The sequence below is a fragment of the Vibrio sp. YT-15 genome (genome assembly GCF_033337445.1).
Lineage (GTDB): Bacteria > Pseudomonadota > Gammaproteobacteria > Enterobacterales > Vibrionaceae > Vibrio > Vibrio alginolyticus.
Genome location: NZ_JAWOQR010000002.1, coordinates 459,682 through 637,343 on the forward strand (window position 1 = coordinate 459,682; position 177,662 = coordinate 637,343).

At 43.4% G+C, this 177,662-nt stretch carries 157 protein-coding genes and 2 pseudogenes (1 of these 159 running past the window's edge); 97 read left to right on the forward strand and 62 right to left on the reverse strand.

Annotated elements, in window-relative coordinates; all coding sequences use genetic code 11:
• The 13 genes from R7D93_RS06225 to R7D93_RS06285 form a co-directional block, all read left to right on the forward strand.
• Window positions 1–401, forward strand: the 3' portion of a protein-coding gene (locus tag R7D93_RS06225; protein ID WP_005389306.1) for a pyridoxamine 5'-phosphate oxidase family protein. 208 nt of this gene lie to the left of the window's left edge; only the last 401 of its 609 coding nucleotides appear in the window; its start codon lies beyond the left edge, outside the window; the stop codon is at window positions 399–401.
• A 141-nt stretch (window positions 402–542) separates the two neighbouring features.
• Complete coding sequence (locus R7D93_RS06230) at window positions 543–956, forward strand: RDD family protein (protein ID WP_225496935.1); 414 nt, start codon at window positions 543–545, stop codon at window positions 954–956.
• 131 nt (window positions 957–1,087) lie between these two features.
• Window positions 1,088–1,651, forward strand: coding sequence for a sugar O-acetyltransferase (locus R7D93_RS06235; RefSeq protein ID WP_053306980.1), 564 nt, complete (start codon window positions 1,088–1,090; stop codon window positions 1,649–1,651).
• Window positions 1,652–1,904: 253 nt separating this feature from the next.
• Window positions 1,905–2,450 (forward strand): GNAT family N-acetyltransferase, encoded by a 546-nt coding sequence (locus R7D93_RS06240; RefSeq protein WP_213868224.1) that lies wholly within the window; start codon window positions 1,905–1,907, stop codon window positions 2,448–2,450.
• 142 nt (window positions 2,451–2,592) lie between these two features.
• Window positions 2,593–3,207, forward strand: a complete 615-nt coding sequence (locus R7D93_RS06245) for an alanine--tRNA ligase-related protein (protein WP_213868225.1) — start codon at window positions 2,593–2,595, stop codon at window positions 3,205–3,207.
• 155 nt (window positions 3,208–3,362) lie between these two features.
• The gene (locus tag R7D93_RS06250; RefSeq protein WP_005377083.1) at window positions 3,363–3,650 is read left to right on the forward strand and encodes a putative quinol monooxygenase; all 288 of its coding nucleotides are present in this window, start codon (window positions 3,363–3,365) and stop codon (window positions 3,648–3,650) included.
• Between the two features lie 142 nt (window positions 3,651–3,792).
• The gene (locus R7D93_RS06255) at window positions 3,793–4,089 is read left to right on the forward strand and encodes an antibiotic biosynthesis monooxygenase family protein (protein WP_033907479.1); all 297 of its coding nucleotides are present in this window, start codon (window positions 3,793–3,795) and stop codon (window positions 4,087–4,089) included.
• Between the two features lie 81 nt (window positions 4,090–4,170).
• The gene (locus tag R7D93_RS06260) at window positions 4,171–4,776 is read left to right on the forward strand and encodes a hypothetical protein (protein WP_054728580.1); all 606 of its coding nucleotides are present in this window, start codon (window positions 4,171–4,173) and stop codon (window positions 4,774–4,776) included.
• 97 nt (window positions 4,777–4,873) lie between these two features.
• Window positions 4,874–5,227 (forward strand): DUF1428 domain-containing protein, encoded by a 354-nt coding sequence (locus R7D93_RS06265; protein ID WP_213868226.1) that lies wholly within the window; start codon window positions 4,874–4,876, stop codon window positions 5,225–5,227.
• A 129-nt stretch (window positions 5,228–5,356) separates the two neighbouring features.
• A complete protein-coding gene (locus R7D93_RS06270) occupies window positions 5,357–5,983 on the forward strand; it encodes a LysE family translocator (protein ID WP_213868227.1) in 627 nt (208 codons plus the stop codon).
• A gap of 327 nt (window positions 5,984–6,310) precedes the next feature.
• The gene (locus tag R7D93_RS06275) at window positions 6,311–6,937 is read left to right on the forward strand and encodes a LysE family translocator (protein ID WP_033907480.1); all 627 of its coding nucleotides are present in this window, start codon (window positions 6,311–6,313) and stop codon (window positions 6,935–6,937) included.
• 169 nt (window positions 6,938–7,106) lie between these two features.
• Window positions 7,107–7,571, forward strand: coding sequence for a DUF2846 domain-containing protein (locus R7D93_RS06280; protein ID WP_005377099.1), 465 nt, complete (start codon window positions 7,107–7,109; stop codon window positions 7,569–7,571).
• Window positions 7,572–7,907: 336 nt separating this feature from the next.
• The gene (locus tag R7D93_RS06285; RefSeq protein WP_225496938.1) at window positions 7,908–9,566 is read left to right on the forward strand and encodes an autotransporter assembly complex protein TamA; all 1,659 of its coding nucleotides are present in this window, start codon (window positions 7,908–7,910) and stop codon (window positions 9,564–9,566) included.
• 58 nt (window positions 9,567–9,624) lie between these two features.
• Here the strand turns inward: R7D93_RS06285 and R7D93_RS06290 are convergent, their stop codons facing one another.
• The 6 genes from R7D93_RS06290 to R7D93_RS06315 all read right to left on the reverse strand — a co-directional run bounded on the left by R7D93_RS06290 (window position 9,625) and on the right by R7D93_RS06315 (window position 17,840).
• Window positions 9,625–11,076, reverse strand: coding sequence for a phospholipase D family protein (locus tag R7D93_RS06290; protein ID WP_225496940.1), 1,452 nt, complete (start codon window positions 11,074–11,076; stop codon window positions 9,625–9,627).
• A gap of 101 nt (window positions 11,077–11,177) precedes the next feature.
• Entirely contained in the window at window positions 11,178–13,217 is a 2,040-nt protein-coding gene (locus R7D93_RS06295; protein WP_213896112.1) for a carboxylesterase family protein, read from the reverse strand.
• Window positions 13,218–13,426: 209 nt separating this feature from the next.
• The gene (locus tag R7D93_RS06300) at window positions 13,427–15,082 is read right to left on the reverse strand and encodes a hypothetical protein (protein ID WP_213896113.1); all 1,656 of its coding nucleotides are present in this window, start codon (window positions 15,080–15,082) and stop codon (window positions 13,427–13,429) included.
• 302 nt (window positions 15,083–15,384) lie between these two features.
• Window positions 15,385–16,740, reverse strand: a complete 1,356-nt coding sequence (locus tag R7D93_RS06305; RefSeq protein ID WP_054579570.1) for an FUSC family protein — start codon at window positions 16,738–16,740, stop codon at window positions 15,385–15,387.
• Window positions 16,741–16,753: 13 nt separating this feature from the next.
• The gene (locus R7D93_RS06310) at window positions 16,754–17,617 is read right to left on the reverse strand and encodes an HlyD family secretion protein (protein WP_005377105.1); all 864 of its coding nucleotides are present in this window, start codon (window positions 17,615–17,617) and stop codon (window positions 16,754–16,756) included.
• Between the two features lie 10 nt (window positions 17,618–17,627).
• Window positions 17,628–17,840: a DUF1656 domain-containing protein gene (locus tag R7D93_RS06315; RefSeq protein ID WP_005377106.1), complete on the reverse strand. Its 213-nt coding sequence runs from the start codon at window positions 17,838–17,840 to the stop codon at window positions 17,628–17,630.
• A gap of 426 nt (window positions 17,841–18,266) precedes the next feature.
• Between R7D93_RS06315 and aspT the strand changes: the two genes are divergently transcribed.
• From aspT to R7D93_RS06345, 6 genes are all read left to right on the forward strand, one after another.
• Entirely contained in the window at window positions 18,267–19,982 is a 1,716-nt protein-coding gene (gene aspT, locus R7D93_RS06320; protein WP_042523827.1) for an aspartate-alanine antiporter, read from the forward strand.
• A gap of 95 nt (window positions 19,983–20,077) precedes the next feature.
• Window positions 20,078–21,673: a bifunctional aspartate transaminase/aspartate 4-decarboxylase gene (locus R7D93_RS06325; RefSeq protein ID WP_213896115.1), complete on the forward strand. Its 1,596-nt coding sequence runs from the start codon at window positions 20,078–20,080 to the stop codon at window positions 21,671–21,673.
• Window positions 21,674–21,798: 125 nt separating this feature from the next.
• Entirely contained in the window at window positions 21,799–22,656 is an 858-nt protein-coding gene (gene pdxY / locus R7D93_RS06330; RefSeq protein WP_033906186.1) for a pyridoxal kinase PdxY, read from the forward strand.
• A 210-nt stretch (window positions 22,657–22,866) separates the two neighbouring features.
• Window positions 22,867–24,036, forward strand: a complete 1,170-nt coding sequence (locus R7D93_RS06335; protein WP_115386040.1) for a patatin-like phospholipase family protein — start codon at window positions 22,867–22,869, stop codon at window positions 24,034–24,036.
• 17 nt (window positions 24,037–24,053) lie between these two features.
• Window positions 24,054–24,482 carry a hypothetical protein gene (locus R7D93_RS06340; protein ID WP_047102715.1) on the forward strand — a complete coding sequence of 143 codons (429 nt, stop codon included), beginning with the start codon at window positions 24,054–24,056 and terminating at the stop codon, window positions 24,480–24,482.
• A gap of 142 nt (window positions 24,483–24,624) precedes the next feature.
• The gene (locus tag R7D93_RS06345; protein ID WP_017821360.1) at window positions 24,625–25,533 is read left to right on the forward strand and encodes a LysR family transcriptional regulator; all 909 of its coding nucleotides are present in this window, start codon (window positions 24,625–24,627) and stop codon (window positions 25,531–25,533) included.
• A 286-nt stretch (window positions 25,534–25,819) separates the two neighbouring features.
• On the opposite strand, the gene R7D93_RS06350 is transcribed toward R7D93_RS06345, so the two are convergent.
• The 5 genes from R7D93_RS06350 to R7D93_RS06370 form a co-directional block, all read right to left on the reverse strand.
• Window positions 25,820–26,971, reverse strand: coding sequence for an ABC transporter permease (locus tag R7D93_RS06350; RefSeq protein WP_047009844.1), 1,152 nt, complete (start codon window positions 26,969–26,971; stop codon window positions 25,820–25,822).
• Window positions 26,968–28,134, reverse strand: coding sequence for an ABC transporter permease (locus R7D93_RS06355; RefSeq protein WP_047009843.1), 1,167 nt, complete (start codon window positions 28,132–28,134; stop codon window positions 26,968–26,970). The genes R7D93_RS06350 and R7D93_RS06355 overlap by 4 nt, the downstream gene beginning before the upstream one ends.
• A 22-nt stretch (window positions 28,135–28,156) precedes the next feature.
• On the reverse strand, window positions 28,157–29,137 hold the full coding sequence (locus tag R7D93_RS06360; protein WP_047009842.1) for an HlyD family secretion protein: 981 nt from the start codon (window positions 29,135–29,137) through the stop codon (window positions 28,157–28,159).
• 3 nt (window positions 29,138–29,140) lie between these two features.
• Complete coding sequence (locus R7D93_RS06365; RefSeq protein ID WP_158156550.1) at window positions 29,141–30,556, reverse strand: TolC family protein; 1,416 nt, start codon at window positions 30,554–30,556, stop codon at window positions 29,141–29,143.
• Window positions 30,557–30,686: 130 nt separating this feature from the next.
• On the reverse strand, window positions 30,687–30,914 hold the full coding sequence (locus tag R7D93_RS06370; RefSeq protein ID WP_005377125.1) for a hypothetical protein: 228 nt from the start codon (window positions 30,912–30,914) through the stop codon (window positions 30,687–30,689).
• A gap of 476 nt (window positions 30,915–31,390) precedes the next feature.
• Here R7D93_RS06370 and R7D93_RS06375 point away from each other — a divergent pair, with 476 nt between their 5' ends.
• Together R7D93_RS06375 and R7D93_RS06380 are read left to right on the forward strand one after the other, a co-directional pair.
• Window positions 31,391–33,010: a sensor histidine kinase gene (locus R7D93_RS06375; protein ID WP_053306993.1), complete on the forward strand. Its 1,620-nt coding sequence runs from the start codon at window positions 31,391–31,393 to the stop codon at window positions 33,008–33,010.
• Window positions 33,007–33,693 carry a response regulator gene (locus R7D93_RS06380; RefSeq protein WP_138939089.1) on the forward strand — a complete coding sequence of 229 codons (687 nt, stop codon included), beginning with the start codon at window positions 33,007–33,009 and terminating at the stop codon, window positions 33,691–33,693. The genes R7D93_RS06375 and R7D93_RS06380 overlap by 4 nt, the downstream gene beginning before the upstream one ends.
• 91 nt (window positions 33,694–33,784) lie before the next feature.
• On the opposite strand, the gene R7D93_RS06385 is transcribed toward R7D93_RS06380, so the two are convergent.
• On the reverse strand, window positions 33,785–35,920 hold the full coding sequence (locus R7D93_RS06385; RefSeq protein ID WP_213877639.1) for a TonB-dependent siderophore receptor: 2,136 nt from the start codon (window positions 35,918–35,920) through the stop codon (window positions 33,785–33,787).
• Window positions 35,921–36,019: 99 nt separating this feature from the next.
• Window positions 36,020–36,985 (reverse strand): helix-turn-helix domain-containing protein, encoded by a 966-nt coding sequence (locus R7D93_RS06390; protein ID WP_213877641.1) that lies wholly within the window; start codon window positions 36,983–36,985, stop codon window positions 36,020–36,022.
• Between the two features lie 537 nt (window positions 36,986–37,522).
• On the opposite strand from R7D93_RS06390, the gene zwf reads away from it, so the two are divergent.
• The 4 genes from zwf (at window position 37,523) to R7D93_RS06410 (ending at window position 41,971) form a co-directional block, all read left to right on the forward strand.
• Window positions 37,523–39,025 (forward strand): glucose-6-phosphate dehydrogenase, encoded by a 1,503-nt coding sequence (gene zwf, locus R7D93_RS06395; RefSeq protein WP_017634563.1) that lies wholly within the window; start codon window positions 37,523–37,525, stop codon window positions 39,023–39,025.
• Window positions 39,022–39,738 (forward strand): 6-phosphogluconolactonase, encoded by a 717-nt coding sequence (gene pgl, locus R7D93_RS06400; protein ID WP_017634562.1) that lies wholly within the window; start codon window positions 39,022–39,024, stop codon window positions 39,736–39,738. The genes zwf and pgl overlap by 4 nt, the downstream gene beginning before the upstream one ends.
• A 38-nt stretch (window positions 39,739–39,776) precedes the next feature.
• Window positions 39,777–41,225, forward strand: a complete 1,449-nt coding sequence (gnd, locus tag R7D93_RS06405) for a decarboxylating NADP(+)-dependent phosphogluconate dehydrogenase (protein WP_005377160.1) — start codon at window positions 39,777–39,779, stop codon at window positions 41,223–41,225.
• A gap of 218 nt (window positions 41,226–41,443) precedes the next feature.
• Entirely contained in the window at window positions 41,444–41,971 is a 528-nt protein-coding gene (locus tag R7D93_RS06410; RefSeq protein ID WP_158156546.1) for a hypothetical protein, read from the forward strand.
• 10 nt (window positions 41,972–41,981) lie between these two features.
• Here the strand turns inward: R7D93_RS06410 and R7D93_RS06415 are convergent, their stop codons facing one another.
• On the reverse strand, window positions 41,982–42,185 hold the full coding sequence (locus R7D93_RS06415; protein WP_005377162.1) for a hypothetical protein: 204 nt from the start codon (window positions 42,183–42,185) through the stop codon (window positions 41,982–41,984).
• 578 nt (window positions 42,186–42,763) lie between these two features.
• On the opposite strand from R7D93_RS06415, the gene R7D93_RS06420 reads away from it, so the two are divergent.
• On the forward strand, window positions 42,764–42,901 hold the full coding sequence (locus tag R7D93_RS06420; protein WP_005377165.1) for a hypothetical protein: 138 nt from the start codon (window positions 42,764–42,766) through the stop codon (window positions 42,899–42,901).
• A 61-nt stretch (window positions 42,902–42,962) separates the two neighbouring features.
• Here R7D93_RS06420 and R7D93_RS06425 read toward each other — a convergent pair whose 3' ends face one another.
• Window positions 42,963–44,729 (reverse strand): sigma-54-dependent Fis family transcriptional regulator, encoded by a 1,767-nt coding sequence (locus R7D93_RS06425; protein WP_225496942.1) that lies wholly within the window; start codon window positions 44,727–44,729, stop codon window positions 42,963–42,965.
• Window positions 44,730–44,968: 239 nt separating this feature from the next.
• Here R7D93_RS06425 and R7D93_RS06430 point away from each other — a divergent pair, with 239 nt between their 5' ends.
• Window positions 44,969–46,489, forward strand: coding sequence for an aldehyde dehydrogenase family protein (locus R7D93_RS06430; protein WP_005377169.1), 1,521 nt, complete (start codon window positions 44,969–44,971; stop codon window positions 46,487–46,489).
• Window positions 46,490–46,615: 126 nt separating this feature from the next.
• Here the strand turns inward: R7D93_RS06430 and exsE2 are convergent, their stop codons facing one another.
• Both exsE2 and exsC read right to left on the reverse strand, forming a co-directional pair.
• Window positions 46,616–46,921, reverse strand: a complete 306-nt coding sequence (gene exsE2 / locus R7D93_RS06435) for a T3SS regulon translocated regulator ExsE2 (protein WP_005377171.1) — start codon at window positions 46,919–46,921, stop codon at window positions 46,616–46,618.
• Between the two features lie 8 nt (window positions 46,922–46,929).
• The gene (exsC, locus tag R7D93_RS06440) at window positions 46,930–47,376 is read right to left on the reverse strand and encodes a type III secretion system regulatory chaperone ExsC (RefSeq protein WP_005377174.1); all 447 of its coding nucleotides are present in this window, start codon (window positions 47,374–47,376) and stop codon (window positions 46,930–46,932) included.
• Between the two features lie 386 nt (window positions 47,377–47,762).
• Between exsC and R7D93_RS06445 the strand changes: the two genes are divergently transcribed.
• The 20 genes from R7D93_RS06445 to R7D93_RS06540 all read left to right on the forward strand — a co-directional run bounded on the left by R7D93_RS06445 (window position 47,763) and on the right by R7D93_RS06540 (window position 63,868).
• The gene (locus tag R7D93_RS06445; RefSeq protein ID WP_054579559.1) at window positions 47,763–48,176 is read left to right on the forward strand and encodes a YscW family type III secretion system pilotin; all 414 of its coding nucleotides are present in this window, start codon (window positions 47,763–47,765) and stop codon (window positions 48,174–48,176) included.
• Window positions 48,177–48,785: 609 nt separating this feature from the next.
• On the forward strand, window positions 48,786–49,646 hold the full coding sequence (locus R7D93_RS06450) for a helix-turn-helix transcriptional regulator (RefSeq protein WP_225496944.1): 861 nt from the start codon (window positions 48,786–48,788) through the stop codon (window positions 49,644–49,646).
• Window positions 49,647–49,794: 148 nt separating this feature from the next.
• A complete protein-coding gene (locus tag R7D93_RS06455) occupies window positions 49,795–50,775 on the forward strand; it encodes a T3SS regulon anti-activator ExsD domain-containing protein (protein ID WP_025768113.1) in 981 nt (326 codons plus the stop codon).
• A 12-nt stretch (window positions 50,776–50,787) separates the two neighbouring features.
• A complete protein-coding gene (locus tag R7D93_RS06460) occupies window positions 50,788–51,216 on the forward strand; it encodes a YscB family type III secretion system chaperone (protein WP_017821346.1) in 429 nt (142 codons plus the stop codon).
• Entirely contained in the window at window positions 51,213–53,087 is a 1,875-nt protein-coding gene (gene sctC, locus R7D93_RS06465; RefSeq protein WP_263856399.1) for a type III secretion system outer membrane ring subunit SctC, read from the forward strand. The genes R7D93_RS06460 and sctC overlap by 4 nt, the downstream gene beginning before the upstream one ends.
• Before the next feature lie 5 nt (window positions 53,088–53,092).
• Complete coding sequence (gene sctD, locus R7D93_RS06470; RefSeq protein ID WP_132937104.1) at window positions 53,093–54,394, forward strand: type III secretion system inner membrane ring subunit SctD; 1,302 nt, start codon at window positions 53,093–53,095, stop codon at window positions 54,392–54,394.
• Window positions 54,381–54,584 carry an EscE/YscE/SsaE family type III secretion system needle protein co-chaperone gene (locus tag R7D93_RS06475; RefSeq protein ID WP_005377198.1) on the forward strand — a complete coding sequence of 68 codons (204 nt, stop codon included), beginning with the start codon at window positions 54,381–54,383 and terminating at the stop codon, window positions 54,582–54,584. Before sctD ends, R7D93_RS06475 begins: the two co-directional genes overlap by 14 nt.
• Window positions 54,585–54,602: 18 nt before the next feature.
• Window positions 54,603–54,851 carry a type III secretion system needle filament subunit SctF gene (gene sctF, locus R7D93_RS06480; RefSeq protein ID WP_005377199.1) on the forward strand — a complete coding sequence of 83 codons (249 nt, stop codon included), beginning with the start codon at window positions 54,603–54,605 and terminating at the stop codon, window positions 54,849–54,851.
• A 3-nt stretch (window positions 54,852–54,854) separates the two neighbouring features.
• A complete protein-coding gene (locus tag R7D93_RS06485) occupies window positions 54,855–55,214 on the forward strand; it encodes a YscG family type III secretion system chaperone (protein WP_005377200.1) in 360 nt (119 codons plus the stop codon).
• Complete coding sequence (locus R7D93_RS06490; protein WP_017821342.1) at window positions 55,211–55,846, forward strand: YopR family T3SS polymerization control protein; 636 nt, start codon at window positions 55,211–55,213, stop codon at window positions 55,844–55,846. Before R7D93_RS06485 ends, R7D93_RS06490 begins: the two co-directional genes overlap by 4 nt.
• A gap of 8 nt (window positions 55,847–55,854) precedes the next feature.
• Window positions 55,855–56,199 (forward strand): type III secretion system inner rod subunit SctI, encoded by a 345-nt coding sequence (gene sctI / locus R7D93_RS06495; RefSeq protein WP_005387149.1) that lies wholly within the window; start codon window positions 55,855–55,857, stop codon window positions 56,197–56,199.
• A complete protein-coding gene (sctJ, locus tag R7D93_RS06500; protein WP_086012989.1) occupies window positions 56,199–56,945 on the forward strand; it encodes a type III secretion system inner membrane ring lipoprotein SctJ in 747 nt (248 codons plus the stop codon). The genes sctI and sctJ overlap by 1 nt, the downstream gene beginning before the upstream one ends.
• Window positions 56,938–57,603: a SctK family type III secretion system sorting platform protein VscK gene (gene vscK, locus R7D93_RS06505; RefSeq protein WP_206958215.1), complete on the forward strand. Its 666-nt coding sequence runs from the start codon at window positions 56,938–56,940 to the stop codon at window positions 57,601–57,603. Before sctJ ends, vscK begins: the two co-directional genes overlap by 8 nt.
• A complete protein-coding gene (locus R7D93_RS06510) occupies window positions 57,582–58,220 on the forward strand; it encodes an HrpE/YscL family type III secretion apparatus protein (RefSeq protein WP_005387146.1) in 639 nt (212 codons plus the stop codon). The genes vscK and R7D93_RS06510 overlap by 22 nt, the downstream gene beginning before the upstream one ends.
• A 182-nt stretch (window positions 58,221–58,402) precedes the next feature.
• A complete protein-coding gene (locus tag R7D93_RS06515; RefSeq protein WP_186584995.1) occupies window positions 58,403–58,834 on the forward strand; it encodes a type III secretion system chaperone in 432 nt (143 codons plus the stop codon).
• A gap of 3 nt (window positions 58,835–58,837) precedes the next feature.
• Entirely contained in the window at window positions 58,838–60,001 is a 1,164-nt protein-coding gene (locus tag R7D93_RS06520; RefSeq protein WP_225496946.1) for a VopS family T3SS effector adenosine monophosphate-protein transferase, read from the forward strand.
• Between the two features lie 255 nt (window positions 60,002–60,256).
• Window positions 60,257–60,703, forward strand: a complete 447-nt coding sequence (locus tag R7D93_RS06525; protein WP_053304389.1) for a type III secretion system chaperone — start codon at window positions 60,257–60,259, stop codon at window positions 60,701–60,703.
• A gap of 10 nt (window positions 60,704–60,713) precedes the next feature.
• Window positions 60,714–61,691 carry a type III secretion system effector VopR gene (gene vopR / locus R7D93_RS06530; RefSeq protein WP_005387142.1) on the forward strand — a complete coding sequence of 326 codons (978 nt, stop codon included), beginning with the start codon at window positions 60,714–60,716 and terminating at the stop codon, window positions 61,689–61,691.
• 230 nt (window positions 61,692–61,921) lie between these two features.
• The gene (locus tag R7D93_RS06535) at window positions 61,922–62,380 is read left to right on the forward strand and encodes a CesT family type III secretion system chaperone (RefSeq protein ID WP_225496948.1); all 459 of its coding nucleotides are present in this window, start codon (window positions 61,922–61,924) and stop codon (window positions 62,378–62,380) included.
• A gap of 9 nt (window positions 62,381–62,389) precedes the next feature.
• The gene (locus tag R7D93_RS06540; RefSeq protein ID WP_158173932.1) at window positions 62,390–63,868 is read left to right on the forward strand and encodes a CesT family type III secretion system chaperone; all 1,479 of its coding nucleotides are present in this window, start codon (window positions 62,390–62,392) and stop codon (window positions 63,866–63,868) included.
• Window positions 63,869–63,957: 89 nt separating this feature from the next.
• Here the strand turns inward: R7D93_RS06540 and R7D93_RS06545 are convergent.
• The 10 genes and pseudogenes from R7D93_RS06545 to vscN all read right to left on the reverse strand — a co-directional run bounded on the left by R7D93_RS06545 (window position 63,958) and on the right by vscN (window position 72,519).
• Window positions 63,958–64,859, reverse strand: a pseudogene (locus tag R7D93_RS06545) (DMT family transporter).
• A 106-nt stretch (window positions 64,860–64,965) separates the two neighbouring features.
• Window positions 64,966–65,676, reverse strand: a complete 711-nt coding sequence (locus R7D93_RS06550) for a helix-turn-helix domain-containing protein (RefSeq protein WP_213871878.1) — start codon at window positions 65,674–65,676, stop codon at window positions 64,966–64,968.
• Window positions 65,677–65,778: 102 nt separating this feature from the next.
• Window positions 65,779–66,828 carry a SctU family type III secretion system export apparatus subunit VscU gene (vscU, locus tag R7D93_RS06555; protein ID WP_225496950.1) on the reverse strand — a complete coding sequence of 350 codons (1,050 nt, stop codon included), beginning with the start codon at window positions 66,826–66,828 and terminating at the stop codon, window positions 65,779–65,781.
• Between the two features lie 15 nt (window positions 66,829–66,843).
• A complete protein-coding gene (gene sctT, locus R7D93_RS06560; RefSeq protein ID WP_137282056.1) occupies window positions 66,844–67,629 on the reverse strand; it encodes a type III secretion system export apparatus subunit SctT in 786 nt (261 codons plus the stop codon).
• A complete protein-coding gene (gene vscS, locus R7D93_RS06565) occupies window positions 67,626–67,892 on the reverse strand; it encodes a SctS family type III secretion system export apparatus subunit VscS (protein ID WP_005377227.1) in 267 nt (88 codons plus the stop codon). Before vscS ends, sctT begins: the two co-directional genes overlap by 4 nt.
• Window positions 67,893–67,905: 13 nt before the next feature.
• Window positions 67,906–68,556, reverse strand: coding sequence for a SctR family type III secretion system export apparatus subunit VscR (gene vscR, locus R7D93_RS06570; protein WP_005377232.1), 651 nt, complete (start codon window positions 68,554–68,556; stop codon window positions 67,906–67,908).
• Window positions 68,553–69,521, reverse strand: coding sequence for a SctQ family type III secretion system cytoplasmic ring protein VscQ (gene vscQ, locus R7D93_RS06575; RefSeq protein WP_213898670.1), 969 nt, complete (start codon window positions 69,519–69,521; stop codon window positions 68,553–68,555). Before vscQ ends, vscR begins: the two co-directional genes overlap by 4 nt.
• On the reverse strand, window positions 69,518–70,729 hold the full coding sequence (locus R7D93_RS06580; protein ID WP_225496952.1) for a type III secretion system needle length determinant: 1,212 nt from the start codon (window positions 70,727–70,729) through the stop codon (window positions 69,518–69,520). Before R7D93_RS06580 ends, vscQ begins: the two co-directional genes overlap by 4 nt.
• 9 nt (window positions 70,730–70,738) lie before the next feature.
• Window positions 70,739–71,200 (reverse strand): type III secretion protein, encoded by a 462-nt coding sequence (locus R7D93_RS06585; RefSeq protein ID WP_005377236.1) that lies wholly within the window; start codon window positions 71,198–71,200, stop codon window positions 70,739–70,741.
• Window positions 71,197–72,519 carry a SctN family type III secretion system ATPase VscN gene (gene vscN / locus R7D93_RS06590; protein WP_137282053.1) on the reverse strand — a complete coding sequence of 441 codons (1,323 nt, stop codon included), beginning with the start codon at window positions 72,517–72,519 and terminating at the stop codon, window positions 71,197–71,199. The genes R7D93_RS06585 and vscN overlap by 4 nt, the downstream gene beginning before the upstream one ends.
• 186 nt (window positions 72,520–72,705) lie before the next feature.
• On the opposite strand from vscN, the gene sctW reads away from it, so the two are divergent.
• The 13 genes from sctW (at window position 72,706) to R7D93_RS06655 (ending at window position 83,545) form a co-directional block, all read left to right on the forward strand.
• Complete coding sequence (sctW, locus tag R7D93_RS06595) at window positions 72,706–73,599, forward strand: type III secretion system gatekeeper subunit SctW (RefSeq protein ID WP_225496954.1); 894 nt, start codon at window positions 72,706–72,708, stop codon at window positions 73,597–73,599.
• Complete coding sequence (locus R7D93_RS06600) at window positions 73,580–73,864, forward strand: TyeA family type III secretion system gatekeeper subunit (protein WP_005377239.1); 285 nt, start codon at window positions 73,580–73,582, stop codon at window positions 73,862–73,864. The genes sctW and R7D93_RS06600 overlap by 20 nt, the downstream gene beginning before the upstream one ends.
• Complete coding sequence (gene sycN, locus R7D93_RS06605) at window positions 73,851–74,225, forward strand: type III secretion chaperone SycN (RefSeq protein WP_137282051.1); 375 nt, start codon at window positions 73,851–73,853, stop codon at window positions 74,223–74,225. The genes R7D93_RS06600 and sycN overlap by 14 nt, the downstream gene beginning before the upstream one ends.
• Complete coding sequence (gene vscX / locus R7D93_RS06610; protein ID WP_005377246.1) at window positions 74,222–74,599, forward strand: type III secretion system protein VscX; 378 nt, start codon at window positions 74,222–74,224, stop codon at window positions 74,597–74,599. The genes sycN and vscX overlap by 4 nt, the downstream gene beginning before the upstream one ends.
• Before the next feature lie 5 nt (window positions 74,600–74,604).
• A complete protein-coding gene (gene vscY, locus R7D93_RS06615) occupies window positions 74,605–74,946 on the forward strand; it encodes a type III secretion system chaperone VscY (protein ID WP_005377248.1) in 342 nt (113 codons plus the stop codon).
• Entirely contained in the window at window positions 74,930–77,056 is a 2,127-nt protein-coding gene (vcrD, locus tag R7D93_RS06620) for a SctV family type III secretion system export apparatus subunit VcrD (RefSeq protein ID WP_086013006.1), read from the forward strand. The genes vscY and vcrD overlap by 17 nt, the downstream gene beginning before the upstream one ends.
• Window positions 77,056–77,469: an LcrR family type III secretion system chaperone gene (locus R7D93_RS06625; protein ID WP_053304394.1), complete on the forward strand. Its 414-nt coding sequence runs from the start codon at window positions 77,056–77,058 to the stop codon at window positions 77,467–77,469. The genes vcrD and R7D93_RS06625 overlap by 1 nt, the downstream gene beginning before the upstream one ends.
• A 60-nt stretch (window positions 77,470–77,529) precedes the next feature.
• Window positions 77,530–77,814, forward strand: a complete 285-nt coding sequence (locus tag R7D93_RS06630; protein WP_005395092.1) for an LcrG family type III secretion system chaperone — start codon at window positions 77,530–77,532, stop codon at window positions 77,812–77,814.
• Between the two features lie 10 nt (window positions 77,815–77,824).
• On the forward strand, window positions 77,825–79,648 hold the full coding sequence (locus R7D93_RS06635; RefSeq protein ID WP_282572859.1) for a virulence-associated V antigen: 1,824 nt from the start codon (window positions 77,825–77,827) through the stop codon (window positions 79,646–79,648).
• Window positions 79,649–79,660: 12 nt separating this feature from the next.
• Window positions 79,661–80,146, forward strand: a complete 486-nt coding sequence (vcrH, locus tag R7D93_RS06640; protein WP_005377258.1) for a SycD/LcrH family type III secretion system chaperone VcrH — start codon at window positions 79,661–79,663, stop codon at window positions 80,144–80,146.
• Window positions 80,147–80,153: 7 nt separating this feature from the next.
• Window positions 80,154–81,353 carry a type III secretion system translocon subunit VopB gene (gene vopB, locus R7D93_RS06645; RefSeq protein WP_225496956.1) on the forward strand — a complete coding sequence of 400 codons (1,200 nt, stop codon included), beginning with the start codon at window positions 80,154–80,156 and terminating at the stop codon, window positions 81,351–81,353.
• A 10-nt stretch (window positions 81,354–81,363) separates the two neighbouring features.
• Entirely contained in the window at window positions 81,364–82,368 is a 1,005-nt protein-coding gene (gene vopD, locus R7D93_RS06650; RefSeq protein WP_213868252.1) for a type III secretion system translocon subunit SctB, read from the forward strand.
• Between the two features lie 205 nt (window positions 82,369–82,573).
• The gene (locus R7D93_RS06655) at window positions 82,574–83,545 is read left to right on the forward strand and encodes a TAXI family TRAP transporter solute-binding subunit (RefSeq protein ID WP_005388171.1); all 972 of its coding nucleotides are present in this window, start codon (window positions 82,574–82,576) and stop codon (window positions 83,543–83,545) included.
• Between the two features lie 293 nt (window positions 83,546–83,838).
• On the opposite strand, the gene R7D93_RS06660 is transcribed toward R7D93_RS06655, so the two are convergent.
• Window positions 83,839–84,609: a sulfite exporter TauE/SafE family protein gene (locus tag R7D93_RS06660; RefSeq protein WP_213868253.1), complete on the reverse strand. Its 771-nt coding sequence runs from the start codon at window positions 84,607–84,609 to the stop codon at window positions 83,839–83,841.
• Between the two features lie 81 nt (window positions 84,610–84,690).
• Window positions 84,691–85,206, reverse strand: a complete 516-nt coding sequence (locus R7D93_RS06665; RefSeq protein WP_054728525.1) for an adenylate kinase — start codon at window positions 85,204–85,206, stop codon at window positions 84,691–84,693.
• A gap of 564 nt (window positions 85,207–85,770) precedes the next feature.
• Here R7D93_RS06665 and R7D93_RS06670 point away from each other — a divergent pair.
• From R7D93_RS06670 to R7D93_RS06705, 8 genes are all read left to right on the forward strand, one after another.
• Window positions 85,771–86,880, forward strand: coding sequence for an SIR2 family protein (locus tag R7D93_RS06670; RefSeq protein ID WP_053307031.1), 1,110 nt, complete (start codon window positions 85,771–85,773; stop codon window positions 86,878–86,880).
• 8 nt (window positions 86,881–86,888) lie between these two features.
• Window positions 86,889–88,766 (forward strand): ATP-binding protein, encoded by a 1,878-nt coding sequence (locus R7D93_RS06675; protein ID WP_213869193.1) that lies wholly within the window; start codon window positions 86,889–86,891, stop codon window positions 88,764–88,766.
• Window positions 88,767–89,031: 265 nt separating this feature from the next.
• Entirely contained in the window at window positions 89,032–89,943 is a 912-nt protein-coding gene (locus R7D93_RS06680) for an alpha/beta hydrolase (RefSeq protein ID WP_053307030.1), read from the forward strand.
• A gap of 565 nt (window positions 89,944–90,508) precedes the next feature.
• Window positions 90,509–91,603, forward strand: a complete 1,095-nt coding sequence (locus R7D93_RS06685) for a CBASS cGAMP-activated phospholipase (protein WP_053307029.1) — start codon at window positions 90,509–90,511, stop codon at window positions 91,601–91,603.
• Window positions 91,600–92,925 carry a CBASS cGAMP synthase gene (locus R7D93_RS06690; RefSeq protein ID WP_053307028.1) on the forward strand — a complete coding sequence of 442 codons (1,326 nt, stop codon included), beginning with the start codon at window positions 91,600–91,602 and terminating at the stop codon, window positions 92,923–92,925. The genes R7D93_RS06685 and R7D93_RS06690 overlap by 4 nt, the downstream gene beginning before the upstream one ends.
• 5 nt (window positions 92,926–92,930) lie before the next feature.
• On the forward strand, window positions 92,931–94,709 hold the full coding sequence (locus R7D93_RS06695) for a ThiF family adenylyltransferase (RefSeq protein ID WP_053307027.1): 1,779 nt from the start codon (window positions 92,931–92,933) through the stop codon (window positions 94,707–94,709).
• Complete coding sequence (locus R7D93_RS06700) at window positions 94,699–95,166, forward strand: Mov34/MPN/PAD-1 family protein (protein WP_053307026.1); 468 nt, start codon at window positions 94,699–94,701, stop codon at window positions 95,164–95,166. The genes R7D93_RS06695 and R7D93_RS06700 overlap by 11 nt, the downstream gene beginning before the upstream one ends.
• Before the next feature lie 305 nt (window positions 95,167–95,471).
• The gene (locus tag R7D93_RS06705; protein ID WP_153904563.1) at window positions 95,472–95,648 is read left to right on the forward strand and encodes a hypothetical protein; all 177 of its coding nucleotides are present in this window, start codon (window positions 95,472–95,474) and stop codon (window positions 95,646–95,648) included.
• Between the two features lie 62 nt (window positions 95,649–95,710).
• Here R7D93_RS06705 and R7D93_RS06710 read toward each other — a convergent pair whose 3' ends face one another.
• The 3 genes from R7D93_RS06710 to R7D93_RS06720 form a co-directional block, all read right to left on the reverse strand.
• Window positions 95,711–95,956: a DUF1040 family protein gene (locus R7D93_RS06710; RefSeq protein WP_053307025.1), complete on the reverse strand. Its 246-nt coding sequence runs from the start codon at window positions 95,954–95,956 to the stop codon at window positions 95,711–95,713.
• Between the two features lie 865 nt (window positions 95,957–96,821).
• Window positions 96,822–100,109 carry a P-loop NTPase fold protein gene (locus R7D93_RS06715; protein WP_171346346.1) on the reverse strand — a complete coding sequence of 1,096 codons (3,288 nt, stop codon included), beginning with the start codon at window positions 100,107–100,109 and terminating at the stop codon, window positions 96,822–96,824.
• A 412-nt stretch (window positions 100,110–100,521) separates the two neighbouring features.
• Window positions 100,522–100,815: a hypothetical protein gene (locus R7D93_RS06720; protein WP_054574412.1), complete on the reverse strand. Its 294-nt coding sequence runs from the start codon at window positions 100,813–100,815 to the stop codon at window positions 100,522–100,524.
• Window positions 100,816–101,632: 817 nt separating this feature from the next.
• On the opposite strand from R7D93_RS06720, the gene R7D93_RS06725 reads away from it, so the two are divergent.
• The 3 genes and pseudogenes from R7D93_RS06725 (at window position 101,633) to R7D93_RS06735 (ending at window position 107,901) form a co-directional block, all read left to right on the forward strand.
• The gene (locus R7D93_RS06725) at window positions 101,633–104,947 is read left to right on the forward strand and encodes a VPA1262 family protein (protein WP_213869194.1); all 3,315 of its coding nucleotides are present in this window, start codon (window positions 101,633–101,635) and stop codon (window positions 104,945–104,947) included.
• A gap of 469 nt (window positions 104,948–105,416) precedes the next feature.
• A pseudogene (locus R7D93_RS06730) lies at window positions 105,417–106,059 on the forward strand (IS4 family transposase); the annotation flags it as partial.
• 498 nt (window positions 106,060–106,557) lie between these two features.
• Window positions 106,558–107,901 (forward strand): sigma-54 interaction domain-containing protein, encoded by a 1,344-nt coding sequence (locus R7D93_RS06735; protein ID WP_054868429.1) that lies wholly within the window; start codon window positions 106,558–106,560, stop codon window positions 107,899–107,901.
• Between the two features lie 259 nt (window positions 107,902–108,160).
• Here R7D93_RS06735 and R7D93_RS06740 read toward each other — a convergent pair whose 3' ends face one another.
• The gene (locus R7D93_RS06740) at window positions 108,161–108,919 is read right to left on the reverse strand and encodes an EAL domain-containing protein (protein WP_225496979.1); all 759 of its coding nucleotides are present in this window, start codon (window positions 108,917–108,919) and stop codon (window positions 108,161–108,163) included.
• Between the two features lie 825 nt (window positions 108,920–109,744).
• Here R7D93_RS06740 and R7D93_RS06745 point away from each other — a divergent pair.
• Genes R7D93_RS06745 through R7D93_RS06755 form a run of 3 tightly spaced genes read left to right on the forward strand, consistent with a single transcriptional unit; the run spans window position 109,745 to window position 113,626 of the window.
• Window positions 109,745–111,430 carry a CHASE domain-containing protein gene (locus R7D93_RS06745; protein ID WP_225496960.1) on the forward strand — a complete coding sequence of 562 codons (1,686 nt, stop codon included), beginning with the start codon at window positions 109,745–109,747 and terminating at the stop codon, window positions 111,428–111,430.
• Window positions 111,427–111,855, forward strand: coding sequence for a response regulator (locus R7D93_RS06750; protein WP_025590354.1), 429 nt, complete (start codon window positions 111,427–111,429; stop codon window positions 111,853–111,855). The genes R7D93_RS06745 and R7D93_RS06750 overlap by 4 nt, the downstream gene beginning before the upstream one ends.
• A gap of 16 nt (window positions 111,856–111,871) precedes the next feature.
• A complete protein-coding gene (locus R7D93_RS06755; RefSeq protein ID WP_222712537.1) occupies window positions 111,872–113,626 on the forward strand; it encodes a GGDEF domain-containing response regulator in 1,755 nt (584 codons plus the stop codon).
• Between the two features lie 176 nt (window positions 113,627–113,802).
• Here R7D93_RS06755 and R7D93_RS06760 read toward each other — a convergent pair whose 3' ends face one another.
• From R7D93_RS06760 to R7D93_RS06790, 7 genes are all read right to left on the reverse strand, one after another.
• Entirely contained in the window at window positions 113,803–114,252 is a 450-nt protein-coding gene (locus R7D93_RS06760; protein WP_053307023.1) for a VPA1267 family protein, read from the reverse strand.
• Window positions 114,252–114,929 (reverse strand): gamma-mobile-trio protein GmtX, encoded by a 678-nt coding sequence (gene gmtX / locus R7D93_RS06765; RefSeq protein ID WP_053307022.1) that lies wholly within the window; start codon window positions 114,927–114,929, stop codon window positions 114,252–114,254. Before gmtX ends, R7D93_RS06760 begins: the two co-directional genes overlap by 1 nt.
• Entirely contained in the window at window positions 114,929–117,568 is a 2,640-nt protein-coding gene (locus R7D93_RS06770) for an integrase family protein (RefSeq protein WP_222712536.1), read from the reverse strand. Before R7D93_RS06770 ends, gmtX begins: the two co-directional genes overlap by 1 nt.
• Window positions 117,568–119,025 carry a gamma-mobile-trio recombinase GmtY gene (gmtY, locus tag R7D93_RS06775; protein WP_053307020.1) on the reverse strand — a complete coding sequence of 486 codons (1,458 nt, stop codon included), beginning with the start codon at window positions 119,023–119,025 and terminating at the stop codon, window positions 117,568–117,570. Before gmtY ends, R7D93_RS06770 begins: the two co-directional genes overlap by 1 nt.
• A gap of 352 nt (window positions 119,026–119,377) precedes the next feature.
• Window positions 119,378–120,904 carry a tripartite tricarboxylate transporter permease gene (locus R7D93_RS06780; protein ID WP_005388177.1) on the reverse strand — a complete coding sequence of 509 codons (1,527 nt, stop codon included), beginning with the start codon at window positions 120,902–120,904 and terminating at the stop codon, window positions 119,378–119,380.
• A 19-nt stretch (window positions 120,905–120,923) separates the two neighbouring features.
• Window positions 120,924–121,418 (reverse strand): tripartite tricarboxylate transporter TctB family protein, encoded by a 495-nt coding sequence (locus R7D93_RS06785; protein WP_005388179.1) that lies wholly within the window; start codon window positions 121,416–121,418, stop codon window positions 120,924–120,926.
• A gap of 238 nt (window positions 121,419–121,656) precedes the next feature.
• Window positions 121,657–122,628, reverse strand: coding sequence for a tripartite tricarboxylate transporter substrate binding protein (locus R7D93_RS06790; protein ID WP_005388181.1), 972 nt, complete (start codon window positions 122,626–122,628; stop codon window positions 121,657–121,659).
• Between the two features lie 266 nt (window positions 122,629–122,894).
• On the opposite strand from R7D93_RS06790, the gene R7D93_RS06795 reads away from it, so the two are divergent.
• The 10 genes from R7D93_RS06795 (at window position 122,895) to R7D93_RS06840 (ending at window position 136,387) form a co-directional block, all read left to right on the forward strand.
• A complete protein-coding gene (locus R7D93_RS06795) occupies window positions 122,895–123,293 on the forward strand; it encodes a GFA family protein (protein WP_017821694.1) in 399 nt (132 codons plus the stop codon).
• A 264-nt stretch (window positions 123,294–123,557) separates the two neighbouring features.
• Window positions 123,558–124,271, forward strand: a complete 714-nt coding sequence (locus R7D93_RS06800; RefSeq protein WP_005377279.1) for a GntR family transcriptional regulator — start codon at window positions 123,558–123,560, stop codon at window positions 124,269–124,271.
• Between the two features lie 12 nt (window positions 124,272–124,283).
• Complete coding sequence (gene prpB, locus R7D93_RS06805; RefSeq protein WP_005388185.1) at window positions 124,284–125,180, forward strand: methylisocitrate lyase; 897 nt, start codon at window positions 124,284–124,286, stop codon at window positions 125,178–125,180.
• 132 nt (window positions 125,181–125,312) lie between these two features.
• A complete protein-coding gene (gene prpC, locus R7D93_RS06810) occupies window positions 125,313–126,455 on the forward strand; it encodes a 2-methylcitrate synthase (protein ID WP_033906152.1) in 1,143 nt (380 codons plus the stop codon).
• A gap of 156 nt (window positions 126,456–126,611) precedes the next feature.
• On the forward strand, window positions 126,612–129,203 hold the full coding sequence (acnD, locus tag R7D93_RS06815; protein WP_213868254.1) for a Fe/S-dependent 2-methylisocitrate dehydratase AcnD: 2,592 nt from the start codon (window positions 126,612–126,614) through the stop codon (window positions 129,201–129,203).
• Between the two features lie 9 nt (window positions 129,204–129,212).
• Window positions 129,213–130,409 carry a 2-methylaconitate cis-trans isomerase PrpF gene (gene prpF, locus R7D93_RS06820; RefSeq protein ID WP_005377286.1) on the forward strand — a complete coding sequence of 399 codons (1,197 nt, stop codon included), beginning with the start codon at window positions 129,213–129,215 and terminating at the stop codon, window positions 130,407–130,409.
• Window positions 130,410–130,486: 77 nt separating this feature from the next.
• Window positions 130,487–132,364 carry a propionyl-CoA synthetase gene (locus tag R7D93_RS06825; RefSeq protein WP_171053505.1) on the forward strand — a complete coding sequence of 626 codons (1,878 nt, stop codon included), beginning with the start codon at window positions 130,487–130,489 and terminating at the stop codon, window positions 132,362–132,364.
• A gap of 189 nt (window positions 132,365–132,553) precedes the next feature.
• Window positions 132,554–133,033, forward strand: a complete 480-nt coding sequence (locus R7D93_RS06830) for a GNAT family N-acetyltransferase (protein WP_005377290.1) — start codon at window positions 132,554–132,556, stop codon at window positions 133,031–133,033.
• A gap of 191 nt (window positions 133,034–133,224) precedes the next feature.
• Window positions 133,225–134,556, forward strand: a complete 1,332-nt coding sequence (locus tag R7D93_RS06835; RefSeq protein WP_182039218.1) for a trypsin-like serine protease — start codon at window positions 133,225–133,227, stop codon at window positions 134,554–134,556.
• A gap of 385 nt (window positions 134,557–134,941) precedes the next feature.
• Window positions 134,942–136,387, forward strand: a complete 1,446-nt coding sequence (locus tag R7D93_RS06840) for a bifunctional NUDIX hydrolase/phosphatase PAP2 family protein (RefSeq protein WP_225496962.1) — start codon at window positions 134,942–134,944, stop codon at window positions 136,385–136,387.
• A 160-nt stretch (window positions 136,388–136,547) separates the two neighbouring features.
• On the opposite strand, the gene R7D93_RS06845 is transcribed toward R7D93_RS06840, so the two are convergent.
• Complete coding sequence (locus tag R7D93_RS06845; RefSeq protein WP_017821691.1) at window positions 136,548–137,357, reverse strand: Cof-type HAD-IIB family hydrolase; 810 nt, start codon at window positions 137,355–137,357, stop codon at window positions 136,548–136,550.
• Between the two features lie 216 nt (window positions 137,358–137,573).
• Between R7D93_RS06845 and queE the strand changes: the two genes are divergently transcribed.
• Entirely contained in the window at window positions 137,574–138,224 is a 651-nt protein-coding gene (gene queE / locus R7D93_RS06850; protein ID WP_053350378.1) for a 7-carboxy-7-deazaguanine synthase QueE, read from the forward strand.
• Window positions 138,225–138,534: 310 nt separating this feature from the next.
• On the opposite strand, the gene queC is transcribed toward queE, so the two are convergent.
• The 3 genes from queC to eamB all read right to left on the reverse strand — a co-directional run bounded on the left by queC (window position 138,535) and on the right by eamB (window position 140,493).
• Window positions 138,535–139,191 (reverse strand): 7-cyano-7-deazaguanine synthase QueC, encoded by a 657-nt coding sequence (queC, locus tag R7D93_RS06855; RefSeq protein WP_005377298.1) that lies wholly within the window; start codon window positions 139,189–139,191, stop codon window positions 138,535–138,537.
• A gap of 67 nt (window positions 139,192–139,258) precedes the next feature.
• The gene (locus R7D93_RS06860) at window positions 139,259–139,600 is read right to left on the reverse strand and encodes a helix-turn-helix domain-containing protein (protein WP_005377299.1); all 342 of its coding nucleotides are present in this window, start codon (window positions 139,598–139,600) and stop codon (window positions 139,259–139,261) included.
• Between the two features lie 308 nt (window positions 139,601–139,908).
• Window positions 139,909–140,493 (reverse strand): cysteine/O-acetylserine transporter, encoded by a 585-nt coding sequence (eamB, locus tag R7D93_RS06865; protein WP_225496964.1) that lies wholly within the window; start codon window positions 140,491–140,493, stop codon window positions 139,909–139,911.
• Window positions 140,494–140,605: 112 nt separating this feature from the next.
• On the opposite strand from eamB, the gene R7D93_RS06870 reads away from it, so the two are divergent.
• On the forward strand, window positions 140,606–141,496 hold the full coding sequence (locus R7D93_RS06870) for a LysR family transcriptional regulator (RefSeq protein WP_225496966.1): 891 nt from the start codon (window positions 140,606–140,608) through the stop codon (window positions 141,494–141,496).
• Between the two features lie 1,241 nt (window positions 141,497–142,737).
• Here R7D93_RS06870 and R7D93_RS06875 read toward each other — a convergent pair.
• From R7D93_RS06875 to R7D93_RS06885, 3 genes are all read right to left on the reverse strand, one after another.
• A complete protein-coding gene (locus R7D93_RS06875; RefSeq protein ID WP_033906145.1) occupies window positions 142,738–143,667 on the reverse strand; it encodes a LysR family transcriptional regulator in 930 nt (309 codons plus the stop codon).
• Between the two features lie 145 nt (window positions 143,668–143,812).
• The gene (locus tag R7D93_RS06880) at window positions 143,813–146,953 is read right to left on the reverse strand and encodes an efflux RND transporter permease subunit (protein WP_005377311.1); all 3,141 of its coding nucleotides are present in this window, start codon (window positions 146,951–146,953) and stop codon (window positions 143,813–143,815) included.
• A gap of 12 nt (window positions 146,954–146,965) precedes the next feature.
• The gene (locus R7D93_RS06885) at window positions 146,966–148,135 is read right to left on the reverse strand and encodes an efflux RND transporter periplasmic adaptor subunit (RefSeq protein WP_225496968.1); all 1,170 of its coding nucleotides are present in this window, start codon (window positions 148,133–148,135) and stop codon (window positions 146,966–146,968) included.
• Window positions 148,136–148,513: 378 nt separating this feature from the next.
• Here R7D93_RS06885 and R7D93_RS06890 point away from each other — a divergent pair, with 378 nt between their 5' ends.
• Window positions 148,514–149,437: a LysR family transcriptional regulator gene (locus R7D93_RS06890; RefSeq protein ID WP_005377321.1), complete on the forward strand. Its 924-nt coding sequence runs from the start codon at window positions 148,514–148,516 to the stop codon at window positions 149,435–149,437.
• 140 nt (window positions 149,438–149,577) lie between these two features.
• Complete coding sequence (locus R7D93_RS06895; protein WP_033906143.1) at window positions 149,578–150,552, forward strand: porin; 975 nt, start codon at window positions 149,578–149,580, stop codon at window positions 150,550–150,552.
• A gap of 609 nt (window positions 150,553–151,161) precedes the next feature.
• Here the strand turns inward: R7D93_RS06895 and R7D93_RS06900 are convergent.
• Complete coding sequence (locus tag R7D93_RS06900) at window positions 151,162–151,506, reverse strand: DUF3316 domain-containing protein (protein ID WP_005377323.1); 345 nt, start codon at window positions 151,504–151,506, stop codon at window positions 151,162–151,164.
• Between the two features lie 461 nt (window positions 151,507–151,967).
• On the opposite strand from R7D93_RS06900, the gene R7D93_RS06905 reads away from it, so the two are divergent.
• The 4 genes from R7D93_RS06905 to R7D93_RS06920 all read left to right on the forward strand — a co-directional run bounded on the left by R7D93_RS06905 (window position 151,968) and on the right by R7D93_RS06920 (window position 155,767).
• Entirely contained in the window at window positions 151,968–152,756 is a 789-nt protein-coding gene (locus tag R7D93_RS06905) for a transporter substrate-binding domain-containing protein (RefSeq protein ID WP_005377324.1), read from the forward strand.
• Between the two features lie 135 nt (window positions 152,757–152,891).
• A complete protein-coding gene (locus R7D93_RS06910; protein WP_005377325.1) occupies window positions 152,892–153,839 on the forward strand; it encodes an amino acid ABC transporter permease in 948 nt (315 codons plus the stop codon).
• 14 nt (window positions 153,840–153,853) lie between these two features.
• Window positions 153,854–154,588 carry an amino acid ABC transporter ATP-binding protein gene (locus R7D93_RS06915; RefSeq protein ID WP_005377326.1) on the forward strand — a complete coding sequence of 245 codons (735 nt, stop codon included), beginning with the start codon at window positions 153,854–153,856 and terminating at the stop codon, window positions 154,586–154,588.
• 276 nt (window positions 154,589–154,864) lie between these two features.
• Complete coding sequence (locus R7D93_RS06920; RefSeq protein ID WP_225496970.1) at window positions 154,865–155,767, forward strand: homocysteine S-methyltransferase family protein; 903 nt, start codon at window positions 154,865–154,867, stop codon at window positions 155,765–155,767.
• Between the two features lie 147 nt (window positions 155,768–155,914).
• Here the strand turns inward: R7D93_RS06920 and R7D93_RS06925 are convergent, their stop codons facing one another.
• Window positions 155,915–156,907, reverse strand: coding sequence for a zinc-binding dehydrogenase (locus R7D93_RS06925; protein ID WP_005377328.1), 993 nt, complete (start codon window positions 156,905–156,907; stop codon window positions 155,915–155,917).
• A 346-nt stretch (window positions 156,908–157,253) separates the two neighbouring features.
• Here R7D93_RS06925 and R7D93_RS06930 point away from each other — a divergent pair, with 346 nt between their 5' ends.
• Window positions 157,254–158,327, forward strand: coding sequence for a permease (locus R7D93_RS06930; RefSeq protein ID WP_263856403.1), 1,074 nt, complete (start codon window positions 157,254–157,256; stop codon window positions 158,325–158,327).
• Between the two features lie 98 nt (window positions 158,328–158,425).
• Here R7D93_RS06930 and R7D93_RS06935 read toward each other — a convergent pair whose 3' ends face one another.
• Together R7D93_RS06935 and R7D93_RS06940 are read right to left on the reverse strand one after the other, a co-directional pair.
• On the reverse strand, window positions 158,426–159,187 hold the full coding sequence (locus tag R7D93_RS06935) for a transporter substrate-binding domain-containing protein (protein ID WP_154204552.1): 762 nt from the start codon (window positions 159,185–159,187) through the stop codon (window positions 158,426–158,428).
• 120 nt (window positions 159,188–159,307) lie between these two features.
• Window positions 159,308–159,826 (reverse strand): cysteine hydrolase family protein, encoded by a 519-nt coding sequence (locus R7D93_RS06940; protein ID WP_054579520.1) that lies wholly within the window; start codon window positions 159,824–159,826, stop codon window positions 159,308–159,310.
• Between the two features lie 114 nt (window positions 159,827–159,940).
• Between R7D93_RS06940 and R7D93_RS06945 the strand changes: the two genes are divergently transcribed.
• Window positions 159,941–160,852, forward strand: coding sequence for a GlxA family transcriptional regulator (locus R7D93_RS06945; protein ID WP_154204553.1), 912 nt, complete (start codon window positions 159,941–159,943; stop codon window positions 160,850–160,852).
• A gap of 204 nt (window positions 160,853–161,056) precedes the next feature.
• Here R7D93_RS06945 and R7D93_RS06950 read toward each other — a convergent pair whose 3' ends face one another.
• The 3 genes from R7D93_RS06950 to R7D93_RS06960 form a co-directional block, all read right to left on the reverse strand.
• The gene (locus tag R7D93_RS06950) at window positions 161,057–162,106 is read right to left on the reverse strand and encodes an alcohol dehydrogenase family protein (protein ID WP_213886855.1); all 1,050 of its coding nucleotides are present in this window, start codon (window positions 162,104–162,106) and stop codon (window positions 161,057–161,059) included.
• Window positions 162,103–162,624: a TetR/AcrR family transcriptional regulator gene (locus R7D93_RS06955; RefSeq protein ID WP_154205194.1), complete on the reverse strand. Its 522-nt coding sequence runs from the start codon at window positions 162,622–162,624 to the stop codon at window positions 162,103–162,105. The genes R7D93_RS06950 and R7D93_RS06955 overlap by 4 nt, the downstream gene beginning before the upstream one ends.
• A 143-nt stretch (window positions 162,625–162,767) precedes the next feature.
• The gene (locus R7D93_RS06960; protein ID WP_225496971.1) at window positions 162,768–163,949 is read right to left on the reverse strand and encodes an MFS transporter; all 1,182 of its coding nucleotides are present in this window, start codon (window positions 163,947–163,949) and stop codon (window positions 162,768–162,770) included.
• A gap of 159 nt (window positions 163,950–164,108) precedes the next feature.
• On the opposite strand from R7D93_RS06960, the gene R7D93_RS06965 reads away from it, so the two are divergent.
• A complete protein-coding gene (locus R7D93_RS06965; protein WP_225496973.1) occupies window positions 164,109–164,993 on the forward strand; it encodes a LysR family transcriptional regulator in 885 nt (294 codons plus the stop codon).
• Window positions 164,994–165,110: 117 nt separating this feature from the next.
• On the opposite strand, the gene R7D93_RS06970 is transcribed toward R7D93_RS06965, so the two are convergent.
• Together R7D93_RS06970 and R7D93_RS06975 are read right to left on the reverse strand one after the other, a co-directional pair.
• Window positions 165,111–166,016, reverse strand: coding sequence for a TIGR03571 family LLM class oxidoreductase (locus R7D93_RS06970; protein ID WP_154204555.1), 906 nt, complete (start codon window positions 166,014–166,016; stop codon window positions 165,111–165,113).
• Window positions 166,017–166,148: 132 nt separating this feature from the next.
• On the reverse strand, window positions 166,149–167,054 hold the full coding sequence (locus R7D93_RS06975) for a LysR family transcriptional regulator (protein WP_005377343.1): 906 nt from the start codon (window positions 167,052–167,054) through the stop codon (window positions 166,149–166,151).
• Between the two features lie 112 nt (window positions 167,055–167,166).
• On the opposite strand from R7D93_RS06975, the gene dkgB reads away from it, so the two are divergent.
• A complete protein-coding gene (gene dkgB / locus R7D93_RS06980) occupies window positions 167,167–167,967 on the forward strand; it encodes a 2,5-didehydrogluconate reductase DkgB (protein ID WP_154204556.1) in 801 nt (266 codons plus the stop codon).
• Window positions 167,968–168,164: 197 nt separating this feature from the next.
• On the opposite strand, the gene R7D93_RS06985 is transcribed toward dkgB, so the two are convergent.
• From R7D93_RS06985 to R7D93_RS07010, 6 genes are all read right to left on the reverse strand, one after another.
• The gene (locus R7D93_RS06985) at window positions 168,165–168,857 is read right to left on the reverse strand and encodes an SDR family oxidoreductase (protein WP_154204557.1); all 693 of its coding nucleotides are present in this window, start codon (window positions 168,855–168,857) and stop codon (window positions 168,165–168,167) included.
• A 106-nt stretch (window positions 168,858–168,963) separates the two neighbouring features.
• Window positions 168,964–169,662 carry an IclR family transcriptional regulator gene (locus tag R7D93_RS06990; protein ID WP_154204558.1) on the reverse strand — a complete coding sequence of 233 codons (699 nt, stop codon included), beginning with the start codon at window positions 169,660–169,662 and terminating at the stop codon, window positions 168,964–168,966.
• An 87-nt stretch (window positions 169,663–169,749) separates the two neighbouring features.
• Window positions 169,750–171,720, reverse strand: coding sequence for a diguanylate cyclase domain-containing protein (locus tag R7D93_RS06995; protein WP_154204559.1), 1,971 nt, complete (start codon window positions 171,718–171,720; stop codon window positions 169,750–169,752).
• 187 nt (window positions 171,721–171,907) lie between these two features.
• Window positions 171,908–172,261 (reverse strand): DUF2750 domain-containing protein, encoded by a 354-nt coding sequence (locus R7D93_RS07000; RefSeq protein ID WP_115386006.1) that lies wholly within the window; start codon window positions 172,259–172,261, stop codon window positions 171,908–171,910.
• A 175-nt stretch (window positions 172,262–172,436) separates the two neighbouring features.
• Window positions 172,437–173,051 carry an OmpA family protein gene (locus R7D93_RS07005; RefSeq protein ID WP_005377354.1) on the reverse strand — a complete coding sequence of 205 codons (615 nt, stop codon included), beginning with the start codon at window positions 173,049–173,051 and terminating at the stop codon, window positions 172,437–172,439.
• Window positions 173,052–173,053: 2 nt separating this feature from the next.
• Window positions 173,054–174,364 carry a TolC family outer membrane protein gene (locus tag R7D93_RS07010; protein WP_017635971.1) on the reverse strand — a complete coding sequence of 437 codons (1,311 nt, stop codon included), beginning with the start codon at window positions 174,362–174,364 and terminating at the stop codon, window positions 173,054–173,056.
• A 400-nt stretch (window positions 174,365–174,764) separates the two neighbouring features.
• Here R7D93_RS07010 and R7D93_RS07015 point away from each other — a divergent pair.
• Window positions 174,765–177,662: tandem-95 repeat protein (locus tag R7D93_RS07015; protein WP_318129480.1), on the forward strand; the 2,898-nt coding region annotated here is incomplete at its 3' end.

Sequence of the window (177,662 nt, forward strand, 5' to 3'; positions counted from 1 at the left end):
ATGAATCAACATTGCTGCTCCCTGATAGCTCGGGGAACAATCGTATCGATAGTCTAAAAAATATCATTAGTAACCCCAAGGTAGGGTTGTTATTGATGGTAAATGGTATTGATGAAGTGCTCCGTATTAAAGGAATCGCAAGTATTCACACCGACGCCAACTTGATATCTGCTTGCCCCGATGGAAGTAAAGATCCTAAGGTTGTTATCAAAATAGTCATAGAGAGTATGTACTTTCATTGTGCGAAAGCGGTGATGAGAGGGAAACTTTGGTCTGATGACTATAAAGTAAATCGCTCAATTCTCCCTTCATTAGCTCAAATCTTTAAAGATCAACAAAAGTTAGAAAGTAAAGCGCTTAATCAAGAAGAGATGTTGAAATATTACCAATCTAGCCTTTAGAACGAGCGTGGTAATATATTGAAAAGATAGAAAAATCAGGTTCGACCGTGCTCTGCGGAAGTATGGATTAGGTTTAGTGGGGATGTTACTGTCTCAATAGCGTTAGTTCACAAATAAATAATTGTTAGTCCAAATTTTAAAATGAAAAATGCAGGAAAATTTACTCTAGAAAATTACGTTTTGGCTAGTCCGGGAGTTAGGTGTGTTGGACAACTGATTGATCTTTTTGTCAGTTTTAGCATTTTTACTCTCGTTTTATGGGGCGGCTTAGAAATCGGTATTGAAAAAGAGCTTGTGCGCGCTACAGCAGTAACTGCGACTGTATCGTATTACCTTTTTTCTGATTGTTTACCAAATGGTCAAAGTGTGGGTAAAAAACTTTTGGGCATTGCAGTTATAAGTGCAAGAACGGGTAAAAAGTGCAATATTTTTCAGTCGCTCTTTCGAAATGTTATTACTCCATTCTTCGGTTTTATTGACTCAATTTTCATTCTTGGTAAAAAGAGGCAACGTCTCGGTGATAAGTTAGTGAGAACGGTGGTGGTAGTGCACTAAATTGATAGCGCTGAGGACTAGGGTTCAAGTCGGGCTTTGTTTTCGTGGTGGAACAGCCTCGCTTAGGAGGTAGCGTTACTCACATACTTAATGTAGCGTTGTAAGAAAATTGGTATTGGAGTCCAAGTTTTATGTCAGAAAAAGAGAAAATGTTAGCAGGTGAGCTTTATGACCCAAGTGATGAAGAGTTATTAAAGTTAAGGTTGAGCGCTAGGTTACTAACTGAAAAATTGAATGCTACCTCTGTTGAGCATAAACAAAAGCGAGTTGAAATAACTAAGCACTTGTTCGGCACAACAGGTGACGATATTCATGTTGAATCTTCTTTCAATTGCGACTACGGATCCAACATTCACGTTGGAGATAATTTCTACGCTAATTTTGGTTGTGTGATTTTGGATGTTGCGGAAGTTAAGTTTGGTGATAACTGTTTACTTGGGCCTCAAGTTGGAATTTATACTGCGACTCATCCCTTAGATCCTATCGAGAGGAACAGTGGTTTAGAGCTAGCAAAGCCCATAAACATTGGTGACAATTGTTGGATAGGTGGCCATGCCGTAATCAACCCTGGCGTAACACTTGGGAACAACGTGGTGGTAGCCTCTGGCGCAGTCGTTACAAAGAGTTTTGGAGACAATGTCGTTGTTGGTGGCAACCCAGCCAGAGTACTGAAGGAAATCGTCACTAAGCGATAATAAAGTATATGGACTATTTTGAGCCTGAGTTTAGGACTTATGATCAACTCACCCCAAGCTTTGATGCGTTCAGCGGTTACTTGTTGACGCACTTGAATGTCTAAAATTTGCTTCAATATAGAGTCGTTACACGTGGCGCTTTTACCGTGCGTTGAGCTTGTTTAAAAGTCTCATACGAAATCATTTGTATTACGTGTCTCATACTTTTATTGGATTTTCGTCACCAATAACAAACCAAAAGGCTGACTCCTAAATGTTAGTAACAAAGATTGAAACGGAACGATTAATTCTAAGAGAGCTAGTTGAAGATGATGCAAGCGAATTGTTTGACATCTTCTCAGACCATGAGGTCATGAAATATTGGAACACTGGCCCTTGGGTTTCAATTGAAGAAGCGCGGACATTTATAGCCAAGAGTACACAGGCCATGAATAGCAATACAGAAGTGACACTAGGCATCTTCCTAAAGAGCAATGGCCAACTTCTGGGTAAGATAATGCTGTTTAATCACGTGAAAGAGTCTAGGCGCGCAGAAATTGGCTTTGGCGTGAGTCGTCATTTCTGGGGTAAAGGCATGGTATTAGAGGCGGGAACTGCATTAATCGAACACGCATTCAAAACACTGAATCTACGTCGAATCGAGGCTGAGATAGATCCAGACAATACTTCTTCAGGTAAAGTCTTGGAACGGTTAGGTTTTATAAAGGAAGGTTTCCTAAGGCAGCGTTGGGAAGTGAATGGAGTAGTCTCAGATTCCGCAATTTACGGGTTGTTAGCTAAACCCCTAGACAGCGTTTAGTATCCGGCCTTAAACGCATCTAATAGGTCTAGCCCGCTCGTGCTCTATACACAGCCTTACATTTGACGGTGAGGTTTCTTGAATTGACTTGGTGGTCACTGAATGTACTATCAAAGATAGGACTTACTGCAAGGATAGCAGCATGAGCGAGAAATTATTTTGGGTTAATCCCTACCAAACAGAACTTAACTCAAGAGTGAGCAATGTAGACGGAAATAAGGTTGAATTGGACCAGACTATCTTCTTTGCAGAGTCTGGAGGCCAAGAGAGTGATAAAGGAACGATTAATGGTATTCCGGTTTTGATTGCTCAAAAGTTAGGTGTTCGACTTATTTACACATTGGAATCCTCTCCAAATTTTACTCTTGGTGACATTGTAACTACGAATATTGATTGGAAGCGTAGATACGCCTTAATGAAGCTACACTTTGCGGCTGAAGTGGTGCTCGAGATGTTTTATCAGCGTCGGGAAGGCATTGTTAAGATAGGCGCGCATATTTCTGAAAATAAGAGTCGCATAGATTTCGAGTGGTCTGAAAGTATTGGCCCGCTATTGAAAGAAATTGAAACTGATGTGCAAGATTTGATTAACTCTGATTCAGTTATTATTAGTGACTTTTCCGATCAAGAGAGTGAAAGAAGGTATTGGAGAGTGGATGGGTTTGCGCAAGTGCCTTGCGGTGGCACTCACTTAAAGCGCACATCAGAAGTCGGCCAAATTCAATTAAAACGCAAGAACATCGGTAAAGGCAAATAAAGGGTAGAGATAACCTTATGCTCGTAGGTCGATAGGGCATTAGAAATAGATTCCTAACACGTGGCATTTTAATTCATGGTGAGATTCACATTTGCGATATGATGGTTGAGATTGAGGGCGTGTTGGCTACTTCTTAACAGGGGCGAGAGGATGATATGTCGAAAGTAACATTGAAAGGCTTTATTTTAGTTCCGGAAAAGGATCTAGAATTAGTAAAACATGCGTTAATAACTCACAAAAGGCTTACGTTAGAAGAGCCGGGCTGCCTTACTTTTCTTGTGACTCAAAGCTCGACTAATCCGTTTCGTTTTGATGTCTATGAAGAGTTCGTCGACAAAGCCTCTTTTAAACAACATCAGGAAAGAGTTCAAGCCTCACATTGGGGAAAAGTAACAGCCAATGTTAAACGGCAATACGAAATCTTTGAATGTGTGCATGACTAATCGAATCGGAGTGATTTAGAGCGTTTACACTTTGCTTTTCAGGTTGCTCTACCTCTACTATGTTGCTTTATTCATCTATTAACCTAGCTTAGTGTTCCTGATACTTTGCCGTATTAAATCTAGAAATTTTAATGGAAGTGTTATGTTTAGAGTTGTGTATGAATGGCGTGTGCCAAGTGAAAAAATGGATGAGTTTCAAAATATATGGCGTTCGACGACAGATTCAATTCATCAGTCAGTAGAAGGGGCGCTTGGTAGTTTTATGCTTCGTTCTTACGATGTACCGGAAAAGGTTTTAACTATTGCCAAGTGGCGAACACGTGAAGACTGGGAGCGGTTTTGGGGAACTAGTAACCCAGAAAAAATGAAGAAGATGAGTGAAATTGCAGAGCGTATTTCAGTTGAACCATTCGATGAAATTGAAGATAGAACTAAGTAGGGCAATAGAAACGTTAAAGTGATGCCTAATGAACAGTTTGGCGGACAATATGAAAGACAACCTTAACCAAGGAATAGGGTTATGCAGATTTTAATCGTTGGAGGTAGTAAGGGTCTAGGAAGGTTCTTGGCTACGAACTTACAGGGTACAGAAATTTATGCGATTTCTAGATCAAAGCTAGTTGAGGAGGGAGTCGCTTCTGTTTGTATTGACGTTGATCCCGGTAAAAAGCCAGATTATACGTGCTTCAAAGGTGTAGAGTTTGACATCATCGTTTATTTGGCGTCGATGTGGGGAGAGTCTTCAGAATTGACAACAAACGAACTGATTGAGTTTATGAATGTTGGTCCGATTGGGTATCTTAATTTAGTCAATGAGCTTAACGCTTTAGGTTCACTTAACGATAAATGCAATATTGTATCTATTGGCTCTACAGCAGAGCTTTCAGAAAGTAGTGAATACCCTGCATTCGCCCTCAGTAAAAGATTACTCAAAGATATTTCTAGTCAGCTGCAAAACGTTTATCGTGATTACCGCTTTACTCACTTTACAATAGGTGGGATCGGGCATGCTGAAGAGGAACGTATTGAGTATTCGAGTGTTTTGGAGATTATAAATATGCTAACCAAGCTTGATCCAAACACATACCTTTCAAATATGCATATAAAGTCCAAGCTAGGAATGTAGCTCTCAAGCTGTATTACGTACCTGCTTCTATGGTTTGGCATCATGTGCATTCTTTTTATTGAGCTATGGTTATAACTCCAATGAAAGGAGTTTACTTATGTCATACATTGATGGGTTTGTCGCTGCAGTGCCGACAGCGAATAAAGAAAAGTATATCGCACACGCAAAAATAGCAGCAGAAATGTTCAGGGAGTTTGGGGCCTTAAAGGTTGTTGAGACGTGGGGGAGTGAAGTACCAGATGGTGAGATCACATCATTTCCCATGGCAGTTAACGCTGAAAGAAACGAAACCGTTGTGTTTTCGTGGGTAGTCTGGCCTTCAAAAGAAGTTCGAGACTCAGGGTGGCTGCGGATCATGGGTGATCCTCGAATGAGTCCAGACAATAACCCAATGCCCTTTGATGGAAAGCGTCTCATTTATGGCGGATTTGATGTTATTTTGGAGCAGTAAAATACCAAATAATCTCAACTCGATTCGTGACACTTGGTGTTTTAATCAGTATTACGCTTCTGATGTACGTTCAATAGAGTATTCCGCGATAAGTGTTGATAAAACTCCATTTGGAGGCTTAGAGTAAAAATGGAAGAGATAAATTATTCACTGATTGTCGTATCAGCTATCGCTGCCATCGCTAGCCCCGGACCTGCAACTCTTGCGATAGCAGGCACGTCAATGAACCACGGTCGACGCTTTGGAGGGTATTTGGCTGCAGGTGTTTTAACGGGGTCTTTATTTTGGTCAACCTCAGCCGCTTTTGGTCTCGCAACCATACTCTATAGCAATGTTTGGCTTTTTGAAATTCTTAGATATTGTGGGGCATTTTATCTTTTATATTTGGCTTTAAAGTCCGTACATTCTGCCTGCAACATCAAGCAGCTAAAGTTACCCAAAACATACGTAACGACAGAGAAGGGTAACTACTTAACCGGAGTGTTAATTCACTTAACTAACCCAAAGGCTATTCTGTTTTTTGGTGCGCTTTATTCGATAGGGGTTCCTCCTACGGCCAGTCCGTTGGAATTGTTGTCGGTCATTTTTGTTGTAGGGCTGGTTAGTGCTTTGGTTTTCTTTGGCTATGCTTTTCTTTTCGCGTATAAAAAGGTCAGGCAAACCTATCTCAGATCCAAAGCAGTTTTTGAAGGCGTGTTCGCGTTATTTTTTGGTGTGGCAAGTATTAAGTTGCTGCTTAGTGAGGCAGGAAAATGAAGCAAAAAAGGCTTGAAGAAATAAGAATAGATAATCTATCTGATTTGACGGTCTATTAAGTATACTAAGTAGCCGATTTGTTAACTTCCATAAGAGCTGCTGGCTAGAAAAAGCTTACAACCAAACGATGCTAAATATTATCATTCAAAGGGCTAACAAAGGCCCATAATTTAATTCGTATCACTGTTCATGATTGTGCTCTTCGCGCAGTGCTGTAGTATTAGTAACGTGTTGTTAATACTAAATATAACCAATTGAAACCTGGACGTTGCATTACTTGTAGTTCGATGAAATGTTATCCCGCAAGACGTTAATTTGGAGAAAAGAATGGATTCAAACTCACTATTATTATTTGTTGTCGCTTGTCTCGCTATCAACATGATTCCTGGACCTGATGTAATTTATATTGTTTCCAATACAATGAAAGGTAAATTATCTGCTGGGCTGAAAGCGGCTCTGGGGCTTGGTATTGGTTACTTTTTTCATACACTAGCGGCATGTTTAGGTTTGTCAGCAATAATTCTGAGTTCATCTTTGGCTTTTAGCGTTGTTAAATGGTTAGGGGCCGCTTACCTAGTTTATTTAGGTGTTCAGTCATTACTGTCTATGTGGCGTGGAGAAAGTAAAATCGTTGAAAACAAAAATGTTGATAATAATAAAAATGTGTTTGTTCAGGGGGTTATCGTCAGCGTCTTGAATCCAAAAGTAGCGCTATTCTTTCTCTCGTTTCTGCCTCAATTTATTGATACGTCTGCAAGCTCAACATCAATGCAATTATTAGTACTTGGCTTGCTGTTCAGCGTACTTGCGACGACATGTAACGTTTTGTACGCATCTGTGGGTAATTGGGTATTTAGTCGTCCACACTCTCAGCGTTATTCAAGAACTCTTGAAGGTGTTTCAGGTATTCTACTTATCAGTCTAGCGAGTAAAGTGGCATTTAGTGATCGTTAGATACAGGGCATTTTATTCTCGTGATTATTATATGGCTAATGTTTGCTCAATCTATACGTTAAATGAGTGCTATTGCATAGGTTGAATCACAAATTTCAAAAATACCAATAAGTGAACGTATTTATTTATAGTATGGTTGGCGCGATTTTATCGTAGCTAGGTTAATAACATGAAAAATAAAGTAATTCTGTGTTCCGCATTCCTTTTGGGTTTGTCAGGTTGTGCTTCTGTTCCTACTGTTGATTCGACAGTATCAAATCAAATGAAATCATTTGAAGCACCTCAAAAGGGGAACGCAGGGATTTACATTTACCGAGAAGATGCTTTTGTCGGAGCAGCGCTTAAAAAGTATGTTTACGTCGATGGGGAATGTATTGGTGAAACCGCTCCTGGTGTATTCTTCTACCATGAGGTCGAAGGCAATAAAGAACATCAAGTAAGTACAGAGTCTGAGTTTTCTGAAAATCACTTAACTATCTTAACGGAAGAGGGCCGTAATTATTTCGTTAATCAATACATTAAAATGGGTGTATTTGTTGGTGGTGCGGGCGTAGAACTCGTGGACGAAAGCAAAGGTAAAGCCGAAGTACTAAAAGTCGACATGGCAGAAAAAGGAAACTGTTCTTCGATCTAGTTTTACAAACAGACCGCTTTTTAGATTAAAAAACACATTATCAATGTAACCCAACGCTTGATGAGATCCATTCAGCGTTGGGTTTTGTATTTTTGGCAAACAGTATACCTATTTCAGACCGCATGATTTGCCACCTCCTAGCTTGAGCCCACTTATTGTTCAAAGAATCTACTTGTGAAACGTGAATTTTCGAGAGGATTTCGTAGGGAGCAATCCTACAAACGCGATTAACAGATATGCCATTCCATCATTAACCTTGTCGAGTGTATTGCTAAACTAGGTAGCGGTGTGTCTCCTCTCATTAAACAAATAATAGGTATATCAGTTTTAGCTTCTATGCCTTTACATCATGCACTCGGAGCGCAATTTAAAATCAAAGGGCTAACACCAATATTAGAGAAAAATCTTGAAAGTCACCTTACACCACTAACGAAACTCTCTGTTTCAAACATTACCTCAAATCGACTAACGCAGATGGTTAATAATGCGTTAAACCCTTATGGCTACTATCATTCCGAGCTCAATGTTCAGAGATCAGAGAACGATCTCATCACGCTTGAGGTTGACGCTGGGGAGGTGATGTTGGTCAAAAAATCTAATATTGCTGTGTCGGGAGAGGCCAGTAATGATCAGGATTTCATCGAACTAATTAATCAAGCTCAACTTAAACAAGGGCAGCCGTTGCTTCATTCTGAGTACGATACGCTAAAGCGAAACTTGATTTCATTGGCTCAGCAAAAAGGTTACTTGGATGGACGTTTTATCGAATCGTCTTTGGAAGTCATTCCAAGTGTGAATCAAGCCCATGTGAATCTGCATTTCTCTAGTGGTTCTCGTTACCAATTTGGAGAGCTGTCTGTCCTTACGTCGGGTATCGAAACGGCACGAATAGAAGCGATGAGAACATTTGAAAGGGGCGACGATTTTGACACTTTGAAATTGAGTCAATATCAGGCCGACCTCTCCAATACTGATTGGTTTCGCAGTGTGATTGTGAAAGCGGATTTCGAGGAGACATCCGATGGCTATAAGGTGCCGATAGAAGTGCTCGCAGAGCCGAATTCACGCAATATTGTGCAAGTCGGTGGAGGATATTCGACAGACTTGGGATTACGCGCTTCGCTGAACTGGACCAAGCCTTGGTATAACGCACGTGGACACAGTTTTGAGGCACAAGCGTACGCTTCCAAACCGGAACAATCGCTATTACTAGGTTATAAAATTCCCACCCAAAATGTTCTAACGGATTACTACGGGATTCAGTTTGAATCTAAGCATGTCGACTATCGAGACACATCGAGTTTTTCTAATGATTTATCGTTTGAAAAACACTGGCAGTTAGACAGTGATTGGCAAAGCACCATGCACGTTCGTTATTTGCAAGAAAGTTATCAACAAGCGTCGGAGAATAACGAATCACAGTTGTTATTACCGGGGGTGACATTTTCACTGCTTGATCGCAAGAACGATCAATTAGAAGTAAAGCACCGTCACGTTTACTCATTGGAATATTCGGATCCCAATTTTTTCTCCGATTCTCGTTTGCTGCGTATTGAGGGCAATAGTGTTCTGTCTTGGGACATTAGTGAAAAACACAAGTTTCACTTTCGTTCTAATGTTGGCATTAATGTCGCTGACACTTTGAGCGATATTCCATCATCATTACGTTTCTTTGCGGGAGGTGATGGCAATCTTCGGGGTTATGGTTATGAATCCATCTCTCCGAGAGACGAAAATGGCGATTTAACCGGTGCTCGTTACATGTTTACTGCTGGGTTGGAATATCAATATCAGGTCTACCGCCAACTGTGGCTTGGGGCATTTTATGATGTTGGTGATGCCTTCAACGATAGGGTGGATTGGAAAAGCGGTACAGGGTTGAGTTTGATATGGAATTCAAAATACGCGCCCGTCAAAGTGGACTTTGCTTATGGTTTAGATGCTCCTCAAGGAGACCAATTCCGCGTTCACTTTTCGCTAGGCACGCAGTTTTAGCGGGCATTAAAAAGGCTCTCATCCTTGCAGATAGAGAGCCTTTTTAAGCCTTGATTGTTTAGAGTTCGAACTCACCATTCAGTTTCTTGAATATCCAGTTAGGTGCCTTATGCCATCCACCATAGTTTGGATTCTTAGTATGGATCTCATTCATTGATTGCCACTGAGTTTGGCCTTGTCCATCTCGAGATACTCGCCAAAACAGTTCATCTTGTTGTCGAGTTAAGTAGTGCATGACATGTTCTGCAAAGGCTTCGCTTTGGACCAACACACCAAATTCCACATTGAGGAAATCCGATCTTGGGTCGAAGTTTGATGAGCCGATATAAGTCAGCCGATCATCGAGTATCACCGTCTTGTTGTGATAATAAGTATCCGCGTGGAAGTAATGGTCGTCATTTTTCGCTTGGTTTTTGTACTCAAGTATATAAACGCCCTTATCCAACAGGGTTTGGCGGTGCTTCTCGTAATAAGCCGGAATAAAGCCAGAATCATTAGATGCAGACGAGTTCGTCATTAACGTGATGTCCGCTTTTTGCTCCATCAAGGTATCAATAAAGGCAAATTCACCATCATTTGGTACCACGTAAGGCGTTGATATCACGGCTTTAGACGCAGTGGCTATTTGTTGCCAAACTTGGTGTTCTGCACGTTTTCTAAAGTAGGGTTTGTTGTTTTCTAACTTGTTTAATGAGTCGAAAACGGGGGTGACTTGCGCAGTGATGAAGTCGGGACTGGTCAGGTGTTTAACCTGTTTTTCAACTTCCGCCAGAATGATGCTTTTGTCTTTCTCACCTTTATTAAGCGCTTTAGTAAACGCGGAATAGTTTGGGGTAACGTTAACGATGTTTTCTATTGGGGTAACATGCTCGCTGTCCCAAAGCTGTTGGTAGTTCTGGTCGAACGCTCGAATAATGCTGCCTTTGAACAAGACGTCCATATCAAAGAAGTTGGCTTTACGGCTGTAACCAAAATAGTCGTCGCCAATGTTACGTCCACCTAGAATCATCCATTGATGGTCGACGTTGAAGTACTTCTCGTGTAGACGATTGTCCAAACGTTGTTGATGAGTAGAGAAGTTGACGGCGCGACCAATCCAACCTGACTTACGTGAATCAAACGGATTGAATAAACGGATTTGAATGTTGTCGTGAGCGCTGAGATCAGCAAGCCATTTCTCGTTAAAAACCAATAGATCATCGAGAGTGAGTCGAATTTGCACGCCTCGATCTGCTGCTTGCTTGAGTTCATTGAGTAGCATCAAACCAAGCGTGTCACTCTCCCAAGAAAAGTAAGTCATATCGATGCTTTTCTGAGCGTTTCTAACCAGTTCTACGCGACGAGCAAAGGCTTCTGGAGCGGTAGGAATTAAGTAAACTTCGGCTTGATGTTGAGTAGTTTGCCAATTGGCTTCAAAATCCGGTTCAACTTGAGGGTAGGGTTGGGCACAGCCAACCAACAGCGCGCCGAAGATAAAGATTAGCAGAGCACGAAGGGCGTTAGGAAACATGAGTAAACCTTCCCAATTATGTTCAAGGAATAAGGATGAAAAAAGCCAGCGAACTGGCTTTTAGGTATTCGGTAACGAGTTTTTAGTGACTGAAGATGACGTTACATGTGGCTAAGAATCAGCCCGAGTTCCTCGAGACCGTTGAGGCGACCTTGGCGCAGTTTTGGATCGATGCCTGAGTGATGAGCATTGTCCCAGTCTTGCGTGGATTGAATGCCGCCATCGTTATCGATCAGCAATACTCGGTCAGTCGCACTGCTGTATTGGAAGTCCTCAAATAAACGTTCGCTAAACCACATACGAGAGAGTTCGTTCATCATTGCTTTGTCTTTGCTACCTGGACGAACACTTGAACCATCGAGTTTTAATGCTTTATTAAACACAAATGGTAATTCCGATGCATTGCAAGCGCCCACAATACAACTGATGCTTTTGAGTAAATCGCCAACGTCGAGATCGCCATTTTCACCTTTGGTGTTGTAAGTCCATACGTTGAATCCAGGTTTGTAGTCAAAGTAGTAGAAGCTTGGCGTTGCTCCTGTTGCTTCTTCAGTTGAAACTTTATGACGGTTTGGACCCGTGAAGAGCAAATCATGCAACGTGGTTTTGAATTGCTGCATGTTTTTGGCCGCGCCATTCAGTTCGCTTTCATGGTTAGGGAAGAAGTCAGCCAGAGCAAGTAACTCCGTGGTTGAATCGGAGTTCCCCAAACCGAAGAACAACTTAGTCATCGCCTCATAAGCGGTGCTAGGCAGCAGTTCCAATAAGTCAGAAAGATCGAGTTCAATTGAAGCTGAATCGCTGAGTAATGAACGATATTCGGTGCGTAAACGGTTTAAGTTCGTTTCCGATTCTAGCCACTCAACCATGTATTCGACGATTAAGGTTTCGTCACCACTTTCAATGATTTCTGGTGCTTCTTGGCTCAAGATTTCAATGATAGTTGGGATCAAAAATGTCAGGCTCGGCAGCATGCCCAGAGTATTGATTTCTGCGCTGTTAGAGCCAATTACCGTTGGTACGATCCATTCACTCTCAATGGCTTGCTCAGTAAAGTGATAGCCTGGTACTTCTTTCACTAGAAACGCTGGTGGGCGATGCTCGATGTAAGGCGCAAATGGCATCAATGTAGCTAATGGGCTGTTGTCGCGTGTTGGGCTTATAACCGGAATATTCACGGCGGTCAGTACCCAGTTCTTAAGACGTTGAATAGGATCAAGCATCTCGCTTTGTACCTTCATGATCTCTTCAAGTGGTAGTAACGCAAGATCTTCAACGCTTTGCTCTGGTCTTTGGCTCTTGGCAACATCGTAACTTTTATATTCAAAGCCGTAAGGGTTGCTTTGCATGATGGCACGTTGAAAGTGCTCACCTGCGATTGCAGCATCGCCTTTTGATTGCTGTAAAATTCCCACCGACATGGCACCCGCACCTTGACCCATGAGTGTCACGTTTTGCGGATTGCCGCCGAATGCCTCTATGTTTTGTTGAACCCATTCAAGCGCGTGTTTTTGATCGCCTAGACCAAAGTTACCGCCTTCAGGGTTGTCCAAACCATCGATCCAAACACTGCCTAGCAAGCCCAAACGATAGTTAAAAGTAACTGCAATAAACGGGTTACCATCGGCAGCACCTTGTGCAACCACCATATCACCATGAATCAGCGGTTCTGAGCCCGCGCCGTATTCAAAGTCTCCACCGTGAATAAAGACATAAACTGGCAAATCTGCGTACGCTTCTGTCCCGGCAGGTCGCCAAATGTTTAGGTTCAAACAATTTTCTGATTGCGTTTGTGTCGTGGTTTTTAATTGCGGACACGCATCACCGAACTGAGTCGCATCAATATCGCCTTCAAGTGGGACCGCAATGCTGTGCTGAAAGCGGTCTGCTTGCGCAAACTGGATACCTTTGAACGCCTCTACCGCTGCCAGTTTTTCATCCGCATCAAGAGGCGTGATGACAAGGGACTCTTTGGTCGCTTGAATGGTCGCATCACCAATTTCCAAAGCGATTTGCTCTGGCGGTAACGGTTGTAGTGGCTTCGGGCCGTTAGGAACGCTAGGTTTACCAGAGTCATCACTGCAAGCTGCTAAGGCAAGAGTGATGGTAATGGCTAAAGTTGAGCGATTGAGTAAAGTCATTGTTATGTCCAAAAGTCATTTGGTGCGTACACCGAAAATGTTAAACGGCATCTAACAAGCGACGTCCTGACGCTTTGGCATTAATCCGTGAATGGTTGGATGGCTTGTTGAATTGATGGCTCAAATGGTAGGACATCGGCGACAGTTTCAGTAATCGCCTTTGTAGGATGCAGTCCTACCATCGTCTAGGGGCGGGCTCTTTATGAGAGCTAGAAACGGTAACCAAGATTTAAGGTTACTGACTCTCGAGTTTCCCCTTTGTTATAGAGAAAGGTCAGGTTGTAGTTTTTGCCGATTTGCTTATTGAAACCAGTCAAAAACGCCCATTGATTAAGATCTACACCAATGTCGTAATCGAATTCGATATCACCACTTTTTACATGCCCGTCCATTCGAGCGTCCAGTCCTTGATATTCTGCTCCGACAAAGAACTGCGTGCGATAATCGACAAGTTGATAACCCAACATCGGCTGTACAGTAACAATACCATCGCCCCAATCATCTAAGCCCTTTAAGCGAGTTTGCGAATAGGTACCAGTGACAGAAGCAAAGAATTCTTTATAGCCAACCGAAAGGGTTGTACCTATACCACGAAGGTCATATTCCAAATGCAGCGGCACGTCTAGGCGTCCGCGACTACAAAGTGCAGATAAACCATCGCAAAACTTATCACCTAATCCTGGCAGTTTATCGTTCAGCTTATCTTTTATGTACTGGCCACCTTCACCCGTGTAGGCGGCATCAACATTGGCATCGACATTAACTTTTCCGATGTAACCAAATACATTCCAAAATGGCAGGATGTTTACATCGCCACGAAGCGTCATGCTCTCAGCACTCACGATGCCGACACTGTCTTCTGGATCAAACAATTCATTAAGGCCGATGCCTTCAATCGTGAAATCATTAAATGGAATATTCATATCTTGATTTCGATACGCTAGCGATACACCAAACGGCAGAGGCAAATCGATACCTTGACGACGAATCATATCACCCATTAAAGGAAAAACGCGGTCTAGCTTAACACTGGCTTCTTGCATGCGTGGATCAGAGACCTCATTCAAGCGTTTTTCGTCTAGTACTTGCACGCCAAGCTTATCTTCATAAATCGCTACCGGTTTTACGCTGCTCATCATTTCGAGGGGTTTATTTTTCTTTGAACCAACTATCTTGGTGTTTTTACTGGCAATCGCAATTTTGCCTGATGTTAACTTCTGGAAGAGGATCTCTTGATCGTAAGAATCCACTTGGTAGTTGTGATGTGTGAACGGTTTATCGTTGGTAATGACCATACGTTTCGGTTCACCATTAACCAACTCAATATCAACGCTTAAAAAGCGAAAGTAGGCGATATCTTGAGGAAGACCGTATTTTGAGTAATTAAAACTGATGATCACATTACCATTCTGATCCTCTTTGGCTCTTACTGATGACGGATCAAAACTCTCCGCGTAGTTTCGAAGGCGGTATTCTGTTCGTGTGAAAGCTTCGATCTCATCAAGTACTTTTTCATTTTCATCGAGTTGTTCAGGGTTGTACTTGATACGCAGATCAATGTTGCCTTTGTTATCGGTGTTCTTGACCAAGTAGACGGACGAATCGCGAACGCTATCACCGATTTTAACACTTCGGTGGGCATGCTCGACCAAATGCTCGCCTTGAACTAGAGAGCTGATGGCCAGTTTTGGTAAATCATGACTGATACCGTATTTGTCGAACAGTGCTCGGCCTTGCTCGATTACTTCGTTGTAGGTCGTCGTCTCTTCAGCGGCGAAGCCAAAAGTGGGGGTAGTAAGCATTAGTGCGCTCGCGAGCACAGTAAGAGAAGACGTCTTGCCGGCGCGTAATTCAAAAAAACTCATGACAGTTTCCACTCTGAATAGTCTCAAACCTTCGAGACTCAGACAGTTAATGTGTCACTGAACTTCTTGTTCAGTTAAATAGATGTGTTTGCTGTGATTGACGTTGTGAATGCAGAGTTTTCGATTGCATTTCGTGAATCAATGAGAGGATTTTATGAGGTGAAGAGAAATACCGTTAATCGCTTTTGATGGATACTATCCTCGCTTTATGGGTTACGGAGGAATAATGGCTAGCTCACAAACAAACAGCCCCGCAGAGCAGAATCAATGCAGGGCTTTAGTTTCAAGAACGGAGGTGACGCTTAGACCGTAACGCGAACACGAAACAGATCAGTAAACAACTTGGCAATCATCAAAATAATCATAATGTTTACCAGCATCAGCAAGGGCGTTTCAATTCGATACGCTGGGGTTAAATTGAGCGCTCCTGATGTCAAGACAACCAATAAGTTAATACCTAGAATTCTGTGTACCATCAGCTTTGGTGTGGAAAATACCTTCCAAATCACGATGATGTTGATGAAGTAGAATAGCCCAAGCTGCCAAAGCTCGGTCATCATTGGCATTAGGAAAATGTATTGCAATAGAATCACCGTGCCAGTGCCTATCACACCAAAAAATGCATCTTTAATAATGCTTGGTGGCATAGTAGGAACGATTGAAGAGAACACGCCTGCTAGCATCGGAAAAATGAAACCTCCGGGCACAGGAAGATAAATCCAGATCAACAGCGACGTCACGAACATGGAGACACCTTGCAGTACCTTTCTGCCGTCTTCATTCAAATGCTGGATGAAGGTCCGATGCTCGTGATGCCAAACCGTGTTTTTCTCTCTTTGCATAACATAAGCAACGTGACCAATGAGCGACGTACTTGGATTTTTAATATCAAAGCTTTGAAGTTGCTGCGTTAGCGTTGGCCAATCGATCTCACGACTTTGCGATTTATCTGCTTGTTCTAGCAATCGGTCTTGGATTTGTGCCATCTCATTTAAACGCGCACGCCATAGCTGACGATGTTCTTTCAAGTGGTAGCTGCCAGTAAGTGGTAAGCCGACCAGTTGGAATAACTTTTCTATGTTGGCGGTGTTGGTCTCAAGAGCTTCAATATCTATATCATTGGGCGATTTCATAGCGTTAAGCATCGCCTCTCTGCTGGCCTCAAAACGTTGAATGAAGTTTTGTTCTGTACTGACTGGCCAGACTAATCGGTACACAACAGAAAACGTGATCACACCAAGAATAGTCTCTTGCATGCGAAGAACAGCGAAGTGGAACGTTGCTTGACTATCAAATCCTCCCATACATGCGATGATGGAGCACACAGCAAAACCGATAGAGAACACATAACCATACTTTTCGTCGCTCGACATAAAAATGCACGCACCTAAAAACAAGGTGAAGAAGGTGAGAAACAAAAAGCGATCTTGAGAAAACGTCGTGATGAGGAAAAAGGCATAACCGATGCCAAGGAGGGTTCCTAATAAGCGATTATGACCTTTGTTTATCGAGTGAGCGAAGCTTTCATTTAATGCCATTACCGCGACTGCGATCGCTGCCCAATACGGTTTCTCCCATTGAAACCATAAGGCAAGGCAGATCGCGATAACGATAGACAGTGCAGCTTTGATTGCTTCTTTGGTTGAGGCATTAAACATACATTCCACCGCATTATTGTTTGATGATTTTGATAGAGGCCGTCATACCAACACGTAGTTGAAAATCTTTCGGTAAGTGATCTAATTTAACTTTAATTGGAATGCGTTGAGCTAAGCGTATCCACTGAAAGTTAGGGTTCACATTGGGCAAAAGATCGTTACCAGTACTACCATCTTGTTTCGCAATGCCGTAGCCAATGCTTTTGATTTTTCCTTCCAACACAGCTTCATTGTGCATCATTAAGGTCACGTAGGCTTTATCTTGTGGATCAACGCCAACTAAATCCGTTTCTTTGAAATATCCTTCGATCCAAAAGCTGTCTTCATCAATCAAAGCCACGACTGGGGAGTTAGCGACGACTTGAGAGCCGACGCGTAAGTTCAAATTAGTTATATAACCATTCGTTGGCGCATAAACTTTTGTGTAATCAAGGTTTAGCTTGGCTTCTTCAACATTGGCTTTCGCGAGTTCTACGTTGGCAACGGCTGTCTCCACTGCATTGTCTAGGTTATTCAATGTCAGTACAGGTACGGCGCCAGGTGTGCGCTTTTCTAACTTAAGTGCTCGCTGCTCTTCATTTTTGGCCTTTGCTAGTAATGCAATGGCTTGCTTTTGAGCTGCTAGCGCTTTGTGGTACGCCGCTTTATAGATGCTTGGGTCAATCTCAAACAGCAAATCGCCTTGTTTCACTTGCGAATTGTCTTCAACGTAGACTTGGATGATTTGTCCTGTTACGCGGGGGGTTATAGAAACGATGTGCGCGCTAACTTGGCCATCTCTAGTCCAAGGGTTGTCAGAGTATGATTGGTAGTAGCTGAAAATCACGGTGCCAGCGGAACACAGTAGTAGCAGTGTGATGAGATAACGTTTTATCACGGAATTTGCCTCAAAATATCGTAATGAATCGACCAATAACGCCAGTAAAAATCACAATTAGGCTTAGCTCTGCGAGTGCAGGAAATGCAACGTATTTGTGGAGTCCCAGTTTTGTAGCAACGGTTCCGACCAAAATGGTGAGCATGTAAGCCAATGCAATAACCAGCAACAAGGGTGGGAAGTAAACTTCGCCCCACACAAGTTCATGTGGCATTGAGTTCATGGTGTTTTTCTCTATTAACTTGATGAATGGAAAGATAAGGCAAATGATGGCATCCGTGATAATCGCTTTTGGAGGATCTAATCCATCAAACGAAAGGTGTTATGCGCTATATAGAGGGAATGATGCAACCAAACCGCTTTTTGAAGCGCGAAAACAAAAATAAAATTATTTTGCGATTTATCTGGTGTTCATTGCAGAACGCTAAGTTATTAAATTTTCGACAATTATTGATCGATTTTTGCTTTTGAATATGCGAAGTGATGGTTTCATCCTTCAAATGGGATTACGAGTTGTGAGGTTTTGTTCCTAATATTCGCTTCGAAGCAAACGAGATGCTTTTTAAATTAAATAATCCAACAAATATGAGTGACAGATTATTCGTTAGATTATTTGAGTTTTATATTTATTAGTAAGAGTAAAATTGTCATGGAAATTATTTCTAATCTTTTTGACATGGCACCATTTGTTGCTCTCTTTATTACGCTCTCTCTCGGTTATATGGTTGGTAAAATTACCATTGGTCGATTTGTTCTTGGCGGTGTTGCCGGAACATTATTAATGGGTGTAATTATTGGGCAATTTGGTGTTCATATTGATCCCGGCGTAAAAAGCATTTTCTTTGCGCTCTTTATTTACGCAGTAGGGTATCAAGGTGGTGCGCAGTTCTTCAAAGCATTGAACTTTAGAACCATCAACATTCTACTTTCTGCTGTAGTGATGACGGTGTCTGGCCTGCTTTGTGTACTAGCAGCAGCTTGGATGTTTGATCTAGACAGAGGTACGGCAGCAGGCCTTGCAGCTGGTGGTTTGACTCAATCGGCAATCATCGGTACAGCGGGTGATGCGATCGCACGTCTTGGTGGTGTGACAGAAGAAGCGAAGCACCTAATGCAGACCAACGTCGCAGTAGGCTACGCAGTTACGTACATCTTTGGTTCGCTTGGTCCAATTCTGATGGTGACATGGGTATTCCCAACACTGATGAAGTGGGATATCCGAGCAGAAGCGATTGCGCTAGAAGAGAAAAATTCAAATGGTAAGCGTGATTTAGCGCCGGGTGAGTTCAACGCTGTCACAGCGCTGGTTACACGAGCATTTAAAGTGAGCAAAGATGGTGGGCTAGCAGGCAAAACCTTAGCCCAGTTAAACCAACACGCTCTGGCTGCTTGTATTGAATTGATTCAACGCGATGGCAAAGTGCTAGACGTGGACAAATTCACAGCACTGAAAGAAGGGGATGTCATTGTTGTAACAGGTCGCCGTAATGCAGTACATCAGCTGCAAGATGGTTTGGCTGACAACGAGATTGCACTTCCAGAAGGCTATGAAGTTATTGAAGAAAACCGTCAACTGATCGCAGACAACCGCAAACTGATTGGTAAGTCGCTGCAAGAGATTAAAGAGGCTTCGAACCAAGGCTCTATGCGCGGTATTTATGTGACAGACTATATTCGTGAAGGCAACTCAATTGAAATGACGCCGGATCTTGTGGTGAAGAAAAATGACGTCATCCAGCTTACAGGTACCGCAAAAGACATCAATCGCGTTGAGAAAAACATTGGTCAGCGAATGGGCTCAGCAAACGTGACTGACTTAGTCGTGCTTGGTATGGGCATGGTGGTGGGTCTATTAATTGGTCTAATCAGTTTTAAGATTGCTGGTATTCCCGTCACTATCGGTTCTGGTGCAGGTTGTTTGATCTCAGGTTTGATTGTGGGTTGGTTGCGTAGCCGCAATCCGCATGTTGCTCAGTTTCCTGTGGGGGCCGCGAACTTTATTCGAGATTTCGGTTTGGCAGCATTTGTGGGCATTGTTGGCCTTGAGGCTGGGCCTCAAGCGGTCGACACCATCAAAGAACACGGTATGTCTCTGTTGTTCCTTGGCATGGGTGTAACGATTATCCCTCAGATTATTTCGTTCTTCTTCTCATATTTTGTATTGAAGATTAAGAATCCAGTTGAAGCACTTGGCTGTGTGACAGGTGGACGAAGTGCGAACCCAGCATTTGCGGCTTTAATGGAAAAAACAGGTAATGCAACACCAGTATTCTCATTCACCGTGACTTATGCAGTCGCCAATGTACTGCTTACCCTATGGGGTCCAATTATTGTCGGCATTATTACTTTAAACGCAGGCATGTAATTTAAATAAATTCGAACACTCTTATCGCCTAATTAAATAGGCGGTAGGGGAAGTATTATCCAAATTTTACTAAATAATAAATTCAGGTAAATATTATGACTACGCAAAATACAACAATTGATTTTTCAAAATTTGCAGATTTAAGCCCATTTGAATTAAAAGATAAACTTATTGAAGTGGCACAAACTGTTCCTGACCGCGCTTTATTAGATGCAGGTCGTGGTAATCCTAATTTTCTTGCGACACTACCGCGTAAAGCGTTCATTCGTTTGGGTGAGTTCGCAATATTGGAAGCCGAGCGCACTTATTCATACCTAGATGGTGGTTTCGGTGGCATTCCAGATGGTGTGGGCATTGTTGAACGCTTTGACACGTTTGCAAGCGACAATAAGAAAGACCAAGGTGTGCAGTTCTTAGAAAAGTCGCTGAGCTACGCAAAAGACCGTTTGGGTCTAGAGAAGCAAGCTTTCTTGAATGAACTGGTTAATGCATACCTTGCATGTAACTACCCAGTGCCACCACGTATGTTGACGAACATCGAAACCGTTGTGAAGCAGTACATCGCAGAAGAGATGTACGGCCCGATGCCAATGACAACAGACTTCGATCTGTTTGCAACTGAAGGCGGTACAGCGTCTATGACGTACACCTTCCAAACTATGTTCAACAACGGTCTATTAAAGAAAGGTGACAAGGTTGCGCTAATCACTCCAATCTTTACGCCGTACCTAGAGATCCCAGAGCTTAGTGAATACGAACTGGAAATCGTTGAGCTACGTCTGGATGAGACAACATGGCAACTGCCGATGGCTGAAATCGAAAAGCTTGCAGATACAGACATCAAACTGCTTTGTGTCGTGAACCCAGCAAACCCGGCGTCTGTGAAGTTCTCGGATGAAACTCTGGATAACCTATCAAACTTCGTGAACAACGAACGTAGCGACCTATTCATTGTGACTGACGATGTATACGGCACATTTGCGGACGATTTTGTCTCACTGTTTGCAAAACTGCCATACAACACGCTTTGTGTGTATTCGTTCTCTAAGTACTTCGGTGCAACAGGCTGGCGTTTAGGCTCGATTGCGATTCAACACAACAACGTGTTTGACGATGCAATGCGTAGCCTTCCTGAAGTGCGTCAACTTGAGTTGGACGATCGTTACAAAACGCTGACTCCGGAACCTCGTGAGATCAAGTTTATTGACCGTATCGTTGCCGACAGCCGCAGCGTAGCGCTTAACCACACAGCCGGTTTGTCTCTTCCTCAACAAGTTCAAATGGCGTTGTTCTCATTGAATTGTCTGATGGACTCAGAACAAAACTACAAAGAAGCATGTAAACGCATCATCCGCGAGCGTTACAAAACTCTGTACAAAAACATGGGTGTTGAAATTGAAGAAAACAAAGATCGTGTGGACTACTACACACTGCTTGAGCTCGACACTTTGGGCGGCAAATTGTACGGACCAGCCTTCGTTGAATGGTTCAAAGCGAGCGAGAAGGGCAAAGACTTCCTGTTCCGTCTTGCACATGAAACCGGCGTTATCCTACTTCCAGGCCAAGGCTTCGATGTAGTACACGCATCAGTTCGAGTTTCGTTAGCAAACCTTACTCATCACGAATACGAGCTTATCGGTCGTGCAACGCGCAAAGTGTTGGATGAGTACTTCGCTGAGTTCCAAGGCTAATGAATCCAACCTGATTAAGAATAAGCCTCGGCGTTGTCGAGGCTATTCCGACCAAATAAGCACAGTGCGCGATATTGTGTTTATTTAGTCGCCAAGCTAACAAACTTCTCAATTAAGAGTGACTTATGAAAAGCATTATTTCTATTCAATCTCATGTGGTTTATGGCCACGCAGGAAACAGTTCTGCCGTCTTCCCGATGCAGAGAATGGGCCTCGAAGTCTGGCCAATTCACACGGTTCAGTTTTCAAATCACACTCAGTACCAGCAAGGTTGGACTGGACAGAAGTTTGGGGCAGATGAAATTCATTCTCTAATGAGAGGCTTAGATAACATTGAGAAGTTAGGCGAATGTGGCGCGATACTGTCCGGTTATCAAGGCAGCGCAGAGCAATGTCGAGCGGTGGCCGAAGCGGTAAGTTTAGTCAAATCGCGTAACCATAGTGCACTGTATGTGTGTGACCCAGTTATGGGTGATCCAGACAAAGGTTGCATTGTGGCAGACGGTGTCAAAGAAGCGATAAGCCATAGCTTGTTGCCCATCGCTGATGTGATTGTTCCTAACCAGTTTGAACTGAGCGAGTTAACAGGTGTGAAAATTAACTCTCTTTATGATGCGGTCACTGCATGTAAAAAAGCCTTAGAGTTAGGACCGAAAATGGTATTGGTGAAACACCTGCATGCACTAACAGATGACGCCTTCAGTATGATTTTAGCGACGCCGAAAGCAAGCTATTTGGCCCAACGACCTAGTGTTGAATTTGCTATGCAGCCAGTCGGAGTCGGTGATTTAATTTCTGCGATTTTTACCTCTTGTTTGGTGAAGAAGATGTCTCCTGTCGCAGCCTTTCGTCATACACATAACGCCGTTTACGGTGTATTGGAGATCACAAAAGGCTATGGCACATGGGAGCTACAGACGATCAATGCCCAATACGAATTTGTCGAACCGACGCATGAGTTCAACGTCGTGAAAATTGCTTAGCGCAGTACCTAATTAACGGAGAAGCGTAAAGTTAGCATATAGAAACTTGGCATAATTGCTTTGATGGATAGCATCCTACAATCGCGATTATGGGGTTTAGCCGTGCCTAGCTATAGTAACTCCACACAACGAAACGGACTTCATTTTGACCCAATTAACTTCAAACTGAGTCTCTGGTCATACGCCAGAGAACATTAAATGAGACTGATTATGAATCGTTTAATTTCCTCTGGTGTGACGGTTGCACTTTCGCTGCTGATAGTAGCTTGTAGTTCACCTCATACGCTGGATGTTCGTGTTTCTCAAAGCAACTATAAAGATGTCGAGATCGCGAGTTCGACACCAAATGAGCCACTTCGAATGTGGGCCAATGAAGCGCCGGATTTTCTCTACTCAGCGCACAATCAAACCACACCGATCAAAGTAGAGGGTGAACAGCTCAATATTTTGGCCTTATCGGGTGGTGGCGTAAACGGCGCATACGGGGCCGGCGTTTTGATGGGGCTACAGGAAAAGGGGGAGCTAAAAGATTATGCCATCATTACTGGAGTCAGTGCTGGTGCCCTAATCGCTCCTTTTGTTTTCATTGGCGGTGATGCGATGCCAAAGATGAAAGAAGTCATGCTCAACATCAATGATAAGAATATTTTGGGTAAGAAGAACTTCTTAAATACCCTGTTTAAGGACGCGTTTACCGATGGTGAGAACCTCTATGATTTCATCGCAGACGCTTACCCTGAGCCCATGATTGAGGCGATGGCGCAGCAACACCGCAATGGTAAACGCCTCTTTATTGGCAGTACCCATTTTGATTCAGGCGAACTGGTGGTTTGGAATATTGGTGCGATTGCGAACAGTGATTTAACGGACAAATCTGAACTGATTTACAAGGTGCTTGCTGCGAGCGCATCGATCCCTGGTGTTTTCCCTCCACAATTTATCGATGTTGAACATGATGGAGAAACACTTGAGGAGTTACACGTAGATGGCGGTCTCGCAGCGCAGGTGTTCTTTAATCCGTCTAACTTCAACTATCAACAAATCTCAGATGCTTTGGGGTTAGAAAAAGCGCCTCAGCTGGATGTGATTCGCAATGGTGCGTTAAAAGCGCCGTATCGTCCACTAAAAGACAAAGGTTTGGACTTGGTATCGAAAAGTGTCTCAAGCCTTACGCTAGCGCAAACTCGTGGTGATCTCTATCGAATGAAATACATCAGTGAAATCAACGATATCGAGATGCAGTTTACCTACATTGATCAAGATTTCAGATACGCCAAAGTAACGAAAGATATGTTCGATCACCGCTACTTGCTGACGATTTACGAATATGGATTCAAAAAAGCCACCCAAGGGCAACTTTGGGTAACTGAACTCCCTTAATACAGGAAAACGATACAATGAAAAAAGCCGTTCTTACACTCATGATGCTTACCGCTTCCGCGACTGCATTCGCCCAAAGTGGTGCCCATCTTGACCAGCAAAAAGTGGATAGTGATATGCAGCAACTGTCTGCAATCAAAGAAGAAGGTGCAGCCTTTATTATGATTGACGAGAACTCGAGTTACGTGGCGGTCGAGTTCGTGGGAAAGTGGGAAGAGATCAACAACTATGTGTCACACAAAGAAGCGAAACAACGTAAATTGGAAAAAGTGAACAAGCAGTTCGTGTACTCTCAGGTCGGTGAAACGTTGGAGTCACTTGAGCAAAAAGTCGTTGACCACATTTACGCTGATCAACCTAAATATTTCAGTGTCGATGTCTACCGCGATTACCATGGTGACTCAGGAGAATTCAACTATTTAGCTCGTGTCGTTGAGTACAACTAAGTTAGAGAAAACCTACTGAAGCTAGTAGGTTTTTTTGTGTCGTCGAGAAGGAATTCAAACGCAGATTGTTTCCGTTACCAAGTAGCAATTCTACGATCTTGTGGTAATTTAATTAGATAACTCTAAAAAGTAAGCACAACCTATGAATTTTAGTTTTGAACAACTTCTCGCGTTCGTAACCGTTTATGAACAGCTTTCGTTTAGTAAGGCGGCGGTCAAACTCAATAAGCACCGAACCACAATAGGGCAGGTGATTACCAATCTTGAAGACCAACTGGCGGTCAACCTGTTTGAGCGAGTGGGGCGCTCGGTAGAACCGACAGAAGATGGTCATCTTCTTTACCACTATGCTAAGCAAACCATCGAACAAGCACGTACTTTCGATAAAGTCGCATTAAGTCTAGCTTACGGTGGGTTAGAGAATGTTAGTATCGCCTATTCAAGCGCTATACCACACCGTTTTCTTGTATTGCTTCGTATTCAATTAGCAGCAGATTTTCCGATGATGCGAGTTAACTTTCTTGTTCGTAATCGCAACGAAATTAAAGAGGGTTTACAGAATGGTGAGTATCAATTCGGTATTGTCAATGTACATGATAGTCGAGCAATACATAGTTTGGATGCGACGTTTTTAGGTCATTTTGAATTTGTTCCTTTCGTCCAGAAAGGTGGTGAACTCGCTTCTGTGGCACCAGATCGAGTATTGACAGCCTTGAGGAATAGTAAACAATTTGTACTGCGGTCTCTTATTGAAGAGGGAATGGGCGAAAAAGTCATCGTAAGTTCGAACCATGAAGAGGTCGACCAATTGGCCCTTGTAGTGAAAATGGTTGAAGCAGGTTTAGGATGGGCGATTCTCCCCAGAACGTTTGCCCATTCGGAGTTTTCTAATAATCATATAGAGCCAGTGGAAGCTTCTGAATTATTGGAAGGTTTTAAGTTTGGTTTTGGCCTATGGTGCCAACCCTCTAAGCAAGTCGGTGATGTAAAAAATTCAATCATGAAGGTCGTTACAGAATACCGAGAGAAAATAATCCGCGATATGACTTAGCGGCGACATGTATCTTGCTCATCCCTATCAACAACAAGACTCAATGTGAGTCTTGTTTTTTTGTGTCTGAAAAACGTTATCTTTCTAGCGAAGACTAATGTCTATTGGAAGGATATGACCCTCTATATGAGAGTATGGAATCCATACTTTTTGGCTTAATCTAATCTCGCTCAATGGGTAAGCCCAGAGCAAAAAGTGTTTTTACCATATGTCCGCTGCAAGGACGCAGATTTTCAGCCGGGTTTAGTTACCCGGCTTTTTTTATAGTAATAGAAAATGTCAGCTGTCACCCCAAGCTCTCTGTTACAACTGGCTTGTTACTTCGCTTAGCAATCCAGTACGCAACGCTACCCCAAAGCACGGTGAGTGCCCAAAGCGCCGTCCAATGTGGAGCGACTTGTTGCCAGGTTGCCCCCATTTGGTTTAGCGCTAAGAAAGCTTTTATCGCCCAAGTGCTTGGGCTTAAATCAGCAATCCATAATAAGGGAGTAGGTATGGCTTCAATCGGCCAAATAAAACCAGCCAAGAAAATGAGCGGCATAGAGCTCACTAGGACGACTAAGGTGACAAGTTCACGCCGAGGTAATAAGTAACCTAGCCAGAAGCCTAGTCCGCAACAACCTAAAAAGAACGGTAACAACATAGCCAGCAATTCGCCCGCGTTGGCGATATGGTTTACGTTTAAGCGTTCGAAGCTAAAACCAAAATAATAGGCGCCGAGTAAATAATAAATTGCCACAAATACTAACGTTCTCACAAGCAGCAGCGATCCCGTTGATACTTGTGACCAATAGCCACGACCATGACGCTGTGTTCCCGTTTGCAATCCAACCGCCATGATCAACGTTTGTTGTAAAATCAGAACAAATACTGCCGGCACTACGTATTCGATGTAACCCATGGTTGGGTTGAACGTCGGTTTCATATTAAGCTTAATAGCAGAGTAATTATGGCTAGCCATACTCATGGGCACACCATCTATCACCATTTTACTGACTTTCACTTGGGCCCCTAATGTGCCTCCCGCTTGGGCCAATCCTTCTACCACGGTTCCGTACACGAGAAAATACGAGGCGTCCGCAGCGTAGGCTAGAGTCGGGCTTTTACCTAGCATTAGGTCTTTGTAAAAGTGTTCCGGTATGACTAAAAAACCGGTGATCTCTCGTTGTAAAAATGCTTGCTTTGCATCGGCAATCGTATGAAGTCGAGTGACTACGTTGACTTGTGGGGTGGCATCAACCATACGTTCCAGCTTTAAACTCGTCTGACTACCATCTAGATTAACAATCGCGATTGGTTGTTCACGAGGCGTTTGTTGTGCATAAGGCAAAGGGTATAAAAACGAGTAAAATACGACACCACCAAACACGGTCAACGTAACGACTGGATTGGTTAGAACGGCCTTAAGTTCCGCTTTAATCAGTTGCCACAATGTCATACCGCCTCCTTCGCTTGGCGTGTTGATGAAGCTGTTCGATGTTTACCCATCAAGGCTGCGGTAATGAGCAGGGGCACAACGTAACCAATCATAGGCCATAGCGAGCTTAAAGATTGTGCGGCCGATGCTCCATAGCTTGCTTGACTCACTTGTACTTCAATGTAATGGGTAATCGGCAATAATGAACGCCATGCATAAGCGAGCGTGTTCATGTCAGAAACTGGGAATGTAATTCCCATGAACGCGAAGCTTGGAGCCGTAAATGCGCCAGCAAAACTCATCGCACGTGCAGGATCCATCGACAAGAAGAAGAACAACGCTCCCATAATGATACAGGCGATAACCGTCGCCAATTGTGCTAATAGCATAACCACAAAACTGCCTTCCATTGGCCAATCAAGCACGGAATAAAACCAGTACAAGAACAACGCACCTTGCGCCATAAAGACCGGAATGTACTGACTTAATAGGGTAGTGAGCCTGGCGTATGGCTTTTCGCCCAAAAATGCAAAGCTATTCTTTCCACCATAAATGCGAAAGTGCGCGGCAAGAATCAAAATAGTGCTTACTACAATACATATTTGCCAAATGGCTGGCACGATAGCCGTTACCAAAAATTGTGCGTAGTTATTGTTACGGTTAAATAATGCGGTTATTTGTGTCGACACGGGTACAGCCTGTCCAGCCGCTGCTAACGTTGTGGTGTTACCCTTAGCCAAGTTGCCCATTACTTCAACCTGAGCGTCGAAATAGCCTTGTGCTTGCGCAATGGCAGAGTTGATCAGTTTCGCTACCAAAATGTACTGACTGTTGTAAAAGACAGAAAGTTGAGGTTGGCGGTGCTGGAGAATATCTTGGTCGAACTTAGATGGGATGACCGCGTAAGCGTAGATATCGCCTTCAATCATCGCATTTTTTGCTTCGCTTGCACTGGCGTAATGATAGTTAACAGCCAGACTCGACGACGCATCCAAAGATTGAATGAGCTTTCGAGAAAGTTGGGAATGTTGTAGATCAACCACACCGATTGGCAGATCCCGGGCAATGCCCGCAGAGAACACTCCCCAAATCATCATCGCGAGCAAAATCGGTATCCAAGTAAGGCACGAAAGCAACCACTTGTCTCGTCGTAAGATATGCCGCTGTGAAATCTTAATCGTCATAGCATTAACCTAGTGGTTGTGATTAAAGTTCAACGACAACACTCATTCCCATACGCAGTTCAGGTTCGGGTTGAGCTGGACGAGCTTCTACTTCAAAGGTACGAAGATCAAAACCTTGAGAAGCATCGGTTGCTCTCCACGTTGCAAAGTCACCCATAACGGCAACATGCGTTACTTTGAACTCAACATTTTTCTTTAAGGCAGGCAAATAGGCATCAAAGGTTGCTCCTTTTTTAAAGTGTTGAAGGTAATCTTCACGCACATTAAGTGTCGCCCAGGCATCTTCTGTATCTATCACGGTAACAACCGGGAAGCCCTGAGGTGCTAATTCACCACTTTGAAGTAGAACTTGAGAGACTTCGCCGTCAAACCAGCTGTAGATCTGAGTATCTTTCGCATACGCTTCTACTTCGGCTACGGCACCTGATGCCATGCGCGCTTTTTCCGCCGCAGCCACTTTGGTTTCACTTCTAGCGCCTTCTTTTGCCATTTCATACATTTGAAACGCAGCACTTTCTGTGTATTTCGCTGCTTGCCATTGAGTTAAAGCTTCATCGCGTTTTTGTTCTGCAACCACGCCATCGTTATAAAGGTTATTCACACGATTGTAGGTTTTTTCCATTAAATTCGCAGCGGCTTTGGCTTTCATCCACTGATCTTTTGCTGCTTGGATTTGTTGCTCACGTGCGCCTTTCTCAGCTTCTTGAGCTAAGGCGTCCGCCGCTTTTTCACCTGCTTTTGCTTGTTCTAACTTCGCTTCAATTTCAGGACTATGAAGGGTAAAAATAAGCTGACCTTTCTCTACATCGTCGCCTTTACGTACCATGACCTCATCAATACGCCCTGGAACTTTTGAGGAAATGCTGTATTGCTGGGCTTCAATTAATCCCTGTAAGCGGATCGGTTCCGGTTGATAGGCTTGGTAAAATTGATACCCAACCCAAGAGGCAACACCCAAAGCACAAAGTGAGAGTAAAACGGGTTTTAGTGATTTAGCTGCCATGATTTATTTCACCTCTTTGGATGTTGAAGCAGGGATATAAGCGGTATTTTGATATTGTTCGAAGCTGTTCATTTCACTGCTCAATGCGAGTAGCTTGGTTAAAGATATTAAATAGCGGAAACGCGCCGCTGAACGCTGTGTTTCTATACTCGCGACATAAAGTTGTGCATCCACAACATCCAGAGAAGACGACAGACCCTGAGTAAATGCTTTTTCACGCAAGCGCAGATTTTCGTTAGCGAGTTCAATGCTAGATGCGAGCCCTTGTACTTCATCAATGGCTTGCTGAGCCTCCAAGTATGTCTTTTGGACTAACAGCGATAAGTCTTGTTTGGCTTGGGACTTTAATGAGTCGACCTGCGAGACGACGCTTTGAGCGGCTTTGACTTTTTCGCTTCGCCCTGATGATTCAATCAGTGGAATGCTGACACCAACACCAACTAACCAGTCAGGCTTCATTTGGCTTGCGAGAGAATCGTCTTCATACAAGCTGTAGTCGCCGTAAAGATAAACTTCAGGGTAGTATTTCCCTTTTTCTGCTTTGATTAAGCTAGAGGCTTGTTTGTGTTTAGCGCTCAGAAGTTCTAACCCCGGATAGGTAAGCAACGTTTGATCGATAAAAGCAGTAAGAGGGGGAAGACTGTCGTTGATAAACAAAGATTCAGCGGGCTCTACGGCATCATCTTGTGCGAGTAATTTACCTAATGCAGCCTGAGCGATACTCAAATCGCTGGCTGCTTTACGTGTTTCTACAGATGCTTTATCTAAAGAAGCCTCGGCTTGCAGGCGCTCAACGTGCGCGATTTGTCCTTGCTCTTCAAGCTTAATGGCAAAATCTCGATGCTTTTTTAGCCCAGCTTCAACTGCTTGCCGCGTTGCGAGTACTTCCTTTGCCAGTACGACAGAAAAGTAGTACTTCGATAAATCTTCAAAACGCGCTTGTTGTTCCATTAAAAGCTGACTTTTCGCCTCATCCGTTTTGCCTTCTGCTGCTGATTGAGCCGCAGAAATTCGACCACCAGTAAAAATTGGCCAAATGGCACGAATAGACGAAGAGAAAATATCGCGCTCGGTTATGGTCGAAGTGGTATTAGCTAAGGCACCAAAAATAGGCTGAAAAGCAGGAGGTACGTTAATGTGTGCTCCTGTGCTGTCTAGGATCTGTTTTCCCGAAAGCGTGATATCGGTATCTAAACGCGTGTAATTCGCGCCAATAGTAACCTGAGGTAAGTTGAGATTGCTGGTGGCACTCTCTTGGTATTGGTAGTTCTCGACGTTTGAGCGTTGAGCTTTAAGAGAATAGTTGTTTTCTAGCAATAGCTGCCATGCGGTATCAAAAGTGATCGGTGCCGCATGACAGGCAAGGGAAATCGAGCTGCTAAGTAAGCCCAGTATCCAAAACTTTCCTGTTTTTTTCATAATGGCTGCTTTGTCGTAGAGTATTAGCTCTAATATAAAGGATTCGTAACTGAGTGTTAAGTAGGAGGGAAAATTGGGCAGTAGTATGCGCCCAGTTATATTTGTGCTGGGCGCGGGAGATGTTACAAATTTATTTCGTATATGGACAGTGAAACTCCGCTCTCCACTCGAGCTGACGAGAACCTCGCATCGTATTCAATAGATCTTTTCCACTCATTTGAGGGAACGATAACAGGACTTTTAGATCAGAAGTACCGCCTCCGTTTTTTTCATAAGCCCTGACGTGTGTAAATGTTGAATACATATTCTCTGACAGCATCGCCTTATTCAGGCATATTCCAAAGGTATCGCGTTCCATGTTTGGTGTTCCTTCTAACTATAAATGCACCTCTGTTTATAGTTTTCCAGTTTTCAGATGGTGTCTAAGTGTTTGTCATATAGTCAGTATTTGTGTTTTGTTTTATTTGTGTCCAAATCACTGACATCAATGTTGAGCTTTTAATAGACTTCCAGCTTCACTGCTTTCAAACCAAAACTCTCATTGGTTTCGTTGATTAAAAATTATACGTTGTAAAGTCTAAAAACGCCTCAAAAACCGCTAAAATCGGTGTGATCGCGATCATGATTTTAAGGGCAATTTATGTATGGAATTGAGTATCAGAGAGGAATGCTAAATTTGGTGAATGGTTGTAATTTTATGTTTCAGCTCGTCGATTAATTAACCGTAAACTCTGCGGTTTGTTTGCCTTCCTCACAGATTTATCACCGCGACAACGTCATGCTGTTAACTGAGTGTTAACGTTACGCTCAAGAGTGAATCACAAGGATGTATCAATGAGTTGGAAAACCATCAGCTTTCGTAAGCGGATGCTCATTATCATGACGCTATCGGGGTTGATAGAGCTGTTATTGCTTGTCGCCGCGGGGTTCACTTATCTCAAAATCAATCAAGAGCAAGAAATGGGAGAAAAAGCACTGGGTGTTGCCCGTTTTTTAGCGGACTCAGCGGTTGTTCGTGAAATGATCGAAACCCAAAACCCCCAGCCATACCAACTTCGCTTTAGAGAATTAACCGAAGCCATAGGTGCTGCATTCATCGTTATTGGCGACCATAAGGGAGTACGCTTAATCCACCCTGTTGATGAGCGGTTGGGCAAGCCAATGAGAGGTGGCGACAATCGTCGAGCGCTAGAACAGGGGTTGTCTTATGTTTCGACGGCACAGGGCTCGTTAGGTTATTCAGTTCGTGGTAAAGCTGCGATTTTTGACGAGCAAGGGAACATCATTGGTGTGGTTTCGGTTGGCTATTTGCTCGACCGACTGCAAGACCGCATCGAACCATTTTTGGCCTTTTTGATTTTAATGGTCATCGTAGTTGTCGTCGCTAACGCCATTGTATCCAATTATGCGTCGAGAAAGTTTCAGCGCGCCATTTTAGGCTTTGAGCCTGAAGAGATAGGGCGGTTGTACGGCGAATTAGAAGTGACGATGAGCACCATCAAAGAGGGCGTGTTAAGCATTGATGCCCAAGGGATACTTCGCTCGATAAATCGTAGTGCCTGCCAGATTCTCGGTATTGATAGAGAATCAGCGCTTAATAAACCTTTGACTGATACGCTGCGTGATAGCGATCTATATACAGTGTTAGAAAGCGGGCAGGAAGATCATGATATTGAGATATTCCTTAATCATAAGCGCCTGATTGCAAATCGCTCTCCAATTTATGTTGATGGAAAAATCGTGGGGGCGGTATCGAGTTTCCGTTTAAGGGATGAAATTAATGATCTAACCGAGCAGCTATCACAAACCAAGGAATATGCAGATTTGTTACGTTCGCAAACCCATGAGCATCGCAATAAGCTAAACACTATCAGCGGGCTAGTACAAATGGGTGAGCTTGATGCGGTGCAAAAGTTAATTGGACAAGAAACCGCACACTATCAAGCAATGATTGAGTTTTTAAGAGATACCGTTAAGGACCCGCTAATTGCAGGTATGTTGCTTGGAAAAACTGAACGTGCTCGCGAGTTAGGCTTACAACTGGTGGTTGAGGAAGGCAGTCGTCTGGAGCCCCTGCCTGAGTGGCTAAATTCGGAAGATCTTGTCACAATTTTGGGTAATTTGATTGATAACGCTTTCGATGCCACGTTAACTTCAATTCGCGATGAATCAAATGTTGCGTCAGAACGCAGAAACATTGATGTGTCCGTTAGCGATTACGGAAATGAAGTGATACTTGAGGTGATAGATCATGGCTGTGGCCTCCCAAAAACAATGGATCCACAAACATTATTTACAAAAGGCGTTTCAACGAAATCTCGTCAAAATCGAGGTGTTGGGTTGCACCTTGTCAATCAGCTTGCTACTCGATATCACGGCCATGTTGAGATGATACCCAATACAAATTATGGGACAAGAATAACGGTGTACTTACCCAAGGAAGAACAATTATGAGTATGGCGACTCGCGTAATGATCATTGAAGATGATCTGGCTATTGCTGAGCTGCACCACAAATACTTAAGCCAACTGACAGGTTTGGAAGTGGTTGGAATTGCGACCACGAGAATGGAAGCGGAAATGCAACTCGACATTCTTAAGCCAGATTTACTATTGATGGATGTCTATCTTCCCGATGGCACAGGGCTTGAGATACTAAATACACTGCGTGCAAGTAACCAAACGTGTGATGTCATTTTGATTACAGCCGCAAGGGATGTCGATACGTTACAACAGGCAATGAGAGGTGGCGTTGTCGATTACCTGCTAAAACCAGTGATGTTTCCACGTTTAGATGCCGCACTGAAAAAGTATGTGTCCCAACGCCAACAACTAGACATCGTAGAGAGTTTGGATCAGAACCTCGTTGATAAAATGCTGCAGTCTCACGCCAATCAAGACAACTTGCCGAACCGATTACCGAAAGGGATTGATGGTGTAACGCTAGACAAGATCAGGGAGTTGTTTCCAAATGGCAGTGCGCTAACCGCTGATGAGGCAGGTGAAAAAATCGGAGTGAGCCGAACAACGGCAAGGCGTTATTTGGAGTATCTTATCACTACTGGTGAACTAGAGGCTGATTTAAACTATGGCTCTGTTGGTAGGCCAGAAAGGTGCTATAAAAAAGTGACACGGTAGCATTTATATTGATGCTCTATGCAAAATAAAAAGCGATGGCTTGTTTTAGAAACCATCGCTTTACAAATTACTGCTGTTCCGCTCTAAGAGGTTAGAAGTTGTATTCTAACTTCGCTTCGATAGAGCGCTCAGCGCCAAACCAACAGTTATTTTTGTCGTAACAAGAATAGTATTCTTTATCGAATAGATTGCTTGCAGAAAGCGTGACGCTAGCCCCTTTCATTGATTCAGATACCGTTGAGAAATCGTAACTTGCTGCTAAATCAAACAAGGTGTAGTCCGGTACTTTTTGACTATTCTGTGCATCAATTTGTGCTTCTCCGACATAGCGAACGCCAGCACTGGTACGAAGGCCTGAAAGATTTCCTTCAAAGAAGTAATTTGCCCATAGAGAGGCCGTTTGCTCAGGTACCCAAACCGGCGTTTTACCTTCTTGGTTGTAATAACTGTCCTCGGTAATCTCCATATCGGTATATGTATAGCCTAGAGTGAAATCAGCTTGTGCTGTGGCTTGCCATTTTGCCTCAAGTTCAATACCTTGTGATACCACTTCGCCCGCTTGATAGTTCGGTGCATATGGATTATTCGGATCGGTCAAGATCGCGTTTTTCTTCGTAATATGGAAGAGTGCTAAGTTACCTGAGATATCACCAGATAATGGTGCGTATTTAAAGCCTAACTCCCATTGATGACCGGTTGATGGCTCAAATGCTTTACCAGAAGAGTCGGCACCCGCAATTGGCTCAAAACTTTCCGAGTAAGTAAGGTATGGCGAGAGGCCAAAGTCTAGCTCATACAAACCACCGACTCGGAAAGATACGTTGGTATCGTCTAACTCTTCCTTGCTGTTGGATACTGCTCCTAGATAATCGCTAACGGCGTCTGTATTTGAATCGTATTTATCCCAACGAAGACCTGCAATCATTACAAGTTGGTCGTAACGAACTTGATCTTGGAAATAAACGCCAATCTGCTTCGTTTTGATATCTAAGTTTTGTTTGTATTGGAAATTCAGTGCATTACGATCAATGCTGTTGTGGTCAGGATTAAAAATGTCCTGAGTTAGCGAATACCCAAGCGTGTCTTTGTATTTTACATCTGAGTCTAGATACTGATAATCAAGCCCGAACAATAAGTTATGTTCAAAATGTCCTGTTTTAACGTAGCCAGATAGTTGGTTGTCAATCACAAAGGATTTGGACTTTTCATCGGTTAAATAGGCATTTCGACCAACGGTACGGTTATCCGCTTCAAGTGCACCGTTATATGTGTTTTCCTGATAGGCATCGGCGGTCATGTAGCGGGCATTCTGTAGAAATTGCCAATTGTTGTTAAAGTCGTGTTGGACTTTGTAACCCATCATCAGAACTTCGCGTTCGTAAGTGTTCCAGTCCTCATCCCCCAAATAAGTGCTTGGTGACATCGAGCCAAGTGGGTTTTTAATCACTGAGCCAGACGCAGGCACAGTCGTGTAGATACCTGCTGATGGATCATTTTGATAGTAAACATTCACGTTCACTAATGTGCTTTCTGTCGCTTGCCAATTGAAAGATGGGGCGAGTACATAACGTTCGTCTTCAGACGTATCGGCTTGACCATCTCGCTGTTTTGCCAGGCCGACGATACGGTAATCCACATTAGAATCACCAATTTGTCCTGTGGTGTCGAACGTCAGTTCTTTTAGGCTGTTAGTCCCAGTACTAATCGAGACAGAGTGTGAGGGTGTTGACTGAGGCGCCTTGGCGATAATATTGACCATACCTCCTGGTGGAATATTGCCGTAAAGAACAGACGTTGGCCCTTTAAAAACCTCGATTTGCTCAAGAGCAACGGAATCTACCTGAGGTTGAAGGTTCCAACCGTTGTACAGCAAAGGAAGACCATCATAAAAGTTGGTGTAGTTAATAAAGCCACGAATATTGAATAGGTCGAGTCGGGAAACGGCACCGCCACGCAATTCTGTATTTACGCCAGGCGCGTAACGCAATGCTTCGCTCACCGAGTTTACGCCGCGCAGGTCCATGTCATCTTTAGTGATTACCGTGATCGCTTGCGGTGTTTCCTCCGGTTCTAAAACGGTTTTAGTTGCGGTGTTTCGGTATGTTTCTCCTAGCACCGTAATCGTTTCGTGTTGGGATACGCTCTCAGTCGCATTGGCGTGGCCAGCGAGCAATGCGGATACGACGATAGCAACCGCTGAACGATGAAATCGAATCGGACTTTCCATATTTATAAATTCCACTACTTTTTCTATTTATTGATAATGATTGTTATTTGTATTCTATATTCAAAGAAATAGGAAAAGTTAACAATTTGGTGCAAAACACTAATCTTTGGAACGTATTCTTCTGTTCTTAGGTTTTAAAGATAGCGAGTCGTTTGGCTCGACAGGAATCCAATACTGCATTTGTGCTTGTTCGCTATCAACATCATAACCTTCTGGATAAAGCTCTAACTCATAACCATCGATAGCATGATAATTAGAGTAGGGTAGCCAATGTAAAATAAACCATTCCAGCGTTGAGGCGAGCTCTGATGCTTTGCCTATGTGTGTAATGACGGCGTAGGTTTGCTCAGGAACAGCTAAGAGGTCTAACCCCGAGTTGGAAGAGTTCGTTGATCTTGATGCGTTTGCTGTTGGACTGCACTCATAACCTGCCCAATACTCAAGTTGTTGGTTGTTTGAATACGCTTGAGTCACATCAATCACGCCAAAGTAACTACTTTCCGAATTGTTAAGGTTTTCAGATGAATAAAGACGTGACCAAAGTGACGGTACTTTGGATTGGAAATCGGGCGCAGCGGAAAACAATCCGTGAATAGGTTCATGATAACCAGCAAGTTCAAAAGCCGGTTTTGTTTCTATTCGAACTTCAATAAAGCGCTGATGTTTTTTCTCTTCTTTTGGTGTCTTACGCAGCGTCAAAGGTTGTCTCAACCCGGAGAGTTGTTGCGTTTTTCGATATTCACGGGGGCTTTTTGAAAACATATTCCTGAACGCTCGGCTAAATGCGTGTTCAGATGTAAATCCCATTTCTATCGCTATATCTAACGAGCGGTCAGAAGTATGGATTAAGCGCTCAGCCGCAAGGCTAAGTTTAAGCTCTCTGATGTAGTGAGCGACGGATACGCCAGTGTGTTGTTGAAATACGCGTTGCAGTTGCCAGCGCGACCAACAACTTGCTTTCGATATTTCATCTACGCTCAGAGTGCTGTCTAAGTTGGTGTGAATGTAGTCAAGCACCGATTGTATTCGGTTTATGGGGTGTGGGTTAATGGCGCTTGATTTCATGGCGTTCTACTTTCACATTAATAGTGATTTCATTATCTTTAATTGAGTATCATTATCAATAGGATGATGAAATAAAAAGTAAGTAACACAGATCACGATAAAACTGTAATGGATTGCAAGTATGAGTAATTATTGCCCATATTAGAGTTTTTGCTTAAATTCTGGAGCGTTCAGATGAAACTTTTTTTATCAATAAAATACAATCGCTTATGACGTTTTGTGCAACTTATTTAAACGTTTGCACTGGCAAGTGTTGATGTAAATCAAATAGTCGTAGACAATATTGCCCCGTGTCGGACTCTCCTCCAGCGAGTACAGTGTGTACTTTTGAGACATAAGTGACTTAAATGACCTCAATACGTCGTGTTTCCAAGAATCGGAAATGCAACTTCTTGAGGTTCTTTGGGCCCATAGACTTTACCTATCAACGTAATAGGTAAGACCAATTTTCTATTTTGAGGTGCCATTGATAGGGTTGGCTCATTCTCTAGCCGTATCCGGGCACACAATAAGTACCTCGTTTTTAAGGGAAAGATGATGGTAATACCAGAAAACAGCAGCATCGTTATTTTTGGTGCTTCAGGTGACCTTACGTACCGTAAGCTCATTCCTGCTTTATACCACCTCTACGCGAACAAGCAGCTTCCAGAGAATTTTGCCATTCTGGGTGTAAGTCGCACTGAATACAGTGATGAGTCTTACCGCGCGAAGCTGAAAAAATCGCTTCAGGAAATGGAAAAGACTGAGCCAGAAACGCTTGATGCATTTATTAACCATCTGCACTACCAAGCAATTAATACTTCTGACACACAAGATTACGGTAAGCTATCTTCTCGCTTAGACCAACTTGCGGACGAATATCAATTCGAGCAACGCAATACGCTTTTTTACTTAGCAACCCCACCAAGTTTATACAGTGTGATCCCTGCAAGTCTTGCAGCACATGGTCTTAACAGTGAAGAGGATGGCTGGAAACGCCTGATCATTGAGAAACCATTCGGCTATGATCTTGAATCGGCGCGTATTCTGGACAAAGAAATTCACGAGCACTTCCAAGAGCATCAAATCTACCGAATTGACCATTACTTAGGTAAAGAAACGGTACAAAACCTGCTTGTGCTTCGTTTCTCTAATGCGATGTTTGAGCCGCTTTGGAACCGTAACTTCATTGATTACGTTGAAATCACAGGCGCAGAATTCCTTGGCGTAGAGGAGCGTGGTGGTTACTACGACAACTCTGGCGCTGTGCGCGACATGTTCCAAAACCACTTGCTACAAGTATTAGCAATGGTAGGTATGGAACCACCAGCGCAAATCAATGCAGACTCGATGCGCGATGAAGTGGTAAAAGTGCTTCAATGCTTAAAGCCATTAGACGAAAACGCTCTGCGCAATGACCTAGTATTAGGCCAATACACGGCGTCTGAAGTTCGTGGGCAAAGCCTACGCGGCTACCGTGAAGAGCCGGGAGTTGCAGACGATTCTCGTACAGAGACTTACATCGGTTTGAAAGCGTACATCAACAACTGGCGTTGGAATGGCGTGCCATTTTACGTGCGTACTGGTAAGCGTCTTCCAACACGCGTTACTGAGGTGGTTATCCACTTTAAACAAACACCGCATCCTGTGTTTGGTCAAAACGCACCAGAAAACAAGCTGATCATTCGTATTCAACCAGACGAAGGCATTCAAATGAGCTTTGGCTTGAAAGAGCCAGGCGCAGGCTTTGAAGCGAAGGAAGTGAAAATGAACTTCCATTACGCTGACTTGCAAGAAACGCAAATGCTAACGGCATACGAGCGCCTTCTACTTGATGCTTTGAATGGTGATGCTACGCTATTTGCACGTAGTGATGCGGTGGAAGCGTGCTGGCAATACGTACAGCCAATCTTAGATTTTAAGCAAGATCCACAATCCCTCTTCGGGTACGCATGCGGCACTTGGGGACCTAAAGAGTCAGATGACTTGTTACAGCGTGATGGCCGCGCTTGGCGTTTCCCATGTAAAAACTTAACAGATACGGATTACTGTGAACTATGATCAACCATAAGATCTACCAAACAGCAGAACAGGTAGTTGAAAGCCTAGCTAACGATATGAAAGCGTTTAGCGAAATGGGCAGACCTGTTCACATCTCTCTTTCTGGCGGCAGCACTCCTAAAATGCTGTTTAAACTACTGGCTTCAGAGGCTTACGCAACCTCCATTCAATGGGAAAACCTCCACTTTTGGTGGGGTGACGAACGTTGTGTTGCCCCTGACGATGCAGAAAGCAACTACGGTGAAGCGAACACGTTGTTGTTTAGCCAAGTAAATATTCCTGCAGAAAACATTCACCGCATCCGTGGCGAAGATGAGCCTAAAGCAGAAGCAGAGCGCTTTGCAAAAGAGATGGCAGAGGTGATCCCGAGTGAAAACGGCACACCTGTGTTTGACTGGATCTTATTAGGCGTTGGTGCAGATGGTCATACAGCTTCTCTGTTCCCTGGCCAAACGAATTATGATGATGCGAACCTATCTCTTGTGGCGTCGCATCCTGAATCGGGCCAACTTCGTGTGTCGAAAACCGCACGCGTATTAGAAGCAGCGAAACGCATTAGTTACTTAGTGCTTGGTGCAGGAAAAGCGGACATTGTTGAAGAAATTAACAGTTCACCAGCACACGCACTGCCATACCCAGCGGCTAAGATTCAAGCGAAATCGGGCCTAACGGAATGGTATTTAGATTTAGACGCGGCAGCAAAAATTGCTTAAGACGCTGCTCGTCGATGAAATAAAATTGGAGAGAAACAATGAAAGGTGATATCGGTGTAATTGGCCTAGCAGTAATGGGTCAAAACCTTATCCTAAACATGAACGATCACGGCTTTAAAGTGGTTGCTCACAACCGTACTGCTGCTAAAGTAGACGAGTTCCTGGAAGGTCCAGCAAAAGGCACGAACATCATCGGTGCATACTCTCTAGAAGAACTAGTAGAGAAGCTAGAAACGCCGCGTAAAGTAATGTTGATGGTTCGCGCTGGTGACGTTGTAGACAAGTTCATCGAAGCGCTAGTACCTCTGCTAGACAAAGGCGACATCATTATTGACGGTGGTAACACTAACTACCCAGATACAAACCGTCGTGTTGCTGCACTACGTGAAAAAGGTATCCACTTCATCGGTACTGGTGTATCTGGTGGTGAAGAAGGTGCGCGCTTCGGTCCATCTATCATGCCTGGCGGTGCTGCTGAAGCATGGGAAGCGGTTAAGCCTATCTTCCAAGGTATCGCTGCGAAAACTGACGCTGGTGAGCCATGTTGTGACTGGGTTGGTAACGACGGTGCTGGTCACTTCGTTAAGATGGTACACAACGGTATCGAATACGGTGACATGCAGCTTATCACAGAAGCTTACCAGTTCATGAAAGACGGTCTTGGTATGTCTGCAGACGAGATGCAAGCAGTATTCGCTGATTGGAACAAGACTGAGCTAGACAGCTACCTTGTTGAAATCACGGCTGACATTCTTGGCTACAAAGATGAAGACGGTGAGCCTCTCGTTGAAAAGATCCTAGACACAGCAGGCCAAAAAGGTACTGGTAAATGGACTGGTATCAACGCACTAGACCTAGGTATTCCACTAACACTTATCTCTGAGTCTGTATTCTCTCGTTGTCTATCTGCACTGAAAGACCAACGTGTTGAAGCTGAATCTCTATTCGGTAAGACAATCACTCCAGTTGAAGGCGACAAGCAAGAGTGGGTTGATGCACTACGTCAAGCGCTACTAGCTTCTAAGATCATCTCTTACGCTCAAGGCTTCATGCTAATGCGCGAAGCGTCTAACGAGAACGGTTGGGACTTAAACTACGGTAACGTAGCTCTAATGTGGCGTGGCGGTTGTATCATCCGTTCTGCGTTCCTAGGCAACATCCGTGATGCGTACGAAGCGAACCCAGACATCGCATTCCTAGGTTCTGATGAGTACTTCAAAAACATCCTACAAGGCAGCCTAGCAGCATGGCGTAAAGTAGCAGCGAAATCTCTAGAATCTGGTATCCCAATGCCATGTACGATTTCTGCGCTATCTTTCCTAGACGGTTACACAACAGCTCGTCTACCAGCGAACCTGCTTCAAGCTCAACGTGACTACTTCGGTGCTCACACTTATGAGCGTATTGACCGTCCACGTGGTGAATTCTTCCACACTAACTGGACTGGTACAGGCGGCGACACAGCGTCTACAACTTACGACGTTTAATCCGCGGTCAGTAAGCTGATCAAAGCAAAAGGGTGCCCAAGTGGCATCCTTTTTTGTGTCTGTAAGATATTGGTAGATTTAAAAGTTACATTAAACGTTGATTCGTCACGCACTTCTCAGAAATGGGAGAGCATGCATTTGCTAGCAGTTTAATATTTCTCTTCGAAGAGTGAAGCTAAGCCGCTCTCTGCCGTCTCCTCAACTATAAGGTAATAGAAATGACACAACAGAAGCATCCATTTCACACAGCTTTCGTGTTGCTTATGTTCATATTACTGATTACTTACTCCATCTATCGCCTTTATCATCATTTCGTTTTCGAATCTCTACCGCTTCAGCTCAGTAGTGGTTTTCAAGTGGTCTACATTGATGCGTCATATGTTTTAAGTATCGCAAGCTTACTCTTGTGCCCTACATTATTGGTCTATATTTTATTTGATCGAATGACTCAGTTAGTCAAAGTGCCGATTAAAGTGATAACTATAACAGTTGTCTTGTCCCTTATCGTTGCTATTCCAGGTCAAATTTTTGAATTTGGGCGATTGAAATATATTGCAGAAAATAATGGTTACTCAGCGTGTCCACCTTTCACAATTGCATCAAGCGGAATGTTTGTAGAAGCTATGGTAAAAGAAGAAAAATACTGTATAGAACCAGAAATTAATCGTATTGGTATGTATGGTTATTTTCACGAACTCGAACGGATTGATAACTATATCAAGTCACACGGAAATGACATCCAATAGAAAAGAGCGCCTAGGCGCTCTTTTCAGTGGTCGTTTTCTTGTTTTGATAAAACCTGTCCTTTAGGTAGAGAATTGCACTGACCACAAGAGCCACTAAAGAAACAGTAAATAGGGCGTACATGCTGAGAATCCATGCGAATGTGGCCGTCAAGAATGCAATGAAGGAAAACATCCTGCTGAAAGACATCACATGGCCAAGTTTGTTACTTTTCATAAACGCCTCCCGAAGCTAAGTGGGGATAGACAATTGTGATCATATGCCACACTTTTAATTGTCTGCTCTTTTGGGGCGTTTCACACAAAAAAGTGGCTAAAGATTTCTCAAAAAAGGTGAAATATTGAACCGGTAGACAAATCGTTAAACTGAGTTGCACAGATATGACTTCGGTTGTCTATCACTTCAAAGTTTTTAACTACGCAGATTAAGGGCATGTAGCGTTATTATTATCGTATTCGAACTCTACGATACACAATTGCAAGTGAACCTACACTCGTAAGCTCATCCCTGTCGTCAGTTACAGTAAAAGCTTTTTTCTCTTTTTAACAATACCTTAGTAATTACGGGCAACTAAATCCGTTTTTCGATCGAAACTCAGATTGCACAAAAGGTGAAAAAGAGTGCTAGGTAAGCCTTTAAACTACGCCTATAATTATCGCCCACATGGAGGATGTTTATTATATGAACATCCTTTATTTTTTGAAACTAGCAACAAGGATCCAGTAAAACATGTTTTTCTGGTTTTGTTTACGTCGACCAAGAAGGTAATTAACACAGCAAATTGAGGTTCTAAGATGACTCTTAACAAGTACTTTGTTTTCATTCCAGCAGAATTGGAACAGGAAATGCACAAGGACAATCAAGTGATCTCTGAGAAGGAAACTCAACGTCAGGCATTAGTAAAACAGGCGCAACAACAAGGCGGCCTGTAAGCTAGGTTTCAAAGAGAAAGAGCACCGCAACGGTGCTCTTTTTGTATCTGAGGTCGTAGAATTAACTTAATATGCCAAGGCTTTTCAACTTTCTGTAAATGGTATTTCGGCTCACACCAAGCATACGAGACGTTTTGCTAATGTTCCCCTGATTGGCTTGATATGTTTTGAGCAACTTATCTTCGACGGTTGCACGCAGTTCTGAAGTTGGTTCAGCGGATGCTGCCCCTTCTTGAGCTTGGCTGAGTTTCTTACTTAGGTGGGCTGGGACGTGTGTGAGTTCCAATATTTCTTCACCTTGCGCCATTAAGGCGGATACTTTGATTAAACTATCGAGTTCACGCAAATTTCCTGGCCATGAGTAAGACAGCATCAGAGAAAGTAGGTGAGGGCAAAGCTGTTGTTCAGATTCGGCGTGACGCCGATGAATGTTCTCAATCAGTTGTCGTTTATCTTCACGCTCCTCAAAGCGAGGTAGCTCAATGATCAAGCCATTAAGGCGATAATACAAATCTTGGCGGAACAATCCTTCGCTGACCAAATGTTCCAGATCTTTATGCGTGGCTGCAATGATTTGCGTATCGACTTGAATGCTTTGGTTGGAACCCACGGGAAGCACGGTTTTATCTTGCAATACATGGAGCAATCGGCTTTGAGCTTCCAAGGGTAAATCTGCGATTTCATCTAGAAACAAAATCCCTTTGTGTGCTTGGCGAATTTTTCCCTGATAGCCTTTGCTGTTTGCGCCAGTAAAGGCACCGGCTACGTAGCCAAATAATTCAGATTCAACCAGATCTTTTGGTAGCGCTCCGCAGTTGACGGAAACTAACGGTCCCGTTTTTCTCTGGCTGTTTTTATGGAGTGCTTTTACAAACTCGTTTTTGCCAACACCAGTCTCTCCGAGAATCAACAAACTGATGTCTTTATCGATGACGCGATTAGCTTGCTGCCAACAGTGCTCAACAGCGGAGTCGCCATAATGAAGATCATTGGACGCCGCTACAGCACGAGACTTGACCTTGCTATCTTTATCGGTAAGCGGTTTTGTTTTGAAAACGAAAGGGTGCTCATTTCCCCGAGTGGATAGAATGTCGTCTAAGGATTGCCCAATGATATTTTTTTGCGCAAAAAGTTGAGAGGCTACTTGATTGTGAGCCAAAACTTGTCCGTCTTCATTTGCAATGATAATTCCTTGCCAACCACTATTCAGTAAACCTTTTTCGCACGCTAAATCCACACGAATATGCCCTTGTGGAATCAAGTTAAGTAGTTGATTCTCCACTTGCTGGACCATGTTTTGTACTAGTACTTGCGTTGAGAAGTCATGTCTCTTTTGCTCGCTTGTAATATCTAATACGCCAATGAGGTTACCAAGATGATCGAAAATAGGATTAGCCGAACAGCTAATAAAACGATGGTGTTGGATAAAGTGCTGATCACCAATAACAGAAACGGGCTTTGCTTCAACCAAAGCTGTACCAATCGCGTTGGTGCCTTTGACCTTTTCTTGCCAGCATGCTCCAGAGCTTAGCGAGATTTCCGTTAACTTTTCAAGAAATCTAGGCTGTCCCCAACTGCCGATGATGACACCATCTGAATCCGTCAAAATTAAGCGACTGTCGCTATGAGCAAATAGCTGATTAAACAAAGGGAGCGCAAATTGAGTGACTGCCTCTAGCAAAAAATTGAGTTGGTGACGCCTATCTTGGAGCGTCGCTGGCGTTACTCGAATATCTTCAGGGCGTCGACGCTGTTTTAAACCCGCTTGTTCACTTCTGACCCATGAAGTTGAAAGCCAATTGTTATCGCTAATATGTTGAAGTTCCATGACTGTACCATTTTGTCACAGTGAGGGTGTGCCATTTTGGAACACTTGAACATTGGTGTTCACACCATACATCCGCTCAAACATCGCTCACTTGGTTTGTTATCGCTTGGTAATCATAGTTTTACATTTAATTAACAACAAGTGTGGCGTAGTTGGCGTGTGACTTGCGTAATGCTCTTTGTGAACAGTGCGATACGACACTGCAATAACACATTGAACGAGAAACAAAAGGAAGAGTTATGATCTATGCACAGCCAGGTAGTGAAAATGCCATTGTTAACTTTAAATCGCATTACGATAACTTTATCGGTGGGGAATGGGTAAAACCAACGGGTGGTGAGTACTTTGACAATATCTCACCAATCAACGGACAAGCGTATTGTAAAGTTGCTCGCTCTGGCGAGGAAGATATTAATTTAGCACTGGATGCCGCGCACAACATCAGAGCAAAATGGGCCAAAACCAGCGTGACAGAACGTTCGAACATCTTGCTGAAAATTGCTGACCGTATTGAGCAGCATCTAGAAGAGCTTGCAGTTGCAGAAACTTGGGAAAACGGCAAACCAGTTCGCGAAACCTTGGCGGCAGATTTACCTTTAGTAGTGGATCACTTCCGTTACTTCGCTGGCTGTATTCGCGCACAAGAAGGCAGTGCGGCAGAACTGGATGAGCACACCGCAAGCTACCACTTCCCAGAACCGATTGGTGTGGTTGGTCAAATTATTCCGTGGAACTTCCCAATGTTGATGGCGGCTTGGAAACTAGCACCGGCACTAGCGGCGGGTTGCTGTGTGGTATTGAAGCCAGCAGAGCAAACCCCAACATCCATTCTGGTTCTGATGGAAAAAATCGGTGACCTTCTTCCTCCTGGTGTCATCAACGTTGTAAACGGATATGGTTCTGAAGCGGGTCAAGCATTAGCAACCAGCAACCGCATTGCGAAACTCGCTTTTACCGGGTCTACGCAAGTTGGCAACCACATTCTGAAATGTGCAGCAGACAACTTGATCCCATCGACAGTTGAGTTAGGTGGTAAATCTCCAAACATCTACTTCTCAGATATCTTCGATTACGAAGATGAGTATCTTGATAAGTGTATCGAAGGTACGTTACTTGGTTTCTTCAACCAAGGTGAAGTTTGTACTTGTCCATCTCGCGTACTGGTTCATGAAGCGATTTATGACAAGTTTGTAGAGAAACTGACGGAACGTGCACAGCTGATTAAACAAGGTAATCCGCTTGATACCGATACTCAAGTCGGTGCTCAGGCTTCTCAAGAACAGTTTGATAAGATTTTAAGTTACCTGGAAATCGGCCGTGAAGAAGGCGCAAAAGTGGTCTTTGGTGGTGGAGTGTCAGAACAGCCAGAGTCTATCAACCAGGGGTACTACATTCAGCCAACCATGTTGGAAGGCCACAACAAGATGCGAATCTTCCAAGAAGAAATCTTTGGCCCAGTGATTGCTATCACCAAATTCAAAGATGAGGCTGAAGCGTTGGAAATCGCAAACGACACCGAATATGGCTTAGGTGCAGGTGTTTGGACACGTGATGCGAACGTCGCATATCGTATGGGCCGTAATATTGAAGCTGGTCGAATCTGGATTAACTGTTACCACGCTTACCCTGCACACGCAGCGTTCGGTGGTTACAAAAAATCGGGTATCGGGCGCGAAACGCACAAGATGATGCTGGATCACTACCAGAACACGAAGAACTTGCTGATTAGCTACAGCATCGACCCGTTAGGCTTCTTCTAGTGAAACTAAGTAATTAATAAAGAAAAAGCAGTATGAATCAAAACCCCGAATCTTCGGGGTTTTTTATTAGCGTGAGCTTGTCGGCTGAAGGGTAACTTAGGTGTTTAACCTGCTTATATTGTGATATCAGGAACGTTGAATTATCGCCACTTTTCGTTCCATAAGCTTTTCTACGGCGGCGTTTTGCTTGTCAATATTGAGTTGCGGATCAAAGTCCAAAACGCGATTGCAAGATTCGAGACTGGCAAATTGATTTAAACATTCACCAAGCTCTCTTTTAGAGCTTGTTCGCGTCATGCTGCTTTCTGATGAGGAGAGTAGGGTGACTTTACGGCCATGAAACGTTCCTTGCGGCACTGCATCACTTTGCTGCGCTTGTTGAACGTCATGAACCGATGAATTGGTGTATGTGGATTGGATGTCATTGGACATAAAGACACCTAAACTCTCAAGTCTAAAGTTTGTGGCATCGGTGGTGCCTCATCAATGGTTACATGCGAAGACAATAACGCTTCCCACGACTCGCTGTGCGTCAGCAATTCTGCTAAAGCTGTTTCAAAATATTCGTAATCCAGTCGCCTAATGTTAATGAGTCGGTTTAAACATAGGACATGTCGGTGGTTATCTAAACTAAAAAATAACTGGTGCTCAGGCCAGTGATAATTAAAGGCCAAGAAAGAACGATAAAGATCGGAATTTACAATTTGAAGGCCAACAATCTCAGCTTCGAGCTGCAGAGTTGTCGATTCAGGATGAAAGATGATATGCACCCTTAGATTATCATCAAAGGCTAAGCTTACTTCATTTTCCGTTAGATGCAGTGCAGGCAAGCCTATTTGATGAGCAAACTTTAGCAAAATCTCATCGATAGTTTGGCGTGCTGACATAGGAATAGTCCCTTTTGAAATTTTATCAAGGAAAATATTAGATGTATCTCTTCATGTTTATCAATATTAGTCGGTTGTTATTATATTTTGGCTTTTAAATGTGTTGAGAGAAATAGAACGGAAAAATTAAATGTGTTCAGATGCATATCTTAATGGCAATGATATATATATATCACTTTTCTCTAATGAACTTCAATTAAGGAAGGAATGAAAGAGAACAGAAACTGCTTTTGAAATTACAGTCCATGTTAACTACGTGTTGTTGAAAAATGCGATTTATTGTCCGCTTGTAGTATAAATATAAGTTGATCTTTTATATTTTTACATAAAGAATTGTGTGAATTTCAAATGAGCTAGATTATATAAAATACGTTTATGGGGTCATAATGAACAATTCTATATGGGCTGGTTTTATTGGGTTATTCATACTGAGTGGGTGCAGTCAGACTGTGTCCGTCAATGGGGTGGATGGCTTTGATACACAGAGTCAGGCATCAGTCTATGGTTGGGTTTCTGTCGACGGCTACTTTCCACCTTCGATTACTTCTCTTGAGGTGGAAATATGTAAAGTTATTGATAATCAATGTCTTAAGTCGGCATCTCAGAGCTACCAAGGCGTTCAGTTGCCTGTGCAGTATTCGTTTTTAATTGCACCAATTCAAGCTGGTGAAGGAAAAATGAAGATTATTGGAAAGCTTTATTCAAACGGTGAGCTCGTTGCGGAAAAAGAAAAGAACTATTTATTTTTAGAGGGAAATAAACAAGAAAACTTGATTCTTGTTCCAAAAATAAACAGATAAAATTTTAAGTACTACATTTTTATTAGAATTTTCTAATTTATAAAAATAAAGACCATATCTTTCCTGTTGTGAAAGATTTGTTGTCTTTTATAAACATTAATTACATGGCTTTGAAGTCATCGGGTCAGTTGTTTTTTAGACTCATACTTGTTGCAAAAACAGTATTTTTTATGATTATATCTCGCTCCTTGAACACGTTGGCTTGGCGTTTTAGGCTATAAAACATACATTTTTATGATTTTGGAAATTTAATTTTGTTCTCGAAACGATGCCGAAATCTATTTAATTGTATTCTAATGTATAACAAAACAACCAAACTTAAATAACGAAATGATATTTAAGTTTTGGCTAATGATAAACGCTATCTGATAAAAATAATAAAGACGGACAGCAGAAATTTACTAAGTCAAACCATTACCTTTAGGTAAAGGTAATGCTTGGGTTATTTGCTAATTATTCGGGGGGTATGGTAAGTGATAGAACTTCTATGCTCTTTTCTTTGCTTCTTTAATTCATACAGCAGTACTTAGAAATAACAACAATCAAAGTAGTGCTTTGAAAGTTTCTCAACATTTGCACTGAGAAACTCAAAATAATGAAGGGTAGAAAATGGATGTGTCAGGCCAACTAAACTCAGAAAGGGTCGACTCGAGTTCACGAAAAATTCGTAGTTTTTCCTGCTATGAAAAATCTGACGAAGTATTTCACTCAGACCAGTCTCACATTGTTGTCGTTCACAATGGTCAGCTTCGAGTTCAAACAGGTGATTGCACAATCGATGTTGCTGCAGAAAATGGGGTATTTCTATCCCAAGGGAATTACTTGTTAGAGTACTCTCCGCTAGATGGGGCATACAAAGCGTCGATTATTGCCTACGACAATGAACTCGTTAGTCAGTTGCTGCAAAAACACAGTGATCTCTTGATGATGCTGCCTAAGGTAGACAAAGTTTGTTCTGGTTTGTTTACTTTTGGTTTGAACATACTCGTTGAACAAGTGCTTTCTAGCATGCAGACGCTTGAGCAACAAGCGTACCCTGATGCCATTATGTGCCTAAAATACGAAGAACTACTCATTCTCTTGCTACACAGCAAAGGAGGAGAATCACTGTATGCGTTGCTGTCACAACAAACAAACCGTACTTCGGAACGGTTACGTCGATTTATGGAACAGCATTACTTAAAAGAATGGAAGTTGACAGACTACGCGCAGGAGTTTGGTGCCAGCTTAACCACTTTTAAAGAGCTTTTTAATGAGCACTATGGCATTTCTCCAAGAGCTTGGATCAGTGAGCGTCGACTACTGCATGCTCATAAACTGCTGTTGACGAGCAAGATGAGCATCGTAGATGTGGCGATGGAGGCAGGGTTTTCCAGCCAGTCTTACTTTACGCAGAGTTACCGTCGTCGTTTTGGAACGACCCCAAGCCGCGTACGTTCGGGAGACGATCAAGTGGCTATCGCGAAATGAAATGACTTGGGACTAAAATTTTCTGACTAATTTTGAAAGTCACTCACCAGTGTAAATTCTATTATGTATCGTGTAACAACGAACGATTAAAAATTATTACATCTCTTTCTTTCTGGATTGTTCGAAAGGGGTGCGGAGACGAACATAAATGAAAAAGCAGCATTGGCGACGCCGTTCGCTTTTTCCAGACAGCATAGTGACACAGCGGAAAGTGACTGTTTTACAAAGAGGAGCTCGTTATGAAAGCGCCTCGAAACCTACGCAGGATCTCAATGTTGTGCACGTCAATCACCGACAATTGTTGAGTGAAGGCGTCATAAATTATGAGCAGTTATCTTTACTTCAACGCTTGTTGGATAGAAATGTCGTCGATAGCCTATGCGCTAGCCAGTTAGTTAAAACGTATCAAAAACTTGGTGCTTCGATAGACCGGTTTGCCATGCGTTTATTTTTGGAAATTGGATCGCAGCTCAGTGATAGCAGCACAATCACAACGTTCGAACAAAGGCTGGACTACATCAACTCTCGTCTGGGCTTTCGCTTTAATTTGGCTGTCCCAAAAACGTTGATGCTTTGTTTCCATTTATCACTCAACGAGTGGATTAACCGACAAGTCGATCAAAGTGCTCTTCATGCTTCGATTAAAGTTGAACAACTTATCAATCAACTCGATATTCAGAAGGAATATTGGTCGAAGCTATCAGGGGAAGACACCAGTGCCGTCTTTGTTCAACAGCAACTCGATCTTATTAAGAGCCAGCAGCATCAACTTAAAAAGCAACTTGGGACGTTAAGCGAACAACAGTTGCAAGTGATTGAATGTCATCGTTCGTTAATTGAGAAGTGGCAACCGTCTTTAGACGAGCTGAAAGGGTTCGCGGAGTACACCTCTACAACCGAACAATTTATTTCTGAGTGGAAAAATTGGTGTTCGGAAGTGCGACTTGAAGCCCCTGAGCTGAACGAAGTTTGGGATGCATGCGATGTGGTTTACAACGACCAAAATGCGGTTGCGAAAGTATGGCAATGGTTCAAGAATATGCAAACTGTTGGTGATATCGATCACTACTATTTTGATACTCAAAGTGGTCAGTGCGGCCAGGCTTGCAATCACCTCAGCCAGATCTAAATAGGGCGTTAAATGTTAGATAAGATGATGAAATCTTTAGCGGAAGCGCTAAAGGTAGGGGATTTTATTGCCTCAGAAAATGGTTCTTACAACATCGAGGTTGACCAGTTATCACTGACCATCAAGCAACATGCGTCATGGATTTTATGGGAAGCGACGTTACCCTTCCAGTTTAAAGAGCATCTAGATTATCAACAAGAACAAGCGTTACAACGTTGCATGCAGCTCTCATTAAAAACCATTCGTGAGGATGGCGGCGTACTGACAACCAATGATGATCAGCAATTGATTTTGCAAAGTAAAGTAAGGGTTGAGGACTGTTCGGTGGAACGGTTCTCTGCTTTGCTTTCTAAGCACGTCAATCTATGCGAACGTTACATTGCATTATTGGAACAAGCACGCGTGAACCACACAATCAACCATACAGTGTGGTTACCATGATGCTAAAAATCTTTCCCAACATTAGGCGTGCTGCAACAAAGGCATTGTTATGCGCAGTGAGTGTTGTTCCTTTGGGATACGCGCAAGCAACAGACTTACACTGGCCCGAACAACCGTTCCGCTACTATGCAGATAACGACTCATTAAAAGAGTTGTTGAATAACTTCGGTGCAAATTATCGTGTCTCTGTTTCTGTTAGTGACAAAGTCAACGATCGAGTGAATGGGCGTTTTACCCCTGAAGATCCGGCGGAATTCCTCGATTACTTATCGCAAGTGTACAACTTGATGTGGTATTTCGATGGTGCCGTCTTACATGTCTATAAGGCGACAGAAACTCGCTCACGTTTACTTCAATTGGAATTACTTACGGCTAGAGAGCTACGCAGTACGTTAATTTCCACCGGCGTTTGGGATTCTCGTTATGGTTGGAGAGCGGCTGAGAGCAAAGGGTTAGTCTATCTTGCGGGTCCTCCACGTTATGTCGACTTAGTGGTACAAACGGCGGAGGCATTGGAAACGCGCTTGCTGCAGAAATCAAATTCAACCGACGAATTATTCGTTGAGATAATTCCTTTGAAGTACGCTTCTGCAACGGATAGAGAAATTGCATATCGAGATCAGACAATTACGGTCCCGGGCATCGCATCGGTGTTAAAACGGGTCGTGTCTGGTGTTCAAACGCAAGTGGCGAGTGCGTCTAGCAAAGAAGTTACCAGTCCAGATAAGCCTGTAAAAAGTAATAAAACCGCCTCAGTTCATGGTGGCGCAACAGTTGAAGCAGAGCCGGGTCTTAATGCGATTATCGTTCGTGATACTCAAGCACGATTACCGCTCTATCGTAAACTGGTCGCGCAATTAGACCAGCCGCAATCAAGAATTGAAGTCGCGCTATCGATTGTCGATATCAGTGCCAACGATTTAAGTCAGTTAGGCGTGGATTGGCGAGCGGGAGTGTCTGTCGGAAACAACCGCATTGTCGATATCAAAACAACAGGTGATGTGAATTCGGGGGATGTGACGCTCGGCAGTGGACAGAACTTTAAGTCCTTGCTTGATTCAACCAACCTAAATTACTTGCTGGCTCAAATTCGTTTATTGGAATCCAAAGGCAGTGCTCAAGTGGTTTCAAGACCAACATTGTTAACTCAGGAAAATGTCGAAGCGGTACTGAACAACAGCAGCACGTTTTACGTCAAGCTGGTTGGTAAAGAAACCGCAGCGCTGGAAGAGGTCACGTATGGCACGTTACTGAGAATTGTCCCACGTATCGTTGGTGATAGATTTGCTGCACGACCTGAAATTAACCTGAGCCTTCATCTCGAAGACGGTGCAAAGATCGCTGATGGTGGTGTCGATGATCTTCCTTCCGTTCGTAAAACTGAAATCAGCACCTTAGCGACGGTTAAACAAGGGCAAAGCTTACTTATCGGTGGTGTGTACCGAGATGAAGTGAGCCATCAGTTACGTAAAGTGCCATTGCTAGGAGACATCCCATATTTAGGCGCGCTGTTTAGAAGTAATACCAATACTAAGCGCCGCACAGTACGAATGTTTATTTTAGAACCTCGAATTGTTGTGGATGGTATTGGCGATAGTGTGTTGATTGGCAACGAATATGACTTGCGACCAAGTATAGGCAGGCTTAACAACATCTCCAACAATAGCGCTGAATTTAAATCGGTAGTGGAAGTATATAGCTGCACATCGAGGGTTCAGGCCGAGCGCTATCAACAAGACTTATTGTCACAGAAAAAGTCGTCTCAATTAACGCAGTGCCAATTACCAACAGGGCAAAAGGGTTGGCGGGTGAAAGTATTGGAATGTGATGACTCACAAAGTGAGTGTGCGCGCCCTTCAGAGGAGTCTTAACCGCGATGCAGCAATGGAAAATTCGTATTTTATCAGGCGTGCATACCGGAGTAGAAGTCACCTTACCTGAAGGTGTTCTCGTGCTTGGCAGTGACGACTTTATTGCTGATCTTGTACTGTCTGATGCTGGGGTCGAAGCGAACCATTTCACCCTCGTTTGCCATCAAGACTCGGTCATTTTACGAGGCTGCGAAGAGGCAAATATTAACAGTGAAGACATCGCTGTTGCAGGTGATGGTATCGAGTTGTCACGCCATGCTGTTGTCTCGGTCGGCGTTGTGAAGTTCGCTCTGGGATACGCGGAAGATGCGTTAATTGTGAGTAACGTCAGCGACGAATCTAGCCAACAGAATACACCTGTGGTTGCTGTGCAACGCTCTAGCTGGAAAAAAACAACGCTCATCGCTTTGCTCTGTAGTTTTGTCCCGAGTGTCATTTTTGCCGGTATGTGGTACAGCCAAGCTAACGGAAACAACAATGAAATTGTTACAGAAGCAGAACCCATTGTTTTGGTACGTAACATCTTAGGCGAGCTCAAACTTAGCGACGTTCGTGTGGAATGGAATGCCGCCGCACGCCAAGCAGTCTTAGAGGGCTATGTTGAAGACCGAACACAGAAACTCGATCTGCTTGGTCGAATTGATGTATTGGGCATCAATTACAAAAGTGACTTAAGAACGATGGAAGAAATCCGTCGCGGGGTTCGATTTATTTTGCGCAACCTCGGCTATCACCAAGTGAAAGTCGAAAATGGCGATGAGACCGGAACACTGCTGCTGACGGGCTATATCGATGATGCAAGCCGCTGGAACCAAGTTGAACAAATCTTGGAGCGAGACGTGCCGGGTCTTATTGCGTGGAAGGTTGAACTGCAGCGAGCGGGTGCCTACATGGATACGCTAAAAGCGTTATTGACGGATGCGGAGTTACTGAAAAAAGTCCAGTTGGTCACCAGCGGTGATCGCATCGAAGTTCGTGGTGAGCTTGATGATATCGAAACGACTCGATTTTACGGTGTGACCCGAGACTTCCGGGAACAATATGGTGAGAAACCGTACTTAGTTTTGAAATCCATACCTAAGGTGAGTAAAGGCACCAATATCGATTTCCCGTTTCGTAGCGTTAACTTTGGCCAGGTTCCATATGTGATTCTGACCGATAACGTTCGCTATATGGTCGGTGCAAGAACGCCTCAGGGCTACCGAATATCCAGTGTTACACCTGCTGGTATTGAGTTGGTTAAAGGCGGGCGGGTGATAACAATAGAACTCGGATATGAAGGCGAGACGAACAATGACAAATCTTGAACAAATTTTAAATAACGACACAAACGGTGCGGAAGTGCACAAGATTAAGAGCAAGCTCTTAGAAGCACAAGCGGTGGTGAAACGTCAGTTGGATTTAGGGTGCTCACCACAGCAGTACCAATTGCTACTCAAACAGTATGAAGCTTACACAGCCGCCCATGCGGTCGTTGAATCATACGAAGCTAACTAAAAAATACGAGGAAGTCTTATGTCATTTTACGATGCTAGTAACAGTGTAAACCTTGATGATGTTAAAGCTAAGTTAGAACAACAAGCGAAAGATGCCAACACAGAAGTGACGGCAGCCATCAAGAACCTAGAAACCAATGCCGATGATCCATCAAAGCTTGCCGAGCTTCAGCACGCGATCAACAAATGGTCTGTTGTTTACAATATCAATGCGACCACCACTCGTGCGATTAAAGATGTGATGCAGTCGATTCTCCAGAAGGTGTAAAGCATGGAACGAGAAACGCGCCAACTGCTGGCTGAAATCGCGCTGATGGCAACAGGTATGCATCGTCATCAAGAAGCCAACACGATTGCAGATGGCCTTGAAGCAAGCTCAGGTTCTGAAGAGACCGTTGCGATGATTCGTGCAATGAGCCTCATGAATAAAGGCTTGTATGAAGAGGCTCATCAATTACTCGAACCACTTTGTAATGCCTATCCAGATCTGATCAGCTTAGCGGCTCTTGCTTCTGCCAAAGCCGGTTTACTGAGCAAAGCGGAAAGCTGGGTAGAACTTGCGTCACAAGGAAGCGAAGAAAGCCAAGCATTTGCTGCGAGCTTTTCTCAGGACATTAGGAATCTTGGATGATCATTGATTCAAGCAACCTAAGTCTTCAACACCAATCTTTGCGTCAGTCGGAGTCGCGCCATTATGAGCGGAGCGATGAAGACAAGATGAAAGCACTCATGGAGCGAAGTGACAAGCAAGAGCAAGTTTCACATGTTTCTCCAAAAGAGACGCTAGAGAAAACAGAAGCGAAACTGGCGGAGATTAAAGCGTGGTACGAATCATTAAAAGACGCAGAGGTTGTCAGTAAACAAAGTGTCTTATCATCGTTAAATGAAGCGTTTTCCGACCCTCAAGTTAAACGAGAGGCAATGTGGTACGCCTTTCATGAGGCGAAGAGTGCAAAAGGCAACGAGCAGCCACAATCTGATTTGTTAAAGGTGTTGAAGCAGGAGTTACTAGGGAGTTTTTCGGGACAGCTTATTGCCGAACCACCTGCTGATAAAACAGCACTAAAAGCAATGCTAGCGCAGCATTTTCCACTGGGTGCCCAGAAAGAACAAGCCTTATGGCATTGCTGGGCAGAGTTGAAGTCGTTACCTGATATGGCATCAACATTGGACATGGTTCGTGATGAACTTAGCTTCATGATCCAAAAAAATGCGATGGTGAAAAACATCATGACTCACAGTCACAAGTTAGATTTATCTTAGGAGTACATATGATAAATACGCAGTACACCGAGGTGATGCAAACCAACATTGATAAGTTACAGGATGCGCAAGTCGAAGACGGTTTAAGCGAACGTTTTGAGCAAGCCATGTCGGTTCCCGAGGCAAGTAATGGCCTGGAGGGCGGTTTGCTAGAAAACATCAGCGAGTTGAAAAACACTATCGATAACGCGAAAAGTAACCTGCAAGACAACATGAAGATGGTGGGTGATGATCCGGCGCAATTACTGCAAATGCAGTGGGCGCTGACACGCATTACTTTTCAAGAAGAGCTGATCGCGAAAACCGTGGGTAAAACCACACAAAACGTAGAAACCTTATTGAAGGCACAATAGTGATGATGAATAAAATGAGAGCAGTTTTCATCATGCTCACGTTGTTTCTGGTAGGTTGTCAGACCGAGTTATACACCAACGTTACTCAGAAAGAGGGTAATGAGATGTTGTCGATCTTACTATCCGAAGGTGTCGTTGCAACAAAAGAACCTGACAAAGACAACACCGTCAAGTTAATGGTAGACAGTTCTCAAATCGCCTTTGCGGTAGATGCGCTAAAGCGAAAAGGTTATCCAAGAGAGCAGTTTTCTACACTGAAAGAGGTGTTTCCTAAAGACGATTTGATCTCGTCACCATTAGCAGAACGAGCACGTTTGGTGTACGCGAAATCTCAAGAGCTCTCGTCAACCTTATCTCAGATTGATGGCGTGCTGGTGGCACGTGTTCATGTTGTTTTGGAAGATCAAGATCTGCGTCCAGGAGAGCGCCCAACTCCAGCTTCTGCCTCCGTATTTATTAAACACGCGGCAGATATTGCGCTTGATTCATATGTCCCGCAGATCAAATTATTAGTGAACAACAGTATTGAGGGGTTGAACTACGATCGAATCAGCGTAGTGATGGTACCCTCATCAGAGGTTCGAGTTGCTACTCAAAACAATCAATTTAAAAGTATTTTGTCGGTTCAGGTCACCAAAGAGACGGCGAATAATCTTATCGCCATTTTGGTGTTCTTGGTAGCGGCACTCATCGGCTCGAATATCGCTACTTTTACATGGTGTCGTAGGAACACGAAGCGTGGTTAAACCAGAAACACCACTCGCGCAGGTACAACACCAGTTTAACTATGCGCCTTGCCAGTACATCCATAGAAGTTGGATAGAGCAAAAGCAGCCTTGGTTACTAAATATCGAAGGCTGGAGAGATAACCCCATGTTCAACCAATGGTGTATCAATGAGTGGACGTTATCTCCCGTTCCTGAGACGGCTTTTAACAGACCTTGTCATAGTTTGGCATTGCTCCCGACAGACGCGTTGAATCAACTCGTATTGATGGTGGGTGGAGCTTTGCATTGCGTTGCGATGCGAAGCGTTGTTTTAAAACATCCGAAACAGGTTTTGAACAACGTTTTTGGTTTGGAAGGCGCTCGGTTCTTAATTCAAAACGGGCCGATGCTGTTATCCAGTTGGCCGCAAGGCTGGCAGCGTGCGTTACCAGAACTACTGGATGAAAGGTCTGTTGAAGCAAGCATGAGGGCGCTAGGATATTTTTGGATGAGGTTTATTTTGATTAACTCACCAGAAGATGTTGTTCTTCGTTGGCAATTCAAATTAGAAAAGCAACTTAGCGAAAACGCGGAAACAGCTAACTGGTTGGAAGCGGATCAACGAGATCTGGCGTATCGACTCACAAAAAAAATCGCAAAACAGGTTATTCCTCAATGGTTTCATTTGTTGAAATAAAAACAGACAATTTGCAGCTGGCACCTGGCTTAAAGGTGCTGAAAGCGAAAGATTATGCCAGTTATCTGGATTCGCAACACTTAGTTGAAGCCGCGAACTCCAAAGCTGAAAGCATCATTGCTAATGCCCAACAAGCCTACGAAACCGAAAAACAACGTGGTTATCAAGATGGCCTTGCACAAGCCAAGATTGAAAATGCGCAAACGATGGTTGAAACCTTAGCACGTTGTAATGACTACTATCAGCAAGTCGAAGAAAAAATGACAGGTGTGGTGTTAGAAGCAGTACGTAAGATCATCGATACCTTCGATGATGTCGATACCACGGTGAGTGTAGTTCGAGAAGCGTTGCAACTGGTGAGTAACCAAAAGCAGGTCATTTTACATGTCCACCCAGAGCAGGTTGTTGAGGTGAGAGAAAAGGTGGCTGGTGTATTAAGTGATTTCCCTGAAGTCGGTTATGTTGACGTGGTAGCAGATGCGCGCTTGAAAAATGGAGGCTGCATTTTGGAAACAGAAGTTGGGATCATCGACGCCAGTATTGATGGACAGCTGCATGCATTAAAGCAAGCCATGGTGAAGCAGCTCAGCGAGCGTAAAATTACGATTCATGAATAAACCTCAAAAACTCAGCACTTGCTGAGTTTTTTCATTTTAATGCCTTTAAACAAAAAAAATCCGACCATTTCTAAAATATTCACTGCCATAAATCCTTAAGAATACACCTAAGAAAGCTGCTTAGTTGATAAGTGTTGCAACCAAGCAGCGCCTCTAAAACAAAAATAGGATTATTTAGTCGAATGGCTAATGGATTTATAACTTCTTTACTGACAGATTTTGCCAGCCGCTGCCAATTGGAGCCGTTGGTTTTTGATGAAGATGATTGTTGCCATCTACTCGTTGAGCAAAACACAGCAATCACAATTCGTGCACAAGAAGATCGTGTGACGCTTATCGGGCTGATTTCAGGTAATAAACCGAGTGCTGATATTTTGCATCAACATATGAAAGATGCCTTAACGCAAGGCTCTCCAGCGGTATGCTGGGAGGAAGAGACCGGATATATCGGTTTCATACACCTGCCTCAGCCACTGCTAACTGCATCTTTTTTCGATGAGTCATTTGCGAATTTCATCGAGTGGTTAAAAAGTGCGAATACACAAGAAGTAACCAATAAAACAATCGAAGTACCGGAAACGAATACCACTCATTTTTCCACATTAAGGGTTTAAAACATGATCAGTTTTGGAAGTGTTAGCGCGTTGCAGGCCGCCATGCCGCAAGCTCGTAACGAGATACTTAACGAAGGTAAGCTGAGTATTGGTGGCAAAGAATACCAAATCAACGCAGCGACCCAAGAATTTACTCGCGCCAATCCTACGAATGGTGCAGTAGCGCGATTTTTTGAAGCGACAGGAAAACTGTTTCGCGAAGGTAGCCCACAATCGGTAGCGAAAGCCCTTACAAAAGCCGTATTTGATAATGAGCAAGGACAAGCTCAGCGTTTACAAGCTGCTTCTTCTGTTGAGCATGGACAAATGTTCTTCAAAGATGGAAGCATAAAAACCGCATCAGATGTCTTAAATGCCTTTGCGAAGTTAGACAGTAAATCAGTTCAGTCGAACTCTGCTGAGCTAAACCAGTTAGCTGAGCGAGCGATGACAGAGGCAATGTTAGAAACCGATTCTGGTAAAAACCTCAGATCACTGATTGGCGAAAGTGCAGCGAAGTTGCTTGCTGGACGTGTAGTAAAAGACTACGGAGGTGGTGTATCTGCAGCGCAGAAAAACCCGGCAGCTAGCATTAATCAAATGCAAGCGGTGTTTGATATGGAGGTGATGCATCTTAAATCGGCACAACGTCATATCGAAGGTCTAGCAAGCACCGATCTAAGCCAAGGTGTATACGCTGAAGGACTGGCGGAGGATGCGTTTAACAAAAGTGGCGTAACCAATAATGTTGAAAGAGCTGCGGCGTGGATCATTAATGCTTCTAACTCTAAAGGAAACGATGCCGAAAATATTACGTCTTTACTGAAAGAATACGCGTCTAATGGTAAAGATTTATTGAATATGGAAAACCTAAAAGAGCTACACGCTCGATTGGTGCCTAATGTTGAGCGTGATTACCGAGGGCCAAATATTTCGGGTGGTACTTTGCCTTCAAGTATTGGCGGTGAGGGCATGTTAAAGCAGCACATTGAAGGCTTTTTGAAAGAGAACCCTGTAGAAGATAAAGACTTAGGTAAACATTTGTTCGCCGGAGTTATCGGGTACCATGGCTTTACCGATGGAAATGGTCGCATGGGGCGCATGCTATACGCGATAGCAGAACTTCGTAACGACTCGTTCAATCCTTTAGCTATGGATGCAGAAAATAGCCTTCACGGTATTAAGTGATTTTTTACTTCTATTTAATTTTTGGAGCGGCGATTGCCGCTCTTTTATTTTCCAGCTTAACCTTAATTTTTCTTCTCAATAAAACGGCTAATAGCAATAAAAATGAGACGTTGAAATAAAGTGTCGGTTTCTATCTCACCATAAAATCTCTTTTATCCTTATTCGCTTATTTAAATGAGCCGTTATACCCAAGTGGCTTCGCTGAAACAAATATATCGATGTCACTTAGTTATAATAAATTAGACAGGACACAACATGAATACAGGAAAGATTAATATGCTTCTCTCTGAGCTGGGAGAAGTGCTGAACCTTGAGCGCGTGACAGCGTATGACGATCAAATGTGGTCACTGCATTTTGCTGAAAACAACAGTGTCGATGTTCTGCTCGTAGAGGAAAAAGGCGAGTTATTGATTTCCAAAAACCTGCTTATAGAACAAGATGATATTACGCTAGATAAACTTCAAGTTTTACTTGAATACAACTTTTTGTATCGAGAAACAGGTGGTGTGCAGTTTTGTGTGAATCCAACACGCAAAGACGTTGTTCTTCAAGTTGCTATCGCGACTGGAAGTGAACTCACCAACATTGCTAACTTAATCATTCAGTTGAACGAATTAGTTGATACTTGGGGACAGTTATTTCAAAACAACACGGTTGTAGATTTTAGCCAAACAGACGTACACGCATTTATTCAAGTTTAAGGCATCACACATGGTCAATATTAATACATCGCAAATGCACTCGTTGAGTCAGTTAACGTCACATTTGGCGACACAAAATCAAGCTGACGACAAAGAGGTTCGAGCACACAACGGTAAAGATATTTTTGTTAAAGAGGGCGCACCAAAAAATAAAAGTATCAGCGCGCGTATTAGCCACCAGAATAAAGCGAAAGATATTGTAGTGAACCTGCTTACTAAGCAGGGTATTCCTAAAGATGTTGCGAAGCTGATGCTGAAAAATGTGTTGAACGGTGAAAATAAGTTAACGCTTGGGAGCCTGAAAAATCTTGAGAGATTGTCGTCTGGCCCAAGCTCAAATTGGCCCACTGCACAAACGGCAGCCTTTTCTTCCAAAACCAATAAAGCCTCATCGAGTGTCGCGCTTATCAACGAACATAAAGCCAACCTTCAAAAGCTTGGTGATTTTGCCTGTACGGACTTAAATACGTTCGGTGTTAAGGGGTCACAGTTTTATGAAACAAAAGGAAAGCCACGACTAAAAGAGCTTCACGCGGATCAAGCGAGAATCATGCAAGATCACCGAGCGACGATGTCCGCAAACGGAGTTCAAGCTGCAGCACAAAGAGGAACCGCACCGCAATTAAGCACTCTACAGAACATTGCTAAGGCAGTACAAACCGCGAAAGCCGGCTGCTGTACTACATTTGCTTTTGCTGCCGCCGCTGAGATGATTCAAGGCATGTCAGGAACACCTGAAAGTGAACCCAAAGTAGAAGTGGTTGCGTTTAAAAAGGGTCATTCAGGTACACACCTTTATGTACTGGTTGGTCGACAAGAGGGGAGCGACATAAAAGATCCATCAACGTGGAGTAAGGATGTGAAAATTGTTGACCCGTGGGCGACATCTGCATTCGGTGCACCAATGTTTGGAGATGCACAACGACCACCTGTTTCGAATATGTTCCCGCCAACAGAAGTCATTTTTGATAGCCATAAACTGGGTTAGTCACTCTGCAAAAGAAGTGAGCAAATACACCATGCTAAGCATCTAACCTTTATTGAAAGAGCAGCTCTGAGCTGCTCTTTTTTATTACTCTGGCAACTCGATTTTAGAGCGAGATTTCTGCGGAAAACCTCACAATGAAGGCGAAAAAGTGACAAAAATAAAGCCATTACCGACATCGTTCAATCTGCAATCGTTGTTCAATAGAGTTATTGAAACAAAAGGAAAAAGTTATGAACACGATTCAACAACTGCTCTTGGAGTTTTGCCAACTCAATGAGTTGCCCGAACTGAATTTTGAAGAAAATGAACGTTGTCAGCTACTGGTCGATGATCGCTACATGTTGTATTTCATTGCGACAGATACGGATGATTTGATGTTGTCTGTAACGTTCGGAGGGTTAGAAAAATCCGGTGAACAACGACTAAAAGGTTTAGAGCTTCTTGCTCATGCTAACTATCAAGGAATTGGTAGTGGCAACCTCGCACTTGCTTTAGCTCCAAATGGTCGACAGCTTGTCTTAGCAGGACGTAAACCCGTTGAGCATCTAAATACGACGAACCTTACCGCTTGGTTTCACGAAGTTATTGAACAGGCCGAGCTGTGGCAAGCGCGTTTCGCAATGTTGGATCAAGCGATTCCAACCACCTTTAATCATGAACAAGCTCATGTTCAATCACTTCGTGTGTAGGAGAGAAAAATGGTTAATACAACACAAAAAATCAGTCAAAGCCCAGTACCTGATCTAGAACAGTTTCGTGCAGTTGCTGCGCAAAAAGATGACCGAGTGATCAGTAAAAGAGGTGAAGTAAAAGAACCTTCCACATTCCACAAAGGTCATAAGTTTGCTTCTATTCACGAAGGCGTATTGAGAAGCAAATACACTAAGTTTTTCCAAGAAAACATCAAAACTCACCTTGATTTAAAGCAGGCGCTACTTAAGCAAGAAAAACCTGAGGTTGCGCTGTTGGCTTACTCCCTAGTGAGTCCTTCAGGCTATCGCGGTGAGCCACTTACTGAGCGTAAAATCTTAGAAGTTGTCAGCCTATTGGATGAAATAAAAGTGAGCAGCGATGCGTACCAGCAGCTTAAAAATACGTTTGATGCGATCAGCAAAGATCCGCGTATGCAGGTGAGTTTAGAAGCCCAGTATCCAGGAAAAATGGATGGCTTCGCTGCTGAACTGTTACAGATGGGCAAAGAAAAGCTAAAAGGTTCTGGTGTGAACGCCGTTATTAACTTGGCATTACCTGGTGTTGGCTTATTGATTTCTACAGGTCGAGAGCTGCACAAAGCGGCCGTAAATGGTGATGCTGAGGCTTACCATCATCAGTTAGAACAAATTTCACAGCTGCCAGGGCGAGATCAACGTCTTTCTATGCCGATGCAGCAAACCTTGGCTCAAGGTCATGCGATACTGTCGGCTGAAGGTGGCATTGGAGCTACGTTAGGTATGGCGACGGGGAGCCTGGGCACGTTCGGTGTTAGCTCTGTAGCAACGGTGGGCGTCACACCGATAGCAAAAGAGGCAATCGGTTCTGCGGCAACGACTGCTATCATGAGCGGCGGTGGCTTTGTGGCGAACCAAGCTGGGGCATACGGGTTAAATACGGAAGTAAAAGAGCAACTTATGCAAGGCGAAATGTCTGGTGTTTTACCTAGACTTGAAGTTTCCAATGCAAAAGGAGACTTTACCTTCAGTATGCAAGATCCGGCTTCTGTCCGCGCATTAATGGCGTACCTTGGCCCTAAGGAGAATACTGCAATGACTTCTCCTCAAGCGCCTAAAGAGGCACAAGAGATGGAAGCCGCTCGATTAACACTGAAAAAGATGTTGGGTTCAGAGCCAAGTGAGCACTTGGTTCCTGACGTAGACTCTATCTTGAAGCTAAGCCCAGAGGATGCACCAAGTAAAACCGAGTCTATTGCTAACGGGGCGTTTAAAAAACTGTTAGGAGAAGATTGGGATTGGCTCATGCCAGCTGTTCGAGCGATTGATAAAGGGGAAGCAAGTAAAATCAACGAAAAGCTCACCTACAAGCTCCCCCTAGATGCAGCAAACGGACGGGTTTATCTTGATAAATGCCCAAACCTGAGTGACGTCCAATTAGATGCGCTAGAAAAACTAGGCTCACCAAGTCAATTGCGATTGATGTACTTGGCAGAAGGCTGGGTGTAATTTCAAATGGTAAAGTAGGGAGTAGGTGCTGCTCCTTACTTTATCTACCGTCAGCGTTACTTTTTGGGGCTGGCTCATCTCCATTGAATTTAACTTTTCGACTGAAGAAACAAACACACAAGTGTCAACGTTATACCAACCCAACCAATGAAAGAAATTTCTTCCCCAACAATCGCAACTGCTAGTGCGGCTGCGATAACAGGTTCAAATAGCGTGAGTATGCTAGCTCCACTGGCTGTAACAAACCGTAGCCCAAACCCAAAGCGACGTAACCTAACCCCATTGGAATCAAGGCCATGTAGAGCATGACCGTCGTATTAGTTGATGATGCAAATAGATTATCGCCCGTGATGAAAAGTGTTGGTAGAAGCAAAACTCCACCAATACCAAAAACACTTCCCATGGCCGTTTGCGATTCAATGCCGTGGTCAATCATAGCCTTTACTCCCCATGAGTAAATGGCGTACGTCAGACCTGCCAATAGGCCAAGTAATACACCCCAATGCTTCATATCCTGATCAAATAAGCTATTTGCGGATGACTCAGAAGCCAGCAACAAGGTAATGCCAATGACCCCGATTGCGAAACTCATCATCCAGCGCTTGGTTATGGTCTGATTTCGGCTAAAGAGACACTCTAACAAAGCAGAAAAGAAAGGTGCAGTGGAGATAGAAACAACCGTACCAATAGCCACACCGGCGAATCGCATTGATGAATAAAAAGCCAGTGGGTAGGTGGCTAAGGCGATAATACTAACCAGTAACGTTTTCTTCTTATGTACGACTTTTCGAAAATCTCTCTTCAGTGACTTCGCAGACAGACATGCTTGCATAAATCCACCAATACCCATAGAAAATGCGCCAATGGCGAGAGCACTGACATCCGGTGCCAAGCTGGCAGCGGTGCCCGTCGTTCCCCACAGGGTTGAAGCAAAAAGTATGGATAAAGTTCCTAATTGATAGTCGGTGAAATGTTTTTTTAACACTGTAATTTCTACCTAGTGAATGGCTGTTTTAGGGTAGAAAGAATAAAAGAAAGCGATAGAGATTTTTGTGCTGAAAAGACGGAATACTTGTTCCAGAAGACTATTCTAGTGACTATCGGGAAAACTCTCTAGGAGACATACCAAAATGCATTGAAAACCGTCGACTAAACGCGGAAAGGTCACTATAGCCAACTCGTTCAGCTATCAACTGAACTGGAAGGTCTGTATGAGTCAGTAGTGCTTTGGCTTTTTCCATACGTTGTAGTGTAATGTACTTATGGACGCTCACTTTTAGCTGCTCTTTAAAAAGCTTTTTAAACTGCGTCGGACTCAAGCAAGCGGCATTCGCTAATGAGGCAATGGTGAGTGGCTGATCAAGCTGCTCGGCGATCACAACCTGTACATCTCGAATACGCGAATCTACGGAGCGAGACCGCTTTTGCTGCTCTAGCAACAGATAGAAGGTTGCAACCATTGAGTTTTCAATTTCATCATTAACCTGATACTCAAGTTGCTTTTCGACAAACTGGATAAAGCTCAGTAGAGGCGGGCTAATCGAAAACACAGCCACACTATTATCCATCAAATGAGTGGGCAAAGTGGTCATATCCGCAACAATAAAGCGTGATGACTCTTCGGCATTAAAACCGTGGGCACAACTTTTGGGGATGACTATGCAGTCGCCAACCGCCACCTTTCCGACATAACTATCCATATCAATATGTATGTTGCCCTGGAGAGGAAGCACCAGTTGATGATAATCACTATGAGTATGTCGGCTCATACGTTTCGTGTAGGAGCGAATGCTTAAGTTAGATTTCATAAAAACAACATACAGTTAAAGAATACCGCATTATAGCGTTGAAAGTATCGAGGTTGAAAGCTGGGCAGTTGTAAGCCCCGATCTTGAATGGGATGTGGTTTGTTAGTCCGCCTCGGACTCTAACGAGGCCAACCAACGAAGCACTTCCGCAGTTGCTTCAATAAGATCGCTTGGGATGTACTGGTCGACGTTGCCGTCGGCGTATAGTGCACGAGCAAGAGGGACTTTTTGCATCACAGGCACGCCTTCCTCTTTAGCGATTGCGACCATACGTTTGGCTACCGCATCGGTTTCCATCAAAGTGATGACGGGCAGGGGCGTTTCGCCTTTCTTGTAATAAAGGCCAACCGCGATATGTGTTGGGTTTGTAACTAATACATTAGAACGTTTAACGTTTTCGCGTTGATTGGAGGCTTGTAGCTCTTGGTGCAACTGACGACGTTTGCTTTTTATTTCTGGACTGCCTTCCATCTCTTTGTATTCGCGCTTCACTTCGTCCTTGCTCATTTTGAGCTTTTTCGTGTGATCAAATTTCTGGTACGCAAAATCTGCGGCAGCGATGACGATGAAGCCTACCGAAGAGATAATCATTAATTGTTTAATCATGACGCCAGTAATGGTCGGGACACATTCTAGCCCACAAGTTGGAATTTGCATTAAAGCGTTGATGTTACCGCGTAATGTCACCCAGATAATGCAGGAAAGAAGAGAGACTTTAAGGATCGACTTGATAAACTCAATCACACTCTTGAGGGAAAAAATGCGTTTGGCCCCTTCGACGGGATTGATCTTTTTGATGTCGGGTTTAACGGATTCACCACTAAATAGGAATCCGAACTGCCCCATATTGGAAAAGACGGCGACGAGTGCAGCAACCAGAATAATCGGAGCGAGTAGATAGGCAATTTCTTTTGCGATGGCGATAGCGACATCGACTAGCGCATCTTGGAAACCCTGATAAGCAAGCTTACTTGGTAGGAGAATAAGCGCTGAGATGTGCGACATGTAATAATCGGCGAACGCAAACAGTACAATTATGAGCGCCAAAATTAATGCAGACGATACGATTTCTTGGCTTTTGGCAACCTGACCTTTCTGCCGAGCATCGCGTAACTTTTTTGCGGTGGGTTGCTCTGTTTTTTCTGCACTCATAAAGAATCCTAAGCGTTATTGCCAAATGGTATTGAGTTGTTCTGCGAATCGGGTAATGCCGTAAAACTGTACTTCAAAGTGATCCATCATTATTCCGAGATACACGATCAGTAAAACACTCGCGATGGCACTTTTTATTGGCATGGCAAGGAAAAAAACATTCAATTGCGGTGCAAAACGACTGATAAGCGCCAGACCAAACTCAGCAAGAAACATTGCCAACACTAGTGGAGCGGACATCAACACACCAAGCCACATAAGCTGTTCAAATTGCGCGTAGAAGAAGCTCACCCATGCGTCGCTAACGGTTGGGAAAAAGTCCACAATCGGCCAAGATGTATAGCTTTTGAATAACGCATAGATAAAAGTGACAAAGCCCCCGCCAGAGAAGAACAGGGTAATCAACGTTTGGGTCAGCAACACGGCTGTTGGTGTGGATTGTGAGCCTAGCGTTGGGTTAAACATACTTGCCATGGCAGCCCCACGTTGGTTGTCGACCAGAAAACCGGCCGCTTCTATCGCCCAAAAGGGGATAGCAGCAACAAACCCTATCAACAGCCCAATTAATACCTCCTTACCCAAAATCACTATCAGCCAAATGCCGTCGGTTTCTGCGGGCAAGCTTTGCTGATTAATCATCGGAAATATAAACAGCGCGAGTGAGCAAAGCACACCATTTCTCACCATGGTGCCGCCTAGCATTTGCTTGCTCAAAATAGGCAAAAAGATGAAGCACGCCATTAACCGAGGTAACGTCAGGCTGTACAAAAATAAAGCCTGGTGTAAGTCGTGATAACTCATCGTATTTGAGGAATTTTATCCATAGCAAGCGAGGCGAAGGCGTGGAGCTCTGCCCCTAGCCATTGCGTTGTGACGAACAGCGTAATAATGACCGCGATAAGCTTGACCACAAAGCCTAACGTTTGTTCTTGGACCTGAGTTAACGCCTGAATAAGCGACACCAATGTACCAACCAATGCTGCGACTAAAATCGGCGGTAATGACAAGTACAACACTAGGGTTAATGCTTGAGTCGTGAAATGAATGATTTCAGCAGAATGCATACTTTCTCCGTGATTAACCGTAACTCAACACTAAGCCGTGGGTGAGCTTTGTCCAGCCGTCAAGCAAGACAAAAAGCAACAATTTGAAGGGGAGGGAAATCGTCATTGGCGATACCATCATCATCCCCATCGCGAGTAGGATATTCGACACAATTAGGTCAATAGCGATGAACGGTAAGTACAACAGAAAGCCAATTTCAAAAGCGCGAGTAAGCTCGCTGACGGTAAATGCGGGCAGTAAGAGCAATAAACTGTCCGACTCTAAACGGTCTACGTACTTCTGTGGCCACAATGTGCGTGCAGCATCAGTGAAGAATATGGCTTCGGTTTCCCGAATATGCTTTTTCAAAAATTCTCGATAAGGCTGTAAACCGCTTTCAATGAGGCCTTCTACACTTGCAGAATCTTCAAGGGAGATATCATGCTGCTTTACGTAGTCGTAGGTTTCAAACCCGACGGGAGCCATGATGAAAATTGACAGAATGATGGCCAATCCGTAAAGCGCCATATTCGGCGGAATTTGCTGTACACCGAGAGCGTTACGCAGCAGTGAGAATACAACGGCGAGTTTCACAAACGACGTCGCCATCATGGCGATAAATGGGATCAGTGCCAGCAGTGCTAAGCTGACAATGAGATTGAGCTCGTCGGGTAACTGGATCATGCTGGCTCCTGCGTGCCACCGAACAGCTCCAGTACGCGCACACCTAAATGTTCGTTAACATTAACCAGTTCACACTCACCAATGATTTTGCCGTTGGCACGCAATGTTACCGGCTTAGATACAGGCTGGTTTAGCTCGAATACGTACCCTGGTTGAAGCTGGTTAAGCTGTTCTAGCGTGATGGTTTGATGGCCGATATCAAACGTGAGTTCCACAGGCAGTTGCTGGTGGTCGGTTAACATTTCTGAAGCGTTTACGTCATTCATATTGGTTTCTTTTTCAATAATGTGAAGAGTTTGGTCATCTAGCTGGCAGCGCCAGAGATTCTGGTTAGATACTTGAAAAATGGCTTGTTGCTTGGCGATGTAACCATCGTCAAAAAAGATGACATCTCCCAGCTCGAGCGAATTAAATTCGCTTAACGTCAAATGGGTCCTTCCAAGACTTAACCACACAGGTAAAGCGAGGTGTCGAGCTTGTAGAGCAGCGCTGTTTGGTAGCGCATCCAACAACACGTCTGATCCTTCGCTAACCCACAAACAAAGAGAGCCGTTAGGCTTATTGAGGGTTAACATTAAAGCATGCTCTTGGGCCTGGCTCGCCTCTAACGGCTGTAGTTGACTAAGAATGGGTAACTGACCAAATAGCGCTTTGATTGCCTCACTATGCGGTTCTATCTGTGAGCTCAAAAGTGCTAACTGGAGGGAGTTAGGCAGGGACTCAAACGCAGTAGCATTTAAGGTCGATTTCAGCCAATGTTGGAGCTGCGCACGAGAAAAGTCTACTTGTAGGGTTTGCCCTCCAATCAACGTGGTTAAACGGAACCCTTCAAATGAAGGGATTTGAGCAACAGTAATCGATACGCTCTGACCATCAGTCCCTTGGAAGTGGCACTGTTTTGCACAAAGTTGATTGCTGAGCGCGATACTTTCTGCATCCACTTTGGGGATTATTAACGGCGTCATAGGTCATTCTCCGCTTGCCATTCTTCATACACGCTGCGTTGTTGGCGTGAGTGTTGTTGTTCATGTTGTTGTTGATCGAGCTGTTGAGTTTGTTCGCTGATCGCTAAGCGAAGTGGCTGCTCACCACCGAATCGGTTTAGCCGTTCAGCAAGATCTTGTCTAGCTTGCTGGCTAATAATGGAAAGGGCATGCTCTTGTCGAATCGTCACGCTATACCCTTGAGCGTCCAACTTGATGTGGATCTCACCACCTTTTAATTGTCCTTCACTTAGAAACAGCCGAACCTCTTTGTTGTCCGATACGGTTGGCAGAGCAACATAGATTTTGTCCACCAATTGCTGGAGTAATTGGTTTACGTCTCGCGTTGGGCTTGGTTGAGCCTGCGAAGCAACACTTTTTAGGATGACATCGCCTTGTGTTACCGCACTTGCAAAGGGTTGAGAAGGCACTTTTTCTTCATCCGTTTTAACGGTGACTAGTGCGCTTTTCGTCACGATTTTTTCAAGAGGCTTGGTTTCAGGCAGGCCACCAGTTTGGTCTGGTCGTTTGCCTGTATTCTGTAGCGGCGGAGTCGCACGCTTATTGTGCGTTTTTTCAGTTTGCTTTTTCGTTAAGCCAACAATGTTAATCCCATATAGAGCGAGCTCTGTCTCTGTCGAACTTTGGGGAAGCAAGCCAGATTCAAACGTAGAGAGACAATCCGGCGAGGTATGTTTATCCATCGGCGTCGGTTTATCATCTTTCAAATGAGCTTGAGCTTGAAAGTGAGGATCAACACGCTCAGTAGAAGGGGAGCTTAGAACTGTGTCGCCATCGTTTTTTCCATCATTTTTAAGCAATTTATTGTTTTCGCTAATTATTTCTTCGCTATTTGCTGCGTCGTCTTGCGGTTTCTCTATATCTCTCTTAGTGACGACGTCACTTTTACCTTTTAAAGTGGAGGTGTTTTTGTCAGCGTTGGCTTCTTGGTTCGATGAGTTAGGTTTCTTATCTAGACCTTGAGATGTCTTATGCCTTAGCGGTATGTCTTCTTCGCCAGTATGATTTTTTTGGGGATTCCCAACGATAGACTCCTTTCCCTTGCTAGGCTTCTTCGTCATTGCATGCTCGAATTGTGATTGAAGCTCGGCCTCCTTCTCGAGAGGCACTTGTTCCGGCGTTGATTTGTGCAGCGTATTCGATGTTTCAGTTGTTGGGGTAATGCGCATAGTGAACCTTTAGATAATGTCGACAGTGCGAAACTCTTCCTGTTCGAGTTCTTCTTGGTATTGCCTTTCTCGCGATTTTTCCGCGACTTCTTGTTGCTGCAACTGAACGAATTTTTCTTTGGTTTTATGGGCTTGTCGCGCCTCTTTTTGCTTTTCTTTAAGTGCCGAGCGTTCGATTTCAAGCGCTTTTTTTGACTCGGCCACACGTTGTTTAAGTTCGGCTTCTCTCTCTCTTAACAACGCGATTTCTTGTCTTAATGTTTCTAGCTCTTTGAGAACGAGCGTTTGTTGTTTTGCTTTAGCAAAACGTCGCTCTTCTTCTTCCTGGCGCCAAACGTGATAGTCCGCGACAGAACGTTCGGCCTTTTGAACCTGTGCTGCGGCGTTTGACACTCGGTATTCTTGACGCTTGACGGCTTTATCCGCACGGTCAGCGCGAATTTTTTTGATTTCTAATAAACGTTCTATCATTGTTTCGCCATCCCTTTAAGTTGAGCGATAGCGCCATCAAGATCGCTTGGTTCATGAGTGCCTTGGCGTAAAAAGGCGCGTATATCATCACTTTGTGCAATGGCCATATCTGCTAGGCTATCTGCGCCATGTTGGTATTCGCCAATTTTGATTAGCAGCTCAACTTCTTCATACTTAGCTAACATTTCGCGAATATGAGCAGCAGACGCCTGATGATCGGGTTCAACGATTTGATTCATCACTCGGCTTGCTGACCGAAGTACATCAATGGCGGGGTAATGGTTCATTGCCGCAAGTTTGCGCGAGAGAATGATGTGCCCATCTAAAATGGAGCGAGTTTCATCCGCGACAGGCTCTGTCATGTCGTCACCTTCCACCAACACGGTGTACAGTGATGTAATTGATCCTTTGTCTGATTGTCCAGCTCGTTCCATCAGCTTTGGCAAAGCGGCAAAAACGGAAGGCGGATAGCCACGTCGTGTTGGTGGCTCGCCTGCGGCTAGTCCAATCTCCCTCTGTGCGCGGGCGAAACGCGTTACAGAATCCATCAGCAGTAGCACGCGTTTACCTTGGTCACGAAAATATTCTGCGATAGAAGTGGCAACAAAAGCGGCTTTGGCGCGCTCCATTGCTGGGCGATCAGAGGTAGCGACCACTAAAACCGATTTGGCCATTCCTTCTTCGCCTAGGTCATGCTCAATAAACTCGCGCACTTCGCGTCCGCGTTCACCAATTAAGGCGAGAACGGTCACGTCAACTTCTGCGGAGCGAATCAGTTTTGCCAGTAGGGTACTTTTACCCCCGCCAGCCGCTGCAAAAATACCCATGCGCTGACCTTCACCACAGGTCAGTAGCCCATCAATGGATCGAACGCCAAGAGAGATTGGCTTTTCAATTAGTTTACGTTGCATTGGTGGTGGCGCATCGCGATAAACAGGATACCAAGCACTTGGTTCCTGACTTTGCGTGCCATCGAAAGGACGCCCAAGCCCGTCAAGCGTTGTACCTAACAGGTGGTCGCCAACACCCACTTCGTGCATTTTACCCATTGGGCTTACTTCTGTATTTGAGGAAATCCCAAACATATTTCCTAACGGGGTGAGCAAAGCGTGATGCTGCTGGAAGCCAACCACTTCCGCTAACAAAGACAGAGTTTGATCGGGATTACGCAACTCACACAGTTCACCTACACGAACGCCAGGGACGACAGCTTTGATAATGGTGCCGGTGACTTGTGTAACGCGCCCGCGAATTTGGATCAAACGCGTGTGTTTAATCGCAGATTGTTGGATATCAGTGATGTATGAGAAATCGTTCAAGGTAAAAAATATGCGCAATGATTGATGCTGAGAGGATAGAAAGTATAAGAATCAATTTATAGTGAATATCAGTCGGGAGTTTTTAGAAAACTGAAAGTGCACTAAAAAAACACGTCTGATTTTGACAGCTTCAACAAAGCGCACTTCCTATAATTCGCCTGTATTGTGCGGAAGGAGTGCAAGTGAATGAGTATTATCAACAATCATATCGCAACAAATCCAAAGTTTGATGCGTCTATCCAAAACGGGTTGGAATCGTCTCTCCCCGACGTTTCACAAAAAGGCAATTATCGCGGTGAAACCGTCCGTGTTCACAATGCCACACAATCACTTTTTGATGCGATGGAAGAACTCACTTCACTCGGTTCCGAAAAAGCAGAGAAAGATCTGACCAAGCGCAAAGTGAAAGACAGTGGTGTTCGAGTTAATGAAGCACATGAACTCGTTTCGGACTATTTAAGAAAAGTCCCTGATCTTGAAAAGAATCAAAAGATCAAAGATTTGGCTACAAAAATGGCGGGAGGAAATATCTCGACCATCGCGCAATTACAAGCCTACTTGAATGGGTTTTCCGAGGAGAAAAGCCATCAATACCTCGCGCTAAAAGCCGTTAAAAAGTTTTTGAGTGCGAGTCCAGAAAGTAAACACCTACTAGCGCTGATTGACCAAGCACTTCTAAGAATCGAGCAAAACCCAGATACATGGTCTCAAATTGATACGGAAATCCGTGTCTCAAATTTTGCTGATGAATACAGCCAAGAGCAAGAGTTTAGCTCTTTGCATCAGCTGCGCGGCTTCTACCGCGATACCGTTCATAGTTATCAAGGGCTCGGCGCGGCTTATCAAGATGTTGTGGCGCGCTTTGGTGAGCAGGAGGTATCGACCGCTGTTGACTTTATGCTGCAAGGCATGAGTGCAGATCTTAGTGTTCAAGGTAGCAGTATCGATTCGGTTAAGTTGCAGTGGTTGATGTCCGATATGCAAAAACTCAAAACTCTAAATACGTTGCAAGATCGTGTGAGTCAGCTGTTCCAAATGTTTAAACCGGAAAAGACGAATTATGGCTTATCAAGTTTCTAATTTGATGGCTGATGTGATTGCGTTGGTAGAGCAGCGATGGGTAAGCAGTGATGAGATATGGAAAGTCGCCAACGCAATGGAATTGACGGCGGTAGAACAAAAAATCGATTTTTTTCGAGAGTTCCATAAGTTAGTTCGCGCAATCCCAATTGACGTATTCGCCGATGAAGAACAACGACAGAATTTAATCCAAGCGGTACAAAAGGCGCTAGACGAAGCCATTGATATAGAAGAAGAGGAAGCGTGGGAAGATGAGTTGGATTGATGCATCCGTCGATGAATTTTGCCGAGGAATGGGGCTCGATGCCGTCGATTTCTCATCAGCTGGACGGGTGCAGCTGGATTTTGAGCAAAGTGGTACGCTGCATATTGAGCGACAGGGTGAGCAGTTATTCTTGATGTTGTCCCGAGCGTTATCTTGGCATCAAACCAGTGACATGATTCAAAGTGCACTGTGTTTGTGTCATGCCGATCAAGGCTGGCCTTTCGAAATTAAAACCGGCTTGTTAGATGAACAAACTCTGGTTTTTTCAGCAAGGCTAAATGGAGAAGAAGTAACACTTCCGACCTTAGAGCAAGCGTTTACGCTTTTGGCTCGTCTACATAACGATGTGGCAGGCTCATGACTCGAGTCAGCACTTTAAACGTAGGCATCGAAGCCTTTACGCATGTTACTCATAGTGAAGTTAAGGCCGATTTCCCAGAGCGATTTCAATTGCTTCCTGATGGTCAGGCGGTCGCTACACATTTAGAGAAGCTCTATGACCTCCGGCCTTCAGACCAATATCTCATCGCGTTAACTAAGCCCAAGCTGCTGCACTCAGAGTTGTTGCGTCCAGAAAAATACCGTCAACAATTTGATGAAACGTTAGCTCAGCTGCAAGTTCTTGCACAGGATTCAGGCTCCGCTTCTTTTATCAAAGCATCTGAAACGCTACAAAGTACACAACTTGATCAGCGTTACCTCACTATGGCGCTCAATCTCCTTATCCAGGTCTAACCAACATGTTGAGATCCAAAGACATTGAACTCTTACTTGTTCACGCTGCGCTACAAGTTCAATACCAAAAGCCAGAGCATGCCATTTCTATTCTCGATGCGGTTCTAGAAATAGAACCGCAGCACAAAGAGGCGATGCAAACACTTGCTGTGGCGTGTTTACAAAGTGGTCGATATACCCGGGCGATTGAGGTGTGTGAGCACTTATTAAAATCCGACCTTCATCCTGACTCGGCAGGACTCTGGTTTTGTTTAAGCCAAGCGCGTTGGAAACAAAATGACGTCGATGGCGCCCGTCAAGCGCACCGACGCTATCTGCAATCTTTAAATAGTGAATCACATGAATAAGTTGATCGATATTCTAAACAAAGTAGGGCAACGCAAAGACATCATGCTTGCGGTGATGTTACTCGCGATCGTCTTTATGATGATATTGCCACTTCCTACCGCACTGGTGGATGTGCTGATTGGCACCAACATGAGCATTGCGGTGGTGCTGCTTATGTTAGCGATTTACATCACCACGCCACTTGAGTTCTCTGCGTTTCCTGCGGTGCTATTGATCACGACATTGTTTCGTCTGTCTTTATCTATCACGACAACCCGTTTGATCTTGCTACAAGGCGATGCTGGTCAAATCGTTTATACATTCGGTAACTTCGTTGTGGGCGGTAACTTAGTGGTCGGTATTGTTGTGTTCCTGATCATTACCATTGTTCAGTTTATGGTGATCACCAAAGGCTCAGAAAGGGTAGCAGAAGTTAGTGCGCGCTTCTCACTCGATGCGATGCCTGGTAAGCAGATGAGTATTGACGGTGACATGCGTGCCGGAGTAATTGACGTACACGAAGCTAGGCACCGACGATCACTGATTGAAAAAGAAAGCCAAATGTATGGCTCGATGGATGGCGCGATGAAGTTCGTTAAAGGCGACTCCATTGCGGGTCTGGTCATCATTGTGGTCAACATCTTAGGTGGCGTCACGATCGGGGTAACGCAAAAAGGCATGAGTGCTTCTGAAGCACTTGAGTTATTTGCGATTTTGACCGTTGGCGATGGTTTGGTATCGCAGATCCCGGCACTCTTTATCGCGATTACCGCCGGTATTATCGTGACGCGTGTTTCCCATGAAGACTCTTCTGATCTTGGATCGGATATTGGTGGGCAGGTGATTGCTCAGCCACGAGCGCTTCTTATTGGTGGTGTGCTTTTGGTGCTGTTCGCACTCATCCCTGGGTTTCCAAAAATCACTTTTCTGGTCTTGGCCGCCGTGGTTGGTGGTGGTGGTTTCTTCCTTTTCTATCAACAGAAAAAACAAGCTGAATCAGATAGCACCGACTTATCAAGCTTTGTTTCGCAAGGGGCCGGTTCGCCAGCAGCGAAGCCAAGCAAACCTACGCCTTCTAGAAACAGTAAAGGTAAGTTAGGTGAGCAAGAAGAGTTCGCCATGACGGTCCCGCTGTTGATTGATCTTGACGCGAGCCTTCAGGAAAGCTTGGAAGCGGTCGCATTAAATGAAGAGCTAGCAAGGGTGAGGCGCGCACTATATCTCGACCTCGGCGTGCCTTTCCCGGGTATCCACCTGCGTTTTAACGAGGGGATGCAAAATGGCGAGTATTTAATTCAGTTACAAGAAGTTCCGGTTGCACGAGGACGAATTGTAAAAGACCAACTCTTGGTGACAGAAGGGAATGAGCAGATCGACTTATTAGGCGTGCCTTATGAGCAAGATGAAGATTTTCTACCCGGTATTTCTAGCATTTGGGTGGCACAGAGTTATGAGCAAAAACTCGTAGCCAGTCATGTCGGTTTTCTCACACCCGACAGGATTTTAACGTACCACTTGTCTCATGTTCTCAAGGAGTACGCACAAGACTTTATTGGTATTCAGGAGACGCGTTATCTGTTGGAGCAGATGGAAGGCAGTTATTCGGAGCTAGTCAAAGAGGCCCAGCGTATTGTTCCGTTGCAAAAAATGACGGAAATCTTGCAACGCTTGGTTTCTGAAGACATTTCTATCCGAAACCTTCGCGTGATCTTGGAAGCGATGGTTGAGTGGGGCCAAAAAGAGAAAGATGTTGTACAGCTGACGGAGTACATTCGTTCCAGCTTAAAACGTTACATTTGCTACAAATACGCAAGCGGACAAAACATGTTGCCCGCTTACTTATTGGATCAAAATCTCGAAGACACAATACGCAGCGGTATTCGTCAAACCTCAGCAGGGAGTTACTTGGCGTTAGATCCGTCAGTAACGCAACAATTTGTCAGTGATGTGAAACAGACCATTGGTGACTTAAGCCGCATGCCGAATAAACCTGTGCTAGTTGTGTCTATGGATGTACGCCGATATGTGCGAAAGCTTATTGAATCGGAATACTACGATCTGCCCGTTTTGTCATTTCAAGAACTAACCCAGCAAATCAATATTCAGCCACTGGGAAGGGTGGGGATGTAATGAAAACAAAACTAATACTCTCGCTGGCGCAAGCGGGGATCGAAGTGACGCCATACTTTTGGCAACAAAGTGAAATTCAACTTGGTTATCGAATTGAAGTTGAGGGCTTAGAGCTCGTTTTTCGGGTGGAGGACGGTGAAATCATCATCGTTCTTCTGAAACGCGTTCGTCCAAAATTGGGGTTGAGTAACCCCTTTGCCGGCTTATTTCTCTTGGCTGAACATGCCATTCAACTTTATCCCTCCGATTGGGTCATTCGCGGCAACGTCGATGTGTTACGTGGTAGCAACATGAGCAGCCAGCGATTGGCACAGTTCTATCTAAAAGCATGCGGTGCAAGCCATGATGAGCTAGACGACTGGTACTGTTTACGCCTAGCAGATTATAGACCTTTGAAAAAGTTGAAAAAGTAAAAACTCACGACTGTTACTGACAGCACCGATGAGATGACCCGCTTTAAGATAGGAATCAAGATGAAGCAACCGTTTACCGATGCGATTGAGAACGCTGAGCTTGCCATTAGAAAAGCTGAAGACAGAACCGATATTTTTAACGAGCTATTGGAAGGCTTAGGTGTTGGTCCTGTTGCGGGGGATGTTTTACTTGGCGGCATAAAAGCGCCAGTAGATACCATGAAACGTGCAGAGCAAGAGCTAATAGACGAAGTCCAGCGCCGCCGGCAACAACAAAATCAGCTACAAGGTACGTCAGGTAAACGCAGAAAGCGTCCCACAGTGATGCGCGGCATGATGATTTAGAGGTTTGGAAATGACGAATATGAAAACGACTGGCTCTACGACAGGAGCAACAGACACAGCTGCGAGTAGTGCACCATTACCCACTTTCCAACAAAACTTGATAGAGGCATTTACCCCTGTACTGGGTGAAGCAGAGACTCAGCAACTTGCCTCGATAATCTCTTCATTGCCAACTATCTCGGGACAAACGGAATCACAAAGCATCGCGCTTTATGTTGATACGCTTGAAAACCTAAAAGCGAAAAATAACGCGTTTGCTGGTATATCATTGACCGACACCGCATCTGTTTGGCTAAAGTCGCTACAAAGTGCTAACTCAGATGGTGAATTAACCGCAGCCGAGTTTAATGCTCAAACAAACCAAACGCTATCAAATCAGTTTCAGTCTTGGTTTAGTAAGTTACTGACGGAAAACGTAGATAGCTCGTTATCTACTGAGTTTGTTAGTCAATTTAATCTGGGCACTCAGAGTAACCAAGCGGAGCAGATCGCCAACCTCTCCGAGACAGGTCTGGCTAATGCCACCAAAGAAATTTCTCTTTTTGTTGCAGAGCTTGCTAATCAAATGGGCTCCCGTGAAGTGAGAGATGCTTCTATTTCTTTTCTTCGCAATGCCTTTAGTAGCTTAGGTACCGTTAATCTCGCGCAACTGAAGAGCTCGGATTTTCTGTTGACTAAAGAGAGTTTCGCTCTTCAAGTCTCAGCTCAATTAAAAAGTAGTTTTCAAGGCATCGGTATTACTTTAAGCACCGATGACGCAAGTGCGCTAGCTAGCAGAATTACCTGGACTCCTGGTATTTCTAAACAGCAGCTTAAAGAAGCGTTAGATGAAATGGCCGCTCAAGTGAAAGGCCAATATAGCGCAGCTTATGGTGAGGCGAGTGGAACGAACAATCTAAAAGCAGCACTTAACACTGTTATTGGTGGAACTGAGCCTTTGACCCTTTCTAGCTTGTTCGCCAACTTCGCGGTGAGTTTAACAAATATAGAAATCGACGACTTTTACCAGGACAGAGCGATAGCCGATGTCCAAAAGACACAAATAACGGCAGCTCAAGTTAATTTGATCAAAGAAAACACCGAACGAGATATCCGATTACAGTTTGAAAAAATAGTAAAAGGTGAATCTACCGGGGCTTCATTTACTGAGCGATACGAGGCATTGCGCAAGAACTTAGGGGCATTGAAAGAGCGTCTACTCAATATCACCGATAAAGAGAAAGCGGATCGCGAGGTGAGAGCAGAGCACTCTCTAACGGCTCGTGATTTGTTGGCCGTTGTTGAGTCCAGCATTGGAGACCGTTTTGATGAGCAAGTGCTGCTTGCGCTAAATGAGCGTCGTGTTAACCGTTTAGAGAAACGTAATGATCAGAAAGAGGCATTAGAGGATCTCACAATACAGCTTAAAGTTTTTGGTGTTGTGCAATCAAAAATTCACTCTACGCAAAGTGTTGATGGGGTTTATAAACCGGGATATCCAGAAAGTAACTTCAAAGCGAGTGACTTTAACTACAGCAATCAAACGGATTTTGAAGCTTCACCTGAGTACAAGTATTTGACGGATAATAAAATAACAAACCATCGAGACTTCCTTCAAACACAAGGTATTACTATCGGTGATGGTGCGTCGTACCAAGACGAAGAGAAGTCGAAAAAACTGTCTAATTTTTCTAGTTCTGTCAGTGCTAAATCCAAGTTGCTTAACGATGAAGTGCAAATCAAAACCACTGAGCTGAACGACACCAGTTCTCAATACAACTCGACCGTTGAAGCGATGAACAAGTTTGTTCAGAAGTACCACAGTATTTTACAAGAAATCCTACGAGCCATTTAAGGATAACCAACCATGACTAAAACAAACGCGACCGATCCATCTCAAATGCAAGCAGAAGAACTGCTGTCTTTTTTGGAAGAGGGAGGCACGTTAAAAATGTTGCACGATGTGTCTCAGGACACCATCGAACATATTTATGCCGTAGGTTACAACTTTTTCCAATCGGGAAAGATTGAGCAAGCAGCGAAAGTATTTCAATTACTCAGCATGCTTGATCATTATCAGGCGCGATTTTTCATTGGCCTTGGCGCGGCTCGTCAGGAGTTGGGTGAGTATCTGCAGGCAATAGACGCCTACAGCTACGCAGCGCTAGTGGACGTAAATGATCCACGCCCACCTTTTCACTCTGCTGAATGTCACCTTAAACTGGAACAACTGACAGAAGCAGAGAGTGGGTTTTACAGCGCGAAGGAGATGTCTGCCGGAAAATCACAATATGCAGATTTGCATGAGCGTGCAGGCATCATGTTAGAAGCGGTGAGAAATAAAAAGGAGTAATTAGACTATGAGTTCTATTGCACTTGACCGCATCCAGACACAGGTTTATAGCCCTGAATCTGGCCAAGTCACGTTAGATAACGTGCAGAAAACGGCGTCTACAGCGACGCCTTCTGTGACGGTAGAAAACGTGAAGAGTAAAGATGCAGATGTACTGAACACCGGAAAAGTAAAAGTTCAGTTAGATGCACCTAACGCAGCTGTTAGTGACAAAGTGAATGATTTGACGCTAAAAGCCATGGCACAGCTGCAAAAGATCGTCGATACCATTGCAAAATCTCTCCATGCAGTTGCAGACCAAACAGGTTCGATTGCCGTCAAAATCATCGCAGGATCTGCTGATGATTTTGAAGTAGAGCTTGCTGCTATCACGGATAAACTGAAAAGTGCTCAAAACGAGCTGAAAATTCAGGAAGTGAAGGTCGCAAAAGCTAAGCACGAAAAAGAGATGGTGGAAAACCAAGACAAAATCAAAGAATCGGAAGCCGCTGCAAAAGAAGCCCAAAAATCAGGCTTAGCAGCGAAGATCTTTGGTTGGATCAGTGCGGTGGTTTCTATTGTTGTTGGTGCCGTAATGGTGGCAACGGGTGTTGGTGCAGCAGCCGGTGCACTTATGATCGCTGGTGGCGTTATGGGAGCAGTGAGCATGGCGCTGCAAGAGCCAGCCGTTCAAGATGCGCTAAAAGAAGCGGGCATAAATGTCGATGTGCTAAACAAAGTCGTAATGGCATTAGAAATCGCCGTCGCGGTTATTGGAGCTGTTGTAACGTTTGGTGGTGCAGCAGCTGGCGGTATCGCGAAACTTGCAGCAAAAGGTGCTGGTAAGGTAGCTCAAAAGGTCACGGAAATCGCTACGAAAGCCGCTGCAAACATGGCGAAAGTGGCGGATATGGGCACAAAAGCTGCGACAACAACAGCGAAAGCGATTCGTTATGGCGCAGAAACCGTCGATCTTGCCGTCAATGTGGGTAAAGGCGCAACGGACAGTGTCCATGCTGCTAACAATGCTCACGTGACAGAGATTCAGGCTGATATCACAGACCTTCGAGCCAAAATGACGTTAAGCCAGGCTGTCATTGATAAGCTCAAAGAAGAGATTGGTAAGTTGATGGAAGACTTCCAAGAGTTGATGAGCCTCATCATGCAAATGATTCAAGCGAAAAGTGAAACTATGCAAACGGTGTTAAGCCGTCCTGCAACGGTATAAGGAGTTTATTATGCTAGATAAAGTAGGCGGAACGGGTCGTGGTGAACTATACGGTTTAGGCGATACCATTAAAACCAACAAAGCAGAAAAAGCGCCGGAAACAAAGCTTGAAGCGGGCGCCGTTAAAAGCCAAAGTGAGTCAGATGTTTCTGGTGCAGCACGCTACCAGTTAGAGACACCTAAAGCTCCTACAGTGAGTAACCAAGCTCAAGTTGTTGCAAACCTAATGAGCGCTCTTGCACCGACGGTGAACTCATTAATGAGCACAACGATGAAAGCGCTTAACGGTGAGGAGGTGATCAAGTCACCATCAGATGCGGTATCACAATCTTTGACGCTATTAACATTGTTGTATCAAGTATCAAAGCTGAGCCGTGAGCAGCAAGTGCTACAACGTGAAATTGCTGTTGAAGCAAACGTCGCGAGTTTAGAAAGCCAAGCGGCAGAACTAAACAACTCGGCAAGCGCGATGATCGCGATGGCAGTCGTTTCGGGTGTACTAGCGGGTGCTACCGCAATTATTGGTGCCCTTGGTTCTTTCAAAGCAGGGAAAGAAATCAAGAATGAAATGGCGAGCAATAATGTACTTAAAACGCAAAAAGCTGGCTTCGATCAAGCAGAAGAGTTATTAAATAACAATAGCTTGTCTAAAACGCAGCAAGATCAGGTTAAGCGTGCGCACTCACTAGCGAAAGACAATATCGCAGACACGACAGCGCAGCTGACAAGTGGTGGCCGTAAGTTCGATAAGTTGATGAGCTCAAACCAAGCGAAGAACGCGATTCTTCAAGCTTTGGGCCAGATGGCAAACTCAGCATCGAATGTAGAGCAAACCAAAGCGCAAGCGCGCAGCAAAGATGATGAAGTACAAGCGACTCGCGCACAAGCAGCCAAACAGAAAGCCGATGAAAACATTGGTTTCCAAGAAGGCTTATTGAAAGAACTACGTGACTTGTTCCGATCTATCTCAGATAGCCAGAACCAAGCGTGGCGAGCATCAGTCCCAACGGTGTAACCATCCGTTTCACTAACTACAAAGCGTTGTTTATACAACGCTTTTTTTATGGGATTCAAGTCTAAATGCTATTTATCAGTAGGTTAAGTTGATAAAAAAGTATATATCTATAAATCAACCACCAAGGATGAGAACTCAAACGTTATCAAATTGTTAACGATTGCTATACTTAAACGGTCATCAACACAAGTAAAAGGGATGTTCAATGTTTAAGTTTAAGCAAATCGCACTTGCTGCTTCTTTAGCGGCACTCACAACAGGCTTTTCTGCGTCTGCGGAGGAAACGTTTGTCACGATTGGTACCGGTGGCGTAACAGGGGTTTATTATCCGACTGGTGGCGCTATTTGTCGCTTGGTTAACAAATCGCGAGAAGATCACGGTATCCGTTGTTCGGTAGAAAGTACTGGGGGGTCGATTTATAACATCAACACTATTCGTGCTGGTGAATTGGACCTCGGTATCGCGCAATCAGACTGGCAGTATCATGCTTACAAAGGAACCAGTAAGTTTGAAGAAAGCGGGCCTTTTAAAGAGCTGCGTGCCGTATTCTCCGTTCATCCAGAACCGTTTACTGTCGTTGCACGTAAAGACGCGAACATCAAAACTTTTGATGACTTGAAAGGTAAGCGCGTCAACATTGGTAATCCTGGTTCTGGTCAGCGAGGTACTATGGAAGTGCTAATGAACCAGTATGGTTGGAGTAACGACGACTTTAAGCTTGTCTCTGAGTTAAAAGCAGCAGAGCAATCAAAAGCACTTTGTGATAACAAAATTGATGCGATGATTTATACCGTTGGTCACCCAAGTGGAGCGATTAAAGAAGCCACTACGTCGTGTGATAGTAATATCGTAACGGTAGCTGGACCTAATGTAGAAAAACTGGTTGCAGACAACAGCTTCTATCGTGTCGCAAATGTCCCAGGTGGTATGTATCGTGGCACAGATAGTGATGTTCAAACCTTTGGTGTGGGCGCGACGTTTGTTTCCTCTACTGCTGTACCAGAAGATGTGGTTTATAACGTGGTTAAAGCGGTATTTGAAAACTTCGATGATTTCCGCCGTCTCCACCCAGCGTTTGCAAACTTGAAGAAAGAGGAAATGGTAAAAGACGGTTTATCTGCGCCTCTTCACCCAGGTGCGCTCAAATACTACAAAGAAGTAGGGCTGATTAAGTAAGCGTTACTTTCTCTTATTATTGATGTAAAACGCCATCTTTCTCGAACAATGCCACTCGTTTAACTGCGAGTGGCATATTTCTATTTCTCGTCATCCTGTACAGCGACGAAGGAGCGTGATACAGGATCTTCCATCCGAGCACTTTGTGATCAAAATGGTTTCATTAGCCGCTCAGTGTAGTGCTATTAGATTCCTAACCTCGCTGGAGTGACACAAAAAATCGTTAAGCCATCTGCATTAATCTTTCGCGCTGGCGTTTTTGTAGGAGTGTTATCCACTTGTACAAGTTTTGCTTAAACATAAACATCAATGAAAAAGTAGATAGTGATGAGAATAGAAGAAAGAGCAACAAACCCTTTAACATGATTGGGATTCAGTTGACGAGATACACGAGCTGCAAGATACCCACCTACCAACGTACCGACCAAAACAACACTACCTGTGCGCCAGTCAATGGAGCCATTGGCAACAAAAATCACGATAGCAATGAGTGAAACACACGTAGATACGAGCAATTTCAAACCGTTCATTAAATTAATGTCTTGGTGGCCAGCTACTACCAGATAGCTCAGAACAATAACCCCTAAACCTGCGTTGAAAAAACCACCGTAAGCAGAGACACTAACAAGTAGTAAACCCAACGCGATTGCTCCGAGTATGCCAGCATGTTTGTGCTCTTTCGCGACAGTTTTGATTAGCATTGTTAAACGAGAACCGGTGAGAAAAAGCACGGTGGCAAATAAGAGTAACCAAGGGATGGCTTCCATAAATAGCGATTCTGGCGTGTTGAGCAACAGATATGCTCCGACAGCGCCGCCGACTAAACTGAATGAGACTGTGAACAGCAGTTCATGCTTGTTCTTCATGATCTCTTCTCTGAACCCGACGGCTCCACTAATGTAACCCGCACATGAAGCATATGTGTTTGTTGCGTTAGCCATAATAGGAGGAACACCAACTGCCAATAGAGCCGGAAAAGTAATAAAGCTTCCGCCTCCCGCTATGGAGTTAATGATCCCACCAATTACGCCAGCAATGAATAAAAGTGAGAGTTCTAAAAGCATAAACAATCCTTGTTATGTTCTTTTTCATTGTTAGAGCTTCAGATGATCTAACCTACATGCTCTAATGTTCTGATATGAGGTTTACTTTACCCGCTCTAAAACAAAATTGTTCAGTTCTGTAACGTTTTTGATGACATGAACGGCTTTACTTTGAGAGTACCCTTCGAGGCGATACATAAAGTCATCATTCCAGAATGCGGGGCATTGCTGAAGAACTTTGTAGCTTTGTAACGTTCCTTTCAGTACCGAACTACCATCAGGCCAACCTTCAGGTTTTATGAATAGTCCTTTAAGGAGACGTTTCGTCACAAACCAATAGCTTACGGAGTATGGTAGATCAATATAAATGAGAGTATCGGCTGCATCTAAACGAGCGTTGAAAGAGCTGATCGGTCCAAGGCCATCTATAATCCAACGATCTGAGCTTAGTATATTGCTATGGGCTTCATCAAAAACGTTACGCTCGACGGGATCACCGTTTGGTTTATAGACTATTGAATCTAATTGATGAAGAGGAAGACCGGTAGCAGACGCGATTGCTTTACTTACCGTCGATTTTCCACTGCCGGGTTTACCAAAAACTGCTATTTTTTGCATTGTGACCGCCTCCAAGAGAGCTTTTCCCATACGGTAGAGACAGAAAACCCACCCATAGCGGAGTATATAGTAAAAAGAATGTCTATTCGTGAGTGAGTGAGTGACAACCCTTTAATAGCAATGCTTCTTATGGGACTTATAAGCGTACATACTATGTATAATAGTGTGTACGCTTTTTTGTCCCTGAAGGCTTAGCAAGGAGATGGCCTCACTGCGTGAAACCATCACTCTGCCAAAAGGGTACTTAAGGGACATGATGGTAAAGTAAAATAATCAAGCCACTCCTGACGCTCGCGCAGCTCACTACTCGCTAGGTATTTATGATTTTTCTTGACCATCCGCTGAAACACGTTTCTGGACATTTCCGAGTTACGACGCTCAGGACATTCTGGTTTTTCGGATAACTTCTAAAACCGAAAAGTATACCAACTATCTACATACCGCAGACCAAATTCGCGCACCCAGTACAGTAACAACATAAAGATCAGAACCGTGAACTTACAAATAGTTTAATCTGATTTGTTCAACAAAGACCATGTGATATTGTGTTTTGGGATTATGCGCATGTTTGCATCTACTCCCGTGGTGAAATTTCAATTTCAAGTGAAGGGTTTTATGGCGAAAACAATTAGATTTGCACCTAAAGATGATAACTTCAAAGATTACTTCACTAGAATCTTTCAGTCATCAAATGTCAATTTCATACTAGGGGCTGGTGCTTCTAATCCAGCCATAATCGTTGCGGGTAATATAGAAGATCAAATTCAAAACTTGTACAACGAAGGTAAGATAGAGGAAGCGAAACGCAAAGAATATGATTTTATACTTCAAGTGCAGACACCAACAAATTCACTGATTTATACTGGAGACATACCTCGCCCTCCACCGATCTCTAGTGTGCTCACCCACTATAAGAAGTTCTTTGAAAACATAGGGAAAATGCTAGATCGAAGAAGAAATAACCTTCTACCTAAGAAAGTGAACATCTTCACTACCAATTATGATCTGTTCATAGAGAAAGCAGCCCTAAGCTACAAGAACATTATTTTAAATGATGGCTTTAAAGTTAAGTCAACTCTTTCTGAGTATGAATATGACACACGTAGTTTCAGTCGCGTCAGTTATGAAACAAGCTCCCTATACGACTACAAGGTAGAGATACCTTCAATCAATTTGATTAAGATGCATGGCTCCATGTCATGGAAGATCTCAAATCCTAAGTCATCAAATGAAAAGCTTGTTTACGAGGTCGAACAAAAAAATCTTCCACAAGAAAAAGACTTATCTATAGCCGAGATTGAAAAGGAACTCGAAAAGTACCACCTTATCTTCCCTAAAAAAGAAAAGTTCAAAACAGTTCTACTTAACCACACATACTATGACTTGATGCGCATATACTCTAATGAGTTAGATAAAGAACAAACAACACTTATTGCATTCGGTTTTTCATTCCTTGATGAACATATTCAAGAGCTCACGAAGCGTGCATTAAGAAACTCTACTCTAAAGCTTGTTATCTTTGCATATAGTAATGAGGGTAAAATATCTCTAGAAAAGATATTTGATCGACACAATAACGTAGATATCGTCTATGGCTTGGGTGATGAAAGACTTGACTTCGCAAGGTTCAATGAGGCACTTGGGTGTTGCCTACCTCTAGAGGTTGCTCAATGACAATAAAAATGGAATTAGTACTAAAAGTTGGTGAGGTCTGCGAAGTTATTGGAAAGACCATTACAATTCGCGTGTATAAGAACAAGAACCTTTCCGATCTATTTTACAATGGAACCATAATTAGAAATGTCTCTGTTGGTAGCTTCATTGAGATTAAGAAAGGTTTCACCAGTTTAATTGGCAAAATTGAAGGTGAAAAACTCATTGAAGACAGGAATACAACTTTGACCTCAAACGAATCTACATCTCCTAAGTATCAAAGATTCCTTACTATTTCACTATCTGGGTACATCAATAGAAATAACAAATTTGTCGGTGGCACGGCTGAATTGCCATTGATTGGTAACGAAGCATATATTCTAACTGATGATAAAATCTCTACTGTTCATAACGTTGGCACTGCTACCAAAGAGCAATCAATTGAGGTAGCCGAAACACATATTGACAAGATGCCAATATCATTACCAATTGATGGCTTGTTAAACACACATATGGCAATTTTTGGAAATACTGGTAGTGGTAAATCTAACACATTGACTGCAATTTATAAATCTGCCTACCAACGACTAGAAAACACTCTAGGAATCGAAAAGTTTAATCAGCGATGTAAGTTCATTCTTTTTGACTTCAATGGTGAATACATAGCGGAAAACTGCATCACCAATAAGAAGAAAGTTTATGACTTAACAACAAGAACGGGTGATGGCCCAAAGCTACCTTTACCAGGAGATGGCATCTTAGATATTGAAGTGATATCTATAATATGTGAAGCAACTGATAAGACTCAAAAGCCTCTACTTGAACGTGCATTGCGGATGTATAAATCAGCTAAAGATGCCTATAATCCAGATCAATATGTTAAAGGGATCTTGCAGAGTCAAGTCAAAAAGACATTATTACTAGCTGATAAGCCCAAAATTACAACCGTTATCGGCTACTTCCGTTCGATCTTCAATAATGCCGATGATCTTGAAAGTGACATCACCATTTATAACAATGATGGTAAAGTACAATTACTGTCTCCAAAACCGTTAGTCAATAGTGGGTTCATTGGCAATGAAGAGAGTCCCAATATTACCAACACAAATCTCTACTCAAAGACAAACACATTTCAATTAGAAGCCAATGAATTCAATAACTTCATTAATTTTGTTTATATACAACTAATTGAAGACTTATTATATGACAGAGTAACTAATGAACATGTAAAGCCAGTCCTTGGGAAGCTAAAACAAAAGAAGAAACACATCGAAAAAGTGCTCAATTTCAATGGTGGTAATATTTGGGATGGCAAGAATTTTGTTGTGATTTCGCTTGATAAAGTAAACATAGACATCAAAAAATTACTCCCACTCCTTGTTGCTAAGACCGTTTACGATGAAAAGAAAAAGTCTCGTGGTAATGAGTCGTTGAATATTATTATTGATGAGGCGCATAACATACTTTCTAATGAATCATTCAGGGAAACTGAAGCATGGAAAGACCACAGACTTGAAACATTCGAAGAGATAATTAAAGAAGGACGAAAGTTTGGTACGTTCTTAACGATATCGAGCCAAAGGCCAAATGATATCTCTCACACAATAACGTCTCAAGCACACAATTACTTCATACATCGGTTAGTTAATGAAAGAGATCTACATTCTATTTCTAGAGCAGTTTCATACATTGACAGTATCACAGAAGAATCAATTCCAACGCTTCCTACAGGGGTATGTATTTTTAGTGGGGTATCTACACAAATCCCACTAAAACTGAGGATTAATGAATTATCAAAAGATGAACAACCTCACAGTAGTACGTTCGAGTTTTTCAAAGAGCCACAAAATGAAGCTACAGCCCTTAAGCTTGAATCTGCTCAAAATACACTCGATATACCATTTTAGGTGTTGGCAATGAAATACTAGACTTCAGATAACATGTGGTATTGCAAAACCACTTGAATAAATTATGAAATAGTTTTTCTGCTAACGCAGAAAGGTGCAGAGTCGTGTTTGCCGAGATTGGCTTCAGAACGTCCTTGGACAACAACGCTGGTTAAGCTTTAGGTCACCACTCCTTTCAGAATCTTAAAGGCAAAATGAACTTTACCGATTCGCGGTGCTCAAAAGGTGAAAATTTTAACTTTTATATTAATTTTAAGGGATTGAAATGGGCCTGATTCGGATAATTCTAGTAATACCGCTACTTATTGTTGGCGTCGCCAAAGCGTCTTCTACTATCCATAGTATCGAGCGGCAAGATGGCTCATCGTTAATTTATTACCTCACCAAAACGGCGGAAAATCCGAGTAATGCCTTGTTGGTTATCATGCAAGGCTCTGATTGCAATAGCGTCTCCCACAGCACGACGATTAATGACCTATTTTCGCAAACGGCGCCAGAGGCTGATTTACTCACGGTAGAGAAATACGGGCTAAACCAAGCGATCAGGTGGAATCCCGATGGCGATAGCCCTGATTGCCCGACAGCGTACATTCAAAAGGATTCACCGACACAGCGCACGGCAGACTACCGACAAGTGATCGAAAGACTCGAGAGTAATTATGAGCACATTATTGTACTTGGCGGGAGTGAAGGGGCCGTAGTTGCCGCCATGGTCGCGTCACAAGTTCCATCGGTTGATAGCTTAGTGTCTTTGAACGCTGGTGGGCGCTTCTTCGTTGATGATGTTCTCTATAATATGGAGCAAACTATGCCATCGGAAGCCTTGATAGAAGCAAAAAATGGTTTCTTGGGTTTTCAGCAAGCCGTGGTAAGCGCTGAAACAATGGACATCAATATGAGCTCCCATGGTTTTGCTTGGTGGAAAGAGATGCTGACGTTAGACCAAAGGACGATACTTGAACGGGTCAGTGCCGACATTCTCATTTTGCAGTCGGAGCGAGACATTAACGTTTCACCTGATCAGGCGAAACGACAAGCAGAGCAACTGATGCAGTCGCGTTCGAACGTGTCGTTTGTGTTACTCGCTGGTTTAGATCACGCTTTTCAAAACCAGCGAGGAGAAAGTGAGATACCAGCCGTTATCAAACAGATTCGAGCATGGTTAGAACGAACTTAGTTAGTACAGGAAGAAAAAGAAATGGGGTAAGGTCTTGCGTTTTGCCACACATTACTTTTGCATATCAAAACTAGCTGACTATCGGAAACGTAACCGAAGTGCAACAAGCTTTGGTGCGAGTTGAACTAGCCAGAGGTAGCTAGCTCGAAGCTGGACATTTTTGTGTTAGGGAATTTGCTAAATTAGAGCAGTGTGGATAACTTTTGGTATCGAAAAGCACACAATCGTGTCTATACAATTCTAACCAAGCCTGATGATCCATGAGGCCCGTCTGCGCCGATATAAATTCAATACAAAATTATTCTCAGATAATTAATGCACAAATATGCTCACTGTATATATCAACAAAAGGCATTTCCTACGGCCAAGGGTTAGCGGATGCTAACAAGAAAGCTCCCTCTTTGGAATTATCGTTCATTTTGTCCTTTTCAAGCTATTGAAAAATACCTTTTATGCCCATATCTTGTGTTTACTCACTATTTAGGTGTCAATATATGGAGTTAATACTATAAATGCAGATGGCATTTATCAAGCGCTCCAGTAACATCAAATTTAAGGAAAAAAAATGAGCGACAACCTCCTTCCCTCAAATGCAGTCCGAGTCTTAAGCCTCAATGGCGGGGGCGTCCGAGGCCTGTTTACTATTAGCGTGTTAGCTGAATTAGAGCGGATCCTTGAAGAGTCTTCAAACGAGAAGACGATTAAGATTGGTGACTACTTTGATCTGATCACAGGTACATCCATTGGAGGACTTCTCGCTTTAGGATTAGCCGAGGGAAAATCTGCACGAGAGCTAAAGGATGTTTTTTATAGCAAGGGCGATAAGATATTCCCTCGGTATAAATGGTTCAATAATTCACTGAAAACAATCAAGAAAGCATTTGGTGCCACTTATAAAACGGAACCATTGAAAGAAGCCATTATTGAAATGATTGGTGAAAACACAACATTTAACGATCTTAATAGGCGAGTGATGATACCTACCGTCAACTTATCAACGGGTCGTCCTCAGTTTTTTAAGACGCCCCATAGCCCAAACTTCACTCGTGATGGGCCTTTGAAGTTAGTGGATGCTGCTCTAGCCACATCTGCTGCACCTACTTATTTCGAACCATATTTTTGCGATGACCTTAAAGCATACTTTGCTGATGGAGGATTAATAGCGAACAATCCTAGCTTTGTAGGTTTGCATGAGATTTTTGGTGATATGAAAACTGATTTTCCAGATGCTTCATACTCAGATATTCATGTTCTGAATGTTGGGACTATGGGGGAAGAGTATGCACTTAGTCCGAAGATATTGAGTGCTAAAAAGGGCTACGTAGGAATGTGGGGATTAGGAGAGCGATTAGTTCTCACCACTATGACTGCTAATCAAATTTTACATCAGTTTATGCTAGAAAGAGAGTTGAGTGTACATGGTGCCGTCGGCAACTATATTAACTTAGATAGTAGGGTCCCAAATGAAGCTGCAGGAGATATTACACTTGATAACTCTAGTATTGAAGCACTAGACAACCTAGCTTCTAGAGGCAAGCAGTTGGCAAATGAAGAGTTTGCAAAAGATAAGCGACTGAAGCTGATCTTTTCTAGACCGGCAGAGCCATTTAAATCTAAAGTGACATCTGATACCTCAAATGAAAAGGGATCTTTAGCATGAATTGGAATCTACACCACTACTACACTAATCGAAAAGATGGCTTAATGGGTAAACTTCTTCTCAGTAAAGAAGAAGATGAAAAGCTCTTGTATCTTCGTAATACTATCCGGAAGCGTATTACAAATGTCTTTGAGGAGATTGGGGCTGTCGCCAAAGATCAGGCAGCATTTAGCCAAAAAAGTGAATATCTGTACTCACGTCTACAAAACACAAAGCTTCGGTATCTTACTAATCAACAAATCACTGAAGCAAGTAGTTTGTTGAGTCAAATGGACAAAGATACTTTAAAGGAACTTTCCGCCTTGAAGCCTAGATTTTGGACTCAGGGTAGCTTCAAATACAGAACTTTAAACCGCCCTTTTCACCCAGGCCAAGAAATGGATATTGATGATGGGACCTACCTTCCAATGACTTTCTTTGAGTCAGAGCCAAAGATTGGTCACCAACTTTTAACTCTGCTAGTTGACGCGTCCCTTATGTCATTAGTTGAAGAAAATGTTGGCTGGGAGTTCGATAGCAAACGAACTTGTGCCCGTATAAAAATCCCTCAAGAACGTACACACATTGATGTTCCAATGTATGCTATCCCAAAAGAACAGTTCTTGGAAAAAGAAGCCGCTGTACTTAAGGCTTTTAATCGTCGCGGAATGTATGAGTCAGTAGGGACGGAAGCATATGGCTTTATACAAGATTCGGCAGATGATCTCGAGTATGAAAAGTTAGACTCTGAAAATGTAAACCTTGCTCTTAGAGATGGAGAACCTGGTAGCGCTAAGTGGATGAATAGCGACCCAAAGATTGTTGAAGATTGGTTTGAAGGCGAGTGTCGCCGTATAGGTAAACATTTGCGAAAAGTATGTAGGTATATGAAAGCTTGGCGTGATGCACAGTGGCAAGTAGGTGGTCCATCATCCATCAGTTTGATGGCTGCAACGGTTGAAGTCTTGCAGCAACACTTTGTTGACGCTCAAGATATGGGAGAGACAATGAAGGTTGTTGCTGACAACTTATACCAAGAGTTTCTTAAAGGGGTTGAAAGTCCAGATAGCACTGATGAAAGACCATTGTTTCCGCCAGAAAGTCAGCATACTAATAGAGAACGGGACATTGTTGGCAAGTTGAGGTTATTACCCGAACAACTACGAGAAGCAGAAAGAGCTGAATCAAAAAGTGATGCTCTATCTAAGTTGTCTTTAGTTTTCGGAGAGCGAGTTTTTGACCCAGAACTTATTAAGCATAAGGCTGCCGCTCCTGCATTTAGTCAGGAACCAACCAAAGCAAACTCTTCTACACAAATCAGTTCTTCAATGGTGAGTGGATAAGCATAGTGAATATTACTCATCAGGCTCTACTTAAGCTTGGTTATAGTTACAGACCTATAAACCGTTTAAAAAAAGAGTCCTTTTTACAGAGATACTTCATTTTAGGTGGGGTTTATATAAAAAGACACGATACAAAGTATGGTGCGTTTGAAGTTGCAATGATACAAGCGAGTGACCCGCATATTGAGCTTCCAACTGTCTTTGTAATTGATATGCCGCTAGCTCTCCAAGGGCGGCTAATCCCTCATATATCTCATGAAGGCTACCTGTGTTACGTCGAACAAATGGAAGCTGACTGGAATCCGAATAACTTAGTTGAACTATACAAAACTGTAGATCTTCAGATAAAGACAACATTGGATATTGCAGTAAATGCTATGGACAATGAAGTCAAAGGAGACGAGGAGCTTGATAATGAATTTGTATCTTACTGGTCTTCCACTGCCGAATTATATTCACTCAGCGAACTTCGAAGACACTCCACTTACACATCCGTTTTAGCAAGAGCGACAGGTAAAGAAAAGCTACGGTCAAGCGAGTATATTACCGTAGAGGTTGACAAAAAAGAGCATGACTTACGGACCAATCAGTACTTACAAAGCTGGCTAAATCAAAGGGACTTAGAGTTGGTTCGTCCTGAGAGCCCCGCGATAAAAACTCATTATGTCTGGGTTCGTCCAAGTCGGTTATCCGGTGTAGAGTGGCCGCCTCAAGATCTTAAAGAGGTGCTATCTTGGCTTGAGCTAGTTGATTTCAGCGCAAGAGATCATCTTGTTCGATGCCTATCTAACTCAAAAGCAAAAAGAAATATTGTTGTGCTTGATATTGAGAAGCAAGATCCGGTTTCCCTTTATCTAGAGATAGATGTAAATAGTATTGAGTGCCAGTTTAGTTCGCGGAAAACCCGAAGAAAGAGGAAGCAAACGTCTTTCAAAAATCTGATCGGAATTTTGTCTAGAAAAGGTTTTTGCTCCAAGTTCGCTCGGTTATCAATTACTAGAGCGGATAAATCCGCCTTATTAAGCCGTAATCAACAGAGGGAGTTTGAATTAAGCTCAAAAAGCATTGCTCTAATTGGGTGCGGTACAATAGGGGGATATTTAGCAGAGTTGCTCGTTCGAAACGGAGCTGGCTTAGGTGCGAAATGCTTACATCTCTACGATAGAGATACTCTAAAGCCTCATAACTTTTCTCGGCATACACTTTCTGTATCAGACTTTGGGAGCAATAAAGCCTCAGCTTTAGCTAAAAAGCTTAATAATTCAACACACTTAGCTAAAAGTATTTCTGGATTTGATAGTAATTTTCCTATCAATGAAGGAACGCTTAGTAAGTACGATATTGTTATTGATGCAACTGGTCGCCCCCCTGTATCAAAGAGGCTAGCATTTGTTGTTCGTCAGATGTCCGTCAAACGGCCTACTATCGTTCATGTGTTCAATGATGGTAATGGTAGAGCAGCTAAGGTTTTAGTTGATGACAATCTGAGTTGCTATGGGTGTATGACGGTTGATAAGAGTATCCATCAAGACCATATCGACATGCGCTTTAAAGACCTAGATCTGTCTAAAGAAAAAAAAGTCAGCTGTGGAAATACTTATACAGTTTATGACGCTGGAGTAAGCCAGATTTCTGCTGCTATGGCGTTGGAGGCTGTATTAAATACGCTTAATGTAAGCACGCCTTGGACTTACAGTGAGTTTATCTTAGACCCTCGCCATCGCACCGGAAAGAGAAAGGTACTGCTACCTCAAAAGCAATGCGTGGTATGCAATGAAGTTTGACAGAGAGCTTACGTATCAAGATAGCAATGGACACCTCGTCGTAATTACTGAACATGTTTTAGCCGTTCTAGAAAAATATAAACAAACTGAAATGCAGGATAATGAAGCAGCAGGTGTGCTACTTGGCGAAGAAAGAGGCCAGCATATAGTTATTACTGATCTGTCTGAGCCCGGATTTGGTGATCTTAGACAGAGAAACCTAGTGGATAGGCGAGGCAAACACCATCAACAGAAAGTAGATGATTGTTTCCAATTGTCTGGAGGAACGGTTAATTATGTCGGAGAGTGGCATACTCATCCCGAGGACTTCCCTCAACCATCGCAACAAGATAGGTCATCATGGTCAACACACCTCAAAGGGGGAACACCTAAGATAGTTATCATTGTCGGGATAAAAGATTTTTGGATCGGAAAGATGAAAGGGGCTAGTTTATCAAAACTCTCCTCTCGCAGGTAATTGAATAAGTTCTTAGAAGGCACTGAAGCTTGGATTGGAGCAAAGAAGATTTACGAAAGACGATGCATGTACTACTGCATCAATAACTTTCACGCTGAATTAACAAAAAATCCAATTGTCGAACCTAAACTTAAGTGATGTAGATGAGCTTTGACAAAAAATGGTATATCACGGACTTTAAACTAATGGAGACGCTTCCTATTGAACCTGTTTAGATGAGTGTAGACACGTAACAATGTCAAAGCTATATTTACTTATCATCGTCATCGGATGAAATCCGCGGCTCGCCATCTAAGATATACGACATGAAACAAGAAACTAAAAAAATTCACCTTTCCGACCAACAGCGTCGTGAAGCAGTTACTCGCTTGATGAGTCGAGTTATTGTCAGTGAGCATCGTGCCCCCAAGATCAAGAAAGTCCGCCGTAATGTTATACAACAGATGTGCGTTGCATTTACTAAGGCAGTTCACGCTGAATAGCAATCACTAGTAATTCTTTCACAGCCTTCAAAGGTGTTTTGTTATCTAGCCAAAAACTAGCGCTATTGTTGCGTTAGCTTCCTCTCTAGAAATTGAATGAAAAAGTCATCTTCTATGTAAAACAGATCATAGCCAACATGCTGAATACCCTCTTGCGAGATTTCCGTGATTTGCCCTTTACCATCGTTCTCGAGTGAAAACTCTCGTTGAAGGTTATATATCAACTGATTGAACCGAAGGTCAGTATTGTTGCTCCAAAATTCCTTCAAAAGTGAAAGCGTAGTTTCTATTCTTTTAGGGTCGCGCATTGATGTGCTCCTTGTGGTCTAACGTCAAAATACATATTTGAATTAATTTTTATGATGTTAATTATCAGCGCCAAGGGGCAACACGTCTAGCGGATATACATCTTAATTGAGGTGTTCCCCAAAGTATTACTGTTTAAAACCAATACCAAAATTTAACTCTAGTTTTGGTATTTCACACTTTTCTGGTCGTGTATTTGAGCTCAAATACCAAAAGTAACGTTGAATTTAGTATATATACCAAAAATATGCATAAATTTTGGTATTGCATGTAGAAAATGCAGGATGCAATCTCCCTTCAACCAATTTGTATCAATTTTGTTTGTGCAGGAACCTGTTAGCACCTAAAGCGTTGGAGGCGCTTTAGTCTAGAGGACGTGCCCCATAGATAAAAAGACAATATAAACCTGATTGATTGGAACGATATCTTTACTTAGTTATTACTTGGTCTTTTCCACAAATAAAAGCAAACGTATCACGCAAGTTGCGTCACGCAACCTGCGTGATGAGCTTTTTAGCTCGGAGAAGGAATCAAGAAAGGTTTGCCATTAATGCACAGCACACTCTTGGGCATTTCGTGTTAAGGCTTTTGCTCTAACTTCTCTCCTACCTATGAGTAGAAGTATCTTGAAACATGGCAACCCATTTTCGATTAGACGAGTGATAGGGAAAACTGGGAACTGTTGTACTATAGGCCCAATATTCTCGCTAGCTGTGACCAACGGCTGAAAATGAACATTGTTATGGTGTTTGGTCTCTTCATGTAACAGCATATCTGTTTAGACGACAGCAATATCTTCCGCATGGAAAAGGATGTGGCGCAGGCGGCCACATCAGTGTTTACCAGAAAAGAGGCATTGCTACTTTACTAAGTGACATCTTCAGTGCTGCTCTCCTTATCAAAGAGAGTATCGATTGCTTGGGTGAGTGGATATTCTTTCAATCCTGACAAGCAATCTTTCAGCCTACGTAAATTAAGTTCGGACCATGCATTCAGACACCAACCGCAGTTAGCCGAAGGTTGATTAACAAGCCAGTCAATCGCATATTGCTTGTTATTAGCGATAGCATCTTCTAGGAAGGCTAGCGCTTCTTCAACCGTATCCCCGTCGCTGAGATTTGGCATGGAAAAGCTGTCGCCGTAGTACTGGATGCTCCGGTATTTGATATCGTTAGAGGTAGTGGTTTTAAAAAACTGTACACGGATTATTGATGACAACTGACTCTGTCTCTCTTTACCGAGCAGCTTAAACAGAGTACGCAGCCATTCAGAATTGAATACGCGTTGGTCACTGAGGGCCTTAACTAGGGCACTCGATAAGGCTGAAGAGTGTCTGAGTGTATTTTCATTGGCTGCAAAATGCTCGGCAATCTTCCTATCCACCAAATGCATTTCACTCAGCCTTAACATCCAATCGTTATCAGTCAAGTCAGGGTTGTCGAAGTAATCGGTAAGAATATTTAGTAACTTCCTTAGTTCGCCTTCATCATTGCTGAGAATGTCATCGACCGCCTCATCTTGCCATTGTGCTGGAGAGGAATTATCTAATGGCCAATCAGAAAGCCATGACAGAAGTTCGTAAGAGTTGAGTTCAGGTAGTTTGTTTTTAAGTACTGAGTAGTATGATTTCAACAAAATTTCTGGTGACATACGATATATCCGCCCATCACGTATAAGCTTGGCCATAGATTCAAACAGGGCTTCAGAAACTGCGCCAGTTTGGCTCCACTTGAGAAGGCGATCGAATTGAACAAAGCTAAGGTAATTGGGTAAATATTTAGAGGCATCAGGATGCTGTGAGATATACGGTGCGACCCAACTTGCAATGTTCTGGTTTTGGAGTTGGCCGTTTGAATTGGGAAGCGAAGTATTCGTCTGTGACGGTTCGAATTGATTGAAAAGTGTAGCAGCGGTTAAGGCGACCAGTCTAGCGATAGTCGTTTTGTCCTCTGGGCTTTGTTGGCTGGTATTATGCAGCATCTGAGTTAGTTGCTGTGTTAAGCCAATATTGTTTTGTTGGTGCCAACCCACACTAAACGGTAGCTGGGTCAAAACGTCCTCTATCTCACTGTTAGCAACTGGTATATCGTTGAGTAAATCCATTGACTCAAAGCTACCCAAATCGCCACAACGCATTCCCCCGTGCAGTAACGGCAACAGGGTATCTTTTTCGTTCAGTACGTTTTGACGTTTGCAGGCTGCGGTGACGACCTTGCCTATAGGCAATGACAGGACAAGACTGTCTATCTTCCAGTTGGGGATTGTATTTCGCATTGGATAGAGTACATTAACCACCATTGGGGCGGAGGGCTTTTCGATGAAAGAGGGACGCTTGCCAGTGACTGTAAAATAGCTATAGGTATTACGGACAGCTTGCATTAACTCTTCCCACTTTTCGTTGCTTGGGGAAAGGTCTTTGGGATCGTTTGAGCTCTGTAATGTTCGTGCTAGACGCAAAACCATCGCTGCTGTTTTTCGCTGCTCCTTCTCAGGGATAGACAGATCAATACATATGCCATGATCAAGTATCGTCCGAAATCCAATGATTAAATCCTTGTCAAACTCATCCGGTATAACGGGATTGTCTAAGAGTTCATGGTTGAAATCGGCCAAATAATGTTCCAACAGCTTTTTGCCATCGGATAGTTCGACCAACTCGGCCATGAGCTTCACTAAATCTGGGGCATCGGTGACGGCCATCTGCTTTTTGAAAAAGACATCGAAACCGTGTAGAGCCGAGAGCGTTACGATTTGCTCTGCATCCATCCCCGTAAATGCTGCACGCAAAGGTTCGACAATAAGTTCACTTTGGGCGATCGTAAACGAAGTCTGGTAGTGGAGCGCCGCGATGTGCTTTGGCCACTCTTCCGTCGTACCTGCATACTTGCGCAGCACTTTTTGTGTGGCTTTAATTCTCCTTGATTGCTCTACTTCAAGGTTTGCTGGCTCACCGACCAATTGCCGGAGATGGATATCGTTGTCATGAACCGCCATCAGGTAAGCAGCACAAGATGCACCATTAAGGGTATTGTTATCTTCGGGGCAGCTGTCAATACGCGTGCCGATTCGGTTGACCAAATTCTTCAGATACCGGGGAGTGATATTGCGTTGCCAGATATCAATCAGCTCGTAGACTCCTTCCTTGCCGTCGATATCAGAGAGAGTTTCATCCCAATAATGGTTGAAACGCTCGCGCCAACCAGTCGAAGCAATAGGCGGAGCAGTAAAGGGAATAGGGATACGCTTGGAGATAAACTCCTTACCAGACCGATTGGCTTCGATGGCACTTTGCTCCAACGCTTTGGCCAAATGCTTCTCGGAATAAGGCAGCAAAATACGGAAACGCTTACTGCCGAGCGAGATCAGGGTATCGATATCGCTCCATAGTTCACGGGCAATGTCCGGCGAAACGCGATCGATATTGTCAATCACCAGTATGATGGTTTTGCCCTTGGGAATGAGATGCGCGAACACTTTGAAAGCTTGGCGCAACTCTATGGCGCCGACCTCGCGGTTAACATCGAGGGTTTCATTGATGGTATCACGACTGTTGCGTTTGAGTAGATCTCCTAGCTGAAGATTACTACCGCAAGCTTTGATCAGGCCATAACCGACAAACGGTAGGGCAAGCAGTCCACCGGATAAGATGCCCTCGATCATCGGTATGGTTGGTGTGTCTTTGAATCTGTCATACAGGAAAGCAAGGAAAGGGCGGAGCTGCAATGCTGAGACCCCGAGCAGGAACATAAAGCTGATAGCCGAGAGTGGAATATGGCTGTTTGTCACTTTGGTATAAGTGAGTCGTTTGCCTAGCGCGGTTTCTACAGCAGCGGCCAGCTTCGCCAGTTTGTAGCGGTCACCTTTGAGCATCGGTATCAACTCCCGCTCGATGGTCTGGATAAGTGCGGGCTTGAGGGCGGTGTGGTACTGGTCGGCATCGAAGGTGACTAGGTGGAAACCCTTGTCCTCCAGCTGACTGGCAAGAATATTGATTACGGTGCTCTTGCCCGCTCCGAGAGATCCTTCGATCCCTATAATGTGCTGTGAGGCATCACTGATCAGGACATTTGCGATAGCATTGGCGACTTGCTGGTGCCCCTTGCCAGAAAACATGTCATTGTCAGCAGGTGCTTCGCTTTGGTATTTACGTAACAAACTGGAATCCCTCATAAAAAGCGTAACCCTACTACTTTAGCATCAAGCCCGTTATGAGAAAATAACGATACCAAGAACTCATCCTTAACATCACATTTTCATGCAACAGAAAACAGGATTATCCGTACTTAGCCTGCACGCTGGAAAACCGTCCAGTCTGCTTTGCTTTGGGCTGTTCGTTGTCGCCCCGAGCCACTAAGATGCCACTCCCTTGAAAAGGCAGCCCCTAAAGAAGGTATGACCTAGACTCTTCATTCCAGATTAGTCAAATTATGGGAAATCGACTTTAACAGGCCATGGATGAAGCTATTGCACCAACACGAAATGGGGCATTTTTGATTTTGACTGATTTGTGCAACAGGCTGTTGCACAATTAGGAAACGGCTTGTTTCACTAACAAGCGAGTCTGATTTTAGCCAACAGGTTGTTGACCAAATTTTTCATCTGGAAGGTCTTGCTCATCATCGAACATTACAATGCTTCGGCGATGCTCCTTTAGAGCAGATAATGCAACTTGAAAACAACTTTCACACATATCAAGGTGGTGATTAATACCGTCCATTTTTGACCCAAATCCCCAGTTAGCAGTCAGTTCACCAACTTCTTGTAACTGAACACCATTTGAATCGACCATCACGCTAGCACCACAGATATCACAATAGCGATCGACAACGACCTCTATCGTTTTTTGCCCATAAACTTTCATTGTGAACTCCTGTCGCTGATAAGATTATTCATTACTTGAATGTTAGCCAGTACCAAATAACAACTAAGTAGTAGCTGAAAATTATAGCTGCCCTATAGGCAACTGAGCAATTAACAAGGTCACTGAATTTTTATTGTTACTCAGCGAAGTATCCTTCTTATGTAGACATGTTAAACGTATTAGCAAAACTCAGTCATGAGGCAGAGCAACAGGGAACAGACTCAATTGACGCTGGCACATAATGGGGCATAAGTGTGCCAGCAGTGATAGTTCTGGCACATCTCTGGACAATAACGACGTAGAGTAGATACCCTATAGCCCCGCTCTCAGATAACTTCTCGAATCCCAAAATGACAAAGAGACCACCGTTAATGGAGGTGGTCAATTTGCAAGGAATTGGACATAAGCTGCATCCCCCGAATTACGATGTCAGATTCATTTTATGCAGATTTTTACGAAGAACATGCAAAGCATGGTTTATCCCTGGAACACATTTGCCCCCAAATTGCTTAAAGTGGGAAACTCCTTCGGTTAGTAACAAGATCTTCAACCAACATAATCTAAACCAAATATTGAAGAGTTTTGAGTCGTCACTTAAGCAAATAGTGGATTGAGTCGATTTCGGGCCATAAAGCTAGTAGACCACCCAAATGGGTTTTAATGCGGTAACGTGGTAACTCGTATTGAGATGTCCTTTGGTTGCTCAAGAGAATTAGTCGGAACTCATAAGGCGCTGTATTTTAAATGAATTTAAAATATATGATACCATGACATTATCAAACTATAACCATATAACCTTGATTCAAAAGGAAATTCTATGATTAACTATCTCAATACGTTGTTTGCAGATTTCAGGTTGTATAGCCTTTTTGGGGATGATGACAATTTCACCGTAACCCAACTATGGGTGTTGGAGATCGAAAGGGAAAGTTCGAGCGAGCTGCGCTTCCTATATGCTCGAACACTACCAAGTACCTATCAATCGGACACTTGGCAAGGTAGCGTTAGTACCAAAACACAACTCTATAATAATTGCTCAGTCAAGACTCATACCTTGACACTTCATACCTCTACCAAGAAATTAAAAGTTTTCCTTGAACACTTCATCAACGGAGCACCGCTCCAGAAAGCCAGCCAACTCGCCGAAGTCAATATCAGCGACAAATTAGCCAATACAGTAGGTGTGAATACATTTGGTGAGAGTCCCCTCATTCGCTCTGTAATGCATCTGCCGACACGCGATTATTATCAATTCCAGACCAGTCGGTTAAGCCCAACTAGTTATTGTAGTGTTGACAGCGGCGCAATTTCTCCAGAGGACAAACTAAAGATATTCAGTGTCCCTGAGGGATGTGACATGATGATTGCCGAAGCTGCGTGCCAAGCATTAGATGCTGATACTGGCTTAGATTTCTCCAAAACGGATTCCTGGAGAATTAGTGACTTCGAGTTCATTTGCGCTCCAGGACTAAATGCCGCAGAGCGGTGTAAGTATGATATATCCTTGAAAGGCAAGCAGTCGTCTCTGACACTATTCGAATCATTAACTCGAGAACCCTCGGATTTATTAGTTATTATCAAAGCTTACAGTGAGGGTAGCATTCAGTCCTCTTACATTACCAACCTCAGCAAGAGCTCTTCTTACCCACTCCATCACCAGTTTGAACTTAAAGTGTTTCAAAACCAATCTAGCACAGCTTATACAATGGAAATCTATGCACTTGGACCTAACGGAGAACATTCATCCCTCCTGCTTCAAACGGGCAACCATTTCATGCGCCAAATGAATTACAATTTACAGCTTGTTGAACCTATCAGGGCATACGAGCAATTCTCATGGTTGGACAAGAAAGTACCGAAAAGAGAAAAGGTCAAATTGGAAGCAGCCAAGCAGGTTGGGCGTGCTATTCGCCCCTCTCGATCACAGATGAGCGATTATACAGCTGATCCATGGGTTCCACTTAATCAGCTCATCCAAGATAGAGTCAGGCAGCTATGCCCCAATAAATCCGACGGTCGGTTCTTTCCCACTCTCAACAATAGCAACGGTATGAGCCGTCTTGAGTTAAAGGACTGGCTCAAGAGCATCTTCGAACAACATCACGACGCGAAAATCGCTTGGATCGATCCGTATATGGAGGACGTCGGTATTGAGCTTCTCAACAGGTTGGGTACAGCTAGCGCTGATTACTTGATCATTACGACGGAGAAAACGTCTAATGATGATAGTACAAAAGAATCCGGCCAGCCCACCCGAGTTGACAATCTTCTGGCAAGATGTTCGGGCTGGAACAATGGCTATTTTGGAAGCGTTCATCTCAAGGTACTCGCAGTGCCAGAGAGTAAACTCCATGATCGCATGATCCTTATTCGCTCCGCCAATGGTCAGCCTTTATCAGGGTATCATCTTTCAAATTCAGTTCAGAGGGCCAGCGAAAACCACCCTCTGCTAGTGACCCCAATTCCTCTGGACGTGGTTCCACATGTATTTGAGTATGTTGATCAGATTATCCAAAACACACTCCATAGAGACGATAAGACGCCGCCTCCAGCAAGGATAATTTTCAATTCTACCGATATTAAGCCACGTGATGAAGAAAAGCCCAAGGGGTTGAGCCACAATTCTTCATTCGCTGAACCACAATGCGCCGGTAGTGTTATAGCTTGGTGGCTCGACGACGAACAGCTCTCAGATTTTTCCGGTTCCGAACTCATGGAGAAGATGAGTACTAAAGGATACGTTAAGGATGGACAACTAGATCCTGAGCACTTTGACGCTCTTCCGGCCAAATTCTGGAAGGAAGGGCTACCAATGGCAGATTTCCACTCAGCCTGGGATGCCCTTGGTTGTGTGATAGCAAACTCCCCAGCTAATCGCTATTCCGGTAGCCTCTACAATAAGGAGCAGTCGGTATTATCCGAACAAGTGAAGCTTGCACTGTTGGAGCACATCTCCCCCTCCAGAGCAAACGCGCTGCAACCACGCCTCACAAATAAACAACTTGATATTGAACACTACCGTTCTCAGGGACTTATAGAACTATTGCTTTCAAAATGTGACCCGTTTAGTACATTCACATACTCACCCGTAGATACCTCATATAGCGACTACTTCTCTATACAGCTCCTATGGTCGGAAGCTCCAAAGCAGTTTGTATCTTGGTTAAATACAATACTCTCTAAACCAATCAAGCAACCTCGCTCCCATGCGCTTGTGGTTGAAGCCCTTAAGCATATTTGTTTGGTTGTTAGCTTCGACAAGCATCAAGAGCAAATTGATGCACTGTTGCAGAGTAATGTGAGTGTCATAACCTGGATAGGACTTCATGCACTTGCAAAAAACATTAATGGAGGCGATTGGGGGATTGAAGCACTCTCGAAAATTGAGCATATCACACCTTCCGCTGTTCGACGTACCATCCAGTGTTGGCTGATCAACGAAGCTAACTACTTCAATTCGGATATTAAACCACAACTCATCGCTTCGTTAACTCAATCGTTGGAGGCACCTCTCAAAGACAATGAGCTCAAGGATATTCTTCTGCCCGTTCGTAATCACAATGGCAGACTGCACCATTTCAAACCATGGATTCTTGAATCCATGCTTGTTCCTATGCTGGAACAAAGAATAATAGACATTACTCAAGTTGCTCATCAGTGGTTGACAGAGCTGATTAACCAATGGCAAACGGCGCTCAAGAATAACCGCCTCGATTTCATGCTTGAAACAGACGGTGCGTTCACAGATGAGCTGGCTGTGTTGACCAAATACCTAAGCCCTGACGTTCGAGAGAAAATTTTCAGCAAACTCCAGAAGGTTTTTAATACGCTGGCTCGAACTATCAGGAGACCGATGAGCGCTCAAATAAGCTGGAACTCATACAGTAATGCGCATCGAGTTAACCTATGGCTCTATGCATTCGCTAATAGGATGGCAGAGTTGCTACCTGATAAGCCATCACCTTTGAATGAGCTTTTGTTGGAAAGCAAAGAAATTATAGAACGAATTTCCCCATCTACTTGGGACATTTTTTCAATCAACAAACTCTCTATTTACGCAATGGATGATCCCAAACATATTAGGTCACATAACCTTCACCAAATTATTAAGAACACACTCACCACGCACTAACTCCTGTTTGTTTAGTAGTAAATTGGGCCACTTGAGTTGATTGTAGTGGCCACCCTAAAATGATCGCGATATAAAGGCTTCCCACATTTTTCTTATCCGTGTAGAAGGTCTGTTGTTTTGCTTCTAACGTAAAATTATCTAGTTTTTAGGTATGCTTTTCTGTGGTCTCGCATAACTATGCACACGAAAATGACTCGTTGAGAACACCGTTTTTGAACTTTTTTGGGAGATTCCTTTCATCCCCCTGCACTACCAACCATGAGTACAAGTACTGCTATTCCCATGGCACGATTCGCTACTGAGTAATAGCGTTAACAAGGAATGGGGCATAAGTGTGCCAGCAGTGATAGTTCTGGCACATCTCTGGACATTTACGTTTTAGAAATATTGCTAAATTAGCAAAGTTTGAATTACTAAAAGTATGGAAAAAGTCTCTTACGAGAGTCTTCAATATCACTGGATCAGAGCAGGTCGTGTCGTCACGCTTTATGACCAGTATTTGAGTACAAAAACTATAACTCACCCAAGAGCTATCAGCACTTTCTTGATAAGTTTCAATCTCTGCAACTCCAAGGCTGCACGCCTATCATTATCCCCGACGCTGGCTTTAGAAATACATGGTTCAGGCAAGTCGCCAACAAATGTTGGTTCTGGCTTGGAGATGTATGTGGTGAAGTATCGATTAAGTGTAATGAGGGCTCTTGACAATGGAATAAAACGTTTTATCCCCAAGCAACAGATAAGTCGCTATTTTTAGGAGGAAACCAACTTGCTAAGCGCTCACCGCTTCAGCACTTTGCTTACTTATACAAAAGTCGCCCCAAAGGCAGAAAAGCCCATCGCCATAGTCGAACCTGCCAAAAACACTCGGCAGGAAAAGTGTTCTATAAAGGAGTGAAAGAACCTTGGCTTCTGGTGACCAACATTCCCATCATGTGCTTAACGGCATTCATATCACCCGTTTGTACGCAAAAATAATGCAAATTGAAGAGTCGTTCCGAGATTTAAAAAGTCCAGCCTACGGGTTGGCGCTACGTCATAACCGGACACGTTGCACCAAACGCATAGATATCTTGTTGCTCATGGCATTGATGACCGAAATCATCATGTGGGGGTAATTTCGAGGGGATCCGCCAGAGCCTTGTTAAGATGTGAGGTACGTAATATTAATGCTACGGCTTATCACTCCAACAACTAAACTCTACGCGAAGGCAAAGCTGTACGCGTTTTAATTCACTCTTAAACGACTTTACATGCGTATTTTTCCAACTGCGAGTACTAAACTTTTTGTACGATCACGTTGGGTTAAATATAAGATTTCTACGGCGTAAAATGGACTTGTTTTTCTTGCAAGGACCAACTCATTTAAGAATGAACCCATAAATCTTTACCCAATAAAGGCACTACAATACTAACTTAGATTCACACCTTCTATATCCAATTGTAATACAACATTCGCATAACGCCGCTTTTTAGGGAGGTGGCAACATTATATTAGTTACCATACTACCGATCATCTCCAAAATATATCAGAAGCATTCATGCACATCGTCTTGTGCACTTAGAGCAATCCAACTATATTACCTCATCACAGTAAAGAGGACATTTATGTGTCGATGCCAAGCCTGTTTCTAAGAATACAAGATCCATCACTTAAAAATGCCATCGCTTCTTGCCAGGAACTGAACAAATTTCGTCTGCATGACATCAATGCCGCAGACCAATGGATTGAAGATTTCCTACAACTCAAACCGGAAGTTGCGATTGTTGAAGCCACCCACTTTACTAGCGCAGATTACCAGCGCCTTTCTAATATCGAAGACATCTACGATATGGACTTGATCATCATTAGCTCTGGTGCTCCAAACGAAAATTTGGATAAGCTGATGAACTTAGGTGCAATTTTTCACTATAGAAAACCCGTCGATATTGCTATTTTGACGGACACCCTAGGCGAAGTCAGCCAGTACTATCAGCAAAAACAAGATCAAGGACGTAAAGTGTCCACTAGCGATCTCGACCAATTTGGCCTTTTGGTGGGTTCCTCATCACCAATGCATCAGCTCTATCGCATGATCCGACGCGTCGCAAAAACAGAAGCTAACGTCCTCATTGTCGGAGAAAGTGGCTCAGGTAAAGAGTTAGTGGCACAGACCATCCATTTAGCCAGCGATCGTAAGCAACAACCCTTTATCGCGATTAACTGTGGTGCGATTAGTCCAGAGTTGGTCGATAGTGAACTGTTTGGCCATGAAAAAGGCGCTTTTACCGGAGCGAATAAAACTCACCAAGGTGTATTTAAACAGGCAGAAGGCGGCACGCTGTTTTTAGATGAAATCACCGAGATGCCTATCGAGCATCAAGTGAAGTTATTGCGGGTGCTAGAAACCGGAGAGTATCGCCCAGTTGGCAGTAATACGGTTCATATCGCTAATACTCGCATCGTTGCTGCTACAAACCGTGATCCTAAAATCGCCATTGAGGAGCAGTTCCTGCGTGAAGATCTGTTTTTCCGGTTATCGCATTTCCCATTAACGATACCGCCACTGCGAGAACGAGGCGGTGATATCGTCGGTCTGGCCAAGCACTTTATTGCGCACCGCAACGCCAATGAGGCAAAAACCAAAACGATTCTTGACTCTGCGATCCAAAAAATCGCTGTACACAATTGGCCAGGTAATGTCCGTGAGCTCAAACACACGATCGAGCGCGCCTTTATTTTGGCTGATGACACTATCAGAGATGAACACCTGATCTTCGACACACCACCATTGGAAACAGGCACCAGCATCGAAGACCTTGTTCCGGCGGGCGTCTCGCTAGAGGAGATCGAGAAAGCTGCCATTATCAATACCCTTGAAGAGAATCAAGGCAATAAAACGGAATCAGCGCAGGAGTTAGGCATTAGCGTGAAAACACTCTATAACAAACTCGAAAAGTATCAAGACGAGTAATTTACTGTGAGCAAGTTATGAAACACCTACCATTGTATTGTTATGGTAGGTGTCGAACTAAGACGACACTTCAGCAATTTAAAAGTTTAAAAGGGTCTGTAGAGCGTTTGAGTACTATTTATCAATCGTTAACCCGAAAAAATAGAAATTCCAGTAACGTTGCTCGTAGCCAACAGCAATCATAGGCTTAGTGACTTTTTATTGCCCCTCGAGTGTTGGATGCCACTTAGTCATCGGGGGAATAAGGCTTTCCTATTACCTAGATAAGCAACCTAAAATTAGGCGGCGGTAGGCATTCAAAACCTGGCGATGCAATCAAATAACCTTGAACTAAATCGATATCCAAGGACTGGAGAAATGTCATTTCTTCTAGAGTTTCTACTCCTTCAGCCAATACGGAAACTCCAAGCTGCTGAAACATACTGACGCAGTTTTTAACAATAATTTGACGACTAACAGAAGAGTTAATGTCACGAATTAACCCCATATCAAGCTTAGCAACATTGGGTTGAAGGTCTGCTAATAAACTTAAACCGGAATGACCAGCACCAAAGTCATCAATGGCGGTTAAAAAACCAAGCTTTTGATAGTACTCGACAATATTTTTCAGATGTTGAGTATCTTTTATTCGCTCTCCCTCTGTAAACTCGAACATAATTTTGCTAGTTGGGAAGTTATATTTTTTAGCTAAACGCAACGTAGTTGCTAAACAGCGCTCTGGCTCATAGACTGCATTGGGTAAAAAGTTGATGCTTAAGACAGAGTCTAAACCCAACTCTGCGGCTAATTGTATCGCTTTGGATCTACACTGCTGATCAAAGCTGTATTTATTCTCTGCATTCACTTGAGACAAGACAGAATAAGCAGATTCATTTGTCACCCCTCTAACCAAAGCCTCATAACCAAAGACTTGTTGCCTTTTTAGGTCCCAAATAGGCTGAAAAGACATGCTGAAATCACTAAATTTTACTTTTCGACATGTACAATAATCACATTTAGCTTTGGGCTTTATATCCATCTCTTGAACCATATCCCTTTAAACCTTCACGATTTTAACGCCCTTTTTGGGTAAACTAAGGGTAATATATCAGCCTATGACGTTAACTACGGTACATTGAGATCTCATAATTGGTTTTTAATAAAAATACTTCTCCACTAATTTCGTATAACTTCATTTCAATTCCTTGTATATTAAGCTTTGTGATCAATAACTAAAAATTATAACGACGTATCTGATTAAGCCGGTTGGAAAGTACTTCTGTAGAAGTTAAGTTAGATAACCCCGACTTTGCTACAGTTATTTTCAAACTATGTCAAAGTCTACGCTTCTTGTTTGTATCGCTCTTTTTTACCTTCCTTTACCTCTACCTTAGCCTTAAACCTCAAGGCTAAGGTAGAGGCCTAAAAATTTATTTAGTGCGGTATTCAGTACTAAGAGGAAGACAGAATCGGCGTGGTCAATGTTCGACTATCCCTTCCTCATCCCCCCCCTAAAGCTCAGAGAGTTACGGTTGCAAGCCCGCTAGTCACTTATTTTTTAATCATAAAACCGTGGTCACTAATGATAAGACTGCTCAGACCATGGCGACTTGTTTTCGCGCAACCTATTGAAGAAACGAAACCACCCATAAAACCAAACAAGAAAATATAAAAAAAGAACATAGTTGCATATAATTTAATAATCAATTATGTTGATTTACATATAATAATTACAAAGGTCAGTTAAATTTTGACGATAACTTTATTGACTCAACGGGCAAGTACACTCCATTGGTATCATTGGCTTGTACTTTTTTTGTCAGCCGTGCTCACTCTTACCGCTTGGGCGGTAACCTCGAGTCAGGTGGAACAAAAAGCAAAAACTCAATTTGAGTTTCAAGCCCATCAGTTGGTCGAACTCGTACAAGAGCGGATGTCGAAATATGAGGAGGCACTGCTCGCAGGAGTGTCAGCCTTACATATGTATCAAGCGCCTGCCTCAAGAGCAGACTGGAAAATTTTTGCTGACCAGTTTGATGTCCCTCGACACTTTCCAGGCATCAACGGTATTGGTGTTATTCACTACGTTCCTGATAACAAAATAAAGCGGTATTTAGAATGGCAAAGAAAGCAACTGTCTGAATATGTGCCGCATCCTGCTCGAACTGCTTCCGAATATTGGCCTATTACCTACATTGAACCAATACAAAATAACCTAAAGGCCGTGGGACTAGACATGGCACATGAAAACAACCGATACACCGCAGCCAAAAACGCCAGATTAACAAATACAGCCACCATCACTGCTCCAATTACCTTAGTTCAAGACTCAGAAAAGGCGCCGGGTTTTCTGTTTTATGCCCCCTGGTTTTCTGATGAAGTTCCTGAGTACTACGGAGATACAAAAGATGGTTTCTTAGGTTTAGTTTACGCCCCATTTATTGTAAATAAATTGATGAACGGGACTCTCTCTGGAGAGAAACGACTCGTGAATTTCAGTCTCTATGATAATCAAGAATTACTGTACAGTGATCTTAATGTATCAAACATGCGCCATCATTCAGATCCGCACTTTACACAAACTCTAGAGTTGAATATATACGGTAGAGTTTGGACCTTCGTTATTCAAAGTTCGCCGTTGTTTGAAGCGCAGCAAAATACCACTCAACCTCTGCTTATTCTTATCTTCGGTATTATTGTGGATGTCTTGTTATTTATCCTATTTCTCATGTTGGTTCGTGAAAAAGATCGAGTCGATGAGTATGCAAAGCATTTAACCAAAGATTTGCAATTGCGCACAGACAAGTTAGAAACGGTCACAAAAGACCTTCAAGTCAGAAATCAAGCATTGCAAGAGGCAAATAGAGAACTTGATCAGTTCGCCTATGTCGCCTCTCATGATCTGAAAGCCCCTTTACGCGGCATTTCCCAGCTAGTGACTTGGTTAATCGAGGAATTATCGGAGTTTTTAACCCCTCAAACAGAACAATATGCGTCTTTGCTGAGCAACCGCGTGCAGAGGTTGGAAAAACTGTTGGATGATTTACTCGCTTACTCTCGTGTGGGGCGTAAGCCTGGCCAGCTAGGGAGATTTAATCTCGAGCAATATTGTGAAGAGACATTAGAACTGATTTCTCCCCAACGTAAGCTCTCTTTGGTTTGCCACAACCATATCGGAGAGTTTGAGACATTAACGACACCTCTTGAATTAATACTTCGTAATTTAATCAGCAACGCCGTCAAACATCACCACAAGGAAATAGGAACCATTTATGTCTCAGGAGAGGATATCGGAGACATGTATCAGTTTGTGGTTGAAGATGATGGACCAGGGATCCCAGAACAATTCAGGGAGAGAGTGTTTGAATTGTTTCATACCTTACAACCGAGAGACACTGTTGAGGGAAGTGGTTTAGGTCTTTCTATTATTAAGAAAGTTCTGGATTTATACTCATGCCATTATTCTATTGACTCTAGCTCACTCGGAGGATGTGCTTTTCGTTTCTCATGGCCTAAAAATAACCCCGTACTCGTTAAGGAAGACTCATGACATCCCCTGAATGTAAACCTGTTAATATTCTCTTAGTGGAAGACGATGATATTGATGCAATGGGCATCGAGCGAGCACTCAACACTTTGAAGTTACTTAACCCTATTTACCGAGCTAGAGATGGAATAGAAGCCTTAGAATGCTTGCGAAATGGGGAAATACCTCCCCCTTGTATTGTGCTTCTCGATTTAAACATGCCTCGAATGAATGGACTTGAATTTCTTGGTGAAGTGAGAAGAGATGATGAGCTCTGCTCTCTAGTGATTTTTGTGCTAACCACCTCGAGAAGAGATGAAGAAATTACGGCAGCGTATGAAAAAAATATCGCAGGTTACATGGTCAAATCTTCGGTGAGCCAGGACTTTAATGAAGTTCTTGCTTTTTTAGATAACTACTGGCGCATCGTAGAATTACCAGTTCAATGACTCATGGCGGCAGCATATGAAAGTATTAATTATTGATGACGATACCATCGATAGACTTGCAATTAAGAAAACATTGCATAGTACAGATTTGCCTATCTCGATAATAGAAGAAGCGCAAACTGCTCATGAAGGGTTAGACAAAGCCCTTAAACAATCTTTTGATGTGATTTTACTGGACTATCAACTGCCACCATCAACGGGGATGGAAGTGCTCATTGCACTCAAATCAAATTCGGATTTTTCCACGTCTATTATTATGCTCAGCCATAGTAATGACGAAGAGTTGGCTTTGAAATGTATTGAGATGGGTGCTCAAGACTTCGTGATGAAAAATGAAATTTCTTCGATCCGCTTGAGAAGAGCGATTATCATCGCAACAGAGCGCTACTTTTTAGAGCAAAAGGTACTCGAGACTCACACTCAGCTAAAACAACTGGCTGAGACTGATACGTTAACAGGGGTATTTAATCGACACTTTTTTGATGAGCGCTTAAAGAAATTTTTACTCATGGCTTCACGCAGTCAAACACCTTTAGCGCTCTTGCTCATCGATGTGGATCGTTTTAAAGACATCAATGACCAATATGGACATATCACGGGAGATCATGTTTTACAGGAAGTAGCACAAAGACTTCAATACAACACTCGAGATAGTGATTCTCTATTTCGTATAGGAGGTGACGAGTTTGCAGTGATTGCAACTAACTTAGCGTCTGAAGAGCAGGTTGACTTAATTGTACGACGTATACTCTCTGCGTTTGAAAGTAATTTCAACATTGACCAGCAATGTATTGAGGTTTCAATTAGCATCGGGGTAGCCAGTTATCCTGAGTGTGCATCAAACTCATTAGAGTTGAGAAAGTGTTCAGATATCGCGCTATACAGGGCAAAAGAGAAAGGTCGAAAACAGGCACAGTACTATTCTAAAGCCTTTCATGATACGGTTGATCAACGTTTACGCATTGAAAGTAACCTTAAGCAAGCCATACAAAAAGAGGAATTCGAATTACATTATCAACCTCAATTTGACAAATCAATGCGACTTGTTGGCGCCGAAGCGTTGATTCGTTGGTATCATCCAGATCTAGGCTTCGTCCCACCAGACGTATTTATTCCAATTGCAGAAGAGTCTGGGCTCATTGAGAATATTGGTGAATGGGTGATTGAAACGGCGATTAGGCAAATGTCGATATGGCGAACAGCATGCTTCTTTCCTGAGTCTTTTACGTTAGCAGTGAACCTTTCTCCGAAACAACTATCCGCTCCTCAACTGGTCGAAAGGGTTGCTGCATTTTTGCATTTGTATGGAGTCGGTGCATCTCACATTGAGTTTGAAATTACTGAAAACTGTTTACTCCCGAAAGGCAACGCTTCGAAAACGTTAAACGAGCTCAGTCGGTTAGGTATTCAAATCGCCATTGATGATTTTGGTACTGGCTATTCATCCTTATCTCATCTCAAATATTTTCCAATCGATATTATCAAAATTGATCGCAGCTTTTTAAAGGATATCGAAGTTCACACTTCTCGGCAGTTGTTTGAAGCCATCTGTGCATTTGCACGCTCACTTAACTATGAGATTATTGCTGAGGGAATAGAAACTCCTGAGCAACACAGAGCTTGTAACTCTATGAATGTGTCAAGAGTTCAAGGATTTAAATACTCCAAACCACTTACCGTAGAGAGCTTTGAAAAGAGGTATTTACTCAAAGTTTGGAGAGAGGGGGGTAGGAAAAGAGATCCGCACCGTCAGTTTTGGACACCGAGTTAAGTGAGTTGGACCTCCACCGATCTCCTAGACAAATTTCGCCTATTCTTGGAATTTACCCCCGTAATACCCCCGTAATACAACACGGGGGGTTACCTAGAAGAATGGATAAGTTTTTGTAGGGGAAAAGCCCATGAAAAAGATGTGAACGAGTGAAAGGTCTACCAAATAATGGGGCATTAACGAGTTTGAAATCGTGGCATCAACCCCATTTCGGATAAGGTTTCAGACAGTTCACCGAAGCGCTCAAGTCGCTTTTCAAGCTCGATGACCTTGGCTTTCAATTCAATATTCTCAACCTCTAATGACGACACCCGCTTTGAATCGAGAAGTTTTCGGTTTGCAGTGTTATCGTAGGCTTGAGGTTTATCCGAATTTTTCTTTGCAGCGTCGGTCAACGGTGGCAGGACACCTTTACCGCGCAGCTCATCTTCTAATGCTTTGAGAGCTTTTTTGAGGGCAGTGTTTTGGTTTAACGCCGATTTGCCACAACCAATCCCTTTCGCCACTTCGATTCGATTTAGCTGACCTCTGAACAAGATTTGTTTAAAGTCATCGTCCGTCTGTGTGGCTTTCCAGACCTCAAATGCCTCAAGGTTTTGTTGCGCTTTTTGCTGCCCACTTGCCATCAGTCATCTACCTCACCCAATAGCTTGCGAAGCCCTGTGACAAAGCCTCTTGGGAACACTTCGCTGTTGTATTCCATGTCTTTTACCTGACCTGCCTGAGTGGTTTGCCAGCCGTTCTTATCCAAGCATTCATCAGAAATGGCATACGCTAAGGCTTTTTTCTCTGATTCGGTGAGTACGCCTGATAGGGATGGCAGCACTTCCACGCTTGGTTCTGCGGCGGTGTCAAACTGGCGCACAGGGCGCTTGTCGATGGTGATATTAGCGTGTTGTTTGAGCAAATTAACCTCTTTGCGGTAACGGTTTCGCTCAGCAATGATTTGACCAAACAAGGCGCGTACCGCAGGGTCTGGGATGCGCTCTAACAGTTTATTATCCGCAGGGATGGATTTAGACCGTGAGGTGTTGGATAACGGCTTTTTGGTACTGGTATTGCACTTTGCCGCCCACGCTTCAATGAGTGTTCGGTAGTGCTTGTTACGGGTAGCACGCAAAGCCTCATACGCCAACCCACCATTTTCGGCAGACACCCGTCCAACTTGCGTGATGGAGAAGTCACGCTGACCCGATTCCACATAGGCTTTCAGCGTGTCATTAAGCTTATCGAGATTTTGCTGCGTGCGAGGCACTTTACCTTCTTTTAAGCCAGCAAGAATGACATCAATATCGAGTTCCATTAGCCCTCCAATAAGTTCGGCAGTGCAATACCATCTAGGTTAATGACTTTATCAGTCAGCGCATGAACACCCTGAGAGAACAGCTTGTTATCGTTCAGGTATTCACCCGCTTCAATGTAGTTCGCCACCTTGCGGTAGCCTTCGAGCTTGTCGTCAGGGTCAGCGATTTTTGCCATATGACGCAGCATGGCATTGGCAGCGATAAGCTGTTGTTTGTCGTCCATTTCCAAGAAAATCGGCTCAAAGTCTTTTTTCATCAGCACACGGCTAAGTTGCATTGAACGCTTTTGAATCGCAGGGGTTTTACGCAGTTCGTCCTGCAAGTCAGGGTAGAACTCCGCATCATCACAAAGCAGCGATAAGTGCAGTAACTCAGAGTCGGTTTCAATAAACTTCAGGGCATGACTGACATCTTGCTCAGAGCCAACTGCAATCAGTTTATCTTTGGTATCATCCCCATTTCTGGTCTCTTCGACACGAATGATTTTGTTGATAAGCTCAAAACACGCTATCCAGTCTTTGGCGTATTCATTCGCTTCGACTAGCTGTTTTTCCCAGCGGCGCTGTAGGACTTGCAGTTCATCGTGCTTGATAAACGGCTTGCCTTGCTGTTCACAGAAGAATTGCTCGTCTTTCAGGACTTCCAGTTCCCCCTCGATTTCCACAGATAGATTCGCCGCCTGATGCGCCTTGTAGCTCAGTTGGTTGAAGTGGGCATTGAGCGCAGGCAGGTAGCGTGCCTCGGTAATAAACCAGCGGCAGCGAGGACAGTTTTCAGGGCCGTGTGGTACGCTGGCATAAACGCGCTGGACAGCAGATTTTGCATCGTTAATCAACTCACCACCGTTCCAGCACCCGCCAAGGGTACTGACTTCATCCGATTTCACGGTGTTACCGCCTACCAGACACATTCCACAAGAGCGTTCTTCCCAACCAATCGGGTTGCGGTTAACCAGTGCCGCCTGAATGCTACGCTCGCTGCGATATACCATCTTGCACTGGATTTGCTCCATCGAGGCATCTTTAAGGAAATTGCGCACCGATTGCTTGGATTTGGCATCCAGTGCGCTATGCGCTTCGTCCATCTTCTCTGCCATCACCGAAGGGGTGATTTTGTTGTAGTAGATGGTCATCAATAGGCGCGTATGCCCTGCCAATAGCTTAGAAATCACAGGCAATGGCAACTGCGTGTCCATCGTATACGCCGTGATAAGTGAGACACGTAAACTGTGCAATGGAAAGAGTGTAGCTACCTTACTACTTTTTTGTACCCCCTCAGGGTAATCAACTACTAATTTTAATTGTTCACCATTATCTAGGGTATCTCCTCGTTCTGCGAGTTGGTTTTCTAACTCAAGGAGAAGTTGATACCAGAATGATTTGAGTCCATTGTTCTCTATAATTGGCTTATGTTTATCCTCATCTTTTGCTGATGCATTACGAAACAGAAAGGCAACTTCTCCCATGCTTTCTAGGTATGCTTTCGACTTTTTATGTCTTGTGTGTTTTGGCTGTAGCGTGGTGCAGTCAGTAGGCTTTGCAATGGGGTTGTATTTTTCTTGCCAATTACGCAGTTTTTCCAGCCAATACAATACTTCCTCGTTTTGCCAAGGGATGATGTAGCCACGTTCCAGTTCTTCCTTGTTTTTGTCAGCGGACTTGTTGGTGTTGATATACAAACCTGTGGAATACAGCCCTGTCATGGTGTCGTGAATGCGGCGGAAGATGCCTTTTCCAAATTGGCGTTTTTCGCTACCAAGTGCAAAATCATGCTGAATGTTTACTACCCACTGACCGTTTTCATAGCGCCATGTGTCCGCTTCACCGCTGTCTAGCATACGCACCTGATAGGTACGCAGTGGCAGGTGGAGCTTCATGAAAATTATCATCGCTTTGACAGGCGACCAGATTCGGTGGATAGTAATATTCTCACCTTTACGAGTCACTTCTTTGGTACACCACACACAATCAGGGTCAGATTTATCAATCAGTTCAGGTTCGATTTCAAACCAGCCACCTTCCTTCTGCGCCCATACCCAATCTTTGAAGTGGCGATAGTGATAAGCTGGAAGCATGGATTCATCGTCTTTGAGATTTTGCTCAATGACGGTCAGTTCCGCTTTGTCGGGTAGAGGACAAAGGGTTTGGCGTAAATCCTGAATGTAGCGATACGGTAGAGGGTTGCGCACCGTTTCTGTAGCAGAACCTTGCACCTTGATTTTACGGAGAGGGTTTTGAACCAATGGAGTTAGCGTTCCATGGTCATTTTCCTCGGAGAACGCTTTTTCAATAACAAAATCGATGAACTCGGTGGGATAATTCACCGCTTTTTGCACATTACTAGAGTGGTTAACTCTTGCCCTCGCGGCTTTTTCAAGTTCTTCGCTATTACATAAATGCCCTTTATACCCGCTAAAAAATAGAGTCACATCTATGGCGTACGGAGCATATTTTTGAATGTACTCCTCAAAGAAAATGTTTAAAGCATCAATCTTATGGTTTAAACCAACATTTTGTGTAGCCATCCATTCTGCCGCTAGCTCTTGCCACTGCTGCCACTCCGCGCCGAGCCTAGTTAGCATCCATGAGAAGGTTAAACTCGTTGAACGTTTGTCATTTATTTTGCCTTTGATCGACATTATTTACCTCTCAATTTTGGATGTTTGCCAGTGAAATAACCCTGCGGGTCGATGTCATCAAAGCCATGCTCAACCAGTACTTTCCAGTCGAGTGCTTTGACTTTGGATTCAGGGTTTGCCAGTTGCAGTGTGGCTTGGGTCAGCTCGTCAGAAATTTCCTGCTGACTCTCTCCAATATAAGGGAGTTGTGAGTCAAGACTTTTGTGGTGAAGGCATCGCTTTCGAATTAATGGGTCAACCTTTGCTCGTTTGAGGCGTCTGCCATAATTGTGTCGATGCCCATGTGGATCTAAACCTTCTGCCTTGTTCGGCTCTAAGCCGATGCGCTTTAAGCCGTTGGCGTAGTTATCATGAAAAGCGTTGATGGTGTAAGGATTGCCGAAAGCGCGGTGATGAAACGAAATAAACGCATAAGGGTGGTGACAGTCGATGCTGGCGCGGTACTTTTGATAGTTTTTCCACAGTGACATAAACACTTTGCCATAGTCGGTTGGGAACCATTGAACCTGTATATAGTTATCGCGGTGGTCAACCACACGACACTTCCAACCGAGATGTGCTGTGCCTTTCATGCGCTGGCGAGGGATACGCGCATACTTTTCTTTTAAGTACGTTTCTCTATTCTGATTTTTAGAACGAACTTCAGGGTCACTTGGCGCTTTGCCATCGACTTCATTGTAAATTCGAACGATAGCACTATCTGGGTTATAGGGGTCTTCAAACACATCGGTCACCCAAAGCGTTAAAGCTTCACTTTCGCGCAACCCGCCGCCGTGCATAAGCAGGAGTATTAATTTGTCCCTGAGTGCCACGCGTGGGTCGCTCGCGCCACCGATACCATTCATATAAAACTCTTCCCAATGCTTTGCAGGAAAGGCGATAGCGTCATCTTCGGTTTTGGTGAGCGGTGTGCGCCCCTTAATGGTTCGCGCCTTACGGATGGTTTTGTTGACGGTCTTATCTTCGATATGACCGAGAAAATCATTCTGGTTTTTACGATACCATGCAGCGTAATTCAATCGCTGCTCATGAGGGGTAGCATCACGCAAGGGGTTCATCGGTGCAGTGCCTTGCTTGTCTGACAACCAATCGGTGAATGCCGTCAGTCGGTGAATGTGCTTATTTACGTTACTGGTTGAGCTTGGCACCCAATACAAACCTGATGGGTCAAGTCCATCCTCACCAATCGTTCCTGTGTACAACCGCTTAGAAAAGGTCTGGAAGAGCAACTTCGGATCGTCAAACAACCCTCTATTTGCTTCCATATAATCCAGCAACAAGGACACCGCTTGAAGAAATCCATTCATGACGGAGTTACTCACACCGTCCGCCTCTAACTTGAGTAGGTAGTCCGTGACCGTACTTAACTCTCCTTGCTCAGTTAGCAAGATAGGCAGTTGGCTTTTGATGCCCGTATTGTCCTCTACAATCGTCGCTCTGACTTTTACTGATGACAAATTGTGCTTTCCCTATACACATTGTACATAATATTGACTATGTACCTACAATATTAGTTATGCAATAAAAAGGCAGATTTTTCTGCCTTAATACACAATATACACCCTTCAAGTTACTATATATAAGCTATGGGTGGGTTCGATAAATACTGAGCGCATCAAAAAATCCCACCATTCCTATGGAATGATGATAATTCGTTGGTTAAGTTGCGCTAAGTGTGTGTTCATACAATCACCTTCATATAACGACAGTGATTTGTCAATACCATCTGTACAACAAGCGAACGATTTGGAAGGGGGAAGATAAAGCCATCACGATGGATGGCTTTATCTAGGTTGAAAGAGACAGCGATTACTGCTCAACGCTGACTGGCTGTGCTTTAAACTTTTGAATCAGCTTTACGATTAGTGGACTTGCCAATACCAATACAGCTAAAACAGTAAAGGTAAGGGTAATAGGACGCTCCCATAGGAAACTTAGTTCTCCATCTGAAATCATTAATGCGCGGCGTAAGTTCTCTTCCATTAATCCTCCAAGGATGAAGCCCAGCAATAAAGGTGCGAGCGGGAAGTTAGCGAGCCGAAGTGCAATGGCAGCCATAGCAACAATCAGCATCACGAACACATCCATAGTGTTAAAGGAGACCAAATAAACCCCGGTGATTGAGAAGAATAAAATCATCGGTAGAAGTACCGTTCTTGGAACCGCCAAAAGCTTTGAAATGTACGGAATCAACGGTAAGTTCAGGATCACAAGTACGATGTTGCCGAAGTACATGGAAATGATCACAGACCAGAACACATCTGGGTGTTCAACAAATAGGCGAGGGCCAGGTTGAATACCATAAGCGATCAGCGCACCGAGCATTATTGCTGTTGTACCAGAGCCCGGAATACCAAGCGTTAATAGCGGTACAAATGAACCACTAGATGCTGCATTGTTCGCAGACTCTGGCGCAACCAAACCACGGATACTGCCTTTACCGAACTCATCCTTTTTCTCTTTAGGTGCGAGGTTGCGCTCCATACCATAGCTTAAAAAAGCAGCAATGGTTGCCCCTGCGCCAGGAAGAACGCCAGTGAAGAAACCTAATATTGAAGAGCGAATTGAAACAGGCGCAACATCTTTGATTTCTTCCTTGGTCACTTTCATTGAGCCAATGTTGCTCAGCTTTTCTTGTTCTTCATCGCTGGTGTCTTTTGATGGTTTAAGGATGCCCATCAGTGTCTCACCCAGTGCGAATGTCGCCATTGCAAGCAACAAGAAGCTAAAGCCATCCATTAAATCCGTTAAACCGAAGGTAAAGCGTTCAACGCCTACGCCTTTATCGATTCCAACTGTAGATAGCATCAAACCAAGAATGGTCATCATCCACGCTTTGATTACCTGACCTTTCCCCGCAAAAGCCGCGACTGCTGATAACCCAAGTAGCATCAACGCAAAATAGTCCGACGATTGGAAGCTAAGGGAGACGCTAGCCAATGCTGGTGCGGCAACAAGCAACATAATGGCAGATAGCGTACCGCCAGTGAAAGACGAATAAGCTGCCAAAGCTAATGCTTTACCTGCCTGGCCTTTTTGAGCCATTGGGTAGCCGTCGAATGCTGTGACCACGGTTGAAGAACAACCCGGCGCGTTAATTAAAATCGACGATGTAGAGCCACCAAATACCGCACCGTAATAAACACCCGCCATTAAAATAAGGCCAGAGGAGGGCTCTAGGCCATAAGTAATTGGGATCATCAAAGCAATGGCTGAGATCGGCCCAAGTCCAGGTAACATGCCGATAAATGTACCGACGAAGCAACCAACGATCACCATCATAATGTTCATTGGCATTACTGCGGTGGATAAACCTTGTAGAATTCCATCTAACATAATTCAGTCCTTTCTTTGACTACCAGATGGTGAAAATCAAACCCGGTTCGAGATAGATGTCCAAACCTTGAGTGAGTAATAAGTAGAACGCGATCACGAATGGAAACGACGCGCCAAACAGAACGGGTTTACGTCTTTCCCCGAGCAGATAAAAGCCAGCCAATAAAAAGAAGCCAGTAGCTATCACAAAACCTAGATAAGTCAGGCCCACGCCGTAGAGCGCCATTAAAATTAAAAAGGCAATCAGTAACTTCCAATTGAAGGTCAGCACTGCGCCACTTTGTTTATCTGGTTGTCCTGTCACCAGCAATAGCAAAGAAAGGCCGACACCAACGTAAGTCAGGATGGTTGGCAGAGTACGTGCGGTGAATGGTTCATACTCATCACCTGGAAACAATGGAATCTGCGAGGTTTGATAACCGTAGCAAAGACAGAAGAGTAGAAAGATCATTGCGCCGACGCGGTCACGACAGAGCAAATACTCTTTGGTGAAAAAGTTGGTTGAACGAGGCATATTCAACTCCTAACAAAAGTAAAAAAGACCGCATATGGACGTCAATGAATAAACTAAACCATTAACAATTAAGCATTTCGCTGCTAGTCGAGCCGCTTTGGGTATATAAACAAAGGAGTGTGCATGCCGATTGTCGACAATGTCCATATGCGGTGAAACTTAGAGTGCAAATACAATGGGGAAATACCAACCTACGTTATTCATTGAGGTTGGTATCTGAGGGACCCCAATTCGATTGTTACTTCAGGAAGCCTAACTCGCGCATTAAGTCACCCATCTGTTGCTCTTGATCTTCAAGAAACGCGAAGAATGCTTTATCCGCTTTATAGTTGTCGATCCAACCATTGCGGTCTCGAACGACTTGCCATTCGTCGGTGTTATACATTTTAGTAAATGCGGCATTCCATTCATCTAGCTTTTCTTGGCTTGTGCCTGGTGCTGCAAAGAATCCACGCCAGTTAGCAAAGACAGTTTCATTACCATATTCGGTGAGAGTTGGAATATTAGGCGCAGCTTCTAAACGTTTTGGTGCTGTAATCGCTAACACTTTCACTTGCCCAGACTTAGACATTTCGAGTACTTCACCTAGCCCTGTAGAGAGCAGTTGTGTTTCGCCTGAAAGTAGGGCTGCCATGGCTTTTCCACCTGCATCATAGGCAATGTAACGAACTTTACGCGCATCAAAACCTTCACCTTTGAAAGCTGCTGCTATAACCAAATGATCCATAGAACCACGAGCAGAGCCACCAGCAACCTTCACCTTACGTGGGTTTTCTTTAAAAGCTTTAACGACATCTTCCCAAGAGCTATAAGGAGAATCGGCTGATGTAACAATGGCGCCATAATCGGCAACCGTTGCGGCAACAGGAGTCAAGTCGCGGAAAGATTGTGGGAAGATCCCACTGAGCGAGCGAACGACGATCGGTGTTGAGTTCACCATGAGTGTATCTTCTTGACGATCAGCCGTTTCAATCAAATGTGCGATTGCTTTGCCACCGCCACCACCAGATAGGTTTTGAAATGATACGGTTTCGACGATGTCTGATTTTATTAATACATCACCAGTACCTCGGGCGGTCATGTCCCAACCGCCACCGGCACCTCCAGGGATAAGAAAGTGCATTTTTTCAATATCTGCAGCAAGAGCGTTGAATGAAAATGAAGCTGCGATGATTGAAGCGGCGAGCGTTGGTTTGAGTACCTTTAACATGTTCACGTTCCTTATGTTAGCGACTCTATTTAGTTGAGCCTTATTGTTTTTGCTCAGTTGTCATGCCTTGTAAGCGTTAAAGCTGAACTTGGTGTAAAGGTTAATTAAGTGTTAAATATCTGTCTGTAAAAGAGATATAAAGAGAATATTGAGCATTTCGGTTATTTTGTTCATAAAGTTCACGGCGAGAAGTTGGTGTTAGGTCACGCGGCTTTACGCTTTGGTAGGCCATAATAAAATGACGGAAAATGAACGAGGAAAAGAGAATGAAAGGGACGTGTTTGTGCGGCGCAATTGAAGTCATCGCTGAGGTTAAAAATGAGGTTAGCCTGTGCCATTGCTCTATGTGTCGAAAATGGTCGAGTGGCGCACTTCATGCGGTGCATTGTGGGCCTAACGTGACGTTTAAAGGTGGCGAACCTAAACGTTATCAGTCGTCAGACTGGGCTGTGAGGGGGTTTTGCGGTGAGTGTGGCACAAACCTTTTCTACCATTTGTTGCCGACAGGTGAGTACATTCTTTCCGCTGGTTTGTTCGATAACCCAGATTTCAAACTCACTTTAGAGATTTTTACCGATGAAAAGCCAGCTTATTATGACCTCAATTCCGCTTCACAAAAGATGACTTCGCAACAAGTCTTTGATCAATTTGCACCTAAAGAATAGTTTTTTATCCGATTATTGTTCGACAACTGAGCTTTTAGTTTTTAGATCATAAGCTTAAAGGTTTATAAGTTGTCGACAATATGAGTTCCCCATTCTTTATTTCTGCTAAAAATGGCACTTAATAGGCATTTTAGGCCCATTTAAATTACGACCTTAGTCTAAATTGTCGACAATTTACTTGATTGTCGACACTTTGATCGACTACTTTATATTCAGGTTAAGAAATTGTAGACATTTCGATGTCGGTAACAAGAGTATCTGAATATGAACTCTGAGTTGAAAGCTCGTTATAAAGTGCTGGGTTCTGAGAAAGAACACACCAAATCCGAAACGCTGACCGAAACACTGATTGAAGTCATTGTTAATGGCGATGTGAAGCCTGGCCATAAGATATCAGAGCCCGAGCTAGCAAAGAAATATCAGGTCAGTCGTGGGCCTTTGCGTGAAGCATTGATGCGCTTAGAGGGGCTAGGGCTCATCGAGCGAATTCCTCATGTTGGGGCCAGAGTGACCACTTTTTCTCCGGAAAAGCTGATAGAACTTTATGCCGTTCGAGAAGCATTGGAAGGCATGGCGGCAAGGTTAGCTGCGCGACACATTACGCAAGAAGAGCTCTTAAGCTTGGAAATGCTATTGTCGACACATTCCAAGCATATAGACCAAATGGAAGGCGCGTCTTACTTCCATCAACATGGTGACTTTGATTTTCACTATCGCATCATCCAAGCGAGCAGAAACAGTAAGTTAATATCTCTGCTGTGTGATGAACTCTATCACTTATTACGGATGTATCGTTATCAGTCGCCACGTGCGCAATCTCGCCCGAATGAGGCGCTCACCGAACACAAATTCATTTTGGAAGCCATTCGCAATCGCGATGAAGAGCTTGCAGAAATGTTGATGAGAAGACACATATCAGGAAGTCGAAAGCTCATCCAATCTCAAATTATACATACAGAAAGTTTAGACAAAGACTAGAAGGAATTCGTCATGAGCTTAACACCGGGAGCGAAATTCAGACTCGCCATTGAACAAAATAATCCACTACAAATTGTCGGCACTATAAACCCGTATTGCGCCATGATGGCAAAAAACTTGGGTCACCAAGCGATTTACTTGTCTGGTGGCGGTATCGCAAATGCGTCATACGGATTGCCGGATCTCGGTATCACAACATTAAACGACGTTTTGGTTGACGTTGACCGCATCACTAACGCATGTGATTTGCCTCTTTTGGTTGATATCGACACGGGTTTTGGCGGTGCATTTAACATTGCTCGCACGATCAAAGCGATGGAAAAAGCAGGCGCGGCAGCGGTGCACATGGAAGACCAAGTTGCACAGAAACGTTGTGGTCATCGTCCGAACAAAGCAATAGTCAGCCAGCAAGAGATGGTTGATCGTGTAAAAGCCGCGGTTGATGCACGCAATGATGAAAGTTTCGTGATTATGGCTCGTACTGACGCGTTAGCTGTTGAAGGAATGGACAGCGCAATCGAGCGCGCGATTGCGTGTGTGGAAGCTGGCGCAGACATGATCTTCCCAGAAGCGATGAACAAGCTGGACCAGTACCTTCAGTTCTCAAATGCGCTTGAGCAAGCGACCGGAAAGCACGTTCCTATTCTGGCCAACATTACCGAGTTCGGCGCAACGCCACTGTACGGCTGCGATGAGCTTGCAAAAGCGAAAGTCGATATGGTGCTTTACCCATTAAGTGCGTTCCGTGCCATGAACAAAGCTGCTGAAACGGTCTACAAACATTTGCTAGAAGTGGGTAACCAGGAAGCACTGGTTGATTCGATGCAAACACGTAAAGAGTTGTATCAGCACCTGAATTACCACGACTACGAAGACAAACTTGACCAGTTATTCTCTGAAGGGAAATAGCGGGGGAAAAGCAAAAATAGACGGAAGCCCAAGAAAAAGATAATCGGAATTTATCTCATCTAATAACGTGAAATTCGTTTGGCTAAAAACACCCCAGAGAGGGAAAAGTCAGACAGAAAAGGAGTTCAAACAATGTCTCAAACTGCAGAAAAGAAAGCAGAATTAGGTGGCGCAGGCCTTCGTGGTCAAAGCGCAGGAAGCACAGCTTTATGTACTGTCGGAAAAACGGGAACTGGTTTAACTTATCGTGGATACGATATTACTGATCTTGCGAACAACGCACAGTTTGAAGAAGTGGCTCACCTTCTGTTACGCGGTCACTTGCCGAATCAACAAGAACTTGATGCGTACAAGACACACCTACTCAGCTTTAGAGGTTTGCCAGCCGAGCTAAAACAAGCTTTAGAGTTGATTCCTGCAAGCGCACACCCAATGGACGTAATGCGCACGGGTTGTTCTGTATTGGGTAACCTAGAGCAGGAAATGAGCTTCGAGGAGCAACTGAAAGCAACCGAACGTATGCTAGCCTTGTTCCCTGCCATCATCTGTTACTGGTACCGCTTTAGTCATGATGGCGTGCGTATCAACACCGAGGATCAGACTGAAGATTGCATCGGTGGTTACTTTTTGCGATTACTTACAGACAAAGCGCCATCTGCGCTGCACAAACAAGTGATGCATTGCTCGCTTATTCTTTATGCTGAACATGAGTTTAATGCTTCTACATTCGCAGCACGCGTTTGTGCATCAACGTTGTCAGACATCCATTCTTGTATCACGGCAGCAATCGGTACGCTTCGTGGACCACTTCACGGAGGTGCGAACGAAGCGGCGATGGAAATGATTGAAGATTGGCAAACGCCCGACGAGGCGGAAGCGAACATCATGAAAATGCTAGCCAATAAAGACAAGATCATGGGCTTTGGTCATGCGATTTATCGTGAAAGTGACCCTCGCAACGCCTTAATAAAACGCTGGTCCAAAGAGTTATCGAAGCAAGTTGGTGATACACATCTATATGCGGTTTCTGAGCGTGTTGAATCAGTGATGAAGCGAGAGAAAGGTCTGTTCTGTAATGCGGACTTCTTCCATGCATCGGCTTACCACTTCATGGACATTCCAACCAAACTATTTACCCCAATCTTTGTGATGAGTCGTTTAACGGGCTGGGCTGCACACGTTTATGAACAGCGTGCCAATAACCGTATTATTCGCCCAAGTGCTGATTACACGGGCCCAGATCATCAAGAATGGGTGCCTATCGAGAATCGCTAGCGCGAAGGTCAACGAGGGCATTATATGCTTTGGTTGACCACCTCCTTCCTTTGTCATTCTCTCTAACAGAGGAAGGAGATCCTCTCATCACTGTGTTTCTGGAGCAATGGAAAACCTTGATGAAGGCAAGATGTAAAGACTGAATGGAAGCAAACCATGAACACAAATATTAATACTCAATATCGTAAGCCGCTTCCGGGAACTCAACTGGATTATTTTGATGCACGCGAAGCCGTCAATGCCATTTCTCCTGGAGCCTATGAAACACTCCCTTATACCTCTCGCGTGCTAGCTGAGCAACTGGTCCGTCGCTGTGACCCGAACACATTGACAGATAGCCTGAAACAGTTAATTGAACGCAAACGCGATCTCGATTTTCCTTGGTATCCAGCACGCGTTGTTTGTCATGACATTCTTGGTCAGACCGCTCTAGTCGATTTAGCGGGTCTACGCGATGCCATTTCAGATCAGGGCGGCGATCCTGCAAAAGTGAACCCAGTGGTTGAGACACAATTGATCGTTGACCACTCTTTAGCGGTTGAACATGCGGGCTTTGACCCTGATGCCTTCGACAAAAACCGCGCGATTGAAGAGCGCCGTAATGAAGACCGATTTCACTTTATCGAGTGGTGTAAAACAGCGTTTGAAAACGTCAGCGTGATTCCAGCTGGGAATGGCATCATGCACCAAATCAACTTGGAAAAAATGTCTCCTGTGGTACAAGCAAAGCAGGGCATTGCCTACCCTGACACCTGTGTGGGTACGGACAGTCACACGCCTCACGTAGACGCTCTTGGTGTTATTGCGATAGGTGTCGGTGGTCTGGAAGCAGAAACCGTCATGCTTGGCCGACCATCAATGATGCGTCTACCAGATATTGTCGGTGTCAAACTGACGGGTAAACGTCAACCGGGCATTACCGCAACGGATATTGTCCTCGCGATTACTGAGTTTCTTCGTAATGAGCGTGTGGTATCTTCATATCTTGAATTCTTCGGAGAAGGCGCACGTGATCTAACGATCGGAGACCGCGCAACGATTTCAAACATGACACCAGAATACGGCGCAACAGCTGGCATGTTTTATATTGATGAGCAGACCATCAATTACTTGAAACTAACTGGTCGAGATGAAGAACAAGTTGCTTTAGTAGAAAATTACGCAAAACAAACCGGTCTTTGGGCAGACGATCTTGATAGCGCAGTTTACGAGCGTGTACTTGAGTTCGATTTATCATCAGTTAGCCGTAACTTGGCTGGTCCGTCAAACCCTCATCGTCGTTTACCAACTTCTGAGTTGGCACAGCGCGGTATTTCTGGAGCGTGGGAAGAGAAAGAAGGCGAGTTGCCAGATGGTGCAGTGATCATCGCTGCTATTACCTCATGTACGAATACTAGTAACCCAAGAAACGTGGTTGCTGCTGGCCTTGTGGCGAAGAAAGCCAACGAACTTGGTCTTGTACGTAAACCTTGGGTGAAATCGTCTTTTGCTCCGGGTTCTAAAGTTGCACGCTTGTATCTGGAAGAAGCGGGCTTATTACCAGAGCTAGAGAAGCTTGGCTTTGGCATTGTTGGTTACGCATGTACAACTTGTAACGGTATGAGTGGTGCGCTGGATCCAAAAATCCAACAAGAGATCATCGACCGTGATTTATATGCAACAGCGGTGCTTTCTGGTAACCGTAACTTTGATGGTCGAATCCATCCGTACGCCAAACAAGCTTTCTTGGCTTCACCACCATTGGTTGTCGCTTATGCGCTAGCGGGTACCATTCGTTTTGATATCGAGCGCGATGCATTGGGCTCGGACCAACACGGCAAACCAATTTATCTCAATGATTTGTGGCCAAGCGATGAAGAGATCGATGCAGTTGTCGGTACTCATGTTAAACCTGAGCAGTTTAAGCAAGTTTACATTCAGATGTTTAAGCTGAATGATCAAGAGCAAAATCCCAACCCGCTGTACGACTGGCGTCCGATGAGTACCTATATCCGCCGACCACCGTACTGGGAAGGTGCGCTAGCGGGAGAAAGAACATTGTCTGGTATGCGTCCATTGGCGATTCTGGGCGACAACATCACCACTGATCACTTATCACCATCCAACGCGATTCTCGCAAGCAGCGCAGCAGGTGAATACTTAGCGAAAATGGGTGTGCCAGAAGAAGATTTCAACTCTTACGCGACTCACCGTGGTGACCACTTAACGGCGCAACGCGCGACCTTTGCTAACCCGAAACTATTTAACGAAATGGTGAAAGAGAACGGTGAAGTGGTTCAGGGTTCTCTGGCGCGAATCGAGCCGGAAGGTCAGGTTGTACGCATGTGGGAAGCGATTGAGACCTACATGAACCGCAAGCAACCACTGATTGTTGTTGCAGGTGCTGACTATGGTCAGGGTTCATCTCGTGACTGGGCAGCAAAAGGCGTTCGATTGGCTGGTGTAGAAGCAATCGTTGCAGAAGGCTTTGAGCGTATTCACCGAACTAACTTGGTTGGCATGGGCGTGTTACCACTGCAATTTAAGCCGGGTGTTAATCGCAATACATTAGAACTGGATGGTACTGAACTGTATGACGTGGTTGGTGAAATCAAGCCGGGTGCAGATTTAGCCTTGGTTATTACACGTAGCAATGGTGAGAAAGTCGATGTTCCGGTCACCTGTCGCTTAGATACCGCTGACGAAGTTCACGTGTACAACGCGGGCGGTGTTCTGCAGCGTTTCGCGCAAGATTTCTTGGCACAATAAGGAGTGCGTATGTCAAATAATACTCCGAATCAAACAAGCCAAATAAAAGTGCCCGCGACGTACATGCGTGGCGGCACGAGTAAAGGTGTCTTTTTCAACCTAGAGGATTTGCCTCAAGAAGCGCAAGTGGCTGGAGCCGCACGTGACAAACTGTTGTTACGCGTTATTGGCAGCCCTGATCCGTACGCGAAGCAAATTGATGGCATGGGGGGCGCGACGTCAAGCACCAGTAAAACAGTGATTGTTTCGCGCAGCAGCAGAGCCGATCACGATGTTGACTACTTATTTGGCCAAGTGTCGATCGACAAACCATTCGTCGATTGGAGCGGTAACTGCGGCAACTTGTCTGCCGCTGTCGGTCCTTTCGCCATTCATGCTGGTCTGATCCCACAAGATCGCATTCCAGAAAATGGCATTGTGACGGTGCGTGTTTGGCAGGTGAACATCAGCAAAACCATCTTGATTCACGTGCCAATCGTCAATGGTTTTGTCCAGGAAACTGGAGAGTTTGAACTCGATGGTGTCACGTTTCCAGCGGCAGAGATTCAAGTGGATTTTGTTGACCCTTCCGATGGCGAAGGAAGTATGTTCCCAACGGGTAACTTAGTTGATGATTTGGTGGTGCCGGATGTGGGTACGTTCAACGCGACCTTTATTAACGCGGGCATACCAACCATTTTTATTGATGCTGAATCGATAGGATATCAGGGCACCGAGCTGCAAGACGATATCAACAACGATGACACAGCATTAGCGATGTTCGAATCCATCCGTGCATATGGCGCGTTAAAAATGGGCCTGATTTCTGATTTAGAAGAAGCTCAAACACGCCAACATACGCCGAAAATAGCGTTTGTTTCTAAACCGAAAAGTTACCTGTCTTCAAGTGGTAAAGCCGTTAATGAGTCGGATATTGATGTGCTCGTTCGCGCGCTGTCGATGGGCAAGCTACATCATGCAATGATGGGAACAGCAGCCGTTGCTATTGCTTCTGCTGCGTGTGTGCCCGGAACGTTAGTGAATTTAGCCGCTGGTGGCGGTGAAAAAGAGTCCGTGACTTTTGGTCACCCGTCAGGAACGTTAAAAGTTGGGGCACAAGCGAAGCAAACTGAGCAGGGCTGGGTGGTGCAAAAAGCCATTATGAGCCGAAGTGCGAGAATACTGATGGAGGGATTTGTGCGTGTACCCTTCTATGTCTTCGATTAAAAGAGACGATCTTTGGATTAAAAGAGCGATCTTTGAGTAGAACGAGAGCAATGTCAGGACATACTGGAGGAAGCAATATGTCTTCATACGAAAAAGAATACTTATGGGCGAAGAATGAACCGGAGAGTTTTTGGCGCGCTCAAGCGGAGAATATCGATTGGTTTGAATCTCCTAAAACTATCTTGAAATCTGATGAAAACGGCATAGAACGCTGGTTTCCAGATGGTGTAATGAATACGTGCTGGTTAGCATTAGATTACCATTGCGAGCAAGGACGCGGTGATAATACTGCACTCATTTATGACTCGCCAGTGACAGGTCGTAAAGCCACGTACACCTATAGCGACCTACGTGACCAAGTAGCAAAAATTGCTGGCATGCTGTCTGCTCAAGGTGTTGAAAAAGGCGACCGAGTCGTTATTTATATGCCGATGATCCCAGAAGCCGCAATGGCGATGCTTGCCTGCGCGCGTTTGGGGGCGATTCATTCCGTAGTATTCGGCGGTTTTGCTCCTAATGAGCTTGCTGTACGAATTGAAGATGCAGAGCCGAAAGTGATCATGACGGCGTCGTGCGGGATTGAGATCAACAAAGTCATTCCATACAAACCAATGGTAGACAAAGCCATTATGGACAGCCGTTGGAAGCCTGAGAAAGTGTTTGTTTTCCAACGTCCAGAGTGCGACGCTGAGCTAAACCAAGAAAGAGACTTAGATTGGCTGCGAGAGTACAAACAAGCGCTGCCACATGGTTGTGTTCCGGTGTTAGCAACCGATCCGCTCTACATACTTTATACATCGGGCACGACAGGTAAGCCGAAAGGCGTTGTGCGTGATAACGGTGGCCATGCTGTCGCGATGAAGTACTCCATGAGCGCAATCTATAACATTCCTCAAGATGGCGTCTTTTGGGCGGCATCTGATGTGGGCTGGGTAGTAGGGCACTCTTACATTGTTTACGCCCCACTGATTCACGGTTGCACTACTATCCTATTCGAAGGCAAGCCTGTTCGAACACCGGATCCTGGCGCATTTTGGCGAGTGTGTGATGAATATAAAGTAGATGCGTTGTTCTCTGCACCAACGGCGTTTCGTGCGATTAAGAAAGAGGACCCGGAAGGCGAGCACTTAAAACAGTACGACTTGTCGAATCTGAAAAACATCTTTATGGCGGGAGAACGCCTTGACCCTCCGACACTGGAGTGGGTTCAGAGCAAAGCGGACAAGCCCGTTATTGACCACTGGTGGCAAACCGAGACGGGCTGGGCCATCGCTGGCAACCCGACAGGTGTCGAAATGATGCCAGTTAAAGCTGGTTCTTCGACGAAGCCCATTCCGGGTTATCAGGTCGAAATTCTGAATGAACTTGGAGAGGCTGTCGGGCCTAACCAACAAGGCTTTGTCGCATTAAAACGTCCGCTACCACCAAGTTGTCTGCCAACGGTTTGGCGTAATCATGACCGTTTTGAAACTGGTTATCTTAGCCAGTTCCCAGGCTACTACGTGTCTGGTGATGGTGGCTATCTGGATGAAGACGGTTACCTGTTTATTATGGGACGTATTGATGATGTGATTAATGTCGCGGGACACCGATTGTCGACAGGTGAAATGGAAGAAATAGTAGGAGGCCACCCAGCGATTGCAGAATGTGCGGTGGTCGGTATCCACGATGATCTAAAAGGTCAGCTTCCACTTGGTTTTGTTGTACTGAAAGACGGCGTCAAAGTGGATGAGCTAGACCTTGAAGGTGAGCTTGTTGGCAAAGTGCGTAGTGAGATAGGTGCAGTTGCTTGCTTCAAGCATGCGTTGGTTGTAGACCGTTTACCGAAAACACGTTCAGGTAAAATTTTGCGTCGAACTATACGTCAAATAGCTGATGGTGAAAAATACACCGTTCCGTCAACGATTGATGACCCAAGTAGCTTGAACGAAATTGAGCGAGTGCTACGACGCTGAGAAAAACTCAATTCTAACTAACCCCTGATCCTCGAACTCTGTAGGTTGGTTCTGCCTCTGTACGTTTATTAAGTACAGGGGCTTTTTTGTTGCTCAAACAGTACAAACGTATCGTGAAAGCATTTGTGACTTGCTAATACGACGTTTTCCTCACAAACTACAGCCATTCCATTTTTAGTGACCCTTTGTATGACCACGTTTGCGATTAAACCTGCGTGTTTTAGCGACCTAGAGTTGCTCAACGATCTTATGTTCGAGCTTCATGATGAGCATCATCTTCAATCTCCTGAGCTTTTCAAAACGGCAGAGGAGATAGAACAAGAAAAAAGCATTGCTCGATATATTGATGACCCTGAGTGCCTTGTTTACGTAGCAAAACAAGGAGATGAAATTATTGGCTTTATTTCTGGTCACTTCTGTGAACTTATTTCTACCGTCAGCCAGCCAGTTATGATGGGAAGCGTGGATGAGCTCTATGTGCTGCCTGAATATCGAAAACAAGGTACGGCGCAGGCTTTGATTAATAAAATTGAGTCAACGTTCTCTGATTACGGTGCAAAACAGATGTTTGTTGAAGTATGGCATTTTAACCAGGGCGCAATATCTTTGTATGAAAAACAAGGATTTGCACACCATATCCACTATTTAAGAAAACCGCTGAACGAATAATCGTATTTAACTTTAATATTGTGATTTAGGTTCGATCGAATTGAAATCATTCAGTTCGTCAATAGACTTTTCTCTATAAGCTACTCGCAATGTTAACAAATTGATATGCACCTACATTGGTATCGGCGTTTTTGTCTGCTTGTTTATTAGTAGCACGAGGATCGTGCTTACAAAAACAAGAGGACAATATTTTGAAACTAACAAAATCGTTACTTGCTTTAGCCGTTTTGCCAATGTTCGCAAGTGCTGATGATTTGTCACAGACGCAAAATCACACTATCCAACCCCAGATCGTAGGCGGAGTAACTGCCGACCCACGTGACTGGAAATTCTACACCCAAATTGTTAGTCGTTATGGTAACCGATCGTATTGTGGGGCCAGTTATATCGGGAATGGTTACGTCCTGACTGCTGCACATTGTGTTGAGGGTGATTCTCCGAGTCAGATTGCGGTTAAAATCGGTGGCGTTGTTTATAACGGTAGTGATGGTGTTCGTGCAAACGTCAGTGAGATCCATATGCACCCGGCATATCGCCGCGCGACGCTTTCTCATGACCTCGCGGTATTGAAGCTCGACTCTGTGCCTCAAGGTGTTTCTTCAGTTGAGATTGCGAATGGTAGTCTAACGCAATACGCGAGCATCGGAGATTGGCTTAGTGTTGCTGGCTTAGGGCGAACTTCTGAAGGAGGAAGCTCTCCGTCTCGATTGCAAGAGGTTGACGTCCCACTTGTGTCGGATATGACTTGCCGTCAAGCCGGTGGCAACTACACAACGGTTGGAGAAGTGTCATTCTGTGCTGGTATTCCTCAAGGTGGGATAGATTCTTGTCAGGGAGATAGTGGTGGTCCAATCGTCATTAATCGCAGTGGTGTAATTACTCAACTTGGTGTGGTCAGTTGGGGAATAGGTTGTGCTCGTCCTGGTATGTATGGGGTTTATAGCGATATCGCTGCTATGCGCAATTTTGTCGATGGTGTTATCGGAACAGTAACACCACCAAAAGAGAATGTTTCTGTTGGATACACCACCGAACAGACACTGGCATCATTTAATGTTGGGGAGTTACAGCAACATAGCTTTGTTATCCAGAATTCAGGGAACACCACCTTCACTGTGGAAAATGTTCGCGCGTTTGCTTCGGGTGTTACTGATGCAGCTGTTATTGCCAATGATCAGTGCTCTCAGGCGACGTTAGCAATGAATGCAAGTTGTCGTATTGATGTTGAATTTGGTGCTACTCAGAGCGGAGAAGCAAGAGTGGTTTTGAACTTCAACGTTGATAAGACCAGCACACAATACCAAGCGTTAGTATCCGCTCAAGCGAAAACGGTGACAACGCCTCCCACAGATAGCTGTAAAACTGTATGGCAAGCCAGCTTAGTGTATCTCAAAGGAGATACGGTTACTTGGAATGGTAAAGTTTGGCAAGCGCAGTGGTGGACTCAAGGTGATAATCCAGCAGACTCAGGGCCTTGGGGTGTTTGGCAAAAAGTCGGCGATGCGAATTGCAAGTCTAACTAACGATCGGGCCAGTGAATTTGATTCGTTGACCATGAGATAAGATTCATTCTTGGTTTCAACGATCAGTACATAGTTACCATAACTGGGGTTTATTGTTTGCGAATAATAAGCCCTTTTTTATTGTGTCAACTATGAGAACCCACAAAATGTGTATGACTTTTTCCTGACGTTATCTTTATATAACTGGCAGAATTGCGATCAACATTTTATGTTTTGTCTGATTTTTGTCAGGTTTGCATTAAATTATTCTCCAGTGAGAGTTGAGATCAGGTTTTACGCGATCAACTCAGTTTGGCATAACTCGTTACTTAATTTTTGTCGAAAAAGATAAGATTAACTGCCATGATTCATTGGTTATCATTATGTTTATTTAAGGTCATATTTTGTGTTGAGACAGCTGTTATTACTCATCCTTTGTTTTATTTTGTTACCTGTTTCACCGATCTCTACGGCTAAAGCCACTGCGAGCGAAGTTAAAGGAGCGCTCTGTATTGTTCGCGCTGATGACAAGTTAGTGCTAGTTCATGAAGTATTAACGGATAAGATTTCTCTACCTGGCGGAACCATTATTGATGGTGAGTCTCCACAAGTTGCTGCTCAACGAGAAACGTGGGAAGAAACCGGTATAGTGGTTACGGTTGGAGAGGAGCTTGGCAGAACGGACACTGCGGTTTTTTACGACTGTATATCAGACTCTGACATTATCGCTTTTTCTATGAATAACTCTTTAGGTGGAAATGAACTGCCTATTTGGTTTGCCCCTCATTATGGAGTAGAAGTTGCGTCAGCGATGTTGCTTAGCCCATCTGAATTACCATCATCTTTATATCGTTATCCTGAGCAATGGCCACAAGCCACTCAGTTTTTTGATCAAGCTACCAAGCAATCAGTATCTTATGTGACTCAGTTGATCGAATCCGCGCCTTCATTTCGTCAGGTTGAATTGGCGTGGCTGATAGATTTACAGAGTTGGGTAGGGGCGTTGTCAGAAACGAGTTACGAGGTAGCTAGTCAGATCTCGAAACTGGTTATAGACCTGACAGAACCGACGGTACTACTCTTTCTATTTCCTTTTGCCATGATGCGCTTTGGTAGCCGGTTTGTGTACCGACTCTTTTTTGCAATTAGTGCAACGTCGCTTATGGCGCTTGTCGCTCAACAAGGCTTTTCGCTACCGCGCCCACATGTCTATATACCAATGATGGAGTTAACGCACAGCTTTGGCTTTAGTTTTCCTAGCTTGCCTATCGCTGTGTGGTTTTGTGTGCTGACGTTCTTGTTTCATAGAACCCAGTATTTTGGTTTGAATGGAACAACGGCAGTCTTCGTGTTCATCACTCTTACTGTGGTGTTAGGTAAGTTTTTCCTCGGCAGTGCCTTTATTTTAGATATGTTATTTGGCGCGCTGTTAGGCAGCTTGGTGGCTTGGCATGTTCTTCGACTGGAGACAAATCAAGATGTGAACGTTGATAAAGTTCTAAGCTCAAAAGGCGTCTGGTTCATTATGACTGCGGCAACAGCGGTCATCTCCGTCATCTGGCCATTACCTGTGTTTGGTCGCTGGCTAGCAATTTTAATCACTGCATCAGCGTTGGTCATGACATTTAAAGAGTCGAAAGCACATTTAGATACTCGGCAGATGATCTTTGTGACGCTGGCATTGTTGCTTGTTGATCAACTCTATTTGTACTCGGCTAATATCGTATCGTTTAGCGGTTTGTGGTCATTAGTCTTGTCGACGTTACATTATCCATTATTAATGTTGTTATTTATGCTGCTTGCAAGGAAGCTGACTTGTGAAAACCAACCGAGCAAAACGTTGCTAGATTGATGGCTGTATTTGTTATCTATTAGTATTTAAGTAAAAACAAAGCCTTGCATTACAGCAAGGCTTTTACACGTTTAGTCCACGAACAACGCCGCTTGCCTATCTTGGACGGCTAGGGATGTTAAACGTAAGAAGCTTAACGCAACAGACATGGCGGAAAGGGCTATGCATTGAGCACGAACTTTTCTATAGCTTTAGCGACACCGTGCTCATCATTACTTGCCGTAATGTAGTCAGCGATTTGCTTGGTTTCTTCCATTGCATTTGCCATCGCGATACCAAGGCCAGCGTATTTCAGCATGTGGTGGTCATTTTCTGCGTCACCCATACAGATAACTTCTTCCGGTTTAATTCCCAGATACTCGGCAATTGCGGCAACACCAATACCTTTGTTGCTCGCAGGGTTAAGAAACTCAAGGAAAAACGGAGCGCTTTGAACAACCGTAAACGCTTCGCGCATTTCAGCTGGCAGTGCTGCTATAACTTCTGTTAGTTTGCTTGGCTCTGCAACCATCATAGCTTTGATGATTGGATGATCGTCTTCTAGTGATTCGAAGTTCATCTCGGTGACATTTAAGCCATTTATCTTTGCTTCAATATCGGTGTAAGGGTTGTGTTCGTTGGTGATTAAACCATGAACTTGACTAAAAGCATGGACGTACGCACCTAGCTCTTCGGCTTTTCGCGCCACCAATTTTGCAGCTTTACCATCTATGATTTGCTGGTGGATGATGTCGTTTGTGCCTACGTTCTTGACCATCGAACCGTTGTAGTAAAGAACAAAATCTCGATCGGAATGGATATTCAGTTCGTCGAGCTTGTCTTGCATTCCTTCTAATGGGCGACCAGAAGCGAGAACGACAGTAACGCCTGCTTCTCGAGCTTTTGCGATCGCTTGTTTGTTTTCTTCAGAAATGGCTTTATCACTATTGAGTAGCGTGCCATCCATATCTAGTGCGATCAGTTTATACATCATTTCTTACCTTAAAGTTTTTTGGGAGCTGTCAGTGAATAAGGCTTGGTTTAACGTTAACCAGAAACCTACATTCATTACGCTATGAAACTACAAAATGGTCTATTTTAACAATTAATTTTTGGTTTAAATTGACCTAGACACGCGTGTCCATTATGGTCTTCGCCTCGAAATGTTATGAGTTGAGTGAGTTCTGCGTTGTATAAGCTAAATGAGATGTTTGAAACCATCCAAGGGGAAGGGGTTTTCACTGGAGTCCCTGCTGTTTTTGTTCGGCTTCAAGAGTGTCCGGTTGGTTGCTCATGGTGCGATACCAAACAAACGTGGTATGCAGATGAGAATGATCAACGTCAAATAGGCGATATTCTGGTGAAAACGGAAGACTCTCCGACGTGGTGTGTTGCATCTGCCGAGAACATCGTAGAGCAATATCAACAGCAAGGCTTTAATGCTAAGCATATCGTGATTACTGGTGGAGAGCCTTGTATTTATGATCTGCGCCCTTTAACAAAGGCATTTGAAGGTATGGGGTGCCAATGCCAAATTGAAACCAGTGGCACATCAGAAGTGATTACTTCAGAAAACACGTGGGTGACAGTGTCACCAAAAGTGGCAATGAAAGGTAAATTACCAGTGCTTAATAGCGCGTTAGAGCGGGCAAATGAGATTAAGCATCCAGTCGGCACCCAGAAAGACATCGACCACCTTGATGATCTTTTAGCAAATGCGAACGTAGCGGCTGAGACTATCATTGCACTACAACCAATTAGCCAGAAGCCTCGTGCTACGCAATTGTGTATTGATACGTGTATTGCCCGCAATTGGCGTTTGTCTGTTCAAACTCATAAATATTTGAGTATTGCTTAGACGAGAGGCTCGTCATCATTCGAAGTGGCTTTTCTATCTAATCCCGGTTTCGCGAGTAATGCCGTTGGTAGCTTTGCTATGGAATCATTGTCGATGTATCTAAACAATTTATAGCGTTGTAAAAGCTAAGCAGTGTTGGCTGCTGTGGTGTGGTGCTATCTTTGGTTCGACAATCGTTTCGCATTTAATTGATGCCACCAATCTGGCGGCATCAAAATGAAGCTCTGTTGGCTGGAGTTTCACGCTGAGATAAAACGTTTAGAAGCTAACGCAAAAGGTTTTATCCCAGCGCTATTACCGCTAACAAAGACTATTTGCTCGCTAAGTATTCTTCTAAGCCGCTTTGTCGCAGTAGGCACGCTGGACATTCACCACAGCCTTTACCAACGATTCCGTTGTAACATGTTAAAGTATTGTTTTGAACAAATTCCAACATATTATGCTTATCAGCTAGAGCCCAGGTCTCGGCTTTAGTAAGCCACATTAAAGGAGTCTTAATATTGAAGGCTTTATCCATACCTAAATTGCAAGAGAGATTTAGAGAGCGAATAAAGTTGTCTCGGCAGTCAGGGTAACCACTAAAGTCTGTTTCGCAAACTCCCGTAATGATGTCTTGAATGCCAAGCTGGTAAGCATGGATACATGCGTAAGTAAGAAAGAGAATGTTTCTCCCTGGAACGAATGTATTGGGTACGTTAGCGTCGCTTAAGTCATTAGATACCGGAATGTTGTCTCTTGTCAGCGAGCTTATCGCTAACTCATTAATTGATTTTACATCCAGGACTTTGTGGCTTTTGATGTTAAGTTGCTTACCTAATTCGATAGCGATATCTATTTCATCTGAATGACGCTGGCCATAATCAAACGTTATAGCATGAACTTCATCATATGTATTTAATGCATCGATTAAGCAGGTCGTAGAGTCCTGCCCACCGGAAAAAACCACAAGTGCTTTTGTTGTAGCCATGTTGAACCCTTAGTTATGCTCTTTGATTCTTTGGTATTGATACGTATTCTTAGGCGTTTAATCCCAATTACGTACTCGACTTGTTCGTGACGATTGCGTCCGCAATCAACTGGGCTGTGCTCTCAAGCACTCTTTGCTTGTCATCATTTGACAGCTTGTGGAGATTCGCAGCAAGTTCAGCGGTGATTTCATCTTCACAAAAAAAATAGTTTAGAGGTACGTTTAGCTCATCTGCGATAAGTTTGAGCGTTTTTACGTCGGGAGTATGGCGCTCCCTCTCGTATTGATTCATCCTTGCACTTGCAGAACTATCATCCATGCCGATACGGATGCCCAGTGCTTTTTGGGACAGATTCGCTTGTTTACGCGCATGCTTAAGACGGGCTGGGAGTGGGTTATTAAACAACACTTAAAGTTCATACGAAGGACTTGGATGACTAAGATTATCTTAGTTTTTCTGATTTGTGTATACTAAGTAATGCTTAGTTATTGCCGAGGTCGCCAAGGCCGTGTATGTATAGCTAAACAAGATTTCGTATCTTTAGGTTGATTAAGTGACGTTGAATCTACTTCTTCAAAAACTGCCGTATGGAGGCGCGGGAGGAGCGAGTAAGGGCAGGAGAAACCGCAGCGATTTGTAGAGCAGAATTTGCTCTTCACATAAACGTAGTCGTCTAAGTTGAAGAGCAATATTGTTCTTGATGATCAACTATATACTTAAGTAAATAACTGTGTCGCACAATAGATCAGAGCTGCTGCTAAGCTCATATTTATGACTTTGCCATATCTCTGGAATTGCGATTGAAGTAGCTTTCCTGCAACGGCCCAAACTACGTTGCTAAGAAGTGCGATCAAAGCAAGAATGAGGCTAGTCGCTAAGATCCAGTAGATATTCTGAGTGTGGGGCAGTACGAACGTAGAAATAGAGGTAATTCCATAAAGAATGATTTTCACATTAACGAACTGCAAACCGAAACCTGTTAAGAAACTGATATCTTTAGAATTATCCGATGAAGTTTTGATCTCACTCGTAGCAAGCCCCCAAGCCAACCAAACAATATAAGCTGCTCCAATCCATGTTAGCCAAGGTGTAATCACGGGCAAGAGGCTGATCATGTTATACGTGAAAGCGCCACAAAGTAGCATCAAAACAACATAGCCACAAAACATCCCCGAAATCACTTTTGTTGAGCGTTTTAGTCCATATTGCGTTGCGATGCTGAGCGATAAAATGTTGTTTGGCCCTGGTGTAATTGAAGTAATGATTACGTAAGTAAAAAATGCGGTGTAGATGGCGGTCATCTCTATCTCTCCTGTTTTTACTGCACTATACTTCGCTACAATTGATTAAAAAATTGAATAAATTAAAACTTAGACTTTTAATTTATTGAACTGTTGGTTGTGGAGTCTAGTCATGAATCTAAAACGCTTTCTTACTTTTAAAGCTATTGTTGAAGAAGGATCGTTTCTAAAAGCGTCACAGAAGCTTTATTGCACGCAATCAACCGTCACCTTTCAAATCAAGCAGTTGGAACAAGATCTGTCTTTGCAGCTGTTCGAAAAAATAGGGCGTAAGATGGTTTTGACTCAAGCAGGAGAAAAGATACTGCCTTACGTCTATGAACTGGTGCGAGTGATGGAAAATATTGAGGGAACAGCACAGCAAGAAAACTCGGAGCCGACCGGTGAATTGAAAGTGCTGGTTGCTGAGACTCAACTTGCTTATAAGATGGCTAATGTTTTAAAAGAGTTCAGGATCAGAGCGCCCAATGTCCGACTCTCTCTGCAATCACAAAATTGCTATCAGATTCGAGATGAGTTGATAGCGGATAAAGCTGATTTAGGTGTGTTTTATCGAGTAGGTAATGACGATACGCTCAAGGTCCACGAGTTTGAGCAGGAGCCACTGGTATTGGTTGCTTCACCGCTTTTAAAAGGGCTAGATTTAAAGAAGAGAGAGCAACATATTGATTTAGGGTTTATAAGCAATGGCCCTAAGTGCCTTTTTCGACGGATGTTTGAGAGCATTATTCAGGAGCGTGATATTAGCATCGACAACATGATCGAACTTAGCAGTATTAATACGATCAAAAATTGCGTTGAGAGTAATATTGGTATCTCTTACTTACCTCGTTTTACGGTTGAAAAAGAGTTGCAAGAGGGCAGTTTACAAGAGCTTGAATTCACCGAGTTTTCACAGATGATCAAGCCACTCTGTGCTTATCATGCTGGGAAGTGTGTGACGCCGGCGATGGAAGTCTTTATTGATTGTATGCGTAACGAGTATGAACGGTTTTCTACTTAGAGTCGGTGATCTTTAATATGTTCTATCTGACATAGTTTCGTTTTTACTCCTTTTGACTTTTTAAGTGGCTACTTCTAATTTATTGATTTTTATTGCTTTTTTGTGAATCCGACTGTTGTGGGATGATAAATGGGATCTGAGGTGAAGAGCTATTTATTGACGGAAAGAGATAAGATATAAAAACGACGGCGTGTGATAACTAGATTAGATAAGGTTACATAATTAACAGTGTAATAAATGCCATTCTTTATGGATTATTTTCAACGAGACTTAATTGTTACGGTTCGTTATTATTAACTCGTTAACGCATCCATTGCTAGGAAGTTAACTTACGCATATTGTTTTTTTCATCATTTGCAGCAAATATAATTTGCTGCTTTTTTTTAACCAAAAAGTTCAAAGCTTGAACTACAAGCTCTGAACTCTTATTTATACTTAGTGATTTTCTACTTTAATAAGTAAAACACCGTTTAAAAGTATCGCGTAACCTAGTAACTCTAAGCTTTCTTCAACCAAGTTTTTCACATCTCTATTGTATGAGTTCCCCATGAACTCGACCCAAAAATCACCATACCCTGCAAAGCGTGAGAATAAGAAAACAATGAAAAATCCAATTGTTAATGTCGTGAAGCTAGAATGAGAAATGAAAAGTTTTACCTCATTTTTTATGTTAACTATATTATTAAAACAAAAATAACAGACTGAGACTATTATAATCCAAGCAGGATACTTCCATGAACCGTGAGGGAAATACTGCTCTATGTGGTAGTCCATTTCTCTAACGAATATAACCATAAAAAATGAAGACATTATTACTAATATGTGTTTGAGTTCAAGATATTCCTTAGATTTATACAAACACATTAACGATGAAAAAAGCACAAATGCTATTTGAGTCATTTCTATAAGAGAGTTCTCCGATGTGCTTTTGTCCATTTTTACGCTAAAATAAATCGTTGCTAACGTATAAATAACCAAAAAAATAAGATAAGATATTTTATATACTAACAAACTAGTGACCGAGGTGTGTTTTTCTTTAATATACATCGTAACTTGTATAGGTGATGGATTTGTTAGTATTATAAATCAAGAATTTTTTATATTTAGTGAATTAAGCGCCATTTAGAATGGAACTTAATTCACCTAACATTAAACTTCGATGAATATTAAGCATTCCTGGTTTAACTTATTGATTTTATTTGATTTTTTATTTTATGTTAATTTTGGTTAAATAGAATTACCTAGCTTTTATTGAAATGCTTTTCCCATATTGGTGGTATGCCAATTTCTTCTTGAACGATATCAATGAATGCCCTAACCAACGGTGATTGCTGACGGTGTGAGTACATGGCATAAATATCACCAAAATCTTGAGTTTCATATTCTGGTAAAAGTTGAACTAAATTAGAAGACTCTAGGTTGTTAGGGAGCATAAATTGACCTATAAGTGCTGCGCCCAGACCTGACTTTACGCTTTCAATTATTAGCTCAGCTTCATTTACCATGTATGACCCTGATATTGGGTATGTATCTAAACCATCTGATTTTGCTTTGTCGTAGAATTTAAGTTTATCGACAATAAAATTACCATTTGAATAAATAATAAAAGGTAGCTTAACTAACTCATCAGGCGTTTCTGGGTTACCATGTTTTTCAATTAAATTTCGAGAAGCAATGATTGCAGTCGTATTTTTTGCTAATTTTCTTGCTACCATTGATGAATCCCTCATAGGTCCGATTCGAAAAGCAATATCAAAATTACTTCTAATCACGTCTACATGAAGATCATCTAGCATTAGTTCAACACTTGCTTTTGGGTACTTATGTAAAAATTTCTCTATCGAAGGTTGTAGATAGAGTTTTCCAAATAATGTTGAGCTTGAAATTCGTACTTTCCCTGAAGGCTCAGTCTGAAAATTCTCCGCTATTTGTTGAGTATCATCAAGGAGTTGAGATATTTGGTCTGCTTTTTCTACTATTTGCTGGCCGACTTGTGTTAATGAAAGAGAGCGAGTCGTTCTGTTTAATAGCCTAACGCCTAAGTGCTCTTCTAACTGCTTGATGTGTTTAGACAAAACAGAGCGGTCGATATTCATCCCATCTGCTGCTTTTGCAAAAGATCCAGCTTTAGAGACTTCTAAAAGCAGGTGTAGTTTATTTGCTAAATCCACAATGTTTATCCAAGTTAGATATTAGCGTATTAGTTTCATGTATAACTACTGCTCTGTCTAGAAATTATTAATATACTTAATAACCAAAAGAAAAGGGAGCAATAGCTCCCTTTAGTATGAATTTAAATGAGTATTTATATTATGGTTATAGTGTTTGACGTTTTTTGTTTCGACTCACTAACATGTAAAAAACAGGTGTGAGTAGTAATCCAAATACCGTTACGCCTACCATACCCGAGAATACGGCAATACCCATTGCTTGTCGCATTTCCGCTCCGGCCCCTGTACCAATCATTAATGGAATAACACCAGCGGTAAATGCAATTGATGTCATTAGAATCGGTCGAAGACGTAAACGACATGCTTCCAAAATCGCTGATAAGGTATCTTGGCCATTGTCTTTAAGTTCTTTAGCGAACTCCACCATCAAGATGGCATTTTTACACGCTAGAGCCACAAGGACAATCAAAGCAATTTGTGTGAATATATTGTTGTCACCACCAATGAACCAAACACCTGCTAGTGCAGAAAAAATGGTCATAGGAACGATCAAAATGATAGCGAATGGTAGTTTTAAACTCTCGTACTGCGAAGCTAGCACCATGAAAACTAACAAAACAACAAGTGGGAATATATACACCATCGTGTTACCAGCCAAAATCTGCTGGTAGGTTACATCAGTCCATTCATAAACCATTCCCTCTGCTAGGTTTTGATCCAGTACTTCCTCAATAGCCGTTTGGGCTTGGTCAGAACTGTAACCAAAAGCAGGACTGCCGTTTAGTTCTGCACTAGGGTAGCCGTTATAGTGCATCACGCGGTCAGGCCCAATAGTGGGTATGATCTCCAGTACAGCGCCGAGAGGAACCATTTGTCCGGCAGCATTTCTTACTTTGTAGTTAAGTATTTGGTCAGGTTCGAGACGATAGTTCATGTCTGCCTGGGCATTCACTTTGTATGTTCTACCAAACATATTGAAGTCATTGACGTATAATGATCCTAAATAAACTTGAAGCGCATCAAAAACCTGCTCTAGAGGAACACCTTGCAGCATCGCTTGTTCACGATCTATTTGGATGTCCATCTGCGGCACTTGTATACGAAATGTGGAATATAATCCCATCAGCTCGGGTCTTGTTGATGCCTCACTTATTACCAAGTTCAATTGCTTGAAGAGCTCATCAAACCCCTTGTTCGCACGGTCTTCGATTTGAAGTTTAAAGCCGCCAGTAGAGCCAAGTCCTTGGATTGGTGGTGGTGGAAAAATCGCAACGAAGGCTTCATCAATGATTGAAAAGCTCTTATTCAAAGATGCAACAATCGCATTTGCTCCGAGAGTTGGATCATTTCGTTTATCGAAGTCCTCAAGCGTAACAAAAACGATGCCACTATTCGGACTGTTAGTAAAACCATTGACCGATAAGCCTGGGAAAGAAATGGTTTGTGCTACGCCAGGTGTTGCCAGCGCGAGGTTTTCCATTTCTTTAATAACGGACTCTGTTCTATCTAAACTTGCTGCATCTGGAAGTTGGGCGATCGCAACTAAATACTGCTTATCTTGTTGAGGAATGAATCCTCCAGGAACCGCTTTGAATAGAGAAACCGTTCCCCCGAGTAACGCAATGTATACCACCACAACAACAAGGCTAAAGCGAATCAGCTTCTTGACCAGAGCTTGATATTGGTTCGAGCTGTACTCAAAAATTCTATTGAATGGCGCAAAAACATACTTACCAAAAACCGCATCCAATAGCTTGGTTAGCCGATCGGGTTTTGCGTTCTTATCTTGTAATAGCAGTGCTGATAAAGCAGGCGATAACGTCAACGAGTTAATTGCTGAAATAATCGTCGAGATCGTAATTGTTAGTGCGAACTGCTTATAAAACTGACCGGATAACCCTGTAATAAAGGTCGTCGGGATGAACACCGCACATAACACTAAAGCAATTGCAATAATTGGCCCGGTAACTTCGGTCATTGCTTGTTTCGTTGCTTCTAGTGGTGCAAGACCATTATGGATGTTCCGTTCCACGTTTTCGACGACGACAATGGCGTCATCGACGACGATGCCTATGGCGAGAACAAGTCCAAACAACGAAAGCGTGTTAATCGATACTCCGAGCATTTGCATTACGGCGAACGTACCGATTAATGAAACAGGCACCGCAATGATAGGGATGATAGACGCGCGCCATGTTTGCAAAAACAAAATGACTACAACAACAACTAGTACAATTGCCTCTAGCAGAGTATGAACCACTGCGTCTATCGATCCACGAACAAAGACGGTCGGGTCGTAGGCTATTTCATATGAAACTCCAGCTGGAAAGGCTGCTTGTAAACGGTCCATGGTTGAGCGAACCTGATTAGATAGCTCAATAGCATTAGCACCAGGGCGCTGGAATACGGGCATCGCCACCGCTGGTTTACCATTTAACAAGGCGCGCAGTGCATAAGAGTTTTGACCTAGCTCTACGCGTGCAACGTCTTTAAGACGTGTCAAAGCCCCTGTTTCGTCAACTTTTACTACAATGTCGTTGAATTCATCAATATTCTCCAAACGGCCCTTTACGTTCAACAAAACTTGGAATTGGTTTTCATTAGCGGCTGGTTGCGCACCTAATGAGCCTGCTGCCACCTGTTGGTTTTGAGATCGGACGGCGGAGACAACGTCCATTACGGTTAGATTTCTAGAAGCGAGCTCATCTGGATTTAACCACAAGCGCATTGAGTACTCGTCACCACCGAAAAGGCGCACATCACCAACGCCTCCGAGCCGAGCTATCTCATCTTTCAAGTTTAAATTAGCGTAGTTAGCTAAATAACTGACTTCACGGCTAGAATCTGGAGAATATATATGCACAACCATGGTGAGATCAGGAGAGGCTTTTTCGGCAACAACTCCTAACCGTTGGACGGCTTCTGGTAATCGAGGCAAAGCTGTAGTGACGCGGTTTTGAATTTGAACCTGAGCTTTGTCCAAGTCCGTACCCAAAGCAAAGGTTACGGTCAATGTCATTCTGCCGTCACTGGTTGCCTGCGAAAACATATATAACATGTTTTCTGTACCATTAATTTCTTGCTCCAGAGGCGTAGCAACTGTTTCTGCGATTACTTTTGGGTTCGCACCAGGATAGTTTGCTGTAACTACGACTGTAGGAGGGACAACCTCTGGATATTCACTCACAGGCAACTGTAAAAGTGAAATTGCGCCTACTATTAATATCAATAGCGATAACATAGAGGCAAATATGGGTCTTTGAATAAAAAAGTGTGCAAATTTCATTCGGTTGTCTTCTTAGTCTTGAGCTAAACGTTTGTTTGGCAACGATGTTGAGTTTGAAGCCATAATCAATGAAGTATTGCTAATATCTAGCGTGACATTTTTTGGTTTGACTTTGCTATTTGGGCCAACTTTTGCTGGGCCATTTACCGCAATAATTGAGTCGGCGTTCAAGCCATTCTCGATAGCACGAAATGTTCCGTAACGTTCGCCTAAGGTTACGATGCTGTATTGCAACGTATTCTCTTCATTGAGTGTTAATACAAAGCGGTTTTCTAGATCTGTGCCAATAGAACGCTCTGGAACGAGAACTCGTTCAACTGGTTTGGTTGTTGATATCTGAACTCGGCCAAACGATCCCACTTTTAAGTTTGATTTTGTTGCATCGAATACCGCTCGAACCTGCAAAGTACCGGTGTTTTCGTTGATGGAGTTGTCGACAAAGTCAACGCGTCCAAAAAACACCTGCCCATTTTGTCCAGATAGTTCAAGACGAGTAGGTAAGTTAGAGTCGGCATTGATTGTCGAGAAGTAACGGTTCCAAGTTCGCTCATCGACATCAAAGTATGCATATACCTGATCGTTAGAGACAATGTTTGATATAACGCTTTGATTTGCGTTTACATTGTTTCCTTTAGTAATGAATGCTCTTGAAATAGTGCCGCTAATAGGGGCATATATCTTCGTAAACTCAAGATCTAACTTTGCGGATTCTAACTGAGCACGCAAGGCCATTAGTTCTGCAGAGCGTTGCTTTACTGCGGTATCTCGGGCCTCTGCTTGTTCCGCTGAGATGGCCTTTCGCTTAACAAGTTGAGCGGCTCTCTTTTGTTCGTTTGCAGCTTGCTCTAGCGCAGCTCGAGCACTCTTAACTTGCGCTTCAAGTCGTGAGACCTGAGCTTTGAAGGTTCGATCATCAAGAGTGACGAGTAAGTCGCCTTTGTTGACACTCTGTCCGTCTTTGAACTCTACCGTTTCAATAACTCCGGAAACGCGTGGCATTAAAGAAACTTTCTCTGGTGCTTGAAGCCTTGTTGTAAAGGTGAACCACGATTGAACGGGCTCATAGATGACTTTGGAGACGTCTATCGTAGGTAAGGGAGTATTAGGTTGTTTGGTTATCTCTTCGTCTGCACAAGCAGCTAAAATGGATAAAAGGCCAATGCCGAAAACTTTCTTTAACATTTGTCGCGCCCTAAATGATTCTGTTCATACTAAAAGGAACGGCATTGTATTCATTGTACCTATGGGTAAATAGGCCCTCAGCGAACATAGAGTAGTGATAAAAATGCACGATTAAATATTGGTCAAAATGCTCGCTTTTTGGTTTGAAAAAGGTCAGTTTAGGGTTTTCAAGACGTGGAGTATTGTTAAATGTAATAAGCCATAATAGATAGGAATAACTAAACAGAAGCTAAAGATAGCGACGAAAATTAAAGCTTTTTTAATTCGTGCATTATTTGCAATTCACTGATGCAATTTGAACCATAAAAAATTGAAATTAATTTTGTAAAATCCATTTCCCATCACATAAAGAATAAAAACTAAATAAGGAATTGTGCAGTGGATCTCGCAAGCCAACTTGAATTACTACTGGATGTCTCTGAATACGGAACTTTTGCTAAGGCTGCTGACAGAAATCATATAGATCGTTCAGCTTTGTCAAAACAGATCAAAAAGCTAGAGGATGAATTGGGCTTACGGCTGTTAAACCGTTCCACGCGTTCGCTATCCCTGACCAATGCTGGTGTTGAGATGGTGGCGCAAGCTAAGAAAGTAAGAGAGGTTCTAACTGAAACTCGTAGTATTGCTGCTACATTTCAGGATGAACCGAAGGGTAACCTGAAAATATCAAGCTCCACTTTCTTTGGCAGAGCTTACTTAAATCAGGCAGTTAAAGAGTTTATAAAACAGTACCCAAACATTACTGTAGAGCTGCTGCTCGATGATAATCGAGTCGATGTTATCCACGAAGGTTTTGATGTTGTGTTTCGTATCGGACCAATCCGAGAGTCCAACATGATAGTACGTAAGTTGGCAAGCAATAATATGGCACTGGTTGCATCGAAGAGTTTTATTGACAAGTATGGAACCCCGAGCTCTCCAGAAGAGCTTATAAAAATGCCAGCAGTAATATACTCTAATGCTAACTTTAAGGCAGATAAGCTACGTATAGCGCCAAGCCAGTCATCAAGCGACGTTAGAACGTATAATATCAATGGGCAGTACTTCGTGAATGAAACTGAGTTAATGCTCGATGCCGTAAAATCTGATCTAGGGTATGCTTTAATAGGGCAGTTCTTTCTTCAGGAGAGTTTGAGTAAACAAGATCTTGTACAGTTGCTTCCTGATTATAATCTTCCCGCGATAGGGGAAATATATGCAATGTATACTCACCGAAATCAACAACCATTAGCCAAACTGTTCATTGATACTGTTCAAAAAATAATAGGGACGCCTCCTGTTTGGATGGATTATCTCAACTAATATGAGTACTAGGACATAATGTTTTAGATTGAGGGCTTGTTTCTATTTATCCATAGAATATGGTTGAATTTGCACTTTAAAAATAATTGCCACTGTTCATAATTTCACTCGATTCAAACAACACAAGTAGTGGTAATTAAATGAAAATGACAAGAACGTCGATCGCAATCGCTGCACTTTTTTCTGCAAGTGCTGCAAATTCAGCCGTAGTTTATGAAGATCAAGAATCAGTATTAAATATTCATGGCCGAGCGCAAGGGATGTATTATTTCTCTGATGATAAAAATGCAGACGGAGATAATAGCTACATTCGTGTAGGACTTGCAGGTGAGTCTAAAATAAATGAAGATCTTTATGCCTTCGGCTTATATGAGTTGGAATTTAAGTCTAATCGCAGAGATGCTGATGGGATTGAAGATGATGAATTTGATATCCGAAAAGGCTATGTAGGAGTTGGTGCAGATTACGGAACAGTAAGTTATGGACGTCAATACGGTGCGGTCACTTTAGTATCTGACTACACGGATATTTTCCCGGAGTTTGGTAATGAAGCTGCTGGCGTAAGTGCGGATCTATATGGTACCGGTCGCTCCGATTCAGTATTTAAGCTAACGACAAGCTATGAAGGTTTGAATATTCATGTTAGCTATCAGGCTGAAAACGATGAAGTGTCAACAGATGCAGCCTCTTATGGTGCGGCGGCGGACTACAAGTTGCCATATGGCTTCAAAGTTGCGCTTGGTTACAACGAAGGTGAAGGGCAATCGGGTGCAGAAGATGCAGAGCTGCTAACGGGTGCTATTGCATTTGAATACGACAAGTTTTATGCCTCTGTTTTATACAGTGATGGTGAAAACTGGGCTAAAGATGGTTCTGAAAGTAATATTGATTACACCGGTATTGAAGCAGTTGCCACTTATGAAGTAACAGATAAGCTTTGGGCACTAGTTGGCTATAACAATCTAGAGCGTGATGATGAAGATGTCGTCGATTACTACTCACTAGGTGCAGAGTACGATTTGACTTCTAATTTTAAAGCACTAGCAGAATACAGAATTACAGATGTAGACAATGAAGACGATATTCTTGCAATAGCTGCGAGATATTCATTCTAAAAAATTAATAAAGCTAAAAAGCCTGAAACTATTTTCAGGCTTTTTTATTTATCGGTGTGATTTTATAAGTGCTGATTTTCATCCATATATAATGGATTATATTGATCGTTACTTGTTAAAGTGTTTTGGATATAATTTTTTTGTTAGCTAGTCCACTGCTAGTTTTCATTTTCATATTTTTTGAATGATGATTTTTTTCTTTGGCAACAAGAAGTGTCTTGTTGCCTTTTTTTATTTTCACGCTTTATGGTTAATTAAAACAAAAAGAGTTTTTTATATATTGCTATAAACGAGAAAAATATAACGACAATTGTCAATCTTAGGTTGAGTTAATCTTCATAAAAAAGTGAACTCAATTTCAAGGGTCTTTTTCATTTAAGTGATGTGGAATCCATATGGCGAACCAAGCGAATGATAAAGCGCCAAACGACGAAATGTATCTCAATGAAGATTGGAAAAATTATTTTTCTGTAAACGATAGAGGTAGGGATTGATACTGTTTATGTAAGGAGAGAGCGATTTATGAAAAGCCGTCGTTTCAATATGATTAGACACCTTTACTTTCTTAAAATAGGAAGGGCTCTAAGAAAGTAAAGGTGCAGATGATTTTTAGTTTTTACCGCCGTCACTTGTTCTGAAGTGATAATCGAAGTTTATGATTGCACGATATTTAACTTCATCACGGTTAAGTGCGTATTCTTCAACTCTCACCTTACTATCATCGATTGCAATATCACGAGGGAAACCGCTTCCAATGATGTTTAGACGATTTCTAAGTTCATGTTTTGATAGCGTTTGGTATTCATCGACAAGATCAAACGCAGAGCTATAAGCGGCATCTTTTGTCGTAAAGTCATTGAGAACAACTTTGTTTGTAGAGTGTTCGACATGAATACCAGCAGTAGCAGATAAACTGAATAATAATAGTGATGAGAGCGTCATTAGTTTTTTCATATAGTCACCTTTTTATTTGTATTATAAAGTCAAGATGTCCAACGAATCCTTGTTAATATCTCTCGACAAAGGTGATAGTGCCATTATAGAAATGTGCTGTACATCACATTTGTGACCATTGACTATGGAAGAATTGTCAACAATAAAACTCAAGCACTTTTGACATTACGGTCAATGTGAAAAAGCGAATATCTGTATGGTTTCGTTAATAATTAAACCACTCTCGGAAACGCTGACTATTCAGTCAAAGCGTATGTTTCTTGTCGTTATAGTGACCTGCCTACAACTTAATCACTTAATGCATGCAATTCAATTGCAATGGCTTGGTATAGATTTTCATTCAGATCTTCCAGCTTAGTAACGATCCTACAAATTCTAGTGATTAAAAAGTCATTGTTTGTGGTTTTTTATTCTTTTGTCGTGTATAAAAAAACTTTACAACAAATGATAAAGGAATATCCATGAAAAAGTTATTGTGTTTTGCTGCACTGGGGTTGGCTGTTTCGACGACGGTTAATGCAGACCCAATTTTAGACGACATCAAAAGTACAGGGGAGCTAAAAGTCTGCTTTGATTCTGGGTATATGCCTTTTGAAATGACAGCAAAAAATGGGCAGTACATCGGGTTTGATATCGATTTGGGTAAGCAAATGGCGCGTGCCATGGATGTTAAGTTTGTGCCGGTAAACACTTCATGGGATGGCATTATCCCAACACTGTTGACTGGTAAGTGTCACATGATTATGGGCGGGATGACTATCACACCTATGCGAAATACTCAGGTGAATTTCGCTGATCCCTATGTGGTTATTGGCCAATCCATTCTCGTAGATCTCAAACATGAAGGTAAAGTGTCTAGTTACCGAGATCTCAATAGTCCAGAATATGTTGTTGCAACTAAGCTTGGGACAACGGGTGAGCAAGCGGTAAAACGATACCTTCCGAAAGCTAAGATAAATCTATACGAAACTCAGTCTGAAGCGGTACTTGAGGTTGCCAACGGAAAGGTAGATGCGTTTGTTTATGACTTTCCTTACAACTCTATTTATGTGGCGGAAAACAAAGGGCAGTTAATGCACTTGGCTAAACCGTTTACTTACGAGCCTTTGGGTTGGGCTGTGCCGCAAGGAAATCCAGATACGCTCAACTTCTTAAACAACTATTTACGTCAAATTAAGGGCGATGGAACTTACGATCGCATTTACGATAAGTGGTTTAACGACGATAAATGGTTAAAGCAAGTCAAGTAATCATATTGTTATTGTAGAGGAGCGGTTAGCTTCTGGCTTGGTTCATCGCCAACCAAACGGTTCGCGCTGTGAAGCTAACGCTTTTCTTTATTCAAATACCCAACCAACTTTAATCAAAGTCATTCTCGGAATCACATGCAAAATAACTTTAAATCCCTATTGTGGAACGCTGTTTTTGTTCTTGTTTTGCTATCAATTTGCGGTCTTGTCTATCTGTCAGGTAAGCGAATCGATTACAGCTGGAATTGGGAGCGTGTCCTTCCTTATATTGCCACTAACGCTGCTTCATCCATTACCGCGCCTGTCGATGGGAACATCATTCTCGACGAGAATAACCAACTGGCTCTGGAGAGTATTCATGGTGATATTGTTCTTGAACTAAGCCAATATAAGTCTGTGGACGTCTATGAAGGTGATCTTATTTTTGAAGGAGATACCTTAGCAACTATAAAAGAGTGGCGCTCTGGCCCAATTTTAGATGGTGTTGTGACGACCATTAAAATCTCACTCTGGTCACTTATCATTGCTCTAGCGTTGGGCTTAGTTGTCGGACTAATGCGTATATCCAGCAATCCGGCATTAAAAAAGCTGGCGCTTGTGTATGTCGAGGTTATTCGTGGAACGCCTCTTTTAGTACAGATTTTTATCGTTTACTTCTTTATTGGTACTGTGCTTGACCTTGAGCGTTTTACTGCGGGAGTGATAGCGCTCTCCGTGTTTACCGCTGCTTATGTCGCAGAAATTGTGCGGTCAGGAATCCAGTCAATCCCAAGAGGACAAATGGAAGCGGCGCGTTCACTAGGAATGAATTATCCCAAAGCGATGATTTATGTCATTTTACCTCAAGCGTTTAAGCAGACATTACCTCCCTTAGCCGGGCAGTTTATCAACCTGATAAAAGATTCCTCACTTGTCTCCGTGATTTCGATTACTGATCTGACAAAAGCGGGCAGGGAAGTCGTAAGTGGTAGTTTTGCCCCATTTGAAGTTTGGTTTACCGTAGCGGCCCTTTATTTGCTTCTGACTAGTACCTTATCTTGGGCAATACAAACGTTAGAAAAGAAATTGGCAGCAAGTGATTAATGGTGGAGTCATTAATGGAATACATTATTTCAGCAAAAACAATTAATAAAATTTACCCTAATGGCTGCCATGCGCTCAAGGACGTATCGGTAAATGTAGAAAAAGGGGAAGTGATTGTCATCGTAGGACCGTCAGGTTCTGGTAAGTCAACATTCTTACGGACGATCAATCAATTAGAGACAATAAATAGTGGGTCTATAATCGTAGATGGTATCGATATGTACCACAAATCTACGGATATCAATAAACTACGCGCTGATGTGGGCATGGTATTTCAAGGCTTCAACCTTTTTCCACATAAAACGGCGATAGAGAACGTCATGTTAGCACCTTTAAAGGTTTCTAAACGTGACCCTGAATCGGTGAAGAAAGAAGCAAAAGATTTGCTTTATAAAGTCGGTCTGTCGGAGAGAATGGATAATTATCCTAATCATTTATCAGGTGGACAGCAGCAGCGCGTCGCAATCGCTCGTGCGTTAGCAATGAAGCCCAACATTATGTTGTTTGATGAACCCACATCAGCACTAGACCCTGAAATGGTTGGAGAAGTTCTTGATGTGATGAAAGATTTGGCCAAGGACGGAATGACGATGGTAGTGGTTACTCATGAAATGGGTTTCGCAAAAGAGGTCGCTGATAGGGTGTTGTTTATGGAAGATGGTGAGCTTTTGGTTTCTGACTCTCCTGAGCGATTTTTTGATAACCCCTCCAATCCTAGATTACAGAAGTTTTTATCTAAGGTCTTATAATAAAAAGAAAATTTGATTGAGGGTTAGTCCCTCAATCACTTCATGCACTATTGTGGCTCGTAACGCCCGCCTCGCCGAGAGACATAGATAATGGGCTTTTTACTCGAAGTTAATGGCGATAACATTATCTTGGTCCGAATGAAAGGTCTGGTAAATACTAGAGTGTTTAATCAGCCATTAAGTTTTTGTTCACTTTAAACATAACAATTTCATTTTGAATTGATAAAAATTGTGTTTGAATAGAGCTTATGGATGTTTGGCGGTATGGATGTCTAAATGAAGAAAGTAACAATTTTAGATGGTGGCATGGGGCGAGAGTTAAAACGTATTGGCGCCCCTTTTTCTCAGCCGCTTTGGAGTGCACAAGCGCTAATTGAATCACCACAATATGTAAAAATGGCACATGAGAATTTCATAGACGCTGGCGCAGAGATTATCACTGTCAACAGTTATGCATGTGTTCCATTTCACTTAGGCGAGGAACTCTATGCAAAACGGGGGACTGAGTTAGCAAAATCTGCAGCTAAAATTGCCAGAGATGTAGTCACCAGCTCTAACGATAGAGTGCTCGTTGCGGGCTCTCTTCCTCCTGTAATGGGGTCTTACAGGCCTGAATTATTCGAGCCGGAAAGGGCACTGGAAGTGGCTTCTGAGTTATTTGAAGCTCAAGATCAATATGTTGATATTTGGTTAGCTGAGACCGTGTCTAGCCTCGCTGAAGTTGAAGTTCTATCAATAATTTTAGCCAAAACAGATAAGCCCAATTATATTGCTTTCACCTTAATGGACGAGCCTAACTCTTTGCCTCGTCTTCGCTCAGGGGAATCTCTTAAAGTCGCGGTTAATACGCTGTTGAAAACAAATGTTTCAGGTATCTTTTTCAATTGCTCTATTCCTGAAGTTGTCGAGCAAGCGATCATAGATACACAAGCAGTATTGAGTGAGTCAGGTAGAGAATTGACGATAGGTGTTTTCGCAAATAGCTTTGCTCCGATAAAGCAAGCGCACCAAGCCAACGAGACCATTCAGGAAGTTCGTCATTTCTCTCCGACTGAATATCTTGAGTATGCTAAAAAGTGGCATGCGCAGGGAGCAAGCATTATTGGTGGTTGCTGTGGGATTGAACCACGTCATATTAAATTGCTAGCGACTTGGAGAGACACTCTCGAAAACGCCTAATTTTGGTGAAGCGCAGGGAAGTATGGCAAGAGGTTTTGTTTTTCATTCATCGTTATAGACAAAATAAAGGTCTTTCATATCTGGCAAAGTAACAAGATGCTTTAACTTGCTCATTACTTTGCCAGTGTGCCTCGAGATTTTTATTAATTATTTTTGGTTCAGATTAACGACAATCTTTCCAACTGTTCTCTGATTTCGCATGTCCAAGAGTGCGTTACCTACATCCTCTAAGCCGATGATCTTCAGTTTCGGTACTTCCAATTCTCCATTTTCTAATAGCTCAGACACTTCCTTTCCGGCATTAACGATACTTGCAAACCCTCTCTCGCCAAAGACATGACCAGAGCCCAAACTTATTTGGTGGAAGCCCAAGCCTTTTAAGAAGGCATCTGGATATTGAGAAGGGTCGACAGTCTTGACGAGCTCCACCATTTCGCCCTCAAAGGTTAACACCGAGGCTGCAATTCGATCGTTATCACCGCCTACACAATCGAGTGCAACCTCAACGCCATGATTTCCGGTAATGTCCATTACTCGCTGAACTACATCTTCATGATGATAATCAATCGTATGGGTTGCTCCTAACGAGGACAAATATGCGTGATTAGCTTCTGAACTAGTAGCAATGATCTGTTCAACACCAAATGTCTTTGCTAACTGAATAGCAAAGCTTCCAACGCCGCCAGCACCTCCGGCGATAAAAATGCTGCTTCGATTTGAAATATCGAGCTTGTCTACCAAAGCGCGATATGCGGTCCAGGCTGCGCAAGGTGTAGATGCTGCTACTTCAACCGGAACCTGAGGGTGCTTTATAAGCGTTCTTGAATCATGGATAGCAAATTCAGCGAATCCTCCGTGATGGCGTCTCATGTTTCCGTGATACAACACTTTATCGCCAACCTTCCAATCAACGACCGCATCGCCTACAGAGACTATTTCTCCTGATACGTCTAACCCGCCAACAAAATTGTTATCCATGTTAGTGACCATGTCTGACCAATAATGAATTTTTGCATCGACAGGATTCAAACCAACAGCGTTAACTTTAACCAATACATCAAATTGGGTTTCTAGTTTTGGTGTAGGTAATTCGGATAAAGAGAAAGTATCGTTATCTCGTTGGTAAGTTATCGCTCTCATAGGTTTTCCTTATTATTAAGAATGGTCGAAAGTCATACTAACTCAGAGGGTGCTGCTGCAATAATTATGGTTTTTTCTTATTTTGATAATTTTAGGTTATGTTTGATAAAAAGGATTCGAGATGCTCTGAAATTATCATCGATAACCAGTCTGCATAGCTAACGACATGTAACTTTATGATAAGTAATGACTAGTTTTATTATTCCATTTTTATGGAAATATTCTGTTGATCTTTTGTTTTGTGATTCTATAATTCCAGAAATATAGAAATAAAGACTTATCTATCAGGTAAGCTTGTTAGCGAAAAATGACGAGGAGAGTAAATGTGAATACAGAAATTATAACTATGGCTAAAGAAGCGCTGGATATGTTTGCGTTTCTAGCAACTGAACTTATCATCTTATTTCTGGCAATTAGCTACATTGTCGGTGTGTTGCAAGATTTTCTAACGCCAGAAAAAATTCAATCTATTCTAAGCTCGAAAAAGGGTAAAGGTTACTTCATTGCTGCGTTGCTAGGTTCGATTACGCCTTTCTGTTCGTGTTCGACCATTCCTTTCTTAAAAGGCTTGTTGCGTGCAAGAGCAGGTTTTGGACCTATGATGGTGTTCCTATTTGCAAGCCCGTTGCTTAACCCAGTGATTATTGGCTTGTTTGTGGTGACTTTTGGTTGGAAAGTTGCGGTATTTTACTTTGCTATTGCGATGTCAGTATCAGTGGTAGCAGGCTATGTACTTGAAAAACTAGGGTTTGAACGTTACGTCAAACCAGAAGCATATCAAGCGGCAGGTTCTTCTTCGTGCGGTACTTCTTGTGGCGATTCAAGCAAGAAAAAAGAAGAAGCGAGACCAGCATCAAGCTGTGATACCAGCGCCTGCAATGAACCTACGCCAGTTGCGGCGAAAACATCTTGTTGTGGTGATGCACCAAAACCTGAACCTAAAGTGGAAGTGTCTTGCTGCTTATCAGACGGTAGTGCAACAGCGACAGTCGTGGAAGAGAAAGAGCCTAGCCGCTGGGTACGTATTTGGCAATCAACTTGGAAAGACTTTAAGCAAGTGTTCCCTTATCTCATGATGGGGATTGCGATTGGTTCATTTATCTATGGCTTCATCCCGACGGAGTTCATTGCGGAGTTCGCTGGTGAAGCGAAGTGGTACGCGATTCCGGTCGCAGCAATCATTGGTATTCCATTGTACATCCGTGCAGAGGCGGTCATTCCACTTAGCGCGGCACTAGTACAAAAAGGTATGGCTCTTGGGTCTGTTATGGCGCTTATTATTGGTAGTGCTGGCGCAAGTCTTACAGAAGTGATTTTGTTGAAATCAATTTTTAAGAACCAGATGATTGCTGCCTTCCTAATCGTTATCTTAACGATGGCCATGGGAGCGGGTTACTTATATAGCTGGGCTTTTTTATAAAAATAACCCTCGGGCGATTGCTCGAGGGCTTTGTTTTTGTTGCCATATAGGGAAAGGGAAGTTTCCTATACCGCGCAGGCTATAAAAAGATAAAGAGGTTACTCGTAAATACTATAGGAGAAATACTTGCTGGCGATGGTTTTATGCTTACCGCTCTGGATCAATTTTTGTATTCCGCTATCGAGTAATGCTTTTAATTCTTTGTCTTGTTTTCTCACTGCTACGCCAATGCCACGGCCGAACCACTTTTCCTCTGTAAACGCTGGTCCAGTAAAGTGATAGCCTTCACCTTGTGCAGTTTCAAGAAAACCAGCACTTAAACCGATTGAGCCGCCAAATACAGCATCTAACCGTCCATTGAGTAGATCAGTAAATGCCTCATCGAACGTACCATAACGACGAATATCAATATCTGGATACAAGGCAGAAAGGTACTTATCACCAATTGTGGCTCTTTGAACTCCAATAGATAAACGATTTAGGCTGCCGTCCACCATGTTGATTTCTCTATCATTTTTCATTACAAAACGAGTCGGTACTTTTGCATAAGGGACGGTGAAATCGACTTTCTTTTCTCGTTCTTCTGTGATTGTCATTGCAGCAATAATCGCATCGTTCTTGCGACTAAGGAGAGAAGGGATGATGCCATCCCAATCCATTTTTGAGATAACGCACTTTACTTCTAACTCTTTGCATAACGCGTTAGCGAGGTCGACTTCAAACCCTTCTAGCTTTCCCTCTTTTGTCGTCCAACTAAATGGGGGGTAAGCCCCTTCAACAGTGAAGCGAATTTGTTTCCACTCTTTCGCATGGCTGAAAACTGAAAATAAGCTAATAAACAATACGACTATCCATTTCATAAACGTTTCCTTGTAACTATTTGGAAACCAATGTTTAACACAAAGTAAGCAAATATCAATGAAAGTGCATATATGTGTGACCTTTCGCCCGCATTGTGTGAGCGAAAGGTTTTACGTGTATTACAGCTTATCTTCAATAGTTACGAGGGGAACTCTCGTTGAGACAGCGTGAAGTGCAATGTTGTGAATCATTTCATCGACCGTGGTACAGCTATCCATTAAGATCGAAACATCATACTTGTCCGCAGATTTTGAGATAGCAGTATGTGTCACGCAGTTTTGTGTCATCATTCCGCATACAAGTAACTCCGTTACATTTTTGCTTGCCAATACTTCTTCTAAACGTGTTCCTTCAAAGCTATCTGCGAAGTGCTTTACCACGATTTCGGAATTCGGCGCTAAAGCAAGAACTTCTGGGTGAATATTGGCACCGTCGCTGCCTTCATTGAAGAATGGGGCAATACCCATGGCAGGGTCGGCAATATGCTGAATATGAATCACAGGAATGTTTTGCTCATTGGCTTTAGTTATTGCTCTCTTAACATTGTCTAAAGTCGATTCTGTATTCCATAAAGGAAACTTTCCTTCCGTGAAATAGTCGTTTTGCAAATCAATTACAAGTAGGGCTTTTTGAGTCATTTTCTTTTCCTTTTATTGAGGATCATTGCGATACGAATAATATAAAGACTTTTAGCCACCTTCTTTAGAGTCTAAAATGACACAAAAGAGTCAAAAAGCGACACTTGAAGATAAATGAAAATAGCACTCGTTAATTACCCAGATAGCTCGCAAGCCTCCGTATATGGTTTAAGCGAACTCTTCGAGATGGCAAACCGTGCGGCGGCTAAATTGGGCGTTGATGTGCACTTTGAAGTAGAGATATTGGATCACTGGTCAAACACGCACTTCGATGTGAAAACAGCGGTAATGATTCCGCCTAGCGGCACTGGTCAATATTACTTAGAACCAGAGCCAGAGCTACTCGACTGGTTAAATGTCCAACATAGTAAAGGTGCGATTTTAGCCTCCGCCTGTGCTGGTACTTTTATTCTTGCTCAAACCCAGTTGTTGACCAATAAGTCTTGTACAACACACTGGGGCTTGGCTCCTTCATTAGCGAGTCAGTTTCCCGATATCCACGTAAGACAAGAAGCCATCCTTATTAACGAAGGAACGATCATTACGGCTGGGGGTATGATGTCATGGGTGGATTTAGGTTTGGAGTTGGTTTCCTTATTTGCGTCACCGGCAGTAATGCGCCTGTTAGGCAAAATGTTGGTTATTGATACTGGTCCGAGAGAGCAACGCTTTTATCAACAGTTTACCCCAAACTTCCAACATGGTGATGAGGTAATTGTTCAACTACAGCACTATATAAACGATCATTATCAAGGAAAACTGAGCAATAAAGAGCTTGCAGAGTTGAGTTGTTTAACAGAAAGGACATTGCAGCGACGCTTTAAAAAGGCGACAGGTTTCAATGTTAACCAATACATACAAAGCTTAAGAGTACAAAAAGCTTGTGATTTACTTGAGTCGACAACCCTAACATTTGACGCAATATCATTTAGAGTGGGTTACCAAGATGTGAGTGCGTTCAGGAAAATATTTAATAGGATCGTAGGTTTAACACCGAAGTCGTTCAGATCTCGGTTCTGTTCATGAACGCCAGAAGTAAGATAATGTTGGTATTAAACATTTATAACTCAGAAGCAAACACACATATTTTTACAAGCTGGCTTAGCGTGATGAAAAGGGATAACAAGCTAAGCCAACCGTAGCGTTCTCCTATTTACTGAACATTTTGTAGAATGCTTAAAGGGTTCTCAAATTACAATGACTTGTATAGGCGGTTGTTAATCACAAAAGCTATGTGATTTCCAAAACCAGTTTCCCAATATGTTGCTTGCGTGAAAATACTTCTTGCGCTTGACCTATCTGGTTCAAGGGAAATGACTCCGCGACTAAGGGACGAATTGCGTTCTGTTCGATATAGCGAACCAAGTTACCGAATACTTCTGGTGCCAAAACGGTACAACCAAATAACGCTAGGTCTTTAAGGTAAAGAGTTCTTACATCCAGCTCGACAATTGGGCCGCCTATGGCGCCGGAAACAGCGTATCTTGATCCTGGCTTTAGTACCTGAAGAAATTGTGGCCACTGCTCTCCTGCGACCAAATCAATCACTACGTCAACGCTGTTTTCTCCGAGAGTCGCCGTTAAATTTGCATCGCGAGGGATAACTTGGTTTGCTCCTAATGCCGTGATCTGTTCTTTCTTTTCTGGGCTGGCGATAGCAATGACGTATGCTCCACGCGCCTTCGCCAGTTGGATTGCGGCAGAGCCAACACCACCGGATGCCCCTGAAATCAGTACGGTATCGCTCGCTGTGACATTAGAGCGGACAAGCATGTTCTCGGCAGTTGAATAAGAACAAGGGAAGGAGGCCAAGTCGATATCCGATAAACTACTCTTCACTGCATATGCATGTTTACTGTCAACAACAGTGAACTGAGCGAAGCCACCATCACATTCTGAACCGAAGTACCAAGGCGAGCTAAGTGCTTGACTGTTGAAGCGCGTAATACATGGTTCGATGAGCACGCGCTGGCCGACTCGTGATGGGCAGATATTCTCACCAACAGCGACGATGGTACCGCATACATCGGCACCTTGGATTCGAGGGAGAGATAGCGCGTCTCCTGACCAACTTGCATCCATGCTATTGGCGTCGTTTTTAGAATACCATGCTGTTCGGGTATTGATGTCGGTGTTATTGACCCCGGCGGCGGCAACTTGGATCAATACATCATCAGGCGAGGGGACTGGCACAGGTAGATCATCGCGGTAACGAAGCATATCTGGCCCACCATGACCGATAAGTTGGACGCCTTTCATGACTTTCGGGATTGTGGTCATTGATTGTTCTCCTTCATTAGTTCTAGCAGAGTGTGTTCAGCGGATGCAAAGGCAGCGTGACCGAGAACCGGCCATGCGTTGGATAGACCTTCATGTAACAAGAAGAGTGTGGTTGCTAGGTCTTCTCGCTGACTTAGTTGGAGCATAAGCTGACGAACCGCCAATTTGTGTTGTTTTACTGCTTGATTAATCGATAGATTTTCTGGATAGGCTGCTAATGCATTGATGGACATGCAGCCATTCGGTGCAAACTCCTTCATCCAATCCTCTAGGCGAGTGAATAGGTGTATTACAGCCGGTGTTCCATTGGCAGGGGCATCTTCGAGCAAAAAACTCAAATACCTTTGATGGCGATGCTCGAGAGCTGCAACAATCATCGCTTCCTTGGAGGGGTAGTATTTGTACAGGGTTCTCAGGCTGACTTCGCAGGCGTTTTTGAGTTGGGGTACGCTAGGCTCGGCGAAGCCATACTGACTGAATGCTTTTTCTAGGCTTGCTGCGATTTTTTCTTTCACTATTTGATACACTAGGTAGAACGTTTGTTTTACCTAAGGGTAGAATAAACTTTCTACCTCAGTCAATGGTGTATTTAAACTCTGTATTGAAAGCCCGACGTAATGCCGGGCTAATTTAAGTGATTTTTATAGATTCGGAACGTGAATCAGTGTGCCGTTGCGTGCTGTTCTCCACGATTGTCTAGCATTCCGCTGAAACGGGTTAGTAGTAGAGCACCTAATACTACGATCGCGCCAATCCAAGGTGTGTGCATCAGCCCAGCATTGGCCACGATAAGGCCACCGCCCCAAGAACCCAGTGCAATACCTACGTTAAATGCAGCAATGTTGAGACCAGAAGCGACGTCGACTGCATCAGGTGAATATTTCTCTGCTAGTTTGACAACATAAACTTGAAGTCCTGGAACGTTACCAAAGGCAAAGGCACCCCAGACAAGAATGGTCACTACTGCAGAAATTGGATTAAATGCTGTGACACTAAACACGAGCAATACCACAATTAGGCCCGAGAAAATCGCTGTAAGAGCTTTGATTGGCCCCATAGAGTCGGCCATCTTTCCGCCCCAGATGTTGCCGAATGCGACTGATACACCATAAACCAACATAATTAGGCTGATAGCGCTAGAGCCAAACCCCGAAACTTCTTCCAAAATAGGAGCCAAGTAAGTGAAGGCTGTGAACGTACCACCGTAACCGAGCGCGGTGATTGCGTACACCAAAAGTAGACGAGGTTGAGTCAAGACTTTTACTTGCGATGACAGCTTGGTTGCTGGTGGTTGTTTCAGATTACTCGGCACTAGCAGAGCGCTTCCTATCAGTGCGATGATTCCAAGGATCGCGACGATTAGGAAGGTTGCCTGCCAACCAAATGTCTGGCCAATCCAGGTGCCAAGTGGCACGCCCGTCACTAGAGCTACGGTCAGACCGGTAAACATAATAGCAATTGCGCTAGCGGCTTTTTCTTTTGACACTAGGCCAGTGGCGATAGTCGAGCCGATCGAAAAGAACACACCGTGTGCAAGCCCGGTCAGTATCCTTGCTGTAACTAGAGTGTTGTATCCAGGTGCTTGCCAGGCTAACAGATTGCCAAGAACAAACAGTGCCATCACAGAAAGCAGAACGTACTTTCTTTTCCAGTTACCAGTCAGCGCTGTTAAAACGGGAGCACCAACCGCGACACCAAGTGCGTACAGGCTAACTAAAAGACCCGCTGAAGGTAATGATACGTTGAGGTCGGAGGCCATAGTCGGTATCAGACCGACAATTACAAACTCCGTGGTTCCAATAGCAAAGGCGCTCAGCGTCAATGCAAGTAAAGCTAAAGGCATAACAACTCTCTCTTATAATCATTGAATATGAATGGATAAACGAATAGCCCGTTTCCATGTCGTGTATTATTAAAGAGTTATTCGTTGCGAAAAATGGTGTTTATTACAAAATACTTTTGCTATAAATGATGGAAATGCGCAATTAAGAAAGGGGATGAAATGTTAACCCGATCAGATGAATTAGAGATTCTCATGGCAGTTGTGGATAGTGGTGGATTTTCTTCCGCTGCTGACGCACTAGGTATTCAAGTCGCTAGGGTATCTCGTGCGGTTAGTAAAGTTGAATCACAGTTGGGGGTAACCTTGCTGAATCGCACGACACGCAGAGTGGAAGTTACTGAGGAAGGGCATCAGTTTGTTGAAGCGGTTCGCTTAGGTTTACTACAAATACAGCAAGCTGAAGAAGAGAGCATCACACGAGGTGAATTACCCAAGGGGCGCTTAAGAGTTGATGCCGCTAGCCCATTTGTTTTACATCAACTCGTGCCTTTAATTCAGCCATTTAAAGAGGCTTATCCTGATATTCAACTCGATCTTACCTCTAATGAGGGTTTTGTGGATCTATTGGAAAAAAGAACCGATGTGGCGATACGTATTGGACGATTATCGGATTCAACACTGCATGCTAAACCTTTAGGAACAAGCCCACTATTTATCGTTGCCACGCCTGGTTATTTATCTAAACGAGGTTTCCCTGAAGCGGTGAGCGATTTGCGCAGTCATAACTTGATCGGTTTTTCTGGCGCTAAAGTGTTAAATCAGTGGCCATTACGAGGGTTTGAGATGATCGAGCCTGATATCCTATCCAGCAGTGGTGAAACGGTTAGACAGTTAGTGCTGGCAGGGAACGGCATTGCATGTTTATCTGGCTTTATGGTGAAAGATGATCTTGATTCTGGACGGTTAGTGGCATTGTTTGAATCGGAAAAAATCACAAATACTGGACGAGAACAGGTCAATGCTGTGTTCTACAAATCTTCTTCAGTCTCTAAGCGTATTTCCGCGTTCATCGACTTTATTCAACCAAGACTTACTTTAAAATAACACTATTATTGTTGTTTTAACAAAAGAGTTTTGTCGTTATTGCAGTTTTTTTGTTTTTCCAACTGCCAAGCCTAGCGTGCCACCCCTTAGTAAGGTGGCACATATTTTTATTTGATCTTAGTTAAAGCGTGGCAACACGTACTGAGCGATCTGTTCCATTGATTTCTCAATTGGTTGGCTATTACGACGGAAATGCAACCCGATGTGATTGACTCCTGCTTCTTGCATTTTTTCTAGCTCATCGATCAAGCCATTGACTCCGGCCCGGATACCAAAATGATGCCGAACGACTGGTGCATTTGGGTTATCGACTAAATCAAGATGAATAAAGCTGGCGTAGGGTTTGTTTCCCGCTACGGAGCGCCAAAGTGCAACGCGGTGTTCATGATCATCAGGTGTGCCTGGGTAGGCGAGCCAGCCGTCTAGGTTTTCTCCTATCCATTGTGGACTTTGCTGCGCTAACCCTGCGACATAGATAGGAATATCAGCAAACTCGGGTAATAACTGTAGATCGTTACCCAGCTTATCATTTTGCGTATCTTTCAAAATCTCTACACTTTCTCGAAAAGCTGAGCCACGGCTGTCAAAGTTAGCGTTAAAAACGGGATATTCACTAGGACGGTCTCCACTAGCCACACCGAGTATCAGGCGGTCACCACTTAACTCGTTGATGGTCGCAGCGGCTTTTTTTACTAGCCAAGGTTGTCTTAACGGTAATACTATCGCTGCTGTCCCTAGTAGAATGTTGTCGGTGCACGCAGAGAGATAGCCAAGATAACTGAACGGTTCATAAATTTGTGCCGCGTCTCCAAAGTTAGGGTCGTACAACGGGACATCTCTCACCCACGCTACGTTAAAGCCTAACTTATCGGCTAACATAATACGCTTTTTATGTGCACTCATGTCTGGTACGCCGAACGGTTTTCGTTGGAGCAGGCGTTTTTTCTGGCCTTCTTGGGTCCAGTCATTATCTAGGGGGAGCTCAACACCGATGGTGAATCTGTTACTTAAATCTTTATGCATTATGAAGCCTGACTATTACTTTGAGTACTAGGAGGCAAGGTGCCTCCCTGATATTCAGGACACTATGAGATTTTTGTTGTGAGAAAAAGCGGCTAAAAGACAAAAGTGTTTTGCCACAAACAGCGGTGGTCTTTAAAGGAACTGGTGGTTCTCTACCTTGATTTCTTGCTTGATGAAGTCAATAAAAGAGCTGATCCGGCGTGAGGTGCTGGCATTTTTGTAATACACCGCATGAACGGGCTGTTCGACATTATGCGTGTGTTCACTAAGCACGCCCACTAAGCGACCAGCTTGTCGGTCAGAGTAGGTCATAAAGTCAGACAGGCAAGCTATCCCCGCACCATGTAAGGCTAAACATCTTAGCGTCTCGCCATTATCAGATCTTAGGCTACTCATAATACGCAGAAGTTTGTTCTTATCATCCATGATCGGCCATTCCTTAAGATACTCCGGCTTGTTGAATCCAAGTAGCTTGTGATTGAGTAACTGATCTATTGAGGTTGGAGTACCATGTTGTCTTAAATACTCTGGACTTGCGACGATTCGAATCCGACTTTTACCAAGAAATATCGCGCGCATGGTTGAGTTTTGTAGCTCACCGATACGAAAAGCAATATCGGTTTTTGTTCCCAAAAGGCTAATATTTTCCTCATTGGAATTGAGATCGATTTCGACTTCTGGATACAAGCTCTGATATTTAGCAATGTGCGGCGTTAGGACGTGCAGTAAGAAGGGGGTAGCAGCGTTTATTCGTAGGAGGCCAGAAGGCTTATATTTCTGGCTTTTCAGTTGTGCTTCGGCATTCTCTACTGCTTCTACAATATGTCTGACTTTATCGAGGTATATCGTTCCTTCATTAGTAACATCTAACTTACGGGTTGTGCGATTTAACAAAGTCGTTTCGAGTTTGGCTTCTAGCCGAGATACCGATCGACTCACCGCCGAGACGGTCATCGATAACAGTTCAGCCGCAGAGCTGATTGAACCCGTATCGACCACGGCCATAAAGGTGCGCATTTCATCTAGAGTAGCTTTCATTGTTGAATATATTTCAAATTAGATTTGAGTATTGTTGACTTTACGGAAAGTTTCTTGCGGCGTAAAGTTTTGCTTCGAATCAACTATAAAATCGATAATTCAGGAGATTTAGATGAAAGTACCATCATTTGGCGTCGGCACGTTTCGTTTAGAGGGTGAAGTAGTTAAGGATTCAGTCCGTAATGCGTTAGAAGTGGGTTACCGCGTAATTGATACTGCACAGATTTACGGTAATGAGGCAGAAATCGGTGAAGTATTGACACAGTCCGGTATTGCACGTGATGAGCTATTCATTACGACGAAGATCTGGGTTGATAACATGAACACGGAACAACTCATTCCAAGTCTAAAAGAGAGCTTAGAAAAGCTAAATACAGATTATGTGGATTTGACCTTGATCCATTGGCCTGGCAATAACAATAACTTGAACGAATACATGGCTTCATTACTTGAAGCTAAATCGCAAGGGTTAACCCGTAATATTGGCGTATCCAACTTTAATATTGACTTGTTGCAACAAGCGATAGAAGTGGTCGGTAAAGAGAATATTGTTACTAACCAAATCGAGCTTAGCCCTTATTTGCAAAATCGTAAGTTGGTCAGCTTCATGCAGGAAAACGATATTCAGGTAACGTCTTACATGACCTTGGCATATGGGAAAGTACTTGGGGACCCAACTATTGCAGGTATTGCTGAGGACTATCAGGCCACGCCAGCTCAAGTCGCGCTTGCTTGGGCTTTGTCAAAAGGTTACGCGGTGATCCCGTCTTCAACTAAACGAGATAATTTGGCAAGTAACCTGAAAGCACTTGAACTTAATCTGGGTGAAGAGACGATTGCAAAGATAGATGCGTTGGAAAGAAATGGCCGCGAAGTGAACCCTGAAGGGCTAGCGCCTGAGTGGGATGATTGAGTGAGTTTCACGGGAAATCATTGTCTAAATGACACCTCTGCAATCGCTGACTTCCTCAGCGTTTGACGGTAGTACAACACCTAGACGATAACGGCTCGCTTGTCTGACGATAGTGCGAGCTTTTATCTTTTTGGCCTATTAGTTTACTGTATTCTCCCGGCCTTCAATTTGGCCGAGAGACGTCATTTAGAGAACAGTTACCATTCGATTGTAGAGCCATCAAATACGCGGAAGCTTCCGGATTGCTCAAGTGTTAGCTGTTCTGCGACCGAAACAATGCCTGCAACACTTTCCTCGGCAGAAAAGGTTGCGTCCTCACCGCCCATATCGGTTTTTACCCAGCCGGGATGAACTGCGACAGTTTTTACTCCTCGCGATTCGAGATTGCGTGCTGCTGATACTAGAACCTGATTAAGCGCTGCTTTAGATGCTCGATAACTGTACATGTTACCTGAACTGTTATCGCTTAAACTCGCAACTCGGGTTGAGATTCCCACGATGGTTTTGTGCTGACTTTTCGCAACGTTGTCTTGTAGTGCTTGAATTAGCAGGGCAGGTGCGACGGTATTTATGTTTAGTACTTCTAGCCATTTTTTCTGGGTCATTTCGCCAAGCGTTGCACACTGTTCGCCTAATACACCTGCATTCAGAATTAAATGATCGAGCGGGCGATCCGCTAATTGAGTGGCTAACTGATCGATATCTTGTTGGTTAGTGACGTCTAGAGCCATCAGTTGAAGTTGATTGGATTGGGTTACTAGTTCATTGAGCTGCTTAGCATTTTCTGGTGAACGACAAGTTGCGATAACTTGCCAACCTTTTCCAAGGTAGTGGCGGACAAATTGCAAGCCTAAGCCACGGTTAGCGCCAGTGATTAATACAGTAGACATCGCTTCTCCTACGTTGTTGAGTTGAACAACGACTATATTAGAGGCGACGTATAAGCATGTAATCAAAACAGTATAAAAATGGCCTAGGATTCGACATTGTCAAATCTTAAAATTTGAGAAAGATTCTTGCAAAGTGTTTTAGCCTAGTGACCGTCAGTTCGGAGGCAGCACCGCTGACACCTGCAACAGCAACGACCTTACCATCCAAGTAAAGGGGGATCGCTAAGCAATTGAGGTTTGGCTCTGCCTCTTCTAAATCGAGTGCGTAACCTGATAATACAACCTGATTAAGTTCAGTTTCTAACGTGGGGGATATTTGGTTTTCAAGGCGTAATGTTCGACGAAGCTCATCATCAAAACTAAGAAAAACTTTGCCGATCGCAGATGTTGTGAGTCCTTCTCGTTTCCCTCTCGGGCTACGGATAGTAAGAGGGTTATCCTGCTCTATAGCATCGATATACAAGTACTCTTTAGCGCCACTTTGTACAGCGAGGTAAGCTGTGTTGTTAGTCATTTGGGCCATTTTTATCAGCAATGGAACAAAATGTTGTCGGATAGCTTCGTTTTTTTGTTCAATCGGCTTAGACAGTTCATAGCATCTAAACCCTAGGCTGTAGCTATGGTTGTGTTTGGATACATATCCAAGAGAGTGTAGAGTCGCAAGTAACCCGTGAACAGTCGTCTTATTTAACTGGCTCACATTACTGATCGTCTGTAATGATAGGGGAGACTCACTCATGGAGAGCAACTCGAGGATTAGAAAACCTCGTTCTAGAGACTGAATGTTTTTTCTTGCCTTGGGCACAAAGACTCCTTGATGATGGTGTTGCATCTGAATGGCTTACTGATGCTTCCACCTATAACAAACCACTACGCTGGTGGTTTGGTTTTATTAGAGAATATACTCAGCACTTAAACTGATCGGCTCGTTGTATGCGTCCACAAGGGAGTTTTTTCCTTGCTTCTTAGCATTGTATAACGCTTGGTCTAATATCGAATAGAGTTCATCAAAGTTGGTGAGTGGCATTGAGGTTGATAGATAGGCCAGACTCGCAGATATATTCAATTGATGGTTATTAAGCGAATGTACACTCTTTTCTGAAATTGTTTTATGCAGACTTTGTATTCTAAAGGGAACGTCAATCTCATCGACGTTTTTCAATAGCAAGATAAACTCTTCTCCACCTAAACGACCCAAGTAATCTCCCTTATTAAGTTTAGCTTTAAGCGCTTTGCATACCTGTTGTAGTACTAAGTCGCCAGTCGGATGACCATACTGATCATTAATCGCCTTAAAGTCATCTAGATCGATTAATGCTAGAACGTAGCGGAAGTCTCCTTCCGCTTTGGAGGGTTGGCTTTTAATCGTCTCTATAATTGCCGCTCTGTTTAATGCACACGTTAAGCTGTCTATTTTGGCTTTTAAGCGTGTTTGTCGCTGAACCATCAATGCCAGAGCGAGGAGAATCAATAAACAGAAAACAACAAAATTATAAGTGCGTTGTTGGTCTGTGAGTTTTTCAAACTGGTACTGACTTAGAAGAGTTTCGTTGTTCAACTGCGCGACTTGTAGATCATATTCATACTCTTTTTTAGTGAGATCTAGTGCCTCTAACGCCTTGATATTACTCGCGTCTCGGTTCGTTAGTTCAATCGTCGAGTAGGCCTTGTGATGCTCCAGTGCCTTTTTGTAATCATTTTGAGCTTGGTATGCTTTTGAGAGGAGTAATTGGGCTTGCGCTTGCAATAAGGGCCTAGCGTTTTTTACCGCTAATCTTAACGCAATTGTACCGTGTTCAATCGATTTTTCGGGTGTATGGTTCTTTAAATATGCCAATCCAGCAGCCAAATGACCCTCTGTTTCAAGGTGCGTATTCTCATAAGTTTGGGCAATGTTTAATGCTCTTCCAATGTAATCTACCGCGGTATCCAATTGCCCAGAATCGGCCAAAGCAGCAGATAACCCTAAATAGGTCAACCCTTGCCCGTATGGATAATGAAGTTGTTCGAGAATCGTTAATGCATTTTTGTAGTGGCTGATGGACTTATCGAGTTCTTTGGATTTTCTGTACATCGCTCCTAGACTATGTTCGACTTGCGCAACTTCAAGAGGTGTCCCTTCATCTTGGCGAACCAGTAAGGCTTGAATGAGATATTGCTCTGATTGTTCAAATTGCCCCAGCTCTGCAAGTAAATTGCCGACGTCATTGTAAATCCCTGAAGGATCGCTTTGCGTCGACATGTTGGCCATCAACTGTCGATACAAACTTAAGGCTTTTTCATAGTCACCGCGGTAATTGTAGTTATTTGCTACCACGCGCAAAGCAAGATCAACAGGGAAGTTTTCTTGATGCTTATGATTTAAGTGGCTCTCTAAGGATGAGCAATAAAAGTTTGCTTTGTGATAACGACCTTGTTGATTCAGCGTATAACAAAGTTGATAGTTCATCAGAGCCTTGCCTTCGGAATCGGATATTTTCTTCATTGTCTGTCGCAAAGAAGAAAAGCTATCTACTGAGGCCTCGTAACTACCATGCTTACGTTCATTTAACGCAAGAATATATTCTGATTCTAATTGAGAAAAAGGGTTGTCTAAGACTTGACTGCTGCCATAGTAAGGCTGATTTATGTTTGACATATATTCATAAATCAATCCACTTACGTAGAGCTTTTCGCTGTCCGATTTCGCTGTATGGTAGCGATCTTGAAGCATGCTCAATGCCGACTCAGGGTTGCTTCGTAGTGTGGTTTGGTAGACAGAGTGCCACTGTGTGATATTTTGGTTTGGTTCAATATCTTGAGTGTCGCTTGCATATACTGGAGTGAGCAAAAGTGACGCAAGCAAGGGATAGAGCACGCGCATGTTTAAACGAGCCTTTAATTTAAGGTGCCTTTAAAGTTGAGTTATCATAGCGCTTTTAACGCATCAGCGTTGTGATTAAGTTGGGTGTACTAAGAAAAAGAGCAGTAAAACTATGCACTTGGTCGAGATATTGAAAGAAGAGGCATAAAAAAGAAAGACCTCAACATAAAGTTGAGGTCAGAAATCTTTAATCAATGTAAAGCTTTGCTAGATCTTGAGGCTCGATTTCTTTGCCTTCTAACTGATCGTTCCAGTTAGTTCCAACAAGAACACCATCTTCAGCAAGAGTCAAAAGCCAATCTTCAACAAAGATATCTAATGGGATTTCTAGTACAGTAAAATCTGCCCATTCTTCAACATTATGTGCTTCTGCATCTTCTTTAGAAGACCAGAAAGGCATGACTTCGCTGTTTTCGAATTCAGTTGAATCGCAAGATAGCCAACCTTCTTCATTGCGTAAACCCCAAACCAATTGGTTTTCTTTCGTTTCTGCAACAAAAAGGTCAAGGTTCGCTTGGATATCTGATGTAAGTTTGCTCATTTCAAAACTCTCGTTGTTATGACGTGGCTAGAGTAACACTAAAGTGCCGATTCCTAAAGCATAATACGGTTGTCGAAATGAGTAAAAATAAAGGAGCCGAAGCTCCTTTTCTGAGGTTAAGTATTCACTCGTTTTTGTTTGCTTTATCCCTGCAGAGCAAACAAAAACAGGTACTTTACCTTTCTGGAAGAGTTGTGAATATTGTCCACTCTCTTTTTATCTCGCCTTTGTAACCAACGACTGATGCGGTTACTCGACGATTTAAAGCATGGCTGACTTCATCGGTCCCTTGCTGTGCTAAGTGAGTGTCACCAAAACCAACAATGCGGACTCTACTCGGTTCGATGTCGTAGCTTAGTAGGGCTTCACGGACATTGCGTGCTCGTCTTTCAGAAAGATCTTGGTTATGCTTTGAACCACCAACTTTACTAGCATAGCCGTGCAGCTCTATCGAAGTAGTAGGGTACTCTTTTAAAAAGTCGGAAAGCTCTCGGACTTGTCTTCTGAAGACTGGATTGATCTCATCAGAGTCGTTAGCAAAAAGTATCCGCACTTGCATGTTATCTGATGCTTTAATGTATTCTCCACAACCGTCGTTGTCGACCTCTGAGCCTTCAGGTGTACCTGGGCACATATCTCGAGCATTGATGACACCATCGTTATCGTCATCTTGCAAATCTGCTATTTGTTCTGCATTTGGTACAGGACGATACTCATATTCGTCTTCAGCAACAACGTGTTGAGTGATGGCGAGCATACCCAATGCAAATAGAATCTTCACTGGTTTCATGATCAGTACTCCACCTTTTCATTCCATTCTGTAGGTACATCGACACGCAAGGCATTTAACAATTGGCCAGTCGCGTTCATAACGCGGTACTTGGCGTACTGCTCTGAGTATCGAGCATCCAAGTAGTTCTTTCTCGCTTCGAAAAGTTCGTTTTCAGTATTTAACAAGTCCAACAGAGTGCGTTTCCCAATGCGATACTGCTTTTCGTAGGCGATGACAGTTTCTGAGGCCGAATCTACGTGATCCGCTAGGAACTCTTTTTGTTGAAGTGTTAAATCTAACGCACTCCAAGATAGACGAAGACCTTCTTCTACTTGGCGGTATGCACGTTCTCTTAGGTCTTTTGCTTTATTTAGTTGGTAGGCAAAACTTTCAGCGTTGGCTACGTCACTACCACCGTTAAAGAGGTTGTAACGCATACGTAACATTGCTGTTGTCTCTTCGCTGCTTCCTTCGATACCGCTTGCATCATCACGCCATGTTTGAGCCGCTTCTACCGATATCGTTGGGTAGTAAGTTCCCTTAGATTGCTTGTATTGGAACTTTGCAGAGTCCACATCAGCTACCGAAATTTTGATTACTGGATGTGACTCGAATGCCAAGTCAATCGCTTCATCGATGGTGTAGGGAATAAAGTTTTGGTCCGCTCTTGGGAAAATCAATCCTTGTGGTGACTGTCCGACAAGGCGTGTAAAGGTGGTGTGGCTGTCATATAAGTTGTTCTGAGCTGCCACCAAGTTACCATGAGCCTTTGCTAAACGAGCCTCTACCTGGGTTAGGTCTGCTGTAGAACCGATACCTGAGTTAACTCGCTTTTTAATGTCTTCATAGATCTTCTTATGCACTTTCAAGTTATTCTCGGAAAGTGTAAGAATTTCATAAGCTTTTACTGAGTCTAAATAAACTTTCGCGACCTCTAGAGCGGTGTCTTGGGCATCAGCTAGAAGTTGATAACGTACCGATTCAGCATCAGCTGCTGTTCGATCCATATCATTAAGTGTCGCTGAGCCATCCCATATTAGCTGGGTTAGTGTCACGGTGGCTTCTTTTCTTGTCAGATCGGTTGAATCTCGCCCTGACTCTGCGGGTTTGATTCCTTCGTAACCGATACCGGCATCTAAGTCTACGGATGGGAGGTAAGCACCACCAGATGCTTCATTCACATACTGCTTGCTAACGAATTCATTGAACGCACTTTTGATGTCAGGATTGGTTTTTAATGTGTTTTCAACCGCTTGCTCTAGCGTTTGCCCAAACGCATGACTAGCGGTGAACATACCAATACAAAAGGCGTTGGCACGAGTCCACTTCACTGTGATTCTCCTAGATAATGGTAAAAATTCTCGAGGTGATAGGGCTTATAAGTGGAATACTTATAAGGGCGTCAATAATTTAGCGCACAATAACATTAATATGCGATGAAGTAACCTGTTGATTCGCTGTTCATTTGTTTCAATTTTGATAAATCAACCTACTAAATCTGCCTAAAACTTGAATTAAGATCTCAAATTAAAGATGGAGGTAATAGCTAGAAACGAGTGTCCAGATTTTAATAAAATAAAACACTTATGCATCTGGATTCTTATTGATGTATGACACATAATTACTTTATTGAGCATCAAATTGCTGTTATTGCACTATATATTCGGGCAATATATAGCAAATTAGTATTGTTAGTCAAAAACTTGACAGTTATTTAGGGTTAAGGTTTATATGGATCGTACAGCATTAGTGCCACTCGGTAATCAAGTCGTCGTAATAGGTTTGGATGGGCAGCTGAGAGTCCTTGCAGAAGGACAGCAGCCTCTACCAGGTGAAGTGATAGTGGCAATGACAGATGCTGCGCCTCAAGACCTGAAAATTCAGCTTGCTCAAGAGCAAGGTTTAAAAGATATTTCAGACGATGTAGCACAGATTATTAGTGCTATTGAGCAAGGTCAAGACCCTTCTGCTATTGATGAAGAACTCGCACCTGCAGCGGGTGAAAATAGTGGCTCCAGTTTGCAAAATAGTGCCACGATTGTACGAGATGGTACTGAAGTGCTAGCCTCAACAAACTTTGAAACTATTGGCCTAGAATCCCTCGGCTTATCTGAAACACAAGCGTTGACCTTAAATGACTTCTTCACAACAGGTATCGAGACAAGTGGGGATGGCTCAAGTAAGCCACTTACTAATTCTCCAGTGACATTAAGCGCTGTTGAGGAAGATAGCGATCCAATCACGATAACTACTGAAGAATTACTATCTAATGTCAATATTGATGATGCCGATACTCTTGTCATTACAAACGTCACTATTGAGAGTGGGAATGGCACCTTAATTGATAACAGCGATGGATCTTGGACTTACATTCCAGAGGCTGATGATGACACTGAAGTGTCATTCTCCTATGACATTATTGATAACGATGGCGGTGTTATTAATGGCACTGCTAACTTAGATATTACGCCTGTTAATGACGCGCCAATAGCAACTAATGATGCGATTCAAACTGACGAGGATTCCCAGGTTGTAATTGATGTGCTCGCTAACGACAGTGATATTGAAGGTGATGATTTAATCATTACCTCTGCTTCTGTACCAGAAGAGCAAGGTATCGTTGAGATTATCGATGGTAAGCTTGTTTTCACTCCGGCCGAAAATTTCAACGGTAATGCAACGATTAGCTACACCATCACAGATGGTGAGTTAGAGGATGAAGCTCAAGTTTCGGTAACAGTAAACTCAGTTAACGATGCGCCTATTGCCTCTAATGATACAACAATTACAGAGGAAGATAGCTCAGTAACGGTTGATGTCCTGCCAAACGACACCGACATTGATGGCGATACGCTGTCTATCCAATCGGCTTCCGTACCTGAAACACAAGGTACAGTTGAGATCGTTGATGGAAAACTGGTCTTCACACCGGCTGAGAACTTCCATGGTGACGCTGAAATCACTTACACCGTGACCGATGGTGCATTGACTGACCAAGCGACGGTCAACGTCACCGTGAATGCGGTGAACGACACGCCTGTGGTTGAAAGCAACCTCGCAGACCAAACCTTGGCAGAAGACTTTACGCCATACAGCATCGATCTAAATACTGCCTTCAGTGATGTGGATAACGCCGATGGTGAGTTAACGTTTAGTGTCTCTGGCAACAGCAACATTCAAGTGGCGATAGTCAATGGCATTGCTACGTTCACTCCAACCGCAGACTGGAACGGCTCAGAAGCGTTAACGTTTACGGCTACCGATCCAAGCGGCGAAAGCGTCAGCCAAACGGTGAACTTCACAGTTGCGCCTGTGGCGGACATCGTGGCAGACAACGCGACGGTTGTGGAAGACACGGCAACCATCATCAAGGTCTTAGGTAACGACACGTTCGAAGGCGACGATAAAGTGGTGTCGCTGGATACCAATCACGGTCCAGCTAACGGCACGGTCTCGGTCAACCCGGACGGCAGTGTGACTTACACGCCAAACGACAACTATCACGGAACAGACAGCTTCACCTACATCGTTACCTCCGGTGGGGTATCCGAGTCCACCACAGTGAACATCGATGTGACGCCAGTGAATGACGCGCCAGTGGCGACCAATGACAATGCCGTTACTGACGAAGACACGCCAGTGACGATTGATGTCCTGCCAAACGACACCGACATTGATGGCGATACATTACGTATTGACTCGGCGTCTGTGCCGAGTGACCAAGGTACAGTTGAAATTGTTGACGGCAAGTTGGTGTTCACACCGGCTGAGAACTTCCATGGTGACGCTGAAATCACTTATACCGTGACCGATGGTTCACTGACTGACCAAGCGACGGTCAACGTCACCGTGAATGCGGTGAACGACACGCCTGTGGTTGAAAGCAGCATTGCAGACCAAACCTTGGCGGAAGACTTCACGCCATACAGCATCGATCTAAATACCGCTTTCAGTGATGTGGATAACGCCGATGGTGAGTTAACGTTTAGTGTCTCTGGCAACAGCAACATTCAAGTGGCGATCGTCAATGGCATTGCTACGTTCACTCCAACCGCAGACTGGAATGGCTCAGAAACCCTAACCTTTACCGCCACCGATCCAAGCGGTGAAAGCGTTAGCCAAACGGTGAACTTCACAGTTGCGCCTGTGGCAGATATTGAATCTGACCGCGCGACGGTTGTGGAAGACACACCAACCATCATCAAGGTTTTAGGTAACGACACGTTCGAAGGCGACGACAAAGCGGTGTCGCTCGATAGCAATCACGGTCCAGCGAACGGCACGGTCTCGGTCAACCCGGATGGCAGCGTCACTTACACGCCAAACGACAACTACCACGGTGCAGACAGCTTTACCTACATCGTTACCTCCGGTGGGGTATCAGAGTCCACCACGGTGAACGTCGATGTCACACCAGTCAATGACGCGCCAGTGGCGACCAATGACAATGCCGTTACTGACGAAGATACACCAGTGACAATTGATGTTCTGCCAAACGACACCGACATTGATGGCGATACGTTAAGCATTGATTCGGCGTCTGTGCCGAGTGACCAAGGTAAAGTCGAAATTATTGATGGAAAACTGGTCTTCACACCGGCTGAGAACTTCCATGGCGATGCTGAAATC

Bases quoted from the DNA above. Each gene is read 5' to 3' on its own strand.
- R7D93_RS06230 (WP_225496935.1), top strand. From the start codon at position 543: ATGAAAAATGCAGGAAAATTTACTCTAGAAAATTACGTTTTGGCTAGT.
- R7D93_RS06235 (WP_053306980.1), top strand. From the start codon at position 1,088: ATGTCAGAAAAAGAGAAAATGTTAGCAGGTGAGCTTTATGACCCAAGT.
- R7D93_RS06240 (WP_213868224.1), top strand. From the start codon at position 1,905: ATGTTAGTAACAAAGATTGAAACGGAACGATTAATTCTAAGAGAGCTA.
- R7D93_RS06245 (WP_213868225.1), top strand. From the start codon at position 2,593: ATGAGCGAGAAATTATTTTGGGTTAATCCCTACCAAACAGAACTTAAC.
- R7D93_RS06250 (WP_005377083.1), top strand. From the start codon at position 3,363: ATGTCGAAAGTAACATTGAAAGGCTTTATTTTAGTTCCGGAAAAGGAT.
- R7D93_RS06255 (WP_033907479.1), top strand. From the start codon at position 3,793: ATGTTTAGAGTTGTGTATGAATGGCGTGTGCCAAGTGAAAAAATGGAT.
- R7D93_RS06260 (WP_054728580.1), top strand. From the start codon at position 4,171: ATGCAGATTTTAATCGTTGGAGGTAGTAAGGGTCTAGGAAGGTTCTTG.
- R7D93_RS06265 (WP_213868226.1), top strand. From the start codon at position 4,874: ATGTCATACATTGATGGGTTTGTCGCTGCAGTGCCGACAGCGAATAAA.
- R7D93_RS06270 (WP_213868227.1), top strand. From the start codon at position 5,357: ATGGAAGAGATAAATTATTCACTGATTGTCGTATCAGCTATCGCTGCC.
- R7D93_RS06275 (WP_033907480.1), top strand. From the start codon at position 6,311: ATGGATTCAAACTCACTATTATTATTTGTTGTCGCTTGTCTCGCTATC.
- R7D93_RS06280 (WP_005377099.1), top strand. From the start codon at position 7,107: ATGAAAAATAAAGTAATTCTGTGTTCCGCATTCCTTTTGGGTTTGTCA.
- R7D93_RS06285 (WP_225496938.1), top strand. From the start codon at position 7,908: ATGCCTTTACATCATGCACTCGGAGCGCAATTTAAAATCAAAGGGCTA.
- R7D93_RS06290 (WP_225496940.1), bottom strand. From the start codon at position 11,076: ATGTTTCCTAACGCCCTTCGTGCTCTGCTAATCTTTATCTTCGGCGCG.
- R7D93_RS06295 (WP_213896112.1), bottom strand. From the start codon at position 13,217: ATGACTTTACTCAATCGCTCAACTTTAGCCATTACCATCACTCTTGCC.
- R7D93_RS06300 (WP_213896113.1), bottom strand. From the start codon at position 15,082: ATGAGTTTTTTTGAATTACGCGCCGGCAAGACGTCTTCTCTTACTGTG.
- R7D93_RS06305 (WP_054579570.1), bottom strand. From the start codon at position 16,740: ATGTTTAATGCCTCAACCAAAGAAGCAATCAAAGCTGCACTGTCTATC.
- R7D93_RS06315 (WP_005377106.1), bottom strand. From the start codon at position 17,840: ATGAACTCAATGCCACATGAACTTGTGTGGGGCGAAGTTTACTTCCCA.
- aspT (WP_042523827.1), top strand. From the start codon at position 18,267: ATGGAAATTATTTCTAATCTTTTTGACATGGCACCATTTGTTGCTCTC.
- R7D93_RS06325 (WP_213896115.1), top strand. From the start codon at position 20,078: ATGACTACGCAAAATACAACAATTGATTTTTCAAAATTTGCAGATTTA.
- pdxY (WP_033906186.1), top strand. From the start codon at position 21,799: ATGAAAAGCATTATTTCTATTCAATCTCATGTGGTTTATGGCCACGCA.
- R7D93_RS06335 (WP_115386040.1), top strand. From the start codon at position 22,867: ATGAATCGTTTAATTTCCTCTGGTGTGACGGTTGCACTTTCGCTGCTG.
- R7D93_RS06340 (WP_047102715.1), top strand. From the start codon at position 24,054: ATGAAAAAAGCCGTTCTTACACTCATGATGCTTACCGCTTCCGCGACT.
- R7D93_RS06345 (WP_017821360.1), top strand. From the start codon at position 24,625: ATGAATTTTAGTTTTGAACAACTTCTCGCGTTCGTAACCGTTTATGAA.
- R7D93_RS06350 (WP_047009844.1), bottom strand. From the start codon at position 26,971: ATGACATTGTGGCAACTGATTAAAGCGGAACTTAAGGCCGTTCTAACC.
- R7D93_RS06355 (WP_047009843.1), bottom strand. From the start codon at position 28,134: ATGACGATTAAGATTTCACAGCGGCATATCTTACGACGAGACAAGTGG.
- R7D93_RS06360 (WP_047009842.1), bottom strand. From the start codon at position 29,137: ATGGCAGCTAAATCACTAAAACCCGTTTTACTCTCACTTTGTGCTTTG.
- R7D93_RS06365 (WP_158156550.1), bottom strand. From the start codon at position 30,556: ATGAAAAAAACAGGAAAGTTTTGGATACTGGGCTTACTTAGCAGCTCG.
- R7D93_RS06370 (WP_005377125.1), bottom strand. From the start codon at position 30,914: ATGGAACGCGATACCTTTGGAATATGCCTGAATAAGGCGATGCTGTCA.
- R7D93_RS06375 (WP_053306993.1), top strand. From the start codon at position 31,391: ATGAGTTGGAAAACCATCAGCTTTCGTAAGCGGATGCTCATTATCATG.
- R7D93_RS06380 (WP_138939089.1), top strand. From the start codon at position 33,007: ATGAGTATGGCGACTCGCGTAATGATCATTGAAGATGATCTGGCTATT.
- R7D93_RS06385 (WP_213877639.1), bottom strand. From the start codon at position 35,920: ATGGAAAGTCCGATTCGATTTCATCGTTCAGCGGTTGCTATCGTCGTA.
- R7D93_RS06390 (WP_213877641.1), bottom strand. From the start codon at position 36,985: ATGAAATCAAGCGCCATTAACCCACACCCCATAAACCGAATACAATCG.
- zwf (WP_017634563.1), top strand. From the start codon at position 37,523: ATGGTAATACCAGAAAACAGCAGCATCGTTATTTTTGGTGCTTCAGGT.
- pgl (WP_017634562.1), top strand. From the start codon at position 39,022: ATGATCAACCATAAGATCTACCAAACAGCAGAACAGGTAGTTGAAAGC.
- gnd (WP_005377160.1), top strand. From the start codon at position 39,777: ATGAAAGGTGATATCGGTGTAATTGGCCTAGCAGTAATGGGTCAAAAC.
- R7D93_RS06410 (WP_158156546.1), top strand. From the start codon at position 41,444: ATGACACAACAGAAGCATCCATTTCACACAGCTTTCGTGTTGCTTATG.
- R7D93_RS06415 (WP_005377162.1), bottom strand. From the start codon at position 42,185: ATGAAAAGTAACAAACTTGGCCATGTGATGTCTTTCAGCAGGATGTTT.
- R7D93_RS06420 (WP_005377165.1), top strand. From the start codon at position 42,764: ATGACTCTTAACAAGTACTTTGTTTTCATTCCAGCAGAATTGGAACAG.
- R7D93_RS06425 (WP_225496942.1), bottom strand. From the start codon at position 44,729: ATGGAACTTCAACATATTAGCGATAACAATTGGCTTTCAACTTCATGG.
- R7D93_RS06430 (WP_005377169.1), top strand. From the start codon at position 44,969: ATGATCTATGCACAGCCAGGTAGTGAAAATGCCATTGTTAACTTTAAA.
- exsE2 (WP_005377171.1), bottom strand. From the start codon at position 46,921: ATGTCCAATGACATCCAATCCACATACACCAATTCATCGGTTCATGAC.
- exsC (WP_005377174.1), bottom strand. From the start codon at position 47,376: ATGTCAGCACGCCAAACTATCGATGAGATTTTGCTAAAGTTTGCTCAT.
- R7D93_RS06445 (WP_054579559.1), top strand. From the start codon at position 47,763: ATGAACAATTCTATATGGGCTGGTTTTATTGGGTTATTCATACTGAGT.
- R7D93_RS06450 (WP_225496944.1), top strand. From the start codon at position 48,786: ATGGATGTGTCAGGCCAACTAAACTCAGAAAGGGTCGACTCGAGTTCA.
- R7D93_RS06455 (WP_025768113.1), top strand. From the start codon at position 49,795: ATGAAAAAGCAGCATTGGCGACGCCGTTCGCTTTTTCCAGACAGCATA.
- R7D93_RS06460 (WP_017821346.1), top strand. From the start codon at position 50,788: ATGTTAGATAAGATGATGAAATCTTTAGCGGAAGCGCTAAAGGTAGGG.
- sctC (WP_263856399.1), top strand. From the start codon at position 51,213: ATGATGCTAAAAATCTTTCCCAACATTAGGCGTGCTGCAACAAAGGCA.
- sctD (WP_132937104.1), top strand. From the start codon at position 53,093: ATGCAGCAATGGAAAATTCGTATTTTATCAGGCGTGCATACCGGAGTA.
- R7D93_RS06475 (WP_005377198.1), top strand. From the start codon at position 54,381: ATGACAAATCTTGAACAAATTTTAAATAACGACACAAACGGTGCGGAA.
- sctF (WP_005377199.1), top strand. From the start codon at position 54,603: ATGTCATTTTACGATGCTAGTAACAGTGTAAACCTTGATGATGTTAAA.
- R7D93_RS06485 (WP_005377200.1), top strand. From the start codon at position 54,855: ATGGAACGAGAAACGCGCCAACTGCTGGCTGAAATCGCGCTGATGGCA.
- R7D93_RS06490 (WP_017821342.1), top strand. From the start codon at position 55,211: ATGATCATTGATTCAAGCAACCTAAGTCTTCAACACCAATCTTTGCGT.
- sctI (WP_005387149.1), top strand. From the start codon at position 55,855: ATGATAAATACGCAGTACACCGAGGTGATGCAAACCAACATTGATAAG.
- R7D93_RS06510 (WP_005387146.1), top strand. From the start codon at position 57,582: ATGGTTTCATTTGTTGAAATAAAAACAGACAATTTGCAGCTGGCACCT.
- R7D93_RS06515 (WP_186584995.1), top strand. From the start codon at position 58,403: ATGGCTAATGGATTTATAACTTCTTTACTGACAGATTTTGCCAGCCGC.
- R7D93_RS06520 (WP_225496946.1), top strand. From the start codon at position 58,838: ATGATCAGTTTTGGAAGTGTTAGCGCGTTGCAGGCCGCCATGCCGCAA.
- R7D93_RS06525 (WP_053304389.1), top strand. From the start codon at position 60,257: ATGAATACAGGAAAGATTAATATGCTTCTCTCTGAGCTGGGAGAAGTG.
- vopR (WP_005387142.1), top strand. From the start codon at position 60,714: ATGGTCAATATTAATACATCGCAAATGCACTCGTTGAGTCAGTTAACG.
- R7D93_RS06535 (WP_225496948.1), top strand. From the start codon at position 61,922: ATGAACACGATTCAACAACTGCTCTTGGAGTTTTGCCAACTCAATGAG.
- R7D93_RS06540 (WP_158173932.1), top strand. From the start codon at position 62,390: ATGGTTAATACAACACAAAAAATCAGTCAAAGCCCAGTACCTGATCTA.
- R7D93_RS06550 (WP_213871878.1), bottom strand. From the start codon at position 65,676: ATGAAATCTAACTTAAGCATTCGCTCCTACACGAAACGTATGAGCCGA.
- vscU (WP_225496950.1), bottom strand. From the start codon at position 66,828: ATGAGTGCAGAAAAAACAGAGCAACCCACCGCAAAAAAGTTACGCGAT.
- sctT (WP_137282056.1), bottom strand. From the start codon at position 67,629: ATGAGTTATCACGACTTACACCAGGCTTTATTTTTGTACAGCCTGACG.
- vscS (WP_005377227.1), bottom strand. From the start codon at position 67,892: ATGCATTCTGCTGAAATCATTCATTTCACGACTCAAGCATTAACCCTA.
- vscR (WP_005377232.1), bottom strand. From the start codon at position 68,556: ATGATCCAGTTACCCGACGAGCTCAATCTCATTGTCAGCTTAGCACTG.
- vscQ (WP_213898670.1), bottom strand. From the start codon at position 69,521: ATGACGCCGTTAATAATCCCCAAAGTGGATGCAGAAAGTATCGCGCTC.
- R7D93_RS06580 (WP_225496952.1), bottom strand. From the start codon at position 70,729: ATGCGCATTACCCCAACAACTGAAACATCGAATACGCTGCACAAATCA.
- R7D93_RS06585 (WP_005377236.1), bottom strand. From the start codon at position 71,200: ATGATAGAACGTTTATTAGAAATCAAAAAAATTCGCGCTGACCGTGCG.
- sctW (WP_225496954.1), top strand. From the start codon at position 72,706: ATGAGTATTATCAACAATCATATCGCAACAAATCCAAAGTTTGATGCG.
- R7D93_RS06600 (WP_005377239.1), top strand. From the start codon at position 73,580: ATGGCTTATCAAGTTTCTAATTTGATGGCTGATGTGATTGCGTTGGTA.
- sycN (WP_137282051.1), top strand. From the start codon at position 73,851: ATGAGTTGGATTGATGCATCCGTCGATGAATTTTGCCGAGGAATGGGG.
- vscX (WP_005377246.1), top strand. From the start codon at position 74,222: ATGACTCGAGTCAGCACTTTAAACGTAGGCATCGAAGCCTTTACGCAT.
- vscY (WP_005377248.1), top strand. From the start codon at position 74,605: ATGTTGAGATCCAAAGACATTGAACTCTTACTTGTTCACGCTGCGCTA.
- R7D93_RS06625 (WP_053304394.1), top strand. From the start codon at position 77,056: ATGAAAACAAAACTAATACTCTCGCTGGCGCAAGCGGGGATCGAAGTG.
- R7D93_RS06630 (WP_005395092.1), top strand. From the start codon at position 77,530: ATGAAGCAACCGTTTACCGATGCGATTGAGAACGCTGAGCTTGCCATT.
- R7D93_RS06635 (WP_282572859.1), top strand. From the start codon at position 77,825: ATGACGAATATGAAAACGACTGGCTCTACGACAGGAGCAACAGACACA.
- vcrH (WP_005377258.1), top strand. From the start codon at position 79,661: ATGACTAAAACAAACGCGACCGATCCATCTCAAATGCAAGCAGAAGAA.
- vopB (WP_225496956.1), top strand. From the start codon at position 80,154: ATGAGTTCTATTGCACTTGACCGCATCCAGACACAGGTTTATAGCCCT.
- vopD (WP_213868252.1), top strand. From the start codon at position 81,364: ATGCTAGATAAAGTAGGCGGAACGGGTCGTGGTGAACTATACGGTTTA.
- R7D93_RS06655 (WP_005388171.1), top strand. From the start codon at position 82,574: ATGTTTAAGTTTAAGCAAATCGCACTTGCTGCTTCTTTAGCGGCACTC.
- R7D93_RS06660 (WP_213868253.1), bottom strand. From the start codon at position 84,609: ATGCTTTTAGAACTCTCACTTTTATTCATTGCTGGCGTAATTGGTGGG.
- R7D93_RS06665 (WP_054728525.1), bottom strand. From the start codon at position 85,206: ATGCAAAAAATAGCAGTTTTTGGTAAACCCGGCAGTGGAAAATCGACG.
- R7D93_RS06670 (WP_053307031.1), top strand. From the start codon at position 85,771: ATGTTTGCATCTACTCCCGTGGTGAAATTTCAATTTCAAGTGAAGGGT.
- R7D93_RS06675 (WP_213869193.1), top strand. From the start codon at position 86,889: ATGGAATTAGTACTAAAAGTTGGTGAGGTCTGCGAAGTTATTGGAAAG.
- R7D93_RS06680 (WP_053307030.1), top strand. From the start codon at position 89,032: ATGGGCCTGATTCGGATAATTCTAGTAATACCGCTACTTATTGTTGGC.
- R7D93_RS06685 (WP_053307029.1), top strand. From the start codon at position 90,509: ATGAGCGACAACCTCCTTCCCTCAAATGCAGTCCGAGTCTTAAGCCTC.
- R7D93_RS06690 (WP_053307028.1), top strand. From the start codon at position 91,600: ATGAATTGGAATCTACACCACTACTACACTAATCGAAAAGATGGCTTA.
- R7D93_RS06700 (WP_053307026.1), top strand. From the start codon at position 94,699: ATGAAGTTTGACAGAGAGCTTACGTATCAAGATAGCAATGGACACCTC.
- R7D93_RS06705 (WP_153904563.1), top strand. From the start codon at position 95,472: ATGAAACAAGAAACTAAAAAAATTCACCTTTCCGACCAACAGCGTCGT.
- R7D93_RS06710 (WP_053307025.1), bottom strand. From the start codon at position 95,956: ATGCGCGACCCTAAAAGAATAGAAACTACGCTTTCACTTTTGAAGGAA.
- R7D93_RS06720 (WP_054574412.1), bottom strand. From the start codon at position 100,815: ATGAAAGTTTATGGGCAAAAAACGATAGAGGTCGTTGTCGATCGCTAT.
- R7D93_RS06725 (WP_213869194.1), top strand. From the start codon at position 101,633: ATGATTAACTATCTCAATACGTTGTTTGCAGATTTCAGGTTGTATAGC.
- R7D93_RS06740 (WP_225496979.1), bottom strand. From the start codon at position 108,919: ATGGATATAAAGCCCAAAGCTAAATGTGATTATTGTACATGTCGAAAA.
- R7D93_RS06750 (WP_025590354.1), top strand. From the start codon at position 111,427: ATGACATCCCCTGAATGTAAACCTGTTAATATTCTCTTAGTGGAAGAC.
- R7D93_RS06755 (WP_222712537.1), top strand. From the start codon at position 111,872: ATGAAAGTATTAATTATTGATGACGATACCATCGATAGACTTGCAATT.
- R7D93_RS06760 (WP_053307023.1), bottom strand. From the start codon at position 114,252: ATGGCAAGTGGGCAGCAAAAAGCGCAACAAAACCTTGAGGCATTTGAG.
- gmtX (WP_053307022.1), bottom strand. From the start codon at position 114,929: ATGGAACTCGATATTGATGTCATTCTTGCTGGCTTAAAAGAAGGTAAA.
- R7D93_RS06770 (WP_222712536.1), bottom strand. From the start codon at position 117,568: ATGTCGATCAAAGGCAAAATAAATGACAAACGTTCAACGAGTTTAACC.
- R7D93_RS06780 (WP_005388177.1), bottom strand. From the start codon at position 120,904: ATGTTAGATGGAATTCTACAAGGTTTATCCACCGCAGTAATGCCAATG.
- R7D93_RS06785 (WP_005388179.1), bottom strand. From the start codon at position 121,418: ATGCCTCGTTCAACCAACTTTTTCACCAAAGAGTATTTGCTCTGTCGT.
- R7D93_RS06790 (WP_005388181.1), bottom strand. From the start codon at position 122,628: ATGTTAAAGGTACTCAAACCAACGCTCGCCGCTTCAATCATCGCAGCT.
- R7D93_RS06795 (WP_017821694.1), top strand. From the start codon at position 122,895: ATGAAAGGGACGTGTTTGTGCGGCGCAATTGAAGTCATCGCTGAGGTT.
- R7D93_RS06800 (WP_005377279.1), top strand. From the start codon at position 123,558: ATGAACTCTGAGTTGAAAGCTCGTTATAAAGTGCTGGGTTCTGAGAAA.
- prpB (WP_005388185.1), top strand. From the start codon at position 124,284: ATGAGCTTAACACCGGGAGCGAAATTCAGACTCGCCATTGAACAAAAT.
- prpC (WP_033906152.1), top strand. From the start codon at position 125,313: ATGTCTCAAACTGCAGAAAAGAAAGCAGAATTAGGTGGCGCAGGCCTT.
- acnD (WP_213868254.1), top strand. From the start codon at position 126,612: ATGAACACAAATATTAATACTCAATATCGTAAGCCGCTTCCGGGAACT.
- prpF (WP_005377286.1), top strand. From the start codon at position 129,213: ATGTCAAATAATACTCCGAATCAAACAAGCCAAATAAAAGTGCCCGCG.
- R7D93_RS06825 (WP_171053505.1), top strand. From the start codon at position 130,487: ATGTCTTCATACGAAAAAGAATACTTATGGGCGAAGAATGAACCGGAG.
- R7D93_RS06830 (WP_005377290.1), top strand. From the start codon at position 132,554: ATGACCACGTTTGCGATTAAACCTGCGTGTTTTAGCGACCTAGAGTTG.
- R7D93_RS06845 (WP_017821691.1), bottom strand. From the start codon at position 137,357: ATGTATAAACTGATCGCACTAGATATGGATGGCACGCTACTCAATAGT.
- queE (WP_053350378.1), top strand. From the start codon at position 137,574: ATGTTTGAAACCATCCAAGGGGAAGGGGTTTTCACTGGAGTCCCTGCT.
- queC (WP_005377298.1), bottom strand. From the start codon at position 139,191: ATGGCTACAACAAAAGCACTTGTGGTTTTTTCCGGTGGGCAGGACTCT.
- eamB (WP_225496964.1), bottom strand. From the start codon at position 140,493: ATGACCGCCATCTACACCGCATTTTTTACTTACGTAATCATTACTTCA.
- R7D93_RS06870 (WP_225496966.1), top strand. From the start codon at position 140,606: ATGAATCTAAAACGCTTTCTTACTTTTAAAGCTATTGTTGAAGAAGGA.
- R7D93_RS06880 (WP_005377311.1), bottom strand. From the start codon at position 146,953: ATGAAATTTGCACACTTTTTTATTCAAAGACCCATATTTGCCTCTATG.
- R7D93_RS06885 (WP_225496968.1), bottom strand. From the start codon at position 148,135: ATGTTAAAGAAAGTTTTCGGCATTGGCCTTTTATCCATTTTAGCTGCT.
- R7D93_RS06895 (WP_033906143.1), top strand. From the start codon at position 149,578: ATGAAAATGACAAGAACGTCGATCGCAATCGCTGCACTTTTTTCTGCA.
- R7D93_RS06900 (WP_005377323.1), bottom strand. From the start codon at position 151,506: ATGAAAAAACTAATGACGCTCTCATCACTATTATTATTCAGTTTATCT.
- R7D93_RS06905 (WP_005377324.1), top strand. From the start codon at position 151,968: ATGAAAAAGTTATTGTGTTTTGCTGCACTGGGGTTGGCTGTTTCGACG.
- R7D93_RS06910 (WP_005377325.1), top strand. From the start codon at position 152,892: ATGCAAAATAACTTTAAATCCCTATTGTGGAACGCTGTTTTTGTTCTT.
- R7D93_RS06915 (WP_005377326.1), top strand. From the start codon at position 153,854: ATGGAATACATTATTTCAGCAAAAACAATTAATAAAATTTACCCTAAT.
- R7D93_RS06920 (WP_225496970.1), top strand. From the start codon at position 154,865: ATGAAGAAAGTAACAATTTTAGATGGTGGCATGGGGCGAGAGTTAAAA.
- R7D93_RS06925 (WP_005377328.1), bottom strand. From the start codon at position 156,907: ATGAGAGCGATAACTTACCAACGAGATAACGATACTTTCTCTTTATCC.
- R7D93_RS06930 (WP_263856403.1), top strand. From the start codon at position 157,254: ATGGCTAAAGAAGCGCTGGATATGTTTGCGTTTCTAGCAACTGAACTT.
- R7D93_RS06935 (WP_154204552.1), bottom strand. From the start codon at position 159,187: ATGAAATGGATAGTCGTATTGTTTATTAGCTTATTTTCAGTTTTCAGC.
- R7D93_RS06940 (WP_054579520.1), bottom strand. From the start codon at position 159,826: ATGACTCAAAAAGCCCTACTTGTAATTGATTTGCAAAACGACTATTTC.
- R7D93_RS06945 (WP_154204553.1), top strand. From the start codon at position 159,941: ATGAAAATAGCACTCGTTAATTACCCAGATAGCTCGCAAGCCTCCGTA.
- R7D93_RS06950 (WP_213886855.1), bottom strand. From the start codon at position 162,106: ATGACCACAATCCCGAAAGTCATGAAAGGCGTCCAACTTATCGGTCAT.
- R7D93_RS06960 (WP_225496971.1), bottom strand. From the start codon at position 163,949: ATGCCTTTAGCTTTACTTGCATTGACGCTGAGCGCCTTTGCTATTGGA.
- R7D93_RS06965 (WP_225496973.1), top strand. From the start codon at position 164,109: ATGTTAACCCGATCAGATGAATTAGAGATTCTCATGGCAGTTGTGGAT.
- R7D93_RS06970 (WP_154204555.1), bottom strand. From the start codon at position 166,016: ATGCATAAAGATTTAAGTAACAGATTCACCATCGGTGTTGAGCTCCCC.
- R7D93_RS06975 (WP_005377343.1), bottom strand. From the start codon at position 167,054: ATGAAAGCTACTCTAGATGAAATGCGCACCTTTATGGCCGTGGTCGAT.
- dkgB (WP_154204556.1), top strand. From the start codon at position 167,167: ATGAAAGTACCATCATTTGGCGTCGGCACGTTTCGTTTAGAGGGTGAA.
- R7D93_RS06985 (WP_154204557.1), bottom strand. From the start codon at position 168,857: ATGTCTACTGTATTAATCACTGGCGCTAACCGTGGCTTAGGCTTGCAA.
- R7D93_RS06995 (WP_154204559.1), bottom strand. From the start codon at position 171,720: ATGCGCGTGCTCTATCCCTTGCTTGCGTCACTTTTGCTCACTCCAGTA.
- R7D93_RS07000 (WP_115386006.1), bottom strand. From the start codon at position 172,261: ATGAGCAAACTTACATCAGATATCCAAGCGAACCTTGACCTTTTTGTT.
- R7D93_RS07005 (WP_005377354.1), bottom strand. From the start codon at position 173,051: ATGAAACCAGTGAAGATTCTATTTGCATTGGGTATGCTCGCCATCACT.